Source organism: Flavobacterium panici, assembly GCF_024499525.1.
GTDB lineage: Bacteria > Bacteroidota > Bacteroidia > Flavobacteriales > Flavobacteriaceae > Flavobacterium > Flavobacterium panici.
This window is the reverse complement of sequence record NZ_CP100437.1, coordinates 5,248,100-5,478,785: the sequence shown is the minus strand read 5'-3', so window position 1 is coordinate 5,478,785 and position 230,686 is coordinate 5,248,100. Positions and strand designations below refer to the sequence as shown.

Below are 230,686 nucleotides of genomic sequence, written 5' to 3'. Positions count from 1 at the left end.
ATCATGTTTCCGCCAGATTGATACGGCTGCATTTCGTTTAGTAAATCTTCTTTTCCGTATAAAGCTCCAATTCCTGTTGGACCAAATAATTTATGTCCTGAGAAAACCAGCCAATCCGGATTTAAATGCTGTACGTCAACTTTCATATGTGAAACCGATTGTGCGCCGTCGATTAAAACTTTTGCTCCGGCAGCGTGTGCCATTTCCACTATATTTTTCGCTGGAGTTACCGTTCCCAACGCATTTGAAACTTGTGTAAAAGAAACCAAACGTGTTTTTGAATTCAGTAATTTTGCATATTCATCCAGCAAAATCTGACCGTCATCGTCAACAGGAATTACCCTTAATTTCAGGCCTTTTTTATCAGCAAGACGTTTCCACGGAACAATATTCGCATGATGTTCCAGATTACTCACAATAATTTCATCCCCGGAATTTAAATTCTGTTCGCCCCAAGTTGAAGCTACCAGATTTATTCCTTCAGTTGCACCTCTTACAAATACAATTTCATTTACAGAAGAAGCATTCAAAAACGCTTTTACTTTTTCACGAGCGGCTTCATAAGCATCAGATGCTCGGGCAGCTAATTCATGAGCTGCACGGTGAATGTTAGAATTTTCATGTTCGTAGAAATACGCAATTCTATCAATTACCGATTGCGGTTTCTGAGTCGTTGCCGCATTATCAAACCAAACTAATGGTTTTCCGTTTACAGTTTCTCTTAGAATTGGAAAATCTTTTTTTACCAATGCGGCATCAAAATGATGTCCTTTAAAAAGATTAATTTCTTTATGTTCGAATGAATTTCCAACAATGATATCAGTACTTCTTTTATCAAAAGCAAAAGAATTCTGATCTAAGAAATAGTATGAATTTGCTGTTTCATTTCCGTTTAACGGAAAATCTTCGCGTTTCTTAAACTGTGTATCAACCGATGCCAAAGCTGCTTGTAATTCAATCTCAAAAGATGAATTCTCTGTTTGAAATGGCAGATATTGATGGTTCAATGAAAATCCCGAAAAAAGACTTTCTTCATTGAGTTGTGGAGATTTTCCGTTTTTCAAATTAATATCATGAAATCCGGTATGCGGATCATTGATATTTAAATCGTGGTTTTCCTGAACTCCTGAAGATGAATTTCTGTTTTGCGGATCAAATCCTGCTCCGGCATTTGGGTACAAAGCTGAAGCACCATTTCCGTAATTTATTACAGACGGAGAAGCTCCAAATCCGCTAAATGCAGGCGGCGCAGGCGGTGTACTCGACGGACTTGCCACAGGAAACTGACCAAACTGATCAACATTTCCAGCGTGCAAAATCGTTTCTGCAATCTTTGTCGCACGAGGATGTTCGGCTTTATCCGGACTTAATGAGATTTCTTTTGGAAATTCATTCGGTAAAGCTTTAAACAACTCGTTTGCCAGATTTTGCAAATCGTCGATGTTTGGTAAACCGTTGTTGTTAATATTTGTACTCATGATACTTTCCTATTTCTACATCTTCTAAAACAGCAATAGCATCATCTACCAAAATAGCCAAAGAACAATAAAGAGATACTAAATAAGAAGCAATGGCTCTTTCGTTAATTCCCATAAAACGAACTGATAATCCTGGAGATTGCTCGCCTTGTAATCCCGGCTGAATTAATCCGATAACTCCCTGACGGCTTTCTCCGGTTCTTAAAAGAATAATTTTTGATTTTCCTTTTACGATTGGTAATTTATCAGATGGAATAAGCGGAATTCCTCTCCATGTTAAAAATTGTGATCCAAATAAAGAAGTTGTTGGCGGCGGAACTCCACGACGTGTACATTCGCGTCCGAAAGCTGCAATTGCTAACGGATGTAAAAGGAAAAATCCAGGTTCTTTCCACACTTTTGTCAACAATTCATCTAAATCATCCGGAGTTGGTGCGCCCGTTCTTGTTTTTATAATTTGCGAAGGTGCAACGTTGCTTAATAATCCATAATCTTTATTATTGATTAATTCGCTTTCCTGACGTTCTTTAATAGTTTCGATAGCTAAACGAAGCTGTTCTGAAATCTGGTTGTATGGTTTGCTGTATAAATCAGAAACACGCGTATGTACATCAACAATTGTTTGTACAGCAGCCAGATTGTATTCTCTTGGATTTTCGATATAATCCACAAAAGTGTTCGGTAAAACTCTTTCATCGCGTGCCGAACAATCTACTTCGATGTGGTTGGCATTTTTTACTTTATTCAAACGAAATACTCCCGATTCTACCGGAACCCAATGTAGTAAATGCGTTAACCAGCGTGGAGTAATTGTTCCAATTTGAGGAACGGTACGAGTTGCAATTGCTAATTGTCTTGCAGCAACATCGCCTAATGCGGTCTGTTGTTTTTCTAATTCTGCCATAGTTTTAAGGTTTTTCGGTTAATTATTTTATTTTTATTCAATTCTAAGATTTATTTCTTAAAATTACGGGTTTTATTTTATTGTAAGATTTTGACTTGTTGTTTTTTAGGAGAAAAAATCGAATAATTCCTCAACAGAAAGATAGCGTTCTCCGGTATCATAATTAAAAGTCAGGATTACGGCATCTTCGGGAATATTTTTTAGTTTTTTTGAAACTGCTGCTAATGCTGCTCCGGTTGAAATACCTCCAAAAATTCCTTCTTCTTTTGTTAGTTTTTTAGCAAATGAAAAAGCATCATTTTTTTCGATGGTCACAATTTCATCAATATATTCTCTGTTAAAAACTTCAGGAATAAATCCGGCACCAATTCCCTGCAATGGGTGAGGAGCAGGAATTCCGCCACTTAAAACTGGTGAAAGTGCAGGCTCAACGGCAATCGTTTTTAAATTAGGAAAATGCTGTTTTAATATTTTAGAAACTCCGGTAATATGTCCGCCTGTTCCAACGCCTGTAATTAAATAATCAATTCCATGCGGAAAATCGGCTAAAATTTCCTGTGCTGTTGTTCTTTCGTGAACTTCAACATTAGCACGATTTGTAAATTGCGAAGGCAGAAAAGAGTTTTTAATTGTTGAAGCTAATTCATTTGCTTTTTCAACCGCTCCGGAAGTTCCTTTTTCTCTCGGCGTCAAAACATATTCAGCACCATACGCTTCAATAATTTTTCTGCGTTCCACGCTCATCGATTCCGGCATTACAATAATTACTTTGTAACCTTTTACGGCTGCCACAAGCGAAAGTCCGATTCCGGTATTTCCAGATGTTGGTTCAATAATAATTGAATCCGGATTTAAAAGTCCTTTTTTCTCCGCATCTTCAATCATTGCCAGTGCAATTCTGTCTTTGATACTCGATCCCGGATTTGCTTTTTCTAATTTAATCCATACCTCGTGGGTTTTAAAAAGCTTGTTGAGCTTAATGTGCGGCGTATTGCCAATTGTTTCTAAAATGTTCTGATATTTCATGTGTTTGATATTTTTATGCTTCAATGTATTGAGTAATTTAAACACTTTTTTTGTCATTCCGAGGAACGAGGAATCGCACAAGTAATTCCGCAAACAAAATCGCCAATCTTTGTCGAGTTTCGAGTGCGATTCCTCGTTCCTCGGAATGACAAACTTTGTGTTTTGACAAAGTTTACAAGACGGTTTATGTGTTAAAACATTCACTCAATTTTAAATAGAATAAAAAATGGGTTCGGGAAAAGGATTATTGTCCTTAACCTTCATCTCATTTTTATGGTAAACAACCGAATTGGAAGGCACAGAATACGTCAGCCATACATTTCCTCCAATAATAGAATCTCTGCCTACAGTTGTTTGTCCGCCAAGAATTGTGCTGTTGGCGTAAATAATAACATTGTCTTCAATAGTAGGATGTCTTTTGATAAAAGCTTCCTCTTTTTTAACGCTCAAAGCACCAAGCGTAACGCCCTGATAAATTTGAACATTATGGCCAATAATTGTGGTTTCGCCAATTACGATTCCCGTGCCGTGATCAATTGCAAAATCATTTCCTATTTTGGCTCCCGGATGAATTTCGATGCTGGTTTTAATATGCGCGTATTCTGAAATCGTTCTGGCTAATAATTTTAAATCCTGCTTCCAAAGCTGATGAGAAAATCGATAAACGGCAATAGCGAAAAAACCTGGATACGAATATAATACTTCTTCTAAAGATTTGGCTGCAGGATCTTTTGCAAAAATAGTTTGAGCATCATTCAACGCTTTTTTATGTAAATAGGGCAGGGCTTCAAAAAAGGTTTCCGTCTGCCTTTTCGTATTTTGATTTTTAGGAGCAAAGTCTAAAACCAGCTCATCAAATTGTTTTTCTAATCCGTCAAATTTATTTTCAATAATCGCCACAATACCGTAGGATTTTGAAGTATTCGAAAACAAAATCGAAAACAATTCATCTATAAACTGATGGATTAATTTCTTTTCAGGAAGTATTAATAATTCCTGATGCTGTCTTGCAATTTCCTGATAAAATGAATTCATATTGATTTGATTTTATGATTAGAAAATAATTTTATTTTAAACACATTTTATTTTTTAAACACATAGAGACATAGAATTTGTTGCGGGTAAAGGCGTTTCACTTGCATTAACTTATCCCGATAGCTATCGGGACTATGTGTGATAACCTGTTATCTTTTAAATCTTTTTTTTCAGTTTTATCAAAAATCTATTTCTCTATGTGTTTAAATATTTTTCGATTTTAAATATTTTTATTTTTTCAACGCCGCACCGCCCGGCATTGTCTCTGGTTTTAGTTTGAATTTACTGTATTCAACCACTCCGGTTTTGTCTGCCCATTCAAAATAAGAAGCCGAAAGTTTGTTTACAATTCCCGGATTCTGCTGTGCTACATTGTTAGTTTCGCCTCGGTCTTTTTCAAGATCGTATAATTCCCATTCGTAAGAAGGATAAATCGAAACCAATTTCCATTTTCCATCGCGAACAGCTCTGTTTCCTGCTCTTTCCCAAAATAATGGTGCGCCTCTATCGACCTGAGAAACATTATTAAATAAAACAGGCAACAAACTTTTTCCAACCAAAGCGTTTGTCGTCACACCATTATATTCTTTTGGGTATTCTATTCCGGCTAGTTCGTAGAAAGTAGGAGCGAGGTCAATAATATGTCCGGTTCCTTTTTCGATTCTGCCTGCTTTTATTTTGGATGGAAACCAAGCAATAAACGGAGAACTAAAACCGCCTTCGTGCATATTATTTTTATATTGCTGAAGTGGAGTATTGGATAAATAAGCCCAGTTTTGCTCCTGATAATCAAATGAACCTGAAGTTCCAACTGGTCCATCATTTCGAACCAAGCCTCTTCCAAGCGGGTTATACGTATTGAATCCGCCTTGAGCGCCATTGTCTGAAATAAAAACAATCAATGTGTTTTTGTCTTTTTTAAGGGCTTTTAATTTGTCCAGAACTTTGCCAACGTTTTGATCCATATTGTCGACCATTGCGGCGTATACTTCCATTTTAGCTTTCCAGAATTGTTTTTCGTCGTAGCTTAACTTATTCCATTCCGGAACTTCAGGATCTCTTGGCGATATAGTTTGATCGGCAGGTAAAATTCCGCTGGCTTTTAGTTTCTGGATTCTCTTTTCTCTTAAAACATCCCAGCCTTCATCAAATTTTCCTCTGTATTTAGCAATATCAACAGGTTTTGCCTGCAGCGGCCAGTGCGGCGCCGTAAAAGCTAAGTATAAAAAGAAAGGCTTGTTTTCTTTGTTTTGCTCGTCAAGGAAAGTGACGGCATTATTTCCTATTTCATCTGTAAAATAATAGGAATCATCTTTTGGATGCAGTTCTTCGTTATTACGAATTAGTTTTACCGGATATGGCGTTTTTCCAAACGGAAGCGGTTTTGTATCAAAATAATTCGATGCACCTTTTAAGATTCCATAAAACTTATCAAAACCTCTTTGGTTGGGCCATTGCGCCTGATCTTCAGAACCTACGTGCCATTTTCCCGATAAAAGTGTGCTGTAACCGCCAGAACGAAAAACTTCTCCCAATGTCAAAGATTCCTTATTTAAGTAACCCTGATAAGCCGGTAAACCTAAATTGACATCAAAAAATCCAACTCCCGCTTTATGCTGATATTGTCCGGTTAGGAGGGAAGCTCGTGTTGGCGCACAAATTGAGTTATTGTAAAATTCGCGTAAGCGTAAACCTTCTGTAGCTAGCTTATCTAAATTGGGTGTTTTAATTTCTGAACCATAATTTCCTAAATCTGAATAACCCATATCGTCAACCAAAATCAAAATAATATTGGGTTTTGATTCTGTTTGAGCATGTAACTCGTGAGAAGTTGCAACTCCGGTTAAGAGAATAGAAAAAAGAAGTTTTGTAATTTTTGTATTCATTGCAATGTACTTTTTGTCTGTTGTTTTTTGTTTTTGTAAGTGATAAATGTTCTTAAAATCAGGTCATTTCTGTTGCCGCAGAAATGACCCTTAGTAATCAAAAAGAATGTTAGTTTGTCGTCTCCATTTTCATTTTTGATTTAGTATAACGTGATATCTTCTGAGGCAAAAGCATCAAAGGAATATTTCAATAAAATTTGGGAATAAACACTGTTCGATTTATAGTTTTCGATTTTAATTTTAAACCGATTCAAAGCGAACGTATAAGGAAGAATTAACAACAGCTGCACATATAACAAGAGGCGTTATAAGTGTGTTTTTTACGAAGAATGTGATACGTATTATTGACTGTTGTTTTCAAAATGTAAGTTTTTAATTTTAAACTCTACTAATTCTATAGACAAAGTTATATTTAATATTGTAATATCCAAATTAATCTTTGCTTTTTTTGAAAAAAAGATGTGATATAATGGGGTGTAGGTTTTTGTTTTAAGTGTAGTTAGTTGATTTTTAGTTTGTTGGTGTTTTTTTTGTTTTCGCAGATAATTTTTATTACGAATTGTTAGAATCTCGCAAAGTCGCGAAGACGCAAAGTTTTTTTTTCACGCAGATTTTAAAAGATTTAAGCAGATTTAAGCAGAGATTTTATAATTAAATCTGCAATAATCTGCTGAATCTGCGTGAAAAAAAATCTTTTTAATCCTTATAATCTGTGGCTATGAATAAAAACTTTAAGATATAAAGTTTGATTTAGCAAATGAGATTGCTTCGTTCATCCGCAAAGACATGCTAAATGTTTTTATCGCCACGAATTTCACGAATTTCCACAAATCAATTCGTGAAAATTCGTGAAATTGCTTCGCCCGTTCGCTATCGCTCGGGTCGTGGCAAAAAATAATGATTAACTAAAAAGCAAAAACGCAATAATCAACGTAACAATCACATTGAATAATTGTGCAATTAAAAAGGCATACAATGGCTTACGGCTGTTATTACTCAGTAAATCTTTAAAATTAGTTTCTAAACCTATGCTTGTAAAAGCTAATGCAAACCAAATTCCCTGTAGGTTTTTCAAACTGTCTTTTACACCGTCTCTGGTTTCGGGAGAAATTAAAAACGAAAAAATTAAGGAAGCACCAATAAAACCAATTACGAATTTTGGAAAACGTTCCCAAATTACCTTTAAAGTTGGTTTAGATTCTACAGCTTCTGAAGAAGTATTATGTGAATACGTCCAATAAACGGAAATGGCAAAAGCAGCTAATCCTAACAAAACATTTTGAGAAAATTTTACGATGGTGCTGATTTTTAAAGCGGTTTCGCCAACTAAAGTTCCGGACGCAACAACGGCTCCAGAAGTGTCAATACTTCCGCCAAGCCAGGCTCCGGTTACTTCTTCGGGGAAATTGAAATATTTGGCGATAATCGGCATGAAAATCATCATGGGAATTGCGGTTACCAAAACAATCGAAATGACATATGATAATTTCTTTGAATCGCCTTTAATTGCCCCAGAAGTTGCAATGGCTGCAGAAACGCCACAAATAGAAACGGCACTCGAAATCATCATGGTTAATTCGTCATCGACTTTTAATTTTCGGCAAAGCCAAAAGGCGAAATACCAGACGGATATCACAACAACCAATGCCTGAATTAAGCCTAATGAACCTGCCTTTAATATATCAGAAAAAATTACTCCCGTTCCCAATAAAACCAATCCGATTTTCACAAAGACTTCTGTAGAAAGCGATGAACGAAACCATTCCGGAAGTTTGAAGAAATTCCCAATCGCTAAACCAATTATCAAACTGAAAATTACGGCTTCTAAATTGATGGATTTTATGGCTGAATTTCCTGCGAGAATAAGTGCAATCAAGGTTAAAAGATACACTATCGGAAAAGTAAATAGAAAATATTTTACGGATCTTCCAATTAAAAAAGCTCCGATTGTACCAATTGAAATGAGATATAAAAACTGAATTAAAAGGATTTTGAGGTTTGCTAAATCAAATACTTTCGTAAATAAATCAGAAGTGTTTGACCAGCTGAAAACAGGAACTTCGGGAAGAAATATAAAAAGGGAAATTCCGATGATTATAAATCCTAAAATTACGACTGTCCAGTCTTCGTGTATGTTAAATTGTTTAGTTTGAGTTGACATTATTTTTGGTTTTATTTCAATTGCCTCCAGCTTCAGCTGGAGGTAATCAATTTGCAAATAGAAAAAGGCTTTAGCCGAATAAAAAGTTTGGCTAAAGCCTTCTGCACTTTAAATTTTAAACCTTCAGCTAAAGCTGGAGGCAATTTATTATTTATTTCCTGCAAGGTTTCCAAAACCTTGTAGGTATTAATTAATTAGTTATTAATATAGTATTTAAAATGAAAGACCTACAAGGTTTTGGAAACCTTGCAGGACTGTTGTAATTGTTACAAATCAACAAAGTATTTTTGTTTACCAAAGTCAAATTCATAATAAGTCAAATTAGGCCAAAGTGGTTTGATTAAACCTTTTTCCCAGATTTGTAAAGCAGTTTGTAATTCTTTTACTTTTTCAGGATTTTTTGTCGCCAGATCTGTAGTTTCAGATTTGTCTTTTGATAAATCATACAACCATTTTTCATGCGTTTTTCCGCTGATGATTAATTTCCAGTCACCGCTTCTGATGGCTTTTGCATCACCGGATCGCCAGTATAAATCTTTGTGTGCTTCTTTATTGTTATTGACAACATCAACTAAATCAATTCCGTCATAAACTCGGTCTTTTGGTAAACCAGAATGAGTAACGGCTGCAATTGTGCTAAAAATATCCAATGAACTTACCGGAGTTTTATAAACAGTATGCGGTTTGATTTTTCCCTTCCACGAAAGTGCAAACGGAACATTTATCCCGCCTTCAAAATGAGAAAATTTCCCGCCTTTTAATGGTGCGTTTGTTGTTGCAAAAGTATAATCGGCACCACCGTTGTCGCTGATAAAAAAGATTAAAGTGTTTTCTTCTAAACCTTCTTTTTTTACTTTTTCTCTAATTCTTCCAACAGCGTCGTCAAGTGCGCTGATCATGGCAAAGTAAACACGTTTGTTTTCGTCTTTTACATTTGGGAAGCGATCGTAATATTTTTTACGAACCTGAAATGGTGTATGCGGCGCATTAAACGGAACGTATAACAAAAATGGTTTATTTTTATTCTTATCAATAAAAGCTTCTGCTTCATCAGCAAAGGTTTCGGTTAGATACTTTTTATCTTTTATGATAGTAGTATCACGGCGAATTTGTCCAATTCCGACACGGCCATTGCCCCAAATCGTTTTGTCAGTAAAATCTTTATGATGATGATTGATAATATCCGGATTATCATCTTCAGGTGTATAAAGCGAGAATGCCTGATAAAATCCGTAATGATAATCGAAACCTCTGTCTAAAGGAAAAAATCCTTTGTTGTGGCCCAAATGCCATTTTCCGATAATAGCAGTATTATAACCTTGTTTTTTGGCTAAATCAGCAAAAGTAATTTCAGATTTTGGTAAACCCTGCGTTGCAATTGAAGCTTCGTTTGGATAGTTTATTTTATCATTTAATCGCCAGCTGTTCGTGTTGATTAAATATTTGAAAGCATAATATTCTAAATTGTTTTTCGGATAACGATCTCCCGGCTGATATTCATGCCCGAAACGTTCCTGATAGCGTCCGGTTAATAATCCCGCACGCGATGGCGAACAAATCGATGCCGAAACATATCCATCTGTAAAAGTTACTCCAGATGCTGCAAGTGAATCAATTTGTGGTGTTGGCGTTGATTTTCCTCCGTAAAGAGAAATATCATATTTACCCAAATCATCGGCAACGAGAATGATAATGTTTGGCTTTTTTTCTGAAGTTGTATCTTTTTGAGACAGAAATGCTGTTTTTCCTTCTTCTAGTTTTTCATCAGCTTTAATTAATGTTCCGTCTGTATTTATGGGCCAGAATAAAAATGCTGCTATAATAAGTAGCACTAATAAAATGGGTAGAATAATCTTGGTTATTTTTTTATAGTTTGCCATTATGGTTGGTTATATTTTGTTTTTGAATTAGGGTATATTTCATAATCTTTGTCATTTCGACGAAGGAGAAATCTTCGCAAGAAACTCTACAGAGATTGGATTTTCGTTGCGGAGTTACTCGTGGAGATTTCTCCTTCGTCGAAATGACAAACTGTGTGGGTTTCGTTACGGAATTACTAGTGCGATTTCTCGTTCCTCGAAATGACAAGCTATGTGAAGTCCGTTGTACGAAAATTCAATCTTTGTAGAGTTTCTAACGCGGGCTTCGACTTCGCTCAGCCTGACATTCGACTTCGCTCAGCCTGACAAGATTGTAGCGAACTTTGTCAAAGTTTTAAACTTTGGCAAAGATTTACGTGTATGTTTATTTCGAAGCCAAAGCCACATCAACATCATTTTTTAAATCGCCTAAACCGTCTTTTTTGAAAACGATTTTACCATTTTGATATAAGATCAAAGTAGGGAAGACCTTTACGGTTTTTAAATCGGCAATTACCTGCGGGCTGGTTTCTAATTCGATTTCTACGATTTTTAAATTTTCTCCGTATTGTGCTCTAATGGTTTCCAGAACTGGTTTTACTTTTATACACGCACCGCAATATTTAGAACCAATATCAACCAAAACAGTTTTATTATCAGCAATGATTTTGTTGTATTCCGCTAAAGTCAGTTTGCTTTTAGAATTGGCATAAAAAGGTTTTCCGTTTCCAATCCAGTTGGCAATTCCGCCTTCTAAACTATAGGCTTCTTTGAAGCCTTTTTTTAATAAATCGTCTGCCAGCCAAACGCTTCTTCCTGCTCCAATTGAGTAAGTGAAAACAGGTCTTGATTTGTCTAGTTTTGCAACTTGTTCTGCATAATCTTTTGACTCTAAATTAAAGTTTACTGCTCCGTTAATATGGTTTAAGGCAAATTCTTCAGGGCCGCGGGCATCAATTATCTGCGGTTTTTTTTCAGCCTGAATTTTACTGTAATAAACATCTAATGAAACGGTATTTGAACTTTTATTTTGAGAAAAACCTACTATTGTAAACAGCAGGATTAGTGTAATAATATTTATTTTATTTTTCATAACAGTATAGTTTTGATAAAAGCTGGCAGCGTATTCAAGGTTAATTTGAACACACTGCCGTACTTTATATTTTTATTGCTTTTTAAGATTAAGCTTGTTCTAAAACCGGAGTTTGTTCAACAGTTTCTGCTGCATTTTCTACAGGTTTGGCTTTTAGAGGAAATGCCAATACACCTTCGGCAAGAGAACTTCCTTCTTTTTTAGATTTGAATATTGGCCATAAAAATTGTGCGTACCATTCTTCTTGTTTGTATGATTTTGTTCCGTAAGATTCCGGGAATTTACGAGTGATTAATCCAGTTCCAAAAATCATATCCCAAATGAAAAACATGTTTCCGAAGTTTCCTTTAAAGTGTCCAACACCGTCACCGCTTGTATCTGCGTGGTGTGCGTGGTGTGTTGCCGGAGTAGAAATCAATCTTTCTAAAACCCATGCAATTGGATGTAAAACTCTGTATTTGTAAAATGGTTTGTCCCATGCAATGCTTGAATGTGCGCCTAAAGTGATGAAACTTTTAATTACCAAAACAAATAAAGCCGGTAATCCTAAACCTAAATAGGTTAAAGTTGCAGTCAAATAAATTTGAGAAAAGAAAACCGTGTAAATAAAGTTTTGTCTTGAAGCCATCGCCATTCCCATATATGGAGCAGAGTGGTGTGTTCTGTGAAAACGCCATAAAAATGGTACTTGATGATGTAATCTGTGGTACCAGTATTGTGTTAAATCATCGGCAATTGCGATTAGGAAAAACCCTCCCCAAAATGGAACCCATGAAAGTGTGTTAGCTAAATTTGGTAATAAATACGGTAAAGCAGTTAAGCTGAAAAATGCAATTACAGGAGGTAAAAGTAATTTTGGAGCTAAGAAACAAACGATATCTACTTTACGTTCTTCGCCTGTCCATTCGTCATCATATAAACCTGCTGCGAATTCTATAATTCCCAAAACTACCATGAAAACGGTTAATCCCCACGTGCGGATGTTTTCGAATGCCGGTTTTGCGAATTCTAAAAATGAAGGAAGTGCAATATGCGATTCGCTTACCGCTCCGCCCGTTAATTTAAAATACAGGAAAATTGCCACTACCGGCAAGCTGTAAATTAATAAACTGATACTTAAATCTCTTGTTAGTTTTTCTTTTTGAACTATTGCCATGATTTCTTATTTTAAAAATTGATTAATTAATGCTAATCCTCCGGCTAATATTACCAGCGGAACTAAAAATACAATTGCCCCAACGACAATTTTTTTCCCTATGATTTCATAATCTACTCGTTTCATATCTTTTTGAATTTTAATATGTTAATGTAAAAATAAATAATTTAACTTCTAATTCTATGGATATAGTCGAGTTTTATTTTTTATTTTTTCACTAATTTGTTAGAATCTTCTGTTTTTATTGAAAAACCTGCAAGGTTTTGAAAACCTTGCAGGTTGTAAAATTATTATTTTGCAGTTTCAGTATCTGCAGGTTTAGTTACTTGCTTCACTAAATCTTGTAACGTTTTACCTTTGTCTGCTCCAGTATTGTGAATTCTTCTGTTGTAAACATCCTGCCAGTCAATCAATGGGTAAACATTGTTTTCTTTTGCCTGTTCATCAAATAATTTTTGAAGTTCAGCTAACTTTTCAGGATATTTTTTAGCTAGGTTATTACGTTCGTTAAAATCTTCGTTTAAGTTGTATAATTCCCAAACATCAGTATCAAAATTGCTTGCAACTGGTTTTTCGTTTTTACCTAATGATTGTTTTACAGCAAATGAATCTGGTAAGTGTGCCGCAGCCGCTTTCCATCCATCTTTATAAATAGCTCTGTTTCCGAAGATATAGTAATACTGAACTTTGTGTAAAGATTCTGCTTTTGGATTATCTAAAGAAGCCTGGAAAGAAGATCCCTGAATAATATCTTGTTTAATTCCTTTGATATATTCCGGAGCTTTGATTCCTGCAATTTCTAAAGTTGTTGGCAGTAAATCGGTTACGTGGCTGTATTGATTTCTGATTCCGCCTTTGTCTTTAATTCCATTTGGATAAAAAACAATTAACGGGTTACGCGTTCCACCTTCAGAATGTGCATCTTGTTTCCAATTTTTAAAAGGAACGTTTGTTGCCTGTGCCCATCCTAAAGGATAGTTTGTATTTAAACCTTTTGCAGTTCCAATTTCTCCAATATTATTTAAATTGCTTTGAAGATTTTCTGCTTCTGTTTTTCCTTGAGAGAATAAACTTTGGTTAATTGTTCCTTGTAAAGTTCCTTCTTTACTTGCTCCGTTATCTCCAATAGCAACAAAAATCAAAGTGTTATCAAGCTGGTTGCTTTCTTTTAGATAATTAACCACTCTTCCAATTTCAGCATCAGTATAAGTCAGGAAACCAGCGTAAGCTTCCATGAATCTTGCGTATACTTTCTTTTCATCCGGAGTTAATTTTTTCCAATCTGTAATAAGTGCGTTACGTTCTGGCAATACCGCATTAGCAGGAACAACACCTAATTTCTTTTGGTTTGCTAATACTTTTTCACGGTACACATCATAACCTTCGTCAAATTTTCCTTTGTAAGGTTCGATCCATTTTTCAGCAACCTGATGAGGTGCATGAACAGCTCCTGGCGCATAGTATAAAAAGAATGGTTTTCCAGGTGCCGCTTTTTGTTGTTTTTGAATATAGCTGATTGCTTTATCAGTAATTAATTCATTTAAGTGACGTCCGTCTGGTTTCACATGCGCCTGATCTTCCACTAAATCAGGATTGTATTGATCTGTTTGAGAACCAAGGAATCCGTAGAAATGATCGAAACCTTTTCCGGTTGGCCATCTGTCAAACGGACCTGCATCTGTAGCATCTTCATCTGGAGTTACACCGTATTTACCAACGGCAAAAGTGTTGTATCCGTTTTCACGTAAAATCTCTGCAATTGTTCCTTTATCAGAAGGAATTCTTCCGTCCCAGCCAGGAAAACCAGCCGATAAAATAGTGTGCGAAAATCCGCTTTCGTGCACTCTTCCAGAATTTCTTCCGGTTAATAATGCAGCACGCGTTGGAGCGCAAATTGCGGTTGTATGAAAGTTGGTATAACGTAAACCGTTATTTGCCAGATTTTCAAAAGTAGGCGTTTGGATTAAACCTCCAAAAGCACTTGCAGCTCCAAATCCAACATCATCTAATAAAATCCAGACAATATTTGGAGCTCCTTTTGGCGCTTTTACAGGCTCTGGCCAATATTCTTTTGAATCGGATAATGTTTTACCAATTGTTCCTTTGAACTCTTGAGTATCTTGTGCAAAGCCAAATTGTGCAGCTAGCAATGCAGTAATCAAAAACCCTTTTCCGGAGCTTTTGATTTTTGAGTTAATTTCAAATTTTTTCATTATTTCTTTTTTTAATATTTATTTATCTATGGATTTAGTAGGGTTTTTAAGTAAATTTTTTTACTTGTTTGCTTTGGTTAATAATTCCTGAGCAGATTTTCCTTCGGTAGACGGCGTTTTGTGTATTTTTCTCAGGTAAACATCCTGCCAGTCTATTAAAGGATATAAATTGTTTTTCTTGGCTTGCTGATCGAAAAGTTTTTTTAATTCGGCTAGTTTTTCAGGGTATTTTTTAGCTAAATCTTTTCTTTCGTTAAAATCTTCGTTGATGTTGTATAGTTCCCAAACATCTTTGTCAAAATCACTTGGCGGAAGATTTATTTTATTATTCAAAGCTTCTTTTACTTCAATTGAATTGGGATGATGTGCCGCAGCTGCTTTCCAACCGTCATTATAAATGGCTCTTGATCCAAAGATGTAATAATGTTGAATTTTATGTAAGGAAACGGCTTTTGCATCATTCAAGGAATTGTAAAATGAATATCCCTGAATAGTGTCTTGTTTAACTTCTCTAATAGATTCCGGTGCTTTAACGCCCAAAATATCAAGAGTTGTTGGCAAAATATCAATTACGTGACTGTATTGCGTTCTGATTCCCGGAGTTTTGATTGCCTTTGGATAATAAACAATCAACGGATTATGTGTTCCTCCTTCAGAATTAGCGTCTTGTTTCCAGTATTTGAAAGGTGTATTAGTTGCCTGAGCCCAACCCAAAGGATAATTGGTGTATGTTTGAGCTGTTCCAATTTCGCCAATTCTATTTAAGTTATTTTGGAATACTTTTTCTTCAGTATCACCATTTACGTAGGTTTGTCTGTCTACAGCTCCTTGCAAAGTTCCTTCTTTACTGGCTCCATTATCGCCTATCAAAACAAAAACAACAGTATTTTCCAGTTGATTGCTTTCTTTTAAATAAGTAATCAATCTTCCTATTTCATAATCGGTATAAGTCAAATATCCGGCATAAACTTCCATGAATTTTGAATATACTTTCTTTTGATCCGGCGTTAATTTTTTCCAGTCTGCAATAAGTGAATTGCGTTCCGGTAAAACAGCATCGGCAGGAATAACTCCTAATTTCTTTTGATTAGCTAGTGTTTTTTCGCGGTAAGCGTCCCAGCCATCATCAAATTTTCCTTTATACGGATCGCTCCATTTTTGAGCTACCTGATGAGGTGCATGAACAGCTGCGGGAGAATAGTATAAAAAGAATGGTTTTCCCGGTGCTGCTTTTTGTTGTTTCTGAATATAACTAATTGCTTTATCGGTAATTTGTTCGCTAAGATGTCTTCCGTCAGGCGTAATATGAGCTTGATCTTCTATTAAATCTGGTTTATACTGATCTGTTGCAGAACCCAAAAATCCGTAGAAATGTTCAAATCCTTTTCCGGTTGGCCAGTGATCAAACGGTCCGGCATCTGTTGCTTCTTCGTCAGGCGTTATCCCATATTTACCTACGCCAAAAGTATTGTATCCTTTATCACGTAAAATTTCGGCAACGGTTCCGTTTTTAGAGGGTAATCTTCCGTCCCAACCTGGAAATCCTGCCGACATAATCGTATGAGAAAATCCTCCAACGTGTACTTTATGCGAATTACTTCCGGTCAACAAAGCAGAGCGGGTAGGAGCACAAATTGCCGTTGTATGAAAATTGGTATATCGCAATCCATTGTTGGCTAAACTCTCTAAAACAGGAGTTTCTATTTGACCTCCAAAAGCGCTTGAAGCACCATAACCTACATCATCCAGAATAATCCAAACGACATTTGGGGCACCTTTAGGAGGCGTAACCGGTTCCGGCCAATATTCTTTGGATTCGGCTAAGGTTTTGCCAATAACTCCTTTAAATTCTTCTGGTTTTGTTTGCGCAAAACTCAATTGTGCAAGAAGCAATGCAGTAATCAAAAGTCCTTTTTGCGGACTTTTGATTGCAATGTTATTTTTAAACTTTTTCATTAGATTAAATTTTTAGTTATTTAATTCGTAATCACTGTTTAACTCTGCTATTTTATTTTATTCCAATCTTCGACACCTACTTTTACTGCCCATTTTTGATGTAAGTCAATCAGGGTTTGGAGTATTTTCGGTTTTAATTTTGCCACGTTTTTTGTTTCTGTTCGATCTGTAGCAAGATTGTACAATTCCCAGGGCTGATTATTTTCGGCGACAGCCTTCCAATTATCTTTTCTAACTGCTTTGCTGCCTTCATGTTCCCAAAACAAAGCTACATGCGCATCAGATTGTTGTCCTTCAAATTCCTTTTTTAAACTAATTCCTTCTAAAGGTGTGAGGCTTTTTTCTTGAAAAGTCTCTGGATATTTAAAATGGGCATATTCCAGACAAGTAGGGAAAATATCAATCACATGACTTACTCTGTTACTTACTGTTCCTGCTTTAATATGTTTTGGATAATAAGCTATAAAAGGAGAAGCAATTCCGCCTTCGTGCGTGTTCTTTTTGAATAGTTGAAAAGGCGTGTTGCTCACATTTCCCCACGGACTTTCATAACTGTCAATTGATGCGGCAGATCCTGGTGTTCCATTTTTTTGTGTAACATAATTCCAGTTTTTTACATCATCAGCACTTCCGCCGTTATCCGAAAGAAAAAGAACAAGCGTATTATCTTCTTCACCCAATGACTTTACTTTCTGCAGAATTTCTCCAATTCCGGCATCCATTCTGTCGATCATGGCAGCGTAAATTGCCATTCGGGTATCCCATTTGTCTTTTTCTTCGACACTTAGTTTTTCCCAATCCGGCACTTTTTCAAAACGATTGGATAAGTCCCAGTTTTTATCAATGATTCCCAGTTCTTTTAATTTTTTAAAACGAGTTGCTCTCAATTTATCCCATCCTTTTAGGTATTTGCCTTTGTATTTTGCAATATCTTCCGGCAATGCCTGAATGGGCCAATGTGGAGCATTATAAGCAACATACAGAAAAAAAGGTTTTTGCTGATTGTGCTGTTTTTCTAAAGAACTAATGGCGAAATTGGTAATTTCCTGAGTCAGATAAGTAGAAGTATCCGTGCGGATAATTTCTTTATCTCCTTTCAAAAAAGTAACTTTTCTTCCGTCATTATATAAAGGCTGCGAGTTAAAATAACTGCTCCCGTTGTTTTGTAATGTAAAAGAATCATCAAATCCTCTGTTAACCGCCCAGGCTGATGGCACTAAACCAACGTGCCATTTTCCTGAAACAATTGTACTGTAACCTGCCTGTTTAAGTGCTTGCCCAATGGTGATACAATGCTCGTTTAAATATCCCTGATAAGCCGGAAATCCTTTATCCTGAACCATATCGCCAATACCTGCCTGATGTGAATATAAACCCGTGAGCAATGAAGCCCGCGAAGGACAGCAGCGGCCTGCATTATAAAACTGGTTTAGAATAAGCCCGTTTTTAGCAAGTTTATCCAGGTTTGGAGTTTTAATTTCTGAGCCAAAAGCACCAATATCTGAGAAACCTAAATCATCCGCCAAAATGACGATGATATTAGGTTGCTTTTTCTGTGCAAATAGGTGAGATTGTGCAGCAACCAAAAGGGCAAGGATGAACAGTTTTTTAATCATTTTATTAATAACCTGGATTTTGTGGCAATCCTACCGGATCAATATTTCTTTCGCTTTGCGGAATTGGATATAAATTATTACGTTCTGAAACCGAGTTTTTAGCCGTAACTTTTTTAACTTCAGTAACCAAAGTTCCCCAACGAACTAGGTCAAACCAGCGTTGTCCTTCCTGAACAAATTCTTTTTTGCGTTCTTCCTGAATGGCAGCTCTAAAAGTGGTTTGGTTTAATCCAACTAAATCTACAGTTGCATCTGGTGTTGCAATTGGTTTTCCGTAAGCTCTTCTTCTTACCTGATTAAGCAATTCATAAGCTTCTGCAGTTGGTGCACCTTGCTCATTTATGGCTTCCGCCAATGATAATAAGATGTCTGCATAACGAATTAAAGGGAAGTTGATAGCTACATTTCCTGGAGTTGCTAAATTGGTTAAATCCAAATATTTTTTGAAAATAGGTTTAGGAAAAGTATACAGCGTTCCGGTTGTTGGATTAAGTAATTGTTTAGCATAACTTACATCTCTACGAGTATCTCCAGGTTGATAAATATCATAAAACAAGGCTACATCTGAAATAATATCTGCAGGTTCAGTTGCTGTAAATCCGGTAAATGAAGTTGATTGAAATGTGCTTCCGCTAGATCCGTTTCCGGCTTGGTTTGGCTCAAACTGAACAGAGAAAATATGTTCTTTTCCATTCTTTTTTGTTTTCGTAAAAATGTCCTGAAAGTTTTCGAACAAAGCATAACCATATCCACCGTTAATTACTTCTCTTGCTTTTAAAATAGCATTTGGATAATCTTTTCTTGTCAAATACACTTTTGCCAAAATTGCTTTTGCAGCTCCAGAAGTGGCACGTCCGGCATCTGCAGCAGAATAAGCTGCAGGTAAACTTTCGGCAGCAGTTAAATCTGAAATAATTTGAGCATACACATTATCTACAGTTTCTCTTCTTGATTTTAAACTTTCTAACTGAATTGAAGTTGGTTCGTGTAAAACAATTGGAACGCCGCCCCAAATACGAACTGCCTGAAAATAAAGTAATCCGCGGATAAATTTAGCTTCATTAATTAATCTTGTTTTTACAACTTCAGAACCAGATACTTTTGGGATATTATCAATAGAAATATTGGCTCTGTTGATTCCTGCATAAATTTGTCTCCACGCGACTTGTACACGGTCATTTGTTGCATCATGCGTTAAACTGCTCATCGCTCTAACTTGTGGATTTGTTGCAGAAACTCCGGCCGCTGCATAATCAGAACCCATATCGGTTAAGAAATACAAGTTTCTCCCGAACAAACTCTGCTCTCCCGGATCAAGGCTTAAAGAAGCATAAACTGCAGTTACACTCGCAACGGCGTCATCTTGGGTTATAAAGTATTTATCTTCGGTTACAAAAGAGGTTGGTGTTACCTCCAGGTCCGTGCAGGATACAAATAGTCCGGCACTTAAAAGGAATGTTATTATAATCTTTTTCATTTTGATATATTTTTTTACTTAGAAAGTTACGTTCAAGCCCGAGATGAATGTTTTTGAGTTTGGATAAGAACCAAAATCAATTCCCGGATATAAGTTGTTTTGTTCGTATGAACTTACCTCTGGATCATAACCAGTGTATTTTGTCCATGTAACAAGGTTTTCTGCAGAAACATAGAATTTTACGCTTTTTGCTCCCAGTTTTTTAGAGGTACTTTTAGGTAATGTATAACCAAGCGTGATTAGTTTTAATCGTAAGAAAGAAGCATCTTCTACATAACGTTCAGAAACAATTCCTAACGGTGAACTTGTTGCTCTCGGAATTTCGTTACTTGGATTTGTTGGTGTCCAACGATCTTCTAACGTAACATTAGCATTTGTTCCAAGAGTAGAAATTTCTAACTGCTGGTTTAAAGCATTGAAGATTTTCGCGCCATAAGAACCTTGGAAAGAAAAGTTCAAATCAAAATCATTATAAGAAATCGTGTTACTGAAACTTCCAACAAATTTTGGCTGAGATGAACCTAAATTTCCTTTATCAAGAGCTGTAATTACACCGTCTCCGTTTGTATCAACATATTTTCTGTCTCCCACTTTTGTGTTCGCTAAACTGTTGATTTTTGGCTGTGTATTAACTTCTTCCTGAGTCTGGAAAATTCCATTTGTTCTGTATCCCCAAAAAGTTCCTAATGGTAATCCCACTTTTACCGTAACCGGCTGTTGTTGCAATAAAGAACCGTTTGGTACTACAGGGAAAAACTGATTTACTCCGTTTCCTATAGCTACAACTTTATTTCTGTTAGCAGAAAACACAACATTAGAATTCCATGAGAAATTTTCTGTTTTAAGGTTTTCAGTTGTTAAACCAATCTCGATACCTTTATTTTCAACACCTCCAATATTTTGAAGTACACTTGCATATCCTGAAGTTAACGGCACCGGAACGCTGATTAACAAATCGTTTGTTTTTTTGTAATACACATCAAAAACAAAATTGATTTTTCTTTCTAATAATGATAAATCTAAACCAACATTATACTGTGTTGTTTTTTCCCATTTCAAGTCCGGATTTGCTAATCGAGTAGGAGCAAGTCCAGTGTATAATGTTCCGCCAAAAGAATAGTTTACAGAACCCATTTGAGCTAAAGCTAAATAGTTTCCAATTTCCTGGTTTCCTGTTGTTCCGGCAGTAAGTCTAAGTTTAGCCTCAGTTACACCTTTAATGTTGTTTGCAAATTCTTCATCCGTAATATTCCATGAGAAACCTGCTGAAGGGAAATAACCCCAAAGTGACTCTGAACCAAATCTTGAAGATCCATCCGCACGTGCAGAAAGTGTAAAGTTGTATTTTCCTTTATAAGAATAGTTAACTCTCGCCAGCCATGATTTTAAAACACTTTCAAAAGCATCACTGCCAGGTTTTACCGCAACACCATCCTGAAGTGCATTATACGTATTGGCATCATTTACAAATGTATTAGCTCCAGCTGTAACGACTTCACCTTGGGTATATTGAAGTGTATAACCTCCTAAAGCTGAGAATTTATGGTTTTCACCGAAGTTGGTATTATAATTTAAAGTGTTTTCATTTAATACAGAACTTACCAATCTGTCTCCAACTGCAGCTGAACCTTTTGTTCCTGCACCGTTTGAAGTATTTGCAGGCGCATAATAGTTTTGTTTAGTATTGATAACGTCACCGCTTACAGCAACTTTAGCAGTCAGTTTTTTAGTGATTTTATATTCACCAAATAAGCTGGTTAGAATTCTATTTATTTTAGTTTCGTTAATTGTATTTTCCAAATCATTAATTGGGTTTGGAACAAAACCGTTAACAGAAGTTGCGTATGGATTGTTAGTTACATTGTAACTTCCATTTTCATTTCTAATTGGCACTACAGGAGCAGTTAATAAAACACTAACCAGAGGGTTTGGATTTCTTCCTCCGCTTCCGTTATTTGCTATACCATTAGAAAGTGAGTTGCTGTAATTGGCATTAATACCAAATTTAAAGTTTTGAGAATAGTTTCTTTCGTAATTGATACGAAGAGAGATACGTCTAAAATCAGATCCCAGAACAGTACCTTCCTGATCAAAATATCCTGCAGAAACGGCATATCTTGATCTTTCGTCTCCGCCTGAAAATGATAATTGATGATTTTGAACCGGAGCCGCAGTTCTAAATGCTGCATCCTGCCAGTCGTAACTTCCAGAAGTTTTAAAAGCCTCTATCTGCGCTGCAGAAAAAGACGGAGCCTGACCAATACTTGCCTGAACATCATTTCGTAAACTTGCCCATTGGCTGGCATTCATTACGTGAAGTCTTTTTGAAACATTTTGAAATCCAAAATAACCTTGGTATGAAATATTATCCTGTCCTTTTGTTCCTTTTTTAGTTGTAATAATAACAACTCCATTTGCACCACGAGAACCGTAAATTGCAGTTGCAGAGGCATCTTTTAATACTTCAATAGATTCAATATCAGCAGGATTTATAGTAGACAAAACATTTAAACTTGCTCCGGCATTAGATATTCCGGCAGAACTGTTATTGTTGTCATTGTAAATTAAAATTCCGTCTACTACATATAAAGGCTCGTTACCCGCTGTGATTGAGTTTCCTCCACGAATACGTACACTTGAAGACGCACCCGGACGACCCGAACTTTGCGTAACTACCACACCGGCAACAGCGCCTCGTAATAAGTTATCTGCCGATGAAGTTACCTGGGATAAGTTAGCTTTTGGAACAGAAGCTACAGAACCCGTAATGTCTTTTCTCTTTTGAGTTCCGTAACCCACAACAACTAATTCGTCCAGTTCTTGTCTTTCTTCTTTTAAATGAATCGTAACCGGATTTTTCTCTACTATAAATTCTAGTTTCTTATATCCTATGTAACTTACGATTAAGGTGTAAGGAAATTTCTGACCCGTTTGAAAATAAAATTTTCCTTCAGCATCTGTCTGTACACCGTGAGTTGTACCTTTAATTGTTACTGATGCACCTATAATTGGCTGATTTGTAATATCATCGACTACCGTTCCGTCGAGTTTAGATTGAATAAGCGGTGTTGTATTTTGTGCCTGAAATTGCAGGGATGTTAACAAAATTGTAACCCATAAAATGAGGTTTATATTTTTTTTCATTTCTTTGTAATGGTTTAAGTAATTAACAAGGCGCCCTGAGAGCTGAATTTTCAGCACTCTGATTGTTTCCTTGATTTAGTGATAAATGTTCTTTAAGCCTCGCCATTTCTGTTGCCGCAGAAATGGCTTTTTTTATTTACAGCAGCAGGTTTGCATTGTTTTCATTTTAGTTATTTTTTAGTTGGTTAATTGTTTTCTTTTAAAATATAGGTATATTCAAAAATCCTTTTGCTGCAGTTTATGCATCAATTAGATGATTGTATTTTCAATAAAAGTAATCTGGTGGTGAAATTGAGATTTCGTTTTTTAGATTTAGAATTTAATCTAATAACGAACGGATTGCGTTGGTAATTAACAACAGAAGCACATATAACAACAATTGTTATAAGTATCATTTTTTGGAAGAATATAATACGATATGCTTTCGGTTGTTTTCAAAATATAGCTTTTTTGGTTTCGAATATTATTTTATAACTCTACTAATCCTATAGACAAAGTTAATTTTAATATAATAAAAACCAAAAGTTTAGTAAACTTTTTTTAGAAAAGCATAAAATATTTTTTTTATTAAAACTTTTAAATTTAATTAAATTATTGATTTTCAATTATTTAAATTAGGTTTGTAGGCTTTTAAATATGTTAAATTATTTTTTTAGAAGACTTAAAAATGTAGTATTTTACATTTAATTTACTCGTTTTTAAATCCTTAGCAAATTAAAAATCCAACATAAAAAGACCTGAAAAAGATTAAAAAACGTCTGCATATGGAAATTTTAGTTGATACAGCAAAAAAATTTCACTTATTAAAATAAAATTCTCAATTATGGCTATCAAATTTGTTTAGCAGTTTTTTTAATAAAAATTAATATGTAAAATATTAATAATTAACACATTAGTGTTTGTATTTTTTATAATTTTAGAGAATCAATTTTGTATTTGAAGTTTAGAACCTAATTTCTTGGCTATTTATACAGAGAAAAAAAGAAAGACCACCCCTTAAAGAATTAAAAAACATAATTCTTACAAATAAAAATTCAGATATAAGCCTTTATTTGATAAAAATATTATTTATATATTTTTATAACTACGTAATTAATAATGTTTTATCGTGATTGTTGTATTGAAGACTTATGGTCTTTAATATGATATATGTCATTTTTTGTCAGTTTTGAAGATTTTAATTTTGTCGTTTTACTGAAGCATATTTAGTTTAATACTATTTTAAATTTTTTATATGAGTAATCTTTCTCAATCTCACAGAATTCTATTTCTAAATACACTGGCCTTTACAATATGTTTTGCCTGCTGGACGCTAAATGGTGTTTTAATTACGTATTTAGCAGACAAAGGAATATTTAATTTTACTGTTGTAGAAACAGGATGGTTATTAGGAATTCCAATTCTTTCGGGCTCGATTTTCAGACTTCCAATAGGTATCCTGACAGATAAATATGGAGGTAAAATTGTATTTTCTATATTGCTTTTATTATGTTCCGTACCACTTTTTTTACTGCCTTTTGCAAATTCGTTCTGGAGTTTTGCTGTTTTAAGTTTTTTCTTCGGATTAGTTGGAACAAGCTTTGCAGTCGGTATTGGATATACATCAATTTGGTATCCAAAAGAATGGCAGGGAAGAGCCTTGGGAATTTTCGGAATGGGAAATGCAGGCGCAGCAATTACTACTTTTATTGCACCAACTTTACTAAATCATTTATCCGAAAAAGATCCAATAAACGGTTGGAAAATGCTTCCTGTTATTTACGCAGCTACACTTGTTATCATAGGGTTTCTTTTTATTGTTTTTGCTAAAAATAAAAAGAACCCAACAGTTTCAAAAACAATAACACAATTAATCTCTCCACTCAAAAATGTCCGTGTCTGGCGTTTTGGAGCTTATTACTTTTTAGTATTTGGTTTCTTCGTGGCATACTCACAATGGCTTCTTCCTAATTTCATGAATGTATATCATACAACCTTAGTAATGGGCGGTTTGTTTGCTACAATGTTCAGTTTACCATCTGGTGTAATCAGAGCTTTTGGAGGATATCTCTCAGATAAATTTGGAGCCAGAAAAGTAATGTATTGGGTTTTAGGCTCATCAATTGTAATCAGCTTTTTATTAATGTTTCCAAAAATGGAAATTTACACCGCAGGTCCGGGCGTTTTGGCAATGAATAATGGAATTGTAACAGAAGTTTCGGCTGATAAAATTATGGTTGGCGAAAAAATACATTCCATAAATAAAAAAGAAATATTGCAGCATAGCGAAACATCAATTTTTCCCGAAAAAAGCTCTTGGCAGGAAATTATTGTCAAACAAAATCAAGAAGTTAAAAAGAAAGAATTGTTAGCACAGGGAATAACTCAAATTAAATTCAGTGCAAATCTTTGGGTATATCTGGTTCTGGTAATTCTAATAGGAATTTCATGGGGAATTGGAAAAGCGGCAGTTTATAAACACATTCCGGAGTATTTCCCAAATGAAGTAGGAGTTGTGGGCGGCATGGTTGGATTAATAGGAGGTTTAGGCGGATTTGTCGGTCCTATAATCTTTGGTTATTTATTAAACTATACAGGACTTTGGACCAGCTCATGGATATTCATTTTTGTAGTTTCTGTGCTTTGTTTATTGTGGATGCATCGAACAATTATAAATGCAACACGAACTAAACTGCCAAACTTTACAAGAGATATAGAAAGTAATCATTAAAAAATAAAAATTAAACAATAGATATATGAAAACTTGGTTAGACAAATGGGAACCGGAAGATGATGCGTTTTGGAACTCTGGCGGAAGTAAAATTGCATGGAGAACATTAACAATAACAACATTAACATTAATATTATCATTTGCCTCTTGGTTTATGATGAGCGTAATCGCAGTTAAACTACCTGGATTAGGATTTAGTTTTTCTAAAGATCAGCTTTTCTGGTTAACAGCAATTCCGGGATTAGCGGCGGGATTATTACGAATTATTCATACTTTTTTATTACCCATTTTCGGGACACGACATATTGTATCTTTTGCAACATTAATTAAATTAATTCCAGTTATAGGGATTGGTTTTGCCATTATGAATGTAAATACACCATTTTGGGTTTTTGCAGTTTTGGCTTTTACAACAGGTTTTGGCGGAGGAGATTTTTCATCTTATATGCCAAGTACAAGTTTATTTTTTCCGCAAAGATTAAAAGGAACCGCATTAGGAATTCAGGCAGGAATAGGAAATTTTGGGGTTTCGATCGCGCAATTTGTAACGCCTCTTATAATTAGTGTTGGTATTTATGGTGCTGCATCTGGTTTTACAAGCGTTGATCCTAAAGAAACATTAACCCTTTTACAAACATCCAGTCTGGAAAAACAAAAAGAAGTTTTTGCAACATTTGATGCAGAAGTTCAGACTAAAATACTTTCTAACATAAAGAAAAACGTAATTGATTCTGTAAGTGCTGCGGTAAACTCTACTGATAACGTTATTATTTTTAATGCATTACCAGTAAAAGCAAAAGCAAAAGCCATTGCAAATGCAAATCCAAAATTAGCCGAAAAAATCTTAGACAACATTAATCCTGAAAATACAGCCGTTAAAAAATCAGAGATCTACTTACAGTCTGCAGCATTTTGGTACGTTCCATTTTTACTAATCATGGCAATTTTAAGCTGGTTTTATTTAAAAAGTATTCCAATGATGGCCTCTGTAAAAGAACAAATGGACATTTTTTCAAATAAACATACCTGGTATTGTACGATTACTTACTTAATGACTTTTGGAACTTTTGCAGGTTTATCTGCGGCTTTTCCATTAATGATTAAATTTTTATACGGAGATTTTCCAAATGCACCAGATCCTTTAGTGTATGCGTTCTATGGCCCATTATTAGGTTCTGCAAGTCGAATTGCTTTTGGATTTGTAGCTGATAAAGTAGGAGGAGCAATCTTAACAACCATTACAGGTTTAGGGATTTTGTGTGGAGCCATTATATTGGTAACACAAGGATTGGTCGCACCAACAAGTATGGATCAATTTCCTCTTTTTGTTACAGTTATTTTAGTAATGTTCTTTTTTACGGGAATTGGCAATGCAGGTACTTTTAGACAATATCCAATCATATTTAAAGAAAATCCGCGTCAGGCAGCCGGAGTTATTGGCTGGACAGCTGCAATAGCTGCTTTTGGACCTTTTATCTTTTCTAAATTAATAGGGAATAATATTTCTGCTAATGGGACTGTAAATCAGTTCTTTATAGGTGTTTGTTTTTTCACTATATTAGCTACAGGTATCAATTGGTGGTTCTACAATCGTAAAAATTGTGAGAAACCAAGTTAAGAAGTAATCATTAAATTAAAAATTAAGGATGAAAGATAAAACATTTAATACCAAAGCCTTACTTGTTGCAACACTAGTTTCTATACTCACAATTGTGCTAGTGTTTTACGGATCAAGACAATTACAAAATTTTGATGCAGCATTAGTCACTTATTTATTCGGAACTGTTTTTGCCTTCTTCGGAATCGTGTATCGCTATACCGTTTGGCTGCAAAGACCTCCAACGTGGATGTATTTTAAAAGAAGCCTTAAATTTCTTTTTACAGGAAAAATAATTTCTCATTTATGGTTTCTGGGAAAAGAATCAGTACAAAATATTGTCGTACAAAAATTTATTTATCCAAGAAGCAAATGGCGCTGGTTTGCCCATTTTTGTATTGCAATAGGATGTTTATCGGCTTTTGCCATCACAATTCCGCTTACATTTGGATGGATTCACTTTACGCTCGCACCAAATTCAATTTCCATTTACGAAGCACATTTCTTCGGATTTAAAATGATGGATTTTCAAATAAATTCATTTTTGGCTTTTCTGATTTTTCATGCCTTAAATTGGTCTTCATGGTTAGTAATTATAGGATCTGTTTATTATTTAAGAAGAAGATTAACCAATCCCGGATTAATTGCAACCCAAACTTTTGAAGGTGATTTGTTGCCCTTAATTCTATTAATAGCTATTTCAGTTACCGGATTATGTCTAACATATTCCTATCAGTTCATGAAAGGTTTTGCATATGATTTCTTAGCCGTAATTCATGCTGTAACGGTAATCATGTTTTTAATCTGGATTCCGTTTGGGAAATTCTTTCATATCATCCAGCGTCCGGCGCAAATTGGAGCACACATCTATAAACAAGAAGGAATAAAAAAAGGAATGGCAGTTTGTCCGCATACCGGAGAAGAATTTGCAACCCAGCTTCATATCAATGATTTAAAAATCGTAACCAAAGAATTAGGTTTTGATTTTACCCACGAAGACGGAACTTCTCACCTCGATTTAAGCCCCGAAGGAAAAAGATCACGCCTTGCTCAAGCACACCTAAAAGCCAGACTAGAAGGCGGAAATTTATTTGGATAATTATAAAAAAGTATTCAGTCGCAGTTTTTAGTTTACAGTACTAATTCTGTAAACCAAGACTGAAAACTGCGACCGAAAACTGAAAACTAAAAAATATGGCAAAACTACCCGTATCAACTGAAAAAATAATTGAACAATTTGGTCCGCATTTGAATTATGCACCAGTAGACGGTTACGACGGAAGAGACGAACCAGATGACGTTGTAAAAACACATTGCTGCTTTTGCGGCATGCAGTGTGGAATTCAATTATTAGTGAAAGAAAATAAAGTAGTAGGTTTTGAACCGTGGATGGAATTTCCGTTTAACGAAGGACGTTTGTGTCCAAAAGGAGTTCAAAGGTATCTTCAAAATAATCACCCAGACCGACTTTTGCATCCGATACAAAGAGTAGAAGGAAAAGGTTTTGAAAAAGTTTCTTGGGATGATGCGATGGATAAAACCGTTTCTGAAATAAAAAGGATTCAGGAAAAATACGGAAAACACGCTTTCTCTATGTTATCTGGAGTTTCATTAACCAACGAAAAAAGTTATTTAGTTGGAAAATTTGCCCGTGTCGCTTTAAAAACAAGAAACCTAGATTACAACGGAAGACTTTGTATGGTAAGCGCCGGAGCCGGAAATAAAAAAGCATTTGGTTTAGACCGAGCTTCAAATAATTATTCTGACTTAGAATATGCCGAAGTTATTATTGTAGCCGGAGCCAATATCAGTGAAACTTTCCCAACGCTAACACATTGGATTTGGAAAGCCAGAGATCGCGGTGCAAAATTAATTGTGATCGATCCAAGAATGATTCCGTTGGCAAGAACGTCCGATATTCACTTAGATGTAAAACCCGGAACAGATTCTGCTTTATACGGCGCAATGCTGAAATATTTGGTAGATCACGACATGTTAGATCATGATTTTATAGATAATTATACATCAGGATTTCAGGAAACAATTGATGCCGTTAAAGATTATACTTTAGAATGGGCAGAAGAAGTTACCGGAATTGATAAAGAAAAAATAAAAGCTGCCGCCGAATTATGGGGAAAAGCAAAAACAAGCTTTTTACTGCACGCGCGCGGTATCGAACATCACTCAAAAGGTGTTGATAATGTTTTAGGCTGTATTAATCTTGTTTTGGCAACAGGAAGAATTGGAAGACCATATTGTGGTTACGGAACTATCACCGGACAAGGAAATGGTCAGGGCGGTAGAGAACACGGACATAAATGTGATCAATTGCCCGGAAACAGGGACATTGAAAATCCGGAACACCGAAAGTACATATCAGAAATTTGGGGAATTGACGAAAAAGATTTACCCGGAAAAGGACTTACGGCTTATGAAATTATAGAAGCCATTCACAGAGACGAAATCAAAGGATTAATTTCCATTTGTTTCAATCCGCTGGTTTCGCTTCCAAACAATAACTATGTACGTTCTGCTCTTGAAAAATTAGAGTTTTACGTTTGTATCGATTTCTTTTTGAATGAAACGGCGCGTCATGCCGATATTGTTTTGGCAGGATCTTTACAGGAAGAAGAAGAAGGAACAACAACTTCTGCAGAAGGAAGAGTGATTAGAATCAGACAAGCGGTTACACCTCCGGGTGAAGCCAGAACTGATACTTCAATTTTATTAGAAATTGCCAAAAGACTGGGAGAAGAAGATAAATTCAATTATGATAATAGTGAACAAATCTTCAATGAATTGCGTGTCGCTTCAAAAGGCGGGACAGCAGATTATTTCGGAATCACGTATAAAAAAGTAGAAGATAATATGGGCGTTTTCTGGCCTTGTCCAACCGAAGATCATCCGGGAACACCAAGATTATGGGAAGATAAAAAGTTTAAAACTCCAGACGGAAAAGCGCATTTTAATCCCGCACCATACAAACTTCCGGGTGAAGTTACCGATGAAGAATATCCAATAACATTGACAACTGGTCGCGTAGTTTCGCAATATTTAAGCGGAACGCAAACGCGCCGAATTGGAAAATTGGTAGATCAGTTTCCAGAGCCCATGTTAGAAATTCATCCTGAATTAGCAGAAAAATACGGAATCAAACAAAGAGAATTAATAAGAGTAGCAACAAGAAGAGGCGAAGGAATTTTTCCTGCCAATATTGTAGAAACCATTAGAAAAGATACTGTTTTCATTCCGTATCACTGGCCGGGACACAAATCTGCCAATCAATTAACGCCGGGAACTTTAGACCCGATTTCTAAAATTCCAGAGTTTAAAGTCTGCGCCTGTTTATTAGATCCGCAGGGAAAAATAGCACCGCCAGCCAAAGAATCTGAAGCGTATGCAAGTGTTTAATCTATAAAAAAATGAAGTTATGAATTTGACCAATTTTAATACAAACGAAGAGTTTTTTGTAGATATGCAGCGCTGTATTGGCTGCAAAGCCTGCGAAATGGCCTGCGCCGAATGTGAAACCAACGGCCAGCAAACTTTAATAAGCGTAAATTATGTAGATCGTGCTTCGACAATACAAACCACAGTTCAGGTTTGTATGCATTGCGAAGACCCGGTTTGTGCGAATGTCTGTCCGGCAGATGCGATTTCACAAGATGAATTTGGTGTAGTACATACCGCAAATACCGAAAGATGTATAGGATGTTCAAACTGTGTTATGGCTTGTCCTTTTGGTGTACCTAAAAAAGTCGAAGAATACGATTTAATGATGAAATGCACGATGTGTTACGACAGAACAAGCGTAGGTAAAAAGCCAATGTGCGCTACAGTTTGTCCAAGCGGTGCATTGTTTTACGGAACAAGGGAACAAATCGAGGAAATGAGACCGAACAGTACGCCAGTCAACAATTTCATTTTTGGACAGGAAAAAGTCAAAACAAAAGTCAATATTATGATGCCAAAAGGCAGTACAGAATTAAGAATTTATTAAACCAGAATCATGTCAAAAGAAGATAATTTAAATCAAAACTGGAAAAAAGATTTCCCCATTAAAAAACAGGAATCAACTCAGGTCAGCCGACGCGATTTTGCTAAATTCCTGACTTTTGTATCCGGCGGATTAATGGTAGGAAGCGGATTCGTAACCGCAAAAGCCTTTTTACTACCAAAAGAAGAAGTACAAGGCGAACATTTCATCTGTAATAAAGAAGATGTTCCCGTAGGCGGAACTCGTGGTTTTGTTTTAGAAGGAAGTACAATTCCGTATATATTAATTCACTTAGAAAGCGGTGATTTTAGGGCTTACGAGCAAAAATGTACGCATCTTTCCTGCTCCGTATTTTACAAACCCGGAACCGGAATCATCCATTGTCCATGTCACGAAGGTTCATTTGATGCCATGACAGGAGATGTAATTGCAGGTCCGCCGCCAAGAGCTTTACCACAGTTAGAAGTGATATTTAAAGAAAATGCTGTTTTTGTAAAAACAATGATAGAGAAAAAAGACAGTTAGATTGTATAATTTAAATTTATAGATATGAGTACTTTTAGACGAAGCCAGAATCGCGCTAACCCTAATAAGCTGAACAATATACTTTCGACACTTATTTTTATTCTGATTTTAAACGTCAGCATTCAAATCTGGCTTTTATATGCGTCCTTAAATAATGCATTAGAAAATAACAAGGAAATATTAATTCCAGCCTTTATAGCTTCTGCAATACTATTTTTTATTGGTTTTGCGTGGTTATATTATCTTCCTAAAGGTAATTTTAAAAGAAAGTAAATCAAACACTTCAACTTTAAAAGCTATTTGATTTTTTCGCTCGGTATTTAAAAGAATTAAGCTAAATTTATATTTTTAAAAAATTTAGGTACTTAATTGATTTAACTAAGTAAAAATACTTATATTTGTAATAAGTATTTTTTGCTTGTAAAAATAACACGAATGATTAAAGTAGAAGATGCTATAGCTATTATTGAGGCGAACAGCAATAAAATGTCGACAAAGCTAATTTCGGTTAGCAAAGCGTTAGGATATGTTTTGGCAGAAAAAGTAATTTCTCCAATTGACATGCCGCCGTTTCGCCAATCGGCTATGGATGGATATGCCTTTACACACAGCATCAAACATCAATATGATATTGTTGGGACTTCACAGGCTGGAGATCATTCAAATGTAAAATTAAAAGCAAACGAAGCAATTCGAATATTTACAGGCGCATTTGTCCCTGATAACGCAGATACTGTAGTGATGCAGGAACATGTAATGGCAAATAAAAATTCTATTTTGATTGCCACAATGCCTGAGAAACTTTCAAACGTTCGCCCAAAAGGAGAACAAATTACGAAAGATGCTGTAGTTTTTGAAGCCAATACTTTAATCACGCCCGCAGCAATTGGATTTTTAGCCTGTTTAGGAATCACAGAAGTTGAGGTTTATAAAAAACCGAAAGTAGCCATTTTAGTAACCGGAAACGAATTAGTTCAACCGGGAAAAAAGCTTAAAAAAGGAAAAATTTTCGAAAGTAATTCATTTATGCTGGAAGCAGCGCTGGAAACTATCGGAATCAAAAAAACAAAAGTTTACAGAGTAAAAGATAATTTGAAAGCGACAAAAAAAGCGCTTAAAAGCATTCTGAAAAAATACGATGTTGTTTTAATTTCCGGCGGAATTTCAGTTGGCGATTATGATTTTGTAAAAGAAGCTTTATTGCAAAACGGCGTTCAGGAATTGTTTTATAAAATCAATCAGAGACCTGGAAAACCAATGTTTTTTGGATCAAAAAATGAAACCTTAGTTTTCGCTTTACCCGGAAACCCAGCTTCATCGCTGACGAATTTTTACATTTACGTTTCGCCCGCAATTAAAAACAAATTAGGATTTTCAGAAATTCATAAAACAAAAGTAGTTCGAAAATTAAATTCGGATATTAAGAATACTACAGGAAAAACATTATTCTTAAAAGCTAAATACGACGAAACAAAAGTCACCGTTCTCGACGGACAAAGTTCCGCAATGCTCAACACTTTTGCCGTAGCCAACAGTTTACTTATTGTTCCGGAAGATATTCAGGAATATAAAAAAGGACAGTTAGTTACATTATTGCCGATTGATTAAGAAATTTTAGATTTTAGATTGTTGATTTTAGATTTTTAGAATAAGAAAATAGAATAAAGAGTATAGAAAATAGATTTTTGTTATTAAGGATGAAAAGCAGTGTGTAATTTTAAACATATAGCTTGACAACTTGAAACTTTAAACCTGAAACAAAATAAACAAAAAAAAAAATGAACCTATTAAGTTCCGAAAACATATTACTATTCAGTTTCGCATTAATCGTTATTGCGTTTTTATATTCCAGCGTTGGTCATGGCGGCGCATCGGGGTATTTGGCTTTGATGAGCATTTTTGCTTTCCCAGTTTCGATTATGAAACCTTCGGCTTTGTTATTGAATTTGTTTGTTTCGAGTATTTCATTTTTGTTTTATTATCGAAAGAATTTTTTCAAACCAAAGCTCTTTTATCCGTTTGCGATTGCCTCAATTCCGGCAGCATTTATCGGCGGATTTATAACTTTAGATAATGCGATTTATAAAATAATTTTAGGAATTGTATTGGTTTTTGCAGCATTGAGATTGTTTGGAGTATTTAATTTTAAAGAAAAAGAAGAAGTAAAAATCAATCTTCCAATAGCACTAGTAATTGGTTTTGCAATAGGTTTATTATCAGGAATGTTAGGAATAGGCGGCGGAATTATCCTGAGTCCGATTTTATTGTTTTTAGGATGGGCATCAGTAAAAGAATCGGCTGCAGTTTCGAGTTTATTCATTTTTGTGAATTCAACAGCTGGAATGTTAGGATTCTTTTTAGGAGGAAAAACAATTCCGATGGAAAGTTTTTATCTGGTTCCAATTGCAGTGATAGGAGGAATGTTAGGCGGATTTTACGGAAGCGGCTCTTTCTCTAACAGAACATTAAAAATGGTTTTAGGAACAGTAATTTTGATGGCAAGCGTCAAATTGATTTTTCCTTGAAATATAAAGAATGAAAATTTGTAATTTCTGTTTGCAGAGTTTTTGCCACAGATTTCACAGATTTAAAAGGATTTTTATTTGCCACGAATTGCACGAATTATCACAAATTTTTATTCGCAAAATCAAAAAATTAATTCGTGGAAATTTGTGTAATTCGTGGCAAAAGAATAAAGACAAAGTATTTTAAATAATCTGTTTAATCTGTGAAATCTGTGGCAGAATAAATAAAAGAAAACCTGAAACAAAAAAGATATGGAAACAAAATTAACAACATTTATTCTTTGCGGTGGAAAAAGCTCCAGAATGCAGTCTGAAAAAGGATTAGTGCTGTTTCAGGAAAAACCATTTATAGAACATATAATTAAGGCGATTTTGCCTATTACAGAACAAATAAAACTAATTACGGCATCAAAAGAATACGATTATCTGCCGTATGAAAAAATATCCGATATTATTTCAGATAAAGGTCCGTTAGGTGGAATTTATACCGCCTTATCCCATTCTGATGCCGAATTTAATTTGATTTTAAGCTGCGATATTCCGTTGATTTCAACTGAATTATTGCAGGAATTAATTTCAAAACATACAGAAGAAGCTGGAATAACTGTTTTTGCTTCCGAAAGTAAAACACATCCATTAATTGGGATTTATTCAAAAAAGATTGTTCCAATTATTAAAAGCGCTATTGATTCAGATGAATTAAAAATGATGGATTTATTGGCTAAAGTGCCACATCAAATTTTGAATATAGAAGAAAGTGAAAACTTTCCTTTGACGAATATTAATTCGGCCGACGAATTAAATGATCTGAATATCAATTTAAGTTAGAGATTATGCAAAACTTAAAAACACCAAAATTAACGATTGTGGGCGCAGGTCCGGGCGACGTTGAATTGATTACGATGAAAGCGATTAAAGCTTTAAAAAGTGCCGATGTAGTTTTGTATGATGCTTTGGTCAACGAAGAATTGTTAGAATATGCATCAAACGCAGAAATTGTTTTTGTTGGAAAACGATTAGGCTGTCATGCTTACACACAAGATCAGATTAATGATTTGATTGTTTCGATGGCTAAAAGTCATGGACACGTTGTGCGTTTAAAAGGCGGAGATCCGTTTGTTTTTGGAAGAGGAAGCGAAGAAATCGAGTTTGCAGAAGAATTTGGAATTGAAACTGCCATTGTTCCCGGAATTTCCTCTGCTTTGGGCGTTCCTGCTTCGGTTGGAATTAGTTTAACACAGCGTAAAGTGGCCGAAAGTTTTTGGGTAATAACCGGAACAACTTCAGATCATAAATTATCAAAAGATGTTCTTTTAGCTTCAAAATCGGCGGCGACGGTGGTTATTTTGATGGGAATGCATAAATTGAACGAAATAATTTCGATTTATCAGGAAAACAGAAATGACGATTTACCCATCGCTATTATTCAAAACGGAACAAAAAATTCAGAACAAAAAGTGATTGGAACTATCAATACAATCACTAAATTGGTTGCTGAAAAAAATATATCATCGCCCGCTATTATTGTGATTGGCGAAGTGGTTAGAAATACTTCAAGCTGGATTTCCTATTTTCAGGAACATTTTGAAGATGAATTCATTTTTCAGAATTTAAATTTATAAAAATGATCGAGATTAAATATTTTGGAGCTGTTGCAGAAAAGACAAAATGTGAATTCGAAAAGTTATCTTTTTCCGAAGAATTATCACTGCAAAAACTATTGCAAGATTTAAACGAAAAATACCAATTCGAATCGCTTTCTTTCAGCGTAGCAGTAAATCAAAAAATAGTTTCAAAAGCAGCAGATTACAATTTACAAACAAGTGATATTGTGGCTTTATTACCGCCGTTTGCCGGAGGATAAAAATTAATTTATGAGTGCATCAAACCGATATAACCGACAAATAATTCTTCCTGAAATAGGAGAGGATGGTCAGTACAAATTATCGAAAGCTAAAGTTTTGGTTATTGGTGCCGGAGGTTTGGGCGCGGCAATTCTGCCTTATTTGGCTGCAGCCGGAGTTGGAGAAATAGGGATTGTAGATGATGATGATATTGAAATTACGAATTTGCATCGTCAGGTAATTTACAAAAGTTCGGCTGTTGGAAAATCTAAAGTTGAAGAAGCTAAATTAATGTTTTCAGAATTGAATCCGCTTGTAAAAGTCAACGCTTTTGCTGAGAAATTATCAGGTAAAAATGCCCTTTCGTTATTCGAAAAATATGATATTATTGTTGACGCAACAGATAATATTTCGATTAAATATTTAATAAATGATGCTTGTTTGGTAACCAATAAACCAATGGTTTACGGATCAATTTTTAGATTTCAGGGACAGGTTTCAGTTTTCAATTATCAAAACGGACCAACATACAGATGTTTATATCCAGATGAAAATAACAATGCTTTAAATTGTGAAGATGCCGGAGTAATTGGAATTTCGGTTGGAATTATCGGAATGTTTCAGGCAAATGAAGTCCTAAAAATGATTCTCGGAATTGGTGAAGTTTTAAGCGGTAAAATATTAGTTTATAATATCCTCAACAACGAACAGCAAAAATATGATTTTGATAAAAGTAATTTTCAGTTAATAAGCAGAGAATCATTCGAAGAAAAATATAATAAATCTGAAGTTGAAGAAGTCAATTTTGAATCGATTTTGGATGAAATAAACAATGATTCCGTTTTATTTCTGGATGTTAGAAACGCGGACGAATTACCAAAAATCAGTTTAAAAAATCAAATTCAGATTCCTTTGCTGTATCTAGAAAATGAAATTGAAAAACTGGATAAAAACCAGAAGATTTATGTTTTCTGTCAATCTGGAATTAGAAGTAAAATCGCAGCAGAATTGCTTCAAAAGCATCAATTTAAAAATATAAAAAGTATTGCTGGCGGAGTTTTAGCAATGAAAGATATATTGAAAGAAGAAATAAAAATATAGCCACAAACTTTAAAATGTTCGTTATAGTTTGTCATTTCGACGAAGGAGAAATCTTCGTAAGTAGCTCGACAAAGATTAGCGAATTACTGTGCGGAGTTTCTTGCGAAGATTTCTCCTTCGTCGAAATGACAATATTGATGTTAATTTTCTTTACTACAGATTTTAATTAGTGAAAATTAGTGTAATTCGTAGCAAAAGAAAAAATCATTTTAATCCATATAATCTGTGGCAAAAAAAACATAAAGAATGAGTAAAAATGTATTTGTAGAAGGGCCAATATCTCCAGAATTTATAGCCGAGTCGATTGCGAAACATCAATCGAAACATACAATTGGGGCGCACAATATTTTTTTGGGACAAGTTCGTGCCGATGTAATTCACGATAATACAGTCGTGGCGATTGATTATTCAGCTTATACTGATATGGCAAATGAAGCTTTGCATACCATTCGCGAAAAAGCTTTCGCTAAATTCGATTTAACCTGCATGCACATTTACCATAGTTTGGGCGTTGTAAAAGCAGGTGAAATTTGTTTGTTTGTGTTTGTTTCGGCAACACGTCGCAAACAAGTTTATGAAGCAACAGAAGCGATCGTAAACTGGATTAAAACCGATGTGCCGATTTTTGGTAAAGAAATGTTTGAAAACGATACATTCACCTGGAAACAAAATACCTAATAAAATAGAATGGTAGATATTACGCATAAAATAAGCACATTAAGAAAAGCAACTGCAACGGCAATTGTAAAAGTCAGCAGACAAGAAACGATTGATGCGGTGGTGAATAATTTGGTTCCGAAAGGAAATGTGCTCGAAATGGCAAAAACGGCAGGATTATTTGCGGTAAAAAATACGCATTTGTCTATTCCGGATTGTCATCCGCTTCCAATTGAATTTACTTCGGTTGAATATAAAATTGAAGGATTGGAGATTCAGATTATCTTCAATGTAAAAACCGTTTATAAAACCGGAGTTGAGGTTGAAGCCATGCATGGCGCATCGATTGTCGCATTGACAATGTACGATATGCTGAAACCAATTGATAAAGAAATCGAAATTTCGACTATCAAATTGATTAATAAAGAAGGCGGGAAATCTTCTTTTAAAAATAAATTTCCGAATGCTATAAAGGCAGCTGTTTTTGTTTGTTCTGACTCGATTTTCGCAGGAGATAAAGAAGACAGATCTGGAAAAATCATTGTGGAAAAATTAGATTCATACGGAGTTGAAACTTCTCATTATGAAATTATTCCTGATGAATTGGATATTATTCAGGAAAAAACAAAAGCTTACGCAAAAGATAATCAATTGGTGATTTTTACGGGCGGAACTGGATTATCTCCAAGAGATGTAACGCCGGAAGCTTTATCGCCAATATTAGAAAGCAGAATTCCGGGAATCGAGGAAGCAATTCGCGATTACGGACAACAAAGAATGCCTTATGCAATGCTTTCGAGAACTGTAGCCGGAACTTTGGGTAAAAGTTTAGTTTTGGCTCTGCCGGGTTCAACAAACGGAGCGAGAGAATCGATGGACGCTGTTTTTCCGCATGTAATGCACGTCTTTCATATTTTAAAAGGAAAAAATCATGACAGCCTCTAACACAATTTTGACGGATGTTTTTGGGCGCAGACACAACTATCTGCGTATTTCGCTGCTGGAAAAATGCAACCTGCGTTGTACGTATTGCATGCCGGCCGACGGAATTGCGCTTTCTCCTAAAGCTAGTTTAATGACAGCTGACGAGATTTTTGGTATCGCCCAGACTTTTGTACAAAATGGTGTTGACAAAATTAGATTAACAGGCGGAGAACCACTTTTACGAAAAGATTTTCCGGAGATAATTTCAAAATTAGCTGATTTAAATATTTCACTTTCCATAACGACAAACGGAATTTTAATCGATCGTCATATAGACACTTTAAAGCAGTTTAAAGTCAAAAAAATCAATTTGAGTTTAGATACTTTGGTTTCGTCTAAATTTCATTCTATAACACTCAGAAATCAATTTGAAAAGGTTGTAGATAATCTGCATTTACTTTTGAATCATGATTTTCAAGTCAAAGTAAATGTAGTTTTAATGAAAGGTTTTAATGATAACGAAATTGTTGATTTCGTTAAACTAACACAATTTCTGCCTATTTCGGTAAGGTTTATTGAGTTTATGCCGTTTGCCGGAAACGAGTGGGACAGAAGCAAAATGGTTTCTCAAAATGAGATTTTATCTTTAGTTGGAGATGCTTTTTTAGAAGATGAAATTCAAAAACTGGAGGATGAAAAAAACTTCACGGCCAGAACGTATAAAATAAAAGGTTTTCAAGGTGATTTCGGAATTATAAGTTCGATTACAAATCCGTTTTGTGATAGCTGCAACCGAATTCGTTTAACTGCCGATGGAAAAATTAAAAACTGCCTTTTCTCGAATTCAGAAACAGATCTTTTAACGCCTTTTAGAAATGGCGAATCGATTACAAATTTGATTTCTGAATCTGTTCAAAATAAAAAGAAAGTCCGCGCCGGAATGGTTACAATTGTTGAAATGAATGATCCTGCCAAACATTTTGATAATCGCAGTATGATTGCGATTGGGGGGTAAAAGTCAATTGTGAATTATTAATTGTTAATTGTTAATTGTTAATTGTAACACATTACTATATGCCCTTCGACTTTGCTCAGGGTGACATAACAATTACGATTGTCAGGCTGAGCGAAGTCGAAGCCTTCGTACAGTATGTCCTTGCGAGGAACGCATAAAAAAAAGGTTCAACTTTATTAAAGTCAAACCTTTCTTAGATATTATTTTTTCTTTTTAGCTTTAGCCTTTTTTTTAGACTTAACTTTCTTTTTAGCAATTTTTTTTGCTTTCGCTTTATCTTTTGCTTTTTTAGCTTTTTCTTTTTTCTTAGCTGCAGCTTTTAATTTTGCTTTCTTGGCTTTTTCTTTCTGCTTGTCTTTTTTAGCTTTCTCTTTTTTCTTAGCTAATTTCTTTTTCGCTTTGTCCTTTTCTTTGTCCTTCACTTTCTTTACTTTTTTATCAGATTTATTTTTAGCAGTTTCTACAGTTGTAGCTGCTTCATTTGTGCTTTCTTCTTTAGCATCAGTAACAGCAGTTTTTGTAACCACTGTTTTTACAGCCTCCGGTTTAATAGTTGGAGTCAATACTTTTTTAGCAGGAGCTCTGCGTGCTGCCGGTTTTGGTGTAGTTACAGCTGTTTTTGAAACAGATGCTGCCGGAGCTTTTGCTGTAGCTGCTGGTTTTTTTACAGCTGTTGCAGCAGGTTTTGCAGTTGTTGATGCTGGTTTAGCCGTTGTCGCAGTTTTAACTGGAGCAGCTTTACGAACAGGTGCTTTTGCTGGTGTTTTTTCTTCAGCTTTTACACTTTCTGCTGCGGGCTGAATATTTTCAGTTGTAGGTGAATCGATTTTCTCAGGGGTTACTTCTTCGTTCTTGTTTTCCATATAAATGTGCTTTTAAATGAGGATTATTAATAACAATGTGATCAAATTGTTAATTTATGGTTAAGTAAAGATAACTATAAAACAAGTCTCCCAATGTTAAGTTTTTTGGTGAGATTTTAGTTTAACTATTTGAAAGTAAATTATTTGACTTTTTTAGAAAAATTAAAAACTAAAATTTCTTAACAATTCTACATGAAAAAATAGAGGAAATTGCTGTATAAATGCTGATATTGTTAAAAAGAGAGAGGTAAAATTGAATTGCGAATGTAAGATGTAAAATGTATTTACTTGTTGTTTCTTTTGAAAACGAGTTTCCTAGCCCTGATGGGAGCGGCATCCTTTTATGGTCTCGTCATTACGAGATAAAAGATATAGTGGACAGCAGGAATAAGCTCCTAATTATTATGATTGATATTAATTCTCTGCAATTTACTTCGTTAGTTCGCTATCGCTTGTGTCCAGAATTTTGAAATTGCTTTTTGGTGCTTCGCATAAGGAACAGCAATAATCTTCGCCTAAATCTGTAAATGAAATACCTTTTGGAATACCTTGGCTTTCGTCTCCGTATTCAGGTTTATAAAGTGTTAAGCATTCCTGACATTGATAAATATCTTGTTGCGGCTTTTCTTTTTTCTGCGTTTTTTCGGTGGATTCTGTTGTTGCGTTTCCGAGTTCATTAAAATATTTCCGACTTAATTCAATTAAAATCGTTGGCAGTTCGAGTTTGTCAATGTCTTGGGAATGCACAATGTACTCGCGTGTATTTGGATCGAAATTTTTCGCATATAATACATTATATGTATCACGAATTTTAATGGATTCTAAAGCAGCTGGAAGTTCGTTTTTTTCAATTACGATAGAAGTAAAATAATGACCATCACGATTGTATTCGGAAATTCCGAAATTCAATCCGTAAGTACTGATATCAAATTGATCGAGCGTACGAACCAAAAATGTTTTTAAGTTCAATGCCCATTCCATTGCAACGGGTAAATGCCAGTTGAGTTCTAACAGCGAATGGCGAACGTTGATTCCACGTTTGCCTAAGAATTTTTCCCATTCCAGTTTTCGATCTTTTGGAATTCCTTTTATGATAAAAGATTTCCAGGGCGTGATACAGATTTTCCCAATTTTACAGTCGAAACACAAATCGCACATTTCTTTTAGGAAATCGAGATCGTATAAATTATTTCGCCAATATAATCCTAACCAATATTGATCGATTCCCATTCTGTTCATTCCTTCGTAATAAGGAAACGGATAAAACGGAATGTTCAAAGGTTTGTCAATAGTTCTGTTATTGGTGTCTAAAGCTTCGCTTACCAGATTAAAAATCAAATCGATTACTATAGATTCTTCGGCGGTAATTTTTTCGATTTCATAATAGAATTTGGCAATATCCCAGCTGTAAATTAAAACAGGATAAACTTCCATGCGTTCCCATTTTGGTAAACGAATATATAAGTACCAATAATCTTCGTGTTCTGAAGCAATGAAGTTTAAATGTCCGGTAAACAACGGAACCAATTGCTGTTTTGGATCGTTTATATTGACTTTAAGTTTGGGCTGTTCTTTAAAAAGTTCCAATATATAAAGGAATTTATTTCCGGTAAGCCAATTTGTATTTCTGAAAATATCTGTCGAAACATAAGACGAAACAATATTATTACCGCTTTTTTGATCGGGATAAACAAAATGATGTTTTCCTAAAGCCGTTTTGTCCAAAGATGTAAAACCTTTTGGAAAAATAATATCTTGTCTAGAACCAAATGAAATGGAATCCAGTCCTTGATCTGCAGCCATATTAACGACTTCTCTCAACTCTCCCGGCGAAATAACGCCTCCTTTTACTATTAATCTTGTTAACTCCATTTCTTCTTTGTTTCAGGTTTTCTTTGTTTCAGGTTTCAGGTTGCTTTACTTTGGGTATAAATTTTACCGCAAAGTTCACAAAGGATTTTCGCAAAGTTTAGCAAAGCTTTTTTACTTTATCTTTAGTAAGTTGCCAAAGTTCACAAAGCATTAAGTAAAGATTTAGCGCATAGCTTTGTGAACTTTTTTCTTTAGAAAATAATCTTAAGCAGAGAATATAAATCTTTGCGAAACTTTACAAAAAACCTTTGCGAACTTTGCGGTTAGATCTGCACAATCTAACAAAATCAACTAAACTTTACACTTTGCCAATATCTCTTTTACTTCTGTTTTACAACTTCCGCAGCCTAAACCGGCGCCTGTGTTTTTGCATAAATCGGTGAAATTGTTTACACCGCTTTTTATTGTTTCTTCGATATTTCCGGCTCCAACCTGACTGCAGGAACAAACTAATTTTCCTAAAACAGGTTTTGCGCTTGAGCTTCCTCTTAATAATAAATTTCGTTTGTCTGATAATTCGATTTTGCTTTCTATCATCGTTTTGAATTCGGCGAACTCGTTTTTATCGCCCATTAAAATCGCTCCCACAAGCAAATCGTCTTTTACGATGCATTTTTTGTAATAGCGTTTTTTCAAATCGGCAAAAACAATTTCTTCAAATGAATCGTCATTTTCCGGAATTTCAATATCACCAATACTGCAAAGATTTAAATCTTCGAGTTTTAAAATATTCATTAAAACCGAACCTTTATAATAACTGCTGATATCGCCGGCTAAAAAGTTAGCCAGAATATCGGCCTGTTCTTCGGCAGCCGAAGTAATTCCGAATAATTTATTATTGAATTCGGCGATTTCTCCAATCGCAAAAATATCAGGATTTGAGGTTTGTAAATACTGATTTACTTTCACGCCGCGTCCGCAGGAAAGTCCGCTTTCTCTGGCAATTTCTATATTCGGAATTGTTCCGATGGTATAAACGATGGCATTTGCGGTAATGATTCTGCCGCTTTTCAGTGCGATTTCAATTTCGTTCGGATTATCAGTTTCAAAAACGGTACTAACTTCATTATCAAAATAAATCTGAATATCACGAAGCTGAACTTCTTCGGCCAATAATTTACTGGAAATCAAATCCAGCTGACGTTCCATCAAACGCGAAGCTCTCTGAATTATGGTTGTTTTTACTTTTTTATGTTTTAAAGCGGCGGCCAATTCTAATCCTAATAATCCGCCGCCAATAATCACAACATGCTGTTCTTCGGGTGGAAGATTAGTGCTGTCAAGATGTTTTTTTAATCGATCTGCATCTTCTTTTCTTCGTACGGTAAATCGGCTCGGAAGATGAAGCTGTGCGTTTTCTGGAATAAAAGGACGGCTTCCGGTTGCCAGAATTAAGGAATCGAAAGTATGAGTTTCGCCTAAACTGTCTTTTATAATTTTATTGGCTGTATCTATTTTATCAATCGCAACTCCGGCTTTCATGGTAATGTTGAGCTTATTTAAAGCCTCGCCGTCTTTTACTTTTAAAAGCTGTTCCCAAGTGAATTCTCCCGTCATATATTCCGGAAGTAAAACACGATTGTAAAACGGATTTATTTCATTCGAAAAAACAATAATTTCATCGGTTGTATTGAATTCACGGTAGTTTTGAATAAACCTGAAAGAAGCCGCTCCAGCGCCTACAATTGCAATTTTTTGAAATGGTTTTACATATTTTGTAATCGAAACGGTGGTGAATTTAAAATCAGGTTCTTTTGAAACCGGATCGACAACAGTATTGGTTAAATTGTTAGTTCTATTCAAATCATTTTCGAGTTGTTTTCCCCAATGCATTGGCAGGAAAACTACTTTTTCTTTAATGGAATCTGTAACTTTTGCTTTTACGCGAACTTCGCCATTTTTACTTGTAACGGTAACGATATCACCATTTTTAATTTCATTTTTAAAAGCATCAATTGGGTTTATTTCTAAAACCGGACTCGGAATATGAGTCAACAATCTTGATACTTTTCCGGTTTTTGTCATGGTATGCCATTGATCGCGAATTCTTCCTGTTGTTAAAATAAACGGAAATTCTGCATTTGGCTGTACCGATGTATTTTCTATTGAAACCGGAAGGTTGAAAATTGCTTTTTGTGACGGCGTATAGAATTTTTTATCAGTAAATAGTCGGGGAGTTCCCGGATGTCCGTAATCTGGAACGGGCCATTGAAAAGTGCCTTCGGTTTTTAATCGATGATAATTTAAAAATGAAATATCGATGTTTGTGCCTTTGGTAAGCGCACAATGTTCTTTGTAGATTTCTTCGGCACTATTAAAATTGAATCCGTGAAAATTCATTTTTTTAGCAAAACGAATTAGAATTTCAATATCCGGAAGTGCTTCTCCGGGCGCATTTATTCCTTTTGAAAGATAAGAAATACGACGCTCTGAGTTGGTCATCGTTCCTTCTTTTTCTAACCACCCGGCGGCAGGTAGAAGTAAATCGGCAAATTTTGCGGTATCGGCATTATGCGAAATATCCTGAACGACAACGAATTTAGCGTTTTGCAGTGCTTTTTCAATTCTTCTGGAATCAGGTAAACTCACTAGCGGATTCGTGCAGATAATCCAAACGGCTTTCATTTTTCCAGATTCTAAGGCGTCAAACATTTCTGTTGCTGTCAATCCTGGTTTATCTGAAAGTTCGTCAACGCCCCAGAAATCTGCGACTTCTTTTCTATGCGTTGGATTAGCGATATCTTTGTGCGCGGCCAAAAGCGTTGCCATTCCTCCAACTTCACGTCCTCCCATTGCGTTAGGCTGTCCGGTTAATGAAAAAGGTCCTGAACCCGGCTTTCCAACTTGTCCTGTTAATAAAGATAAATTAAGCAAAGCGGTGTTTTTGTCAACGCCAACAGCACTTTGGTTTAATCCCATTGCCCAAAAAGAAAGGAAACCTTTTGCTTTTCCGATTGTGTCGGCGGCGAGTTTAATATCGTTTACTGGAATTCCGCAGAGTTTAGAGGCTTTTTCTAAAGAAGTTCCTAAAACTAAATCTTTATATTGTTTGAAATTTTCTGCGTGATTTTTAACGAAATCATGATCTACATAACCTTTTTCGATAATGCGTTTCGCAATAGCATGATATAAAATAATGTCTGAACCGGGAATAATCTGTAAATGGATATCGGCAAAAGCGGCGGTATCTGTTCGCCTCGGATCTATTACGATTATTTTTGTTTTAGGATTTTTCTCTTTGTGTTTTTCAATTCTTCGAAATAAAATGGGATGACACCAAGCAGGATTTGCACCAGTAATTAAAAGTGTATCGGCAAGTTCAATATCATCGTAAGCAATTGGAACAGAATCTTCTCCGAAAGTTTTTTTATAACCGACAACGGCAGAACTCATGCAAAGTCGGGAATTGGTATCGATATTATTGGTTTTCAAAAAACCTTTTACGAGTTTGTTTACCAAATAATATTCCTCAGTTAAACATTGTCCCGAAATATAAAACCCAACGCTGTCAGGGCCATGTTTTTTTATAATAGAAGAAAATACAGCTGCTGCGCGATCAAGTGCGGTATCCCAACTCACGCGTTCGAGCGGATAGGATTTACTACCGCGCATTTCAGGATATAAAATTCTGTCTGAAGTATCGTTGACTACGTAATGCAGATTCATTCCTTTAGAACATAACATTCCTTTATTAACCGGATGATCTTTGTCGCCTTCTACCATTACGCCGTTTTTGGCATCGTTGGTTACGATTATGCCGCAGCCAACGCCACAATACGAACAGGTAGTTTTGATTTTGGTATTTTGCATTACAGTTCTTTTTTAGATACTATTTCTTGAATCTGCAGGGATTTAGATAAATCACTTACACAAAAATAAGTATTTTTACGTATAAATACGTATTTTTTAAATTTATTTTTCTATTTTTGATCAAATCAAATGAGTAACAACAAATTAGTTTTTAATCCGATAAAAATTTGGACTCATGAAAGAAGAACAAACCGCTTGTTATTCTTGTACCAATGAAAATTGTTTTATCAAGAAACACCTGCATTTAGAGCAAATGAGCCAGTTTGTTTCTAAAAAGCAGAATATTGTCTGCAAAAAATCGGATCAATTTATTACCGAAGGCGCGCCGTTGCAAGGACTTTACTTTATTTGTAAGGGAAAAGCAAAAACAGTAAAAACCGGAATAAACGGACGAGAACAAATCGTACGTCTCACAAAAAACGGAGACACAATAGGCTTTCGCGGATTTGGAACGGGTAAAAAATACTTAATTGGTGCTTATGCGCTGGAAGATACCGTTTTATGTAATTTCAGTAATGAAACTATGCTTGATATTTTAAAACAAGTTCCTGAATTTACATATGCTTTAATGTTGTTTTATGCGGAAGAATTAAACAAAAGCGAGAACAATATTCGTAAAATTGCGCACATGAATGTTCGCGAACGCGTGATTGATTTATTGCTTTATATTCATCGTAAGTTTGGACAAATCAATGGTTTGATCGATATTGATCTTTCCCGAAAAGAAATTGCCGATTTTGCAGGAACTACAGAAGAACAAGCGATACGCGTTATTTCGAGTTTGAAAAAAGAAGAGTTGATAAAAACAGTTGGAAAACGAATTGGGATTTTGGAAGTTTCAGAATTGAGATCTGAAATTATGGAGCATAAATATTTCTAATTTATTTACGTATTAGTACTTATTTGTTATGCAGGATTTTTTCAAATAATAAAACTTTAGCATCAAGTTTCTTTTTGTTTTGGATAGGATTATATAGTCCTGAATTTCGAAATATTACAACTAAAGTTATTATTTGTTTTTCATTCAGTTTTTCTAAATCTTTTTTGAAGTAAAATTTTGAAGCATCTTTTATTCCAATGTTATCAAATCCAAAATCGTAGTGTACTAAAACGAATTTAAGACATTCGTCATGACTAAATTCTTTTTTTATTTTTAGCAAATAAAGAGCTCTTTTTAATAAAGATGTATTTCTAATATCAGTTTGCAGCATTTTGACAAGGACAACTTGGTTCTTTTATTTTTTTATAAATTTTATTGTATGTAAAAATAAAAGCTTGGAAATCTTCTTTTTGAGCATTTTTTAATTCTTTGGTTATAAATAAAAACTCTTCATTTTTATAAATAGGATTGAAGTCGCTCAGTAAATAGATAATTGAGATCATTAAAAAGATTGTAAATCCTAAAAGTATTTTTAATGATTTTTTGAGCATAAAAAAGAGAGGTTTTTTTGTAGAGACGCACCGCAATGCGTCTCCACGTCGAGTATAATTTATTTTTTTCTGCCAATAAAACGAATTACAGAACCTTTTCCGTTATGGAATAAACCTTCGTTGAGTTCGATTTCTTTTTCTTCTAATTCGATGATTTCATAATTAAGGAAATCGGCTTTGATTTCTTCGATAGAAAATAAAGATTCGATATCTTTTGGACCGCCTACTTTTTCGTTTACGGCTAGATATTCTAAATGCTTTTTGCTGAAAGCTTCAAAAATAATAACCCCATTTTTGCGTAATAGTTTATCCAGCTGTTTGTGAATTACCGATTTAATTTCTGCCGGAAAATGAGCATAAATCAAAGCAATCGCATCAAATTGTGCTGTATAAAAATCCAGCGTTTCTAATTCGCCGACTTGATAATCAATTGAAACATTGTTTGCTTCGGCAAGTTTTAAAGCTTTGTTTTTTCCTTCTTCACTAATATCAAAAGCAGAAACGTTCCAGCCTAATTTTGCTGCAAAAATGGCATTTCGTCCTTCGCCTTCGGCAGGAAAAAGAATAGCGCCGGGATTTAGTTTTTCTAATTGTTCTTTTAAATAATTGTTGGGGTCTTCGCCGTACGCAAACTCTTCGCTGCTGTAACGGTCGTCCCATCGCTGAGTCCAGTTGTTCATGGTTTATATATTGAATTTAATTATTAAAGGTTTGTGGTCGCTGAGCGCTGTCCAATCTTGATAAGTTCCTATTTCGACACTTTCCAGGGCTTCAATAAAATCATTTGAAGCAAAGCAATAATCCAGATGATACGGTTTGTTTTCGTGTCTATAAAGATATAAAGTTGGATGCTCTTCTTTACCCTGAATTTGATTAAAATATTTATGATAAGTGCTAAAAATATTCTTGTCGCCTAATTTGTTTACAACCGTTGTATGATTTCCTTCTCTTCGTGGTTTGTCCCAAATCGTATTACTGTTGAAATCTCCAATTAAAATGGTTTTGGTTTCTTTAATTAGATCTTCATAATAATTAATGGCTTTCCAGACCTGAGTTACATATTGTCCGTCTTTATCTTCAGGATTGTTTGCCCAGATTGCAAATAAGAAAAAATCTAATTTTCCGCCAGTTACGGCTATTGGTAAAATGTTTTTATAGTTTGGATTATGGCAATCCAAAAGTTGAAATCGATAATCGCTATAAGAGAAAACGCCAAGTCCTTTATGCGGATTTGTTCCGTACCAAAGAATATCGTTTGGTAATTGTGTTCCGTTTGGAAACTTTAATTTTTCAGGGTTTTCACACTCAGAAATTACAGCAATATCAGGATTGTGGGCTAGAATGAATTCTGCTTTTTTTCTGAATGCCATGTTGCAATTCCAAGCTATGAGTTTCATTTGAAAAGAATTTAAAATTTGAGTCCTATAAACTTCCAAAAACTAAATTTTCTTTTTGTAGTTTGTTCTTCAGGGATATATTCTTTGATTTCTATTTTTTCTCGATCTGTAACTACAATTCCTGTGTGATTTTTAAAATTTGAATTGATATGTTCAAATTTACCAAGAGAAAGCATCTTTTCATTTATTCTAACTCCATCTGCATAATCCTCATAAATCTTCACAGGCAAAGGTTTATAATGAGGTGTTGATTTTATAAAATTAGTAAAAAAGTATGGATCTAAATCTCCAAATTCAAGACCGAAAACAAGTGGAACTTCAATCATTTGACCCGTTTTTTTGTTTTCAAAACCGCAATGAAAACCATGAAAAAAGTATCTCCATTCTTCAAATTTTCCAGCTTGTTTGTTGTTTCTCAAAAACTGATTAAATGTTATCCAAGGACAATCTGAATTGATTGTAATTTTAAGCTGTTCGGCAAGTTTGAAGATTAACTTTTCACCTAATTCTCTATAATCCTTAGCACAATTCTCAAAAAAGAGTTGGTGTTCTTCAATTTCTTGATCTGTAATTAGTTTAGCAATATTAATTTCTGGATTTAAAAGATGAATTCCAACCTGAAATCCTTGTAATTGCTTTTTAAAATTTTGACCAATAGATTCTCGTTGATTTTGGACTGAATTTTCAAAAATAATTTTTAGGGCTTTGGTTCTGGGTATTTTTCTAATTTCTTCTAATGAAGGAATTTGATTAATTGAGTTTATTGTTATTATTTTTGTTGTTCTTTTCAATATATCAGTTTAAATGATGAAAATAATTTCAATCAAATATATTAAAGAATATTCCAAAACATTCAAAATAAAATACCCTTTTCCAAAACTGAAAAAGGGTAATTTAAAATGTATATTTTAGAAAATTCTATTAAAGATCGCTTTGTTTTTTAATCTTAACCAACAAATTTTGTTTCACCACTATTAATGTCAATTTCAGCAAAATTATGTTTTCCGATAACGATAAGCAGCTTATTTGAATTATATCCTACATATCTAATTTCAGGTTCTCCTTTTTTTGGTTTTCCGCAAACAGAAATTACATTAGTCTGCCATTTTAATTTGCTTCTTTTGTAGGCTGATATGGTTTGCAGATCATTTTCAACATAATAAATAATGTTGTCTTTTTTAATGCCTCTTTTTTGTGTTTTTGCGAAATTAATTTCAGAGTTTTTTGAAATTAAAGCATCATTGTATTTTTGGCCAATACCAGGTTGCGTAACAATGAAGGTTAACATTGATAGTTTTAAAAATTGTTTCATTTGGGGGATAGAATTTGGGGTTCGTAATCGATTCAAATATAATTAATTAAACGAGATATCGTAACTTTTTTGTAAATAAAAAAAATACCCTTTTCCGAAATAGGAAAAGGGTAAAATATTTGAGTGAATTTTGAAGAAAAATTATTTTTTCCAGCTAAAAATTCTTGGATTTACAGAAATCATTAACCACGCCCAATTGTTGGTATGTCCGGCATCTCCATTTTTGATAAATTCTAAAGTTTTAGAACCAAACATTTGAGAATAACCTCCTGAAACTGTAATGTCTTTTTTGAAGTTATAGCCAAAAGTTGCGTCGATTTCAGTTCCTAAATAAGAATCTAATTTTTCAACTGGCGTCACTACATCAGCAGCAGATAAAAACACATGCGGAATCAAAGCAAACTGCCATTTGTTTACATTGTAATTCAATTTGACAAATGCATCTTGTAAACCAACATTATTTAAGTGATTTCCAACATAAAAATAATCCATATAACCATTAAAACCGTGGTTGGTTCCAAAAATAGGATTGAAAGATTTAATAACAGTACTTCCGTCATTTGTATCTTTTCCAGAAAGGAATTCATATCCTAAACCAGCTTTAAAAGAATCTGTTATGCTGTAATTAAAATTTGCTGCAGCATTCCAGGCACTTACTTGTTGGTCTGTGCTTTTTCCGGTTTGACCGTATGCCCAAAAATTAGTATCGATTTTACCTTTTTTATAAGCTATATAAGGTCCAAAAGTCTGTTTGTAATCTACTAATAGTTTGGTAGAAGGAGCAGGCTCAGGAGCATACTCGTAACCTGTATTCAATAATAAGAAACTCAAACCAAAAGCTTCATTAAATTGATTATGATACCATGCATATTGCAAAGCTTTATAACTGGCAACAGTATAAGGAGTCTGAAGAACATTTTCGGCAGTAGAGTTATAAGCTCCCCCAAAATCTAATTTTTGTTTTTCAGTATGAAATGAAACTGTAAGTGCATCATGGCTTTGTGCCTGCTGTCCCCAGTCTTGTTCTCCTAAAATACGCTGATTATCGTATGAAAGTACCTGACGTCCCATTCTGGCACTCCATTTTTCAGTGAAATTATATTGTGCCCAGGCTTCAAAAACAGCAACTCCGTTTTTATCTGCTGGAGCTGTTGGTGCAACGTCACCCCAGGTTCTGGTATTTTGCAGCGTTAATTTTACAATTAAATCTTCTTGTTTATAATTGAAATTCAAACGAGAACGCTGTGAAATTTGTGAAGTTCCTTCCTGACCTTCTTGCAAAAGTTGTTTATATCCGTTTCGGTATTCAAAACGAGGCCTTATTTGTAAATTTACATCTAATTCTTGTGCTTGCATCGCTGCGCCAGTACCAAAAAGGAATAGAGCAATTAATTTTATTTTTTTCATAAAACTTGTAATTTTTTGATGGCGTAAATTTATAAGAAAAATAAGCCCTTATTAATGATAAAAGTCATTATTTTAAAATTTAATTGGTTACAGGTACAAGTTGCTGTTTTTCAATTGTTTTTACTGTTTTATGTTGTTTTTTGCTCACACTTTTGGTAATGGCATAATGCATCCAGACTAAACATCCGGTTGAAAAAAGCAGAATAAAAATCCATGAACTAGACCAGATTCCGGTTGCAGTTAATAAATATCCGAATATAATAGGGCCAAAGAAACCACCCAAACCGCCAATCATACCAACCATTCCGCCTACAACACCCACTTCATTTGGGAAATATTCGGGAATATATTTGTAAACTGCTGCTTTTCCAATTCCCCATGAAATTCCAATCAGGATTACTAAAACTAAGAAAACCCACATATTAGCATCAAATTTAATAACGGTAATTCCTTTTGCCAGAAGTTCTTTTTTCTTCACGCTTTGATTTTCTGCGACAACAACTTGCTGCCATGATGTTGAAGTTGGAAAAATGGCATTTTCGGCATTTTTTTCTTTTTTCTGTGCGACCGCAAAATCTGTTTCGCCAATCTTAATTTTATCATTTGTAACAGCGGTAATAGTTCCTTTTTTGGTTGCTAAAACGCCTGGGCCGGTAGTTGTAATTTCCATTTTCGGAATGGCTAATAAAGCACTTAAAACTACTGAAGATCCTAAAACCCAATACATCACTTTTCTTGCCCCGAATTTATCTGATAAATAACCTCCAAAAGCCCTGATTACGCCAGAAGGAAGACTGAACATTGTTGCAAACAAACCTCCCATAACTAAACTGGTTTGATAAACGTTCATGAAATTTGGCAAAAGCCATTGTGAATAGGCTACAAAACAACCAAAAACTAAAAAGTAATACGCCCCAAAACGCCAAACTCTTGCAGATTTTAAAGGAACCAGCATTTGAGAAACGGTTTTAGTATTGTTTTCCGGTTTTTTGTTTTGAGTGAAAATCAAAAAAGCAACCCCAATTACTACTAAAGAAATGGCATAAATAACAGGAAGTATTTTCCAGCCGTTTTGTGGATCTTCAATTGAAAAATGATTTAATAGGGAAGGAGCTAAAAAGGTTGTTATGGCTGCGCCGGCATTTCCCATTCCGAAGATACCTAAAGCGCGACCCTGCCATTCTTTTGGATACCAAATAGAGGTATAACCAATTCCGACGGCAAAACTAGTTCCAACCATTCCGAAGAAGAAACTAAGTAAAGCAAACATAAAAAAGCTGTCGGCGTAGGGAAGAAGAAACAATGGAATCGAGCTGAGAAGCAGTAAAAGTGAAAAAACATATTTTCCTCCAAATTTATCTGTCAGGATTCCAATAGGAAGACGCATAATGGAACCTGTTAGAATTGGAATACCTAAAAGCCATCCCACCTGAACAACGCTCCAGTGGAAAATTCCGTTATCGACTAAAAAGGTTACTAAGACCCCGTTTAATGTCCAACAGGCAAAACACACGGTAAAAGCCAATGTGTTCAAAAATAAAATTTTGTGTGATTGAGATAATGAGTTTGTAGTTTTCATAGCACTTATATTTTTTGTAAAAATAAGTACTATAACTTAGTTAAAATATGCTAAAACGCAGTTTTTGAAAAATAATTACGTATTTATACTTAATTATTCTTTGCTTTTTTCAATTGAAGCCCAAGTTGTTTTTAAAATAGTTTTTTCATAATTACTTTCTTCAATAATTTCATTATCATTTTTCGAATCTACGACGTATTTCTTTGGGAAATTTACATTAGATGAAGGAGCTTTTTCGGGAGATATATTCACCTCTTCATTAGGAGTGAATTTTTTTAAACTGCATAAATCCAATACTCTGAAAGTGTCTCCTTTGGTGGTTTTAACTATTGTTATGGAGGCAAAAGCTGTAATACCACAAAGTATTTGAATTGGAGTATGTTCAACTACAATAACTTTTTCGCTTTGTCTTAGTTTAAAGTATTTCCATTTTTTTTGAATAGAATCTGAATATTCCTGAGAATAGCTTTGTGAATATATTTTTGAACTTAAAATGAAAATTACAAAAATGTATTTAAGTAGTTTTCTCATCGAAAAATTAGATTAAAGAATACTCTGTTGCCTTATTAGAAAGTTCCATTAAGTTTTTTACTTTCAGCTTTTTCATCAGGTTAAAGCGATGTACTTCGGCAGTTCGTTTGCTAATGTCAAGTGCTTCGGCGATTTCTTTGTTTCCTTTTCCGGATAATAAAAGAGTCAGGATTTCTTTTTCTCTTTTGGTAATCATCATTTCGTCGCTTAAGTTTTGCTTAGGCTCTAATGAATTAGATGGATTTGTCAATTGACCAATTAAGATAGATGAAATGTCTCCACTGAAATATTTTCCTCCGGCAGAAACGGTATGAAGTGCTTTTAAAAATTCTTCTTTGCTTGAACCTTTCAATAAATAACCATCGGCTCCGGCTTTTATGGATTTCAATACGTATTCTTCCGATTCGTGCATCGAAAGCATAATAATTTTTATGTTATTATTTTCGCTTCTAAGTTTTTCTACTAGTTCGATACCGGTTAAGTTTGGCATACGAATATCGGCTATAAGTAAATCGGGTTTGCTTTGCGCTACCACGTCAAGAGCGTCGGCTCCATCAATTGCTTCGCCCACAACCTCAATGTTTGCTTCGTTTTCCAAAAGGGATTTGATTCCGTCTCTAACAAAAACATGATCATCTGCCAGCACTACACGAATGATATTACTCATAGTTTACTTAATTTTGGTTTTTGGATTTTTACGTATATTCATCTATAAAGAAGACGCTAATATACGTACTTTTTTTATTTAAAATTCCAATTTTTTGAAATTCCAAATTCCAATATTAAAAAATCATTAGAAAATTAGATTCCAATATCTAAATTCCAAATCCCAATTGAGTACAGTAATTGTCAGGCTGAGCGAAGTCGAAGCCCACGTAAGTAGCTCTGCAAAGATTGTCGATTAAGATTGCGCGGGCTTCGACTTCGCTCAGCCTGGCAAGATTGTGGTCAACTTTGTCAAAGTTTTGAACTTTGACAAAGTTTGGTTTTAATTGCCTCCAGCTTTAGCTGGAGGCAATTTATTTTTTACTTTTTATTTCCTTGTAAACTTAAATTTTCTTTTGAAAACGATTGTCCGCGAGAGGGATAGGAGGAAGCTACCGAAGTAGCCCGGATAGCCCGACAGCATCCCGATAAGAGGGCGAATAAAGACAAAGTAAATTTGCCCTCTTATCGGGATGGTGGCTCGCCCAGATGATTATTCTTATTTTTTTGATTGTCGATTAAGATTGTGTGGGCTTCGACTTCGCTCAGCCTGACAATACTTTGCGCAATTGGAATTTGGTACTTAAATATTGGAATTTAAAAATTGGATTTTCTACTTAAGTATCGGAATATTAAACGTAATCCTTGTTCCTTCGCCTGGAATTGAGTTGATGAAAACGCGGCCGTTGATGTATTGAATTCTTTCTTTCATAAATAAAAGTCCCATTCCTGATTCGCTGTTTCGTTTTTTGTCAACTGAATTGATATCGAAACCTTTTCCGTTATCGTCGATAATAACGCTTAAAAGGGTCTCGCTGTGTGATAGTTGAACAATTATATGCGATGATTCAGCGTATTTTATGGCGTTGTTTATGGCTTCTTGTGTAAGTCGGTAAATATTGATTTCGATTAGAGAATCTAAACGTTGGTCGAAATTGGTTTTGTTGTAGAAAAGGATTTCTTTTCCGGTAAGTTTTGAAAGTTCCTGCGTTAGTTTTGCCAAGGAAGAAACGATTCCGTGATCGCTTAATTCCGGAGGCATTAAGTTGAAAGTTGCGGTGCGGACACCTTTTATAATGTCAAGTGAAAGTTTTTTTAGGTATTCAATTTTTTGTTCTGATTTTTCTCGGTCATCCAGATTAATGCTTTCCAGACTGAACTTTAAACCGGTAAGCATTTGACCAATTCCGTCATGAATTTCTTTGGCGATTCGATTTTGTTCGTTTTCCTGATTTTCAACAATTTTGCTCGAAATAATCTTTTGCTGATTGATTTTTTCGGTCGTGTTTTCAAGATTCAAACGTTCGACTTCACGCTGCGCTTTTTTGCGTTCGGTAATGTTGAAACAAACAATCAAAAGTTCTAATTCATCTTTTTTGATGGTTACGGGAACCATTGATAAATCCAACCAAATGGTTTGATTTTCCTTGTTTAAAATTTTGATTTCGCCTTGCCAGCCGCTTCGTTGTTTTTCGAAAATGAGTCGGTCAATATTGATTTGCTCTTTTTCATCAACGGTTAAAACTTCAGAGAATTTTTTGTTGGATGAAAATTTAGTGTAGTTTAAAAGTTTGGCAAATTTTTCTCCAATATGAATTATCGAACCATCGGGCGCAATTCGGCAATAGAGTAAAGTATTCTCCATTGCGTAGTTGAGCGATTTTAATTCTTTAACCGAATTTTCTTTGATTTCACTAATAATTTCAGTGTCGTAAGCCAGTTTTAAAGCTTTCTTTTCGGAAGATAAAAGTCTTGTAATTAATCGTTCTATCTTTTTATTTGTAGGTTTAAAAATGAAGAAGAATTCTAAAAGCAGCACCAATAATGTAAAACCGAAAATCCAATATTCTATTTTGCGCTGTTCCGTTACTTTTTCGTGTGCTTCGAGATCATATTGTGTTACAATCTGATTCATTTTTGAAAGAAAAGAACCTTCGTTTTCTAAAATAATCTGTACCAGTTTTTGATTTTCTGCAGATTGTTTTTTCTGTTTTAAATTCAATAAAAACGAATCGGTTGTTTGTGCAATTTTATTGAAAATTGGATTGATCTCGAGATATAATTTGCTGAGTGTTTCTGATTTTTCTTTTGGAAAAGCTAAACTGTCGCTGCCGTTTTCGAGTGCGTTTTGGTTTTTTTTCCAAAGTGATAAAACATCTTGTAAATGTGAAATTTGTTTAGCTGAAGCGATATCAGAAACGTAATGCAGAATCAGAGCTTCCTTGACGATTTTCTGGCTCAGCATTCTTTGTTTTCCGGAAAAGTTGATGATTTTAGAATCACTTAACTGCTGATTCAGATTATACTGCACTAAAACCTGACTGATAATTATGGTTAGGGCAATAGTAAGAAGTGCAAAAAAATACAGACGGCGTAAATTTTTGAACGTGATTTTATCTTCTTCCTGATTGCTTTTCTTCATAAAGTCAGTTTACAATCCTAAAGATGCTTTTATAAGGTTTAAATTTTCTTCAGAATAATTGATTTTTAACGCTTCCTGATGTCCTTTATCCGACATTTTATCCCAGGTTTTTTTGATGATATTTTTTAGTTTTTCGTCGTCGTGTTTATGAACGAAAGGGTCTAAATAATATTCTAAAAAAACCAGACAGATAACATCTTCTAATAGTTGCGTTTCGTGATCTTTTTTAAGTAATTTTTTCTCAATTAAAAAAGAAACGCGATCGATAAAAGCCTGATCATAACCTGCTTTTTCAAGAATTTCGGCTGTAGTTTTAGCGTGGAATTTTTTTAATTCTTCTCTCCATTTCAAATAACCTACACGATCCATTGGATATGATTCGCGGGCAACTTTCCATCGGCAGATGTGCTGTGCTTTTGATGCAATCTGAATTTCTTCAGAAGCATTGGGTTCAAACTGCATCAGTCTTTCGTACATCCTGTTTGAATACAATAATTCTTTTGGATATTCTTTGTTTTGGTCGGTTTCGATGTTTGGATCTTGTGCGTTTTCAGCATCAATCCATTCGCTTGCTTTTTGAAAAGGTGTAGTCATTTTTTGGTTTGATAATAGATTTCAAAGATACGGAATTAAGTTTTTTTTAGCCACGAATTTCACGAATTAGCACGAATTATTGTTTTTGTTTTTTTGCCACAGATTAAAGGATTTTTTGGATTTAATCTGGTGTTAAGTTTTTTTGCCACGAATTTCACGAATTCCACTAATTTAATTCGTGCTAATTCGTGAAATTCGTGGCAAATAATTTTAATCCTTTTAATCTGTGAAATCTGTGGCTTTAAAATTAATCTACAAATCCAACAAATACTTCGTTTTCAATAACCTTAATTGGATATGTTGCAATTTTTAAGTCATCGCCATTTAAGTTAGAACCATCTACTAGCGAAAATGTTTTTTTATGCATTGGGCAGGCAATTTTCGGGATATCATCTGTAGATCCGGTCATTCCTCTTGAAAGTACCATTTCCATTTTGTGCGGACAGGCGTTTTGGCAGGCGTACCATTCATTACGGCGTGTGAAATTGAAAATAGCAATCTGCTTGTTTTTGTATTTAATGCAGCCGCCGCGATTAGTAGGGAAATCTTCAACTTTGCCCGCTTTAAACCAAATTGTTGCATCGCTCGCATGAACTGTTTCGTATTGATTTAAGATTTCTTCCATTTTGATTGAGTTTTGATTTCCTGTTTCTTAGCCCTCTTTTTACAATCAAGAGAGTTTTGATGGCGCAGTAAAAAAGAGGGTAAGAAGGACAGCAAACGTTATTGATATTTTTTTGTTTTTTGGAGCTTTATGATGTTTTGCCACAAAGGCGTAAAGGCGCTAAGTTTTTTTTTAAGTTTTTATGACTTGACTTCGTGACTTTGTGCCTTTGTGGCAAGATATTTTTTAAGTCCACGCTTTTGGCGCTTTTTGATCTCTTAACGGAACAAAAACAGCATTGTCGTCTTTCTCGTCTGAGTTTACAAAATGGTTAAAGCGTTTTAATAATCTTGGTTTTTCCAGAACTTGTTTCCATTCGCATTCAAAAGTGTTAACTAAAGTCTGCATTTCGGCTTCTAATGTTTCGCAGATTCCTAAACTGTCTTCGATGATAACTTGTTTTAAATAGTCTAAACCTCCGTCTAATTTTTCTAACCAAGTTGAAGTTCTAATCAGCGGGCCAGCGGTACGGATATAGTACATTAAGAATCTGTCCATGTATTTGATAACGGTTTCTTTGTCTATTTTTTCGGCTAATAAAACGGCGTGTTTTGGATTTGCTCCACCATTTCCTGCGATGTATAAATTCCAGCCACCTTCAACAGCAATTAATCCGAAATCTTTTCCTCTTGCTTCTGCGCATTCGCGAATGCAGGCCGAAACACCGCCTTTTAATTTATGTGGAGAACGGATTCCTTTGTATCTGTTTTCAAGTTCGATAGCAAATCCGGTGCTGTCGTCCATTCCGTAACGACACCAGGCATTTCCGACGCAGCTTTTTACGGCACGAAGCGATTTTCCGTAAGCATGGCCGCTTTCAAAACCATTGTCAATTAAGATTTTCCATATTTTTGGTAAATCACTTAAATGTGCTCCAAATAAATCAACTCTTTGTGCTCCGGTAATTTTAGTATATAAATCGAATTGTTTGGCTACTTCGCCAATCACAATTAATTTCTCAGCTGTGATTTCACCTCCGGCAACTCTGGGAACTACAGAATACGTTCCGTTTCGTTGAATATTGGCCAAAAATCTATCGTTTGTATCTTGAGTTGTAACGTGTTTGTTTGCCGTATCATTATAAATACTAGAGAAAATAGAAGCTACAACAGGTTTACAAACTTCGCAGCCGTCGCCTTTTCCGTGATGATCTAAAACATCATAGAAATTCTCGTATTTATTGATTTTTACTAAATCGAATAATTCCTGACGATTATAGCTGAAATGTTCGCAGATTACTTCTTTAACTTCTTTTCCAAGTGATTTTTGAGTGGCTTTTACCAAGTCAGAAACCATTGGTTTACAGCCGCCGCAGCCAGAAGTAGCTTTAGTTGCTTTCACAACATCTGAAAAACTAGCGCAGCTTTCATCTAAAATTTTACAGCAGATAGAGCCTTTTGTAACATTTTCGCAAGAGCAAATTACGGCTGTATCCGGTAAATCCATTACGCTTCCTAAACTTGAACCTTCAGAACCGTCACGAGAGCCTAAAATCAAATCTTCCGGATTTTTAGGTAAGGCCATTGCGTTACTGTAAATCTGGAAAAGCGAATTATAATCGCTTGCATCTCCAACCAAAATTCCACCTAAAAGCGTTTTCGAATCTTTGGTAACATTGATTCTTTTATAAACACCGCTTAATTTATTCTCATAAATAATGGCGGTTACGTTTTCATTTTCAACAAAAGGATCACCAAAACTTGCTACTTCAACACCAATTAATTTCAATTGTGTCGACATATCGATGGTTTCTCTCATGGTTTTAGAACCATTTAAGATTTGCTCGGCAGCAACATCGGCCATTTCGTAACCCGGAGCAACAAGTCCGTAAATGTTTTGATTGTAAAGTGCCGCTTCGCCTATGGCATAAATAGAAGGATCTGATGTCTGCATTTGATTGTTTACCACGATTCCGCCTCGTAAACCCACTTCAAGTCCTGAAACTCGAGCTAATTCGTCGCGAGGTTTAATTCCGGCAGATATAACCAACATGTCTACTTTTAACAATTCGTCGTCAGCAAACATCATTCCCGTTATACTTTCTTTTCCATCTATATATTGTGTTGCTTTGTTAAGATGAATTCCAATATTTAATTCTTCAATTTTTGCTTGCAGCATATCACTTGCGCCTTTGTCTAATTGTCTCGGCATTAAACGCGGAGCAAATTCGACAACATGCGGGTTCAATCCTAAATCCCTAACGGCTTTTGCAGCTTCAAGACCTAATAATCCTCCGCCAAGAACAGCGGCTTCGGTTGCACCTTTTTGTTTTATCTTTTTGGCGTAAGCCATAATAGCATCTAAGTCTTCGATAGTTCTGTATACAAAAACACCATCTTTTTCGACTCCGTCAATTGGCGGAACAAAAGCTGATGAACCTGTTGCTAAAACTAAGTAATCGTACGTATGTATTTTTTCTAAATGTGTATGTATTGTTTTTTCGGTACGATTTATATCTGTAATTAATTCTGATGTATTTAGAATAATGTTGTTTTCAGCGTACCATTCGGTTGTTGATAATGATAAATCATCGGCCGTTTTTCCTCCAAAGTATTCACTTAAATGAACACGGTCGTAGGCGCGCCTTGGTTCTTCACCAAAAACGATAATTTGATACTTTTCCTGTCCTGATTTTGCAACGAACTTTTCGCAAAATTTATAACCAACCATGCCGTTTCCAACTACTATTACTCTAATCATGATTTCTTTAATTAAGTATTATTGCGCAAATATAAGTATTAATACTTATAAAAATACGTATTAAGTATATTTTTTAAGTAGATGTAGTGTTTCTGGAATACGTATTTCATCGTAATCTTTTACGTAGTGCGGGTTTTTAATGAAATGGATACTGATAATTATTTTAAATTTGAAAAGATTCTAAATAAGAAATTCAAAATATTGTCGTAAATTCATAAGAATTTTACTTGTATTTTGTTAAATGATGTTATTTCAAATAAAACGTTATGAAAAATATACTTTCACTTTTGTTCTTACTTTCTGTAATGACTGGCTGTAAATCTACAACAGACAAAACTTCAAATACACAAACTATTTCTGAATATGGTTCTCAGGAAGATGAAATGAAATATTTTTTTACAGCAACCGGAAACGAGCCGTTTTGGGGCTTAAAGATGGGAAACGAGGAAATTATATTCACTTCCTTAATTCCAGGAAAAGAAAAACTTGTTTTTGCACCTGTTGATGCAATCAGAGCGATGGATGCTAATGTTAAGATGTATAAAGTTGCTAATGAAACTTCGACAGCGACTATTACAATTCAGCAGGTAGATTGTCAGAATTCAATGTCAGGTGCAATTTCTCCTTATAAAGTTTCTATAGAAATTAAAAATAATTCAGAATTAGAGTCCAAAAAAATTGGTGGCTGCGGAAAATATAATACAGATTATCGCTTACATGATATTTGGGTTTTGGAAGAACTCAACGGATTCAAAGTTTTTGTAACTGACTTTCAAAGAGAATTGCCAAGAATCGAAATCAACTCTTCTGAAAATAAATTTATGGGTTACGGCGGTTGTAATGCAATCAGCGGAACTATTTTTTATGAAAAGAATTTACTTCGATTCTCTAAAGTTATTTCGACTTTAATGGCTTGTGCGCCGGGAAATAAAGAGGGGGAGTTTACAAAAGCGCTTCAAAATACGACTACTTATGGTATTGAAAACAATAGATTGACTTTATCAAATCCTTCGGGTAAACTTTTGGTTTTTAAGAAAGTAGATTAATGTTTTTGAGTTTTAAAAATGTCCTAGAATGGTTTAAAAATGACTTATAGTAATATAAAAATGACTTAAAGCTGGAATATTTTTGTAAAATAAAACTTATAAATATTTATTTTACATGAAAAAGATTTTAATGTTGTTTATTGCGGTGTCATTAGCTTACAGCTGCAAATCAAGTAAGACTACAAATTCTGTAGCTGCGACTAACGAAAACGCAATCGAAAAGAAATTACAACAAACCTGGATTTTAGAAAACTTAAACGGAAAAGTAATTACTGAAAAAGATTTTTCTAACTCTCCAAAACTAGAACTGTCTTCATCAAGTTTTTCCGGATCAACAGGATGCAACGGTATTAAAGGAAGTTTAGAATCTGATTGTGCAGGAAAACTTAAGTTTCCTAATCTTACATCAGAAACTAAAAAATGTGATGCAAAAAAAGAAGGCGAATTTATGCAGTTATTAAGAACGACTTCTGGTTATTCTATTGAAAATAACAAACTTTACCTTTCTAATCAGTTTGGACTTACAATGTCTTTCAAAAAAGGTTAATTAAAAATAAAAGGCTTCGAAATTAATCGAAGCCTTTTTTTATTTTGTCATTTCGAGGAAGGAGAAATCGCACTAGTAATTCCGCAAAGAAAAAGATAAAAAAATCCGTGCACATCCGCGTTTTCGCGAAGCGAATCCGTTTAATCCGCGTGCCATCTCACATTATTATTCTAATAATTCTTTAGGATTTTCGTCCTCATCGCCTTCAATAAAATCCAATTCTAAAGCTCGTACAGTCTGAACCGCATTTCCAGCAATTCCACGAATCGATCCGTACATTCCTAAAGTATTGTGAACTACTTTTTCGATTTGTTTTTCACGCTGTTTCCAGATTCTCTGCATAGCTCTTTTTTCTGCATCAAGATCACCTTGCATTTGGGTAAAACCTTCTACAATTCCTTCAATTTGTAAACGGAATTCGTTGCTGGTTAAAAAGTCATACAACATCGACATTTTATCGCCTTTATTTTCTTGTGCCTGAACGGCCTGACTTACCTGAATTAGTGACTGACGTAAAACGGCGCTTAAACCTTTAAATTCTTCATACGTACAAATCCAGATTCCGTCACGCATTCCCATACGTTCCATTCCGGCCGGCATAACTTCAGTTACTAAAACACCAATATTGGCTCTTTTGATTCTAATATCATTTTTGAACTTTTCTATCCAAGATGGCTGAAAAGCTTTTGTTCTTTTACTTTCGTAATAAATTGAACCGCAATTTTGCAATTCGCGCGTGTTTACAATTTGAAGACAATCAGCACCATTTGCGCCTTTTTTGATTTCATCAATGCTATCAAGCGGGAAATTATTTGCCAGCCATTCTTCAATCGCTAATTCCATTACTTCACCTTGTAATTGCATAGAACCTTGTTCCTGCTTGCGTTTCATTTCTTCAATCAGCTTTTTTTGATCGTCAGATTGTTTTTGGTATTCTTTGATTTTTAGTTCGTTTTTTTCTTCCTCTTGTTTGCGAATTTTATCACGTTCTAAAACTAAAGTGGCGTTTAATTGCTTTTGCGCTTCGGCTTCAATTGCTTCTTTCATTTCCAGTTTTTCACGCTGTAATTTTGCGATTTCGCCTTCCATTTTATTTAATTCCCTGATTTTTTCTGACTTTTCAGAGAGTTCTTTTTCCATTAAAAGCAAACGATCTTTGTTTTCTTCTTCGAGTTTAATTTTAAGTTTTTCAGAAATTTCTTTTTCGGCTATTTTTCTTTCTCGGTCCAATCGCTCGGCAAAAAGTTCGTTTTCCTGTTTCTTTTTTGCTTCAAATTCGGCTTTTGCTTTTTCGAACTGTTCGTTTTTAAGTTCTAATTCTTTATTTTGGATGGTAGCTTTCTGTTGAAATTCTTTGCGTATGCTATCTTCCAACTGATGTTTTAATACATCATTGACATCGATAGGAGTTCCGCAGTTTGGACACTGAATTGAAGATTGTTCAGCCATTTTTATATTGATTTTATTTTGTAGAATTATAATTTGCTAAGGTATTTAAAAGTTCTGTTTTTATGTGTGAGATTGGTGTGATAAATTGTAACGATTTTTTGGTTGCCACGAATTGCACGAATTTTCACGAATTAGTTTTTGTTAATCTCGCAAAGTCGCAGAGTCGCAAAGTTTTTTTAGCCACAGATTAAAAAGATTAAAAGGATTTTTTTCTCATTTTATGTCATTTCGACGAAGGAGAAATCTTCGCAAGTAACTCCGCAACGTAAGCCAATCTTTGCCGAGCTTCTCGCGAAGATTTCTTCTTCGTCGAAATGACAAACTTTGTGCATACCCATTAAATATTAAATAAAAAACTTTGCGTCTCTGCGTCTTTGCGAGATTAAATTATAAAGTAATCTTAGCGAGAACTACTTTTACGCAATAAAAAATCGACTGCGGTTTTAGTAATCTCAGATTCGTCTTCTTTTGATGTAATAATCGAAACATTTGTCACCAAATTGACTTTTTTTAATTCGATAAAACCTATTTCTGGATCTTGATTGTTTTTGGCAATATTCGAAGGAACAATCGAAATTCCTAATCCATTTTTGACTAATTGCACGATTGAATTTATATTATTTGCTTCGTGAATAATCTTCGGCGTAAAGCCATAAAAAGCACAAAGTTCTAATAAAACTTCATGATAATGCGGTGCGTAATCTTTGTTGAAGAAAACGAAAGTTTCCTCTTTTAAATTTAATATCTCTTTTTCAGATTTTAGCTGAATGTTGTTTTTATTGAATACAATTGAAAACCCATCCTGAAACCATAAATGCGATTGTATTTTAGGAGATTTTATGGGAGAACGTATAATTCCCATTTCGATTTTTCCTTGCTCTAAAGCATCGATTTGCTTTGTTGTGGAAACTTCAAAAAGCTTGAAATTCACATACGGAAATTGTATTTTTAAATGTTTAATTAGATCTGAAATAACTGCAGAATATATCGAACTGATATAAGCAATTCTGAATTCGCCTGAAACATTTTCGGCAATCTTTTTTGTTTTTAAAGATATATGTTCCAAATTTTGGAAAAGTATTTTAACTTCTTTTTCGAAATATTTTCCGGCTTCAGTTAATTCTACTTTTTTATTGTTCCGAATGAAAAGCTTCGCCTGAAGTTCTTCTTCCAATTCAATAATCTGACGGCTTAATGGCGGCTGCGAAATAAAGAGTTTCTCGGATGCTTTGGTAAAGTTCAGTTCTTCGGCTACAGCCAAAAAATATTTTAAATGACGTAATTCCATGATACTTTAAAAGTATTATTAATTGATAAAAATAGTATTTTTAAAGTATTTATGAAAGAGGTAGTTTTGAAAAAAAAATATATGGGCCACGGGTTTTACGGATGAAACAGATTTGCACTGATTTGTTTTTATATAAAGATTAAATAATATCTGCGTCAACCAGTTTAATCTGTAAAATCTGTGGGCAATAAAAAACAAAGACTATGAAAAAATCAACTATTACAGAGATTAAGGAAAGGTTTGATAATGATGTCGAACGATTTTCGAATTTAGAAACCGGACAATTATCTACAATTGATGCGAAAGTTTCGTTAGAATTAATTACGGAAGCTTCAAAACGAATTATTCCAAATGCTACTCATGTTTTAGATATTGGCTGTGGCGCCGGAAATTACACTTTAATGATGTTGTCTAAATTGCCAAATTTAAACTGCACTTTGGTCGATTTGAGTTTGCCAATGTTGGAGAAAGCTTTTGAAAGAGTTTCAGCAGAAACAAACGGAAAAGTCGAGATTAAGCAAGGTGATATTCGCGAAGTTAAATTAGAAGAAAATAGTTTTGATATTATTTTGGCTGGAGCTGTTTTACATCATTTACGGGATGATAAAGATTGGGAAACTACTTTTATAAAGTTGTTTAAATTATTAAAACCGGGCGGTTGTTTTATGATTTCAGATTTAATTACGCAGGATACAGAATTATTAAATGAATATACCTGGCAGCGATATGGTGAATATTTAGAAGGAATAGGAGGGGCTGAATATCGCCAAAATGTATTTGACTATATTGCCAAAGAAGATACACCAAGATCAATGAATTATCAATTGGATTTGATGAAAAAAGTGGGTTTCAAAAGCGTAGAGATTTTACATAAGAATATGTGTTTTGGCGCTTTTGGCGGAATTAAATAAAAAAGGTTTGCCACGAATTGCGCGAATTTGCACTAATTTTTATTTCTCCAGTTAAAAAAATTAATTCGTGAAAATTAGTGTAATTCGTGACAAAAAACTTAAATAATATCTACAACAATTTTTCCAATTGCAGAACCGTCGCTTACAGCTTTGTGAGCTTCCATTGCATTGTCTAAAGTGAATTCTCTAGGATCAATTAATGGTTTTAGTTTTCCTTCTTCAATTAATTTTGTTGTTTCTTTTAAGATATCTCCATGATGTTTACGGTTTTCGTTGCCAATCATTGGACGTAAAACGAAAACACCGTGAATACTTGCATTATGAAGTGAACTTGTTGCCAATGTATGAGTTCCGAAAGCATAACAGCTGCTAATTTGCCCATAATGACGAATGGCTTTAAATGAATCGTCAAGAGACTGACCTCCAAGGGTATCGTAAATAACATCAAAACCTTTTCCGTTTGTGTATTGATTTACATAATCTTCAACGGGTGTGTTTTTATCAATCGAGGTTGCTCCATACGATTTTACAATTTCTGCTTTTTGAGAAGAAACGGTTGCATAAACATCGGCACCAAAAATTTTGGCAAGCTGTACGACCATGTGACCAACGCCGCCAGCTCCGGCGTGAACCAAAACTTTGTCACCTTTTTGGACTTTCGCTCTGTCAATTAAACCTTCCCAGGCTGTAAGTAAAACCAACGGAATTCCTGCCGCTTCTTTCATGGTTAGGTTTTTTGGTTTTATGGCTAATAAATCTGCATCGACAGCGGTGTATTCTGCTAAAGTTCCTTGTAAACCTAAAACGCCGCCTGCAAGTCCGTAAACTTCGTCACCAACTTTAAATTTTGTTACGCCTTCACCGATTTCTTCAATTACTCCGGCAAGATCTGTTCCTAAAACAGCTGGTAAAACAGGTGATGCATAAGGTGAAAGTCCAAGGCGGATTTTGTTATCGATTGGGTTTACACCACTTGCGTGTATTTTAACTAAAACTTCTCCTTTTTTTGGAGCTGGTTTTTCAATCTCAGTTTTTACGAATTCAGATTCGTATGTATTTGTGAAAAGTGCTTTCATAGTTTTACTTAATTAAAGTATTTGGATTGTTTTGTAAACCTGAATTGGCGCAGAAGTTAAGGCTTCGCTTTTAGCAATAAAGTCTAGTAAATAAGGCTGATTGTTATGAATATCAAGTCCGGCCTGATCTTTCCATTCTTCCCAAATAATGAAAACATTATCGGTGGTGTGAAGATCGTAACGAACGCAGGCTTCTTCTTTTCTGGTTTGTGTAACCAGATTTTGAATCAGGGTTTTAACTTCTTCAATATTTTCTTGTTTACTTTTTATAATTGCAGTGATTGAGATCATGATTATAGGTTTTTAAAGGTTTCTTCTAAATGTTTGGTGTAATTTTCTTTGAAGATGACAATGTTTTCTGCAGTTGCACCTTTTTCAACGTCGTGGAAATGGAAACTGTTTAATTTTTCCATACCTACAAATTTATTCATTTTATGGAAACCAAACATAGCTCCTTGATCTACAGATGTTTCTTCGAAGAATTCTCCAGGAAGTGTAAAGGCTGTTGCAGGTGCGTTCCAACTTGTGGTCAACATATATTTGCGTCCGTGCAGCATTCCGCCAGTTCCGTAATTGATGTCAGGATTTACTCGGCTTCTTCCGTCGCTTTTGTAAATTCCTTTTTGGTGTCCGGCTGTGAAAACGTCGTCGATGTATTTTTTGAAAAGATTTGGTAACTGAAACCACCAAACCGGAGTGTGATATACTACAACATCTGCCCAAACGAATTTTTCTACTTCTTCGTCTAAATCAAAGTTTTGTTTGATGTCGGTTGTTTTAATTTCGAATTTGTTACTGTTTTTTAAGTATTCAATTGTCCAATCGGTAACGGTTTCATTGAATTTTCCGCCTGAATGTGCAAAATTTTGACTTCCGTTGATGATAAATATTTTTTTCATTTTACTTTTTGTTCTGATGAATCTGGGTTGCGTGAGGGATAGGAGCGATATCTCCCGATTTAGAAAAACAAGGCTTTTTAGCCGTAGTTTTTGTTAATCGGGAATTTAGCGGATAGCCCGGCCCTTGGGACACGCCCAAATTCTAATTATTTAAATTTTTGAGATTTATTTTTTAAACACATAGTTCGCAAAGTTTGTCATTCCGAGGAACGAGGAATCGCACTAGAAACTCTATAAAGATTGTCGACAATCTTTGTCGAATCCCGAGTGCGATTCCTCGTTCCTCGGAATGACAAGATTGTGTGGCTATGTTTTTTTAAACAAGTGAAACGCCTTTACCGACAAAGAAAAAACTATGTTTCTATGTGTTTAAAATATTATTTCAGTTTCGAAATTGCCTGATTAATGAATTCCAATTCTGAAGCTGATAAATCGAAATCCATTGTTTTTGCGTTTGAAATCGCTTGTTCTGCGTTTCTTGCTCCAGCTAAAACAATTGTAATTCCTTTTTGTAAAGTTGTCCAGCGCAGCACTAATTGCGAGATTGAAATGTGTTTTGCATTTGCTAATGAACTTAATTCTTCGACCAATGTTTTTACTTTTTGAAGATCAAATTGACCGAAATAACCATTTCTATGATCGTTATCCTTTAATTTACTGTTGGTGAAATATTTTCCGGTTAGCAAACCTCTTTCCATTGGACTGTAAGCAATTATTCCGATGTTTTCCTGAATTGTAAGCGGCACTAAATCAGTTTGAATTGCCTGATTCAGCATACTAAACGGAACTTGATTTGAAGCTAACTGAATTGTTTTTTGCGCTTCTTTAATTTGTGCTTCATTGTAATTACTCACTCCGGCGGCTCTGATTTTTCCTTGTTGAATAAGGATTTCTAAAGCTTCCATAGTTTCCTGAATTGGAGTAGTGGAGTCTGGCCAGTGAATTTGCAGTAAGTCGATATAATCTGTTTGAAGACGTTTTAAGCTTTCTTCAACTTCTTTTATGATGTTGCTTTTTGAAGCGTATTTGTAAATTGGTAATTTTTTTCCGTTGTCGTCGGCATCAAAAAAGAAATCACCTTTTCCATTATTGCTTCCGTCCCAAACCAAACCAAATTTGGTTAACAATTGTACTTTTGAACGATCTTGAGATTTTAAAGCTTCGCCAATCATTTCTTCACTTAAACCAAATCCATAAAAAGGAGCGGTGTCGATTGTGGTTACGCCGTGAGCGATTGATGCGTGAATCGAGTCGATTGAATCTTTCTTTTCGTTTCCGCCCCACATGTTTCCGCCAATCGCAAATGCACCGTAAGTTATAGTTGATAATTCAAGTTCTGAGTTGCCTAATTTTCTATATTCCATGATGTTAAAATTGATGTCTTAAAATTATTTGACAAAATTATACCATTTTTTTAACTGTTAAATTGTATATATTTGTCTTTTTTAGGTATATTTGCGTCCTGAATTAATTGCTGCAGATTATGAAAAAAGAAAATCTATACGAACCGTTTACAGTATCTTTTGAAACATTGAATGAATATCCGGATGTTGGAGATCGTCATAATTTCTTTGAATTGGTTTATATTTTGGGCGGAACGGGAACGCAGTGTATCAACAAAAATATTTTTGAATATGATGCGGGACATATGTTTTTATTGACGCCTGAGGATTGCCATAATTTTACAATTGAAACCGAAACGAAGTTTTTCTTTTTGAGGTTTAATGATATTTATTTGAAGAATTCCAGTCTGCAGAATGAGAATATTCAGCGTTTAGAATATATTCTGCAAAATGCGAATCATCAGCCGGGTTGTATTTTAAAAAATCATGCTGATAAATGTCTGGTAAAAGTGATGGTTGAAGCTATTATTCGTGAACATCAGGATAAAGATGTTTATAATAAGGAATTGATTCAGCAATTAGTAAATACCTTAATTATTATTGTGGCAAGAAATATTGCGAAGTATTTACCGGAGCAGGTAAATATTAATTCTGAAGCCAGAGCAATGGATATTTTGCAATATATTCAAACCAATATTTATTATCCGGAGAAAATTAAAGCGGAATCTATAAGTGATTATTTCGGAATTTCGAATACGTATTTAGGGCGTTATTTTAAGAAACATGCCAGCGAAACGATGCAGCAATATATCAGCAATTATAAAACGAAGTTGATTGAACATCGTTTACAGTTTAGCGATAAGCGTATTAACGAAATTGCGTATGAATTTGGTTTTACGGATGAAAGCCACTTTAATAAATTCTTTAAAAAGCAAAGAGGGAATAGTCCTTCGGAATTTAGAAAGACGATTCGTATTAGTGCGTAAACACGAATTACACGAATTTGCACTAATTTTTTTAGCCACAGATTTCACTGATTAAAAGGATTTTAATTTGTGTTAATTCGTGCAATTTGTGTTTTTAAATAATTTTTTTGATCACACGTAGTTTGTGAGTGTGTTTGTTTAATTCTGGATTGTAAATTCCGGTGTGATCTAAACGGTCAATGCGTACTTTTCCACTTGCGTGAATGATGTAATTATTTTCCATAATGATTCCAACGTGAATGATGTTGCCTTCATCGTTGTCAAAAAAGGCTAAGTCGCCAACTTCACTTTCTTCAATAAAACTTAAAGATTCGCCTTCGAGTGCTTGTTGAGATGCATCGCGATGAATTTTATATCCGTTTAGTTTGTAAACCATTTGTGTAAAACCAGAACAATCGATTCCGAATGGTGTTTTTCCGCCCCATAAATACGGTGCGTTTAAATACATGAAAGCGGTATTTATCAACGCGCTTTTTGGTTTTATGCCGCTAGTTTTTGTTCCTTCAAAATCAAAATTAGAAGTATTGATTTCGCTATTGTTCAGAAAAGATAAAGATGCTCCAAGCGGAATTGGAAGTAATAGGTTGTTTGGTGCAGTGATGTAGTCAATCAAATCTGCATTCAAAATAATGGCTTCTTTACTTAACTGATTGTACTGCTCCTGAGAAATTATCTGATATTGTTTAGAATCTACCCAGCCTATATAATCATCAAACTGAATTTTTATTCGTGCCCATTGATTTTGGCGTTCTAAAATTTCGATGTGTTCGCCAAACAAAAGCTGTGTAACGATTTCACTTCTGTCACTAGGCTCAGATCGAACGGGTACTATGGCAAGATTGCAGATTCCGAACATTTAGATAATGTATTAGTTAAAAATTAGGAGTTATTAATTTCTAATAACTCCTAATGAAATATTATTTTAAGCTCTTTCGATAACAATTGCAGATGCGCCGCCGCCGCCATTGCAAATTGCAGCAGCTCCGGTTTTAGCATTGTTTTGTTCTAAAACGTTTAGTAAAGTTACGATAATACGAGCTCCTGAACAACCAAGAGGATGTCCTAATGAAACAGCACCACCGTTTACGTTTACTTTATTGTTATCAAGATTTAAGATTTTTGAATTGGCAAGACCAACAACTGAGAATGCTTCGTTGAATTCGAAATAATCAACATCGCCAATTGCGATTCCTGCTTTGTCTAAAGCTTTTGGTAACGCTTTTGCCGGACTTGTAGTAAACCATTTTGGTTCTTGTGCAGCATCGGCATAACCTTTTATGTAAGCTAAAGGTTTTAAACCTAAAGCATTTGCTTTTTCTTCAGACATTAAAACTAAAGCAGCAGCTCCATCATTGATTGTTGAAGCATTTGCAGCAGTAACTGTTCCGTCTTTTGTGAAAACAGCACTTAACGAAGGGATTTTATCCAATTTTACATTGGTGTATTCTTCATCTTTAGAAACAATAATTGGTTCGCCGCGTCTCTGTGGCACTTCAACAGGAACAACTTCATTGTCAAATTTTCCGGCATCCCAGGCTTTTGCGCTTCTTTCATAAGATTGAATGGCGAAATTATCCTGTTCTTCACGGCTGATGTTGTATTCAGTTGCACATAAATCAGCGCAAACTCCCATTGCGTTGTTATCGTAAGCATCTGTCAAACCATCTTTTTGCATTCCGTCGAGCATTGTTGCAGGACCAAATTTGTTTCCGGCACGCATTTGTACATAGTGTGGAATTAAGCTCATGCTTTCCATTCCGCCGGCAACTACAATTTCTGTATCACCGCAAGCGATTGCCTGTGCGCCAAACATTACAGCTTTCATTCCAGAGGCGCAAACTTTGTTTACTGTTGTGGCAGCAACTTCGTTTGATAATCCTGCAAATAGGGCAGCCTGACGAGCCGGAGCTTGTCCAACACCTGCCTGGATCACGTTCCCCATGAAAACTTCATCAACTAATTTTGGGTCTAGGTTAATTTTTGAAAGGGCTCCTTTTATGGCAGCAGCTCCTAATTGTGGTGCGGGTACGGTAGATAACCCTCCCATGAAACTTCCGATAGGTGTTCTAACGGCAGAAACGATAACAACTCTTTTGTTCATTTTCTGTTTAATATTAGTTAATGTAGCAAATTTACTCTTTATTTGAATAAATTCAAATTTTGCGTCAATTGGAATGGATTTTAAATTGAATATGAATTTTTTGTTAATTCTATTCGTTTGATTGTGAAGTGTTTTAGAGAAAAGATTAAAAAAACTTAAAAAAAAGCGAAAAAATAGTTGTGAGAAATGGAATGTTGTCTTACATTTGCAACCGCAAAACAGAACACGTTTCTTGAGCTTGGAGAGGTGCCAGAGCGGTAATGGAGCAGATTGCTAATCTGTCGACGGGTAACCGTCGCCAGGGTTCGAGTCCCTGTCTCTCCGCTTAATTTTTGCCACGGGGTGTAGCGTAGCCCGGTTATCGTGTCCCGATTGAGATCGGGAAGACCACAGATACAAATCTATGTCTAATTCGGGGTGTAGCGTAGCCCGGTTATCGCGCCTGCTTTGGGAGCAGGAGGCCGCAGGTTCGAATCCTGCCACCCCGACTAAAACTTTAGGCGATAAAGTTTTAAAACAAATGGACGCATAGCTCAGCTGGATAGAGCACCTGCCTTCTAAGCAGGCGGTCGAAGGTTCGAATCCTTCTGCGTTCACGAAAAGCCACTCATATCGAGTGGCTTTTTTGTTTTTATACAATCTAGTCAATTTTTATAAAATTTTACTTTATACTCCTGTTTTTCGGTAACTTATTTATTTTATTGGTTTTAGTATTGTATTTTTATACTGCAAATTAAAATCTTAACCAATGGAATCTCTTATAATAAAATATAAAAGTTTAGGAATAGCTGATGTATTGCATTATGAGAAATTCAATTTAATTTCCATAAGTCATCACTCTACAAAAATTGAGGGCTCTACTTTAACAGAATTAGAAACTCAAATTCTGTTAGATGATGGTTTAACACCAAAAGGCAAACCTGTTAATGATACTTTAATGGTTACAGACCATTTTAAGGCATTGCATTTTATTGTTGATAAAGCAAGAAATAAGACAGCTGTTACAACAGAGTTAATAAAAGATATTAATTCTTATGTAATGAAAAGTACAGGAGGAATCTATAATACTATTTTGGGAGAAATTGATGCGAGTAAAGGAATGTTCCGAAAAGGAAATGTTACCGCTGGAGTTTCTTATTTTCCAAATTATGATAAGGTTGAAAGACTGACTAATGAATTGGTTTTATCTATCAATTCAAAAATGAATACTGATTTATCAATAGATGAAAAATTAAATTTATCTTTTGATGCACATTTTAATCTTGTAAGCATTCATCCGTTTTATGATGGAAACGGAAGAACTTCCCGTTTGCTTATGAATTATATTCAGGCTTTTTATGACCTTCCGTTGGCTATTGTAAATAGCGAAGATAAACAAGAATATATACAGGCTTTGATTGACACAAGAGAGAAAGAAGATATTGAGATTTTTAGGAACTTTATGAAAAATCAATATGAACGTTATCTTTTAAATGAAATAAAAAAGTTCGAGGACAGCTTTTCATCAAAATCAAATAAGGGATTTAGTTTTCTGTTTTAAGAACATATTTAAACTCTTAATGAAGGCGGTCAAAGGTTCGAATCCTTCTGCTTTTATTTCTTTATTTAACGGATGAAATATATAAATTTATGAAGTTAAAATCCATTCCTATAAATGCCCTGCCTTCAGAAATTAGTACAGCAGTAATCATTGGAAGATCTTCATTTAATGGATCTCCTAATTCTAAAGAAGTAGAAAGATCTCATCGGGATGGCGGTTATACGTTTATTCTTCAGGAAAAAGGAATTACTAATATCGAAATTGATTTCCGAAAACAGAAAATAAAAGGACCTGCAGTAATTTTTATTCATCCAAATCAGGTACACCGTGTGATTTCATTTGAAGATGCTGTGATTACCAGCTGGATAATTTCAGTTGAAAATATTCACCCTGAGTACTTAAAAATATTAGAAGATTTAACTCCTGTAAATATCTTGTCGTTAACAGAAGATGTTTTATTTATCATTGAAGAAACTGCATCGATATGTATTAAAATTTCAAATAGAAGAGAGGAAAAAATGTACGCTTCCATTTTAAAAGAAAGCTGTAACACATTAATGACATTAGTGATTTCGCAATATTTAGCAGAATCTAAACCTGCTGAAAAGTATTCAAGGTTTGAGGTTGTTACTAAGAGTTTTAAGAAAATTCTTGAGCTTAATTTTACAACCATTAAAAGTCCAAGTGCTTATGCAGATATTCTCAACATATCTACACCTTATTTAAATGAATGCCTTAAAACGGCAACGGGTTATTCTGTTTCTTATCACATACAGCAGCGTGTTATGCTGGAAGCGAAACGATTACTGTATCATTCTGATAAATCCATAAAAGAAATTGCCACAGATTTAGGCTATGATGATTATTCTTATTTTACCAGACTATTTTCTAAAATTGTACAAATGACTCCATTGGCATTTCGAAATAAAAACTTTGAATAGTCCTATACTTACTATGTATTGTCATTGTCACTGCTTTTATAATATTATTCCTTTGTATGGAATAAAATAGAGAAAAATGGAAAGAATAAATGAAGTTAATCTTTTAAAGGATAAAAAAGTAGCAATATTAGGCGGAGGCCCTGGCGGTTTAACTTTGGCTCGTCTTTTACAATTAAAAGGAGTAGAAGTGAAGGTGTATGAAAGAGACTTTAATAAAGAATCTCGTGTACAGGGAGCAATTGTTGATTTGCATTTTGATTCAGGTTTGAAAGTAATGGCAGCTGCCGGATTACTGGATTCTTTTAAAGACGTTTATATGCATGGTGCAGATAAATATCGAATGGTTGATAAGAATGCCAATATTTATATTGATGAAGATAATAATGCCGGTGACGATTTTACTAATGAAAATTTTAGGCCAGAAATTGACAGGGGAATATTAAGAAACTTATTGATAGATAATCTTTTACCAGATACAGTTATTTGGGACAGTCATTTTGTGAGCATGGATCAGGTTAATAATTCCTGGGAATTGAAGTTTAAAAATGGAAGCACAGCCTTTGCGGATATTGTAATTGGATCAGATGGGCATCTTTCAAAAATTCGTCCATACGTAACAAATATTCAGTCATTATATTCGGGTGCAACTATTATACAGGGCGAAATTGAAAACCCTGAAACAGAATGCCCTGATATTTATAATTTAGTTGACAATGCAAATCTTCTAGCAATGGATATTGGCAAAACTATAGCAGCACAGCCTATGGCAAGTGGAGGCTTAACTTTTTACGCTGCATCTCTATATCCTGAAAATTGGGTCAAAACAAGTGGTATAAATTTTAATAATCCGGATGATGTATATGTTTATCTGGTTAAATATTATGAAGATTGGAACCCTATATTTTTTACGTTGTTTAAAGCTTGTAAAAAATTTGTCATCAGACCTTTAAATTATTTTCCGTTAGATCAGAACTGGGAAGCTAAACCAAATGTAACTTTAATTGGAGATGCTGCTCATTTGATGCCTCCATCAGGAGAAGGTGTCAATACTGCTATGTTGGATGCCCTTGATTTATGCGAATGCTTATGCAACGGAGAATTTCCCGATTTAAAAACTGCGATTGCTAATTATGAAGAACGTATGAGATCAAGAGCGGCTGTTCTTGGGAAAGAAGCTATTGATGGCATAAAAGATTTTGCCTCACCTTCTGCTGAATCGATTAAGGAATTAGTAGAGTTGTTTAAATCAGAATAAATCAGTCAGAATATAATAAAAAAGCCTGTAAAGCTTAACTTTACAGGCTTTTTTTATGGCTAGAATCCTGTAGTCTAAAACTTTTATTTTTAAATCATAATAAAAAAACAGGCATAATTTCATTACTTGTCACAAGACAAGTGCCACAGGTTTTATTCGCTCTTTCTTTGCATAGTATTAAACAAATAATATTATGGAAACCGAAAAAACAAACACACAGAACGAATTAAATTCTTCATCATCAAAAAGTAAAAACACAATTGTAATTGTTCACGGAGCATGGTCATCTGCTAATGACTGGCATCATGTTGCGGGTTATCTTAACTCTCCAGAAAACAATTTAATTATTGTAAATCTTCCTGGTCACGGTACTGACCAAACTCCTGTATCGAATATCAGTTTACAACTTTATGTGTACGAGGTTTTAAAAGCTATTGGCAGCACAACAGACGTTACCCTTGTAGGTCACAGTTTTGGCGGAATAGTAGTAAGTGAAGTAGCAGAGCTGATTGCTCCGCAAATAAAAAAACTAATTTACATTGCTGCTTTTGTTCCTCAAAATGGAGACAGTTTACTGTCACTTGCACAAATGGATTCAGAAAGTCACGTAGGTAAAAATCTTATTGTAGATGAGCAAGTAGGAGTTGCCTCTATAACTAAAGAAGCAATTACAGATGTTTTTCTAGCCGATGCCCCAAAACCAGTTGCAGAATATGTAACTAATAATCTACGACCAGAACCTTTAGCTCCATTGTCTACTCCGGTGACATTAACTGATGCTAATTTCGGTAAAGTTTCTAAGGTATATGTTCACAGTCAAAATGATCATACTATTGGCTATTCACTTCAGCAAAAAATGGTTGCAGATGCAGGAATCTTAAGAACTTACTCACTTCCTTCAAGTCACACTCCATTTATAGTATTTCCTCAAATACTATCCTCAATTATAGCCTTAGAAGCTAAGTAAAACACATTTCACAACATAAATAACATTTAAAAATTACAATCATGAAAAAATTCAAATTGATTCAATTCGTCATGGCCGTATGTGTCATAATATTATCATCTTGTTCAAATGATGATGCACAGCCACAGCCTGAAAAACCTAAAAATTATGTACTCGTTCATGGCGCATGGCAGGCTCCCTTTGTATGGCAGGCAGTTAAAACTAATCTGGAAAAAAAAGGAAACAAAGTAGTTGTTGTCGAATTACCGGGCCATGGCGCTGACCAAACTCCTCCAAGCCAAATAACGCTGGACGTTTATAAAGAAAAAGTAATAAACGCACTTTCAACAATAGACGGGAAAGTAATTTTGGTAGGTCATAGTTTGGGCGGTATGATAATTTCTTCTGTCGCAGAAGCTATGCCTGAGAAAATTGAAAAACTGGTATATGTTGCCGCTTATTTACCGGTTTCAGGCCAAACATTAGATCAGTTGGCACACATGGATCCTGATTCTCAACTTGGAATCACTGGCAATCTAATTTTTCATTATGATCAGGGTATTGTAGATGTAAAAGAGGACCAGATCGTTAATCTTTTTATTCAGGATGGTGCTCCGGAAATTCAAAACCTTGTGTTGAAAAATTACAGAACAGAACCTTTAACTCCATTTATTAATCCTGTAATGCTTACTGACAAAAATTTTGGATCAGTTAAAAAAGTATACATCAAAACTTTACAGGATCATGTTGTGTCACCGTATTTACAAAACAAAATGATTGCAGCTGGCAAAGTTGAATCTGTATACGAAATAAATACAGGACATAGCCCATTCCTTTCAAAACCAGACGATTTATCATCAATCTTAACAAAAATAGCATCAAACTAATTATCAACAAATAACAAGTATATATCATGAAAAATTCAATTTTATTAATAGCAATGCTATTGCTTACAACTATTACAGCTTCATCACAAACGAACAAAGCTAAAAACGAAAATACAGTTGTAATCATCCATGGTGCATGGTCGTCATCAAATGATTGGCAGCATGTTTCAGAAGATTTAACTGCTGGTGGAAACTCTGTTATTTCTGTTAACCTTCCTGGACACGGAAGCGATAATACAGCAATTTCAGCAATTAGCTTAAAACTTTATGTTGAAGAGGTTAAAAAAGCTATCGGAAATAAACAAAATATAGTACTTGTTGCGCATAGTTTTGGCGGAATTGTAGCAAGTCAGGTTGCAGAAGACATTGCGCCTCAAATAAAAAAAGTAGTTTACATTGCGGCTTACGTACCAAAAAATGGAGAAAGCTTATTGTCTCTTGCGCAAACTGATGGGGAAAGCCATGTTGGAAAAAATCTTATTGTAGATGAGAAAGCTGGAATTGCGAGCATCAAAAAAGAGGGTATTGCTGATGTTTTCCTTGCAGATGCTCCTAAGCAAGTAGCAGATTATGTAAGCAATAATTTAAAACCAGAGCCATTAGCTCCTTTAGCTACTCCGGTAACTTTGACTGAGGGCAGATTTGGAAAAATCAATAAAGTATTTGTTTACACTTTAAATGACCATACAATAGGTTATACGCTTCAGCAAAAAATGACAAAAGATGCAGGTATAGAAAGATTATATGCTCTTCCGTCAAGCCACACGCCTTTCATCATGTTCCCACATGTTTTGGCTCAAATCATTGCTGTAGAAACAAAATAAATCTAGTTTAAATTAAATAGCACAGGTAAGAATCATTGTTAGTCAATAACAAACTTGAATTAAACTTTCAACACTCAACAGTAATTCTTACTTCAATTATAAATAATATCTAAAACAAATGGAAACAAAAGAAAATATTTTAGCATTGGGTGAATTCACTCATAAAACAGCGCCGACAAAATCTATAAACGTAAATGGAGCCGATTTTACTTACCGCTCTTTTGGAAAGAAAGAAGGCATACCAGTTATCTTTTTACAACACTTTACCGGAAACATGGACAATTGGGATCCTGAAGTTACAAATGCAATTGCGAGTAACTATCCGGTAATATTATTTAACAACAGAGGTGTTGGTAGTTCAAACGGGACTACTCCTGAAAATGTATCGGATATGGCGAAAGATGCTGTAGATTTTATCCGTGCTTTGGGTTACAACAAAGTTAATATTTTAGGTTTTTCTCTTGGTGGTTTTATAGGGCAGGAGATAGCGGCAAATTATCCGGAATTGGTGAATAAACTTATATTGGCAGGTACAGGATCGATAGGAGGAAAAGCAATTGCGCAACTGGAGTCGCATTTAGAAAAAGCTTTTGTTGATGGACCAGACAGAGTATTGATTAATCTTTTTTTCAGCAAAACGCCAAGCAGTATCAAAGCAGGTGAAGCTTTCTTAGAAAGATTATCTGAAAGAAAAATAGACAGAGATTCACCAACGAGTCAGGATACAATTGCAAGTCAGGCGAAAGCTATTATAAACTATGGTTTAGCAACAGATGAAAACAACACACAGCTTAAAGCTATTAAGCAGCCTGTGCTTATTGTTAATGGAAATCAAGATAATATGGTCGATTCGATCAATTCTTATATAATGCTTCAGAATATTCAGAATGCAAAATTAGTACTTTGGAGTGATTCAGGTCATGGCGGGATTTTTCAGTATTCTAAAGATTTTTCTCAGGAAGTAAATTCATTCTTATTGAATTAAAATCAAATTGAAGTATATAATTTATAAATAAAAACCGGTTGCTGGGCTATTGTTTTGAGATGATGGTAGAAGAAATGGCAGCAGTAACCGGTTTAAAAAAAACAATAAACGATTGGTTTATGCAATTGCAAAAAGAACATAAATTTTGTTATTCAATAAATATAATAATCTTAGTCATTTCTATACTTCTGATCCTGATACAAAGACAAAAAAAGCTAACAGCCCAAAGGAGAAATCTGGAACTTGAAAAGCAAATTAGTGAAATGAATAATGAAAGGGAATTACTCAAAAAAGAAATTGAATTGAGAAACAGGAAGCTTTCTGCGAGAGCATTATATCTTTCGGGCAGAAATCAGCTTATCAATAATTTGATTATGTCTATAGAAAATATTCCAAAACTTTCAAAAATCTCCACTTTGGATATTCATATTAAACATTTAAAAGATTATTTAAAAAGCGATAATGAATGGGAAACATTTGTTTTTCATTTTGAAGAAGTAAATCCCGGTTTTCTGGCAAGACTTCGAAAACTGCATCCTGCATTAACCTCAAATGATATGCGCTATATTGCTTATATCTATATGAATTTAACGACTAAAGAGATTTCAAATCTGTTGAGTATAACAATATATGCAAGTAAAAAAAGAAAAGAGAGAATTATTTCGAAGATAAAACTTCCTAATGATATAACTTTATACTCTTATCTCTCAAATATTTAGAAAAAATGTCTCTCATTTGTCCCTTAATAGTGTCTTTTTTTTCAGGTGATTTGAGATTGTGTTTTATCTAATTATTAGGTAATTGATTATTTTTGACCTGCAACGGTCTTGTAAAGAAGCTGTTGAGTATAATATTAACTAAGAAACCAATGGACAAACAAGGACTAAAAAATTACATCATAAAAAATTTACCATTTCCAGACCGTACTTTAGATGAGGTGGTAGAATTTTTTGAAGAAATTACTGTTGAAAAAAATGAATTTTTTCTGAGAGAAGGAAAAATAAATGAACATTATTTCTTTTTGCAGAGCGGTTTTATGAGAGCGTTTACACATGATATTGATGGAAATGAAATCACTACAAATTTTTATCAAAAAGATAGTGTGGTATTTGAAGTGTCGTCATTTTACTTAAAAACCAAATCATCTGAGAATATACAAGCGGTTACAGATTGCAGAGGTTTTGCCATCAGTTATGATCAATTAAACGCATTACTGCATACGGTTCCTGAGTTTAGGGCTTATGGAGTAAAAATGCTGGCTAAAGAATATATGATGTTTAAAAAACGTGCGCTGGAATTAATTAATCTTAGTGGTGAAGCCCGATATGAAAATCTTATTACAACCAATAAAGAAGTATTTCAATTTGCCCAGCTCAAACAAATCGCTTCTTACCTAAATGTTACCGATACATCATTAAGTAGAATTAGACGGGAATTTTCAAAAAAATAAATCGAATTTTGTTACTCATTTAAATAAATTATTTCATGCCAAATATTGCGAGATTCTTTCTAATCACTTTTTTTTCTTTAGTGTCATTATCCCTTTTTAGTCAGGAAAATGGAAAGGAAGAAATGATTAAAAAACCGCTTTTCTTCAGTACAAAACATACTATCGATATTAACGGAAAACCTTTAAATTTTACAGCAATAGCAGATGAAATATTTCTTAAAAATGATGATAATAAAGTTATAGCAAGCGTATTTAGTTTTTCCTATATAAAACAAAATAAAAATAAAGAAAACAGACCTGTCGTTTTTGTATTCAATGGCGGTCCGGGATCGTCCTCTATTTGGCTGCATCTGAGCAGTATTGCACCGTGGAAAGTAAAATTAATTCCAGAAATTAATTCTTCGAACATACCTCCATTTGGATTAGAAAGTAATACAGATTGTCTGCTCGACGTAGCAGATTTAGTTTTTATTGATCCCGTCGGAACTGGTTTTAGCCGTATTATTTCTCCCGGTACGCCACAAGATTTTTATGGAGTAGATCAGGATGCAGAATCGATGGCTCAATTTATAGAAAAGTGGCTGATAAAAAATAATAGATGGAATTCTCCAAAGTTTCTTATTGGGGAAAGTTATGGAAGTCAGCGAGTTTCAGTTCTTCCAAGAGCACTTATGGGCGGAGTAACCTATTCTGGTGTAATGAGAGGCATAACATTAAACGGAATTATTATGTTGGGAACTACGCTGGAATCTCCTTTAAAAAAGTTAACAACGGATGCAAAATTAGAAAGAGCAGCATCATTACTTCCCACTTTAGCAAAAACGGCCTGGTATTATAATAAAATAGATAAAACATTATCTTATGCAGAGTTTCAAAAAGAAGTTTCAGCATTTGCAGAAAAAGAGTATTTGAATGCTCTTTTACTGGACAATCAGCAAAAACTTTCGGTAACAGAAAGAAGTGATATAATTGATAAACTTTGCAAATACACAGGATTGTCAAAAGATTTTTTTTCTTCAACTCTTGAAATAGCTCCAAAAATTTTTGCAGACAGTCTTTTGTCGAAAGAAAATTTACAAATTGGATTATACGATACAAGATACAATCTTCCGCTGGTACATTCTGGTAATGATCCGGTTGCAGATGATCCGGCAATGGGAAGATACGTTCCCGGATATACGGCTGCATTTAGAACATTGTTAATTTCAAAATTAAACATTGATATTCAGGATCCGTATAAAACTATTGACTGGAAAAATATTTCGTTTCAATGGCAATGGGCACGAAAAGAAACCAAAGAAGGCCCTGATTTTACCGACGATTTAAATGTTGTTTTACGCAGAACTCCAAATTTAAAAGTATTTATAGCGTGCGGAAGTTATGATTTAGCTACGCCCATAGGTTATGCTAAAAAAACGACCGAAAAAGCAAAATTTTCTCCAGACAGAGTTATTTTTAAAGAATATGAATCGGGTCATATGTTGTATTTAGGAAATACCGGAAAATTATTTAGCGATGATTTACGATCGTTTATTTTAAGCTGCTCAAAATGAAATTGATAAAATTTTAAAAGTTTGGATTTGATAACTTAAATTCACAAAAAGAAACACTCAAATCGAGTGTTTTTTATTTTTTAATACTTGTAAACACGAGATTGTTTCCGTTATATTTCTTTTAATATTTTTTCATTTTAATAAAATAAAAAAAGAAAGTTTTTAATTACATATTGATACATTTCTTAGATTTGTATAACCACTCAAAAACTTTTAATCATGCCGGTAATTGAACAATCAGAATATAATTTTCCTTCTATTATTCATCGCAACAGGCACGTTTCGACTATTTATGCTGCGTTGTTTAAAAAGTTTGATGTTCCAGGATATACAAGAGAAAAACTGGAATTGAATGACGGTGATTTTATCAACATCGATTTTATTATAAATGATCCTAAAAAAGCAGTAATTCTGTGTCATGGTTTAGAAGGAGATTCCCGAAGAACTTATAATAATAGCTGTGCGGCTTATTTTCAACAGAAAGGGTTTTCAGTTTTCGCATGGAATAATCGCACTTGCGGAGGAGAAATGAACCGTTTGCCAAGATTGTACCATCACGGAGCAGTTGATGATTTGGATGAGGTAGTTCAGTTTGTTTTGCGAAAAGGATTTGAAGATGTTTATATGATTGGATATTCAATGGGAGGTGTTCAGCTTCTGAATTATTTTGGATGGACAAAAATCGATGAGCGTATAAAAGCAGGAGTTTCTATTTCTGTGCCAACGCATATAGCAACAAGCGCCGAGATATTGAAACAAGGCTTTAACAGAGTGTATTTAAAGAACTTTACAATCGATATTAAGAAAAAACTAAAATACAAAGCAGCGCAATTTCCTGATTTTATAAACCGTGATCAAATTGATAAAATTACTTCTTTTGATGAGGTTGATCAGTATTTTACTGCACCACTTCATGGTTTTGCAAGCCGTGACGATTATTATCAGCAAGTTTCTCCTGAATTTTCACTTAAAAATATTACTACTCCGGTCTTAATTATTAATTCTTTAGATGATCCATTTTTAGGTGAAAGATGTTATCCAAGAGCCATAGCGCAAGAAAGCGAATATGTTTATTTGGAAACACCAAAGTATGGCGGACACTGTGCTTTTCCGCTGCGAAACTCAACCTATTCTTATGCAGAAAAAAGAGCTTATAAGTTTTTTAAATCTTATAAAACTGCAGAAAATATTAAAACAGAATATTAGTAATTTCTTTTTTGGGTCATTTCCAGTAAATTTTCCATACTATCAGGAATCATATATAATAACAAATTGTCTGAAGTTGTTGGAAGCCCTTCATAGGAAACTGCGCCCAGATACTGCTCGGCAAAATCGAAACTATATACCTGCCAGTTCTGGGTGTTTTTTACCAGTTTAAATTCTAAATTGTGCTGTCCGTCTGTGCAGGGAATATATTTAAAATCTTCATCAATTCCTTTTCCTAATGCTTTTACAAAAGCTTCTTTGCGTGTCCATAACGTATAAAAAGTGGTTTTTTTATCATCAGCATTCTGAATCAATAACCTTTCGTGATCGTCGAAAATATCCGGAAGCAGGTTTGTGAATTTAAAATCTTTAGATAAAAATTCAATATCCAGCCCCACTTTTTTATGTGAAACCGCTATCGCCGCATAATCTTCCGAATGCGAGATATTGAAGTGCAGCCACGGGTGTGAGGCTAGATATGGTTTTTTATTAAAGTCATAATCAAGATGAATATTTTTTATATCTGATTTAGTGTAAGCTCCTAAAATAAGTTTTAAAATCGATCTGTATATAATGAATCGGTCCCGGTCAATTTCCTTATAAAAGCGTTTTGCTTTTTTGAGTTCAGGAGAATTTAGAAACTGCGATAAATTAGATTTAAGTTCAATGAAACTGGGCAGATAAATACTATATATGATAATATCACTAGTATCTAAAGAATATTCTTTACCAGAAACCAATGTAGCGCCCTTTATATCCGAAAAAGAGATAAAGAGCTTAGATGTTTTCATTTTTTTCATCTAAGATGTCTTGAAGTAATCTCGCTAAAAATATATCATTTGGCGGGGCTACAATGTCTAAATGATTTCCAGAGATATTATGAATGGTTACGCCTCCCAGCGCAGCTTTTTTCCAGCCAAGATGTGTTGGGTCAAGTCTGTAATTAATGTCATCTTTAGATCGAAATAAATCAACTTCAAAGTTTTGCGGTTTAAGGTGATAACGATCCACAATTTTTTTAACCATGCTGTCGGCTTCAATAAATTCTTTTAGCGCCAGTTCTTCCTGTTCGGTCATTTCATCTTTTTTACCAAAATGCCTTTTCAGGATATATTCTTTTTTGCCATTAATACGCATTTTAAAAGCTTTCCAGCTCAATAACATTTCCTTTAAAAAATCTAATCTTCTATGTGTAATATCAAAGTATCTAACGAGTTGTTTACGTCTGTAACTTCCGTAATAATAAGAAGAATCCACATACGAATCCAATAATGCCGTTAAGCTTACTTTTCGTCCTTGTTCCTTTAATTGGCGCGTCATTTCGAAAGCTACAATTCCGCCAAAAGAAAAGCCTGCCAAAGCATAAGGCCCTTTTGGGTTTACTTTTATAATAGCATCAATATAATGCGCAGCCATAGCTTCAATGGATTCGTACCATCCGTCAAAACCTTTAGGCTTAATACCCTGAATGGCATAAATAGGCTGATCTTCATCAAAATGTTTACTCAAATTGACAAAATTTAAAACATTAAGTCCTGCTCCGTGAATGATAAAAAGAGGCACTTTATGTCCACTTGGACTTATCGGAACCAAACAATCAGAATAAATTTCGGTACCCGTATTCAACAGTTTCGCAAATTTCTCAACAGTCGAATATTTAAATAATGCTGATAGCGGAATTCGTTTTCCGGTATATTTCTCTATTTCGATCATGACTTTTACTCCCTTAATAGAATGTCCGCCCATTTCGAAGAAATCACTAAAAATATCGATATTTTCTAAACCAAGGCTTTCTTTCCAAATAGCCGCTACAATACTTTCTTCTTCTGTGCGAGGAGTAGTATATTCAATTATTTTGCTTGTTTTATATTGAGATAATGCTTTACGATCTATTTTGCCGTTTAGCGTTGTTGGTATTTTCTCCAATAAATTAAAATCATGCGGCATTAATTGCGCAGGTAAGCGTGCAGCCAAAGTTTCGCGCCATAAAGGGATTTGAATTTCAGCGTCTTCTATACTGGAATCTGGGACAACATGAGCTACAAGAAAGTTTTCATTAGCCAATACAACAGCATATTTTATACCGTCAAGCTGCAGCAATGCGTGTTCTACCTCACCGGGTTCAATACGTTGTCCTCTAATTTTAACCTGTTGATCCAGACGCCCTAAACATTCGATTTCATTGGTTGGAAGTAGTCTTCCTAAATCGCCTGTACGATAAATGATGTTGTCTTTATTAATAGAAAAACTATTTTTAATAAATTTTTCTGATGTAAGTTCAGGTCTGTTCCAATAGCCTTTTGCAACGCCATCTCCGCCAATGGCAATTTCACCAATTTTTCCCGGAGCCGCAAGCTGTCCTTGTTCATCAATGATGTAAAGTTGTGTATTGGCAATAGGTTTACCAATAGTGATTAAAGTATCATCAGCTTTTACCTGTTTTACAGCCGAATATATAGTGGTTTCCGTTGGTCCATAAACATTCCACAGCGTATTACATTTACTTGTAAGTTCTTTGGCAAGATCTGCAGGCATTGCCTCACCGCCGCATAAAGCCTTAAGCGGTAAAGATTCATCCCAGCCAGAATCTAAAAGCATCGACCATGTTGTGGGAGTAGCTTGCAGAAAACTGATATTTCCCTTTTTTACTAATTCAAGTAAAAGTCGTCCATCTCTCGCAGTTTCCTGATCTGCAAGTATTAAGGTTGCGCCTTTAAGGAGCGGCAAATATAGTTCCAGACCCGCAATGTCAAAAGATATAGTAGTAATCGAAAGCAATCTGTCATTTTTACTAATACCGGGCTCTAAAGCCATACTGCAAAGTAAGTTAACCAAGTTTTTATGAGTAATAGGAACACCTTTTGGATTTCCTGTTGATCCAGAGGTGTAAAGGATATACGCCATATTATCCGGACTCACAACAGAAGACAATGGTGATGCATCATAATGGTTTAAGGATTCCATAGCATCTTCTATAAAAAGTGTAAGCGGCCATGATGGTAAGGATGCAAATAATGTTTTACTGGTCAATAAAACTTTTGCTCCAGAATCATTCAGCATAAATTCCAAACGTCCTTTTGGATATTCAGGATCGAGTGGAAGATAAGCCGCACCGCACTGCATTATGGCTAACAAAGTATAAAGCAGTTCCGGACTGCGCGAAACAGAAACCGCAATAATATCTCCGGACTGAACGCCTTGTGCTTTTAAATAATGAGCTAATTGATTTACTTTTTGATGTAATTCGAGATAAGTAGTTTTTGTTTCATGAAATTCTAAGGCGATATTGTTTGGCGTAAGTTCGGCTTGTTTTTTAAATAATTCGGTTAAGGAAACATCCGGATAAGATACTTCAGTATTATTCAGAGCTTCATAATCAGCTAAATAATGACTTCCAAGGATGTCTGATAAAGGCTTATCTGCACCAGTTATTAATTTATGGATGATATCTTCAAAGGTTTGCATCATTTGATTGATCGTTTCCGGCTTGAATAAAGTGGTATTATAAGACCATTGAAATATAGGTCCTTTTTTGGTTCTAAAAATATGAAGCTGAATTTCAAAAGTTGCATATCCTCTAGGATTAACTGTAAGTTCATGAGAAAGACCGGCATATGAAAATTCACTTTCTATATCCTGATTCATATCAACGGTTAATACAGCTGGCACCAAAGGAATTCTGGAAGAATCTCTGGCAATAGCCAAACTTTTAAGAAGATGACCAAAACTTACCTGCTGATGTTCGTAGGCATCAAATAACTGTGAATTTCTTTGTTTTAAGTATTCTAAGAAAGTAATATCAGGATTAATTTTACTGCGCAAAGGAAGCAAATTCGCACAATCTCCAACCAATTGTTTCATATCGTATAATGTATTTCCCGAAGAAGGAAACCCAACAACTAAATCATTTTGACCCGTGATTTTGTATAAAAAAACTTCAAATGCGGCAAGCAGCGTAGTCACTAAACTGCAATTAGCACTTATTCCTATATTTTTTAAAGAATCGGTCATCGTATTATCATAAGGAAAATCAATACGATTACTATTATAAGTTCGCAAAGAAGGTCTTGGATAATCCAGCGGTAATTCGATTGTAGGAGTCGATTCTTTATAAATAGTAAGCCAAAAATTTTCCTGCTGTTTGTATTCATTTGTTTCCATAAATGAATTTGCTTTTTCGGCATATTCACTAAAACGTTCCGGATTTGGCAGGTTTGGTTTTTTATTTTCAACATAAGCAGAATAAAGCATACTAAGTTCTTCTAATATAATATCGACACTTAGTCCGTCTCCAACAATATGATGAATGGTTAAGGTTACCAGATATTCAAATTCATCAATTTTAATCAAATTAATTCTGAATAACGGGCCGTTAACAAGATCAAAAAGTCCATTTACTTCTTCTTTAACCAAAGTTTCTATTGTAAGTTCTTTTTCAGCTGTATCAAGGTCTGAAAAATTATTATGTGAAATTTTAAAATCAATATCGCTGTAAATACACATATAGCGTCCGTCTGGACTAAAAGCAGATCTCAAGCCTTCATGACGCTGAATTAATGTTTTTACGGCCTGCTCAAATGTGTCTATTATTAAGTTGCCTTTCAATTTAATAGAAACAGACAAGTTGTACGCTTTATTAGCATCACTGCCTCCAAAAATACAATCTGACCATATTTCCTGCTGCGAATTTGTGGTTTGAATTACTCTTTCAATTTCAGGTAAAAACGGATTAAATTGAACTTCAGTTTCAGTTTTTATTTGAGATTTATTTTTCATTGTTATCATAATTCTATTTTTAAAAGTAATTGCACAGTTTTTAAATTGACAATCTGAATTATTAATTATGTTTATCTGATTCTAATAACATCGTTTTATTGAACTTTCCTTTTTGAACAGGGTCTTCAATAAACCATGCCGGATTTCCGTTTTCGTCCCGTCCCAGTTTACTGCCGTGAATAGGTGGTTCGTTTGCCATTATGGTATATTTCTTTTCTTCAGCATTAGTTTCAATGAAAAGATGTCCGTTTATTTTGGAAAGGTCAAAAGCTTTTTCTTTTTTATGAACGCCATTTGATCCGTTTGTCCCGACTCGATTTTCATGATTAAATGCAAGAGCATCAAAATGTTTTACTTTTAAATTGACGAATGAAGTATTTCCGTTTGCAGATGAATGCTGTAATCCTTGCAGTTGATCTACTTTTTGGCTCAAAAGCTGAATTTGCTGTATAATTTGCTCTAATGAAGTTTGATTTTGATTTACAGATAATGGAGCTTCATTTGTTAACATAGAAGGCTGAATTTCATTAGAAACAATTTCATTTTCTTTAATCTTACTTTCAGCTTCTTCAGGAAGATTTAAATCTATATAATCTGCCAAATGCGATGGAGTAGGATATCCTTCGTTGAGTTGTCTAAAAGTGATAGGCAGATCAAATTCTTTTTTCAGTCTTCCGGATAATTGAGTGAGCGATAAAGAATCCAATCCTAATTCTAAGAATGTATTGGAAGCCGAATCAGGATCATAAGTTATTCCCGATGCTTCTGTTATGATTTCTGAAATTCTAACTGATATAGATTCCTTTCTTGATTCTTTTGCTGAAGCAGAAACGCTTTCAGTTTCTTCAGAAATATTCGGAACTATTTCAGAAACTGTATTTCTTTCAACTATCGTTTCAATAACATTTAAAGGCTCAATCCAGCATGGTTTTCGATCAAAAACATAACCCGGTAATTCTATTTTTTGTCTTTGCTGTTCATTGTAAAAAGATTTCCAATCAGGACTTATCCCTTTCGCCCATAATTCTCCAACAGTATTTAATAAAGTCGAATATTCATTGTCCTGTTCTTCTTTAGGAAAATTAATGCTCGAAAAAGCAGGTATAACTTTACCAGCCGCCTGCTGACGTGCCAGCGTAATAAGGGTTTGACCCGGACCAACTTCTAATAAAATATAATCTTCTAATTCAAATGCAGTATCCATAGCATCGGCAAAGCGTACTGTATTTTTTAAATGATTAACCCAATACGTTGAACTTGTGGCTTCAGTATCTGAAAGCCAGGTTCCTGTTGCTGTTGAAATAATAGGTAATCGTGGAATATTTAGTTTTATTTTTTCTATTTCATCTTTAAAAGAATCCAAAATAGGTTCCATCATAAAAGAGTGAAAAGCATGACTTGTTAGCAGCAGTTTGTTTGGAATATCCTGCGCATCAAGTGCCTGATTAAATAATGCAATATCTTCTTTTGTACCCGAAGCCACACAAAACTGACTTGAATTTATGGCAGCAACCGAAAGTGTATCAGGAATAAGTTCATATAATTTTTCTACAGGAACACGTACCGCTAACATTGATCCGCCGGGAAGTTCGCTTATTAATTTTCCTCGAATCGCAACAATATGCAAGGCATCTTTTAAACTCATAATTCCGGCTAAATGTGCCGCTGCAAATTCGCCAATACTATGACCGCAAAGGAACGTTGGTTTTATTCCCCAGCTCATCCACAACTGCGCCAGTGCATATTCTGTGACAAATAAACTTGGCTGTGTTAAACGGGTATCTTTTAAGCGCGCTTCGGCTTCAGCAGAATTAGTTTCGGGATAAAGGATTTCGCGAATATCTAATTTTAAATCCTCCATTAATAATGCTGCACATTTGTCTACCGCTTCACGATATACTTTTTCGTTATCATAAAGTGTTTTTCCCATTTGCAGATACTGCGCGCCTTGCCCCGGAAACAGAAATCCCATTTCACTCGGCACACTTTTTAATATGGAAGATTTAGTACTTTTTGCTTTTAAAGAAATTAATTTTTCAACGGCATCATCTGTAGAATTTGTTACTAAAAAGCTGCGTTGATTAAAATCATCTCTCGTAATATTCAACGAATAAGCAATGTCTGCTAAAGGAATATTTCTTGATTTATCAATAAAATGACCCAATGCATTTTCGTAACCTAATAAACTGTTTTGGCTTTTTGCAGACCACATTAATAATTGAAGCGGACGTCCGCCTGAAGAGGGCAGAGGTTCTGCTGTATATTCTTCAACAATGGCATGAACGTTTGTGCTGCCAATTCCAAAAGAGCTCACACCGGCTCTTCTTATGCTATCCGTTTCCCATTCAATTAATTTGTTATTGATATAAAAAGGACTGTTTGCAAAATCTATATTTGGATTTGGTTCGTTGAAATTTACCATTGGCGGAATCTGTTTATGGCGCATTGCTAATAACACTTTCATTAAACCCGCAACTCCGGCAGCCGCTGTGGTATGTCCCATATTGCTTTTTATAGAACCTAAAGCGCAATAATTGTTTTTTTCCTGTTTGCCATAGGCTATTTTAAGTCCTTCTATTTCTATTGGATCTCCTACGGGAGTTGCAGTTCCGTGCGCTTCCATATAGCTGATTGATGAAGGCGCAATTTGGGCATCATTAAAAGCATTTATAATCGCTCCGGCCTGACCACGCGGACTTGGCGCCATAAAACTGCCTTTGTCACCGCCGTCATTATTTACGCCAACGCCTTTAATTACGCCGTATATAATATCGCCGTCTTTTTCTGCTTCTTCCAGTCTTTTTAATACCACAACTCCGGCACCGTCACTAAAAACAGTTCCTTTTCCGGCAGCGTCAAAAGATCTTGTCGATCCGTCGGGACTTTTAATAAAACCGTCGTCATAAAGATGTCCGCTATTTATAGGCGAAGTCACACTCGATCCGCCTGCAAGCGCAATATCACACATTCCGGTTCTTATCGCTTTTACAGCTTCGGCTACAGCCAATAATGAAGTGGAACAGGCAGAATGTACACTAACCGAAGGTCCTTTTAAATTTAAATGATAAGAAGTTCGCGGCGCAATAAAATCTTTTCCGTTTACGGTATAGATTTGTAATTCTCCAACCGAACTTTTCAGCTCTTGGTTATTAAATATATTATGTTCATAATAGGTATTGATTTCACTTCCAGAATATACGGCGATGCTTCCTTTATAATGTTTGGGAAGATGTCCTGCTTGTTCCAGAGCTTCAAACGAAATTTCCATAAACACACGTATTTGCGGGTCCATTGCGGCGGCAAGCTGCGGATTTAGTCCGAAGAAATGAGCGTCGAATGTTTTAGCCGAAGGTAAAATTCCTCTTGCACCAATATAAAATGGATCTTTACGAAGACTTTCGGGTAAACTTGGATCTAATTCTTCTTTGGTAAATAAGGAAATGGTTTCTTTTCCCTCTTTTAGATTTTCCCATAATTCTTCTATAGTATCAGAACCCGGAAATCTTCCGGCCATTCCGATTACGGCAATATCTCCGTTAGAGGTTTGTTTGTCCGTTTGTTTAAAAGCAAACGAATCTTCTTTCGTATTGTTTTCTTCTAAAGTGCTGGCAAGTTCTCTAATAGTTGGATGAATATAAATTTTTGAAACAGAGATGTCCAGTTCTAATTGCTGTCTCATTAACGACGTTACTTTTTGTGCCAATACAGAACTTCCGCCCATATCAAAAAAATCATCATCGATACCAATACTTGCTATTTGCAATTCTTCGCTCCAAATTTTTACAATATCTTTTTCTAACTGCGTATTTGGTTTCTTGAATGGCGGTGCAGAATCAGGTCTGTTGTGTTCAGGAACGGGCAGGTTTTTTTTATCCACTTTTCCATTTGGAGTAATCGGAAATTCGTCTACCCAAATGTATTTAGATGGCAATAATATTTCGGGCAAAACCTTTGAAAGTGCCTCATGAATTGGTTTTTCGTCCTGTAATTCAGCACCAGATTTTAAATAAGCCACGAGTTTATCTTCATTGCCAAAATAGTTACTAACGATTACGGCAGATTGTTTTATTTCAGGAATACTATTTAGAGCGGCTTCTATTTCGCCTAATTCAATGCGATGCCCTCTTATTTTTACCTGATGATCGATACGGCCTAAACATTGAAATTCTCCATTTGGGAGTAATTTTCCCAAGTCTCCAGTGCGATACAAAATAGCGTTTGGTTCTGCAGAAAACGGATCCGGAATAAATTTTTCGGCAGTAAGTTCGGGACGATTCCAATATCCTTTTGCGACTCCGTCTCCGCCAATTACAATTTCTCCAATTGTTCCGGGTTCAACGGCTTTTCTTTCTTCATCTAATAAATAAATTTGTGTATTGGCAATCGGAAAACCAATTGTAATTAATTCATCATCTGCCTGAATTTGTTTTACTGCCGACCAAATCGTTGTTTCTGTCGGCCCATACATATTCCAAAGTGAATCGCATTTTGACGTTAATTGGCGCGCTAAATTTAAAGGCATAGCTTCTCCGCCGCATAATGCTTTTAAAGCCAGCGGTGTTTCCCATCCTGAATCAAGCAGCGACTGCCATGTAGTAGGTGTAGCTTGTAATATTGTAATTTCTTTTTTCTGTAAAAGATCAAGTAAAAGATGTCCGTCACGTGTAGTTTCATAATCGGCAAAAACTACTGTTGCACCTTTTATTAACGGCAGAAATAATTCAAGACCCGCAATATCAAAGGAAATTGTGGTGATCGATAATAATCTGTCTTCGATATTTATGCCCGGTTCAATTGCCATACTGAACAGGAAGTTTATTAGATTTTTATGGGTAACCGTAACTCCTTTAGGTTTTCCGGTAGATCCCGAGGTATACATGATATACGCCGCCGCATCGTAAGAAACAGAAGCTGAAACAGGAACTGCAGGATATTGATCAAGTGCAGCTAAAGCGTCTTCAATTACTATCGTTTTAGAATAAACAGGCAATGAATTAGTAAGTGATTTTGTAGTCAGCAAAAAACTGGCTCCAGAATCTTCAAGCATAAATTCTAAACGTACCGCCGGAAATTTTGGATCTAATGGTAAATAGGCCGCGCCGCATTGTAAAATAGCCAAAAGTGAAGCCACTAAATTAGGAGTTCGCTCCATTGATACAGCAACAATCTGTCCGGAAGATAAACCCTGCGTTAAAAAATAATTTGCCAGCTGGTTGGTCATTTTTATTAACTCTTCGTAACTAACCTGTTCGTCTCCAGATTCAAGTGCTATTGAATTGGAAGATAAAGCAGCCTGCTCTGCAAAAATTTCCGGTAACGTATTTTTAGGATACGCCATTTTGGTCCAACTTCTGTCGTTGGCTAAATTATTGTTGTTAGCTCTTTTCATTTTAATGGTATTAAAATTAGAGTAGAACAAATAATAAGATTCAATTAATGGGAAACTAAGAAAAACGCGACTTACATCCGGGTTTACAGCTCATTATAAAATGACTGTATTTTTTATTTACAATGGTCTGCTTCGTTAATAAATAAATGAGAGGTTATAAGTAGTTTTTAATCATTGATTTGGCATTTATTGAAATTATAATTATGTCCTAGTAATCAATATGTTAATCAAAAAAAGTAATTTTTTTTTACTAATACTTGCATTTTCTGTATAAAGCCATTATTCTCGATGAATTGCATATTTTGAATTATTTGGGATATTTTTTTTAAAATTGACCTTCGCTTTTCAATCAATTTTAGGTCTGCAATTTTCTCATTAAATAAGAGGAGCTTTTTTCGAGATAAAATTACAGTCAAAATTATCTGCGGACTTATTTTTAAAAGTCAATAATTCCTTATTCAGACCATTTTTTCCTTTGTAAGGAAAAACTTTATTTTAGTAATGGTTTATTATAGAAAAATATTTAGCTTTGTTGTCTGTAAATATCTTGTATTCAATAAGATAACTGTTAATTTAGTGCGTATTTTTTTATAAAAGCACTTCATAATTAAAGATTAAATAAAAAGGATTTAGAGATATAATTTAGTGAAATAAATTGCCGTTGTAATTAAGTATCAACCAGTTTATACTAGCGTTAAATATTTAATTTTTGGAACTATTATTTAAGTTATATTGGCAGCTATTTTTTTTTAAATAATCGCATTAATTTATAGAAAAACATTTTTTTGATGTAGGTAAATAGTCATTAAAATACTACATTTTGTGTAGTTTATCGGAAATAAAATTCGTTATATCGATTTTATTTTGCTAATAAATATTTTTGCAGCATAAATTATAAGGCCTATAGCACTGTGAAGTATTTAAATATAAAAAACCTAAACCTACTCATAATTATGATGGCGTTTATTCCTTTTAAAGGGATTAGTCAAAATACGCCGGTAAATGATACCATGGAAACTATAATTCCATCCGGAAGTAACGCAACCGGAAGTTCAGGATCTGTAACATATTCAATTGGACAAGTATTCTATACCTACATTGGAACAGGTTATAACGTAGCTCAGGGAATACAACAGCAAGAATCAGATGAAACTTTGGATAATCCGGAAGTTGAGGTGCCTGAAGTATCCATATTAGTTTTCCCAAATCCGGCAGCAGATTTTGTTAATGTAAGCCTGAAAGCACCAGAGTTAGAAAGTAAAGACCGATTGTACAGACTTTATGACATTCAGGGCCGACTATTAAAACAAAACAAAATTAATCAAACCGAAACTCAGGTTAGTTTAAATAACCTAACTCCTTCTCTTTATATACTTGTGGTATATGTAGACGGCAAAATTTTGGAATCATTTAAAATATTAAAAAAATAAAGAATAAGACAATGAAATCTGCGCTTACCATACTAGTATTATTTGTGACTGTTACGCTTAAGTTATATGCACAATCACCAGAAAAAATGAGTTATCAGGCCATTATTCGATCACAGAATAATGACTTGGTTGCTAACACACGAATAAGCCTAAGAGTTATTGTACATCAAGGCAGTGCAGCGGGAACTATTGTTTATCAGGAAACACATTCTGCGACTACCAATAACAATGGTTTGGTTTCTCTTGAAATAGGAACAGGAAATATTACTACAGGTACTTTTAGTGCAATTGCATGGGAAAAAGGCCCATACTTTATAGAGACACAAGTTGATGTAAGCGGAGGAGCTAATTATAACATTATGGGAACTACACAGCTTTTGAGTGTTCCTTATGCATTACATGCAAAAACAGCCGAAAGACTGGTAGGTACAGCTACTACAACACCAAGAGCGGCAATTATTCCGTTTACCTCTTCCAGAAACATTACTACTACAGATGTAAATAATACAATAGAATGTACCGCAACATCTACATTAACATTAACATCTAATTTTACGAGTATGCTGACAGGCGATACTATTAATTTAGAAGCTCATAATGGTGCGGTATTAACCATTCAGGCATCTTCTGGAGTAACAATAAACTATACGGCAAGCGGAAGTGCAAAGTTTACAAGCGCTGCCGGGAACGTAAGATTTGGATTTCTTAGAAAAACAGGCACAAATTCCTATATTATATCGGGACAATGAAAAAGTTACTATTTTTTTTACTCTTTTCAACAGCAGTTTTTTCACAAAACTACCAATATGCTCTTGAAGAAGCTCCGGTTACCGTACCGGAACCACCAACAGGCATAAATAATCAAATAGAAGAAATTAAATATTTTGAGGCTCATTTATTGCCGCTTGCGCAAAAAGGAACGCTTCAGGCTGCTTTAGATCAATATGGTGCTGTTCGTTTAGAAAAAGGAGATTATTCGGGAGTAGATCTTGTGATGAAAAGCAATCAAAGATTATACGGACATCCAACATTATCTAAAGTATCAAATATTAAAATCGCTGCCGGAAGTACCAATGTACACATCGAACAACTTTCATTTGTAGACCGAACGGTTACTTTTGAACCGGGCGCGCCTATAACAAATTGCGTTCTTAAAACTTTAAGATATGTTTACATTAATGGAAGCGGAGCACAATTAGTTAATAATGAACTGATCAATATTGGCGGACAAATTAAGTTTGACTGCAGTGCATCCGGTTATTTCAGAAATAATAAAATCATAAAGCATCAGGCGCAGTCTATTTCCAATCAGTTAATAATGAAAGGAAATGCCACAACGCCAAGTTATGGAAACGTAAACCTGCATTCTAATTATTTAACTCCTGCGGGCGACGCGACAGATATTGCCGGATTACAATCGGCTACTTTTGTTGGGGTTGACAGCGAAGGATGGAATTTAAACGGACAAGGAACAAAAGCAATGTTTACGGCTAAAAATATGGGTAATTTAAAAATTACTGATTTTGGAGGTGGAAATGCTTATTCTGCTGTTCAAACAGGATCTTATGATATTGATGCTCAAAATGTATCTTTCTTAAATAAATACCTGCGTACGTCAAATGATGTGATATCGGCAAGAACGAATATGTTTTTAATCGATGGAGAAGGAGCATACAAAAGAGGAAGCGGAACGGTGACAGGTTTTGATTTACTGGGGAATTTAGACAAAAGCAACGCCATAAAATATAATGGAGTGGAGCAAACCAGTACGATTACAAATACAGCAGTTGTATCTGCAATTAGCAATACTATTTTAGGAACAAAATATACACCTTGGGCAAGAACTGCGTGGGAAACGCTGCCAGATCCGCTGGGACCAAACTGGAAAACAGAAAGAACCGGAAAAGCAGATCAAAGAGCGTATATTCAAAACCTAATTGATACAAAAGGAATTGCAGAATTACCGGAAGGAATATTCTATATAGGCGGTACTTTAAATGTTCATCTTGACGGAAATCATGGTATAATAGGACAGGGAACCGGAAAAACAGTAATTGTAGGTTTAAAAGATGATTTCCCTTTAATTACATTAGACACAGGAACTGATACTAATTTTATTCTGGCCTATTTAACGCTGCAAGGCGGCAGCACGGGTATATATGCAGGTAAAAGAAATGGAGTTGGAATTGGCCAGATTGCTTATGCAAATTTAAGGTTTATTACTTTTAGAGATCAGACTAACGGAATTCACCTGTATCAAATTATGGGACTTGATAATAACTTTTTTGAATATTTAGGTTTTGTAAATTGTACCAGAGGTTTCTTCCAGGAACCATTGTTACCATACGCAGGAGATTATAACACATCGAGTTATGTCGACAAAACCATGTATTACAAAAGTCAGTTTATAAATTGTACTACGGCAATGTCAATGAAGGCAACCCGACCAAATAACTTAAATGCCTGGGTAGACTGTAAGTTCGACAGAGGTCAGACTGCTTTAGACATGGGAGCACAAAATTATCCTGTAATTGCCAATTGTGATTTTAGTAATTATACCGGAGCGAGCGTAATCAACAGTAACTCAATTTCGATATACAGTTCTAACTTTTTCAATAACACTTCATCAGCAGCAACTTTAAATGCTATGATTACTTATATTGAAGGATGTAAATTCTCAGACAGTTCTAATATGTTTGCGCCTGTAGTGTACAATTCAACTTTTCATTACATTTTAAATTCAACAGTTGCAGGAAATGTTGTAGTAGCAAAACCATCAAACTTATATTATGATTCTTCGGCTATTTATGTAAACTCTACATTATCAGCAAATCCTACATTAAGTAAATTATTGGTAAATGTAAAAGTAGGCGTGCCTACGGTAATAATTAACACAACACCAAATCCGTATCCGCAGTTATTGGTGACACAATAAAAAAACAGAAATAAAAAACAGTTAGAGGTTCAGATTATTTAATCTGAACCTTTTTTTATTCTTCAATTTCTGATTAACAGGAATATTTTTTAATTACTTCAAAAAACATCAAAATCTTATTATAAATCTTACATAATCAATGTTTTAAAGCGGCTGATAATACTGGTTTAAGTAATTTTTAAAGAAGTTTTTCAGCCATTTTTACCTCAATATGATAGTTGTAAAAGGCTGCAAATTGTATTTTATCGGATTTTAAAATCCTTTGAACAGATTTATTATTATAAACTGAAAACAATATATATTTTTAACCACGAATTAAAAAGAATACTAAATAAAAACGGTCATTTAGCTTTATTCTTTATTAATAATTAAACAGTTATTGTAAAATAGTAGTTTTTTTACAAAGTATAATGAAAAACAAATTATCACTCTATTGTATTTTTTGAGGTACAATAGTAATCTCAAAATAAGGATTATTTATATTTTTTGTTTTATGAAATACAGTGTATACGAAAATATTAGAAAAATAAGAGAATTAAAAAATCTAACCAGAGAATATGTGGCGGCCGAACTAAAAATGAGCACCAGCGGTTATGGCAAAATTGAAAGAGGCGATGTTGATTTGACAGTGTCTAAATTAATTGAAATTTCAAAAGTTTTAGAAGTCTCAATTGAGTTCATATTTAAATTCGATGTTTCGATTTTTTTTAATGATACAACCAGATAAAATATCTGGAAAATAGAAAAGAAGCTTAAATAGATAAAATAAATAATTAAAAATGAAAGTTATGGAAAATTACTACTTAAGAATAAAAGAGTATCGGTTGCAGAATAATCATACTCCTGAATATGTTGCTATTCAGATGGAAATAAGTGTAAAAAAATATGAAAAAATTGAAAATGGAATGATTGACCTAAAATTGTCAAAACTGGATAAACTGGTTAAAATTTTAGGAATCAAAAAAAGTGAAATTTTCAGATTGAGCAATTAGTATTTTTTTGAAAAAGAAGAGTTCCTATAAGAACTCTGTTTTTATTTATGTTATTACTTATGTTTTACTTTTAAAACATATCCCAAAGATTCTAAAATTAAAACATAATGCGTTTTTGTAATGTCTTTTATAACGGCATTCTGATCACAAAAAGGCCCGGAATTCAAATGTATTTTATCTCCTATTTGGTACTGCATTACTGAAATTTCCTTAGCAGTATCTCCACAATTAAGCCATTCTTTTATCGTCTCGATTTCCTGGTCTTTTACAATTGCATGTCTTCCCAACCAAAATAAATACCGAACTACACCGGGAGAATAAAACACCATATTTCTATCTTTTTCAGGTATTTGCACAAAGATGTAGTTATTAAATAACGGTACTTCTACCTTTATTTTTCTATCAGATCTTTGCTGTGTTTTTTTAATCAGAGGGCAGTAACAATTAATGTTATACTTCGTTAATTGTTCTGCTGCTCTTTTTTCCCATTTGGGTTTTGTATAGACTACATACCACTTCATAATTCTTAATTTATTTATAGTAATTGTAAATCAGTTTAAAGTAAGGTAAGCTGTATTGGTATTTATTTTTTTCTAAAAATGGTTTTCCTTATAACTGTTAATAATCGTTAAAGATTTATAAGTCTTGAAGCACCATTTCAGTATTAATATAGGATGTAAATTTAATCTGGAGAGACGAAAATTATTTATGGTTTTCATGCTAATTTTTCCTTATTCAGGACATTTAGTTACAAAAAAGTAATTTCTTATCAGCTTCATTATCATAATTTTATCTTAAATTATTGTTGTATTCAGATTGATATTATGGATTTTAATTTTCTGTTTTGCATAACAGGATTTAATTTTTTTAAAACAGTCAAAAACCACAATATTTTTAGTTTTTATATCCTTAAATTTTTTCTTTTTTGAGTAGTACAGATGTAACTATTCACGGGGAACCCATTTTTTAAAATTTAAAAAATAGCGCCCAAACCCCAGTAAACAGGTTCACAATACTTTTTCACAAATCATTACTCCATTCATAAACTGATTATTTAATTTAAAACATTAAAAAGATGAAAATTGGAATAACCTTTAGTGCCTTTGACTTGCTGCACGCGGGACACGTAAAAATGCTTGAAGAAGCGAAACAAAATTGTGATTATTTAATTGTTGGCCTGCAGACTGATCCAACGTTAGACCGCCCAACAAAAAACAAACCAACGCAGACTGTTGTTGAAAGATACATACAGTTAAAAGCGTGTAAATTTGTCGATGAAATTGTACCTTATGCAACAGAGCAGGATTTAGAAGATATTTTGAAATCTTTTACTATCGATATGCGTGTTTTAGGAGATGAATATAAAGAGAAAGACTTTACCGGAAGAGCTTATTGCGAAGAAAAAGGAATCGAGTTGTATTTTAATACCCGCGACCATCGTTTTTCGAGTACTAACCTTCGTCATGAAGTGTATCAAAAAGAAATTTTAATACATTCTAATGGCAATTAGTACCACTATTACTCATGTAGTTTTAACCGGCGGAGTTGGCAGCAGATTATGGCCTCTCTCCAGAAAAACACTTCCAAAACAATATCTTGAACTTTTTGACGGAGAATCACTTTTTGAAAAAACAGTGGCTCGTAACGAAAATGTTTCAACCAAAATGATAGTTGTTGGAAATATTGAAAACTACAAAATGACGAATGCGATTATGTCAAAACTCAATAAGCATTTTACTCATATTGTAGAAGCCGTCCCCCGTAATACAGCCGCAGCAATTGCCTTTGCCGCATTTGCATCAAAACCAGACGATATTTTATTGATAACCCCCTCAGACCATATTATAGAAGGCAGCGATTTATACAATAATGCTTTATGGCACGCTATTGTATTAGCCAATCAGGATTATTTAGTAACCTTTGGCATAGAACCCGTTAAACCGGAAACGGGTTACGGTTATATCGAATTTGAAGATGAAAATGTAATCGCATTTCACGAAAAACCCGATTTTGAAACGGCAGTAAAATATCTTAAAAAGAAAAATTATTTCTGGAACAGCGGACTTTTTTGTTTCAAAGCCGGAAAGTTTTTATCCGAACTAGAAAAACAGGAACCCGAAGTTTTCAAAGCTTCAAAAATAGCCTGGGAAAACAATACAAATGGGTTTTTGAATTACGAATTGTCGATAAAAATTCCGTCTATAAGCATTGATTATGCTGTTATGGAAAGAAGTAAAGACATTAAAGTTGTTCCTGCACATTTTGGCTGGTCAGATTTAGGTTCTTTCGAATCGGTTTATGATTATTTGGTTCAAAAAGGACATCCCATTGATGCCAACAGAAATATTGTTATAGGAACTTCACTGCATACCACTTTTATTGGCGTTAAAAATTGCATTTTGATTTACACCGCCGATGCTTTGATGGTTTTGCAAAAAGAAAATTCTCAGGAAGTAAAACAAGTTTATCAGCAATTAGAATCGATTGCTTCTCCGCTGCTGTAAAATAAAATTTACGCTATGATCAATAAAAAATCCATAATATATATTGCCGGACATAACGGAATGGTGGGAAGCGCCATTTGGAAAACGCTGACTGCAAAAGGCTACACGAATCTTATTGGAGCTTCCAGCAAAGAATTAGATTTAAGAAAGCAAAAAGCAGTTCGGGATTTTATCAGAAAAACAAAACCCGATGTAATTATCGATGCCGCCGCAAAAGTGGGAGGAATTCAGGCCAATAATGATTTTCCGTATGATTTTTTGATGGAAAACATGCTGATTCAAAACAACCTTATCAATGAGGCACATCGTTTGGCAGTAGATAAATTCATTTTTTTAGGAAGTTCCTGTATTTATCCAAAATTTGCACCGCAGCCGTTAAAAGAAGAATATTTGCTCACAGCTCCTTTAGAACCAACTAACGAATGGTACGCTTTAGCAAAAATCTCCGGAGTAAAATTATGCGAAGCCATACGCAGACAATATCAAAAAGATTTTGTCAGCATGATGCCAACCAACTTATACGGCACGCACGACAATTTTGATTTAAACAGTTCACATGTTTTACCCGCCATGATCCGAAAGTTTCACGAAGCCAAAGAAAACAATAATGCTGTAGTAATTTTGTGGGGAACAGGAACACCCATGCGTGAATTTCTATTTGTAGATGATATGGCAGAAGCAGTAGTTTTTGCTTTAGAAAATGAGCTTCCGGAGCATTTGTATAATATTGGAACCGGAAAAGATTTAACCATCAAAGAATTAGCTTCATTAGTACAAAAAATTGTAGGCCATACCGGAGAGATTCTTTGGGATGACACAAAACCTGATGGCACACCACGAAAATTAATGGATGTTTCTAAAATGCACAGCATGGGCTGGAAACACCAAATTGAACTCGAAGAAGGAATAAAAAAAACCTACACTTGGTTTTTAGAAAACATCGAAAATTTCAAACAAAAGGTTTACTGATCTTTTGCCCTTCAAATTACCCCAAATCCCTTTATCGTTAACCCTTTATAAAATTTGCGACTTTGCAGCATAATGCCTTTGTGCCTTATAATTAAATTATGAATCCATTGAAAAAAACAGCTCTTATTACAGGAGTTACAGGACAAGACGGAGCCTATTTAAGTGAATTTTTATTAGAAAAAGGCTATATCGTACACGGATTAAAAAGACGTACTTCTTTATTTAATACAGACCGAATTGATCATTTATACCAGGATCCTTATGTAGAAAACAGAAATTTTATTCTGCATTATGGCGATATGACAGACAGCACTAATTTAACCCGAATCATTCAGGAAGTTCAACCTGATGAAATCTACAATTTGGCCGCCATGAGCCATGTAGCCGTTTCATTTGAAACTCCGGAATACACAGGAAATGCAGATGGTTTAGGAACTTTAAGACTTCTGGATGCCGTTCGTTTGCTTGGATTAGAAAAAAAGACACGAATTTATCAGGCCTCAACATCCGAATTGTACGGAAAAGTACAGGAAGTTCCGCAGTCAGAAACAACGCCATTTTATCCGCGTTCACCTTATGCCGTAGCCAAAATGTACGCGTATTGGATTACGGTAAATTACAGAGAAGCTTACGGAATGTATGCCTGCAATGGGATCTTATTTAATCACGAATCACCCATTCGCGGAGAAACTTTTGTAACAAGAAAAATTACCAGAGCAACAGCAAGAATCGCTTTAGGACTTCAGGATAAATTATACTTAGGAAATCTCGACGCACAACGCGATTGGGGACACGCCAAAGATTATGTACAAATGATGTGGATGATTCTTCAGGCAGATGAACCGGAAGATTGGGTAATTGCTACAGGAAAAACGACAACCGTTCGCGAATTTGTACGAATGAGTTTTGCTGAAGTTGGTATTGAACTGGAATTTAAAGGAAAAGGAATAAACGAAAAAGCTCTTGTAAAATATTGCAGCAATCCTGATTATCAAATTCCGATTGGTAAAGAAGTATTAGAAGTTGATGCTAATTATTTCAGACCAACAGAAGTCGATTTATTAGTAGGCGATCCCACAAAAGCCAGAACAAAACTCGGCTGGAAATGCAAATACGATTTAGAATCATTGGTAAAAGAAATGATGCAGTCAGATTTAAAACTGATGGAGAAAGAACAGCATTTAAAAGAATGTGGTTATACGATCTTAAATTATTTCGAATAACTAATACTGCAGATTAATAAACCAGTTGCGCTTAATTTAAACACATAGAAACATAGTTCTTAGGAATCTTTAAAAAAGGCGTTACACTTGCATAAACAAACATAGACAGCACAATCTTGTCATTCCGAGGAACGAGGAATCGCACTAGAGAATCGACAAAGATTGGCGACTTGCTGTTGCGGAGTTACTTGTGCGATTCCTCGTTCCTCGGAATGACAAACATTGAGAACTATGTGCTAGAAACGAGTTTCTTTTGTTAGTCTTTTATGCATAATTAAAATCTATGTCTCTATGTGTTTAAAAAAAATCCACTTCCCAAAAAAAACGAATTAAATGAAAATCAAAAATATTTGCTGCTTAGGAGCCGGTTACGTTGGAGGGCCAACAATGTCTGTAATAGCATTGAAATGTCCCGAAATTAAAGTAACAGTTGTAGATTTAAACACAGATCGTATTTCGGCATGGAATGAAGAAAATTTAGATAAACTTCCTGTTTACGAACCCGGACTTGCAGATGTCGTTCGCGAAGCAAGAGGACGTAATTTGTTTTTCTCAACCGATGTTGATGCGGCAATTGAAGCGGCAGATATGATTTTTATAGCCGTAAATACGCCAACAAAAACATACGGCGAAGGCAAGGGAATGGCTGCCGATTTAAAATTTGTAGAATTATGCGCCAGACAAATAGCCCGAATAGCAAAAAATGATAAAATTATAGTCGAAAAATCAACGCTTCCCGTAAGAACAGCGCATACTTTGCAGACTATTTTAGATCATACCGGGAACGGAGTTAAATTTGAAGTACTTTCTAATCCTGAGTTTTTAGCCGAAGGAACTGCCATCGAAGATTTATTTAATGCCGACCGAGTTTTAATTGGAGGGAATCAAACCGAAAGCGGTCAAAAAGCCATTCAGTCTTTAGTTGATATTTATGCACATTGGCTTTCGCCGAAACAAATTTTAACCACAAATGTATGGTCTTCAGAATTATCAAAACTAACCGCCAACGCCTTTTTAGCGCAGAGAATTTCATCCATTAATGCCTTATCCGCTTTATGCGAAGCTACTGAAGCCGATGTTGATGAGGTTGCCGCCGCGATAGGAACCGATAGCCGAATTGGTTCTAAGTTTCTTAAAGCTTCAGTTGGATTTGGAGGTTCTTGTTTTCAAAAAGATATTTTAAACTTAGTGTATTTGTGCCGTTATTTTAATCTGCCGGAAGTCGCTAATTATTGGGAACAAATTATTATTCTCAATGATTACCAAAAATACCGTTTCGCCAAAAATATTATCTGTTCCCTTTTTAATACCGTAAGCGGAAAAAAGATAACTTTTTTAGGCTGGGCTTTCAAAAAAGATACTAACGATACCAGAGAATCGGCAGCGATTTATGTTGCCGAACATTTAATAGAAGACGGAGCAGAAATTCATGTTTACGATCCCAAAGTTTCCGAAGAAAAAATTAAATCCGATATGCGCTATTTATGGGAACTAAAAGGACTTTCTGAAGAAAAAATCAAATCAAAATTAAATCAGATTTTCGTTTACAAAACAGCGATAGAAGCACTTGATGAAGCTCATGCAGCTGCCATATTAACAGAATGGGATGAATTTAAAACCTACGATTGGGAAAGTATTTATAACAACATGTACAAACCCGCTTTTCTATTTGACGGACGAAATATTCTCGATTTTAAAAAATTAGCTGCAATAGGTTTTCAGGTAAAAGGAATTGGAAAAAATAATTCTTTTAGTGCTAAATTAAAAGTAGAAAATGAACTGGTCATTAGATAAAATAAAACAGCACCAGCATTTCGATAAAAGTCTAAATTTTATAAAATTAATTTCGATTGTAGGAAGTACAGAAGTAATCCTAAAATTAATCGGATTTGTTTCCGGGATATTGATTGTCAGAATGCTGCCTGTTCAGGAATACGCCTTATACACGCTCGCCAATACCATGTTAGGTACTTTAGTAATGTTTACAGATTCTGGTATTTCAAACGGAGTTATGGCACTGAGCGGCAAAGTATGGAAAGACCCTAAAAAACTAGGCGAAGTGCTGGCGACAGGTTTAGATTTAAGAAAGAAATTTGCCTTTATAGCTTTAACCGTTTCTACACCCATAATCATTTATTTATTATTAAAAAACAACGCAAGCTGGTTATCGGCAGTTTTAATTTTTCTGTCCTTGATTCCCGCTTTTTACGCCGCCTTATCAGATTCTTTACTAGAAATAACACCCAAGTTACATCAGGATATTTCGAGTTTACAAAAAAATCAATTACGAGTTGGATTTGGACGATTGCTATTAGTAATCCTAACAATTTTTATTTTTCCATGGACATTCGTCCTTATTTTGGCTTCAGGAATTCCGCAGATATATGGCAATTCCAAACTCAAAATAATCAATAAAAAGTTTGTAGACAGCCACCAAAAGCCAGATCCCGTAATTCGTAAAGAGATACTCAAAATTGTAACCCGCATCCTGCCCAATATTATATTTTATGCGCTATCAGGACAAATCGTAATTTGGATATTATCTGTTTTTGGCAACTCTACTGATTTGGCAAGTATAGGAGCGTTGGGCAGATTTGCGGCACTCATGGCTTTTTTTACCACGATATCAGGCACTTTATTTTTACCACGATTTTCAAGATTAGCAGATGATAAAGAAATCCTTTTAAGATATTTTTTATTTTTTCAGTTAATCCTTTTTTTGGCAGCAGGTTTTATTATGCTCATCGTATTTTTATTTCCTGCTCAAATGTTATGGCTTTTAGGAGCTTCATACAGTTCATTATCATCTGAACTTTTTTTGATTATGTTATCCAACTGCATCGGATTAATTGCAGCAATGAGCGGTAATTTAATAGGCAGCAGAGGACATTTTTTAAACCCAATATTTGTAATCACGCTCAATTTAGGAACCGTCATACTAGCTTATTTTATTTGGGATTTAACAAAACTCCGAGGCATTTTGTACTACAGCATTTTTAACCAATGTCTTTCATTAGTAGTAAATTATATATTTAGTTTTTCAGTAATAATTAGAGCTAAGAAATAAATTAAAGAATAAAGAATAAAGAATAAAGAATAAAGAATAAAGAATAAAGAATAAAGAATAAAGAATAAAGAATAAAGAATAAAGAATAAAGAATAAAGAATAAAGAATAAAGAATAAAGAAATAGATTAACAATCAATCATTATAAACATAGCCCGTGGTTTCAACCACGGGAACGCAAGATGATCACAACCCGTTTCCCGTGGTTGAAACCACGGGCTATATTTGAATAGGTTTGAATAGGTTTGAGCGAATTATTTGGAAACATAGCCAGCGGTTTCAACCGCTGGAACACAAAGAGATTAACGGGCTATATTAAAAACTATAGAATTTAAACATGAATAAATTACCAGGCCAAGGAGGAATTACCAAAAAAATAACCATAGCAAAAGGAAGGATAAACCGTAAAAAGTTTGCCAGACAAGTAGCAATAGGGTTATATCATTTGGTAAACCAAGTCAGTAAAAAAAAAACTATTGAAATGGAGGTCGCCAGTTTCTCCTCATTCAATGATTTTCACGAGCAGGTCTTGTCTGTTTTATCTTTTATTCGCTACGTAGGAAAACCAATTAAATGGACACTTTATTCAGACGGCACACATACACAGGCACAAATAAACCAACTCGAAAGCAATTTTGATTTCCTAAAAGTCGCCGAAGGACTCGACTGGAGCGAAATAGAATCCTTAAAAGGTTTATGTAAAGAAGAATTAGAACCTTATGAAAACTACCTAATTGATTATGCTAAAAAATATCCATTAGGAAAAAAACTGTTTTATTATTTAAATCATCCAATCGAAAAACCAACACTATTCATAGATTCAGATATTTTGTTTTATGAACACGCCAATGTTTTAAAACTGATATTAACAGAAAAACCCAAAGCAAACGGCTGGTATATGCCAGATGTAAGCTGGGGATGTTTAGACAGTCGTTATAAAGCCTTAAACTCTGAACAAATATATCAGGTAAATTCCGGTTTTATTTTTGCCAATGAAGCTTTTAAGAACATAAAAGAATCCTTAGATTTTTTTAAAACCTATAATTTCACCTACGAATATTTTAGCGAACAAACCGTTTATCACCATTTGCTAAAAAATAATTCCTATATGCCTTTAACACCTAAAACCTTCATTTTAGACTCAGGCGATCAATTTGATTTTTCCTATTTATTCAGTCCAAAACAAATGGCAGTTCGGCATTATACAGGGCCAGTTCGTCATAAAATGTGGCAGAAAAATTATAAATGGCATTTAAGCCTATAAACCGATATAGATGAAAAAAGGTATTGTTTTAGTGGCCAATTTAAAAAGTCAGTGGTACAGCGAAAACCTAATTTATTCCATTAGAAAAAGCGGCTGTACATTGCCAATTCGGTTAATTCATTTTGGAGGAGAAAAAGTAAATTCTCAATATATCTTAAATGAAGTTGAATTTTTAACCGTAGAAGATTTTTCTGAAGAAGCCAGAAGTTTTATAAAAAACCTAAGAAGCGTTTTAACAGAATGTCCAATGGGATTTTTGTACCGCTTTTTAGCATTCTTTTCAGATTGGGACGAATTTATTTATACAGATAATGATATCGTGGCATTAATGAATTGGGAACGTTTGTTTGACTTTGCAAACGGACATGATTTAGTTCACGCCGATACAGAATACACAACCTGCGGCATACACAATTATCTGTTGCCCGAAAAAGTAAAAGAAAATTTCGGAAAAGACAGTTTAAATTCAGCCATTACAGCCGGACATATACTGGTAAGAAAAAGTTCAAAAATGATTGCCGATATGAACGCCGCTGTAGAATGGTTCAAGCAGCATCCAGAAATTCCAAAAAAACACGATCAATCCTTATTACATATCGCTTCATTATTGGGAGACTGGAAATTACTCAATTTATGCAAACCTCCATACAATTGGCTCAGTTCATGGTCTGGAGATTATACCAATAGTTTAGATTTAATTCATGCCATTCAGGGCGGATACAAACAAAACACAGATTCATACAAAATTTGGTATTCTCAATTGTCTGAAGAATCTAAAATAGTAGTCAATAAACAATCTTCTTTCCGAGCTTTAAATGTGCCAATCAGTCATTTGCATTATTCCGGCAGAAGCAGTTTAGGCGCAGAATCAATCGACGAATTAATGTATTCCAGCCAGACAGATAAAGAGCGAATGATGAGTTTGTATAAAGTGCAAAGCTCTGATTTATTTTATATTACCTATATCAAACATCAATCAAAACGAGTTACAAGAAGACTTAAACGCATTTTAAATTTATAATACTATATGATGAATGCAGCAGTTTGCACTATTTTCGAGGGTCACTACCATTTTGGAGTAGCTGCACTTTCTAATTCACTATATCAAAATGGATTTAGAGGCAATATTTATGTAGGTTATCGGGGCAGATTACCCCAATGGGTTTTAAAAGGTGAAAAGCAAACAATTGGCAAATGGAAAGAAGCCATTGTCCTAACTCCCGTGCAGGAAATAAAACTGATTTTTCTGCCAATTGTTACCAACTATAATATGGCAAACTACAAGCCGGATTTTATGCTGGAACTCTGGGAAGGCCCGGCAAAAGATGCAGATGCCATGTTTTATTTTGACCCCGATATTGTGATAAACGATTCATGGGCATGCTACGAACAATGGATAAACTGCGGTGTTGCACTTTGCGAAGATGTTAATTCACCTTTGCAGGAATTCCATCCCCGGCGGCAAGGCTGGAAAAACTATTACAAACATTATCACATCGATTTACACTTTAAAAATGCCATTTATGTAAACGCCGGTTTTGTTGGACTTCTTAAAAAAAACAGTTCCTTTTTAAATTTATGGGTTCAGATGCAGGAACTTATGGGACCTGCGATTGGAGGTTTGGAGAATTCTATTTTTTTGAATCAATCCTATAATTCAACGGTTTTAAAAAGAGAAGGATTCCAAATTTTTGATAAACCGGATCAGGATGCTTTAAATGCAGCGATTGAAGTTTATAATGATCCTGTAAGTTATATTGGAAAAGAAGGAATGGGTTTTTCTGAAGGCGATTCAACAATGTCCCACGGAATGGGAAGTCCAAAACCATGGAAAGCGCACCATTTATTAAGAGCCGCGCAGGGAAAAATCCCTAGAAATTTAGATGTTATTTATTGGAAATATTGCAGTGAACCCATATTGGCACATTCTAAATGGGAAATTACACGAAAATTAATAGGTATTAAAGTAGCCAAAGTTATTGGAAGATTCTATAAAGTGTAAATTTTTTTAAAACGGATAAAAAATTATGATTCCAAAAACAATTCATATTTGCTGGTTTAGTGGTGAAGATTATACGCCATTTATAAAAGAATGTATGGCTACATGGAAAATTCATCTGCCTGAATTTGAATTACGAATATGGAATAAAGATAGTTTTGATTTTGATTCAATTCCTTTTGTAAAAGAAGCTTTTCAGGCAAAGAAATGGGCTTTTGCAGCAGATTACATTCGTCTGTATGCCTTATATACCGAAGGTGGTTTATATCTGGATTCTGATGTTAAAATACTGAAACCGTTTAAGGAAACATGGTTTGATTATGACTTTTTCAGCGCACACGAAATACATCCCGGTTTGTTTGAAGATGCAGGCGGACTTAAACAGTTAAACGCTTCTTATCTGCCAGTAAACGGCGAAACTATTACAGGATTTGCAGTTCAGGGAGCAATTTTTGCATCAGTACCAAATCATCCGTATGTCAAAGATTGTTTAGAACAATATAAAAATCTGCAGTTATTTGGTGAAGACGGAACTATGAATTTAAAAAAAGTTATCATAGGTTCTGTAATAACTCCGGTTGCCGAAAAATACGGTTATACGTATCAAAACAAAGAACAGATTTTAAGAGAAAATATGCTGATTCTTCCGGCGAATATTCTGGTAGGAAATTCTATTTATTTAGACAGAAGATCCTATGCAATCCATTTAATAAACGGAAGCTGGCGCGGAAAAAAAGGCATTGAAAAGTTCCTGCATTTAGTCCGGAACCATTACCCCAGATTATTTCCCGTCGTCAATTTTATTGATAAAAGCGTTAAAAAAACCTATCGTACATCAAAATACCTCAAAACAATTATTACAAAACACTCATCCATTTGATTGACGAGAAACTAAAAAACCTCCCTATAAAAATCAATAATTAAATCACGAAATGGAAATACTCTTCATATGCGGCTCTGCAGAAATTGGTAACGATGGAGTAGGCGATTATACCCGCCGCTTATGTGGTAAACTTATAAAATCCGGCCACGATGCACAGATTTTATCTTTATGCGATCACGAAGCCGTTTCATTTACCAGTGAAACTCAGGTTGCAGAAGAAACTCCTGTAATTGTACATAGAATTCCGGTTGCAGCACCAAACGATCAGCGATTAATTTGGCTGCAAAAAATCCTGAAAGATTTTGAACCCGACTGGATTTCGCTGCAATACGTTCCGTACAGCTTCAACCCAAAAGGATTGCCTTTTTGGCTTCCTTCATATTTAAAAAAAATTAGAGGAAATCATAAATGGCATATCATGTTTCATGAATTATGGCTGGGAATTGATACCGAATCTTCCATCAAACACAAATGGATTGGAAAGTTGCAGCAGGTAATCGCCAAAAAAATAGTTCACAATACAAAAACACATTCCATAAATACCCAAAATAAATTATACCAGTTCTTTCTTCAATCTCAAAATATCAAAGCGGAAGTTTTGCCCATTTGCGGTAATATTCCGTTAACAGCAGAGAAAAAAGAAACAATAGAATTTGCTCAGTTTGTGTTGTTTGGCACCATTCATAACGGAGCGCCTTTTGAAGATTTTATTAAAGATTTAAGCAGTAATGCAGCTAAGTTTGAGAAACCTATAAAATTTGTTTTCATCGGTAAAAATGGACCGGAATTAATTAAGTACACCGCAATATTGGACAATTATAATATTGCTTATGAAATTCTTGGCGTACAATCTGAAAAAGTAATATCACAGGTTTTGAGAGACAGTGATTTTGGAATATCAACAACTCCGTATTTCCAAACAGAAAAAAGCGGCGTTTTTGCAGCGTACAAAGAACATCAAATCATTACGATTTGTGTTTCCAGAAATTGGACTCCAACAAAAGGACAGTATGTGATTCCGCAGATTATTAAATACGAAAAAAACAATCTGAATATAACGTCGCAAAAGGTTGAGGTTTCAGACTTAAATGCTATTGCTGCGCAGTTTATCAATTCAATTTCGGGAGTATGAAATTATTGGTTTCACATCCAACTTTAAACGCAAATTCAAAAAATCTGATAACCGGTTTATTGAAAGAACAGCAGCTTTTTAAACTGTTTACTTCAATTGCTATATTTCCCGGACAGTTATTGTTTAAACTTGGAAATAATCCGAAACTAAAAGATTTAAAAAGAAGAAGTTTAGACGAAACCTGGCAGCCATACACACGATCAAAATCCTTTTTTGAATTTGGACGTTTACTGACTTCAAAATTTAAATTAGATTTTTTAATCACACACGAAAAAGGTTTTTTCTGTATTGACAAAGTCTATCAAAAACATGATAAATGGGTTGCTGATAATTTAGCCGAATTAAAAAACCAAGGGCTTTTAGGAGTTTATGCATACGAAGACGGCGCTTTATCAACATTTAAAGCTGCAAAACAATTAGGACTTTACTGCATTTACGATTTACCAATTGGGTATTGGAAAAGTGCCCGTTTATTAATGCAGAAAGAATTTGACATTAATCCGGCTTGGTCAGATACGCTTACAGGTTTCAATGATTCACTAGGAAAACTGAGCAAAAAAGATGAAGAATTAGCTTTGGCAGATGTAATTTTTGTCGCCAGCAGTTTTACCAAAAAAACATTAGAAAATTATAAAGGAAACCTGCCCGAAATAAAAGTAATTCCATACGGCTTTCCAACAGTTACCAGAAAAAAATACTACGAGCCTCTTTTGGATCGAAAACTTAAAATTTTATTTATTGGCGGTTTATCACAGCGAAAAGGCATTTCTTATCTATTTGATGCAGTCGAAAAAATGGAAGACAAAGTTGAGTTGACCATTGTAGGACATAAAGCAGTATCCAATTGCGAGACATTAAATCAGGCATTAGAAAAACACAACTGGATTCCGTCATTATCACACGATGAGGTTTTAGAGTGTATGTACGAACATGACGTATTTGTTTTTCCTTCTCTTTTTGAAGGTTTTGGTTTGGTTATTACCGAAGCCATGTCGCAGGGAATTCCGGTTATTACAACCAATCGCACCGCAGGCCCGGATTTAATAGAACACGGAAAAGACGGATGGATTGTTCCCGCCGGATCTTCAAAAGCCATAAAAGAAGTCATTACTCAAATACTTGAAAAACCGGAAATATTAGAACAATTTGGATTTGCCGCTCAAAACAAAGCCCAAACTAGACCGTGGTCAGTTTATGGAAAAGAAATGGCCGATGCACTTTCTTCATTAAAGATTTTGTAAAAATTTAGAAAAATGGACACCCCAAAAGAACAAGATGTAGAACAATCTTATAAAACCTTAAAAATAGCCATTTGGCTGTATTTTTTACTTTGGGTTTTTGAAGGCGCTCTCCGCAAATGGATTCTGCCAAGTCTGGCTACGCCGCTTTTAATTGTGCGTGACCCAATTGCAATTTTCATCATTATAAGAGCTTTTTACCTTGATGTAAAATTTATAAACGGCTATGTAGTTTTAAGCGCCATTTTTACATTATTAGGTTTGGCGATTACACTTACTTTCGGACACGGAAATCTTTTTGTAGGTCTTTACGGGGCAAGAATTATGCTGATTCATTTTCCGCTGATTTTTATAATCGGCGCCGTATTTAAAAAAGAAGATGTTCTTAAAATGGGGCGTGTAATGCTGGCGACCAATATTTTAATGACCATCATTATTTATCTTCAGTTTACAAGTCCGCAGACTGCTTATATCAATACAGGTTTAGGCGGAGAAGGAAGCGCAGGTTTTGATGGCGCAATGGGATATTTCAGACCATCGGGAACATTTTCGTTTACAACAGGATTATCGGCTTACTATATTTTAGTTTCAGTATTTGTATTTTATTTCTGGCTTTCGAAAGAAGCCTGTTCTAAACTTTTACTTATTTCCAGTACAGTCGCTTTAATAATTGCTTTGCCGTTAACGGTGAGCAGAACCGCAGTTTTAGGCGTTTTACTAGTTGGATTTTTTGCCTTTGCAGGATCTACAACCAACGTAAAATCATTAATACGATTAATATCGACTGTTTTAGTAATTGTGGTTTTATTTATGGTTTTACAAAAAACAACTTCCATTTTTAATTTAGGAACTCAGGTTTTTATGAGCCGTGTCGATACGGCAAAAGGACAAGAAGGAGGATCAATTGTAATGCGAACCATAAACGGATTTACAGAACCTATCACAACATTATTAAAAGCACCTTTATTTGAAGGCAATTTAGGAATGGGAACCAATGCAGGCGCACAGCTGTTGACAGGCCAAAGAAAATTTTTAGTTTCAGAAGGCGAATTAAATCGTGTGGGCGGAGAACAGGGACTTATTTTAGGCGGCGGACTTGTCGTTTTGAGATTAGTTTTGGCCTTTGGACTTTTTTATAGCTCTATAAAATTACCCGGAAACTATAAACTATTGCCCTTAACATTTTGCGGAACGGCTTTGTTTTTAATTACCCAAGGCCAATGGGCTCAGCCAAGTATGCTGGGCTGCGCCGTACTTGCCACAGGTTTATTACTGGCCGGTATGAACATCAATTTGAAAACAGAATGATGAAAATTGTCCTTTTTACGCATCCTTCCTTTACAGGTCATCAAAGCATGCCGCGCTATGCCAATATGCTCCTAAACGGAATGAAAGAAAGAGGACACGAAGTAGCAGTTTGGAGTCCGAAAGCGAGATTTTATAAACTGCCCATAATGAAATCCTTTAAAAAATGGCTGGGCTATGTTGATCAATATTTTGTATTTCCATTAGAAGTAAAAATAAAATTACGCAATTCCTCAAAAGACACTCTTTTTGTATTTGCAGATCAGGCGCTTGGGCCGTGGGTTCCGCTGGTAAAAAACAGAAAACATGTTGTACACTGTCATGATTTTTTAGCCTTAAAATCGGCATTGGGAATGGTGCCGGAAAACCCGACATCGTTTACAGGAAAGCTGTATCAAATTTATATTAGAAGAGGTTTTTCAAAAGGAAAAAATTTCATTTCAATATCTAAAAAAACACGTCAGGATTTACACCAATTGCACTTGGGGGAAATCACCAATTCAAAAGTATGTTACAACGGATTAAGTCGTCCGTTTTTTTCTCTGCCAAGAGAATCTTCAAGAGATTTATTAGAATCAAAGTTCAATATACTTTTATCCCAAGGTTACATCATGCACATTGGCGGGAATCAATATTATAAAAACCGACAAGGTGTTTTGGAGATTTACGAAACCTGGAGAAACTTATACCATACAAGTATACCCTTGGTTTTGATTGGCGAAGAACCATCAGAAGAATTAAGTCTTCTGCATAAAAAATCACCATTCAAAAACGATATACATTTCATCACAAACCTATCAGATGAACATGTTAATAATGCCTATTCCGGAGCAATTTGTTTATTGTTTCCGTCATTAGATGAAGGTTTTGGCTGGCCTATTATTGAAGCAATGGCTTCTGGATGCCCAGTAATCACGACCAATAAAGCTCCAATGAATGAAGTAGGCGGAATGGCTGCTTTTTACATTGAGAAAAAACCAGCAGATCCTGCACAGTGGCAGCAATGGAAAGAGGAAGGTGCAAAAACAATCGAAAAAGTATTGAAATTAAGCCGGCCTCAGCAAACGGAAACAATTGAAAGATCTTTTACCCAGTCGCAAAAATTTACAACAGAATATTTCCTTGATGCTGTCGAAGTTATTTACAAAGAAATAAATCAAATTGTATGAAAGTAATCCATTTTATTGCGGGGATTGACAAGGGAGGCGGAGGAACTACTGAGTATATGCGATTATTAAGTACGGCTTTATCAAAACATATGGAAATAGTGGTGGCAACAAAAAAAACGGCTCATCCTATAGATATTCCGGGCGTAAGAATTAAATTTTTTGAAGGCGGTATTTTGAGATGGTTTGATATGCTCGGAGACTTTAGAATCTTTTTAATGGCCGAAAAACCAGATATAGTTCATATCAACGGAATCTGGAGTCCGCAAAATTGGGGTTTTCAAAAAGTAGCTCAGGAATTAGGCATAAAAGTAATCCTGTCTCCACACGGAATGTTAGAACCGTGGATCATGGCTAACAATCCGTGGAAGAAAAGATTAGGATTGTTTTTATATCAAAAAAAAGCCATTCAGGATGTTGCTTTTTTGCACACAACTGCCGAAATGGAAGCGCTGAATATTCAATATTTAGGATTTAAACCGCCTATTTCCATCATTCCAAATGGTATTGATTTGAACGATATTAAAGGAATTAAAGAATGTTATGGGACAAAAAAAATGGTTTTTATATCCAGAATTCATCCCAAAAAAGGAATTGAATTATTACTTGAAGCCTGGCGTCATTGCAATACTAAAGATTGGTCTCTTGAAATTGCAGGAAATGGCGATAAAAATTATATAGCACATTTAAGCAACAGTGCCAGAGATCTCAAAAATGTCAATTTTGTCGGCGCAAAATACGGTAATGAAAAATGGGATTTTTTACGATCTGCCGATGTTATGGTACTGCCAACACATAGCGAAAATTTCGGAATTGTAATTGCAGAAGCACTGGCTCTTGGAGTTCCGGTAATCACAACTCAGGGCACGCCGTGGGAAGATCTTGAAATACACGAATGCGGCTGGTGGATAAACTTATCAGTTGCAAATCTCGAAAAAATCATTACGCAGGTATTGAATACAGCAGCTTACGAACTAGAAAGTATGGGCAGAAAAGGAAGAAGGCTTGTGGCAGAAAAATATGAAATTAAAGCTGTTGCCAATCAAATGAACGACTTGTATAAAAAAATACTTAATTAATTACAGTTTTGGATTTATCTACTTATAGTCATTCTTTCAGCTTAAAAAACAAAATTTCAAGATTGATCTGGAATTTTGCACGGCTTATTATATTTCGCCCATTTGCTTCCCGTTTATTTAAAACATGGAGAGTTTTGGTGCTGAAATGTTTCGGTGCAAAAATAGACTGGTCGGCGCATGTATATGCTTCCGTAAAAATATGGGCTCCGTGGAATTTAGAATTGGGAAAAAATTCCAGTTTAGGGCCAAAAGTCGATTGTTATAATCAGGGGAAAATAAGTATTGGCGATAATACTATAATATCTCAAAAAGCCTATTTATGCGCCTCAACCCATGATTATACTAAAAAAGATTTTCCTCTACTATTAAAACCAATCACAATAGGAAACGGTGTATGGATTGCTGCCGATGCCTTTATTGCGCCGGGAGTTTCTGTAGAAAATTATTCTGTTGTAGCCGCCCGTTCTGTAGTTATTAAAGATGTTGAGGAAAATTCCATAGTAGGAGGAAATCCTTCCAAACTAATAAAATTTAGAAGCTTTGAATAAAATTCCAATTTCCGTAATCGTTTCTGTCAAAAACGAAGCGCAGAATTTACCCTTATGTCTGGATAAATTAAAGCGATTTTCCCAACTAATTGTAGTCGATTCAGGCAGTACTGATGATACCATAATTATTGCAAAAGCTATGGGAGCCGAAGTATTGCAATTTCAATGGAATGGCAAATTTCCTAAAAAACGCAATTGGGCACTGCAAAACGCAAACCTTATTAACGAATGGATTTTGTTTCTCGATGCCGATGAATTTGTTACCGATGAATTTGTCAACGAAATAGAACATAAAATTCAGGATCCCATTTATAATGGTTTCACGATACGTTTTGAAAACTATTTTATGGGAAGAAAACTCAAGTACGGATATGGGTTTCAAAAATCGGCACTATTTAAGAAATCAAAAGGGGCTTACGAAAAAATCGAAGAAGATTTATGGAGCCATTTAGATATGGAAGTACACGAACATCCTATTATTGAAGGTAAAGTAGGCGTTATCAAAGCAAAAGTGGTTCATAAAGATTTTAAAAATCTGGAACATTATATAGACAAACACAATGCTTATTCTAGTTGGGAAGCCCAGAGATATTTACAAATCAGGAAATCTAATAACACGCTTTTATCCTTAAACCAAAAAATTAAATACGGACTTCTGAATACAGGATTGCTTCCTGCGGTTTATTTTTTTGGAGCTTATTTTTTAAAGCTGGGTTTTTTAGATGGAAAAGAAGGATTTTATCTGGCACGTTTTAAGTCACATTACTTTTTTCAAATTCAAACAAAAATTGATTTAATCAAAAATAAATAGAATTATCATGAAAAGAATTTTGATAACGGGAGGAGCCGGATTTGTAGGTTCACATTTATGTAAAAGATTATTGAATGAAGGGAACGAAGTAATTTGCCTCGACAATTACTTTACCGGAACCAAATCGAATATTATTGATTTAATCGATAATCCGTATTTTGAAATGGTGCGTCACGACATAACAGAACCTTATTATGCTGAGGTCGATGAGATTTACAATTTGGCTTGTCCGGCATCTCCGGTACATTACCAGTATAATCCAATAAAGACCATAAAAACGTCTGTTATGGGCGCAATCAATGTATTGGGATTAGCAAAACGCGTTAAAGCCAAAGTTTTACAGGCCAGTACAAGCGAAGTATACGGCGATCCTTTGGTACATCCTCAAACCGAAAGTTATTGGGGTCACGTAAACCCAATAGGAATTCGCTCTTGTTACGATGAAGGAAAACGCTGTGCCGAGACTTTGTTTATGGATTATCACAATCAGAATAAAGTTGCCATAAAAATCATCAGAATTTTTAATACCTACGGCCCAAACATGAATCCGGCAGACGGCAGAGTGGTTTCTAATTTTATTGTTCAGGCTTTACAGGGAAAAGATATTACCATTTTTGGAGACGGTTTGCAAACCCGTTCGTTTCAATATGTTGATGATTTAGTCGAAGGCATGATAAGAATGATGGCTTCAGATCGTGATTTTTTAGGTCCGGTAAATTTGGGAAACCCAAACGAGTTTACGATGCTTGAACTGGCGCAGGCCATTATTGAACTGACAGGTTCATCATCAAAAATTATTCATCTTGGTTTACCGCAGGATGATCCCAAACAAAGACAGCCGGATATTTCTTTGGCACATACTAAATTAAATGGCTGGAAGCCTCAAATAGAATTACGCGAAGGTTTGACTGCCACGATCGAATATTTTGACCAATTATTGCTAAATCAGGCAAAGCCTTCTTTTTCACAATTTCCTTATTAAGGAAATAATATAAATGATTTTCAACTTAAAACTTTGACTTTTAAGGGTTTTAACGACAATTGAGGCGGTTCATCGAGAACTTTTTTTAGTAGAAATCTTTTGTTTTAGTTTTATATGGAAATTATGTAACATTTTTATCTTAAAGTATAATTACTGATGAAAATTACCATAATTACAGTGTGTTACAATCGCAAAGCCACAATCGAAAAAGCAATTCAAAGTGTGCTTTCGCAAAATTACCCAGATATCGAATACATCATTATCGATGGTAATTCTAAAGATGGAACACAGGAGATTATAGAATCTTATAAAGATCGAATTTCCAAATATATTTCAGAACCTGATAAAGGTATGTACGATGCCATTAACAAAGGTTTTCAACTGGCAACAGGAGATATAATTGGTTTAATGCATTCTGATGATGAGTTTTATGATCGAAAAGCGATTTCAAGAATTGCGGCCCGTTTTGAAAATGATGATACTATCGACGGAGTTTACGGCGACGGAATTTATGTTTCCAATGATAAAGAGGAACGTTTAATCCGCGATAGAATAGGAGGCGTTTTCAGTCTCAAAAGAGTGAAAAAAGGATGGCTGCCCCTTCATCCAACAGTTTATTTAAAAAAAGCTGTAATTGATAAACATGGTTTATATAACCTTGATTTTAAAATAGCATCAGATACCGAGTTTCTGCTCCGCTATTTGTACAAGCACAAAATTAATATGAGTTACATCGATGCCTATATCGTAAAAATGAGAATGGGCGGCATGAGTACCAGTTTAAAACGTGCTTTTGAAGTTTTATACGAAGATTATAAGATTTATAAGTTTCACGGTCTGGCAGCAATATTGGTTGTCTTCCTTAAAAAAAGTATCGCTCTGAGGCAGTATATAGTTCATTAATAAAAGGATAAATATTGATCGATCAGTATTTTCTTCATCATAGTGAACATAGGTCTCAAGCAGATTTATTTCAATAGAATTTAGAGTAATTAAAAAACACTAAAATACACTACGATGAACATGAAGAAAATTTTACTTCCGATATTTTTATTGCTTTTATTAATGCTTCAGTCTTGTACCACAAAAAAAGAAATGCTGTATTTACAAGATTTAGACAGCTATGCAAACTCGACTTTAGTTTATACATCGACCAAAATACAGCCCAACGATATTTTAAAAATTGATGTAGGAGATCTTAATCCTGTGGTAGCGGCGCCTTTTAATATGAATGTGGGAACTACCAACGGACAAACTTCTGTAGAAATGATGAAATTATCAGGTTATTTAGTGACTCCGCAGGGAAATATCATGATGCCTATTTTAAATGAAGTGAAAGTAGGCGGCTTAACACCAACTAATGCAGAACAAAAAATAAAAGAACGTTTAATAGGCGAAGGTTATTTAGTAAATCCTACCGTGCAGGTTAGAGTTCTCAACAATAAATTTACCATTTTGGGAGAAGTAAATTCACCAGGCGTAATACCTTTTAGCGAAGAATCTATCAGCCTTCTCGACGCTATAGGACTGGCAAAAGATTTAACCTATTCAGCCGTTCGAAAAGATATAAAACTGATTAGGGAAGTTGACGGAAAACGTTTGGTTTTTCATATTGATCTGACCACAGCTTCCTGGATGAACAATCCAAATTTCAGAATCAGGCAGAACGATGTTATTGTGGTAGAGCCCAATAAACTAAAAGCAAACAGCGGCGGTTTAATCAAAGATCCTATACAGGTTTTGGGGATAACAGCTTCTCTTTTAGCCGTCGTTTTACTTATTGCACAGTGATAAAGTAAAGTACAGCGTGAAATTATGTGTTATGAATACTGTTGTATAATTAATTGAATAATTATGGATTTTAAAAAAGAATTTTTAAAGTATCTCAAGTTTTGGCCTTGGTTCCTGCTTAGTTTAATTTTATGCGTAGGTGCAGCATTCATTTTTATTAAAATAGTGCCGCCAACGTACCAGACTTCGGCTATGATTTTTTTGGATAAAAAACAAGAAGACAAAACGAAAATAATAACCATTAGTACAGATCAAAAAAATAACGAAGATAATTTAGACGACGAAATCAGATTGATTACATCTAACGAGTTTTTGCTGGGTGTAGTAAAGAATTTGAAACTAAATGTGAGTTATTTTGAAAAAGTATATACCACACAAAATAATGCTGTAAACGAAGTTCCCTTTGTTTTAAAACTAACGGTTTCCAGAGATTCTTTACCGCAGGTTTCGTATGAAATTAAAGTAGACAAAGGCGGATTTATTATAACCGATCCTGTTGCCGAAAAAAAATTCCGTGTAAATGGATATGATGGAAAAGAAGCGGTAAACGGTCTGCCATTTAAAATTAGATTAGCCTCAAAAGCAAAGAAAAATGCATCGTATTATTTTGATAAAGAATATAAAGTAAATCTTGAACCAACAGATGCTGCTTTAAAAGAATTGAAATCATCGCTTATTGTTTTATCCGATGAAAAATCAAAAGGAACAATCGAACTAAACCATATTAGTTCTGATCCTGTACGTTCCAGAAAAATATTAAATGAAATTATCGTTCTGCTGGACAAAAGCATTGTAATCAACAAACAAAAAACGTTTACCAATACGGTTACGTATTTAAATCAAAGGATAAAAAGTTTTACCAGAGAAAAAGATTCTATCGAAAGCGTAAAAGAAAGATATCTGCAAAACAATGAAATAGCCGTAATGGACAATTATATTGCCGAAAAAACAGCCGACAGAAGCCAGAAAACAGAAAGTTCTTTACTCAACGAAAAACAAATTTCACTTGCCAATTATGCCATAAACGATATCAGAAAAAGAGATGCCGGCCAAACTTTAGGCACTAATTATAATTTAGAATCATCGATCGTCAATCAAATGCTTTTAAATTATAATACAAAGCTCATGGATAGTGAATTAATCTTGCAGAGAGCACAAAAAAACAATCCGGCGTATATTACTTTAATGACGCAGTTAAGGGTTTCAAAACAAGAAATATTGAATTCTTTAGAAGGCTATTTAAACTTTCTAAATCAAAACAATATCGTCAATAAAACTCAGGAAACTATTGCCGCTTCAAAAATAAAAAACATTCCTACACAAGATAAAATATTGGGGAACATCAATAGCAATCTTAGTATGAAAGAAGAAACTTATGTAGCATTATTACAAAAAAAGGAAGAAGCAGTTTTGAACGGCGCAATTCTAGAATCCAACTTAAAAACCTTAAATGCGCCAGAAACGAATTATTCAGCCATATTTCCTCAGCCTAAATCCTTTATGCTGGGCGCATTTCTGTTTGGTTTACTGCTTCCTTTTGGGATAATATACGTTCGTTTATATCTCGATACCAAAGTACATAACGAAGAAGATATTCAGAAAGTAATTGCCAATATTCCTATTTTGGGACACATTCCTAAAATAAATACGACTGAAAAGTTAGAAAATACAGCGACTTCTCATTCGTTAATTGCAGAGGCAACACGCACTTTAGTTTCAAATATTCGCTATTTGCTGCACAAAAAAAAGGAAGATAAAGGAAATATAATCCTTTTTACATCTTGTATTCAGGGAGAAGGAAAATCCTTTTGTGCCTTTCATAATGCGGTAACCATTAGTAACCTTAATAAAAAAGTATTACTAATTGGTGTTGATTTAAGAAATCCTCAATTGCATGAATATTTCAATATCAACAAAAACGTATCAGGTCTTACCAATTACCTGGCGAATAAAAATGATGACTGGAAAGAGTTTTTGCAAAAAGACACTAATTATTCTAAAAACCTTGACATTTTGCTTGCTGGCGAAGTTCCTCCAAATCCTTCTCAACTAATCACCAACTCTAATTTTGAAGCCTTAATTGAAGAAGCAAAAGATCTATATGACTTTATAATATTAGATACGGCTCCGGTACAAATAGTGTCTGACACGCTCAATTTTAGTCATTTGGCAGATGTTACCGTATTTGTTGTAAAATACGATTATACAGATAAGAGCAATTTAGTTCAGGTAAGTAATTTTATTAAAAAAGAGCAATTAAGGAATGTTGGTATTTTGATCAATGCCGTAAATATGAAAACAGCATACGGATATGGTTATGGCCGAAACTACGGTTATCAGTATCAGGAATTGAAAATAAAGAGACCTTGGTATAAAAGAGGTCTTAGAATAAAAGAAGCCTAAGTTATGTTTTTTCCCGCCGCAAATTCACCCCAAATAATAAAAGCACATTTACTAAAAAAATAAATAGTGAACAATGTTTCAAAAAATAGTTCTGTTGATATTGCTTGTCGTTATTGGTGTTGTTTTCTATTTTTCCTGGCTCCCCGATCCCAGTTTAAGAACCGAAAGTTATTTACCAAGATGGCTTTTAAATTGGAGTAATCATTATTACAATCTGCGTACTGCTGTTCCTTTTTTAGCCGTTGGTTTTCTGTTAGAAGCATATGTACAGCAAAAGAGCCCGAATGAAACAAATCAAAGCAAAAATTTAAACTTTATACAAAACATAGGCATCGCTGCCATAATTGTTTATATAGCCGAAGGAGGACAGTTTATAGTTCAAAAAAGAAACCCCGATATCATGGATGTTGTTTATGGAATTATAGGAAGTATAGCAGGAGGATTGTTTTACAATTTATTCAAAAAATTTAAAAAATGCGAAACAGACATAAATTTACCTTCATAATCTGCTGTGCAATTGCAGACATGATCGCTATGATACTTGGTACTATAGTGTTCCTGAATTTTGCAAGCGAAGAGAAGATAGGCTGGAATGCTTTGCTTTTGGATAAAATGATTCCTATTACAATTTTAAGCTGGTTATTCTCTGTAACCTATTTTCAATTGTATCGAATAGATGTTCTTTTTAGTCTGGAGTACTTTTTTCGCAACAGCTGGCGTGCTTTTTTTACACAGAGAATCTTGTGGCACAGTTATATTTTTATTTTTCAGGATAACGTTCTTTACTTTTTTGGGAGTCGGGCTAATTTGTTTCAGTTGAGCTTTTTACTGTTCTATTTCTTGCTGTCCAGAATTTTATTTACGCTGATAATAGGAGAAATTAAAGGATGGGTTTTTAAACAATATACAGTCGCCATATGGGGATTTAATAAAACGAGTATTGAGTTAGCCTCTCATCTGGAAACCAATTCGTTTTTTATTCAGTTTTTGGGTATTCTTAATGAAAATTCGACTGCAGACTATAAAAGCAATGAAGAATTTAGCGAAGCACTTTCTGAAGCCATTCATAATGCATCCAGAGATCATATTAATGAATTATATATTGTATCGAAGCCAGATTTTATTTCAGATTTAAATTATTTTTTTGAACTTGGTGACAAATACTGCATGCGTTTAAAATTTGTCCCTGACTTTTCATCCATCTCAAAAAAACATTTTAACTCCAGTCATTTAAATAATTTCCATGTTATTAAACCTCGTTTTGAGCCGTTACAAAATGCTTATAACAGATTGATTAAAAGAATATTTGATATTATTTTCAGCCTTATGGTGATTGTTTTTATCATGTCCTGGCTTTATCCTTTACTGGCTATTTTGATTAAAAGACAGAGCAAAGGCCCGGTTTTATTTAAACAAATGCGAACAGGCAAAAAAAATGAACCTTTTTGGTGTTATAAGTTTCGAAGCATGTACATGAATTCCGGAGATGAAAGTCAGCAGGCCAGAAAAGGAGATTCGAGAGTTACGCCAATTGGAAAATTCCTGCGAAGGACAAGTTTAGATGAAATGCCCCAGTTTTTTAATGTTTTGATGGGAAATATGAGTATTGTTGGGCCGCGCCCGCATATGATTAAACACACAACAGATTACAATTGTCATATCAATAATTTCATGGTTCGCCATTTTGTTAAACCAGGAATTACAGGACTGGCTCAGGTTTCCGGACTTAGAGGGGAAACCAAAAGGGTAGTCGACATGAAACGCCGCGTTACTACAGACATACAATACCTGCAGCGCTGGAGTTTAATTACAGATATTAAGATTTGCTTGTTAACCGTTATTGTAACTCTGAAAGGAGATAAAAATGCTTTTTAAATTTAAAAACTAGAAATTATGGACATTACTAATTACTTTATTGGTGTACTCACAGGAGTTTCTGTGACCACCTTTTTTATTGGAAAAGAATGGTATAGATATTATACTAAATACACGATTCAGCAAAAACAACTCGACAGGGTTTTGAAATTGAATGATAAAATAAAAAAGCTAAAAAGCTTAAGTACCGCAGATACACCAAACCTTAATGCAGGTATTTAAGATTTTTTCTAATTTATAATTTAACTCAAACACTTACTTACAGCTTAAAAAGAAAACAACAAGCCTTTTATTTTTTATGAAGTAAACATCTTCGTTGATTTTTTGATTCTTTACTAATATTTTTACCAAGAACCACCTACAAATAAACTGCACTCAAAAGTTTACACGATTTATAACCAAATAAGATAAAAATGAGCTCGATATTTATTGGGCTCATTTCCTTTTACATTTATCTTAATTCCTCATTGTTGTACTACCTTTAGACACTCTTTAATTTCTTGTTTTAAATATCCTTTTATCTTTTAAATTTCATGATATAAAAGTGGCTCTGATTTTATATTCCAAAGAAATTTTCTATCACTGTATTATTAAAATATAATTTATTTATAAGAAAAGTTAAATGCTAATTCTTAAGAGATGATCAGAAAAAAAAGAGTTTTAGTTAGGGACAATAAAGGGATTTTTTTAAAAATGTTTAAAAGAAAATTTAAAAATGACTTTGAATTTTCTGAAGACTCTTTTTTATTGAAAAACGAGAATAAATCAAACCAATACGATTATTCTGTATTTGTAATCTATGAGTATTCGGAACTCGTAGAATTTTTCAAATTAGAAAGTATAAAAGCAAATTTTATGGTTTGCCTGTTTAGTAAACACCTTTACAACAGCATGTCGTTAATAGGCGAAATCAAAGGTTTATTTTTAATAGATGCCTCAAAAACCAAAATAGAAGTTTTGCAGGATTTAAAATTCAATTTTAAGAAATCCTCCAGCCTCATTCCAAAATTACCGGATAAGAAATTTGTAATATCCAACATGATCGAAAAACAACTCGAAATACTGCAGAGAGCACTGTATTTTATGATGTAAATAAAACCACTAAAAGCTAAAAACCATCCGCAGGCGCAGATGGTTTTTATTTTTTATAACAACAATTTTTAACTAATTATTTACGCTTCGCCATTTGCTATTGCAGTAAGTGCCGAAATAGAAGGAAGAAGCAAATAAGCCGTTCCACGGGTTACTACAAATTGAGGCAGAGGCCCATCGATAACAATGTTGTTTCCATCTTCCATAGGAATCGTAAAATTAGGGTCGATATTGCCCGGTAGCGGCACAATACGATTCGCAACCAAAGGATCTTGCGGCGTATTTTCGGCAGGATCAAAAACATTGCTGAAATTATTCAGGTTAATCCATCCGTAAAGCGTTTCAAATTGACTGCTTATATCTCCGCAAAGAAATAAACCAATCAATCCGCGGTCTGCTTTAGGATCAATTGATAAAGGCGGACCATACGGCATTCCTCGTCTTATAATACGCGGAACCGTATCTGAACCAGCTACTTCAACACCTTCATCACGTGGATTTGATACTCTTGTATGTGCAGAAAACGGACATTTAAGCCCTTGCATATCATCTTTTAAATAACCAAAATCAGTAGCTTTAGAAGTATCATGTTCCGGTTTGTCTGGCGAAAGTACTAATGGAGAACCATTTCTCCATCTTCCGCACATTTTCGCAGCAAGCCATTCTTCTGCATAATCCTTCGTGTTTTTAATTTGCGGTGCAATCGATTCTGCCTGTGTATCAAGAAAGTTATTAAAAGCTTCAACATCCTGATACAAAATTCGAAACGCATTATAACAGCCGTTTTTAGCAAAAGCAGCTTCTGGACCTGAAAGTGGCCCCGGAATTGGATTGGGAAGCGTACTGTAACCTATTAAAAAGTTGTTGAGGTCTTGCTGATCTTTTCCCGCAGGATTATCATTCAAGTTAGGTTCATCAATTGAATCCCTGTAACGAAAATGAATATAATCGGATGGCACTAATAGATATTGTTCTAATCTTCCGCTTTCAGACTCTAATGGTTTCAACTCCGTAACCATTTCGTTACTTTTCAGGGCGGCATCAGTTATAATGTCTACGATTTTTTCCTGTGCCGTTGGGTTCATTGCATACGCATGTACCACACAATGCACATCTTCATTGCTGAATTTTTGATTCCACCATTGATCAGGTGCACCTGTGCCATAATCTCCTAAAGACTGCTGTGCATTATTGACATCCCACGGGCCTTTTTTAAACGTAGAAGGAAAGCTGGAGTTTTGAACATTAAGACTTGGTTTTACAATTTCAATTCCGTTAGCCGTAAGACCAATATTCAACATGATTTCAGGTTTTAAAGCGCCCCAGTCTTCTGCACTTTGCAGGTATGGAAGCAAATCCTTAAAAAAATCCTGAATATATTTTAAATTAGAAATGTCGTTATCGAATTTAAAAAGCATATGTACAGAACACGGATGCGTATAACCGTTTATGATAAGGCCTTGTATATCGCTTAATTCTGGTGCTGCAGCCTGAGGTGTTTGTGTATAATTCATAAGATTAAGTTTTGGGTTAAAGAAAAAAACAGCCGGATCAAATGACACAGCTGTAATTATGAATACTTTTTCTTATTTATTATTTAGAAAACTTAGCTACAATTTGCTTTACAGATTGCGGATAAGCATAATAAAGATCCTGAGACTGGCTAAGATTACGTTCATTAATAAAATTAGAGAAAATCGTATATGTAATATCGTCCGGGTTAGTTGGGAAATCTGCCGGTTTGTTTGCCCATAAGGTAATAACTAAAATAAATGCGGCTCTAATAGTAGTCGAATTATTAAAAAATGCTTCTAAGTAAGAATTCATATTTCCGTCAAATTCTGTAATAATTAAAATTCCCGCAATACCTTTTCCGTCAGTATTAGGTACAAGGGCAATTCGTGCATAATGCACAATCGCCATTTTATCCAGAGAAGCTTTTGTTATAGGATTATTAAAATTTTCATAAGCTGTCTGAGCTGTTGCCTGTGCTTCATCAGTTTGATAAATAGGAACATACATTGTTAATGGATTCACGGTTTGCATAATAGATTCTGTTTTTTGGATTTTGCTTACTCTTTGTTCCCGTTTTCAGCATCGCGGGTAATTGAGGTGATTGAAGCCGAAATTACTCGAGATAGAAAAGGCATTAGGAAAAAATGACACCAAACGGGAATTATCAGTCATAAAAGAGATTTTATGCGGGATATTTCTATGATTAAGTTTATTGGGTTAACTCTTGTTTTTATTGCGTTAATACCATTAACCGAGACAGAGTACATTTAATTATTAAAAATACGCCTCAACTTAAATTATAAGAATGTACTTTAAATACCTATTGACTTGTATCGTTTTGTTTTCAATTAATGCAAATTCACAAATTGTAGAAGAAAAAAAGAATTTCCGCGCCGCAGATTCACTGTTAAAAGAATCCAGCTTTTCTGTTCACAGAGACAATTATTTTTTAACCGGCGTACCCGTAAATGAAGCAATTACCCGAAACTCTGCCGACGTAAAATACCAGATCAGTTTTAAACTGCGATTAACTTCAAAACCGTGGGTGGGTGGTTTTTTCCCTTATTTAATGTATACTCAAAAAGCGTTTTGGGACATTTACGCCAACTCAAAACCATTTTCTGAAATCAATTTTAATCCCGGTTTTGCCGTTGTACGTCCGTTTTATTTAAAAGGAGGAAGGCTGACTTACGGAACAATTTCCTTAGAGCATGAATCAAACGGAAGAGATTCTATTTATTCCAGAACATGGAATATGCTTGCTTTTTCCTTAAAGTCGCAGGTTTCTCCGCGATGGACTGTGGGAATCAGAGGATGGATTCCGCTTGTTGATAAAGGAGATAATCCTGAATTGACCAAATATGTAGGTTACGGCGAAGCCAGCGCAACGTATCAAATACAACCCGGACGCTGGAGTGCCGATATTTTGTTTAGAAAGGGAAGTGGACTTATCAATTACGGCTCTTTACAGACACAGGTAAACTGGAGGCCTTTTAAGCATGAAAATTATTATCTCACGCTGCAATGGTTTGTAGGTTATACCGAAAGTTTAATAGATTATCAGGAACACAAAAGTATGGTGCGTTTAGGATTTACGATCAAACCTGAAAATATGGGAATTTTTTAAAGCAGAAAAATCATTTTTTACTCGCTGCCCAAAAAATAGAATTTCTCAAAAGAGTAGTGTAAGCTTCATTCTCAAACAATTCTGGAGAATGTCCCATAAAAATATAAACGTTTCGGGATTTAAAATGGTCGTTTGTCCACACAACCGGATGATCGCCCATTTTAATTTCTGAATTAGGGTCGTAAGTAGTTTCATCTACAGAAGCTAATACATGAACATTCGCTCGCGGACTTTTATTGTACGTATACCATTCTTCTTTTTTGATCAAAAATTGAGATGAAATTCCTTTGGTTACAGGATGAGATTTATCTTCAATATTTACTTTCGCATTCGCAAAAGTGGCAATATAATTTTCAAAACGTATTCCTCCCATAAAATCAGAAAACCATTTCCACATTGGGTAACCATCAAATTCGCCCAGTAAAGTAGCGTGATGCAAACCAACCCATCCGCCTTTGCCGTCGTTCATATATTTTTCAAATGCTTTCATAGATTCCTCGCTCCAGGTATATGGAGGATAATCCAGCTGAATAAAAACCTTATATTGTTTTAAAAAAGCATCATTAATTTTAGTCGTGTTTTCAATATAATCAATTGTAAAACTGCTGTCGGCTGCCAGTTTGTTCAGCCACGGTTTAGCGGCTTGGGAAAAGGCTAAATGATGTCCGCCGTTTTCATACAAAACCAAAGCTTTAAACTTAGATTTTTTTGATTTCTGTGCGGTACAATCCACCTGAAAAACGAAGATTGTTATAAATAGGATTAGAAAATTTTTCATCTAATAATTCAAGTTTTTTATCTAAATTTTATTTGTCTGCCAATGCAGTAATTGCTTGTAAAAACCAAGCTGAATGCGGAATCCATTGTTCTGTCCAGCGCCATTCATCATTGCCGTCAACATCCATTTTAAAATCAATTCCGGAGCCGTCTGGATTTCCTTCTTTGCCCGTAATTCCGTTAGAAATTCCGCCTTTTTCAGATCCGTGACCGTAATTAGAATGCATATACGGGACATTTTCTTCTCCAAATTCATATAAAAAACATACAGAATAAGGATTGCATCCTAAAATCCATGATAATTGCTGTGAAGCATATAAATCAAGCGGTTTTTTCTCAGCGCCATTATTTTTTACCGCAACTACTTTTCCGCCTTCAATTGCAGCTGTTGCCAGCGATGCTAATCGGGCATTTTCTCCCTGCCACCACCAGCCGGTTTCATTATCATGCGGAATAAAAAAGCCATCTTGTACTTTGCCGTTAAACAAGAAACTTTGGCGTGCATAACCAAACGGATTTTCTACATTATTGGTAACAGCTAAATTATATTCTAAAGCCTTTTTGATCACATTTTTGGCATTCTTTATTTCGTTGCTGTCGGTTTCTTTTTTCAAATATCTTGTCAAAGAAACTATTGGTAAACCTGCATCTGCAGCATGCCAAAACGGACGATTTCCATCATTACTTCTAAACCAGCCCTGATCGGTCATTCGGTTTTCAAGATTGTGTGCCCATTTTCTGGCTTCGTCTTTATAGAAATTATCATTGGTTGCAATCCATAATTCTGTTGCAGCCATTAAAGCGCAATAATCATCAATAATATTTTCTTTTCCGTCATCATCATATTTAGTATTGTTTACTAAAAGATGTGCATAAGCACGTTTTGCCCCGTCTAAATATTGCTGAGAGGTAAAATCACCGTTTTTCTTCCATTGTGAAATTCTGGCTAGCGAAGCAATTGCCATTCCTGCGCCTTCGCGAAAAGCACTTTGATATTCGTCTGTCGTTACACTATTTGCCTTTAAACCTACAATTCTTCTGGCAGCAGGATTTTTATCAAAATAGCTGAAAACGATCATATAAAAATAATCCTCATTTGATAAACAGCGCATCATATAATCTGCTCCCCAAATCGCTTCGTTATCTAGGGAATCTTTTATTTTCCATTGCGTCAACTGTTTCGGAAGTGTTTCTGAAGTATTAATAAGCGACCAGGTCACTAAAGGTGTTTGCTGCGGCGATACAAAATTAGCATAAGCCAAATGCGAAAAATATTTACTCACATCGCCAGATGCATCACACCATCCGCCGCGAACATCTACTGTTTTTGTACTGCCGTATAAAATTATGTTTTTATCTGCTTCCAGTTCTTCGGGCGTATTGGCTCTTTGTTTATTGTAATAGTGAACTATTGATGAAATAACTCGTTTTGCAAGTATATTTTCTTCAATAGAAAAACTAGCCGAAGTAGAAATTTGATCTGCAACTTTAAAAGTAATTTTATACGTTCCGGGTTTTTGAAAAGAAGAGAAATCAGCCTTATAAAATTTTTCACCAAGCTTCCAGTCGTCCACATTTTGCGGTTTGCCAATTAATGCTGTAAACACTGTTTTATGAGTTTGAGTATCAACAACATCAAAAGATGCATTTTCACTAAGATTACTGGGATATGCTATAATGGCTATTTTGGGACTTTTCGGATCAAAACCAACCTGGTTTACATAAATTCTGGGTTTACTATAAGCCATTACAGAAAGAAACAGCATTATTATGAGATATCTTAGTTGTTGACGGAGTTTTAGCATAGTTTATTTTTTATAAAGCAAAATACGAAAAAGTGAAAGTTTATACTACTTTTCTAATCGTCTAATTTTCATTAAAAAGTTAGGAATAACTATAGAAACTTATTTTTACTGCGATTGTAAATAAAATCAAGATAAAAATGATGTGTATTTGATGTGCTTTTTACTACAAACAATAAACTCCCATATAATTTCTTATAGAAAAATTTCCATCATTTATTTTGTTTGTAATGTTTTGAAATCGTGAGTTTTAACTTTTTTTTATTAAATTTGATATGACAATTTCTAGCAATAGTGATTATGGAAAAATTAAAACGCCCGGTTTATCTTAGAGCTGGTACTGATGATTTTTTTAGAAAAATGCGCAACGAAGTCACCGAAACGGTATTGCAAAATTCATCATTGTACCTTTTAAATGTTATAAAGTCTTTAGGTCTTTTGGTTTTGTTTTTTTTATTTTATAGCTGTATTTTATTTTTTGGAAACAGCGCGCCTTTACTTTTCCTTTTTTATATTCTGTGTGGTTTTACCATGATTGTACTTTTTATAAATGCCTTTCATGATGCTGCGCACGGAGCTTTATTTAAAAGAGCAAAACACAACGAATGGTTCTTGTATGTTTTAGAACTTTTCGGCAGCAATCACTGGCTCTGGATGCGTCGCCATATCAATCTGCATCATGCTTATCCAAACGTTCCCGATTGGGATATTGATATCAAACAAAGCGATATTATCAGGATTTTTCCAAACAGTCCTGTGCTTAAATATCATAAATACCAGCACATTTATATGTGGTTTATTTATCCGCTTTACAGTTTAAACTGGATTTATATTCGGGATTTTAAAGATTTTTTTGGAAAGAAAAACAATTACGTCAAAAAGATTGTAGACACCATTCCGCGAAAGCAGATCTTTATATTATTTGCAGCAAAAATTTTAAACCTGTTTTATATTCTTTTTGTTCCTATGATTTTGCTCAATCAGCCTTGGTATTTAGTTTTGGCAGGTTGGTTTTCCATGCATTTATTCGGAAGCGTTTTGGGAGTTGTCGCATTAGTTTCTACACATGTTGATGAAGATGCCAATTTCCCCGGAACAGATAAAGATGGAAATTTATCTGCAACCTGGGCTTTACATCAAATGATTGTTACAAAAGATTTTAGTACTAACAGCAAACTGGCTAATTTTTTATACGGAGGTTTTACGCATCATGTAGCACATCATCTTTTTCCGGGTGTAGGACATACTTATTATCCCTACATTACGCCAATAATAATAAAATATGCCCAGGAATATGATCTTCCGTATACCTCATATCCTTTTTATCATGCCGTGCGCTCGCACTTCAGAATGCTGAAAAATAAAGGTGTTAAAGAAAATATTTTAATGACAGGAGAGATTTAAAGTTTTGATTACTTCTTACTTACAGAAATCAATAATCAATTGATTTATATTTGTTTGTTGTTAATTTTCTGTTATTCAGTAAAATACACGTAAATCTACGGGTGTAAAATCAATTTAAATACATTAACTTTATTCTTACAAAATCACGCTTTAATAAAATAGCGTTGGTTTTTTATTGCAGCTTAGTAAAAGTAAGTAGCGTTGCCTGTTTTGAGTTGTGGTACAGCATTCATTTCAATACTGTTTTCGTTATCGATAAGAATTCGAAAAGCGGGATAGAATATTGTTTTTAATAACTAATAATCTAACACAATGAAAAAAGAAACCTATGCACAACAAACAAATCTTGAAGAAATAGTTTATCATTACCCTTCGACGTGGCCTGCTGACGGACCAATAGATTTAAGCGTTCATGATCTCCCGCACCATGAATCACTGATTGAATGGTGGTATCAAAATTGCCATCTGACTTCTAAAGATGGTAAACAAATATCTTTATTTTCGTCTTTTTTTAGAGTGGCAGTAAAAGATGAAACTACAGGAAACCTAAACTATACCCATTCTGTAATCTGGTCATTGTCAGATAAAAATGAAGAGAAATATTACATGGATTCTCTTTTAGATCCAACTACACCTGCGCAAGCATTAAAAACGATCAAAAAGGCCGAAGAAAAAAATGAAGGAAGCAGATGGATTCGACGTGCACTAAAAGAAGTATATGAAAAAGGAAATACGCCGCTGCCGGACAGACTTCTTAAACAGCCTGCAAATATTGGTATAAATAATCTTTCTCTTGAATATGACGAAAACTCCTTTAAAAAAAACGAACAAGGAAATTATCATTTAAAGCTTGAAAATCCTTTAAATGAAATTGTGTGTAAACTTTCATTTATTCCCTTAACAAAACCGGTTCGACATGGAGATGATGGAGTTATAAGCGGAATAAGGAAAGAAGAAATGTTCTATTATTTTATTCCAAAGTGCGAAGTAAGTGGAGAAATTCAAATTGGTAATACGGTTTATGAAGTAGAAGGAAGCGGCTGGTACGACCATGAATTTAGCAGACCGGCGGATGAAACTTCAACATTTGAATTTAAGCATGAAATGGACTGGAACTGGATTGCACTTCAGTTAGATAATGGGTATCAGTTATCTGGTTATGATCTTTTTGACAACACAAAAAATGGAGAACACGCCGGAGGCAATATAATTATAATAGATCCTGATGGCAAAAGAACAAACGCAGAACAGTATTCATTTATACCTGAAAAGTATTGGACAAGTGCCCGAACTTTTATATCCTATCCTGTTTCCTGGAAAATAGAAATACCACAGCTTAATATTTTTCTTTCTATAACTGCAGATTTTCCCGAACAGGAATTTATTACTATTCTTTCTGCGCCCGCATTTTGGGAAGGTAGTATAAGTGCCGAAGGAAAATTTATGGATACAGAAGTTTCAGGTCAGGGTTATATCGAAAGAAACGGATTTAGTACCAAAACAAACATCGAAAGTTTTTTAAAAGCAGTAGGCGATACTACTCAGAAATCGGTAGAATCTTTAATGCCTTTAGATCCTAGTGATGAACAGTTTCACAAGTTGATTAATAGTCCTCTTGGTGTTTCTTTTTTGAGTACTGCCGATAAAGAGCAATATGTTTCATCAGTTATAAAACCTATCAGGGAAATTGTAGACCGTAGTAAAAAAGCCTGGCGGTCGTATGTGTTTTTAGCCTCTATCGATAGTGTAGGCGGAAATTCTAATCCGTTTATGGACTGGCTGGCAATGCCGGAATTGATACATACAGGATCACTAATTGTAGATGATGTACAAGACAGATCAGACACACGCAGAGGAGGCACTGCTTTGCATCATCTTTATGGAGAGGCACTGGCAATTAATGCAGGTAATGCAAGTTATTTTATTTCAGAATTATTCATGCAAGAACCTAAACTTCCTGACAATATTAGGATAAAAGTTTATGAATTGTATTTTGAAATGATGCGTGCGGCACATGCAGGACAGGCAATGGATATCAGCGGGCTTCATGATCTTATGCCAGAGACTGTAAACAAAGGCAATAGTTCAACACTTGAGAATAGAATTTATACTATACACAGATTAAAAACGGCAACGCCCGCCTGTACATTAGCCAAACTGGGAGGATTAATAGGAGGTGGAAAACCAGAAGAAATAGAAGCACTCAGCAGTTTTTTAGAAGCAATTGGTGTTGCTTACCAAATAATGGATGATGTACTGAATCTTGAAGGATATGAAAATAATCTTAAAGATAAAGGAGAAGATATTACAGCAGGAAAAATAACCATGCCAGTGGCAAAATCAATGGGATTAATGCCTTTAAATCAACGCGAATATGTATGGGAAACCATTCAGACACTGCCAACGGACAGGGCGGTAATTGCATCTGTAATTCATCTATTGCAAGATTGCGGAGCCATTGAAGCGTGCAGGCAAGAAGCAGATGAACTTGTAGAAACTGCATGGAAAAAGCTTGATCAAATCCTGCCGGATTCCTTTTTTAAAGTAAGATTACGGGCTTTTGGCTGGTATGCCTTAAAAAAGGAATGATTTTTAAAGTTATTTCAAGACCGGAATTTTTACAAAACTATCATTATACCATTTTATCTGCAAAGGCACTTTTGCATCCAGAATCGTTTCATCGCTTACTTCTTTTCCGGTTCCGTAATTTAACTGCGAAAACGGATTTTTATTTACGTTAACAGAAATCAATAAACGGCTTCCTTTGCTTAGTTGTTTACTCACAAAATGAGTATTGGTGAAGGAAATCGTTTGCATTTTATCAGGTTCTAAAAGCTGTCTTTTTTCAATATCTTTTGCATAACTCGCGCGGCCAATGTAATAGGATAAATGAAAATATTCGCCATTTGGCGTAACCTCATAAAGTGTTACGCCCAGATCCATATCTTTTTTATTGATGCTGCATTTGATTTCTCCCAAAAATGATCCGTTTACAATTAAAGCTTCTTTTAGCGGTTCGCTTATAAAAAAGTATCCATCATATTTGCTGACTTCTTTTTGAATAATCGGACTTGGATAATAATTGTTATTACTCGTTTGTCGGTCTGCAAAATCAACTTCCTGCGATAGAAATTCTTTTTTCTTAGGTTTTTGAGAATCGGCTAAATGGAAATCTCCTGATTTATTTGCTGTTAAATAAAAAGTCAGGAAATTATTGTGCATTTTTTCGAATGACGGAGCACTTTTCCATTCATTCGCGCCCATAACTTCATAATTGATTTTATCTTTTAAAATTTCAGGTTTAGTGCCATTCTTCAAAATAAAATCAAACCATTGATACGTAATTTTTTTAATATCGATTAATGCATTGGAGTCGACTTTGTAATCATTTAAAATAGCTTCGCCGCCTATTTGAGTTCCAAAATGTCCATAAGGGCCAATTACAAGATAAAAAGGCGTTTTAGGACTGTACTTTTGAAGCTCTTTCAAATAATATAAACTAGAGTTTTGAGAATCATTATAATAACCATCAAAAGCTAAAACCGGAATATTAATCTGTGAAAAATCATTTTTATAAGGTGCCATTTTCTGCCAGTAATCATCAAATGAAGGATGTTTTATCCATTTTTGAAACCATCGGTTTGGTTCGCCATCAATACTGTCTAATGTTTTATATGCTGTGCCAGCTTCCCACCATCTAAATTTTAATCCTCTAAAACGAGGTCTGTTATTATTGGTAACCGTATCAAGATATTTATTGTTTCCCACATAAAAAGCCCATTCGTAATTGGGATTTACAAAAACATTATTTTCCATTGGTAATCCCATTCCGGGTCTGTTGGCAACATAAGGAACAATTGTTTTAAGCGCCGGATGCATCTTTTTACAAGCCGCCCATTGCGTAAAACCGTTATAACTTCCGCCATACATTCCAACGCTTCCGTTACACCATTTTTGTTTACTGATCCAGTCAATTGCATCATAAGCATCGCTGCTTTCATTTTCATACGGATTAATTTCGTTTGGGCTAAAACGCTTTCCGCGAGCATAGACAATTACACCTGTATAACCGTTATCAACAGATTCTTTTATAGTTTTAAGATCCCTGCCTTTATCACGAACATAAATCGTGTATTGAAGAATAACTGGTTTTGCATCTTTATCATTCTTTTTTCGGGCAACCATTGCAGATAATATCGCACCGTCTCGCGTTGTAATCGAAACACTGTCCTGAATATCATAATCACTTTCGTTACTTGCTAATTTTGAGGCTTTTGTCTGTTGGGCAGAAAGCCCGCAGATCGTAAAAAATAAACTCAGAAATAAAAACAATGCTTTCCTGCTCATCATTTTGTAAGTTTTTTAGTTAAACGAATTTAATTATAAATTTATATATTTACTTCAATAATGACTCAAATTATAACTTCATGTTACATTTTATCAAATCTTCATTTTTTTTAATATGTTTTTGCTTTGGAATTTCTGCAAAAGCACAAAATGAATCGTATGCAGAACCTGTGCAGCATACCATTGAAGATACAAGTTTTGTAAACTTAAAAGATTACAGCAAAGATTTTATTTATGACATGAAATATGCCACAGAAGATAATTTCCTGAAGGCAAAAGTATATGATTGTGCAGAATGTTTTTTGCGATTAAAAACCGTAAAAGCTTTAGTGGCGGCCAATAAAGATTTTATCAAAAAGGGATATAAAATAAAGTTGTACGATTGTTACAGGCCTTTATCGATTCAGCAGAAAATGTGGGCGATTGTCTCGAATCCGGAGTATGTGGCAGATCCAAAAAAAGGCTCCATCCACAATAGAGGAGGAGCCGTAGATATTTCATTAGTCGATACAAACGGAAAAGAAATTGAAATGGGAACTGCTTTTGACTTTTTTGGTCCGGAAGCTGGTCACAATTACACTAAATTTTCTAAAAAAGTTTTAGCAAATCGAAAATTTCTTAAAAAAATAATGATCCAGAACGGTTTCAATTCGTTTGATTCAGAATGGTGGCATTATAATTTAAAAACCGGATTAAAAGACCCGGTTGCGAATCAAAAATGGAATTGCGAATAATTACTCAACGCATCTGATATTCTGCATGAAATACGTATTCGGTTGATACGTTTTGTTATTCATTTCAGAAACTAATTCTCTTTTTACAATATAATCTTCTGTATCCGTAAGATATTTAATTCGCATAATCAAAACAGGCGAAGTTTTTAGGTCTTCATAATTATCTTTCATAAACATAAAAATCCCGGTGTTTACACGATTGTCAAAACCTTTGTCGTCGCGAATTAAAGTACCGCAGTTTTCCTGATTAATATGCAGCAGCGTAACAATTTTTCCGTTTTCTAATTGCAAATAAACTTTAGAATTTTTATCAAAACAATTCGCTTTTATAAAGTCTTTGCTTTTTTGGATAAGCTGTAAATTTAAAGTAGGTAAACCGTCAGTCTGCGCAAGCGAAAAGAAAACATAACTAAAAGTACCGCCAAAGTTTTTCTCACTAATCAAATATTCATTAGTTACTTTATAAGTTCCAATCGAGTCCGTTACATTGGCACTGTATTCACAAGGTTTTTGGGCAAATGCAGTAAAGGTTAATAAAAAAAGAGTTAGAGTAATTAGTTGTTTCATTTTTAGATTTAGATTATTTTTCTGCAAATTAAAACTATTTTGCTTTCATTTTTATCTGTTGTAAAAAAACAATAAATATTTCCTCCATTTTTTATTTTCCATTTCTTCCGAATGTTTTCTACAGTTTCAGGAAAGTTGCGGGTTGTAACGTTTGCCTGCTGATTTAAAAGCTCTGTTTTCATCTCATTTTTGCTGTATGAAATTACTTTCTCAATCTCAAAACGGCGTCCCGGAAAATCAATTAAATCATCAGAAGTATATAAATGGGAATGTTTATGCAGTTTATTGATTTGGAATATTGTGCTTACTTCATCAAATCCGCCTGATTTCATTATTGCAGAATTAGCTTCGTAAAGATATTTTTGTGGAAGATGATAAGTTGGAAATGAAATATCATCTCCTAAAACAAATTCAAACGTTTCTATTTTATCTTTTAAAATATTAGCCGTTTTTAAAGTTATATTGCCTAAATAGTTTTTATGAATTTCAAAAAGCAATTCTTTAACCTCATTTTCGAGTGCGATAATATGAATGTTTTTTACAAATTTCAATTCAGATAAACCAGCAGAAATATCTAATAAAGGCGCGGTTTTAATTAAAATAGAATCAGCCTTTTCAAAATAAAAATCTAAAGATTCGGGAACATTTGGCAGACAATCCTTAAGCATAAAAACTTTGCCTTTTGCATCATTTCTTCTCGAAGGATCAATGTAGATCCAATCCCATTTTTGGTTTAAATTATTTAAAACATTGGCAGAATCCTCGGCATAAAAACTGCAGTTTTCAACACCTAATTGTTTGAAGTTATGTTTTACAATTGCAGATAAATCTTCGTTTATTTCGCAATGTGCAATAGTTTTAAACTGTTTGGAAAAATAATAATCATCAACACCAAAACCTCCTGTAAGATCAATTAAACTTTCTCCCGAAATCAAAGAAGCTTTATAAGCCGCCGTTTTTTCAGAAGAAGTCTGCTCTACAGAAATTTTACTCGGATAAATAATATCTTCCGTCGAAAACCAGGTTGGTAATTTGTCTTTTGCTTTTGACTTCGCTTCAATTTGGTTTAAAATTAAAATCCAATCCACCTCAGGAAAAGGATTTTTTTGAAGCGCTAATTTTGTAATGGATTCACTGCTATTCAGTGTTATAAAATCTTGAATATTTTTACTTAAAATAGAAGTGTTCAAAGCTAAATTCTTTCGGTTAAAACAGATATAATTTTGTTATCCGGAAAAAATTCTTTTAAAATTACTTTTATCATGGTAAAAAGCGGAACTGCGATAATCATTCCCACAATTCCAAAGGTAATGCCGCTAATTAAAGTAATCAGGAATATTTCCAGCGGGTGCGAATTTACACTTTTTGATGAAATTATAGGCTGGCTGATATTATTATCGATTGCCTGAACCACTAAAAATCCAATTACAACATAAATAGTAGTTGGTAAAATTTCCGATCTAAAATCCTGACCAATTAAGCTGATCATAGTTAAAAGCGCAGCTAAAATAGTTCCAATAATCGGCCCGATATATGGAATGATATTTAAAACAGCACATAAAAACGCAATTACAAAAGCATTTTTGTTTCCAAAAATGACCAAAACAATCAGATAAAGAATAAATACAACCGTTAATTGAAGCAAAAGCCCAATAAAATAGCGGGTCAACATATGATTTATCTTGGTGATAGAATTTATGATTTTGTCTTCATTTGAATCTGGGAGTAATTTTCTGGCTGTAGATTTAAAATCATCCTGATCTTTAATAAAGAAAAAAGTAATGAAGAATACCGAAACTAATCCCATTCCCATATCAGCCATAAAGTTCAAAATCGAATTGATAAAACCGGTAAAATAACTGAAATTCAACATCGAAGTAACTTTTGAATCTCTCAATACTTTATTTAAATCAAAATGCTGGATATTAAAGTAGGTTTCAATACTTTGCTCTGTTTCCATAAATTGTGTCTGCAATTGATTCGTATCTAAAAGCGATAAATTATTGGCCTGAGAAATAATTAACGGAACAAACAAAAAGATAAAGCCAACCATTAATAAAATAAAAATTACAATGGCGGTCGTCGCGGCAAGCGAATCTTTGAATTTTAATTTATTCTTTAAAAACAAAACCAGCGGATTTGATATTAGGCATAATATCAAAGAAATACACAAGTAAACAATTACAGTTTGTATTTCGTACAGAAAGTATAAAACAATACCAATTATTAATATGGTAGCTAATGCTCTCAAGATTCCGTTAGAAATAGTTTTTGATGTTATCATATTTAAATTTTAGACTATAAAAATAGGAAAAACCTTTTAATATTCCCGCTTTAAAATAAAAAAGCGAGATGTTTCCATCTCGCTTTATAAGGTATTTTAAGACTGTCTAAAATTATGGCTGTCCAAAAGAATATCTTGCACCTCCACTTACGAAGATAGCAGCCATTCTGTTTTTCTGTCCGTTAGAGAACATATACATTCCAGCATCATCAGTGTAATCCATGTAGTTCATTGTCATTTCTACCGGAGTACCAGAACAAGTACTGTAGTGAGGATAAGCAGGAATACCATAGTTTGCAGTGTTGTGAGTAGGTGTATCTGAAACTAAATCGCTTCCGCAAGTTGCATCTCCCCAAATGTGACGTAAGTTCATCCAGTGCCCAACTTCGTGAGTACCAGTTCTTCCTAAGTTATAAGGAGCATTTGCAGAACCAGACAATCCGAAATATTTAGAATCAATTACAACTCCATCTGTAGAAGAAGCTCCTCCAGGAAATTGTGCGTAGCCTAAAATTCCGCCTCCAATAGTACAAGCCCATAAATTAAGCTTTGTAGTAGGAGAAGTTGGCGCTAAACCGCCCTGAGCCGTTTTTTTCATGGCATCATTAGTTCCCCAAGAAGTTTTAGTTGTAGATTTTCTAATAACCTGATCTAAAACAAATGAAATTCCAACATTAGCTTTAACACCTGCAAAAAGAGCCGGTACGCTGTTATAATCAGAGTTTTGTGCGTTGAAATCTTTGTTTAGAACATCAATTTGAGATTGAATTTGAGCATTTGAGATATTCTCTGCAGTTGTTCTGTACAAAACGTTTACTACAACAGGAATTTGAATTTTACCATTTACAAGTTTCCCTGTAAGTAAAGTTTTGTTTGTAAAAGCTTCAATTTCGTTCATTCTGATCGCTAAAGTTGGATCAGCTTTTAACTGAGCTTCTAAAACATCCTGAGTTGCACAAGAGCGAAGAGTTGCTTTTGCAGCAGCTGCTTCAGATCCGCTTGAGTCAGCAGTTTGATCGTTTTGACAAGAAAACAGCACTAGTGCTGTAAATGCAGTAATAATAACTTTTTTCATAATAACGGGGTTTTTTGTTATAAAATAATAGTTTTGGTTAACCAGATCGCAATTTTATAACAAAATCATTTTGTAGCCAAATTTTTATATGGAATTATTTTTGAGAAATTTCGCAATCCCTTGTATAGTCTAGTTCCTACAAAAAAGTTAAAATTATTTTTATGATGTAAATTCTTATTTATGAATATTTTAAGAGTAAAAAAACTATAATTATATTGAAATTTAACCTTTTACTAAAACGTTTATCTAAGTTTTAACGTTTTTCCTACGTATTTCTACGTTTTTTAGAAAAGTGCATTTTTATGTTAAAGACTATAAAGAAGTGATTTCGTATAACGCAATACTGGCAGCCTGCACAACATTCATACTGGAATTTTTTCCAAACATATTAATGTGCACAATTTGATCGCAGATTTTTAAAAGTTCATCTGAAATGCCATCAATTTCACTTCCAATTATAAGTGCCGTTTTTTTGTTTGGAATCGCAACTTCTCTTAGAGGTTTGCTATTGCTTGTAATTTCTAACGCAATAACTTCGAAATTGTTTTGCTGTAAATAAGTAATTAATTCTGAAGTTTCTTCTATAATTTGATGCGGTACATGAAGATGTGTACTGCGGGAAGTTTTGTTGATTTTTCTCGGCGTAAGCGGAATATCTTTTCCAAGAAAAATAATATTTTCGACACCAAAAGCCTCAGAAATTCTAAAAAGCGAACCTATGTTTTGCTGAAAATAAATATGATCGCAAACCAGAGTTATAGGAAATGTTTTTCGCTCAAATTGATTTTCTTCGTGAGTAAGCTGCACTTTTAAAAAGTTTAATTGGTAAAAATATAATTGATAATGTTAGCGCCCATTTTTAAAGCCTTGTCACGAACATTTGCCGGATCATTATGTACTTCTGGATCTTCCCAGCCGTCACCTAAATCGCATTCGTAAGTATATAATAAAACCAATTTATTCTCTACAAAAATTCCAAACGCCTGCGGACGGGTTCCGTCATGTTCGTGAATTTTTGGTAATCCGTTTGGGAACGGAAATGGTTTTTGAAAAATCGCGTGATTTGCAGGAATTTCAACTAAATTATTATTCGGGAATATTTTTTTGATTTCTTTTCGAATGTATTGATCCATTCCGTAATTATCATCAATATGAAGAAAACCGCCTCCGTATAAATAATTTCTAAGATTGGTTATGTCAGAATCGCTGAAAACAACATTTCCGTGTCCGGTCATGTGTACAAACGGATAAGAAAGTAAATCAGGATTACTTGGCTCAACTGTCGATGGTTTTGCTTTTATTCTGGTATTTATAGTAGAATTGCAAAAACGAATTAAATTAGGCAACGATGTTGGGTTTGCATACCAATCGCCGCCGCCGCTGTATTTAAGCAAAGCAATTTCCTGAGAAAAGGATGAGATTGAAAAAAGTAAAAACAGGTAAAATATTTTTTTCATGTAATTGTATGTTTTTTTTTGTCGTTTCCTTTTTTGTTATGAGTTTTTTTGTCATTTCGACGAAGGAGAAATCTCCGCAAGAAACTCCTCATAGAAATTCATCAATCTTTGTCGAGCTGCTTAAGGAGGTTTCTCCTTCGTCGAAATGACAATATTGAGTTTAATTTGATCTCTGAAACGACAAATTTAAATTATCTTTAATTAGGCACTTCATTAAAAAACACAACACTATGGCAAGCCACAACCGCCGCCGTTTCTGTTCGCAAACGTGTATTTCCTAAAGTTACCGGCTGATATTTATTTTCGATGGCCAAAGCTATTTCTTTTTCAGAGAAATCTCCTTCGGGGCCTATTAATAAAGTAACATCTTCATTTGGCTTTAAAGTTTCCTTCAAAGATTTTTTGTCGGTTTCTTCGCAATGTGCAATAAATTGTAAACCTTCGCTTTTTTGTTTCACGAATTCTTTAAAAGAAATAGCATCGTTTAATTTTGGCAGAAACATTTCATTGGATTGTTTCATTGCCGATAAAATAATCTTTTCAAAACGCTCTAAATTAATCACTTTTCTTTCAGAACGATCGCAGATTATGGGCGTAATTTCCTGAATTCCAATTTCTGTAGCTTTTTCTAAAAACCATTCAAAACGATCGTTCATTTTGGTTGGCGCAACGGCTAAATGCAGACGAAATTTTGGTTCTGGAGATTTTGTTATCGAACGAACGGCAACAATACATTTATTGTCTGAAGCCAATGTAATTTCAGTTTCAAACAATAAACCGAAACCGTTTGTAACATGCAGAATATCTGAATCTTTTTTTCGTAAAACTTTTATAATGTGTTTGCTTTCTTCTTTATCAAAAGAAAAACTTTCGGTTGTTTCGTCAATATCCGGATTGTAAAATAACTGCATAATTAAAATTGAATTCGCGCTTTAGAAACTACCGCAGAAGTTTCAAAACGACTTGATAAATATTTTTGATAACCCACAATTCCAATCATTGCGGCATTATCTGTAGTATATTCAAATTTCGGAATAAAAGTTTTCCAGCCGTATTTGGCTTCGCTTTCCTTCAAAGTAGTTCTGATTCCTGAATTTGCCGAAACTCCGCCGCCAATCGCAATTTGCTTAATTCCGGTTTCTTTGACAGCCAGTTTTAGTTTGTCCATCAAAATTTCGATAATCGTATGCTGAATAGAAGCACAAATATCATTTAGGTTTTCATCCACAAAATTTGGATTCTCCAGTTTATTCTTTTGTATAAAATATAGAATCGCAGTTTTCAATCCCGAAAAGCTAAAATCTAATCCAGGTACTTTTGGTTTTGTAAACGTAAAAGCTTTCGGATTTCCTTCTTTGGCATACTTATCGATCAAAGGCCCGCCCGGATAGGGAAGTCCTAAAATTTTTGCACTCTTGTCAAAAGCTTCTCCAACGGCGTCATCAGTGGTTTCGCCAATAATTTCCATATCAAAAAAGCTGTTCACTTTTACAATCTGCGTATGTCCGCCGCTTATCGTTAAAGCCAAAAAAGGAAACTCAGGTTTATCATAGCCTTCTTCATCAATAAAATGAGCTAAAATATGAGCATGCATATGATTTACAGCGATTAACGGAATGTTTAATGCTAATGATAATGATTTACTGAAAGAACTTCCTACTAACAAAGATCCCATTAAGCCCGGACCTTGTGTAAAGGCAATGGCAGTTAGCTGTTCTTTTTGTACATTTGCTTTACGAAGTGCTGCGTCGATAACAGGAACTATATTTTGCTGATGGGCTCTCGAAGCTAATTCAGGAACCACACCGCCATATTGATTGTGAATTAATTGATTAGCCACAACATTTGAGAGAACTTTATCGTTATGTAAAACTGCGGCAGCAGTATCATCGCATGAACTTTCGATGGCTAGAATAAAAACCTCTGAATTTTGCATATAAAGGCACGAATTTTGAATTATATTTGACAAATCAAATTTTGAATTGCTTTGATTTGAAGCAGAGCCCCAAAATTAAAGAATTTTTATCAAAACAGCTGCCCTTTGTCTGTTCAAATTAAATTAAAACAAAATCTATAATAATACCAGTTATCAAAAGAGTTAAGAAAATAGTATCCAGAACCCTGATTGGCTTAATTTTACTTTTGCTGATACTTGCTATCACTCTTTCTCTGCCTGTCGTACAGACAAAAATTGCTGACTATATTACCGAAACTTTAAATACAGATTTTAAAACCAACATTAGTGTTGATAAAGTGGCCATTAATATTTTTGGCGGTGTAAAACTTAAAAAAGTCCTGATTTTAGATCATCATAAAAAAACGATGATTTATTCTGATATTATTTCTACCGATATTTTAAGCATCAAACGACTTGTCGACGGCGATTTACTTTTTGGCGATCTTCGTTTAACGGGTTTGATTTTTAATATAAAAACCTATAAAAACGAAGACGAAAACAATATTAATAAGTTTATTAAATTGTTTGAAACCAAAGAAGAAAAGAAACAATCAGGCAAGCATTTTCTTTTTACGGCCAAAAATGCTTACATAGAAAAAGGAAACTTTTCTGTTGTAGATGAAAATAAAAGAACGCCTCAGTTTTTAGATTTTAAAAAACTAAACGCTTATATCAGCGATTTTAAATTATACGGACCTGATGTAACGACTATAATTCACAGATTTTCATTTCAGGACCACCGCGGTTTGTATGTTTCTAATTTTACAGGGAAATTCAGTTATACCAAAAAAAGAATTCAGGTCGACAATTTAGCGATTAAAACCAAAAGATCTTCAATTTACGGAAAAGCAATTTTAAATTATAAACCTGGCGACTTTCTTGAATTTACAGATAAAGTTCAGTTTAATGTAGCGTTAGATTCGTCTTCAATTGCTTCAAATGACATTCGTTATTTTTATGACGGATTAGGTAAAAACCAGCATTTTAAAGTTAGGACTAAAATAAAAGGAACTTTAAATAACCTGAATTTAAATCACCTTAGACTTACGGATACAAACGGTTCGAAAATTTTTGGAACAATCAATTTTAGAAATCTTTTGGGAACAAAAGAACAGAAGTTTTCTATGGACGGAAAGTTCGATAAATTGATTTCAAGTTATGATAATCTGGTGGTTTTGCTTCCGGGTGTTTTAGGTAAAAAACTGCCGAAAGAATTAAAAAAAATTGGGAAGTTTAATATTGTTGGAAAAGCAAAAGTCTCGACAACAGATTTAGAAACCGATTTTAAAATGGCAACTGATTTAGGAAACGGTAAAGTCAATCTCCATATGAATAATATGGATTTTATTGATAAAGCTTCTTATTCAGGAAATATAGTTTTAGATAATTTTAATGTCGGCGCTTTATTAGATCGAAAAGATATAGGAAGAACAACTTTAGATGTTGATGTTGACGGTGTTGGTTTTACAGAAAAATATCTGAACACGATTGTAAAAGGAGACATTGCAAAATTAGATTACAATAAATATACATACAGCAATATTGTTGTAAATGGTAATTTCAAGCTTCCTTATTATAAAGGACAAATCTCTGTAAATGATCCAAATCTAAGCCTGACATTTGATGGTTTGGTTGATTTAAGTAAAAAAGAAAGCCGTTACGATTTTCATATCAATGTCGAAAACTCTGATTTGCGAAAACTGAAATTCATCAACGATTCTATTTCTAATTTTAAAGGTGATGCTGTTGTTCAGTTAACCGGAAATTCGATCGAGAATCTTCAGGGAAATATTTATATTAAAGATGCCGTATATCAAAACCCAAAAGCAACATATGCTTTTGATGAAGTTACGGTAAGCTCCAATTTTGATGCAGACAGACTTCGTACCATAACCATTAATTCATCGGATATTGTTGAAGGTAAAATTGTAGGTAAATTTCAATTTGCACAATTGGATAAACTGGTAATGAATTCTGTTGGAAGTTTATATACCAATTATAAACCGTTTAAAGTTAAAAAAGGACAGTTTCTGCGTTTCAACTTTCATGTATATAATAAGGTTGTCGAAATGCTGTATCCTGAAATGACAATTGATTCAAGTACAGTAGTTCGCGGAAAAATAGATTCAGATTTACAGGAATTTAAATTCGGGTTCCGATCAAAACAAATCAGCGCGGCCAAAAACACTTTTGATAATATCAGAATCAGCATTGACAATAAAAACCCGCTTTATAATGCTTTTATTGAGTTAGATAGTATCAAAACGCCATATTATAAAATACGAGATTTCAATTTAATCAATGTAACATCAAAAGATACTTTGTTTGTACGTTCTGAGTTTAAAGGCGGCGACAAAGGTCAGGATTATTTCAATCTCGATTTGTATCATACCATTGATAAAAACAAAAATAATATAGTCGGCATCAAGAAATCTGAAATGAAGTTTAAAGACTATTTATGGTATTTAAATGAAGATGCGAAAAAAGACAATCAGATTGTTTTTGATCAGTATTTTAAAAACTTCACCATCGATAATATTGTATTGTCGCATGAAAACCAGAAAATTGATTTAAACGGAGTCATTAAAGGAAAAGATTATAAAGATATTGTCCTCAATTTTGAAGATGTTGATATTAATAAGATTACACCTTTTAACTCCAAGTTTGTTTTCAACGGAAACTTAAACGGAAATATAAATTATAAGCAGAATAAAGATGTTTTTCAGCCCACGGCAAATATTGTGGTCGATCATCTTAATTTGAATAAAGTCGATCTGGGAACTTTGAATTTTGATATTTCCGGAGATCAGAGTTTTAGAAAGTTTACTATAAATTCTTCGATTGTAAATGGTTTTGCCGAATCGTTTAGGGCAAACGGAACTATTGCTGTCGAAAATAAAGAGACATTCTTAGATTTAAATTTAAAACTCGAAGGATTTAATCTGGCAACTTTAGGAACCGTTGGAGGAGATGTATTATCAAATGTACGAGGTTCTGTTTCAGGAAATGCCGCTGTTGTGGGGAATTTGAAAAAACCGGAAATCAACGGACGTTTGTATGTGGAGAAAGCCGGAATGACAATTCCGTACCTAAATGTTGATTATGCATTGAGCGACAGAACGGTTATTGACTTAACAGATGAAAAATTCCTGTTTAGGAACAATCAGTTAACCGATACAAAATTCGGAACAAAAGGATTGCTGAACGGAACAATTGAGCATCATAATTTTGGAGACTGGAAATTAGATTTAACCATTACTTCAAAACGATTATTGGCGCTTGATACAAAGGACAGCGAAGATGCGGCGTATTTTGGAACAGCATTTATAAACGGAACAGCGAGTATAAAAGGCCCAACAGAAAGTTTATTTATTAAAGTTGATGCCAAATCTGAAAAAGGAACAGAGGTTAAAATCCCGATTAGTAACGTACAAAATTCCAGCGAAAGCAACTGGATTCATTTTGTGACGCCAAAAGAGAAATACAATTTATCTAAAGGTATTGTTGAGAAAACCCGAAATTATAACGGACTTGAATTAGAGTTTGATTTTGATATTACGCCAGATGCGGAGGTTGAAGTAATTCTCGACCGAAATTCCGGTCACGGTATGAAAGGAAAAGGATACGGATCATTATTATTTAAAATCAATACGCTTGGTAAATTTAATATGTGGGGAGATTTCCAGGCATACGAAGGAACATATAATTTTAAATACGGTGGTTTAATTGATAAAAAGTTTGCGGTTAAAAAAGGTGGTTCGATTATTTGGGAAGGAAACCCAATGAAAGCCCAGCTAAATTTAGAAGCAGTTTATAAAACATCAGCAAATCCTGCGGTATTATTAGACAATTCTTCTTTTAATAAAAAAGTTCCGGTAGAAGTTGTAATTGGTTTAAGAGGAGATTTAACAAGTCCTGAACCTAATTTTGATATTCAGTTTCCATCCGTAAGTAACGTTTTAAAATCGGAAATACAATATAAGTTAGATGATAAAGATGTGCGCCAGACACAAGCTTTGTATTTATTATCGACAGGTTCATTTATGAGTCAGGACGGATTTAATCAAAGTGATTTATCTGGAACATTTGCAGAAACAGCGGCGAGTTTATTAGGAGGTATTATTAAATCAGACAATGACCTTATTAATATAGATTTGAATTTTATATCGGCAGACAGAAGAATAGGGCAGGAAGCCGACGGGCAGTTTGTAGCCAATATTTCATCGCAGATTAACGAACGAATTTCGATAAACGGAAAAGTAGGTGTTCCTGTTGGCGGAGTAAACGAATCTGCTATTGTTGGAGATATTGAAATTTTGTACCGAGTAAACGAAGACGGATCAATGAACCTTCGTTTGTTCAATAAAGAAAATGACATTAATTATATAGGACAAGGAATTGGTTATACGCAGGGAGTTGGTATTTCGTATGAAGTCGATTTTGATACTTTCAGCGAACTTGTCAATAAGCTATTTAAAAGTCATAAACTGGAAAAAGCTATAAAAAATTCAGATGATTTTCAGGATTCTAATTTAAATCCGGATTTTGTTAATTTCAACAACAATAAAAAAGAAGCTGAAAAGAATAAAAAGAAATCAGAAAAAGAAAAAGAAGAGGAGAATAAACCAAAGCCTCAAAATAATAATGAAGGTCTGATTCCTGACAACGATTTCTAACACATTGTTAAAAAAGAGTATAAAAAAACCATTCGCCGCAACGAATGGTTTTTTTATGACTAACTTTAGCGTTTTTAGTAATTTTTTGCTAAAGTGCTGTTCTTTATATTTTTATAACACTTCATTTAGGTATTGTTATTTTTAAAGAATTAATTAAAAAATGGGGTATTTATTATTTTAAATGAAATTTTTGGTATCAAAAAACTTATTAACGAAAACGTTTGAATTTAACATATTTTACTAATTTATTATAAACATAACCCGAAAAGTGCTGAATGTTTGCTAAATTTACAACTTTAATACTTAAATAATGTCAAAAACAATAAAAAAAGTAGGTGTTCTTACCTCAGGAGGAGACTCACCAGGAATGAATGCTGCAATACGATCTGTTGTTCGAACATGTGCTTATCATAATATAGAATGCATAGGAATTTATAGAGGGTATCAAGGAATGATAGAAGGCGATTTTAAAGAAATGGGCCCTCGAAGCGTTAATAACATTGTAAATAAAGGTGGAACGATCTTAAAATCTGCTCGTTCTGTTGACTTTAGAACACCGGAAGGAAGAAAAAAAGCGCACGAAAACCTTTTAAAAGCCGGAATTGATGCTTTAGTAGTTATTGGCGGCGACGGAAGTTTTACCGGAGGTTTAATCTTCAACTCAGAATATAATTTCCCGGTAATGGGAATTCCTGGTACAATCGATAATGATATTTATGGTACAAGTTTTACTTTAGGTTACGATACTGCTTTAAATACTGTTGTTGACTGTATTGATAAAATTAGAGATACTGCAAGTTCACATAACCGTTTATTCTTTGTAGAGGTTATGGGTAGAGATGCAGGTCACATCGCACTTAACGCTGGAATTGGTGCAGGTGCAGAAGAAATCCTTATTCCTGAAGAAGATTTAGGTCTTGACAGATTATTAGACTCTCTTCAAAAAAGTAAAGCTTCAGGAAAATCATCAAGTATAGTTGTTATTGCCGAAGGTGATAAAATTGGTAAAAATGTATTCGAATTAAAAGATTACGTTGAAGCTAATTTACCTGAATACGATGTACGTGTTTCTGTTTTAGGGCACATGCAGCGTGGTGGTTCACCATCTTGTTTTGACCGTGTTTTAGCAAGCCGTCTTGGTGTAAAAGCAGTAGAATCTTTAATTGAAGGAAAATCAAATTATATGGTTGGTCTTAAGGAAGATAAAGTTATTTTAACTCCGCTTGAGCAGGCAATTAAAGGTAAATCTGAAATTGATAGAGAATTATTGAGAGTGTCAGACATCATGTCGACATAATTATATATAATAAAGTTTAAAAGAGAAGAAGTTTATTGTGAGGAAATTAGACTTTGAATTAGTATAATAAAAACAAAAGCAAAAATTTAGTAAAATGTCAAAAGTAAAATTAGGAATAAACGGATTTGGACGTATCGGAAGAATCGTTTTTAGAGAGTCTTTCAATAGAGATAATGTAGAAGTAGTAGCGATCAACGATTTATTAGATGTAGATCACTTAGCTTACTTATTAAAATATGATTCAGTTCACGGTCGTTTCAACGGAACTGTAGAAGTTAAAGAAGGAAAATTGTATGTAAACGGAAGAAATATCCGTATCACTGCAGAAAGAAATCCTGCTGACTTAAAATGGAATGAAGTTGATGTTGATGTAGTAGCAGAATGTACTGGTATCTTCACAACTATCGAAACTGCAAATGAGCACATTAAAGGTGGTGCTAAAAAAGTTATCATTTCTGCTCCATCTGCAGATGCTCCAATGTTTGTAATGGGAGTTAACCACGAAACTGCAAAAGCTTCTGATTTAGTAGTTTCTAACGCTTCTTGTACAACAAACTGTTTAGCTCCATTAGCTAAAGTTATCCACGATAATTTTGAAATCGTTGAAGGTTTAATGACTACTGTTCACGCAACTACTTCAACTCAAATGACTGCTGACGGACCTTCTAGAAAAGACTGGAGAGGTGGACGTGCAGCTGCAATTAACATCATTCCTTCTTCAACCGGAGCTGCAAAAGCGGTTGGAAAAGTAATTCCATCTTTAAATGGAAAATTAACTGGAATGTCTTTCCGTGTACCTACTGCTGACGTTTCTGTTGTAGATTTAACAGTAAAAGTTGCTAAAGAAACTTCTTATGAAGAAATTATGGCAGTTTTGAAAAAATCTTCTGAAACTGATTTAAAAGGTATCTTAGGATTTACTGAAGATGCAGTTGTATCTCAGGATTTTATTTCTGACAAAAGAACTTCAATCATTGATTCTACTGCAGGAATTGGTTTAAATTCAACTTTCTTCAAATTAGTATCTTGGTATGATAATGAGTACGGATACTCAAGCAAATTGATCGATTTATCTGTACATATTGCAGGTTTAAAATAATATTATATATTTTTACAAAATCCCGTTATCACCAAGTAACGGGATTTTCTTATTTTGTTCTGTCTTTAATTAATGTAAAAAACACACTTATTTGAAGAGAAACTAATTCAAAAAACAAAAAAAATGAAATTAATAGTTGATAGTGGATCTACTAAAGCCGATTGGATTGCAATTGATGATAATGGAAAAGTATTATTCACGACACAAACCTTAGGATTAAATCCTGAAATTCTTGACGGACCTGAAATCATTTCAAGATTGAATGACCGTTTTGATATTTTACAAAATAAAAAAAATGCAACACATTTGTTCTTTTACGGAGCAGGTTGTGGAACAGACAGAATGAAAGAATGGTTAAAGCAAATCTTTCAGGAGTATTTTACTAACGCAATTGTTGACGTTCAGGAAGATACTTACGCGGCTGTTTATGCTACAACTCCAAAAGGAGAAGAAGCAATCGTATCGATCTTAGGAACTGGCTCAAACTGCAGTTATTTTGATGGAAAAGTATTGCACCAAAAAGTTCAGTCATTAGGATATATCGTAATGGATGACTGCAGCGGAAACGTTTTTGGAAAAGAATTAATTAGAAAATACTATTTTAATAAAATGCCTAAGGAATTAGCGGTTGAGCTTGAAAAAGAATACGACGTTGATCCTGACTTTATTAAAAACAAATTATATAAAGAACCAAACCCAAATGCTTATTTGGCAACTTTTGCTAAGTTTTTAATTAAACATAAAGACACAGAATTCTGCAGAAAAATTATTTTCAAAGGAATGAAATCTTTCGTTAAAAACTACATCAAACAGTTTGATAACTGTAAAGAAGTTCCTGTGCATTTTGTAGGTTCTATTGCTTTTTATCTGAAAGATGAATTACAAGAAACTTTCGATAAATACGAGCTTAAATTAGGAAACGTGTTAAGAAGACCAATTGACGGTTTAATTGCTTACCATGTTGCTAACCAATAGTTCTGGATTTATGGAAATTGCAATTATTGCGCATGACGGTAAAAAAGCAGATTTGATTGATTTTTTGATTAAGAATGAAGCAGTTCTTCATAATGAAAAAATCAGACTTATTGGTACCGGAACAACTGGAGGAAAAGCGGAAGCAGCGGGATTTAAAACCCAAAGAATGCTTTCCGGACCTTTAGGCGGTGATGCGCAGATTGCAGGCAGAGTAGCGGAAGGAATTACACAAATGGTTTTCTTTTTTAAAGACCCATTATCAAGTCATCCGCATGAAGCTGATATTAATATGCTAATTCGTGTTTGCGATGTGCATAATGTGCCGCTGGCAACAAATGAAGCAACGGCACAATTATTATTAGATGCTATTGCACTGCAATTATAGAGATCTCAACATTTACATTTTTTGGCAGACATGCCACTTGAACCGTTTCACGTGCTGGAGCGGTTTTTTCGTTAAAATAAGAACCGTAAATAGTGTTAATAGCACCAAAATTGTTCATATCCATGATGAAGATCGTTGCTTTTACAACGTTTTCAAAAGTCATATCAGCTGCTTCTAAAATAGCAGCAATATTCTCCATTACTTGTTTCGTTTCATCATTGATGTTATCAGTAACAAGTTCTCCCGAAGCCGGATTTATAGCAATCTGCCCAGAAGCATAAAGTGTATTTCCTGATAATACGGCTTGATTGTACGGCCCAATAGGAGCCGGAGCCTTTTCTGTAAAGATTATTTTTTTCATGATAAAATTATTTTAAGTCGACAAATTATCGATTAGAAGTACTGCGTTTGTTCCATTTAATGTCACTCAGCATACCAGATTTAATTCCAATGAAGAAGTTCCAGTTAGCATTTGGTCCCATCGGATTCCAGTTAAAAGCCATTCTCCAGCTTAACAAATCTCTTTCAAAACGGAATTGAGTAAAAGTAACCCCTTTTTGAACAAAATCATAACCGGTAGAAACTCCGCCTTTCCATTTAGGAGTAATATCCATATTGGCAGAAATCATAATAGAGTTTCCGGATATTTTATTTTCTCTGGCCGTATTAGAATAAGTAAGCGAATACGCCATTGTCATATCCCAAGGAATTTTTGAACTAAAAAACTCACTTACAACATCTTCGTCGCGTTCCGGTTCATTAGCAAACTGACTATTTCGGCTGTCGTTTAAGTCTGTGTTTGTTCCAAATAAGTCATCATTACGACCACCGTTCCTCTGGCTTTGCGTATTTTTTTCTTTTCCGGTTCCCTTATTTGAAAAGGAATAATTCATGGTAAGGTTGGCACTTGTCATTCTAAACAAACTTCCGCCATTATCAATATTATACTTGTTTATAACATTTCCTGCGTTGTCGATAGCATAAGGATTTAAAACAGCCCCAAAATTGACATTCATTTTATTGTCAAAAAACTGCGTTCCTCCGCTTACTACAATTGGCTGCCAGGCTAAAGCCTTTTTTCCGTCGGCACTAAAATTATAACTTGTATTGAAGTTTAAATTGTTCAACAGCATTATCTTCTTAGGTTCAGTTTTCGTGCTGTCCTTGTCTCTTACTTTAGCTTCAAAAGTGTTACTTAATGAAAAACCTACAATGTTCGAATTACTTTGCCCAGGCGCGCCGTAAATACCATTTGCAAACCGCGAGTATTCATCGGTAGAAATTTTACCAGACGCATCAACCGTATAATGCTCATAATATTGATCAAAACTTGGCGTATACGAATACGTAAGACTTGGCCTCATAACGTGGCGAATAGACTGAATTCTTTTATCTTCTCCAAAATTGAATGTACCGTAAATAGTAGTTCCTAAATTGGTGCTTAAATTATATGTTCTGTACGAATCAAAACCATTTACTGTTTTATCGGCAACTTGTCCTTTACTATCATCAAAACCTTTTTTAATAGTTTTGGTTACCCATGTTTCCTGATAGTTTGTTGATGCTCCGGCACTAAAATATTTGAATACTTTAAAGTTAGTACTAATCGGAATAGAGTGCTGCATACCAATTTGTGCGTCTCTAAACATTTGAGGCTTAAAAAACAAGGAATCATAAGTAGTGATGTTGTTTTTACCTGTTACGTTGTATTGTAAGTTGATGTTTTTAATAAACCCTTTTTTAACCCCGTCTTTTCCAACAAAAGGATAAATACGGTCAATACTTCCCTGAAGGTTAGGAAGACTCATCTGGATTTGCTCTGTTTGTGTATTTTGCTGATGCGTAGCAGACAACGAAATACGAGAACCCGGAATCGTATTAAAAGTTTTATTATATGAAATAGATGAACTTAAGGTATTATTCAAATTTGACCCAACGTTAGCCTGATTAATAGACTGTTTAAAGTACTTACTACTACCCATGTTCACAGATGCACTAAAACTTGAGTTAGGATTTGATTTTGTGTCTTTTGAATGCGACCACTGAATATTGTAAATATTTTGTTTAGAATAATCGGGATAACCTCTTTCGCTGCTAATTAAATTCTCAAATCGAATATTAACGTTTCCTCTGTATTTATATCGGGTTGCATACGCCGATTCAAAACGCATGGCGTAACTACCATTGGTATAATAATCCCCCAAAACCGTCAAGTCATAATTATCGCTTAAAGCAAAATAATAACCACCATTTTGTAAAGAGAAACCTCTGGTATTCGAATCGTTATAACTTGGAATAATAATACCGGAAACGCTTTTTTCCTGACTCAACGGGAAATATCCATAAGGTAATGCCAGTGGTGTAGGTACATCGGCAATAACCATTTGCGTTAAACCGGTAACAATTTTTTTTCCGGGAACAAATTTTATTTTGCTTGTTCTAAAGTAGTATTCCGGATTGTCAATATCTTGTGCCGTTGTGATTCGCGCACCTTTTAGATAATAAACAGAGTCATTTTCTTTTTTAGTAACCGCAGCTTTAATATTTAATTCACCTTGTTTGGTTCTTGAATTGTAAATTAAGGCTTTTTTTGTTTTAAAATTAAAGCGGATAGAATCGGGCTGAACCTCGCTCGAACCTTGTTTAAAGTTCGGGTACTGCACTAAAACTCCGGCAGAATCTTTAATTCTTCCGGCATAAACTTCATCCTTTTCATAATTCAAAACAATTATACCAGATTTTAGTTCAACGTCTTTGTAGTATAATTCAGCTTCGTTGTATAAAGTAATCAGTTTTTTCTTCTGATCGATTTTTGCGTAATCTTTTGCCTTGTATCTAACCTTGCCATCCAGGAAAGTCTTGGTTGGTCTGACAGTATCTAATTTTATAGTGTCATTTTGAGTTATTTGAGGCTTATCTGTTTGTTTTGCAGCTGGTAAAGGCTTTTTTTTAGATTTTATCTCTTGCGAATATAAATTACCACATCCCATTGTTAGGAAAAATGATATTAAAACGATATTAAATAAGTTTGTCTGCAAAGGTTTAAATGCTATTTTTGTAAAATTATGGCTTGTTTTTTGACATGTCAAACTTACATATAATTTTTTGGCAAAAATAATCAATTGTAAAAATTATAACAGCTGCGTTTTATTAAAATTAACTTTAAGATTTATGAATAGATTAAATAAAATTAAGGTAATCTTTACCTTTTTTCTAACAATAGCGTCATTTTGCACATATAGCCAGTCAAATGTTTTTAAAGTAACACTTGATGCCGGACACGGAGATCACGACTTTGGTGCCGTTTACAGCGGGCGGATTGAAAAAAATATTGCTTTGGCTATTGTACTGAAAGTAGGGAAAATTTTAGAGCTTAATCCAAACATTAATGTAATCTATACTCGTAAAACAGATGTCTTTATTGATTTGGTCGAAAGAGCCAATATTGCAAATAGAGCCAATTCTAATATTTTTGTTTCCATACATTGTAATGCCAATAAAAATACCGCAGCAGATGGTACCGAAACGTATGTAATGGGTTTGAGTAAAGTTGCATCAAATCTTGAAGCGGCGAAAAAAGAGAACTCGGTAATTACTTTAGAGAAAGATTACAAACGTAAATACGATGGTTTCGATCCAAATTCTCCAGAACAAATGGTTGGAATTACTTTAATGCAGGAAGAATATTTGGATAACAGTATTTCGTTAGCAAGTAAAATTGAAGATAATTTTGAGAGACTTGGAAAAAAAATCAGACAAGGCGGTGTAAAACAAGCGCCATTTATGGTACTTCATAAAGCGTATATGCCAAGAGTTTTAGTTGAAACCGGATTTGTATCTAACCCAACAGAAGGAAATATTTTAAATTCTGAAGAAGGACAGGATGATATCGCAAAAGCAATTGCAGAAGCCATTTTGAGTTACAAAAGAGAATATTTTGGTTCAGGAACTTCAGAAGCAGTTGAAGCTAAACCTGTAAGAGATACTTCGACTCCAAAAAAAGTGGTGCAGACACCTGCGCCTGCAGCCCCAAAAGGAACATTCTTTAAAGTACAGCTTATTGCAAGTATAAAAAAAACACCTTTAGAACCTAAAAATTTTAAAGGACTAAAAAATGTAACAATGATCTACGAAAACAATATTTATAAATATTTCTATCAGGAAACTTCGGATTATGAAGCTGCGAAAAAATATCTGGAAGAAGCTAAGAATAAAGGATATGGCGCAGCATATTTAATAGCAACTAAAGACGGGGAAAAAATCAATATTCAGGATGCGATTAAATAATCGTCACAAGTTCGAAATATTATACTAATTTTGTAACAAAACACTTAGAATTTTGAAACTAACAAGAGAAATTAAAACGGCTGTATTAGTCATAGCGTCTATTTTATTATTTATCTGGGGCTACAGTTTTTTAAAAGGAAAAGACCTTTTTACCAATTATAAAACATATTATGCTGAATATGACAATGTTGAAGAATTGGCACAATCAGCGCCCGTTACTATAAACGGACTAGTAGTAGGTAAGGTAACTAAAATTACAATCAGTGAAACAACAGGAAAATTATTAGTTGAACTTCAATTAAAAACAGATTTTCCAATTTCTAAAACAAGTAAAGCATCTTTATATTCCGGAAGCTTAATTGGAGGAAAGCAAATTGCCATCATTCCAAATTTAGCAGATAAAGAACTTGCAGAAGACGGACAGACACTGGAGTCTGTTGTTAAGCTGGGATTAACGGAATCTTTAGGTGGTAAAATCGAACCAATTACAATTAAATTGGATAAAATGCTCTTAAATATTGATAATCTTGTTACGGGATTAAACAATGTTTTAGATCAAAAAACACAGCAGGATTTAAAGAAAACTTTAGCAGAATTGAGCCAGACAATGGAGCAGTTTCACAGAGCTTCGGGAAGTATCAACAATATCCTAGATACTAACAAAGGCCAGATAAACGGAGTGGTGACAAACTTTAATAAAATGTCAAGCAACTTTAATAAAATATCTGATTCTTTAAATAAAGCCGATCTTGGAAAAACAGTTCGTAACCTAAACCAGACTTTAGCAAAAGTAGATGGTATCATGGCTAATTTAAATTCTGGAAAAGGTACAGCAGGGAAATTGTTAAACGACGATGCGCTTTACAACAACCTTTCAAAAACTTCAAAAGAGCTTGAATTGTTATTACAAGATGTTCGACTTTATCCAACACGTTACGTAAACGTTTCTCTTTTTGGGAAGAAAAACAAACCTTATGTAGCACCGGCAGAAACAAATTCAACTGATAAAAAATAATTGTAATGAGTTATTTAGATAATATTTTATTCGCCATACTTCTTGTCGTAGGTTTTGGTTTTTTTGCAGCGAGCGTAAAAAAAATCATCCGCAACATTAATTTAGGAGTTGACGTAGATAGAAAAGATAATCCTAAAGCTCGTTGGAAAAACATGGCTTTGATTGCTCTTGGGCAGTCAAAAATGGTGAGACGCCCTGTTGCCGGAATACTTCATATCCTGGTATATGTAGGTTTCGTAATTATTAATATTGAATTACTTGAAATTATAATCGATGGATTACTAGGAACTCATAGAATTTTTGCCCCTTATTTAGGTGTAGTTTATGATGTTTTAATTGCTTCATTTGAGATATTAGCCATACTTGTAATTTTTGCTGTTACCGTTTTTTGGCTTAGAAGAAATTTTATCAGACTGAAACGTTTTATACATTCTGATTTAACAGGATTCCCTAAAAGCGATGCAAACTACATTTTGTATTTTGAGACTGTTTTAATGATCTTGTTTTTATTAATGAACGCTTCTGACCTGCATTTGCAAAATGTTCCGGGAGCCGTTTTTCATAAAGCAGGAACTTTTCCGGTAAGTCAGTTTATTGCTCCAATTTTTAATGGACTTTCAAACGAACTGGTTGTACTATTGTTTGAAGCTTTTTGGTGGCTGCATATCCTGGGTATTTTGATTTTTATGAACTATTTATATTTCTCAAAACACTTACACATACTTTTAGCATTCCCAAATACCTACTTTGCGAATTTAAAACCAGAGGGACAGTTTGATAACTTAGCATCAGTAACAAAAGAAGTGAAGCTGATGATGGATCCAAACGCAGATCCTTTTGCAGCAGCTCCTGTTGATGAAAATCCAGCTCCGTCTAAATTTGGTGCAAGCGATGTTCAGGATTTAAACTGGGTGCAGCTTTTAAACGCTTATACGTGTACAGAATGCGGACGTTGTACATCTTCATGTCCGGCGAATCAAACAGGGAAAAAATTGTCTCCACGTAAAATTATGATGGACACAAGAGACCGTTTAACCGAAGTTGGAAAAAATATAGATGCCAATAAAGGTGTTTTTGTTCCGGATAATAAAACATTATTAAACGATTACATCACACCAGAAGAATTATGGGCTTGTACATCATGTAACGCTTGTGTAGAAGAATGTCCCGTAAATATTAGTCCGTTGTCTATTATTATGGATATGCGTCGTTATTTAGTGATGGAACAGAGTGCTGCGCCAATGTCATTGAATGCAATGATGACCAATATCGAAAATAATGGTGCACCATGGCAGTACAGCCAGCAGGACCGATTGAATTGGAAAAACGAGAATTAGAAAAGAGTTTAATCGGTTATTTGTTTAACCGTTTAAGTGATTAAAAATAGTAAGGTTTTTAGTAAGGTTATGATAGAGAGCGATTAACCAAATGACAATTAACCGATTTAACAACAAAAGAAGATGTCAGAAAGTTTAGTAGTGCCAACAATGGCAGAAATGCTAGCCCAGGGAACACAGCCAGAAGTTTTATTTTGGGTAGGTTGCGCAGGGAGTTTTGATGATAGAGCAAAAAAAATCACAAAAGCATTTGTGCGTATTTTAAATCGTACAAATGTATCTTTTGCAGTATTAGGTACAGAAGAGAGTTGTACTGGTGATCCTGCAAAAAGAGCCGGAAATGAATTTTTGTTTCAAATGCAGGCCATGATGAATATCGAGGTTTTGAATGCATATGAAGCGAAAAAAATCGTTACCGCTTGTCCGCATTGTTTTAATACCTTAAAAAATGAATATCCTGAATTAGGTGGAAACTACGAAGTTATTCATCATACAGAATTCCTGAAATCATTAATCGATGACGGAAGACTTACAGTTGAAGGCGGACAGTTTAAAGGAAAGAAAATTACTTTCCACGATCCTTGTTATTTAGGAAGAGCCAATAAAGTATACGAAGCACCAAGAGATTTAATCCAAAAATTAGACGTTGAATTAGTCGAAATGAAGCGCTCAAAAGCAAACGGATTATGTTGTGGAGCAGGTGGAGCGCAGATGTTTAAAGATGCTGAACCTGGAAACAAGGAAGTAAATGTACTGCGTACAGAAGATGCATTAGAAGTTCAGCCGGATATTATCGCTGCCGGATGTCCTTTCTGTAACACGATGTTAACAGATGGAATTAAACATGCTCATAAAGAGGGTGAGGTAAAAGTAATGGACGTTGCGGAGTTAATTGCGAATGCGCAGGATCTTTAGTTTTTAAGGTTCAAAGAGGCAAAGGTGCAAAGCGACAAAGTTTTTCAACTTGAAACATGAAACCTGAAACTTAAAACTTTAAAAAAAATCTAAAATCAACAATCTAAAATCTAAAATTAAAAAATGTATATACCTTTTGAAAATTTACCTGGTGAATCAAGAGTTTGGATTTACCAATCGAACAGAAAATTTTCTGAGGAAGAGTTTTCTGAAATCGAAACAGATTTAAAAGCTTTTGTAGAAGAATGGGCTGCACACGGAACAAGTCTTGAAGCATCATTTTTGCTTAAATACAATCGTTTTATAATATTAGCCGTAAATCAGGATGTTCAGGCTGCTACAGGTTGTTCTATTGATAGTTCGGTAGAATTTATTCAAGGTTTAGAGAAAAAATACAACGTCGATTTATTAGATAAAATGAACGTTACTTTTAAACTTGGAGAGCATATTGCACACAAACCATTAATTGATTTCAAGAAAATGGTAAAAGATAAATCGGTTTCTGAGAATACTATTGTTTTCAATAATCTGGTAAACAATATCGAAGAATTCAACGAATCCTGGGAAGTTCCTGCTGCCGACAGCTGGCACAGTAGATTTTTCTAAGAGAAATTTATAATATATTCGAAAGGCATGAAATTTTAGATTTTGTGCCTTTTTTGGTTTTAATGCGTGTTATAAACCCGACAGGTCTTTAAAACCTGTCGGGTTTCGTTGCGTAATATTTGTGAGTTTTTTTGTTTTTTACGTAAAGTTTGTCATTCCGAGGAACGAGGAATCGCACTAGAGAATCGACAAAGATTGGTGACTTGCTATGTGGAAATGGATTTTAATTCTTTAAATAGTAACCCCAATATTGTCATTCCGAGGAACGAGGAATCTCCGCGATAGACTCGACAAAGATTGATGATTATTTTTGCGGAGCTACTTGCGGAGATTCCTCGTTCCTCGGAATGACAAGAATGCGTGAATTTTTGTCAAATTATTTTTAATGCATGTTAAACCCGACAGGTTTTTAAAACCTGTCGGGTTTCGTTGTGTGTTTTTACGAATCGATTTGTCATTCCGAGGAACGAGGAATCGCATTAGAGAATCGACAAAGATTGACGACTTACTGTTGCGGAATCACTTGTGCGATTCCTTGTTCCTCGGAATGACAAACTTTGTGGTTTAGAAACTTTGACAAAGTTGGCTGAAGCATACTCTTATAAAAACAAAACCCTCTAATCTAGCCCCGATGGAAGCGGTATCCTTTTTCTGGCTTTTTAGACAGAAAAAGATATAGCAAACAGCGGGACTACTGGTCTTTTTTGCAGATATTGTGCTGCTTCTAAAAATATTTATCAACCAGATTTAATCTAATTTTGTCGAAAATCTAACAATTTAAAAGCCTAATTAAAGGTGATTTTTGAGTACTTTCGTAGAATTAAATTTAATACATGAAAATAGCAATAGTTTGTTATCCGACATTTGGCGGTAGTGGTGTAGTTGCTACAGAACTAGGTCTCGAATTAGCCAGACGCGGACACGAAATACATTTTATAACTTACAGTCAGCCAGTAAGATTAGCACTTTTAAATCCAAATGTTCATTATCACGAAGTAAACGTTCCTGAATATCCTTTGTTCCATTATCAGCCTTACGAATTGGCATTATCAAGCAAATTGGTTGATATGGTGAAATTATATAAAATAGAAGTTTTACATGTGCATTACGCTATTCCGCACGCTTATGCGGGTTATATGGCGAAACAAATGCTTAAGAATGAAGGAATTAATCTTCCGATGATTACAACGCTTCACGGAACTGATATCACGCTTGTTGGAAACCATCCGTTTTACAAACCTGCGGTAACTTTTAGTATCAATAAGTCTGATTATGTGACTTCGGTTTCGCAGAGTTTGAAAGATGATACGCTGAAATTGTTCAAAATCAAGAATAAAATTAAGGTAATCCCGAATTTTATTGAATTGGATAAAGTTAGAAAAGACCCAACTGAACCTTGCCACAGATATGTAATGGCAAAGGAAAATGAGCGAATCGTAACACACATTAGTAACTTTAGAAAAGTGAAACGTATTCCGGATATTATCAAGATTTTTTATAATATCCAGAAAGTAATGCCGGCTAAATTAATGATGGTGGGCGATGGTCCTGAAAAAGAAAGAGCAGAGGTTTTATGTATGGAACTGGGAATTTACGACAAAGTAATTTTCTTTGGTAACAGTAATGAAATCGATAAGATTTTATGCATGACTGATTTGTTTTTACTTCCGTCAGAAACTGAAAGTTTTGGTCTAGCAGCATTAGAAGCAATGGCTTGCGGAGTTCCTGTAATTTCAAGTAATTCTGGAGGTTTACCGGAAGTTAACTTTGATGGTGTTTCTGGATATTTAAGTAATGTTGGAAATGTCGATGAAATGGCTGAAAACGCAATCAAAATCTTAAAAGATGATAAAACCTTGAATGAATTTAAAATCAATGCATTGGAAGTTGCCAGAAAATTTGATATCAAAAACATTCTGCCTAAATATGAAGCTTTGTATCAAAGAGCAATTGACGATTATAAAGAATAGAAACATTAATTTTAAAAATTTGAACGTAATGAAAAAAGTAATTTCGGTTTTAGTAATTTTTGTTTTGATTTCCTGCGGAGCTAAAAAGCCAACAGATTCAAAAGCTTTATATGAAGTTTTAACAGAACAGTCTGATGGCGGGGGAAATATTAAATTTTTCGAAATTTTGACAGAACCTAACGAGATCAAAATGCTTGAAAATGATCCGCTTTTAGCTGCTAAAATGAAGCAGACTGATATTGCCAATTCTAATTATGTTATTCTCAACATGGGTGAAAAAAACACAGGAGGATATTCTATTGGAATTGAAAAGGTTGAAGAAACGGATAAGAACATTATCATTACAGTAAAAGAAAAAAATCCTGCCCCGGATGCCATGGTAACGCAGGCTATAACTTATCCTTATACAGTTGTAAAAATACATTCTAAAAAGGAAATTATTATTAAGTAAAGAGTAGTTAGAGATCAAATGTCAGGCTGAGCGAAGTCGAAGCCCTTTTACGTCACATTCGTTTCAAAACATAAAAAAAACCTGTCGCATTACAACGACAGGTTTCTTCTTACAATTATTTTTTATTTTTAATTAGAATCTGAATTTGACACCTAAACCAACGTCAAATCCAAAATTGTCATCGTCATAGTATCCAGAACCAATTTCAGGTCTTGCATCTAATGACAGTGTGATAGGCACTTCTTTAAATCTATATTCGATACCAATATCTCCGGCTGCAAAAACATAAGTTCCGCTGTCGTTATATCTGTAATTATTGTTGTAATAATCGTGATCCCAGGCAGCAATTCCTCCACCTACACCAGCGTACCAGTTAAATCCTCCATCGATGTTCCAAACCCATTGGTAAAGAGCAACACCTTTAATAGCGTCTACATCACTACTGTTTCTCCAGCCTAAATCAAACTCAAGTCTGTTTTTTTGGTTTAATCCAAGTTGATATGATACTTCACCTCCAAATCCGTTATTGTCCCCCAAACGTAATCCTAAAGCGTGTTTTGAAATTTCTTGCGATTGAGCCGTAAATGCTAACCCCAAAAGCATAATGGCAGATAAAATAATCTTTTTCATAAAATGGTTAATTAATTTTTTCAAATGTATAATCGTTCTCAATTTAAGAACGTATAACATTTTTAGAAATTGTTATATAATTCACATTTTGTAAATGCAAATTACATAAGTTGAAAATTTTTAACCTTTGTGAACGCTTGTAAATACTGGTATGCTTTACTTTTTAAGAATAATATTAGACAACATTTGAGAGGTTAAAATATCTTCCATTTCAAAAAGATTTTCTTCTTCTGTAAAGTTTGTATGAGTGTATGAATATAATTTCCAACGCTTTTTATGATACTCAAGAGCCGTTAGGTTTTCGACCCAGTCGCCAGAATTTAAGTATAATGTAGAACCGTGTTTGTTTTCTTTAGTAAGGATTTTTGGTTCATGAATATGCCCGCAGATTACATAATCGTAATTTTTTTCGATAGCCAGATCCGTAGCTGTAGTTTCAAAATCCGAAATGAATTTTACAGCTTTTTTTACGCTGGCTTTTATTTTTTTAGAAAAAGAGTAAGGTTCGCGGCCTAATTTTGCCAGACACCAGTTAGCAAAACGATTCATCAAAATTAAATAATCATAACCTAATCCGCCTAGTTTTGCAATCCATTTAGAATGCTGTACAGAAGCATCAAAAACATCTCCGTGAAAAATCCAGGCTTTTTTGTCGTCTAATTCTAAAACTAATTTATCGACCAAAGAAAAATTTCCCATGTTCATGTCGCTGAATTTTCGAAGAATCTCGTCATGATTTCCGGTAATGTAATACACTTTTGTACCTTTAGAAGCCATACCGATAATGCGCTGAATGACTCTTAAATGCGCTTTAGGAAAATAAGATTTTCTAAACTGCCATGCATCAATTATATCACCATTTAAAACTAAAGTTTTAGGTTTAATGCTTGATAAATAGTTGTTTAGTTCTTTAGCGTGACTTCCGTAAGTTCCCAAATGGACATCAGAAATAATGACCAGTTCGACATTTCGTTTTTTCAATTTTTCTTAATTTGAAGTTCCACAAATAAAAGAAAATCCTACTCCATTTATTTTATCAAAAGGTTACTAATTCAAAGGCAATTTTAATAAATTGTGATTTTTAAAGTGTTTAATCTTTAATTAATATTACCAATTTTTAATTTTTTAATTTAATTCATAAAACTTACATTTGCTCAAAACAATTTACAATGGCAGGAAATAGCTACGGCACCCTATATAAAGTTACAACATTTGGAGAATCTCATGGTGAAGCTTTAGGCGGAATTATAGACGGTTGTCCATCAGGAATACAACTTGATTTTGAAGCGATTGAAGTTGAAATGTCTCGCAGAAAACCGGGGCAGTCGGCTATCGTAACACAAAGAAAAGAACCAGATGCGGTTCAGTTTTTATCTGGAATATTTGAAGGAAAAACGACCGGAACTCCAATTGGTTTTATTATCCCAAATACCAATCAAAAATCAGACGATTACTCACATATTAAAGATAATTACAGACCAAGTCATGCTGATTATGTGTATGACCAAAAATACGGTTTTCGTGATTACCGCGGCGGTGGAAGAAGTTCTGCACGCGAAACAGCGAGCAGAGTAGTAGCAGGAGCAATTGCAAAACAAATGCTTCCTCAAATTAAAATTAATGCTTACGTTTCTTCAGTTGGTCCAATTCATTTAGATACACCTTATCAGGAATTAGATTTCTCTAAAATTGAAAGCAACCCGGTTCGCTGTCCAGATGAAAAATCGGCAGCGATTATGGAAGAATATATTCGTGATATCCGCAAGCAGGGAGATACTGTTGGAGGTGTAGTTTCATGTGTAATTCAAAACGTTCCGGTTGGTTTAGGCGAGCCTGTTTTTGATAAATTGCATGCTGAATTAGGAAAAGCAATGCTTTCCATCAATGCTGTAAAAGGTTTTGAATATGGAAGCGGTTTTTCTGGTTCTGAAATGAAAGGAAGCGAACACAACGATTTATATAATCCTGACGGAACTACAAAAACAAATCTTTCTGGTGGAATCCAGGGCGGAATAAGCAACGGAATGGATATTTATTTCAGAGTAGCTTTTAAACCTGTTGCGACTATCATGCAGACTCAGGATTCTCTGGATAATAAAGGAAATATTACACCAATGACCGGAAAAGGACGTCATGATCCGTGTGTTGTGCCTCGTGCAGTACCAATCGTTGAGGCGATGGCTGCGATTGTTTTGGCTGATTTTTATTTAATCAACAAAACATATTAATAAAAGTAAGACAGTGAGGGTCTTATATTTTAATAATTTAAAAGTAAATTAATGCAAATTACAGAAACTAAAAAGAAATCATTTTTTTCGGGATTAACAGGGCAAATTATAATTGCAATGGTGCTTGGAGCAGCTTTGGGAATTATTATTCATAATTCAATTTCTCAGGAAGCAGCAGTATCATTTAGTAATAAAATAAAAATGCTCGCAACGATCTTCATTAGATTAGTACAAATGATTATTGCTCCTTTAGTTTTTACCACTTTAGTAGTAGGAATTGCAAAGTTAGGTGATATCAAAACTGTTGGAAGAATTGGAGGAAAAGCACTTGGATGGTTTTTTACAGCTTCTTTTATATCCTTATTAATCGGATTGTTTTTTGTAAATATTTTAGAACCGGGTGTAGGTTTAAAACTAGACCACGTTGATATGGCTGCAGCCAGCGAGGTTACTGCTAAAACAAAAATATTATCTGTTGAAAATTTTGTTGAGCATATTGTTCCTAAAAGTATTTTTGAAGCAATGGCAACCAATGAGATTTTGCAGATTGTAATATTTTCTATCTTTTTTGGATTAGCAGCTGCTTCTTTAGGAAATACAGTTAAACCAATTATAAATGCATTTGATAAAGCTTCGCATATTGTTTTAAAAATGGTGAACTATGTAATGAACTTTGCTCCAATTGGGGTTTTTGGTGCCATTGCAGGAGTTTTTGCAATTAGAGACGCAGAAGAATTAATTATTACTTATTTTAAATTCTTCGGATCATTTTTAGTAGGTATTGGAACTTTATGGGTGGTTTTGGTTGTAGTAGGTTATATTTTCTTAAAAGGAAGAATGACCGAATTATTAAAACGTATTACAGGGCCATTAGCAATTGCTTTTGGAACTACGAGCAGTGAGGCTGTTTTTCCTAAATTAACAGAAGAATTAGAAGATTTTGGGGTTAAAAATAAAATTGTAGCCTTCATGTTACCTCTAGGTTATTCGTTTAATCTTGACGGAAGTATGATGTACATGACTTTTGCCAGTATCTTTATCGCTCAGTTTTATGGCGTTCATTTAGATTTAGGGACACAAATGGCTATGCTTTTGGTTTTAATGTTAACCAGTAAAGGTATTGCAGGTGTACCAAGAGCGAGTTTAGTAATTGTTGCAGCTACTTGCGGAATGTTTAAAATTCCGGTTGAAGGTATTGCCCTGATTTTGCCAATTGACCATTTCTGTGATATGTTTAGAAGTGCAACAAATGTACTTGGAAACGCATTGGCAACTTCTGTTGTTGGAAAATGGGAAGATGGTAAAGAACAGAATTTAGATATTGCAGAAGAGAATTAATTATATTCTTTAAACATAAAAAAAACCGTAACAGATTTTGTTTGTTACGGTTTCTTTATTTTATAATAGTGTATCAAAAAGTATAACTTTAAGTTTCCTAAATATTTAAATGCCTTTTTTAATATTTTAGAAGCCTAAAATAGTAGAATGATTATTGAATCTTTAGGTTATTAAGATAATACTTTTATTGTGTATTATGATAATAATGTATATTTGAATAAACATATCCCAAATTATGCTTCATTATAGATTTTGTTTTTTAATTTTTACTTTTTTAAACATACTTTGTCTTGAGTCACCAGCTCAAAACCATGCTATATCTCTTACAAAAGTTAAAGAACTAACTCAGGAAGCTTGTGATTATTTAGATGAAACTAATTACGAAAAATCCTTAAAGAAATCCGGAATTGCCCTTCAGTATGCATTTGATATAAAAAATGATACGCTGATTTCGAGGAATTACAACATAATCGGAATAAATTTTCATGATTTGGGCGAAATCAATAAAGCTGTATTTTTTTATAAGAAGGCATTATTCTACGCAGAACGATCTAATATTGTTAGTTTAAGAATGATGATAACCAGTAATTTGGGCAACTTGTATTTTTTTGAAAAAAAAATGTACAGCGACGGAATTACGTATTATAAAGAGTCATTAAAATTTGGAAGGCAGCAAAAATATTTGAAAGAAGTTGCCATAACGAATCTGAATATTGTCTGGTCCTATTTTAAGATTGGAAACTATAAAGAAGGACTGCCCTATTTGCAATATATTAATGAACATCAAAATGATTTAAAAGGAAAGGCAAATGACATTGCTTTAAATTTCTTAAACGGAATGTATTGGGCCAGCGAAAATCAAAATGATAAAGCCAATACCTATTTTGTAAAAGCAATTTCCTATAGCAAGTCTAAAGATGAGAAACCAGATTTAGCTTATGCACATTTAGAATATTCAAAATTTCTGAGCAAAATAGGAAAACACAAAGAAGCATATAATAATCTCGTTATATATAATAAAATTACAGGCGAACTCTATAGCCAGGAAAAGCTTAAAAAAGCTTCTATAGCAGGTTTAAACTTAGAACTGGATGAATACAAAAGACAGATTGAGAAAATTGAAAATGAAAAAACATCACAATTACAAAGTCTCAAAAAATCACGAATTATTGTAATCCTGTTCATCCTTATTTCATTTATTCTACTTTTTTTAATTGTAACCTTAATTAAGAATATCGGACTTAAGAAGAAACACAATTTAGAGCTTCTAAAGGCAAAAGAAATGGCAGAAGAAGCTTCTGTGCTCAAAACTCAATTTATTTCTACTATAAGCCACGAATTGCGTACTCCATTGTATGGCGTTGTCGGAATTACCAATATGCTTTTAGAAGAACACAAAGAATTATCCCAAAGCGAGCACTTAAGCGCTTTAAAATTTTCTGCAAGATATTTATTGTCTCTTGTAAATGACATTCTGCAAATCAATAAAATTGAAGAGAATAAAGTCGTTCTGGAAAGTTTGACTTTTAATATTTCAGATGAGATAACCGTGATCAAAAATTCACTTTCTTTTTTATCTCAAAAAAACAACAACAAAATTAATGTTGAAATTGATCACGCAATTCCCGAATACTTAATTGGAGATAAACTGCGGTTGGCGCAAATTTTAATGAATCTCGTTAGTAACGCTTTAAAATTTACTAAAGATGGAGAAGTTGAAATTAGAGTTAAACTGGAAAGAATAGAAGGAAAATTTTATTATTTAGGTTTTCTGATAAAAGATAATGGTGTTGGAATTGCCGCTGTCGATCAAAATAAAATATTCGAAAAATTTGTTCAGGTAGGAAGAAAAGAAGAAGATTATCAGGGAACAGGATTAGGTTTAAGCATTGTAAAACGTTTATTAGGGCTTTTTGGAAGTTCGATTACTTTAGAAAGCGATCTTGGCGCAGGAACTTCATTTTCATTTTCTATTCCTTTTGAACATGACCCACTCAAAACAAAGAAAATTATTGAAAATATAGAAGTTGATTTAACGTCAAGCGATATCTACAAAATTCTTATTGTCGAAGATAATCTCATTAATCAATTAGTAACCAAGAAAATTATCGAAAAAAATAATTTTATCTGCAAAGTTGTTGATGATGGTTTTAGTGCTCTTTCCATATTAGAAAAAGAAGAATTTGATCTTATTTTAATGGATATTAATATGCCGTTAATGAACGGATTTGAAACCACAAAAAGAATTCGGCAGCTTGGTATAAAAACTCCGGTTGTAGCGCTTACTGCTTTTGATAAAGATGAAATTACAGATGAAGCAGTTTCATCAGGAATGAATGATATTATCGTGAAACCTTTTGAGCCAGTTAAACTGTTTAAGATTTTAAATTATCTCATAAATGAATCAAAAAACGCTGGTTAATACCAGCGTTTTTTATTTTGTTTTGAAGCACTCGATTTTCTCGATTTGTGAGCACCGCCGCTTCGGTTTGAATTTTTAGGTTTTTCGCCGGCTTCAGGACTTCCTGCGTGCCATGGATAAGGATGATCTGTAATGATTTTTACATCTACTTTTATTAATTTCTTAATATCCTTCCAGTAAGGCTCTTCGTCTTTACCGCAAAATGAAATCGCAATTCCGCCATTTCCTGCACGTCCGGTACGGCCAATTCTATGCACATATGTTTCCGGAATATTCGGTAAATCAAAGTTGATTACATACGGCAATTGGTCAATGTCAATTCCTCTTGCTGCAATATCTGTAGCAACCAGAACGCCAACTTCTTTATTTTTAAAAGCATCTAAAACGCGTTGTCTTGCATTTTGAGATTTATCCCCGTGAATTGCTTCTGCCGGAATATCTTTTTTACGAAGTGCTTTTACAACATTATCCGCACCATGTTTTGTTCTTGAAAAAACAAGGACATTTGATAAATTTTCATTTTTAATCAAATGGTATAATAAGTTTCTTTTTTCTGTTTTGTCAACAAAATAAATACGCTGTTCCACATTTTCAGCCGTTGATGAAACCGGAGAAACTTCCACTTTTTCTGGATCCTGTAAAAACATTTCGGCCAATTCGCGAATCGCAAGAGGCATAGTTGCAGAAAAAAGTAAAGTTTGTCTGTTTTTAGGTGTCAGTTTTACAATCTTTTTTACATCGTTTATAAAACCCATATCCAGCATTTGATCAGCCTCATCTAAAACTAAAGTGTGTAAATGATTTAAATCAAGAAAACCTTGTTTTTGTAAATCTAATAAACGACCCGGAGTCGCAACTAGAATATCAATACCATTTTTTAAGGTATCAACTTGCGGATTTTGAGAAACTCCGCCAAAAATAGTCAGCTGCGTTAAATTGGTATATTTTGCATAAGTGTCAAAACTCTGTCCAATCTGTACGGCTAATTCGCGAGTAGGCGTAACGATAAGGGCACGAATTACTTTGGCTTTTTTTGATGAGCCTACAATTCTATGCAGTTGATGTATAATTGGAATAGCAAATGCGGCAGTTTTTCCCGTACCAGTTTGAGCACAGCCAATTAAATCCCTTCCGGCTAAAACAATCGGAATCGATTTTTCCTGAATTGGAGTGGGGTTTAGGTAGCCTTCTTCAAATACGGCTTTTTGTATACTTTTTGAAAGTGATAAATCTTCGAATAACATATCTTACTAATTAAGAACTTTAGTTTTAAGTACTAAATTCTGTGCAAAGATAGGTTTATTCGGTTAACCGTTGATTTGAATCTGCTATTATTTGGTAAATATGTGGCTGCAGACCACTTGCTCTTCAGTTAATTTTATCTTTTTCGTTATTCGCTTTTATAAAATCAGTTACTAAATAGCCAATTAATTTTCCAATTAAATTATTATTAGGAGAATCGGCAAGATCTGGCGCACCTTCACAAATATGCAAATAAGTCGCATTTCTATGCTGTGCAAAAAACGAAATAAACTGTCTTAATTCTTCTACCGAAAAACCGCTTATAGTCATAGCGCTGCTGGCGATATTAGGAATTGCATCTAAATCAATTTCAATTCCAAATGAATCTGTCTTGATAAATTCAAGAGCCAAAGCCATTTCTCTTTCAAAATCTTTTTCTTTGCGAATATTTACGCTGTCGTACGTATTATAACGAACACGATCTTCGAGTTTTTTAATAATATCTAAAACGCTTTTTGAAGTATAATTTTCGTGAAGTCCAAAAATGAAATACTTTTTAAGAAAACCTTCTTCATAAGCATAAGAAAATCCATTTCCGCTGTGACGGCCTTCCAAAATCCTAAAATCAGAATGGGCATCAAAATTAATCGCATTAATAGGTTTTCCTTTGGCTAAAGCCGAACCTTTAATATTTCCGTAAGCGTTGTTATGACCGCCGCCAATAATAATTGGAGTTTTTCCCGCTTTAATTATAGTAAATATGATATGAGAAACCTCTTTGTCAATTTTTTCTACTAACTGACTTAGTTTAGAACGATCGTCGATATCATTAAAATCTAATTTTTCGACATCACGCATTTCTTCAGAAACATCTAAATGTCCTAAAATAATAATCTGACTTCCTTTAGAAAATCTGTTATGCTGAATATTTGCAATACTTTTAATAGCACTTTCCCAGGCAGATGCCGCACCGGGTCTTCCGTAATTCGCTCTTACACCAATATCTTCAGGAATTCCTAACAACACATACTTCGCCTCCGATTCTTGCAAAAACTTGATTTTATCTGCTCCTTTAGGAAGCACAATCATTTTTTCTCCGAATTTTATTTCACCACTACGATGATTTGTGACTTTTGCCAAATCATTGACAGTAAAAGGAACTAATTTCTCCATGAAAAAAATTTATTTTCCAAAAATAATATAATTGTTACAACTTACGTTATTAAGATATATTAATTCTTAAATTTGTTATTAAAGAAAATTATTCAATATGGAAAACCCAACGAACAACAACAATTCAAGTCTAAAAGCGGTTATAGCGGTTTTAGCAGTCCTACTAATTGGTAGCTTAGTGTATATTTTTAAACTTTCTTCTGATACTGAAGTAGTTAAAACAGAATTGACAACGTCAATGACAGAAAAAGAATCTGTTATGAAAGATTTACAGGAATTAAAAGCAACTTACGATGCTGCAATTGCTGAAAATACGTCAATGTCTGATGAATTAATTCAGGAAAGAGATAAAGTTGTCGCTTTAATGGCAGATTTAAATAAATCGAAAGGTGACGTTTCTAAATACAGATCTCAAGTTCAGGCAATGCAGGGCAAAATGAAAACTCTTGTTGCTGAAAATGACGAATTGAAAAAACAAAATGGTGTTTTAACAGTTCAAAGAGATAGTACAATTACAGTATTAGGGGAGTCTAAAAAATATAACGAAGTACTTGTAGGTCAAAATGAAGAGCTTGCAAAAACAGTTGAAAGAGGTTCTAAATTATCTATTACGAACACTAAAACTGCAGCTTATAAATTAAGAAGTTCTGGAAAACAAATTGAAACAGACAAAGCAAGCCGTGCTGATGTTTTAAAAATAAGTTTTACAATTGCTGAAAACCAAATTGCAAAATCTGGAGATAAAACATATTATGTTCAGGTTATTGATGCAAAAAACAACGTTTTAGGCGAGAAAAAAACAGAGAGCTTTGGTGACAACTCTTTAACATACAGCTTTAAAACTACTGTAAAGTATGAAAACAAAACTGTAAACGTTACGGAAGATTTACCAGGAAAAGATTTTGCTAAAGGAACTTACTTTATCAATGTTTTTGATAATGATGAATTAGTTTCTAAAACTAGTTTTAGCTTGAGATAAATTCTCATCGTCGTTTAAGTAAAAATACCACTTAAGATATTAAAGGTCTGTGATTTTCTTCACAGACCTTTTTTTATGTCTTATGTTTTCTGTGTTTGGCTGAAAGCCTGTTTTGCGATACGTTTCCCGTGGTTGAAACCACGGGCTATGTTTGAAAATGTTATATTATATGATTTCTCCATCAATAATGACATCTTCGATCAAATTGCTTCCAAAAGCATAAGGAATTTGATAATAAGATGAAATTGGTTTTGTTACAATTAAATTGGCTTTTTTGCCTTTTGTGATGCTTCCGTGCGTATCAGAAAGTCCCATTGCGTAGGCACCGTTTATTGTAGCGGCATTTATGGCTTCTTCCGGAGTCATTTTCATTTTAATGCATGCCGTTGCCACAACAAAATTCATGTTTCCGGATGGAGTAGAACCAGGGTTAAAATCTGTTGCTAATGCCAGAGGTAAACCGGCTTTTATCATTTCTCGTGCCGGCGTATACGGAATGCTTAAAAAATAAGAACAAGACGGTAAAGCAACCGGCATCGTTTCTGTGCCTTTTAAAGCTTCAATATCTTCCGGATTCATTATTTCCAGATGATCGACAGAAAGTGCGCTAAATTTAACGCCAGCCTGAATTCCGCCAATAGAACTAAACTGATTCACGTGAATTTTTGGCTGTAAGCCGAATTCAATTCCGGCCTGCATAATCTTTTCGGTTTCTTCAACAGAGAAATAACCGCTTTCGCAGAAAACATCCACATAATCTGCCAGTTTATTTTGAGCAATTTCTGGAAGCATTTTGGTTATGATTTCGTCAATATAACCTGCTTTGTTTTCTTTATAATGTGTTGGAAAAGCGTGTGCGCCAAGAAAAGTTGCTTTTATGGAAATAGGATAATTTTCTGCCAGTTTTTTAATTACACGAAGCATTTTTAATTCACCTTCAATAGTTAATCCGTAGCCGGATTTTATTTCTACAGCTCCAGTTCCTAAATGCATCACTTCTTCAAGACGAAGTTTGGACTGTTCGTAAATTTCTTCTTCAGAAGTTTCGTTTAATTTCTTGGCAGAATTTAAAATACCGCCGCCGCGATTGGCGATTTCTTCATAAGTAAATCCGTTAATGCGGTCCACAAATTCTTGTTCGCGGTTTCCTGCATATACAATATGTGTATGGCTGTCGCACCAAGTAGGAAGAACAATGCGACCTTCAGCATTAATAACTTTATCTATTTTGATTTCGGGTAAATTTTCCATCGAACCAAAATCAGCAATTAGATTGTCTTTTATAATTAAGAAAGCATTTTTAATCGTAGGAAGTTCTGCCATCTCAGCTCCCGAAACTTTAGAAACAGAAGTTTCACGGACTTGAAGCAGTTCTTTTATATTTTTAATTAAAATAATCATTATATAGATTTAGTATTTTGAGAATGTTATAAAACACAAATTTGCTTCGCCTGTTCCCTACGGTCGAGTCACAAATTATCACGAACTAATCCGTGAAATCTGTGAAATTCGTGTTTTATTATTGGAATTTGGAATTTAAAAATTTGAATTTTGTCTCACTGTTATTCTGAAACTGTGATTTCAAACATTTTCTCCCAGTATTTACCGGTTACAAAAATGGTTTTAGTTTGAGGATTATATGCAATTCCGTTTAAAACTTCTGCTTTTGGAGCTTTAATAAATTTACGTAAATCAGAAAGGTTTAATATTCCTTCAACTGCACCAGATGTTGGATTTACAACCGCAATTGCATCTTTCTGCCAAACGTTTACATAGAATTTTCCATCAATTAATTCTAATTCGTTGATTGCTTTAATTTTTGAAGAACCAGAATATACATTAATGTAATCAACTAACTTTTGAGTACTTGGATCCATTTTCCAGATTTTCTCAGTTCCGTCAGAATGATAGATATATTTATCATCATGCGTCATTCCCCAGCCTTCAATATCTTTATCGTAGGTGAATTTTTTTTCAAGTTTTAATGTGTTAGCATCATAAATAAAGCCTGTTTTTTCCTGCCAGCTTAATTGAAATAATTTGCCATTGATAAAAGTGATTCCTTCTCCAAAATATTCTTTAGGAAGATCAACCTGTTTGATTACTTTTCCGGTTTTGAAATCAACAGATCTAAAGTATGAATCTTCTTTTTGACCTGTGCTTTCAAATAAAACACCATCATGAAATTCTAAACCTTCAGTAAAAGCTTCTGGGTCGTGTGGATAAGTATTAACTATTTTAAATTTTAATGCTTTAGGCTGAACATCAGAAACAACTTCAATTCTTTTTGTAGCATCAGATGAATCACTTCCAAAATAAGCAGTAGCTTTTAAGTATTGATAACCTAGTTTTTGATCTTTTAACTCAAATTTAAATTTCTCAGCTCCTTTTGTACTTCCCACTTTTTTGTCGTTAACAAAGTATACAATGCTGTCGATTTCTTTCGAATTTGGGTTTAAAATTCCGATTGAAACCGCTTCTTTTGGTAAAAAATGGGCAGGAAAAGCAGAATCATCGATAGTAAATAAAGAATTTTCACCTTTTTTTGTGCCGTTACATCCAATTAATGTAATTCCTAATAAAATGACAGTTAGGAAGTTATAATTTTTCATAGTTTAAAATTTGAATAAGCCAATATACAACGATATTTTTATAGCAGCAAAGCTCTTGCAAAAATATAAAAAGATTGTATATTTGCACCGGCAAGTCCTACACGACCAGCTCCTGCAGACTCCCCCAGGATGGGAACATAGCAAGGGTACGTGGTTGAGCGGTGCGATGTAGGTCGCTTGCCACTTTTTATTTTTTAGAATTTGTATAAAAGTAGTCTTCCTTCGGGAGGATTTTTTTATTTTTGGACCTTTCGTAATGTTAGAAGTTAAATGTTAGAAGTAAAAAGATTTTTCTGCATCAAACTCATAACCCATAATTTATAACTCATAACTCAAAATGAATAAAGTCGTTTTAATTACAGGAGGATCATCGGGAATAGGTAAATCTATTGGAGAATTTTTACATGCAAAAGGTTTCGTTGTTTACGGAACAAGCAGAAATCCTGAAAAAGTTTTAAATTCAGTTTTTCCATTAGTTGCTTTAGATGTTCGAAATGCTGATTCAATTAAAACAGCTGTTGCGAAAATCATGGAAACTTCCGGAAGATTAGATATTGTAATTAATAATGCCGGAGTTGGAATTACAGGACCTTTGGAAGAAATTCCGATGGAAGAAATCAAAAACAATTTTGAAACAAATTTCTTTGGTCCAATTGAAGTCATGAAAGCTGTTTTGCCACAAATGCGTGAGCAGAAATCAGGTTTAATCATTAATATAACTTCAATTGCAGCTTATATGGGCTTGCCTTATAGAAGCGTTTATTCGGCTTCAAAAGGAGCTTTAGAATTAATTACCGAAGCTTTAAGGATGGAAGTAAAGCAATTTGGAATTGAAATTACGAATGTTGCTCCGGGTGATTTTGCAACCAATATTGCATCTGGACGTTATCATGCGCCCGTTTTAAAAGATTCTGCTTACGAAAAAGTATATGGAGATACGCTTGCAACCATGAACGAACATGTTGATGCAGGAAGTAATCCAAATGAAATGGCTGAGGCGATTTTTAAAATTATTCAAAAAGAAAAACCAAAAGTACATTATAAAGTAGGCGTGTTTATGCAAAAGTTTTCAATTGTCCTGAAACGTGCGCTTCCGGATAAAGTATATGAAAAAATGCTAATGAATCATTATAAGCTCTAAAACACAAATATTTTTTTATTTATAACATATAATTTCAAATTGGTTTTGATTTTGAAATCGTTATTGATATTGATTTTGTAATTTTGCAGCTGCATTTGCTTAAGATTCCTGAATTAAAAATTTTAAGCAGACCACGAAAAACAAATCAACACAATTTAAACTTAAATAAATTATGAAATTTTTTATTGACACAGCTAACCTAGATCAAATTAAAGAAGCACAAGCTTTAGGTGTTTTGGATGGTGTAACGACAAATCCGTCATTAATGGCGAAAGAAGGAATTACAGGAAAAAATAACATTTTAAAGCATTATGTTGACATCTGCAATCTTGTAGAAGGTGATGTAAGTGCAGAAGTAAACGCTCTTGATTATGATGGAATGATCAAAGAAGGTGAAGAGTTAGCTGAATTACATGACCAAATCGTTGTAAAACTGCCTATGACTAAAGAAGGAGTTATGGCTGCAAAATATTTTTCTGATAAAGGAATCAAAACTAACGTAACTCTTGTTTTCTCTGTAGGACAAGCGCTTTTAGCTGCTAAAGCCGGAGCTACTTATGTTTCTCCGTTCGTAGGTCGTTTAGATGATGTCTCAACTGACGGATTAAACTTAGTTCAGGAAATTAGAGAAGTTTACGATAACTACGGTTACGAAACTCAAATTTTAGCTGCATCTGTACGTCACACAATGCATATTGTAAATTGTGCTAAAATTGGTGCTGATGTTATGACTGGACCTCTTTCTGCAATTTACGGATTGTTGAAACACCCGTTAACTGATATCGGTTTAGCTCAGTTTGTTGCTGACTTCGAAAAAGGAAACAAGTAATCCTTAGATATTTATAAAAATTAAATCGTCTTTTTCTAACGAGAAAAGGCGATTTTTTTTACTTTTATATAAAACTTAAATTGTTGATTATGAAAGTGATATTGATAATTCTGTCTTTTTTTGCTACTAGTGTTTCAATAAATGCACAGACAGCTGAAATATTAAAGAGTGTAAATGAAGCAGGCGATGTAGCGACATTTGAATTAGATTGTTCTGTAGCATTTCAGCCTTTAGCAAAAGGGCTTCGGTATAATATTACAAGGCATGAATTTAAAGGTCCTGAAATGAAAAATTCGTATCGACTGCTTCTTGTTATGGATGGATTTTATTCTAAAACCTTAAATAAAGAAATGACAATTTCGGCTGTTTTAGGTAACGGAACTGTTATCGAAGCAAAGAAAATTATTGAAGATGATGGTTTTTTTGACGGGGCCTGTACTTTAAAAATTAAAGATCCGCAAGGTCTCGCATCACAGAATATTGAAAAGGTTATTGTTCATGCAGATAAGGATGTTGTTTATCAAATATCAGAAGAAAATAGAGCCATTTTTAAGAAGAACCTGAGTAATGTTATTAATGCGAAGTAGATAGGTGCAAAGGTTCAGAGGTGCAAAGGAACAAAGGTTATTCTTTTGTGAATAAAAAATCCAAATTCCTATTATAAAATTGGAATTTGGATTTTTTTATATTGTTATTTCTAAAATTTTAGTGACCTCCAGATAATTTTTTGTCGAAATTGATTCCTTGTTTTCTAAGGATTCCGCTTACGCTCCAAGCATAGAATGCAAGGTAAGCGAAACATACGATACCAACAATGTAACTTGCCTGGATACCAATGAATTCAGATACAAAACCTTGTAACCAGCTGATAACTCCACCACCCATAATCATCATGATTAAGAAGCTGCTTCCCTGGCTTGTGTTTTTTCCTAATCCGCTTACAGCAAGTGTAAAGATACATGGCCATAGTGTACTACAGAATAAACCAACACTTGTGAAAGCATAAACACTTACAATTCCACTTGTAGCCATTCCGATAGCGATCGCAACAATACCTAAAGAAGAGAAGATTAATAACATTCTTGCAGGGTTTCCTTTACTTGCAATATCAGCAGCAATTAATACTAAAATGATTAATCCGTAAATATAAAAAGGAGTCAAGTCGTGCTTCGCAATTGCATTTACCGCTAAGAATACACCAAAAGCGAAATAAGGAGCTACGAAACGTAAAATTTGCTGTAAGCTTGCTTTATCTGTAAAAGCTTCAATGGCACCTGTCCAACGTCCGATCATTAAACTCGCCCAGTATAAAGATATATATGGAGCAACTTCCTGAGTTAAGAATCCTAATTTGCTTTCCATGTATGCTGGTAAATTACTAGCTGTAGAAACTTCTACACCAACATAAAGGAAGATCGCAATCATACCCATTATTAATTGAGGATATTGTAAAGCTGATTTTTTTGCATTAGCACCATCAGCAGCAATTTCTTCTTCGATAAGAGCTGGTTTGTCTGGTAAAGATGAAAATTTAAGTAGTATAGCAACTAATAAGAAAGCAAGTCCTAAAATTAAATAAGGAATTTTTACACTTTCGATACTTAAAGTTGATGATCCTGTACTTGATCCGAAGATCGCAAAACTTACGATTAGTGGTCCAATTGTAGTTCCTAAGTTGTTGATTCCACCAGCTAATGTTAAACGCTGAGAACCTGTAGATATTGGTCCTAAAGCAATTGCTAACGGATTAGCAACAGTTTGCTGTAATGAAAATCCTAAAGCTACTATGAATAAACCTGAAAGCATTAAAGGAAATGAACCTGTATTTGCTGCAGGGTAAAATAATAATGTTCCGACTGCAGAAATAAGTAACCCTAATGATAGACCGTTTTTGTAGCCAATTTTGTTAACTAAATCTTCTTTGATTAAAACTGAAATTCCCATGTATATTAAGGATCCTACTGTATAAGCAATATAGAATGCTAACGAAACTAACTGACTTTCTCCTTGAGATAAATTAAAAGCCGTTTTAAATACAGGAATTAAGATATCGTTACTGGCAGCAACAAAACCCCAAAAGAAGAACACGATAACTAGTGGGATAAACTGGCCCCATTTGGTTTGAACATTTTCTGAACTCATAATTGTAATAAGGTTAATTTTTTAATAAAATTGTTTTTTGAAGACCGTAAATATATTTGTTACATGAATCAAAAAAAAATTATTGATCGAAAATAATGTTAAATTTAAACGAACAACCTTATTTATTCAACAATGTGTTAATTTATATAGAGTTAGAAATGTTAAAGTTTTATTCGAGAATTCTGTTTTTTACGTCTTTACTATAATTTCTACCTATTGGAATGGTATAAGACTGAATTTGAATACGGTTTCCTTCAATAGATTTTACCTTATTTAAGGCAATAACGTAAGATTTATGGATACGTAAGAAGCGATCTGCCGGTAATTCTTCAGATAACGAAGTCAGAGATTTATGTGTAATATAGGTTTTATCGGGTGTTACAACCTTTATATATTCTTTCATTCCTTCGATAAAAAGAATTTCTTCAATATTAATTTTCATCATCTTTTTATCAACTTTAATAAAAATATGCGAATCGCCTTTGGCAACATCAATTTTAATATTGTTTTTTAAATTGAATTCGGTTGTAATTTTATTAATGCATTTGATAAACCTGGGAAGCGGAATAGGTTTTACTAAATAATCTAAAACATCAAGATCATAACTTTCTGCAGCAAATTCCCTAAAAGCGGTTGTGATAATAACTTTGGTTTTGTTTTCAATTAAGCTTATAAGCTCAAAACCAGTCATCATGGGCATGTTAATGTCTAAAAAAACGGCATCTACAGAAGTGCTGTTTATGAAATCCAGAGCTTCTAAAGAATTATTGAATGTGCCGATAACTTCAAAATCTGTAAAATTGTTAAAATAATTTTGCAACACTTTGATTGCTAAGGGTTCATCATCAATCAGTACACATTTAATTTTCATTATGGATAGGTATTTGCAAACGAATTATATAGTAATTCAGTTTTATTTTGTCTTTTAAACTGAAATTATTCTTGTAAATTAATTTTAGTCTTTTCTTTGTGTTAACTAAACCAATTCCACCTTTTGACTTAACATTTTGTGAAATTACAAAATTATTTAAGATTTCAAAGTCTAACATTTTATTGTCAATAACTTTACAATTGATTTTAATTTTAAAGTTATTATTATTGACTCCGCCATGTTTGAAAGCATTTTCGACCAATGAAATAAATATTAATGGAGGAACTACAATATCTTCAATGTTTGATTCTAAATTTACGGTAACTTCCACATTATCAAAACGAAGTTTTTCGATTTCAATATAATTTTGAATATAATCGATCTCTTTTATCAACGGTACAAACTTGGTTCCTTTAACATCATACAGCACATATTCCATTAAATTAGAAAGCTTAATAATGACATCCGGAACTTTATCTGAAGATTCTAAAGATAAGGCATAAAGATTATTTAATGTATTAAAAAAGAAATGTGGCTGAATTTGATTTTCTAAATATTTCAGCTTGATTTTAAACTGATTTTCTCTCAGCGATCTGTTTCTTTCTCTTTCACGAAGCCATGTTAAAGTAAGATATACTGATGATGCCATTGCTAAAACGTACAATTCACCAATACAAACAGCTACAATATGGTTGATTTCAAAAGGATGGTATTCTCTGTTAGCTTCCGGCCAGATATTTTCGGATATAATATAATAGGTAAGCGCAGTTTTTAATAAATAGATTCCAAAAAGGCTTAGAAGCAGTGCCAGTGTATAGGTTATATATTTTTGTTTAAGGACATATTTAGGTACTAAAACAAAAAGATTGAAATATACTAATGGTATATGCAGCGAAAACTCAATTAAGTTCGATTTAAACGAATACGGATAGTCGTTAAAGTAAGCGCCCCATCGTAAAAAGTTGAGAGTGAAATAAGAACCCCAAAACCAAATATGATTTTGAAGTTTTATGTCAAATTTTAGTTTTCGAATTTCGTTCAACTTTTTTTAACGTTTTGTTATTATTTGTAAAGCTTTGTAATTACTGTGCAACTTTACACAATTACTGGCTAAATCGCAATTCTTTTGAATAAAATTTTGTAAAAAAAGCCAATTAATATTTTATTTAAATAGGATAACGTTTTCGTACAGCATAATGTTGATTGATTTATGTCGTTTGTTTAACAAATTTGACTGTTTGTATAAAATATTTTTTTTAACAGTACCTTAACAATAAATTTATCGCTTAACTAATCAAAAACCATGATAAAAATGAAACAAATTATGTTAATCTTTATGATTGTCTTTACGGCGCAATTGTCTGTTGCGCAGGTAAAAACGGTCAAAGGTTTGGTAAGCGACCAAAACGGTCTGCCGCTGCCGGGTGTAAGTATTCTTATTCAAGGTACAAAAACGGCAAGTCAAACTGATTATGACGGTGTGTATACGATTCAGGCATCTGCAGGAGATGTTCTGGTATTTTCGTATATCGGTATTAAAACTAAAACTGTAACAGTTGGGTCTTCTTCAACTGTAGATGTTGTGCTAACTCAAGACGCACAAAATTTAAATGAAGTTGTTGTTACAGCATTAGGGATTAAGAGACAGAAAAAAGAATTGGGTTATGCCGTTCAGGATGTAAAAGGAGAGCAGTTAAACAAGGCCATTACAACCAATGTAACTACAGCTTTATCTGGAAGAATTGCCGGTGTAGACGTTTCTATACCAGCTACAGGTGTTGGAGGAAGTACGAGAGTTATTATTAGAGGTATCTCAAGTATTGGTGAAAGTAACCAGCCTCTTTATATTGTAGACGGAGTTCCAATCGACAATTCAGGTTTGAATAATGATAGTGCTGCAACAAGCAAATGGTTTGACGGACGTGATAACGGAGATGGTATTTCAAGTATTAACCCAAATAATATTGAAAGTTTAACAGTACTTAAAGGAGCAGCAGCAGCAGCTTTGTATGGTTCACGAGCTTTGAATGGTGTAATTTTAATTACAACTAAAAAGGGAAGTAAAGGAAAACTTCGTGTAGAATTAACTAGTGGAGTAAATTTTGACCAAGTAAATGCGAAATATTCAGATTATCAAAGTGAATATGGAACTGGATCAAATGGTGCATTGCCTGATCCAACAAAAGCCCCAACTGAAATTTATGGATATACTACAAATGCGTGGGGACCTAAATTCTCTGAATCAGTAGGGCAGCAGGTAAAAATATTTGATGGTTCTATGAAACCTTATGCTAAAGTTGATAACAATATCCAGGATTTCTTTAAAACTGGATTTACGACAACAAACGGAATTGCTATTTCTGGAGGTAATGACAGCGGATATGTTCGTTTTGGTTTCAATAACCTAAAAAATAGCGACGTAATTCCAAATTCAGGATTAGAAAGAAATGATGCAACATTAAATGCAACTTTAAAAGCAGAAAAATTTACTTTAGATGCTAACGTAAATTATATTGCTGAAAATACTAATAACAGACCAGCTTTAGGAGATTCTCCTAATAACGTAGGATATTCATTAAGCGGATTGGCTCCAAACATTGATCAGGCCTGGCTGAAAAATTATAAAAATAATGATACAGGTCAGATTTATCCATGGAACAGCAATGTTTATTTATTGAACCCATATTTTGTAACTGAAGAAAATCATAATACATCTGTTAAAAATCGTTTTATAGGAAACGTTACAGGAACGTATCAGCTAAAAAAATGGATCGCTTTAACTTTTAGAACAGGTCTTGATACTTATGCCTTTAGTTCAAAAGATTTTATGGCTGCAGGAAGTACCTGGCCGGGAAGAGATGAAGGATATCTAGGTTTAAATAATATTAATGTATCAGAAATGAATACCGATATTATTGCGACTTTGAGCGATATTAAATTAGCTAAAGATTTAACTTTTTCTGGAATTTTAGGTACAGCAAGAAGAGATTTTAGAAGAGAACAAAACTCAAGATTTGGAACAAAAATTATTGAACCGGGTACAGAATACATCAGTAATTTTGTTAATAAAACTGAAAATGCTCCGGTTGAAACTAAAACAAGAACAAACTCAGTTTACGGTTCTGCAAAATTAGATTATAAAGGATATTTATATGCAGAGTTTACTGGAAGAAATGACTGGTTTAGTGTAATCTACAGCGGTGACGAAAGTGCTTTTTATCCTGCAGGTTCGTTAGGATTTGTATTCTCAGATGCACTTAATATTCAAAATGATACTTTTTCGTATGGTAAATTTAGAGCATCATGGGCACAGGTTTCGAATTCACCGGGAGCTTATAAAAATGCATTAAACTATACTACATTTTCTTCATATGATGGTCAAAGTGTTGTAAATATCAAAAATACTGCGGCACCAAATCCTAATTTAACGTATCAGTCAAAAACTGGAGTTGAGTTTGGGCTTGAAACTGCTTTCTTCAAAAACAGATTAAAAGCAGATATTACAGTATATCGTGAAGATACATCAGATCAAACACTTGATTTACCTTCATCTGCAACATCTGGATATGAGTTTATTTCTGTAAATGCAGGAAAATTACGTAACGAAGGTATCGAGGTATTTTTATCTGGTACTCCAATAAAAACAAACAATTTTGAATGGGGAATTGATTTGAACTTCTCAAAAAATAAAAACTCGATTCTTTCATTGCATCCAGACATTAGTACTTATACAATTTCAGAAGCTCGTTGGGCTGGAGCAGCTGTTGTTGCTCAGGTTGGCGGTCAATACGGAACTATTATGGGTAGAGATTTCTTAAGAAATGAAAATGGAGAAAAAGTAGTAGCTGCAAATGGTTTACCATTGTTTACAGATGAAAAAGTAGCATTAGGAAAAGGACTTCCTGACTGGGCTGCAGGTTTAACTAACAGATTTACTTATAAAGGTATTACATTACAGTTCTTGATCGATATGAAATTTGGTATGGATGTATACTCTATGACAAATTCATTAGCGGCAACAAAAGGACTTTTGGATGTAACTACAGACGGAAGAGATGCGTATAATCATGCAAGAGCAGAAGCTATTGCTAATGATCCTAACTTTAGCCAGTCTACTTGGGTTCCTACAGCAGGTTATGTTGCAGAAGGTGTTGTAAACACAGGAACAGCTGCTAACCCGGTTTATGTTAAAAATACAAAACCTGTTAATCCTCAGGATTACTGGAATACCGTTTTCAACAATACACCAGCGCCATTTGTTTACGATGCATCTTACGTGAAATTGAGAGAAATTAGTTTAGGATATACAATACCATCAAGTGTTTTTGGCGGAGCTAAAATAAGTTCAATTTATGTTTCGGCATTTGCAAGAAACTTATTGACTTTTAATAAAGATCTTCCAAATATTGACCCAGAATCAATGTATACTTCTGGAAACGGACAAGGTTTTGAATATGGTTCATTACCATTTAGACAATCGTACGGTTTTAATATTAAAGTTGCATTCTAAAAAAAGAAATTATGAAATTTAAACAAATAATTATAGCCGTACTCACATTGTTTACTGCAGTAGGCTGTACCGAAAATTTTGACGAACTGGAAAAAGATCCGGTTGCGTTGTCTGCAAATCCAGCTGGGCAGCTTACATTTACCCAATTGTGTATGTCGGGTGACGGATTTTACCAATGGAGAACCAATTTAATTTATTCAGGAGGTTTTGTACAGCATTATGCGGGTGCATGGAACGTAACTGAGTTTGGAAGCAAATTTAAAAAAGATGATGGTTATGCAACTGCTCTTTGGAGAAATGGTTACCAAAACGAATTAAAAAATGTTGTTGATATTCTTGAAAAAACAAGTGGAGATCAATCTGCTGTAAATATGAATGCTGTAGCTAAAATTATGAGAGTAATGGTAGCACAACGTATTACTGATATTTATGGAGATATTCCTTATTCTGAAGCAGGTTTAGGTTTCTCAAAAGGAATTGTAACACCTAGATATGATACACAGGAAGAAATTTATATGTCATTCTTTCATGATTTAGAAGAAGCTCATAATCAATTAAATGCTAACGGTGGTGCTGTAAAAGGTGATTTGTTCTATGGCGGAGATATTACTAAATGGAAAAAATTAGCTAATACACTAAGATTACGTTTAGGAATGAGAATTTCTGAAATTAAACCGGCAGAAGCAGAAAAACAAGTAAAAGCTGCTTTAGCGGCAGGAGTTTTTACAAGCAATGCTGATAACTGTATTATGAAGCATTTAGATGCTACTTTTAATGATGATCCTGCATCGATTGATTTTAGAGGAAATGGATTGGCTTATGCACTTGTAGGTAATGAAAATGGAGATCACTTTAGTACTTTAGTAATTGACTTTTTAAGAGACAACGGAGATCCAAGATTACCAATGTATGCAACTCCTAAAACAACGAGCAGTCTTGCTTGGGGAGCACCATTGCAGCCAGGTGAAACACCTTATGAAGGAGTAAAACCAGGATTGTTTCAGTGGGAAGTTCCAATGGGAGCAAGCTCAACTTCTGGAATTCAATCTTACTTTAAGCAAAAAACAACACCATTTTTACATGTAAGTTATTCAGAATCTCAATTGTTACTTGCTGAAGCAGCATTCAGAGGCTGGGTTGCAGGTTCTGCAGCAGACTATTATAAAAAAGGAGTTGAAGCAGGTATTAAGCAATTAGAGATTTATGGAGCAACGCCTGCAACGCAAGCAGCAATCGATACCTATCTAAATGCTAAACCATTAGTTGCCGGACAAGAGTTAAAACAAATTTCAACGCAGCTTTGGATCACTTATATCTTTAATAGTATTGAAGCATATTCAAACTGGAGAAGAACAGGATTCCCGGTATTGATTCCGATAACAAACCCTGATTCAGAAACAAACGGAGTTACACCAAAACGTTTATATTATCCTAACGATGAGATGCAGAAAAATGAGAAAAACTATAAAGAAGCATTATCAAGAATGGGAGGAACAAACGATTGGCTGAATAAAGTTTGGTGGGATGCCAACTAAATAAAATCCTAAAAATATAAAGTTATGCCTTATAAGGTCATATTTTCATTCTAATTAAATTTTAAAAAAATTATGATAAAAAATAAAGCCTTATTAGGCATCCTTTTTTATATAAGTTCTCTTTTTTCAGTGTATAGCTGTACCAACGAAAAAGAGCATAATACAGAAGAAACAAAAACGAAAACAGCAAGAGTTGTTGGATATTTATCCACAGATAGTTTCAGTAAAATTTCTTCCATTCAGTTTTGTAAACTAACGCATTTAAATATTGCATTTGCAAATCCTGATAAAGATGGAAACATACTATTCACAGGAGATATTGACGCTGTAATTAAATACGCAAAATCAGTAAACCCAAATATTATTGTAAGTATTTCATTGGCAGGTGGTGTTATTTCTGAAGAACAGGCCAAAAATTGGTCGTCATTAATTGATAAATCTGAAAACCGCCCGGCATTTATCCAAAATATTCTAAAATTTGTAAAAGAGCATAATTTAGATGGAGTCGATGTTGATCTCGAATGGGATGCAGTGACATCCGGTTACAGCGGTTTTGTGGTTGAATTAAAAAAGAGTTTAGCAGATGATAAAAAACTTCTAACGGCAGCTTTACCCAACAGTGTGCGATTTGTAAATATAAATTCGGCAGCCTTAAACGCTTTTGATTTTATAAATATAATGGCGTATGATAGTACAGGACCGTGGACTCCAACTAAAGTAGAACAACACAGTTCTTATGAGTTTGCAAGAAGCGGAATTGAATTTTGGCATAAACAACAAAATGTTCCAAGTGAAAAATTAACACTTGGAGTTCCTTTTTACGGTTATAATTTTACTTTTCCAGAAGTAACCAGTTCAACTTTTGGTCAAATAGTAGAGGCGGGATCTCAACTTGCAGATCAGGATGAAATAGGGAAATTATATTATAACGGCAGACCTACAATTTCAAGAAAAGTTGAATATGCCGCAGAATATACCGGAGGAATAATGATTTGGGAATTGGCCCAGGATTCTTTTACGGAATATTCCTTATTAGATGTTATTCATAAAAAATATTCTTCTTTAAAATTTAAAACTTCAGGAATGTGCGGTAATTAAATAGCTCTCTTACATTTTTTTAAAATTAATAAGTTTTTCGCTTCTTTTTGATTAAGTAAATCAGAAAGAAGCGAAATTTTTTATATACATGGCAGATATCACAATATTTGCAGATTTTAAGTTTTTTTTAATGAATTGTAAAAATTATGAATAAAAATGGTCGTAAATGGGATAAAATATGCTTTTAATAGAACCGAATACGTTTTCGGTTAGCGGATTATTGAATGTTTTATGTCGTTCGTTTAAAAATTATAGCTGTTTGTATAATATATTTTTTTTAACAATCCCTTAAGAATAATTTTACCTCATAACTAACAAAATAAATAAACATGAAAAAAATTTTCTTAATCTTTATGATTGTTTTTACGGCGCAGGTTTCGCTTGCACAAGTAAAAAACGTTAAAGGTGTGATTACAGATTCTGATGGGATGCCGTTACCAGGTGCATCTGTTGCTGTACAAGGAGGTCAAAAAGGTGCGACTACCGATTTTGACGGATTGTACTCAATTGACGTTCAAAAAGGACAAACATTAGTTTTTACCTATGTTGGCCTAGAAACACAAAATATAGTTGTAGGCGATGCTGCTACAATTAATGTAAAAATGCAAGTTGCGGCATCAAATGCACTTAACGAAGTTGTAGTAACATCATTAGGTCTTAAGAAAACTAGAAAATCGTTAACGTATGCTGCTCAGGAACTTAAAGGAGAAGAGTTAACGAGAGTAAGAGATGCTAACGTTATCAATACAATTGCGGGTAAAATTGCCGGTGTTGCAGTAACTAAAAGTTCAGGAGGTACTGGAGGATCAACAAAAGTAGTTATTCGTGGTAACTCATCTGTTTCAAATAGCCAGCCTTTATACGTTATTGATGGTATTCCAATGTTAAACTCAGGTTCAGGACAGCCAAATGATACTTTTGGTAGTTTAGCAGGAGGTAACCGTGATGGAGGAGATGTTATATCTTTAGTAAATCCTGACGATTATGATGGAATGACAGTTCTTAAAGGTGCTGCTGCTTCTGTATTATATGGTTCCCAAGGAGCAAATGGTGTAATTTTACTTTCTTCTAAAAAAGCAAAAGAAGGAAAAGCAAATATTACTGCTTCTTCAGTGACTACTTTTGAAACAGCGGCTTATCTTCCTAAATTTCAAACAGATTATATTGCTGCAGCTGGAGCAGATGAATCTTGGGGAGCTAAACAAAAATCAGATGACCATGTAAAAGATTTCTTTAATACTGGAACAACTCAAATTACTTCAGTAGGTTATTCAATTGGTTCTCAAAATTCTTCAACAGCTTTTTCTTATGCTAACACATCTGCTTCTGGAATTATTCCTGGAAATGGCTTGAAAAAAAATAACTTTGGTATTCGCCAAACTGCTAAATTTTTTGATGATAAATTGACTTTTGCAGCTAACGCAAATTACACAAGTCAAACAATAGCAAACAAGCCTGTAAACGGATTTTATTTCAACCCTTTAACTGGGGTTTACTTAATGCCTAGAGGAAATGACTTTAATGAATATAAAGATAATTTTGAAGTTTTTGATCCAACAAGAAATTTAATGGCGCAAAACTGGATGACTAATAGAGATATTATGCAAAATCCATATTGGGCTATTAACAGAAATAAATCTGAAGATAAAAATGATTTCTTCAATGGAGCATTATCTTTATCATACAAAGCTAATAATTGGTTGACTATTGCTTCAAGATATAGTTATAACAGAATCACTAGTATTTTTGATAAAAAAATCTATGCTACAACTCAAGGTACTCTTTCTAACATAAATGGTAGATACATGAACGAGAACTCTTTGAGTACTCAACGTTATGCTGATTTAATTGCTACAATCAATACAAAAATTGGACAAGATTTTTCTTTTAATGCTAATATTGGTACGAGCATAACTAACACATTAACGAATCAAAAAACAATTTTAGATTCAGGTATTAGTTCAGGATTAGTTTACGCTAACTGGTTCACATTGGGTAACTTTGTAAACAATTCGGGTAATTATCAAACATTAGATTCTAGAAGAGAAGTTCAATCTGTATTTGCTGCTACAACATTTGGTTACAAAGATATGTTGTTCTTAGATTTAGCTGGACGTAATGACTGGTCATCTACAGTTGCAGATTCTTACTTTTATCCTTCTGTTGGGGTAACTGCTCTTATCAGTGAAATGGCAACATTGCCAGACTGGATTAATTATGGTAAAATTCGTGGTACTTATGCAGAAGTTGGTAATGATATTTATCCATTTATTACTGATCTAACACGCACTTACACCCCAGGAACAACTGATCAAAAGCCAAATGCTGGACCAAAAACTGGAACTGTTTTAAAACCCGAATTAAAATCGGAATTTGAGTTTGGTACTGAGTGGAGAATGTTTAACAACCGTTTAGGTTTTGAGATCTCATATTACAATTCAGAAACAAAAAATCAATATTTACAAGTTGTCGCACCAGTTGGAAATCAAGAAGGTGTAAAATTTTATGGTTTTAATGCCGGAAGTATAGAAAATAAAGGTATTGAGGTAGTATTAAATGCTGGAATTATTAGAGGAGATAAATTCTCATGGGACTCATCTATCAACTTCTCACAAAATAAAAATAAAGTAAAAGAACTTCCAGACAACATTGGTAAGAGGGTTAATTTGACTGAAGCTGGAGTAAATAGTTATAGATATGCTTTAATCGAAGGAAGACCTTACGGAGTTATAGAAGGAATAAACTTCAAAAAAGATGCACAAGGGCGTATTTTATTAAACGATGACGGTACAATTCAAAGAACTGATTTTGAAGAAATTGGAAACTCAAATCCTGATTTCATGTTAGGATTCTCTAACTCATTTAAATTTGGTTCTTTCTTTGCAAATGTATTACTTGATGGTCGTTTTGGTGGTGATGTAATGAGTTTAACTGAAGCTCAAAACGATTCTTTTGGAGTTTCAAAAGCAACAGGTGATGCAAGAAATGCAGGTGGTGTTAAAATAAATGGTGTAAAAGCAAGTGATGGAACGCCTGTTACAACAATGGATGCGAAATCATACTATACTCAAGTTGGTGGAAGAGCTGGAATTACAGGTCAATATGTTTATTCAGCAACAAACGTAAGTGTTAGAGAAGTTTCAATAGGATATAATTTTAACCCTAAAACATTACCATTTATTAGTACTGCAAGTATATCATTAATTGCTAGAAACTTATTCTTTATCTACAAAGATGCTCCTTTTGATCCAAATATTGCATTAAGTACTGGTCAAGGTTTACAAGGCGTAGATATTTATGGTTTACCATCTACCAGAAGTATCGGTCTTAATTTAAATGTAACTTTCTAATACTAAAAATCATGAAACTAAATAAAATAACAAAAGCGGCTATCTGTATGTCTTTATTAGCGACAGTAGGTTGTACAAGTAATTTTGAAGAAATTAATACCAACCCTAATGGTATTACTCCAGAATTATTCGAGCAGGATTTTAACCATATTAAAGGAGGATTTGCTCCAATGTTTAACAATATTCAGGTATTAACTCCGGAATGGGTTTATCAATTGCAACAAGGATTAAGTAGTGATATTTGGTCAGGCTACATGGCGACTCCAACTGGTTTTGCTGGAGGTATAAATAATACAACTTACTCATTAGTAGATGGTTGGAATGTTTTTGGATGGGATTATGCATATTCAAACGTTATGTTTAATGCTTTCGATATTGCCAATAAATCTAAAGGAAAATATGATCAGTTTTATGCACTTTCATTAATTTTGAAAGTTGAAGGGATGCATAGAGTTACGGATACTTGGGGGCCAATTATCTATTCTAAATTTGGTTCTCCAGATACAACTATTCCGTATGATTCACAAGAAGAGGTTTACAACCAGATGTTTAGCGAATTAGATTTTGCTGTTACTGAACTAACAAAAAGAGTAGATGCTGCAGAGGCTACAACTTTTGCAACAACAGATTTATCAGCATATGGCGGAGATTATAAAGCTTGGGTAAAATTTGCAAATACTTTACGTTTAAGATTAGCAATGCGTATTGTAAAAGTGAACCCAGCTTTGGCTAAAACACAAGCTGAAAAAGCGGTAGCTCAAAAATTCGGAGTATTTACTACAAATGCTGACTTATTTAAAATTGTATCTCCAGTTTACACAAACCCAATTGCTACAATTAGTGGATCTTGGTTAGACATTCGTATGTCTGCTGATATGGAATCTATTTTAGGGGGTTATCAGGATCCTAGAACAGCTGTTTATTTTGATACATCTACTCAATTTCCAGGTCAATACAAAGGTGTTCGTACAGGTATTGCAATTAACGGAAAAGGAGATCACCAAGATTTTTCAGGTGTAGGTGCTGTTGTAAGATCTAAAGAAACTGTTTTATTCACTACTGCTGAAGCTTATTTCTTGAGAGCTGAAGGTGCATTAAGAGGCTGGAACATGAATGGAACAGCACAAGCACTATATGAAGAAGGTATTAAAGCTTCATTCGACCAGAGAGGAGCTTCAGGAGCGGCAGCTTACATTGCTGATAATGTAAAAACTCCAAAAGCTTATGTTGATCCTAATTTCCCGGAAAATAATTCTTTAGCTGTAAATAATGTTACTGTTGCTTGGGATGCAGCTGCAACAAATGAAGTTAAACTTCAAAAAATTATTACTCAAAAATGGATTGCTGGTTTCCCTGAAGGACAAGAAGCTTGGTCTGATTATAGAAGAACAGGTTATCCTAAACTTTTTCCAGTATTGAAAAATTATAGTGGAGGAACAATTACTACTCAATTTGGTGTTCGAAGAATTAATTATGTTACATCTGAAAAAGCTGCTAACGCAGGTGGTGTAGCTACAGGAATTGCAAAATTAAACGGACCAGATACCGGAGGAACAAGACTTTGGTGGGATACTACAGGTCCTAACTTCTAAAAAATAAAAATTTAAGATTTTAAGTTTGGTTAGTAAACGGTATAAGAAATGCAAATTGCTTATACCGTTTCAAAAACCAAAATTGTACATACCAAAAAAAGAAAAAAAATGAAAAGTGCTTTAGAAACAAAACCTGATATCAGCTATAAAAGCGCCGGAAAATTTGAAGAAACACGATTTGAAAAAATTCACAACGAAATCTTCAAAAGTTCTGCTGAAGCATCGGTAATTGTAGCGCAGGAAATCGCTCAGTTAATTAGATCTAAGCAGGAAAAAAAGAAATCTTGCGTGCTTGGTTTGGCAACAGGATCTTCTCCTATAAAAGTATATGAGGAATTAGTTAGAATGCACAGAGAAGAAGGACTAAGCTTTAGCAATGTAATCACTTTTAACCTGGATGAATATTATCCAATGAATAGAGAAAACAATCAGAGCTATCATTATTTCATGCACCAGCATCTTTTTAATCATATTGATATTAAACCTGAAAATGTTAATATTCCTGATGGTACAGTTTCTATTGATGAATTAAATCAATATTGTATCGACTATGAAATGAATATTAAACAAGCTGGAGGTTTAGACTTTCAGTTATTAGGAATTGGACGTACAGGTCACGTTGGTTTCAACGAGCCAGGTTCACACATCAATTCCGGAACAAGAATTATTACACTGGATCACATTACAAGAGTAGATGCTTCGTCTGACTTTAACGGAATCGACAACGTTCCCAAAAGAGCCATCACAATGGGAGTTTCTACCATTATGAGATCTAAAAGAATCGTATTAATGGCTTGGGGACAAAACAAAGCCGATATCATCAAGAGAACCGTTCAGGGTGATATTAGTTCTGAAGTTCCTGCGACATTTTTACAAAATCATCCAAATGCAACTTTCGTATTAGATCAATCTGCGGCATCAGAGTTAACACGTTTTAAAACACCTTGGCTTGTTGGAGAATGTATTTGGACACAAGAATTAAAAAGTAAAGCGATTGTTTGGCTTTGTCAAAAAACAAACCAATCTATTTTAAAATTAACAGACCGTGATTACAACAACAACGGTATGTCTGATTTATTAGCACAAGAAGGTTCTGCTTACGATTTGAACATCAATATGTTTAACGTATTGCAGCACACCATTACTGGATGGCCGGGTGGAAAACCAAATACAGACGATTCTCATCGTCCGGAAAGAGCCAATCCAGCTAAAAAAAGAGTTATCCTTTTCAGTCCGCATCCAGATGATGACGTGATTTCGATGGGAGGAACATTTTCAAAATTGATTAAACAAGGTCACGATGTACACGTAGTATATCAAACCTCTGGAAATATTGCAGTTACAGATGATGAGGCATTAAAATTTGCTGAGGTTTGTAATGATTTCACTGGTGGAAATCTTCCAAAAGACATCAACTTCAAATCTGTAATTGAATTTTTAAATAACAAATCAGAAAATCAAATCGATTCTCTGGAAGTTAGAAAACTAAAAGGATTAATTAGAAGAAGAGAATCTTATGCAGCAACAAGATACATTGGCTTAAAAGATGAAAATACACACTTTTTAGACCTTCCTTTTTATGAAACAGGGCAAGTTAAAAAGAATCCGTTAGGACCAGAAGATATTGCTATTGTAAAAGATATTATTGCAAAAATAAAACCACATCAGGTATTTGCAGCAGGTGATCTTGCCGATCCGCACGGAACGCACGAAGTTTGTCTGAATGCTATTTTTGCGGCAATGAAACAATTAAAACCAGAAAAATACATGGACGACTGCTGGCTATGGCTTTACAGAGGAGCTTGGCACGAGTGGGATATTCATGAAATAGATATGGCGGTACCACTTTCTCCGTCAGAAGTTTTATTAAAGCGTCATGCCATTTTATACCATCAGTCTCAAAAAGACAGGGTAATGTTTCAAGGAAACGATTCTCGAGAATTCTGGGTAAGAGCGGAAGATCGAAATAAAAATACAGCTGTACTGTATGATGAATTGGGACTGGCAGAATACGAAGCTATTGAAGCTTTTAAACGTTTTGATTATTAAAGTTGTTTTTTTTAGATTCGGGTGAGAGCGAATCAAATTTCAAAATTCAGATGGACCTCAAAGCGATAAGTGAGGTAAGCAGAAGTCTTTCTGAGTTTTGTTTTTTTCTAATTTAAATGGATGTTTCAGAAAAGCATCTGACCAAAAAAAATAAAAATGAAATATTTATTTGTATTACTATTAGCGGGTGTAACAGCAGGTGCTCAGGTTAAAAAAGAGCAGTTGAACCTTATGCCCTGGCCTCAGAATGTTGTTGTAAATGATGGAAATTTTACTTTAAGCAAAAATTTTAAAGTTAATATTTCCGGAAATCCAAATCCAAGAATTTTTGGTGGAGTAACTCGTTTTTTGCGCCGATTAGATGGTAGAACAGGTATATTTTTCGAACAAGGTTTTATTTCTAAACTAAACGAATTTCCAAACGCTGAATTACAGATTAACTGTGATAAAAACGGGAAAATTGGTTTATACGAAGATGAAAGTTACAGCTTAGATATAAAATCAAACAAAATAACGATCAATGCAACAAGCGATTTAGGTGCTTTGCACGGATTAGAAACGTTATTGCAATTGCTGCAAAATGACAGCAAATCATTTTATTTTCCGGTATCTCAAATCTCAGATTTTCCAAGATTTACCTGGAGAGGTTTAATGATCGATGCAGCAAGACATTTTCAGCCTGTAGATGTTATCAAAAGAAATATAGATGCATTGGCAGCAATGAAAATGAATGTTTTTCACTGGCATTTAGTTGATGACCAAGGCTGGAGAATTGAAACTAAAAAACATCCAAAATTAATTGAATTAGCTTCGGATGGATTGTATTACACACAAGAGGAAATTAGAAATATCGTAAAATATGCTGATGAGCGCGGTATTTTAATAGTTCCGGAAATAGATGTTCCGGGTCACGGATCTGCAATACTTACGGCTTACCCGGAAATAGGAAGCAAAGTGATCACATTGACAGGAGGAACTTCTGAAAAAAATATTCAAGGTACAGCAATTAGTACCTATGGAATTGAAAGAAATGCGGGAATTTTTACTCCAACATTAGATCCTTCAAATCCTAAAACGTATAAAATCTTAAATGAACTTTTTGATGAGGTATGCCCATTATTTCCCGGAGCTTATTTTCATATTGGGGGAGATGAGAACGAAGGGAAAGATTGGGATGCCAATCCGAAAATTCAGGAATTTAAAAAGAAACATAATTTAAAAACAAACCACGAATTACAAACGTATTTCACCATGCAGCTGGCTCCGATGCTTAAAAAACACGGAAAACAATTAATGGGCTGGGAAGAAATCTTAACCAAAGATCTTTCAAAAGAAGCAATTGTACATTCATGGAGAGGTCCAAATGAAGGAGTTGCACCAGGACAGTCATTAGTTGATGCTGTAAAAAAAGGCTATAAAACAGTTTTATCAAATGGGTATTATATTGACTTAATGTATCCGGTTGCAAGTCATTATTTAAATGATCCGATGCCAAAAGGTGCTGATTTAACAGCAGAAGAAAAAGCAAGGATTTTAGGCGGCGAAGCTACAATGTGGACAGAACTTACAACACCAGAAACGATAGATTCAAGAGTTTGGCCAAGAACTGCTGCAATTGCAGAAAGACTTTGGTCTGCTGAAACTGTTACTGATCTTGCCAGTATGCGTAAACGTCTTGAAAACGTTTCTTTTAGATTAGAAGAATTAGGATTAACACATATTAAAAACAAAGATGTTATTCTAAGAAATATCACGAATAATCAAAATCTGGAATCGATTAATGAGTTTTCTAATGTTTGTGAACCGTTAAAAGGATATACAAGAAACAAAGGTGGAACAGAATATCAAATGTATTCTCCGCTAACACTTTTTGCTGATGCATGTACTCCAGATGCTAAAGAATCTTTAGCTTTTAATGATGCAGTAACACAATATTTAGCAAATAAATCAGAAGAGAATAAAGCAAAAGTTGCATCATTTTTCAATAAATGGATTACCCTAAATAAAGGATTAATTGAGTTGAGTGCAAATGCACCTTTAGTGCAGCCAATTCTTCCTTTGTCAAAAAAATTAAGTGATGCATCGCAGGAATTACTGCTTGTTTTAGATAATAAATCGACTCTTAAAGCTGCAGATTTAAAAAGCTTAATAGAGCAATGTAATACAAAAGATCATGCTGACGTCGAGTTGTCAGTTTATGAGAGTTTAAAGAAATTAATTTAAGGTTTGGTTTGAATTAGTATTTAGTAAGTTTAAGTTACCACTAATGTTTTGAGTGTTAGTTATCTCTGCCAGAAGTAACCTCTGGTAGAGGTAATTATGTTAAACTTCGCAAATCTCATTTTAGTCTTCGAATAATATAAAATATAAAAAAATAACCACTAACGGAGTATTAACATTTTAAAAAACCAAATAGAAAGAATACCTAAACATGACAACAAAAGAGTATAGATTGATGAGTAGTCCCAAATTTATCATTTGTATTTAATATTAATTTTTTTAAAAATTATAAATAAATATCAATCACTACTATTGGCTAATGATTATGAAAAATCAGTAATAGTAATATTTATCTATAGAATTTAATTTGAGTTTATTTCCAATCGACGCAGCCTTCCAACCTGTGTTGAGCGAAACCTGGCAGTAAAAACTGCTTCGGCCCAATTATTTATTTTCTATTAACCAATATTTATTAATTATGAAACATTATTACAGATTGCTCTTTTTGTTATTGTTTCCCCTACTTGCGTTGGCCCAACCCGCCCACGGAAAGAAAGTAGTGGGGTATTATGCGCAATGGTCTATTTATGCCCGGGATTTTAACGTTCCGAAAATTGATGGAAGTAAAATTACGCATTTGAATTATTCTTTTTATGGCACAACGTATGATCCGGCACATCCGGAGAATACAAAATTAAAATGTTTGGATACCTATGCTGATTTTGAGCATATGGAAGGTGGAATCCCGTGGGATGCTCCGGTAAAAGGAAACTTTTATGACTTGAAAAAGTTAAAAGAAAAGTATCCTCATTTAAAAGTCTTAATTTCTGTTGGAGGCTGGACAAAAGGCCAGGATCTTTCTCCAATTGCTGCAAGTCCTGTGGCAAGAGCTGCATTGGCTGCAGATATGGCAAACTTCATTGTTACTTATCCGTTTATTGATGGTTTTGATATCGATTGGGAATATCCTCTTTCGGGTGGAACTGACGGTACAGAAATTGTAAATGGTTCGCCTGTTCCTCCGCAAAAATACAGTCCGGATGACAACAAAAATTTAGTTTTATTATTGAAAGCAATGCGTCAGGCAATGCCGAATAAATTAATCACTATCGCAGCTGGAAACAATGTTAGAAAGGTTTCTCAGCAATATTTAGGACCAAATAACAGATCTCAATATGGAATGACAGAAGACATTTCTACTTATTGCGATTATATCACTTATTTCGGATATGATTTTGGTGGAAACTGGTATGACAAAACATGCTACAATGCTCCTTTATATGCAAGTGGAAATCCAAACGATCCTTTGTATGGCGCAACACAATCTGAATCATTGGACGAATTAACAAATCAATATCTAAACGTAATTGGTTTCCCGGCAAATAAATTAATTATGGGATTACCTTTCTACGGAAAGAAATTTGATCACGTTGCCACTAATTCAACAAACGGATTATTCGTTTCAGCTCCAAGAGATATAGTTGGAGGATGTACAAATCCGCAAAATCCTATCGGGACTTGGGATGGTTCAGGAGCGTGCGAACGTTCAGGAAGTATCGAAATTTGTGATTTAGTCGGAAATCCTGTTACAAACTCACATGCTTATTTAGATCCAAATACAATGCAGGTTACATCAAGTGCAGCTTCAGCAGGATGGGTAAGATATTTTGATAATACGACTAAAGTTCCTTATTTATATAATGCTACTAGAAAAGAATTTATTTCTTATGAAGATAAGCAGTCGATAGATTTAAAAGTTCAGTATATAAAATCAAGAAACTTAGCTGGAGGAATGATCTGGGAATTATCTCAGGATACGAGAGGTTCAATTCCAAATTCATTATTAAGTCAGGTTGATACTTCTTTTGGAAGCGTTGTTCCGGGAACAGTAAGTATTTCTGGTTCTGCAAAAAATGGATCAGCTTTAGTTACAGATGTTACGGTTGAATTGCGTAATGCTAGTAATGCAGTAATTCAGACAATAGTTTCGGCTACAGGGAATTTTACATTCAACAGCCTAACTTCTGGACAAAATTATACTGTTACAGCACTAAAAGCGACTTATACTTTTACTCCGGTAACTTTAACAAACGTTGTTGTGAACCAAACAGGAGTTATCATCAACGGAACACAGCCAACTTACACAGTAAGCGGAACAGTTCTTAACGGAAGCACTGGAGTTTCTGGCGTAACAGTTTCTGCAGTTTCAGGAAGTTCAACATTAACAGCAGTTTCAAATGCAAGCGGAGTTTACAGCGTTGCAGGTTTAACAGCTGGATTAAATTATACAGTTACTGCTGCAAAAACTGGATTTTCATACACGCCAGCTTCTACAGTTTACAACGCAATTGATTCAAACAAAACGTTGAATTTTACCCAGGGAGCAGCAGTTGTAACTTATACAGTAAGCGGAACAGTTCTTAACGGAAGTACTGGAGTTTCTGGTGTAACAGTTACAGCAGCTTCTACAGCAGGAAATGTTACTGCAACAACTAATTCAAGCGGAGCTTATTCACTTACATTGGCTTCTGGCGGAAATTATACAGTAACAGCTGCTTTAACAGGACAAACTTTTACTCCTGCATCAACAGTTTACTCTAACTTAAATGCCAATAAAACATTAAACTTCTCACAAGATGTTATTGTAGTTCCTTCAAGCAAAATCAGCGGAACAGTTAAAAACGGAACAACTCCGGTTGCTGGTGCAAAAGTAGAGATCGTTTTACCTTGGACAGACAGTACACACAACTGGAAAAGCGTTTTAGCAACAACAGATTCACAAGGAAAATACAGTTTTGATAATTCAGTTGTAGCAGGTTACACAACCGTTACAAGTTTGAAATTAAACTCTTGGGAAAACGGAGAAACAGCTTATTTTCCAAATAATCTGGCAAATTTCCCAGTTCCTGCAAACCCAACAGTTTATAACTTTAATACAAGTTCTACAGCAAAAGCAGCACAAGTTCAGGCAAACTTAATTAGCGGAACAGTTAAAAACGGAACAACTCCGGTTGCTGGTGCAAAAGTAGAAATCGTTTTACCTTGGACAGATAATACACATAACTGGAAAAGTGTTTTAGCAACAACAGATGCATCAGGAAATTATACTTTCGATAATTCAGTTGTAGCAGGTTATTCACAAATTTTAAGTTTGAAATTAAATACATGGGAAAATGGTGAACAGACTTATTATCCAAATAATTTAGCGAACTTTGCAGTTCCAACAACTCCAACAGTTTATAATTTTAATAGACAAGCGGTGGTTGCGACTAAACCTGTAGTTACTATTACAGCGCCAACAGCTTCGGCGATTGCTATAAATTTAGGATCATCAATTAATTTTGTTGCAACTGTTGGATTAAGTGCTGCAGATGCTACTACAATCTCATCTGTTGTATTTAGTTTAGACGGACAAACTATAAGTGCTAGCAATTCTTCAGGAACTTATACATCGACTTGGACGCCAGCAGCAAATCAGTTTGGGGTTTCTCATACGTTAACTGTTACGGCTACTGCATCAAACGGAACAACAGAGGCAAAAACATATAGTTTTACATTAACTTGTTCAGGTTCAAATTGTCCTAATTCATTACCAGTAATTACTTGGAATTCACCATCTGCTACTGTATACCAAAATTCTTTCCAGGCTGTGCCAATTTCAGTTACAGCTGTAGATAGTAACGGATCAGTTTCAGGTGTTACGATTACAATAAACGGAGGTACATTTAACATGACAGCAGGTACAAATAATACCTATACGTATAATTTTACACCATCTGCTTATCAGGATTATCCAGTTGTTATCAAAGCAACCGATAATCAATCTGGTGTAACTACATTAAACAATACCATTAAAATTGCCCAAGTAGGTACAAATAGATTCATTCCGCTTCCATCTAAAATTATTTTAGGATATGCACATTCTTGGGAAAATGCGGGTGCTCCATTTTTATATTTTTCTCAAATGGTGGGAAGTAAATTTAACGTAGTTGACTATTCTTTCGTAGAAACAGTTAATCGTGATGGTTACACACCAGTATTAACTACAAATGACAATAGATATTTGACCAATGGTGTTTTCAATAAGCAATTGTTGAAAAATGATATAAAATCATTAAGAGATAGCGGCGTTCCTGTTATTGTTTCTATTGGAGGTCAAAATGGTCATGTTGTTTTAGAGAATGTTACTCAAAAAAATATTTTTGTTAATGGTCTAAAAGCAATTATCGACGAGTATCAATTTGATGGAGTTGATATTGATTTTGAAGGTGGATCGATGAATTTTAGTGCAGGAAATCTAAGAGATATTTCTTATGCGGGAATTTCTGCTTATCCAAGATTGAAAAACGTAGTAGATGCTTTCAAAGAATTAAAAGCTTACTATGGCCCAGGATTCTTATTAACTGCAGCTCCGGAAACACAATACGTACAAGGAGGATATTCTACTTATACTGATACATTTGGTTCTTTCCTTCCAATCATTCAAAACTTACGTAATGAATTAGATTTGTTAGCGGTACAATTGTATAATACAGGAGGAGAAAACGGATTAGATGGTCAATATTACGGTTCAGCTAAGAAATCAAATATGGTTACAGCCTTAACTGATATGGTGATAAAAGGGTATAACATTGCTTCAACAGGAATGCATTTTGATGGGTTGCCAGCTTCAAAAGTTCTTATTGCATTACCGGCTTGTCCGAGTGCAGCAGGAAGCGGTTATTTAACACCGCAAGAAGGAATAAATGCTATGCATTATTTAAGAACCGGAACTACTTTTTCTGGAAGAACATACACTATGCAGCCGGGCGGACCATATCCTTCTTTAAGAGGCTTAATGACTTGGTCTGTAAACTGGGATGCATCTTCTTGTGGTAATTCATCTGAATTATCTAAAGCGTATGCAGCTTATTTCGCATCACAAGGTGCAGCAAAAACATTAGCTCTTGATGATATTTCTTCAAAAAGCAATGCTACGATAGCATATTTTAAAAACAATGCATTATCAGTTTCAAATGAAAACGAAGATATCGCCCAAGTTGATGTATTCAACATTGTTGGACAAAATTTAGTAAGTCACAGAAACGTTCAAAACAATAAAGAAGTATTGCTTCAAAGTCATAGTTTCTCAACTAAACAATTGTTTTTAGTTGTAGTAACAGACAAATCTGGAAACAAGAAATCATTTAAAGTAATGAACTTTTTAAACTAGAATAAAAGGATTGAAAATTTAGAAATAAAAGTATTGGGACGGTTAAAATTGAGTTTGGTTATTTATTTTTTAATCTAATTTTTATTTCGAATAAATGCAGTGAATTAAGGAGATTTGTTATTTGGTTTTCTCCTTGAGGATCGCATTATGAACCTGGCAATTATATTGCCAGGTTTTTTTATGTTTTATAATGAAATAAAGGGATGATTATTTTTTAGGAGCTATTTCCTGCTATCCGTTCCAATCTTTTGTGTCTCGTTAAAGAAACGAGACACAAAAGGATTTCCACTACTATCAGGGCTAGGACATTAAGTTTCATTAAACATTTTGTTCCTCAGGATGACAAGATTATGGTGGACTATAAAAAGTGAATAAAATCCGCATAATCCGCGTTTTCGCGATAGTGAATCCGTATTATCCGCGTGCCATTTCTTCACCATTAAAACCCAAATTGCAAACTATTTTAAGTACTTTTGACTCCAGAATTATCGCATAAAATCTTTATGAAAAACTTCATCACCATTACAATCGCATTTTTATTTTTCACTTTTTCTTTCGCTCAAAATAAATTCGGAAATCCGGAAGTAAATCCCATTCAAATTCAAAAAACTTTTGGAGATTGGTCTGCCTATCAAAGTAAAAAAATAATGCTTTCCAGAGATTTTATTGCACTTGATTCTTCTTCAAAAGAAATTTCAAAAGAAGCTTTTTTAGATCAGTTAGCAAATGGAAATTTCATTCCAGTTAGATTAAAATCACAAGATTCGGTTTACTATTACAAGCTATTCAAAATTCAGCCAAAAACAGATACCAGTATAAAAGCGACGATCAACCAAATTGGTTTTGACGCTCTTAAAAACTATAAGATGGAAGGAACTGCTTTTCCTCCATTTTTATTTAAAGATTTAAATGGAAATGAAGTTTCAAACGAAACAATGAAAGGAAAAATAATCGTTATAAAATGCTGGTATATTCACTGTACACCATGTATAAGAGAATTTCCGCAGGTAAATAAACTAACAGAAGAATATAAAGACCGAAAAGATATTCTATTTATAAGTTTAGCCGAAGATTCGCCGGAACAATTAAAAACATTTTTAGAGAGAAAAACCCTTTCATATGCTGTAATTCCAGACATGAAAGAATACATGAATGAATCTTTACAGCTAAATTCATTTCCAACACATTTTATTCTAAACAAAGAAGGATTGATTTCTAAAGTCCTGCCAAATTTCGAAAGCTTAGAAGTGGCTTTAGCGAAAGAAAGTAAGCTATAATTGAATTAATCTCGCAAAGTTACCTCATTTTTGTCATTTCGAGGAACGAGAAATCTTCGTAAGCAGCTCCGCAACGATAAGCTAATCTTTGTCGAGTTTCTTGCGAAGATTTCTCGTTCCTCGAAATGACAAGATTGCGTAATAATCATCTGCGTAAAACAAAACTCTGCGTCTTTGCGCCTTTGCGAGAAAATCCTCGTTCGCATAAAAAAACTTAGTCCCTTTGCACCTTTGCAACTCTGAACCTTTTTCACTACTTTTGCACCAAATTAATTAAAAAGACATTCATGTTAACAGTCAATAATTTATCAGTTCAATTTGGCAAACGAATTTTGTTTGACGAAGTAAATACCACATTCACTCACGGAAATATTTACGGCGTTATTGGAGCCAATGGTGCTGGAAAATCTACATTTCTAAAAATCATTTCAGGCGATATGGACCCAACTTCGGGACATATTCATTTAGAGCCGGGAAAACGTATGTCGGTTTTAAACCAAAATCACAACATGTTCGACGAACATACCGTTTTGGAAACCGTTTTAATGGGAAATAAAGTTCTGTATGCTGTTAAAAAAGAAATGGATGAACTTTATTTAGACTACAACGATAAAAATGCAGACAGAATAGGGGAGCTTCAGGTTCAGTTTGAAGAAATGAACGGATGGAACGCTGATTCTGACGCTGCTGCAATGTTGTCTAACTTAGGAATCAACGAAGAGCATCATTATACATTAATGGGCGATATGGAAGGAAAAATGAAAGTTCGTGTGCTTTTGGCGCAAGCACTTTTTGGAAATCCAGATTTGCTTATTATGGATGAGCCTACCAACGATTTGGATTTCGAGACAATCGCTTGGTTAGAAAATTTCTTAGCAAACTATGAAAACACTGTAATTGTAGTATCTCACGACCGTCACTTTTTAGATGCCGTTTGTACACATATTTCTGATATTGATTTCGGAAAAATCAATCACTATTCAGGAAATTATACTTTCTGGTACGAGTCTAGCCAATTAGCGGCAAAGCAACGTGCACAGCAAAACAAAAAAGCAGAAGAGAAGAAACAAGAACTTGAAGAATTTATTCGTCGTTTTAGCGCAAACGTTGCAAAATCGAAACAAGCAACTTCTCGTAAAAAAATGATTTCTAAATTGAATATTTCTGAAATCAAACCTTCAAGCCGTCGTTACCCTGCGATTATTTTCGATCAGGATCGTGAAGCTGGAGATCAGATTTTAAATGTAGAACACCTGTCAGCTTCTGTAGATGGTGAACTTTTGTTTAAAGATGTTCATTTAAATATGGCAAAAGGAGATAAAATCGTTCTTTTCTCTAAAGATTCACGTGCTACAACTGCTTTCTATGAAATTTTAAACGGAAACCAAAAAGCAGATTCAGGAACTTTTGATTGGGGAATTACAACAAACCAAGCCTATCTTCCTGCTGAAAATCATTCTTTCTTCGAAAATGATTTAACTTTAGTAGATTGGTTACGCCAATACGCTAAAACAGAAGAAGAACGTGATGAGGTATTTATTAGAGGTTTCTTAGGGAAAATGATTTTCTCTGGAGAAGAAGCTTTAAAAACAAGCCGAGTTTTATCTGGAGGAGAAAAAGTACGTTGTATGCTTTCCAGAATGATGATGGAACGTGCTAATGTTTTAATGCTAGATGAGCCGACAAATCACTTAGATTTGGAGTCTATTACAGCATTCAATAACTCATTAAAAAACTTTAAAGGTTCTGTAATTTTTACAACGCATGACCACGAGTTTGCACAAACTGTTGGTAACAGAATCGTAGAATTAACACCAAACGGAGTAATTGACCGTTACATGACATTTGACGAATATCTTGATGATGAAAAGATTCAGGAACAAAGAAAGAAGATGTACAATCTTTAATATAAGACCTTACAACTTTGTCAAAGTTTTAGACTTTGACAAAGTTCTACATTCATAAAAAAAACCCAAATTCCAATTAAAATAGAATTTGGGATTTTTTGTATGTCTTATTTACTGCCGAACATTTTTGCAAAGATCCAGATAACAATCGCAATTATAAAAATCACAATAAATATCCCGAATCCCATTCCGGCTTTAAAAATGTCTCCAATAACTTCGCAGCTTGTAAATGAAAATAGTATTACGAATACCATTAACAATCTTGTAATTTTATTTTGCATGATTCTGAGTTTTTAAATTTCTATATTAAAATTACTTCAGAAATCAGCAAAATGTCTTATACAATTTTTGGAAAAAGTTTTAGGATTTGGATTCTAGTTTTACAGATTTTTTTTGCGAATGTTTTAAGTCCATTTCTTTGATGAAAGAATTACGATTAAAATTTTTTACAAATCCTGACTTTTCTCCTTTTTCTAATTCTTTAATTATATTTTCTTTTTTGAACATTTTTTTTCTGATTTACACTTTGTAGACATTAAAACAAATACCTTTTATTATTAGCACTCATAAATTGATCAAAATATCCGCTTAAATTCTTTTGCCCAACGGCAACGACTTTTAGTTCAGCATTTTCTTTTGCAACCATAAAATAATCTGTTCCAAATAAAACCCGCTCTGGGAGAATAAGACCGTTTTTTAAATCATTAGATAATTGTATCATGCAATTTTCATCGCATAACGAATACGAAATATCTGTAAACGCATTAGGATATTTATCTATCAGGATTTTTTGTTTGATAATGTCATACCATGATGTTAGATTACCTTCCAGAGTTTTTGCTGCCTGGAATAATTTGGCAGTTTTCGCATCTGGATTTTTCACACCCAATATTTCAATATCTCCTCCCATGTGCGCAATGCAGAGTTTTAGTTTAGGATATTTGTCTAAAACAGGAATATAATTTTCAGGATGTGAAAAAAGATTACACGCTCTCGCATTTTCTCTAAATGATTTATCAGAAGCCTTTTTATAAGCAGCAATACGGGCTGTAATTACAGGCATTAAAGGATGTGCCGGATTGACTGATGTAGGATTGTCAGGAATAACCGACCAGACATTTTTACCTAAATAATAACTGCCGCCGCGTGTACAATGTGTCATAACAGGAATATTATTTTTTTCGGCGTATTGATAAAGACTGTCTAATCGCGCATCAAAAGGGAAAAAGCCATTTGCAGGATATAATTTAATTCCAACAAAGGTTTTACTTTCAATTGCTTTTTTTAGATTTTCGAGGTTTTTAGTATCCGGATTTCTTGGGTCTACACCATAAAAAGGAAATAATGTATTTGGGTAAGTTTTTTTCAATTTGTAAATATCCTGTATTTGTGAATTGAAATCTTTTTCAGGTTTTTTGTCGGGATCACTCATATAATCCATATCAATTGTGAGTGCTATTATTTTTATCCCACTGTATTCAGAATTATCATAAGCTCCTTTCAAGTCAAGAAATACCTCTTCCTGCGAAGCCATAACACCAATTTTTAGGAATTGTAAAATCCTTTTCGGAATTAAACTTCCCAATTTTGTAATTAACCAGGAAACAGGTCGGGTTAATATTAACCATTTAAGAAATGTAGAAGCTCCATCTCCAAGTTTGGCAGCTACCTGTAAAAAGTCTTTCGGTGCACATTTTCCTGTAAAGATGTGCGAATGAATGTTGTATATATCGTTCATGATTGTATAGTTTTTAAGATGGTTTTATTCCTGCTCTTCTAATATTAATTGCTTTTACCATAACTTCAAACCAAAAAGGAGCTCCGAAACTTAGAGCAAATGCTGAAATTAAGATCCCTAAAATCCACCACATATACCTTTGGAGGATTTCTGTTGTTGTTTCTTTTATTTCTTTTGTTTTTTCAGTTTCTTTTGTTCCTTTTGTTTCTTTTGATTTTTTAGTATCAAAATGATAGCCAATTGGAAGAGCGTCATCTTCGATTTCAGTAATTATTGATTTGATACTATCTATATTTTTTACAATATCTTCCAAATCAATTTTTTGAGCATTAATCTTGTTTTCAAGTACTTTTTTCTCTGCTATTAATACAAGATCTTTACGATACTTATCATCAGTATTTAATTTTTTAATTAAAGTAATAGAATCAACATTCAGCGCCAGGCAAACTAATAAACTTATAATAAGTAAACTTCTTTTCGTTTTTGTTTTATACCAGCCGCTTACTCTTTCCATATAGTCATCAAACCATTTGGTGATTTTCTCTTTTAACTCAGTATAGTTTTCCGTTTTTTCATACAATGCCCTTAAATGACTTTTTAATGGACTGTAGTTCATTTGATCAAGTCCTTTTTTAAATCTCTTATAAGGATCCTCAATACGATCTTCAATTAGTTTAACATCTACTAAATTTGTCGATCCTTTTGGATCAAAAATATTTTCAAATTTTGTAGTTTCAGATTGACTTCCAATAATATCAATCAAGGCATCAGCAAACATATCAGATGATATGTATTGCGGGTAAGAATCTCTGTTTTTTTTAAGCTGATCGATGCTAAAGTGGCTGTATAAGCTGGCACCATAGCTTTTGTTCACAGGATCGTTTAATAATTTAAGAATTGTTTCGTAAAGAAATCGGCCTCTTTTTTGGGTTTTGAAGGAGTACCATTCAAAGAGTAACGAAACTAGAGTACTAAAGAGAAAGTAAAATAAACCTAACGCAATTAGTATTTCCAGAATTTTAGATACTTGCATAGATAATTTGTTTTTGGTTAAAATAAATTAGTTTAATTTTGGTTAGTAAGAAAAACCGCGGCTAATTTATTTAAACAAATGTTAAATTGTTATTTGTAAGGTAAATATTTCACTTTATCGAATCTAATTGGTTATTTGGCGATTAAAATATGAATGAAAAATACTATAATTTAAAAAGTATTAACTTCTAAAACTATATTATAAACAATTTTGTAATTTTTACAATCTTTAATAAAAACAAAAAATCATGTTATGAGAATAATTGGAATTTTTTATATCTATTTGCTAAATACTTTGTCAAAGCCCCAAATGATATTTAATATGATTCTGAGTTTTTAAATTCCTTCAGAAATCAGGAAAATATGATGTGGATTTTTTTGAAATGTTTTTTTAGACTTTTAAAGATTAGGTAATTTGATTTTTTGTTATAATGAATTTATAAATTTTATTAGTATTGTCTTTCCATATATCGTCTATTTTTTCAGTCAGGATTTCAACCATATCATTTTTTGAATCTTTAAAAAGATTGTAAATTTCCATTTGATCAGTCGCACTATTATTTATTGCTTTAGTAGCAGCAGTTATGTTTTCATCACTAAAACCAGATTGTTTTAAATGTTTTTCTATAGCTTCAGTATTAGCAGTGATATTTATATAATTTTCAGACCTTCCTCGCACGCTTTTAGTAGAATTTGCATCAAGTACAAAAACTTCCGTTTTTATACTTTGAAAGCTTTCTATATCATTTTCCCATTTGAGTTCAGATTTATTAATCAAATCATTTTGTGTTATAATTATACTGCCAGAATTATCTGTTTTAAAATATGATGTTGTGTAATAAGCATCTTCACTTTCAAAAATTTTAAAACCGAAAAGTATATTTTCAATCGGATTATTATTTCCTAATATATCAGTAATTTGAATTGCTATTTCTTTAGGGATTTTCATAGTTTCAGTTTTTTAGTTTTTAGATATTGATTTAATCTCTAAGATTACAATTCCAATAATAATTATGATTTCACCTAAAAAGTAAACAACACCAAATATTGAAATACTCTTATAATCATATAGTAAAATCCCAAATGTAAAAACACAATAGAGTATGTTAGCGGTACAGATTATTTTTAAATATATTTTCCAATTATTTTTTGCTAGAAAAAAGGAGGTAAAAGAATAAATTGAAAAGATAAGTGCCAGTAAAGAAAGATATTCTAAAGTAGTTTTTGATAAACCAAAAAAAGAATTGAAAGATCTTAGAACGAGAAAAAGCAATATGAATGTGAGTAATGCTCCAATAGCATCTATTAGAAAGATGTTTTTTGGTTTTGCTAGAAATTGTTGGATGTCTTCTTTCATTTAATTTGTCATTTTTCTCCGTCCATGCTCATTTTTTATATTTTATAATTGCTGAATTATGTTGATCATTTAAAATTATATAGATTATAGTATCGTTATATGAGCAATCAATTTCTAAATTGATTATCCAATTTTCTTAGCAATTATTATGGTATGAATTTCTACATTATCAGCTTTTGGATAATTTACGTTGAATAGTTTAATTATGTCAAAATTATGTATTAAAAGTTGATTGCTTATATCTTCTAAAGAATGGTAATAAAAATAAGTGCGATCGCCAGTGTTTCCAGAAATAAAACCAGATTCGGAAGGTTTTCCCTGAACAAAACTTAAATATAAAACTCCATTGTTAGAAAGTATTTTCTCTGAATCGATTATTAATTGAAAACAATCCTCTTCAGATAAATATGGTAAACAAAAACCACACATAATGGCATCAAATTTTTGATTTAAGAAACTAAGTTCTCTTGTATCCATTACTTCAAAGTTGGCAGAAGGATTATTTGTTTTTGCCAATTCAATCATTTTTGGAGCAATGTCAATACCTGTGATTTTTAAGCTGGGATTTTTAGATAACAAATATTTTGTAATGTTTCCTGGTCCACAGCCAATTTCAAATATATTTATTTGCTCTTGTTTTAGAGTGCTGCAAAAGAAGTCGTAAGTCTCGTCGTATAAGCTTAAATTCATAAACTTATCTTCATAGAGATTTGCAATTTTATTCCACGTTTCAAAAGTTTCCTGGTATTTATCCATTGATTTTTATTTGTGGTTTTTCATTTTGACTTATCCATTGATCGTAGCCTTTTTTCTGAATCCAATGCCCATTTTTTTTCTCATAAAGATATTTTCCTCCTTGTCCGCCTAATAAGCAATTACAGTCTTCTTGAAACTCAATTATAACTTTTTTTCTATCAGCAGATATTATAGGAAATGAAATATGATACAAGAATCCTTGATCGCAAAGTGTATCAACTATGGCGTATTGAAATACTTTTTTAGATTTTCTGAACCACTTGATTTTGTTTGGTTTTATTTTTAAACCTTTGAAATTTTCATTTTGCTCATTAATGAAATCAATATCTTTTTCACTAAATTCTTTTTTGTATTCTTCTTTTACCGGAATAGTTCTAAATTCCCAACAAACGTGATCAAGAAATAAGCTATCATCAACTACAATTTCATTTATGATTCCGTAAACTTCATCTTCCGTTAAATCGGGAGTTGATTTACATGAACTTGCTAGAACTATCAAAAGTAAAAAAATCGGAATTCCTATAATTTTTAATTTCATTTTGGGTATAATTTTAATTGACAAATTGAGAGTAAACTTCTAATGATCTATAGGAATTTTCTTGACTTCTCACCTGTTTTAATGTTTTTTTCTTTATATCCGATTATAGTCGCTACGAAGTCCGGAGACTTCGCAGAGCTGGATTTTAAATGTTTTTCATAAAAAAAAATTAATTATATAGTAGCTTTATTTTTTGAATTAACAAATTAAAATCATGTGATTTTGATTCTTGTGCGGAATTAATTAGTTCATTAATTACTCTTGGAGCAGTAAGACCTAGTTCTTTAGCAAGATGAGTTTTTAGTTGATTTAGAACAATTTTTCCATCACATAAGTCTTTCCAGTCTTTTTCCCAATTGTTATTTATTTCGTCAATTCTGCTAAAATTATTTTTTAAAATTTCAATTGTTTCGGTTATTGATTTTGAATCAAAAACACTTTCAATGTATTTATTATATGCAGTTTTATTTAGTACTTCAATTGATTTTGTGCTAACTGCTAACTTTATTTTATGTAAACTATTTTGATTTAAATTTTGAATTGATTTTCTGAAAACATGTTCTTTATTAGAATCAGCTATTTCTTTTATTTTTTTTTCTATTTCATTCTCTAAAGGTACTTTAATGTCTTTGTTAAGATTATTGTGAATTTTGAATAGATTATGTATTAATTTGCTGTCTAATAAATAATTTTCTATTTCATGCTTATTCATTATGATGAAATGTTCATCAAAAAATAATGAATCATTTTTTCTCATATCTTCTATTTCATATTCAGTACGTGTGTCTTTGTCAATTAAGAAACAAAATTGGACATCTCTAATGTGATTGTGAAATGAGTAATATTTTCTATATGTTTCAATAACTTCAGATGAGCCATTTAAATTCTTTATTTTAATATTTAAAGGAGAGAAAATTTTTTCTAAAATTTCATTTTCTGTTTTGCCCTCGACAAAAAGTACTTTGTTGATAATTTTACTTAAACCGATGTTTCTCAATAACTTTTCATGGTTCTCATAATCGATTAAAGAAATTCCATCCTCAATTATAAAGTTTTTACCAATCGTAAAATTATTATATATCAAATTCTTAGAATGGGTAAGTAAAAATGTTTGTGATAGAGTATGATCTTTGTAAAAATTAGTAATTTGCTTATTTATATTTTCACTAATTGGCTGTTTTATTATTTTAGCTTTTTTTAAAATCAAATTTGAAAATTTTTCTTCATGTGTTATTTCATAAAGGAGATTAACGAATTTTGAAAGCATTTCTTCATGTAAATTGTTTTCTGGCTCATCAATTATAAGCATTCCAATACTTTTTACATAACAAATAAAATGAAAAATGTAAAAAAGAGTCTTTTCACCAGAACTTAAATTACGAACATCATATGTGTGTTTTTTTTTAACATTTCCTCTTTTAACTTGAAGTATAAATTGATTTTTTCTTTCTAGTGAAGTGAAATTTGAAAATTCTAAATAGTCTAATATGTTGTGTATTAGTATTTTTGAAGTGAAATGTGGTAAATCAGTTCTTGGAGTGCTAGGAATAATTCTTTCACGAATATAATCTCTTATTAATCTTTCGTAAGTGTTAAAGAATAATTTATCAGGTTGAATAATATAGTCTATTATTAATGAGTTTGTGTCATTATTAGTAAGCTTAATATCTTCATTAGAAAAGTCTTCTTCGGATATATTTCGATTTGAATCTATATAAATTATTAAATTTTTAGGATTGTCAAAATTCCAAAAGCCATTAATTTTTTCTTTATCATTTTCATTTATTACTAAATTAATTTTGACTTTTTCCTTGTTTCGAAGAGCACAATTTAACGTGAATGAACTAGTCGAATTATCTGCGAATTCAAATTCAATTATTATATATGAGCCTACCTCGTTAAAAAAGTTAAGTAATTCTTCATTATTATTTAATGTTATTACATAAGTTTTTGAAAAATATAGTTTCTGAGCTAAAATCATAGATTTAAAAACGGTGGTTTTTCCTGAGCCATTTATACCACTTATTGTATTTATTTTGTCAGATTCAGAAAAATCAAAAGTAGTTTTCTTTTCAAATGATTTTATTTTATTTAGAGTTATTGATTTTATTCTCATTAAAATTATTGATACATTGGTTTTTAATATAGTTTGGATGATTGCATTAGCTAAAATATAATTTTAAATTATAGGATATTTGAAAAGTAAGATTTATTTTAAATTAAACAAAAAGAACTTTTTCGGTTATTAATAAATTTTATTAGTCAAAAACATTTCTCTCTCCCCAACAAATAAATTCTGATTTTGTATATTTGCCCAACCAAACATTACAATTACTTATGAGCCAAAAAGTATTACTTAATTCAAAAGAAGTTACTATCATACTCCATCGTTTGGCTTGTCAGTTAATCGAAAAACATCTTGATTTCTCTGATACAATTTTAATCGGGATTCAGCCGAGAGGTGTTTATTTGGCTGAGCGTTTAAAACAAATTTTAGAGAACGAATACCAAACTCCTGAAATTTCACTGGGATATTTGGATATTACTTTTTTTAGAGATGATTTCCGCAGAACCGATAAACCACTTGAAGCCAATAAAACTCAGATAAATTTTATAGTCGAAGACAAAAAAGTTATTTTTATTGATGACGTTTTGTTTACCGGACGAAGCATTCGTTCTGCCTTAACTGCGATTCAATCTTTTGGAAGACCTTCTGAAATTGAATTGTTAGTGTTAATCGACAGACGTTTCAGTCGTAATTTACCAATTCAGCCTGATTACAGAGGCCGTCAGGTTGATGCAATTAATGGCGAAAAAGTAAAAGTAAGCTGGAAAGAAAATGATGGTGAAGATGTGGTTCACCTAGTGACAAATTAAGTTTAATCGGTTAACCGGTTAATTGTTTAATCGGATTCAAACGATTAAACGGTTTAACAAATAAAACGATTAAACAAATAAATATATAAACAAACACAATGAAAGAATTAAGCGTAAATCATTTATTAGGAATAAAATACATCAATGAGAATGATATTAACCTGATTTTTGAAACGGCAGATCATTTTAAAGAAGTCATTAACCGACCAATTAAAAAAGTTCCTTCATTACGAGATATTACCATTGCCAATATTTTCTTCGAAAATAGTACCAGAACCAAACTTTCCTTTGAGTTAGCGCAGAAACGTTTATCTGCAGATGTTATTAGTTTTTCTGCAGCCCAGTCATCGGTTAAAAAAGGAGAAACCCTGATTGATACTGTAAATAATATCCTTTCAATGAAAGTTGATATGGTTGTAATGCGCCACTCTAATCCCGGAGCGGCTTATTTTTTATCTAAAAACGTCAAAGCCAGTATCGTAAACGCCGGAGACGGAGCACACGAACACCCAACTCAGGCTTTGTTAGATAGTTATTCTATCAGAGAAAAACTGGGCGATGTTGCCGGAAAAAAAGTAGTTATTGTAGGTGATATTCTGCATTCGAGAGTTGCCTTATCCAACATATATGCTTTGCAGATGCAAGGCGCAGAAGTAAAAGTCTGCGGACCAAAAACACTGATTCCGAGATATATTGAATCACTTGGTGTTACCGTTGAACCAAATTTACGTAAAGCTTTAGAATGGTGTGATGTTGCGAACATGCTTCGTGTACAAAACGAGCGTATGGATGTAAACTTCTTTCCATCGACACGCGAATACGCACAGCAATACGGAGTTGATAAACCACTTTTAGATTCTCTTGGAAAAGAAATCGTAATCATGCACCCGGGACCAATTAACAGAGGAGTAGAGATTACATCTGAAGTTGCTGATTCTGATCATTCTGTTATCTTAAATCAGGTAGAAAATGGTGTTGCGATTAGAATGGCGGTTATTTATCTTTTAGCTTCTAAAATACAGTAGTTGCATTTCATTTTGAGAAATACGATTAAAATAATATTTCTACTAATTGGTTTTATATGTAAATCTCAGAATGCTGATGAAGCAAAAATAGATACGGTCTATAATAATTTATATAGCCGAACACCTAAAAATTTTAAAGTAGACGAAATTTCGAAACCAAATAATAGATTTTTTACATTGGATTTGAATAGTATTGGAGGATTAAGAAGTGTTTATCAGTTTCAGGATGATTTAAAATTTAATTCAACTGAGATTAACTGGCTCAATAAACAAATTGATCAAATTGCTTTGGCATTTTACTTAGAAGGAAAACCAATCTTGATAAGAAAAGTTGGTGGTTATGATGGATGTCCAGATGTAAATGTTTATACAGAAACTATAAAGAGAAAAAAGGTAACGATCTTAAACTTTTGCTTTACTTGTTCTGGTGCAGGAAAATTAGATAAGTTTATTCAAATTTTTAATAATAGAACAAATTCCTTATTGAAATAAATGCAGACTTCGACTTCGCTCAGCCTGACAAACTTGAAACCTGAAACCTAAAACTTGAAACAACAAGAAAAAAACTTCGTACCTTAGCGCTCTGAAAAATCAATTTTTATATTAGCCCCACAAATTATAAAATGAAAGTAGATCAAAAAGGACATACCGTTACCATAAAAGATACGCAAGGCGATTTTAATGGCTTTGTGGAGAAAGTAACGCAGCAGTTTAAAACCTTTGAAAAACAAAATATTATAATCGATTTGTCGTCAGATTCTGAATTGACAGAAAATGATTTAAAAGCTTTTTTACCGTTGGTTAAGCTTCAGAAAAAAGCAAAAAAATCGCTTGTAATTGTAGCTTGCGATCTTGATTTTAATGCCATTTCAGATAAATTAGTTGTTGTTCCTTCTCTTTTAGAAGCACACGATATTATCGAAATGGAAGAAATTGAAAGAGACTTAGGGTTTTAATTTTAGATTTCTGATTTTAGATTTTAGATTTTTTTAATGCTAAATCTAAAATGTTTTTATCTATCTAGAATCTAAAATCAACAATCTAAAATCTAAAATGAAATTAACAATACTTGGCTGTTATGCCGCAACTCCCAGAACACTCACTAACCCGACTTCACAGGTTTTAGAAATTAAAAATCGTTTGTTTTTAATTGATTGCGGAGAAGGAACTCAGGTTCAGCTTCGAAAGAATAAGATTAAATTTTCAAAAATTAATCACATCTTTATTTCGCACCTTCATGGAGATCATCTTTATGGATTAATTGGAACCATTTCGACTTTTTCTCTTTTGGGAAGAACAACCGATTTGCATATTTACGGACCAAAAGGAATTAAAGAACTTATTCTGCTTCAATTAAAATTGACAGAATCCTGGACAACGTATAATTTGTTTTTCCACGAATTAGAGTCGAAGGAAAGTGAGGTTATTTTTGAAGATAATCGTGTTATTGTAAAAACGATTCCGCTGAAACATCGGGTTTATACCAATGGCTATTTATTTCAGGAAAAACCTGGAGAGCGAAAATTAAATGTTGAAGCGGTTCAACATTATAATATTCATACGGCTTATTATCAAAAAATAAAAAACGGAGGAAATGTTACGCTGGACGATGGAACTGTAATTGAGAACGAAAAATTATCTTTTGACCCAATTCCGGCAATGAGTTATGCTTTTTGTTCAGATACGGTTTACAATGAAGATGTGATTCCGATTATTAAAAATGCCGATGTTTTGTATCACGAATCTACTTTTTTAGAGTCTGAAGCTCCTTTGGCACAAAAAACATTACATTCAACAGCAAAAGAAGCGGCTAGAATTGCTTTAAAAGCAAATGTAAAACATTTGGTTTTAGGTCATTATTCAACTCGCTACGACGGAATTGAGCGTTTTAAAGAAGAAGCCGAAGAAATTTTTCCAAATGTTATTTTGGGAGATGATGGACTTAGTTTTGAATTTTAATCTAAGGTTCTAAGTGGCTGAGATACTAAGGTGCTAAGTTTAGGAATGTGAACAAAGGATGTCACCCTGAGCGTCCCGAGGCCTCGGGAGAAGGGCTTTTGTAATACGAGAGACTTCGACTTCGCTCAGCCTGACAACCTGAAACTTGAAACCTGAAACCTGAAACTTGAAACAAATAAATCTAAAATCTACAATCTAATATCTAAAATCAACAATCATGAGTGATTTAAGCAATTATAGAAAATCTTACGAAAAAAGTGAATTATTAGAAACTAATATTCCCGAAGATCCCATTAATCTTTTTAACCGCTGGTTTCATGAAGTGGAGGATTTTGGCGGAAGCGGCGAGGTAAACGCTATGACGGTTTCGACAATTGGCTTGGATGGATTTCCAAAGTCTCGTGTGGTTTTATTAAAGAAATTTTCTGAAGAAGGATTTATATTTTATACGAATTATGATTCAGAAAAAGGAAAAGCAATTACGGCGAACCCAAACGTTTGTTTGTCCTTTTTTTGGCAGGAAATGGAACGTCAGGTAATTATAAAAGGGATTGCGCAGAAAACTTCTGAAATCATTTCGGATAACTATTTTGATTCCCGACCAGACGGAAGTAAGCTTGGCGCAATTGTTTCGCATCAAAGTGAAGTTATTCCGTCGAGAACTTTTTTAGAAGAGAATTTAAAGAAACTGGAAGCTGAATTTGAAGGAAAACCAATTCCAAGACCTGAGAATTGGGGCGGATTTATTGTAACGCCGCTGCAAGTAGAATTTTGGCAGGGAAGACCTAACAGATTACATGACAGAATTAGATATACAAGCCAGTCTGATTTTTCATGGAAGATTGATCGTTTATCGTCATAATTGTAAGATTTTTATATTATTTTAAAAAATTTTAGTGTATTTCGTCGATTATTTTTGTAGTTTACCGACAAATTGAATACGTTTGGACAATAAAACAGAGAAAAATTGTCACATAATAATTTTTAAAGAATTTGCCCCAACATTTACTTTAAAGCATTAAACTACTACAGATTATGAAAAAGATTATGTGCGCCATGGTGTTCATTGTGATATCTATCACAATGAACTCATGCTCTGCCGATGGCGCCGAAGGGAATGAAAGTAGTACTTCAACAGAACAGGTAATTACTGACTACAACTATAATGCATCTGAATTGGAAACAATGCAGTTAATAAACGATTACAGAGTAAGTATCGGCTTAAATGCATTAGAAAAAATCAATCACATTTCTTATAAGTGCGAAGAGCACAACAAATACATGATCGACAATAATGTTGTTAATCATAATGATTTTGTGTCTCGTTCTAATAATATTATGAGCGTTCTTGGTGCCAAAAAAGTGGGCGAGAATGTTGCTTACAACTACAAAACATCTGCAGCAGCAGTAAAATCATGGCTGGAAAGCCAGGGACATAAAGAAAATATTGAAGGAGATTATACTCATTTTGGTATTTCGGTTACAACAGATGCTGCTGGAAAAAAATATTACACAAATATATTTGCTAAAATTTAAATGTGAAACATTTGAACACTGGTTGGTTAGTTTTCGTTGCATTTCTTGAGTATGCAGCGTTGTTTTTTTAAAAAAGCTGTCTATGAATAATAGACAGCTTTTTAATTATAGATTGGTTTGGTTTGTACAATTTATAATCCGGTAATGATAAACTCGCTTCGTCTGTTCATTTGGTGCTCTTCTTCTGTACATTGTACGCCATCAGAACATAAATTTACCAGCTGCGTTTCCCCATAACCTTTTCCGGTTAAGCGATTTGTTGTTACTCCGTTGTTTATAAGCCATTCAATGGTTGATTTTGCTCTTCGGTTAGATAAGGCTTCATTGTATTGATGCGAAGCCCTGCTGTCTGTATGCGAGCGAATATCTAATTTCATTGTTGGATTTTGTTTTAAAACATCCAGGATTTTTTCTAAATCTAAAGCAGCTTCGGTTCGAATGTTAGATTTATCTAAATCAAAATAAATTCTTTTAATACCAAAACATTTTCCTAAATCATCTCCTACAACCACTTTGCAGATCGATTTTTCTAAAGCGATAGGAAGATCTGTTTTTCCGCTTTCTTTAGAAATCGTTACGCTGACTTCTTTAGTGGCATATTCTGGTTTTTCTGCGCGTACATAATAGGTTTTTCCGCATTCAACACCAAAACTGTATAACCCGGAAGCATCTGCAACAGCAGAGTTTTTTATTCGCTGCATGCCGTCATATAAAGTAACTTTTGTTCCGGGAAGAATAATCCCGGTTGCGGCATCTGTAATTATACCGCTTAACTCCTGAACACATTTTAAGCGTTTGGTTTCTAAAAATTTATAAATATCATCAGAACCAAGTCCGCCGTCTTTATTAGACGAAAAATAACCTCTTCTTGAAACGGGATCGATAATGTAGGCGAAATCATCTTTAGGAGAATTAATATCGGCACCTAGGTTTTGAATATCATCAATAGAACCATCTTTTTCAATTTGCCCCACAAAAACGTCAAGTCCGCCAAGTCCGGGATGCCCGTCTGAAGCAAAGTAAATTTCGTTTTCGCTGGTTACATACGGGAACGTTTCTTTTCCTTCGGTATTAATTCCTTTTCCTAAATTTTCGGGAGAACTAAAACCACCGCTGGCGTTAATGTTTACTTTGTAAATATCAGACTGACCGATTGTTCCTGGCATGTCTGAAGCAAAATATAATGTTTTTTCGTCAGGACTTAATGCAGGATGTGCCGTACAATAATTATCGCTGGTAAACGGAAGTGCCGTTACGTTTGTCCATTTTCCGTTTTCGAGACTGGCTTTATAAATTTTTAATAAAGTAACTTTATTAGCATCTTTTCCTTTTTTACCATCTACAAAGTTGTTTCGTGTAAAATAAACCGTATTTCCATCTTTAGTAAAAACAACTGAGGATTCATGAAATCTTGAATTTACGGTAGATCTGATTTTATTTACTTTAGATGTTGAATCATTTTGAGCACTTATATCAGCATCATAAATGTTAGTAAAATATTCGCCTGTCCATTTGTGTTTTCGCTGACTGAAATTTCCGGTGTCTCTTGCAGATGCGAAGTATATTTTATTATTATAAACAAAACTTCCGTAATCTGAATATTTAGAATTAATCCCAGCATTTTCGATTTTATAACGTCCTGAATTTGCTTTAATTTTATCAAGATAATTTACGTTTTCTCTGTAAAGCTTTGCTCTTGAATCATTTTTGAATTTTGCATTAAATTCTTCAAGAATCCTATTGGCCTTGGCTGTTTGCCCAGTTGCTTTTAGGGACTGTGCATATCTGTAATAATATTCAGCATCGGGAGAAGTGTTTATACCGAATAATTCATCATACCACTTGACAGCGCCTTCAAAATTAGAATTGAAGTAATAGGAGTCGCCCAGTTTTCTGTACAAAACTTCAGACTTATATCCTTTTGCGGCTACTCTTTCGTAGGTTTTAATAACGTCAACATAGGCGTAGTTGTCGTATTTTTTGGCACCAGCGTTTAATTTTGACTGCTGCGAATAGCTGGAAAAAACATTTAGAGTTATTAAAATAAGAAGAGTAAAATTTTTCATAACTATTATTTTTTAAAAGAAACGTGGAGTTACCATTTTGCTGGTGTTTTTAAAGAATTCGTAGCGCAGATATATTTCGTGCGATCCTGAATTGTAGTTGTTTAGTTTTGTGGTTTCCCGGTCGTAACCATATCCTAAATAAAGTCCGTCTGTGATTTGAAATCCAACAATACCGCTTACAGATGCGCTCCATCTATAAGAGAGTCCTGCAACAAATTTTTCGAAAAACATAAAATTGGCAGAAACATCGACCTGCAGCGGTGCACCCTCGACCATTTTCACTAATGTAGCAGGTTTGAATTTTATGTATTGTAATTTGTCAAGGTCAAATACGTAACCACCCATTAAATAATAATTGATTTTACTTTTATAAATGGCATAGTCGTTATCGTCAAATTTTTTGGTTTCGATGAAATTTGGAACAGATAAACCGATATAGGCTTTATCTGAATGCCAGTAAACACCTGCTCCAACATTTGGTGAAAATTTGTTATCTAAATCCTGAAATTGCGGATCTCCCTGAGTTTCAGGATTTAGTTTGCTAATGTCTAAATTGAATAGATTGGCGCTTCCTTTAATACCAAATGAAAGCTTGAAATCTGGAGATGTTTGAAGTGTATAAGATATATCTGCAGAAATAGTGGTTTCATTTGTTGGCCCAATTTTATCATTTACCAACGATGCACCAACTCCTAAATTGCTGTTGTTTATTGGTGAATTTGCAGAGAAACTGGCTGTTTGCGGAGCTCCTTCTAAACCTACCCATTGTGTTCTGTAGAGACCAAAGATGCTCAAAACTCCTCTGGATCCTGCATAAGCCGGATTTACATTTATAGCATTGTACATGTACTGAGTATACTGTGAATCTTGTTGTGCATAACCAGAAATCGTTACAAACATAATGACGAAGAAAAATAATTTTGTTCTCATAGTAGATGTGTATTATTGATTATTACTCATTGATTTCTTAATTATCTTCAATCAAAAAGTCAATATTTTGCGAACTCAAATATAAGAAATTTTTTACCATTTTACTGTAATTCATTGTATTAGAATTATTTACGAGTAAATTGCGTAGTTTTATTTTGACAGATACAGATATCCATCTTCCTTATTATTTTGAATTTCATTATTACCATTCAATGATTTATAAGTAAGAATGTAGAAATAAGTACCAGATGGCAGTCCGTCAGATTTATTAACAGTAGTTCTTCCTCTGGAAGTTCCATCAAAAGCATTGGTTGTATTATTGTAATTTGAGGTTTCAAATACTAATATTCCCCAACGATTATAGATCTCTACTGTATTTTCAGGATAACAGGTTATATCATTAATACTGTCAATTACGAATACATCATTTATTCCGTCGCCATTTGGAGAGAAAGCATTGTGTACTAAAATGTTTCCACAGGCTAAAACGTGGCAGTCATTGTTAACTTCCATATTTAGCAGTACACTTCTTGGGCAATTTTCATCGGTAATTTTATATTCGAATGTATAATTGCCAAGTGCTAAACCAAACGGATTGAATATATTTCCTTGTAATGCATTAGTTTCGTTTGTGTCAATCCATGTTCCGGTTATTGGTGTGCCTTCAGGAAGCAGATTAGACAAGTTTATTAAGCTGGAGTCATCATTACATGACTCGCTGGTTATGTTTACAATTCCATTAGGAACAACTGTTATGGTTACCGTTGCAGTATCGCAATTTTCTGCACTTAGTTTATCACAAATACGATATGTATAGGTATAAGTTCCGGCTGGTGTTAAACTTGAAACGGTAACATTTCCTTGATTATCGATTGTGATATTTGGATCTGTTTTGGCATTGTTTTCATTTTCTGCAAGTAATGTAAAATTGACTAGTTCAAGTGTCGCAGGAAGTTGTCCTTTAAAATCATTACTCAATACATTTCCAACCAATCCAAAAGTGTTACAGCCAATGTTTGCATATACATCATCATTTGCAACAACTGGAGTAGGAGGTGCAGGTTCGACAATAATTACCGTTACAATAGCAGTATCACAGTTTCCAGCATCGGCATTTTCGCAAATTTGATACGTTAATGTGTAAGTTCCTGCAGGAGAATTTGGAGCCACATCTACAGAACCATCAGGATTTAATGTTATGGTATTTGTTGGATCTGGTGTTACAGTTGTAAGTGTAACATCGGCAGGATTTACAGGATCATTATTTAAAGTATCATTATTGTATACATTTACAATGTTTGTTACTCCGGCTGGTGCTGTAATTGCCGGCGGATTATCATCATTTGCTACAATTGCAAATGTTGGTCTGGCAATACAATACGGATCTGCCGGTGGATAATTTACAGTTATGCTTTCGCTTGGATTAACTGATATCTTTAAGTTAACTGTTGGACGTAATGATTCAAAACCATCAGCGCCTTGAACCCATTTATTATTTTCGAAAATCCATCCCGGCCAGTCAATACCATTTCCAGCTTCATTAACCACAGCTCCCGGCCATGAAACTCGGCCGCTAAGAGGTAAATCAGTCATAGTGGTTATTACCGTATTTTGTGCATTTGCCCAAGCTATTGTTACACCGTTTACCGGAGTGAAATTTCCGGGTGTTACTACATAATCAATGTAAGGAACATCGTTTACACAAATTGGTGTTGCCGTTACTGTCATAATCGGAGCTACAATAGTAATCGTTACTGTTGCAGTATCGCAGTTTGAAGTTTGATCTGCTTCACAAATTTGATATACTAATGTAAGTGTGCCAACAGGTGCATTTGGTAAAACATCTACAGAACCATCAGGATTTAGTTGTAAAAATTCGTTTGGCGTTACTGTAGTAATAATTACGTCAGAAACTGTTACGGCATTACCTTCAAGCGTATCATTTACGAGTACGTTTAAAACATTTGTAGTAGTGTGATTAACGCCTGCAATAGGTCCGGCAGAATCATCATTAGCAACAATATCTCGGTATTCTTTACAGTTTATTCCAAAATCATTATCTAAATGAACTAAATCTTGCGACGTAACATTTACAATATAGCTGCTTGGACTAGTTGTTGAGCATACCGTATGCATTTCAATTTTACCTGTTTTAGCGGTTGCTTTTTTATCAGCTAAATTTGGAAGTAATTTTACAAGTCCGGTTGCGCCTAAGGCAGCAGCCATAGCATCCAGATTTGCATCTTTAACTAATTTAATAATATATGCACCGTAAGGATTTTCTGTATTAGGTCTGTCTCTCCAGTACCCTTCAATTCCGATAATTACTTCTTTGTGATAACCGTTTGGTCCGTCAATTATAACATTTGGACTTGCTGCATTTCCAAAACCTCCGGCGTTTAATTCACCAACGTTTGATGGGCCTTGATAGCTTCCGTCTCCATTAAAATCGATCCATTCCCATAAGCTGTAGTCGATTCCGCCACCTGAATCAGGAACATTTTTAGTCACAACGCCATCATTGTTAGCATCGTACCATTCATCTTGAATTCCGTTGCTGTTTACATCATACCAAACATAATCGCCTAAAACTGGTAGTGTAGAAGATCCATAATTAAATGTATGTTCCTGGAAAGTACAATCTTCAAGAACTGTGAAGAATAAACTTGAATCTGTTGGATATAATTGATAAACACTATTTAAAGTTGCATCTTGTACTTGAACCAAATAACTTCCGGCAGACATTCCTGTAAAGCTGTATCCGCCATCTGTTCCGGTTATGCGTAATAAAATTGGCCCAGTTGTAGTTCCTTGCGGAATCAATGTCACCATTACATTTGCAATTCCTGAATTGTTGTCTACATTCATTACATAACCTGATATTTTTGTAGAATATTCAGGCTGAGTGATAACAACTGTTGCAGTTGCAGTACAAGTTTGATTTTCGCCATTTACAGCAGATGTTGCTGTAAGTGTATAAGTTCCGGCAGGTAAATTAGTATTGCCAACAACTTCATTTTGATCATTTGTAATAACTACAGTTGATCCCGGAGAATTAGTTACTAAAATTGAACCATCACTTTTGCCAAAGCAGGTTACATTTGTTGCTACGCCTGTTACAGAAACTTTATTTTCAACAGTAAAGGTTTGAACAAGTTCTGTTTTATTTCCAGCACAATCTGTCAACGTATAGGTTTTGGTTAAGATATAAGCATTTCCATTACAGCCACTTCCTCCATTATTAGAATCACTAATTGTGATCGTTACGGTACTGCTGCAATTATCTACAGCATCTATAATAGCTTGCGGATTTGGTGCCGGAATATCAATAATGCTTTGTAAATCTGCGACATCAGCCGGAGCAGTTCCTGTTGGCGGAGTTGTATCTCTAACCGTAATAATTTGAGTATGAGAAACGGTGTTGCCGCCACAATCACTAGTAGTCCATTTGCGTGTTAAAGTATAATCTGTGCCGCATTCGTTAAGAACATTGCTTTTAATTTCAGAAAAAACAATTGGTAAGTCTCCGCTGCAATTGTCAGAAGCTTCAAGGTTTGCAGGTTCTGGAACGGCATCACAAGAAACAGTAATATCAGTTGGAAGATTTCCAGTAAAAGTTGGAGGAGTTGTATCTTCAATAGTTATTATTTGGATAAAACTATCGGTAACATTTCCGCAGTCATCTTTTGCAATCCAGCTATTAGTGTAAGTTCCAGCATTTGAACATCCTTCAGAAGCAACGAAATGTCCGCTTACTTTAGTGATATTTGAAACATCAGCATCGCATAAATCAGAAGCTGAAGGGAATAAGGCTTGCGCCGAAGTCAAAGCTTCCGCATTACTGCATTCAATTGTTTGATTTAAAGATTCCGCTTGTGTTGCCCAAGTTGGAGCAGTTGTATCCTGAATTGTAATGATTTGAGTAAAAGTATCAGAAGTATTTCCGCAGTCATCTTTTACAGTCCAGGTATTGGTATAAGTTCCAGAATTTCCGCATCCTTCAGAAGCTACAAATTGTTCGCTTACTTTAGTAATGTTAGAAACATCAGCATCACATAAATCAGAAGCTGAAGGGAATAAAGCCTGCGCAGAAGTTAAAGCTTCGGCATTACTGCATTCAATAGTTTGGTTTAAAGAACCTGTTTGTGTTGTCCAAGTTGGAGCCGTTGTATCTTGAATTGTAATTACTTGTGTGAAAGTATCAGAAGTATTTCCGCAGTCGTCTTTTACTGTCCAGGTATTGGTATAAGTTCCAGAATTTCCACATCCTTCAGAAGCTACAAATTGTCCGCTCACTTTAGTTATATTCGAAACATCAGTATCACATAAATCTGAAGCTGAAGGGAATAAAGCCTGCGCAGAAGTTAAAGCTTCGGCATTACTGCATTCAATAGTTTGGTTTAAAGAACCTGTTTGTGTTGTCCAAGTTGGAGCCGTTGTATCTTGAATTGTAATTACTTGTGTGAAAGTATCAGAAGTATTTCCGCAGTCGTCTTTTACTGTCCAGGTATTAGTATAAGTTCCAGAATTTCCGCATCTTTCAGAAGCAATGAATTGTCCGCTTACTTTAGTAATATTCGAAACATCAGCATCGCATAAATCAGAAGCAGTAGGGAATAAAGCCTGAGCTGAATTTAAAGCTTCCGCATTGTTGCATTCGATAGTTTGATTTAAAGAACCAGCTTGCGTTGTCCAAATTGGAGCAGTAGTATCTTGAATTGTGATAATCTGCGTAAAAGTATCAGAGGTATTTTCGCAGTCGTCTTTTACAGTCCAGGTGTTAGTATAAGTTCCAGAATTTCCGCATCCTTCAGAAGCCAAAAACTGCCCGCTTACTTTAGTAATATTCGAAACATCAGTGTCACATAAATCAGAAGCAGTTGGGAATAAGGCTTGCGCTGAATTTAAAGCTTCCGCATTACTGCATTCAATAGTTTGGTTTAAAGAGCCAGCTTGTGTTGCCCAAGTTGGAGCTGTCGTATCCTGAATTGTAATAATCTGCGTAAAAGTATCAGAGATATTTCCGCAGTCATCTTTTACCGTCCAAGTGTTGGTGTAAGTTCCAGAATTCGCACATCCTTCAGAAGCTATAAACTGTCCGCTTACCTTAGTGATATTCGAAACATCAACATCGCATAAATCAGAAGCAGTTGGGAATAAGGCTTGCGCTGAAGCCAAAGCTTCTTGGTTGCTGCATTCAATAGTCTGATTTAAAGAACCGGATTGTGTTGCCCAAGTTGGTGCAGTAGTATCCTGAATAGTAATAATTTGCGTGAAAGTATCAGAAGTATTTCCGCAGTCATCTTTTACAGTCCAGGTATTGGTATAAGTTCCAGAGTTTGAACATCCTTCAGAAGCAACAAATTGTCCGCTTACTTTAGTAATGTTCGAAACATCAGTATCACAGGAATCAGAAGCAGTTGGAAATAAGGCTTGCGCCGAAGTTAAAGCTTCCGCATTGCTGCATTCAATAGTCTGGTTTAAAGAACCAGCTTGCGTTGCCCATGTTGGAGTTGTTGTATCCTGAATTGTAATGATTTGAGTGAAAGTATCAGAAGTATTTCCACAGTCATCTTTTACCGTCCATGTATTAGTGTAAGTTCCAGAATTTGCGCATCCTTCAGAAGCTACAAATTGTCCGCTCACTTTAGTTATATTCGAAACATCAGCATCACATAAATCTGAAGCAGCAGGGAATAAAGTCTGAGCTGTTGCTAAAGCTTCCGCATTACTGCATTCAATAGTTTGGTTTAAAGAACCAGCCTGAGTTGTCCAAGTTGGTGCAGTAGTATCTTGAATTGTAATAATCTGCGTGAAAGTATCAGAAGTATTTCCACAGTCGTCTTTTACAGTCCAAGTGTTAGTGTAAGTTCCAGCATTTGCACATCCTTCAGAAGCGATGAATTGTCCGCTTACTTTAGTGATATTTGAAACATCTGCATCACATAAATCAGAAGCAGTTGGGAATAAGGCTTGCGCCGAAGTCAAAGCTTCTTGGTTGCTGCATTCGATAGTTTGATTTAAAGAACCTGCTTGCGTTGTCCAAGTTGGAGCAGTAGTATCTTGAATTGTAATGATTTGTGTGAAAGTATCAGAAGTATTGCCGCAGTCATCTTTTACCGTCCAGGTATTGGTATAAGTTCCAGAATTTGAACATCCTTCAGAAGCCACAAATTGTCCGCTTACTTTAGTGATATTTGAAACATCAGCATCGCATAAATCAGAAGCAGTTGGGAATAAGGCTTGCGCAGAAGTCAAAGCTTCTGCATTACTGCATTCGATAGTTTGGTTTAAAGAACCGGATTGTGTTGTCCAAGTTGGAGCTGTTGTATCCTGAATTGTAATAATCTGCGTGAAAGTATCAGAAGTATTTCCACAGTCGTCTTTTACAGTCCAAGTGTTAGTGTAAGTTCCAGCATTTGCACATCCTTCAGAAGCCACAAACTGTCCGCTTACTTTAGTGACATTTGAAACATCAATATCGCATAAATCAGAAGCAGTTGGGAATAAGGCTTGCGCCGAAATTAAAGCTTCCGCATTACTGCACTCAATAGTCTGATTTAATGAACCAGCCTGAGTTGTCCAAGTTGGAGCTGTTGTATCCTGAATTGTAATGATTTGAGTGAAAGTATCAGAAGTATTTCCGCAGTCATCTTTTACCGTCCAGGTATTGGTGTAAGTTCCAG

181 protein-coding genes, 3 tRNA genes and 1 other RNA gene (2 of these 185 cut by a window edge) are annotated in these 230,686 nt (G+C 34.1%); 106 read left to right on the top strand and 79 right to left on the bottom strand.

Annotation, left to right across the window (positions count from 1 at the left end; all coding sequences use genetic code 11):
• The 14 genes from NLJ00_RS22800 to NLJ00_RS22735 all read right to left on the bottom strand — a co-directional run.
• On the bottom strand, positions 1-1,478 hold the 5' portion of the coding sequence (locus NLJ00_RS22800) for a family 2A encapsulin nanocompartment cargo protein cysteine desulfurase (protein WP_256635529.1). 454 nt of this gene lie to the left of the window's left edge; the window shows 1,478 of its 1,932 coding nt (coding positions 1-1,478); it begins with the start codon at positions 1,476-1,478; the stop codon falls past the left edge of the window.
• The gene (locus NLJ00_RS22795; RefSeq protein ID WP_053471684.1) at positions 1,462-2,382 is read right to left on the bottom strand and encodes a family 2A encapsulin nanocompartment shell protein; all 921 of its coding nucleotides are present in this window, start codon (positions 2,380-2,382) and stop codon (positions 1,462-1,464) included. Before NLJ00_RS22795 ends, NLJ00_RS22800 begins: the two co-directional genes overlap by 17 nt.
• Before the next feature lie 105 nt (positions 2,383-2,487).
• Positions 2,488-3,408 carry a cysteine synthase A gene (cysK, locus tag NLJ00_RS22790; RefSeq protein WP_256635528.1) on the bottom strand — a complete coding sequence of 307 codons (921 nt, stop codon included), beginning with the start codon at positions 3,406-3,408 and terminating at the stop codon, positions 2,488-2,490.
• A 210-nt stretch (positions 3,409-3,618) separates the two neighbouring features.
• Entirely contained in the window at positions 3,619-4,443 is an 825-nt protein-coding gene (epsC, locus tag NLJ00_RS22785) for a serine O-acetyltransferase EpsC (RefSeq protein WP_256635527.1), read from the bottom strand.
• A 230-nt stretch (positions 4,444-4,673) separates the two neighbouring features.
• Positions 4,674-6,329: an arylsulfatase gene (locus tag NLJ00_RS22780; RefSeq protein WP_256635526.1), complete on the bottom strand. Its 1,656-nt coding sequence runs from the start codon at positions 6,327-6,329 to the stop codon at positions 4,674-4,676.
• Positions 6,330-7,230: 901 nt separating this feature from the next.
• Positions 7,231-8,490 carry a YeiH family protein gene (locus NLJ00_RS22775; protein WP_256635525.1) on the bottom strand — a complete coding sequence of 420 codons (1,260 nt, stop codon included), beginning with the start codon at positions 8,488-8,490 and terminating at the stop codon, positions 7,231-7,233.
• 266 nt (positions 8,491-8,756) lie between these two features.
• Positions 8,757-10,370, bottom strand: a complete 1,614-nt coding sequence (locus NLJ00_RS22770; RefSeq protein ID WP_256635524.1) for a sulfatase-like hydrolase/transferase — start codon at positions 10,368-10,370, stop codon at positions 8,757-8,759.
• Positions 10,371-10,734: 364 nt separating this feature from the next.
• A complete protein-coding gene (locus NLJ00_RS22765; protein ID WP_256635523.1) occupies positions 10,735-11,442 on the bottom strand; it encodes a rhodanese-like domain-containing protein in 708 nt (235 codons plus the stop codon).
• Positions 11,443-11,530: 88 nt separating this feature from the next.
• Positions 11,531-12,598 (bottom strand): sterol desaturase family protein, encoded by a 1,068-nt coding sequence (locus NLJ00_RS22760; protein WP_256635522.1) that lies wholly within the window; start codon positions 12,596-12,598, stop codon positions 11,531-11,533.
• Positions 12,599-12,888: 290 nt separating this feature from the next.
• On the bottom strand, positions 12,889-14,811 hold the full coding sequence (locus tag NLJ00_RS22755; protein ID WP_256635521.1) for an arylsulfatase: 1,923 nt from the start codon (positions 14,809-14,811) through the stop codon (positions 12,889-12,891).
• A gap of 60 nt (positions 14,812-14,871) precedes the next feature.
• On the bottom strand, positions 14,872-16,767 hold the full coding sequence (locus NLJ00_RS22750; RefSeq protein ID WP_256635520.1) for an arylsulfatase: 1,896 nt from the start codon (positions 16,765-16,767) through the stop codon (positions 14,872-14,874).
• 47 nt (positions 16,768-16,814) lie between these two features.
• A complete protein-coding gene (locus tag NLJ00_RS22745; RefSeq protein ID WP_256635519.1) occupies positions 16,815-18,383 on the bottom strand; it encodes an arylsulfatase in 1,569 nt (522 codons plus the stop codon).
• Positions 18,384-18,387: 4 nt separating this feature from the next.
• A complete protein-coding gene (locus NLJ00_RS22740; RefSeq protein WP_256635518.1) occupies positions 18,388-19,860 on the bottom strand; it encodes a RagB/SusD family nutrient uptake outer membrane protein in 1,473 nt (490 codons plus the stop codon).
• 18 nt (positions 19,861-19,878) lie between these two features.
• Positions 19,879-23,004, bottom strand: coding sequence for a SusC/RagA family TonB-linked outer membrane protein (locus NLJ00_RS22735; protein WP_180858444.1), 3,126 nt, complete (start codon positions 23,002-23,004; stop codon positions 19,879-19,881).
• A 1,234-nt stretch (positions 23,005-24,238) separates the two neighbouring features.
• Between NLJ00_RS22735 and NLJ00_RS22730 the strand changes: the two genes are divergently transcribed.
• The 16 genes from NLJ00_RS22730 to moaA all read left to right on the top strand — a co-directional run bounded on the left by NLJ00_RS22730 (position 24,239) and on the right by moaA (position 39,899).
• Positions 24,239-25,714: an MFS transporter gene (locus tag NLJ00_RS22730; protein WP_256635517.1), complete on the top strand. Its 1,476-nt coding sequence runs from the start codon at positions 24,239-24,241 to the stop codon at positions 25,712-25,714.
• Between the two features lie 25 nt (positions 25,715-25,739).
• Complete coding sequence (locus NLJ00_RS22725) at positions 25,740-27,332, top strand: magnesium transporter MgtE N-terminal domain-containing protein (RefSeq protein ID WP_256635516.1); 1,593 nt, start codon at positions 25,740-25,742, stop codon at positions 27,330-27,332.
• 28 nt (positions 27,333-27,360) lie between these two features.
• The gene (locus NLJ00_RS22720) at positions 27,361-28,410 is read left to right on the top strand and encodes a hypothetical protein (RefSeq protein WP_053470288.1); all 1,050 of its coding nucleotides are present in this window, start codon (positions 27,361-27,363) and stop codon (positions 28,408-28,410) included.
• Between the two features lie 95 nt (positions 28,411-28,505).
• Positions 28,506-30,722: a molybdopterin oxidoreductase family protein gene (locus NLJ00_RS22715; protein WP_256635515.1), complete on the top strand. Its 2,217-nt coding sequence runs from the start codon at positions 28,506-28,508 to the stop codon at positions 30,720-30,722.
• Positions 30,723-30,741: 19 nt separating this feature from the next.
• Complete coding sequence (locus NLJ00_RS22710; protein ID WP_053470286.1) at positions 30,742-31,311, top strand: 4Fe-4S dicluster domain-containing protein; 570 nt, start codon at positions 30,742-30,744, stop codon at positions 31,309-31,311.
• Positions 31,312-31,320: 9 nt separating this feature from the next.
• Positions 31,321-31,833, top strand: coding sequence for a QcrA and Rieske domain-containing protein (locus tag NLJ00_RS22705; protein ID WP_256635514.1), 513 nt, complete (start codon positions 31,321-31,323; stop codon positions 31,831-31,833).
• Positions 31,834-31,857: 24 nt separating this feature from the next.
• Positions 31,858-32,106: a DUF6755 family protein gene (locus tag NLJ00_RS22700; RefSeq protein WP_053470284.1), complete on the top strand. Its 249-nt coding sequence runs from the start codon at positions 31,858-31,860 to the stop codon at positions 32,104-32,106.
• 162 nt (positions 32,107-32,268) lie between these two features.
• Positions 32,269-33,441: a molybdopterin molybdotransferase MoeA gene (locus tag NLJ00_RS22695; RefSeq protein WP_256635513.1), complete on the top strand. Its 1,173-nt coding sequence runs from the start codon at positions 32,269-32,271 to the stop codon at positions 33,439-33,441.
• Between the two features lie 170 nt (positions 33,442-33,611).
• Complete coding sequence (locus NLJ00_RS22690; protein WP_256635512.1) at positions 33,612-34,358, top strand: sulfite exporter TauE/SafE family protein; 747 nt, start codon at positions 33,612-33,614, stop codon at positions 34,356-34,358.
• A 252-nt stretch (positions 34,359-34,610) separates the two neighbouring features.
• Positions 34,611-35,186 carry a molybdenum cofactor guanylyltransferase gene (locus tag NLJ00_RS22685; RefSeq protein WP_256635511.1) on the top strand — a complete coding sequence of 192 codons (576 nt, stop codon included), beginning with the start codon at positions 34,611-34,613 and terminating at the stop codon, positions 35,184-35,186.
• Between the two features lie 5 nt (positions 35,187-35,191).
• Positions 35,192-35,980, top strand: a complete 789-nt coding sequence (gene cobA / locus NLJ00_RS22680; RefSeq protein WP_056202691.1) for a uroporphyrinogen-III C-methyltransferase — start codon at positions 35,192-35,194, stop codon at positions 35,978-35,980.
• 2 nt (positions 35,981-35,982) lie between these two features.
• Positions 35,983-36,222 (top strand): MoaD/ThiS family protein, encoded by a 240-nt coding sequence (locus NLJ00_RS22675; RefSeq protein ID WP_053470280.1) that lies wholly within the window; start codon positions 35,983-35,985, stop codon positions 36,220-36,222.
• Positions 36,223-36,232: 10 nt separating this feature from the next.
• Entirely contained in the window at positions 36,233-37,303 is a 1,071-nt protein-coding gene (gene moeB / locus NLJ00_RS22670) for a HesA/MoeB/ThiF family protein (protein ID WP_256635510.1), read from the top strand.
• 246 nt (positions 37,304-37,549) lie between these two features.
• A complete protein-coding gene (locus NLJ00_RS22665; protein WP_007807486.1) occupies positions 37,550-37,981 on the top strand; it encodes a molybdenum cofactor biosynthesis protein MoaE in 432 nt (143 codons plus the stop codon).
• Between the two features lie 9 nt (positions 37,982-37,990).
• On the top strand, positions 37,991-38,905 hold the full coding sequence (moaCB, locus tag NLJ00_RS22660; RefSeq protein WP_256635509.1) for a bifunctional molybdenum cofactor biosynthesis protein MoaC/MoaB: 915 nt from the start codon (positions 37,991-37,993) through the stop codon (positions 38,903-38,905).
• The gene (gene moaA, locus NLJ00_RS22655; protein ID WP_256635508.1) at positions 38,892-39,899 is read left to right on the top strand and encodes a GTP 3',8-cyclase MoaA; all 1,008 of its coding nucleotides are present in this window, start codon (positions 38,892-38,894) and stop codon (positions 39,897-39,899) included. The genes moaCB and moaA overlap by 14 nt, the downstream gene beginning before the upstream one ends.
• Before the next feature lie 200 nt (positions 39,900-40,099).
• Here moaA and NLJ00_RS22650 read toward each other — a convergent pair whose 3' ends face one another.
• The 3 genes from NLJ00_RS22650 to NLJ00_RS22640 form a co-directional block, all read right to left on the bottom strand.
• On the bottom strand, positions 40,100-40,762 hold the full coding sequence (locus tag NLJ00_RS22650) for a hypothetical protein (RefSeq protein ID WP_256635507.1): 663 nt from the start codon (positions 40,760-40,762) through the stop codon (positions 40,100-40,102).
• 429 nt (positions 40,763-41,191) lie between these two features.
• Positions 41,192-42,634: a rubredoxin gene (locus NLJ00_RS22645; RefSeq protein WP_256635506.1), complete on the bottom strand. Its 1,443-nt coding sequence runs from the start codon at positions 42,632-42,634 to the stop codon at positions 41,192-41,194.
• 291 nt (positions 42,635-42,925) lie between these two features.
• Positions 42,926-46,444, bottom strand: a complete 3,519-nt coding sequence (locus NLJ00_RS22640) for a nitrate reductase (RefSeq protein ID WP_256635505.1) — start codon at positions 46,442-46,444, stop codon at positions 42,926-42,928.
• A gap of 175 nt (positions 46,445-46,619) precedes the next feature.
• Here NLJ00_RS22640 and NLJ00_RS22635 point away from each other — a divergent pair, with 175 nt between their 5' ends.
• Positions 46,620-47,324, top strand: a complete 705-nt coding sequence (locus NLJ00_RS22635) for a Crp/Fnr family transcriptional regulator (protein WP_053470271.1) — start codon at positions 46,620-46,622, stop codon at positions 47,322-47,324.
• A 19-nt stretch (positions 47,325-47,343) separates the two neighbouring features.
• On the opposite strand, the gene NLJ00_RS22630 is transcribed toward NLJ00_RS22635, so the two are convergent.
• From NLJ00_RS22630 to nirB, 14 genes are all read right to left on the bottom strand, one after another.
• Positions 47,344-47,655 carry a transglycosylase domain-containing protein gene (locus tag NLJ00_RS22630; RefSeq protein ID WP_319800418.1) on the bottom strand — a complete coding sequence of 104 codons (312 nt, stop codon included), beginning with the start codon at positions 47,653-47,655 and terminating at the stop codon, positions 47,344-47,346.
• Positions 47,642-47,875, bottom strand: a complete 234-nt coding sequence (locus NLJ00_RS22625; RefSeq protein WP_256635504.1) for a hypothetical protein — start codon at positions 47,873-47,875, stop codon at positions 47,642-47,644. The genes NLJ00_RS22630 and NLJ00_RS22625 overlap by 14 nt, the downstream gene beginning before the upstream one ends.
• A gap of 59 nt (positions 47,876-47,934) precedes the next feature.
• Positions 47,935-48,555: a class I SAM-dependent methyltransferase gene (locus NLJ00_RS22620; RefSeq protein ID WP_256635503.1), complete on the bottom strand. Its 621-nt coding sequence runs from the start codon at positions 48,553-48,555 to the stop codon at positions 47,935-47,937.
• A 3-nt stretch (positions 48,556-48,558) separates the two neighbouring features.
• Entirely contained in the window at positions 48,559-49,272 is a 714-nt protein-coding gene (locus tag NLJ00_RS22615) for an endonuclease/exonuclease/phosphatase family protein (protein WP_256635502.1), read from the bottom strand.
• Positions 49,273-49,283: 11 nt separating this feature from the next.
• Positions 49,284-50,063, bottom strand: a complete 780-nt coding sequence (locus NLJ00_RS22610; RefSeq protein ID WP_256635501.1) for a DUF6896 domain-containing protein — start codon at positions 50,061-50,063, stop codon at positions 49,284-49,286.
• Between the two features lie 155 nt (positions 50,064-50,218).
• The gene (locus NLJ00_RS22605) at positions 50,219-50,584 is read right to left on the bottom strand and encodes a hypothetical protein (protein ID WP_053470266.1); all 366 of its coding nucleotides are present in this window, start codon (positions 50,582-50,584) and stop codon (positions 50,219-50,221) included.
• A gap of 141 nt (positions 50,585-50,725) precedes the next feature.
• Complete coding sequence (locus tag NLJ00_RS22600; RefSeq protein ID WP_256635500.1) at positions 50,726-51,991, bottom strand: alginate export family protein; 1,266 nt, start codon at positions 51,989-51,991, stop codon at positions 50,726-50,728.
• A 79-nt stretch (positions 51,992-52,070) separates the two neighbouring features.
• Positions 52,071-53,570 carry an MFS transporter gene (locus tag NLJ00_RS22595; protein WP_256635499.1) on the bottom strand — a complete coding sequence of 500 codons (1,500 nt, stop codon included), beginning with the start codon at positions 53,568-53,570 and terminating at the stop codon, positions 52,071-52,073.
• A 93-nt stretch (positions 53,571-53,663) separates the two neighbouring features.
• Complete coding sequence (locus NLJ00_RS22590; RefSeq protein WP_256635498.1) at positions 53,664-54,101, bottom strand: hypothetical protein; 438 nt, start codon at positions 54,099-54,101, stop codon at positions 53,664-53,666.
• A 7-nt stretch (positions 54,102-54,108) separates the two neighbouring features.
• Complete coding sequence (locus NLJ00_RS22585; RefSeq protein WP_053470263.1) at positions 54,109-54,768, bottom strand: response regulator transcription factor; 660 nt, start codon at positions 54,766-54,768, stop codon at positions 54,109-54,111.
• A gap of 651 nt (positions 54,769-55,419) precedes the next feature.
• Positions 55,420-57,228, bottom strand: a complete 1,809-nt coding sequence (locus NLJ00_RS22580) for a PAS domain-containing sensor histidine kinase (RefSeq protein WP_256635497.1) — start codon at positions 57,226-57,228, stop codon at positions 55,420-55,422.
• Positions 57,229-57,237: 9 nt separating this feature from the next.
• Positions 57,238-57,822: a DUF4202 domain-containing protein gene (locus tag NLJ00_RS22575; protein ID WP_256635496.1), complete on the bottom strand. Its 585-nt coding sequence runs from the start codon at positions 57,820-57,822 to the stop codon at positions 57,238-57,240.
• Positions 57,823-58,069: 247 nt separating this feature from the next.
• Entirely contained in the window at positions 58,070-58,447 is a 378-nt protein-coding gene (gene nirD, locus NLJ00_RS22570) for a nitrite reductase small subunit NirD (protein ID WP_256635495.1), read from the bottom strand.
• A gap of 225 nt (positions 58,448-58,672) precedes the next feature.
• Entirely contained in the window at positions 58,673-61,186 is a 2,514-nt protein-coding gene (gene nirB / locus NLJ00_RS22565) for a nitrite reductase large subunit NirB (protein ID WP_256635494.1), read from the bottom strand.
• 266 nt (positions 61,187-61,452) lie between these two features.
• Here nirB and NLJ00_RS22560 point away from each other — a divergent pair, with 266 nt between their 5' ends.
• The gene (locus NLJ00_RS22560) at positions 61,453-62,232 is read left to right on the top strand and encodes an META domain-containing protein (protein WP_256635493.1); all 780 of its coding nucleotides are present in this window, start codon (positions 61,453-61,455) and stop codon (positions 62,230-62,232) included.
• Between the two features lie 115 nt (positions 62,233-62,347).
• Positions 62,348-62,779, top strand: a complete 432-nt coding sequence (locus NLJ00_RS22555) for an META domain-containing protein (RefSeq protein ID WP_256635492.1) — start codon at positions 62,348-62,350, stop codon at positions 62,777-62,779.
• Positions 62,780-62,944: 165 nt separating this feature from the next.
• On the opposite strand, the gene NLJ00_RS22550 is transcribed toward NLJ00_RS22555, so the two are convergent.
• Both NLJ00_RS22550 and NLJ00_RS22545 read right to left on the bottom strand, forming a co-directional pair.
• Complete coding sequence (locus tag NLJ00_RS22550) at positions 62,945-64,228, bottom strand: DUF2130 domain-containing protein (RefSeq protein WP_256635491.1); 1,284 nt, start codon at positions 64,226-64,228, stop codon at positions 62,945-62,947.
• A 400-nt stretch (positions 64,229-64,628) separates the two neighbouring features.
• A complete protein-coding gene (locus NLJ00_RS22545; RefSeq protein WP_256635490.1) occupies positions 64,629-65,516 on the bottom strand; it encodes a LysR family transcriptional regulator in 888 nt (295 codons plus the stop codon).
• A gap of 203 nt (positions 65,517-65,719) precedes the next feature.
• On the opposite strand from NLJ00_RS22545, the gene NLJ00_RS22540 reads away from it, so the two are divergent.
• On the top strand, positions 65,720-66,427 hold the full coding sequence (locus NLJ00_RS22540) for a class I SAM-dependent methyltransferase (protein WP_256635489.1): 708 nt from the start codon (positions 65,720-65,722) through the stop codon (positions 66,425-66,427).
• A 98-nt stretch (positions 66,428-66,525) separates the two neighbouring features.
• Here the strand turns inward: NLJ00_RS22540 and NLJ00_RS22535 are convergent, their stop codons facing one another.
• The 4 genes from NLJ00_RS22535 to NLJ00_RS22520 all read right to left on the bottom strand — a co-directional run bounded on the left by NLJ00_RS22535 (position 66,526) and on the right by NLJ00_RS22520 (position 69,766).
• The gene (locus NLJ00_RS22535) at positions 66,526-67,503 is read right to left on the bottom strand and encodes a zinc-dependent alcohol dehydrogenase family protein (RefSeq protein WP_256635488.1); all 978 of its coding nucleotides are present in this window, start codon (positions 67,501-67,503) and stop codon (positions 66,526-66,528) included.
• Between the two features lie 12 nt (positions 67,504-67,515).
• Entirely contained in the window at positions 67,516-67,794 is a 279-nt protein-coding gene (locus tag NLJ00_RS22530) for a putative quinol monooxygenase (RefSeq protein ID WP_256635487.1), read from the bottom strand.
• A 2-nt stretch (positions 67,795-67,796) separates the two neighbouring features.
• On the bottom strand, positions 67,797-68,402 hold the full coding sequence (locus NLJ00_RS22525) for an NAD(P)H-dependent oxidoreductase (RefSeq protein WP_256635486.1): 606 nt from the start codon (positions 68,400-68,402) through the stop codon (positions 67,797-67,799).
• Between the two features lie 377 nt (positions 68,403-68,779).
• Positions 68,780-69,766 (bottom strand): aldo/keto reductase, encoded by a 987-nt coding sequence (locus tag NLJ00_RS22520; protein ID WP_256635485.1) that lies wholly within the window; start codon positions 69,764-69,766, stop codon positions 68,780-68,782.
• A gap of 119 nt (positions 69,767-69,885) precedes the next feature.
• On the opposite strand from NLJ00_RS22520, the gene NLJ00_RS22515 reads away from it, so the two are divergent.
• Positions 69,886-70,731 (top strand): AraC family transcriptional regulator, encoded by an 846-nt coding sequence (locus tag NLJ00_RS22515; protein ID WP_256635484.1) that lies wholly within the window; start codon positions 69,886-69,888, stop codon positions 70,729-70,731.
• Between the two features lie 94 nt (positions 70,732-70,825).
• Here the strand turns inward: NLJ00_RS22515 and NLJ00_RS22510 are convergent, their stop codons facing one another.
• Together NLJ00_RS22510 and NLJ00_RS22505 are read right to left on the bottom strand one after the other, a co-directional pair.
• The gene (locus tag NLJ00_RS22510) at positions 70,826-71,587 is read right to left on the bottom strand and encodes a C40 family peptidase (protein WP_180858779.1); all 762 of its coding nucleotides are present in this window, start codon (positions 71,585-71,587) and stop codon (positions 70,826-70,828) included.
• A gap of 66 nt (positions 71,588-71,653) precedes the next feature.
• The gene (locus NLJ00_RS22505) at positions 71,654-72,832 is read right to left on the bottom strand and encodes an acetyl-CoA C-acyltransferase (protein WP_256635483.1); all 1,179 of its coding nucleotides are present in this window, start codon (positions 72,830-72,832) and stop codon (positions 71,654-71,656) included.
• A gap of 240 nt (positions 72,833-73,072) precedes the next feature.
• On the opposite strand from NLJ00_RS22505, the gene NLJ00_RS22500 reads away from it, so the two are divergent.
• From NLJ00_RS22500 to NLJ00_RS22435, 14 genes are all read left to right on the top strand, one after another.
• Positions 73,073-73,156: transfer RNA gene (locus NLJ00_RS22500), tRNA-Ser, on the top strand.
• An 89-nt stretch (positions 73,157-73,245) separates the two neighbouring features.
• Positions 73,246-73,320 (top strand) — tRNA-Pro (locus NLJ00_RS22495).
• 34 nt (positions 73,321-73,354) lie between these two features.
• A tRNA-Arg gene (locus NLJ00_RS22490) sits at positions 73,355-73,428 on the top strand.
• A gap of 152 nt (positions 73,429-73,580) precedes the next feature.
• The gene (locus NLJ00_RS22485; protein WP_256635482.1) at positions 73,581-74,372 is read left to right on the top strand and encodes a Fic family protein; all 792 of its coding nucleotides are present in this window, start codon (positions 73,581-73,583) and stop codon (positions 74,370-74,372) included.
• 89 nt (positions 74,373-74,461) lie between these two features.
• The gene (locus NLJ00_RS22480) at positions 74,462-75,313 is read left to right on the top strand and encodes an AraC family transcriptional regulator (RefSeq protein ID WP_256635481.1); all 852 of its coding nucleotides are present in this window, start codon (positions 74,462-74,464) and stop codon (positions 75,311-75,313) included.
• Between the two features lie 76 nt (positions 75,314-75,389).
• Positions 75,390-76,568 carry an FAD-dependent oxidoreductase gene (locus NLJ00_RS22475; RefSeq protein ID WP_256635480.1) on the top strand — a complete coding sequence of 393 codons (1,179 nt, stop codon included), beginning with the start codon at positions 75,390-75,392 and terminating at the stop codon, positions 76,566-76,568.
• 193 nt (positions 76,569-76,761) lie between these two features.
• Complete coding sequence (locus NLJ00_RS22470) at positions 76,762-77,535, top strand: alpha/beta fold hydrolase (RefSeq protein WP_256635479.1); 774 nt, start codon at positions 76,762-76,764, stop codon at positions 77,533-77,535.
• 41 nt (positions 77,536-77,576) lie between these two features.
• The gene (locus tag NLJ00_RS22465; protein WP_256635478.1) at positions 77,577-78,401 is read left to right on the top strand and encodes an alpha/beta fold hydrolase; all 825 of its coding nucleotides are present in this window, start codon (positions 77,577-77,579) and stop codon (positions 78,399-78,401) included.
• A gap of 26 nt (positions 78,402-78,427) precedes the next feature.
• Positions 78,428-79,225, top strand: a complete 798-nt coding sequence (locus NLJ00_RS22460) for an alpha/beta fold hydrolase (protein ID WP_256635477.1) — start codon at positions 78,428-78,430, stop codon at positions 79,223-79,225.
• Between the two features lie 118 nt (positions 79,226-79,343).
• Positions 79,344-80,210, top strand: coding sequence for an alpha/beta fold hydrolase (locus NLJ00_RS22455; RefSeq protein ID WP_053470242.1), 867 nt, complete (start codon positions 79,344-79,346; stop codon positions 80,208-80,210).
• Between the two features lie 263 nt (positions 80,211-80,473).
• A complete protein-coding gene (locus NLJ00_RS22450; RefSeq protein ID WP_123924566.1) occupies positions 80,474-80,929 on the top strand; it encodes a helix-turn-helix transcriptional regulator in 456 nt (151 codons plus the stop codon).
• A gap of 149 nt (positions 80,930-81,078) precedes the next feature.
• Entirely contained in the window at positions 81,079-81,660 is a 582-nt protein-coding gene (locus NLJ00_RS22445) for a Crp/Fnr family transcriptional regulator (RefSeq protein WP_053470240.1), read from the top strand.
• Positions 81,661-81,695: 35 nt separating this feature from the next.
• Positions 81,696-83,213: a S10 family peptidase gene (locus NLJ00_RS22440; RefSeq protein WP_256635476.1), complete on the top strand. Its 1,518-nt coding sequence runs from the start codon at positions 81,696-81,698 to the stop codon at positions 83,211-83,213.
• A 219-nt stretch (positions 83,214-83,432) separates the two neighbouring features.
• On the top strand, positions 83,433-84,419 hold the full coding sequence (locus NLJ00_RS22435; protein WP_180858767.1) for a YheT family hydrolase: 987 nt from the start codon (positions 83,433-83,435) through the stop codon (positions 84,417-84,419).
• Here the strand turns inward: NLJ00_RS22435 and NLJ00_RS22430 are convergent.
• From NLJ00_RS22430 to NLJ00_RS22420, 3 genes are read right to left on the bottom strand one after another with little or no spacing between them, the layout of a single operon-like run.
• The gene (locus NLJ00_RS22430) at positions 84,416-85,210 is read right to left on the bottom strand and encodes a 4'-phosphopantetheinyl transferase family protein (protein WP_256635475.1); all 795 of its coding nucleotides are present in this window, start codon (positions 85,208-85,210) and stop codon (positions 84,416-84,418) included. The two genes, NLJ00_RS22435 and NLJ00_RS22430, sit on opposite strands and share 4 nt — an antisense overlap.
• Positions 85,197-89,204, bottom strand: coding sequence for a non-ribosomal peptide synthetase (locus tag NLJ00_RS22425; protein WP_256635474.1), 4,008 nt, complete (start codon positions 89,202-89,204; stop codon positions 85,197-85,199). The genes NLJ00_RS22430 and NLJ00_RS22425 overlap by 14 nt, the downstream gene beginning before the upstream one ends.
• A 52-nt stretch (positions 89,205-89,256) precedes the next feature.
• Complete coding sequence (locus NLJ00_RS22420) at positions 89,257-94,584, bottom strand: polyketide synthase (protein WP_256635473.1); 5,328 nt, start codon at positions 94,582-94,584, stop codon at positions 89,257-89,259.
• A gap of 953 nt (positions 94,585-95,537) precedes the next feature.
• Here NLJ00_RS22420 and NLJ00_RS22415 point away from each other — a divergent pair.
• The 5 genes from NLJ00_RS22415 to NLJ00_RS22395 all read left to right on the top strand — a co-directional run bounded on the left by NLJ00_RS22415 (position 95,538) and on the right by NLJ00_RS22395 (position 99,941).
• Entirely contained in the window at positions 95,538-96,014 is a 477-nt protein-coding gene (locus tag NLJ00_RS22415; RefSeq protein WP_180858758.1) for a T9SS type A sorting domain-containing protein, read from the top strand.
• Positions 96,015-96,025: 11 nt separating this feature from the next.
• A complete protein-coding gene (locus NLJ00_RS22410) occupies positions 96,026-96,763 on the top strand; it encodes a hypothetical protein (RefSeq protein ID WP_256635472.1) in 738 nt (245 codons plus the stop codon).
• Positions 96,760-98,949 (top strand): hypothetical protein, encoded by a 2,190-nt coding sequence (locus tag NLJ00_RS22405; RefSeq protein ID WP_256635471.1) that lies wholly within the window; start codon positions 96,760-96,762, stop codon positions 98,947-98,949. Before NLJ00_RS22410 ends, NLJ00_RS22405 begins: the two co-directional genes overlap by 4 nt.
• Before the next feature lie 493 nt (positions 98,950-99,442).
• The gene (locus tag NLJ00_RS22400; protein WP_256635470.1) at positions 99,443-99,676 is read left to right on the top strand and encodes a helix-turn-helix transcriptional regulator; all 234 of its coding nucleotides are present in this window, start codon (positions 99,443-99,445) and stop codon (positions 99,674-99,676) included.
• 61 nt (positions 99,677-99,737) lie between these two features.
• Complete coding sequence (locus NLJ00_RS22395; protein ID WP_053470230.1) at positions 99,738-99,941, top strand: helix-turn-helix domain-containing protein; 204 nt, start codon at positions 99,738-99,740, stop codon at positions 99,939-99,941.
• A gap of 53 nt (positions 99,942-99,994) precedes the next feature.
• Here NLJ00_RS22395 and NLJ00_RS22390 read toward each other — a convergent pair whose 3' ends face one another.
• Positions 99,995-100,462 (bottom strand): UpxY family transcription antiterminator, encoded by a 468-nt coding sequence (locus NLJ00_RS22390; RefSeq protein ID WP_053470229.1) that lies wholly within the window; start codon positions 100,460-100,462, stop codon positions 99,995-99,997.
• 554 nt (positions 100,463-101,016) lie between these two features.
• On the opposite strand from NLJ00_RS22390, the gene NLJ00_RS22385 reads away from it, so the two are divergent.
• From NLJ00_RS22385 to NLJ00_RS22265, 25 genes are all read left to right on the top strand, one after another.
• Positions 101,017-101,451 (top strand): adenylyltransferase/cytidyltransferase family protein, encoded by a 435-nt coding sequence (locus NLJ00_RS22385; protein ID WP_073485088.1) that lies wholly within the window; start codon positions 101,017-101,019, stop codon positions 101,449-101,451.
• Positions 101,441-102,445: a mannose-1-phosphate guanylyltransferase gene (locus NLJ00_RS22380; RefSeq protein ID WP_256635469.1), complete on the top strand. Its 1,005-nt coding sequence runs from the start codon at positions 101,441-101,443 to the stop codon at positions 102,443-102,445. The genes NLJ00_RS22385 and NLJ00_RS22380 overlap by 11 nt, the downstream gene beginning before the upstream one ends.
• A gap of 18 nt (positions 102,446-102,463) precedes the next feature.
• Positions 102,464-103,414 (top strand): GDP-L-fucose synthase family protein, encoded by a 951-nt coding sequence (locus NLJ00_RS22375; RefSeq protein ID WP_269468193.1) that lies wholly within the window; start codon positions 102,464-102,466, stop codon positions 103,412-103,414.
• Positions 103,415-103,512: 98 nt separating this feature from the next.
• Positions 103,513-104,637 (top strand): GDP-mannose 4,6-dehydratase, encoded by a 1,125-nt coding sequence (gmd, locus tag NLJ00_RS22370; protein WP_053470226.1) that lies wholly within the window; start codon positions 103,513-103,515, stop codon positions 104,635-104,637.
• Between the two features lie 333 nt (positions 104,638-104,970).
• Entirely contained in the window at positions 104,971-106,431 is a 1,461-nt protein-coding gene (locus NLJ00_RS22365; RefSeq protein WP_256635467.1) for a UDP-glucose 6-dehydrogenase, read from the top strand.
• Positions 106,412-107,704 (top strand): MATE family efflux transporter, encoded by a 1,293-nt coding sequence (locus NLJ00_RS22360; RefSeq protein ID WP_256635466.1) that lies wholly within the window; start codon positions 106,412-106,414, stop codon positions 107,702-107,704. The genes NLJ00_RS22365 and NLJ00_RS22360 overlap by 20 nt, the downstream gene beginning before the upstream one ends.
• A gap of 335 nt (positions 107,705-108,039) precedes the next feature.
• On the top strand, positions 108,040-108,966 hold the full coding sequence (locus tag NLJ00_RS22355; protein WP_256635465.1) for a hypothetical protein: 927 nt from the start codon (positions 108,040-108,042) through the stop codon (positions 108,964-108,966).
• Positions 108,967-108,976: 10 nt separating this feature from the next.
• On the top strand, positions 108,977-109,987 hold the full coding sequence (locus tag NLJ00_RS22350; protein WP_256635464.1) for an alpha-1,3-mannosyltransferase family protein: 1,011 nt from the start codon (positions 108,977-108,979) through the stop codon (positions 109,985-109,987).
• A gap of 6 nt (positions 109,988-109,993) precedes the next feature.
• Positions 109,994-110,968, top strand: a complete 975-nt coding sequence (locus tag NLJ00_RS22345) for a hypothetical protein (RefSeq protein ID WP_256635463.1) — start codon at positions 109,994-109,996, stop codon at positions 110,966-110,968.
• A gap of 25 nt (positions 110,969-110,993) precedes the next feature.
• A complete protein-coding gene (locus tag NLJ00_RS22340) occupies positions 110,994-111,845 on the top strand; it encodes a glycosyltransferase family 32 protein (protein ID WP_256635462.1) in 852 nt (283 codons plus the stop codon).
• Positions 111,846-111,897: 52 nt separating this feature from the next.
• Complete coding sequence (locus tag NLJ00_RS22335; protein ID WP_256635461.1) at positions 111,898-112,980, top strand: glycosyltransferase family protein; 1,083 nt, start codon at positions 111,898-111,900, stop codon at positions 112,978-112,980.
• A complete protein-coding gene (locus NLJ00_RS22330; protein ID WP_256635460.1) occupies positions 112,977-114,221 on the top strand; it encodes a glycosyltransferase family 4 protein in 1,245 nt (414 codons plus the stop codon). The genes NLJ00_RS22335 and NLJ00_RS22330 overlap by 4 nt, the downstream gene beginning before the upstream one ends.
• A gap of 12 nt (positions 114,222-114,233) precedes the next feature.
• The gene (locus NLJ00_RS22325; protein ID WP_256635459.1) at positions 114,234-115,526 is read left to right on the top strand and encodes a hypothetical protein; all 1,293 of its coding nucleotides are present in this window, start codon (positions 114,234-114,236) and stop codon (positions 115,524-115,526) included.
• Complete coding sequence (locus NLJ00_RS22320; RefSeq protein WP_256635458.1) at positions 115,523-116,692, top strand: glycosyltransferase family 4 protein; 1,170 nt, start codon at positions 115,523-115,525, stop codon at positions 116,690-116,692. The genes NLJ00_RS22325 and NLJ00_RS22320 overlap by 4 nt, the downstream gene beginning before the upstream one ends.
• Positions 116,689-117,768 (top strand): glycosyltransferase, encoded by a 1,080-nt coding sequence (locus NLJ00_RS22315; RefSeq protein WP_256635457.1) that lies wholly within the window; start codon positions 116,689-116,691, stop codon positions 117,766-117,768. Before NLJ00_RS22320 ends, NLJ00_RS22315 begins: the two co-directional genes overlap by 4 nt.
• 137 nt (positions 117,769-117,905) lie before the next feature.
• A complete protein-coding gene (locus NLJ00_RS22310) occupies positions 117,906-118,316 on the top strand; it encodes a putative colanic acid biosynthesis acetyltransferase (RefSeq protein ID WP_256635456.1) in 411 nt (136 codons plus the stop codon).
• Complete coding sequence (locus NLJ00_RS22305) at positions 118,309-119,127, top strand: glycosyltransferase family 2 protein (RefSeq protein ID WP_256635455.1); 819 nt, start codon at positions 118,309-118,311, stop codon at positions 119,125-119,127. The genes NLJ00_RS22310 and NLJ00_RS22305 overlap by 8 nt, the downstream gene beginning before the upstream one ends.
• 7 nt (positions 119,128-119,134) lie before the next feature.
• Positions 119,135-120,109 (top strand): UDP-glucuronic acid decarboxylase family protein, encoded by a 975-nt coding sequence (locus tag NLJ00_RS22300; protein ID WP_256635454.1) that lies wholly within the window; start codon positions 119,135-119,137, stop codon positions 120,107-120,109.
• A gap of 156 nt (positions 120,110-120,265) precedes the next feature.
• The gene (locus NLJ00_RS22295; protein WP_256635453.1) at positions 120,266-121,012 is read left to right on the top strand and encodes a glycosyltransferase family 2 protein; all 747 of its coding nucleotides are present in this window, start codon (positions 120,266-120,268) and stop codon (positions 121,010-121,012) included.
• Between the two features lie 114 nt (positions 121,013-121,126).
• A complete protein-coding gene (locus tag NLJ00_RS22290; protein ID WP_256635452.1) occupies positions 121,127-121,900 on the top strand; it encodes a polysaccharide biosynthesis/export family protein in 774 nt (257 codons plus the stop codon).
• A 63-nt stretch (positions 121,901-121,963) separates the two neighbouring features.
• Positions 121,964-124,303 (top strand): polysaccharide biosynthesis tyrosine autokinase, encoded by a 2,340-nt coding sequence (locus NLJ00_RS22285; RefSeq protein WP_180858719.1) that lies wholly within the window; start codon positions 121,964-121,966, stop codon positions 124,301-124,303.
• Between the two features lie 73 nt (positions 124,304-124,376).
• Positions 124,377-124,808: a VanZ family protein gene (locus NLJ00_RS22280; RefSeq protein ID WP_256635451.1), complete on the top strand. Its 432-nt coding sequence runs from the start codon at positions 124,377-124,379 to the stop codon at positions 124,806-124,808.
• Positions 124,778-126,178, top strand: coding sequence for an exopolysaccharide biosynthesis polyprenyl glycosylphosphotransferase (locus NLJ00_RS22275; RefSeq protein ID WP_180858715.1), 1,401 nt, complete (start codon positions 124,778-124,780; stop codon positions 126,176-126,178). The genes NLJ00_RS22280 and NLJ00_RS22275 overlap by 31 nt, the downstream gene beginning before the upstream one ends.
• Positions 126,179-126,196: 18 nt before the next feature.
• Positions 126,197-126,400 carry a hypothetical protein gene (locus tag NLJ00_RS22270; RefSeq protein WP_053470206.1) on the top strand — a complete coding sequence of 68 codons (204 nt, stop codon included), beginning with the start codon at positions 126,197-126,199 and terminating at the stop codon, positions 126,398-126,400.
• A 471-nt stretch (positions 126,401-126,871) separates the two neighbouring features.
• A complete protein-coding gene (locus NLJ00_RS22265) occupies positions 126,872-127,270 on the top strand; it encodes a hypothetical protein (RefSeq protein WP_256635450.1) in 399 nt (132 codons plus the stop codon).
• Positions 127,271-127,350: 80 nt separating this feature from the next.
• Here the strand turns inward: NLJ00_RS22265 and NLJ00_RS22260 are convergent, their stop codons facing one another.
• A complete protein-coding gene (locus NLJ00_RS22260; RefSeq protein WP_256635449.1) occupies positions 127,351-128,784 on the bottom strand; it encodes a Dyp-type peroxidase in 1,434 nt (477 codons plus the stop codon).
• Positions 128,785-128,863: 79 nt separating this feature from the next.
• A complete protein-coding gene (locus NLJ00_RS22255) occupies positions 128,864-129,316 on the bottom strand; it encodes a hypothetical protein (protein WP_123924567.1) in 453 nt (150 codons plus the stop codon).
• Positions 129,317-129,590: 274 nt separating this feature from the next.
• On the opposite strand from NLJ00_RS22255, the gene NLJ00_RS22250 reads away from it, so the two are divergent.
• Positions 129,591-130,412 (top strand): phospholipase A, encoded by an 822-nt coding sequence (locus NLJ00_RS22250; protein WP_256635448.1) that lies wholly within the window; start codon positions 129,591-129,593, stop codon positions 130,410-130,412.
• Between the two features lie 10 nt (positions 130,413-130,422).
• On the opposite strand, the gene NLJ00_RS22245 is transcribed toward NLJ00_RS22250, so the two are convergent.
• Both NLJ00_RS22245 and NLJ00_RS22240 read right to left on the bottom strand, forming a co-directional pair.
• Positions 130,423-131,190: a ThuA domain-containing protein gene (locus NLJ00_RS22245; RefSeq protein WP_256635447.1), complete on the bottom strand. Its 768-nt coding sequence runs from the start codon at positions 131,188-131,190 to the stop codon at positions 130,423-130,425.
• A 28-nt stretch (positions 131,191-131,218) separates the two neighbouring features.
• Complete coding sequence (locus tag NLJ00_RS22240; protein WP_256635446.1) at positions 131,219-132,994, bottom strand: glycoside hydrolase family 9 protein; 1,776 nt, start codon at positions 132,992-132,994, stop codon at positions 131,219-131,221.
• A gap of 297 nt (positions 132,995-133,291) precedes the next feature.
• Here NLJ00_RS22240 and NLJ00_RS22235 point away from each other — a divergent pair, with 297 nt between their 5' ends.
• Positions 133,292-134,395, top strand: a complete 1,104-nt coding sequence (locus tag NLJ00_RS22235; RefSeq protein WP_256635445.1) for a fatty acid desaturase family protein — start codon at positions 133,292-133,294, stop codon at positions 134,393-134,395.
• Between the two features lie 312 nt (positions 134,396-134,707).
• Positions 134,708-136,984, top strand: a complete 2,277-nt coding sequence (locus tag NLJ00_RS22230; protein WP_256635444.1) for a polyprenyl synthetase family protein — start codon at positions 134,708-134,710, stop codon at positions 136,982-136,984.
• Positions 136,985-136,993: 9 nt separating this feature from the next.
• On the opposite strand, the gene NLJ00_RS22225 is transcribed toward NLJ00_RS22230, so the two are convergent.
• Positions 136,994-138,745 carry a CocE/NonD family hydrolase gene (locus NLJ00_RS22225; RefSeq protein WP_256635443.1) on the bottom strand — a complete coding sequence of 584 codons (1,752 nt, stop codon included), beginning with the start codon at positions 138,743-138,745 and terminating at the stop codon, positions 136,994-136,996.
• A gap of 77 nt (positions 138,746-138,822) precedes the next feature.
• Here NLJ00_RS22225 and NLJ00_RS22220 point away from each other — a divergent pair, with 77 nt between their 5' ends.
• Positions 138,823-139,476 (top strand): M15 family metallopeptidase, encoded by a 654-nt coding sequence (locus NLJ00_RS22220; RefSeq protein WP_256635442.1) that lies wholly within the window; start codon positions 138,823-138,825, stop codon positions 139,474-139,476.
• Here NLJ00_RS22220 and NLJ00_RS22215 read toward each other — a convergent pair whose 3' ends face one another.
• The 8 genes from NLJ00_RS22215 to tsaD all read right to left on the bottom strand — a co-directional run bounded on the left by NLJ00_RS22215 (position 139,477) and on the right by tsaD (position 146,795).
• On the bottom strand, positions 139,477-140,043 hold the full coding sequence (locus NLJ00_RS22215) for a hypothetical protein (RefSeq protein WP_053470195.1): 567 nt from the start codon (positions 140,041-140,043) through the stop codon (positions 139,477-139,479).
• A gap of 8 nt (positions 140,044-140,051) precedes the next feature.
• On the bottom strand, positions 140,052-141,233 hold the full coding sequence (locus tag NLJ00_RS22210; protein WP_180858691.1) for a THUMP-like domain-containing protein: 1,182 nt from the start codon (positions 141,231-141,233) through the stop codon (positions 140,052-140,054).
• Positions 141,234-141,235: 2 nt separating this feature from the next.
• Positions 141,236-142,327, bottom strand: coding sequence for an AI-2E family transporter (locus tag NLJ00_RS22205; RefSeq protein ID WP_180858689.1), 1,092 nt, complete (start codon positions 142,325-142,327; stop codon positions 141,236-141,238).
• Between the two features lie 112 nt (positions 142,328-142,439).
• Complete coding sequence (locus tag NLJ00_RS22200) at positions 142,440-143,402, bottom strand: zinc metalloprotease (RefSeq protein ID WP_180858686.1); 963 nt, start codon at positions 143,400-143,402, stop codon at positions 142,440-142,442.
• A gap of 312 nt (positions 143,403-143,714) precedes the next feature.
• Positions 143,715-144,209, bottom strand: coding sequence for a TrmH family RNA methyltransferase (locus NLJ00_RS22195; RefSeq protein WP_180858684.1), 495 nt, complete (start codon positions 144,207-144,209; stop codon positions 143,715-143,717).
• 11 nt (positions 144,210-144,220) lie between these two features.
• Entirely contained in the window at positions 144,221-144,859 is a 639-nt protein-coding gene (locus NLJ00_RS22190) for a DUF4159 domain-containing protein (RefSeq protein WP_180858682.1), read from the bottom strand.
• 197 nt (positions 144,860-145,056) lie between these two features.
• Positions 145,057-145,770, bottom strand: a complete 714-nt coding sequence (locus NLJ00_RS22185) for a 16S rRNA (uracil(1498)-N(3))-methyltransferase (RefSeq protein WP_180858680.1) — start codon at positions 145,768-145,770, stop codon at positions 145,057-145,059.
• 2 nt (positions 145,771-145,772) lie between these two features.
• Positions 145,773-146,795 (bottom strand): tRNA (adenosine(37)-N6)-threonylcarbamoyltransferase complex transferase subunit TsaD, encoded by a 1,023-nt coding sequence (tsaD, locus tag NLJ00_RS22180; RefSeq protein ID WP_053470189.1) that lies wholly within the window; start codon positions 146,793-146,795, stop codon positions 145,773-145,775.
• A gap of 206 nt (positions 146,796-147,001) precedes the next feature.
• On the opposite strand from tsaD, the gene NLJ00_RS22175 reads away from it, so the two are divergent.
• The 5 genes from NLJ00_RS22175 to NLJ00_RS22155 all read left to right on the top strand — a co-directional run bounded on the left by NLJ00_RS22175 (position 147,002) and on the right by NLJ00_RS22155 (position 155,248).
• On the top strand, positions 147,002-151,492 hold the full coding sequence (locus NLJ00_RS22175; protein WP_053470188.1) for a translocation/assembly module TamB domain-containing protein: 4,491 nt from the start codon (positions 147,002-147,004) through the stop codon (positions 151,490-151,492).
• A 310-nt stretch (positions 151,493-151,802) separates the two neighbouring features.
• On the top strand, positions 151,803-152,789 hold the full coding sequence (pfkA, locus tag NLJ00_RS22170; protein WP_053470187.1) for a 6-phosphofructokinase: 987 nt from the start codon (positions 151,803-151,805) through the stop codon (positions 152,787-152,789).
• 94 nt (positions 152,790-152,883) lie between these two features.
• Entirely contained in the window at positions 152,884-153,888 is a 1,005-nt protein-coding gene (gap, locus tag NLJ00_RS22165; RefSeq protein ID WP_053470186.1) for a type I glyceraldehyde-3-phosphate dehydrogenase, read from the top strand.
• A 123-nt stretch (positions 153,889-154,011) separates the two neighbouring features.
• Positions 154,012-154,863, top strand: coding sequence for an N-acetylglucosamine kinase (locus tag NLJ00_RS22160; protein WP_053470185.1), 852 nt, complete (start codon positions 154,012-154,014; stop codon positions 154,861-154,863).
• Between the two features lie 10 nt (positions 154,864-154,873).
• The gene (locus NLJ00_RS22155; protein ID WP_053470300.1) at positions 154,874-155,248 is read left to right on the top strand and encodes a methylglyoxal synthase; all 375 of its coding nucleotides are present in this window, start codon (positions 154,874-154,876) and stop codon (positions 155,246-155,248) included.
• Here the strand turns inward: NLJ00_RS22155 and NLJ00_RS22150 are convergent.
• A complete protein-coding gene (locus NLJ00_RS22150) occupies positions 155,229-155,609 on the bottom strand; it encodes a RidA family protein (protein WP_056202992.1) in 381 nt (126 codons plus the stop codon). The two genes, NLJ00_RS22155 and NLJ00_RS22150, sit on opposite strands and share 20 nt — an antisense overlap.
• A gap of 25 nt (positions 155,610-155,634) precedes the next feature.
• On the bottom strand, positions 155,635-158,337 hold the full coding sequence (locus NLJ00_RS22145) for a putative LPS assembly protein LptD (RefSeq protein ID WP_053470299.1): 2,703 nt from the start codon (positions 158,335-158,337) through the stop codon (positions 155,635-155,637).
• 82 nt (positions 158,338-158,419) lie between these two features.
• Between NLJ00_RS22145 and NLJ00_RS22140 the strand changes: the two genes are divergently transcribed.
• The 7 genes from NLJ00_RS22140 to NLJ00_RS22110 all read left to right on the top strand — a co-directional run bounded on the left by NLJ00_RS22140 (position 158,420) and on the right by NLJ00_RS22110 (position 165,829).
• On the top strand, positions 158,420-159,535 hold the full coding sequence (locus NLJ00_RS22140) for an N-acetylmuramoyl-L-alanine amidase family protein (RefSeq protein ID WP_053470298.1): 1,116 nt from the start codon (positions 158,420-158,422) through the stop codon (positions 159,533-159,535).
• 52 nt (positions 159,536-159,587) lie between these two features.
• Entirely contained in the window at positions 159,588-160,550 is a 963-nt protein-coding gene (locus NLJ00_RS22135) for an MlaD family protein (protein ID WP_053470183.1), read from the top strand.
• Positions 160,551-160,555: 5 nt separating this feature from the next.
• Positions 160,556-161,887: a (Fe-S)-binding protein gene (locus NLJ00_RS22130; RefSeq protein WP_256635441.1), complete on the top strand. Its 1,332-nt coding sequence runs from the start codon at positions 160,556-160,558 to the stop codon at positions 161,885-161,887.
• A 123-nt stretch (positions 161,888-162,010) separates the two neighbouring features.
• On the top strand, positions 162,011-162,802 hold the full coding sequence (locus tag NLJ00_RS22125) for a (Fe-S)-binding protein (RefSeq protein ID WP_053470181.1): 792 nt from the start codon (positions 162,011-162,013) through the stop codon (positions 162,800-162,802).
• Positions 162,803-162,925: 123 nt separating this feature from the next.
• Positions 162,926-163,408, top strand: a complete 483-nt coding sequence (locus NLJ00_RS22120; RefSeq protein WP_031455874.1) for a hypothetical protein — start codon at positions 162,926-162,928, stop codon at positions 163,406-163,408.
• Between the two features lie 833 nt (positions 163,409-164,241).
• On the top strand, positions 164,242-165,378 hold the full coding sequence (gene bshA / locus NLJ00_RS22115; RefSeq protein WP_256635440.1) for an N-acetyl-alpha-D-glucosaminyl L-malate synthase BshA: 1,137 nt from the start codon (positions 164,242-164,244) through the stop codon (positions 165,376-165,378).
• Positions 165,379-165,406: 28 nt separating this feature from the next.
• Positions 165,407-165,829 carry a protease complex subunit PrcB family protein gene (locus NLJ00_RS22110; protein ID WP_256635439.1) on the top strand — a complete coding sequence of 141 codons (423 nt, stop codon included), beginning with the start codon at positions 165,407-165,409 and terminating at the stop codon, positions 165,827-165,829.
• Positions 165,830-165,961: 132 nt separating this feature from the next.
• On the opposite strand, the gene NLJ00_RS22105 is transcribed toward NLJ00_RS22110, so the two are convergent.
• Positions 165,962-166,459: a hypothetical protein gene (locus NLJ00_RS22105; RefSeq protein WP_053470177.1), complete on the bottom strand. Its 498-nt coding sequence runs from the start codon at positions 166,457-166,459 to the stop codon at positions 165,962-165,964.
• 156 nt (positions 166,460-166,615) lie between these two features.
• Positions 166,616-167,440: a UDP-2,3-diacylglucosamine diphosphatase gene (locus NLJ00_RS22100; RefSeq protein WP_053470176.1), complete on the bottom strand. Its 825-nt coding sequence runs from the start codon at positions 167,438-167,440 to the stop codon at positions 166,616-166,618.
• Between the two features lie 188 nt (positions 167,441-167,628).
• On the opposite strand from NLJ00_RS22100, the gene aroC reads away from it, so the two are divergent.
• From aroC to NLJ00_RS22085, 3 genes are all read left to right on the top strand, one after another.
• The gene (aroC, locus tag NLJ00_RS22095) at positions 167,629-168,687 is read left to right on the top strand and encodes a chorismate synthase (protein WP_073485172.1); all 1,059 of its coding nucleotides are present in this window, start codon (positions 167,629-167,631) and stop codon (positions 168,685-168,687) included.
• Positions 168,688-168,738: 51 nt separating this feature from the next.
• Positions 168,739-170,025 (top strand): dicarboxylate/amino acid:cation symporter, encoded by a 1,287-nt coding sequence (locus NLJ00_RS22090; RefSeq protein WP_256635438.1) that lies wholly within the window; start codon positions 168,739-168,741, stop codon positions 170,023-170,025.
• Between the two features lie 235 nt (positions 170,026-170,260).
• Positions 170,261-172,447: a response regulator gene (locus tag NLJ00_RS22085; protein ID WP_256635437.1), complete on the top strand. Its 2,187-nt coding sequence runs from the start codon at positions 170,261-170,263 to the stop codon at positions 172,445-172,447.
• Here NLJ00_RS22085 and NLJ00_RS22080 read toward each other — a convergent pair.
• Both NLJ00_RS22080 and NLJ00_RS22075 read right to left on the bottom strand, forming a co-directional pair.
• The gene (locus NLJ00_RS22080; RefSeq protein ID WP_180858655.1) at positions 172,444-173,691 is read right to left on the bottom strand and encodes a DEAD/DEAH box helicase; all 1,248 of its coding nucleotides are present in this window, start codon (positions 173,689-173,691) and stop codon (positions 172,444-172,446) included. The genes NLJ00_RS22085 and NLJ00_RS22080 overlap by 4 nt on opposite strands.
• 124 nt (positions 173,692-173,815) lie before the next feature.
• The gene (locus tag NLJ00_RS22075; RefSeq protein WP_180858653.1) at positions 173,816-174,862 is read right to left on the bottom strand and encodes a formimidoylglutamase; all 1,047 of its coding nucleotides are present in this window, start codon (positions 174,860-174,862) and stop codon (positions 173,816-173,818) included.
• Between the two features lie 97 nt (positions 174,863-174,959).
• Between NLJ00_RS22075 and NLJ00_RS22070 the strand changes: the two genes are divergently transcribed.
• On the top strand, positions 174,960-175,841 hold the full coding sequence (locus NLJ00_RS22070) for a hypothetical protein (protein ID WP_053470170.1): 882 nt from the start codon (positions 174,960-174,962) through the stop codon (positions 175,839-175,841).
• A 165-nt stretch (positions 175,842-176,006) separates the two neighbouring features.
• Here the strand turns inward: NLJ00_RS22070 and hutI are convergent, their stop codons facing one another.
• On the bottom strand, positions 176,007-177,242 hold the full coding sequence (gene hutI, locus NLJ00_RS22065; protein WP_256635436.1) for an imidazolonepropionase: 1,236 nt from the start codon (positions 177,240-177,242) through the stop codon (positions 176,007-176,009).
• Between the two features lie 161 nt (positions 177,243-177,403).
• A complete protein-coding gene (locus tag NLJ00_RS22060; protein WP_256635435.1) occupies positions 177,404-178,453 on the bottom strand; it encodes a glutaminyl-peptide cyclotransferase in 1,050 nt (349 codons plus the stop codon).
• Positions 178,454-178,541: 88 nt separating this feature from the next.
• On the opposite strand from NLJ00_RS22060, the gene ffs reads away from it, so the two are divergent.
• From ffs to NLJ00_RS22040, 4 genes are all read left to right on the top strand, one after another.
• Positions 178,542-178,639, top strand: an RNA gene (gene ffs / locus NLJ00_RS22055) — signal recognition particle sRNA small type.
• A gap of 151 nt (positions 178,640-178,790) precedes the next feature.
• Complete coding sequence (locus tag NLJ00_RS22050) at positions 178,791-179,594, top strand: SDR family oxidoreductase (protein WP_256635434.1); 804 nt, start codon at positions 178,791-178,793, stop codon at positions 179,592-179,594.
• Between the two features lie 172 nt (positions 179,595-179,766).
• Positions 179,767-180,423, top strand: a complete 657-nt coding sequence (fsa, locus tag NLJ00_RS22045; protein WP_053470166.1) for a fructose-6-phosphate aldolase — start codon at positions 179,767-179,769, stop codon at positions 180,421-180,423.
• 89 nt (positions 180,424-180,512) lie between these two features.
• Complete coding sequence (locus NLJ00_RS22040) at positions 180,513-181,010, top strand: hypothetical protein (protein WP_256635433.1); 498 nt, start codon at positions 180,513-180,515, stop codon at positions 181,008-181,010.
• Between the two features lie 118 nt (positions 181,011-181,128).
• Here NLJ00_RS22040 and NLJ00_RS22035 read toward each other — a convergent pair whose 3' ends face one another.
• The 3 genes from NLJ00_RS22035 to NLJ00_RS22025 all read right to left on the bottom strand — a co-directional run bounded on the left by NLJ00_RS22035 (position 181,129) and on the right by NLJ00_RS22025 (position 184,478).
• Positions 181,129-182,565, bottom strand: coding sequence for an MFS transporter (locus NLJ00_RS22035; protein WP_256635432.1), 1,437 nt, complete (start codon positions 182,563-182,565; stop codon positions 181,129-181,131).
• A 169-nt stretch (positions 182,566-182,734) separates the two neighbouring features.
• Positions 182,735-183,436, bottom strand: a complete 702-nt coding sequence (locus NLJ00_RS22030) for a LytR/AlgR family response regulator transcription factor (protein WP_053470164.1) — start codon at positions 183,434-183,436, stop codon at positions 182,735-182,737.
• Positions 183,426-184,478 carry a sensor histidine kinase gene (locus NLJ00_RS22025; protein ID WP_053470163.1) on the bottom strand — a complete coding sequence of 351 codons (1,053 nt, stop codon included), beginning with the start codon at positions 184,476-184,478 and terminating at the stop codon, positions 183,426-183,428. Before NLJ00_RS22025 ends, NLJ00_RS22030 begins: the two co-directional genes overlap by 11 nt.
• Before the next feature lie 270 nt (positions 184,479-184,748).
• Here NLJ00_RS22025 and NLJ00_RS22020 point away from each other — a divergent pair, with 270 nt between their 5' ends.
• From NLJ00_RS22020 to NLJ00_RS21975, 10 genes are all read left to right on the top strand, one after another.
• Positions 184,749-187,946: a SusC/RagA family TonB-linked outer membrane protein gene (locus tag NLJ00_RS22020; RefSeq protein ID WP_256635431.1), complete on the top strand. Its 3,198-nt coding sequence runs from the start codon at positions 184,749-184,751 to the stop codon at positions 187,944-187,946.
• 11 nt (positions 187,947-187,957) lie between these two features.
• Complete coding sequence (locus NLJ00_RS22015) at positions 187,958-189,481, top strand: SusD/RagB family nutrient-binding outer membrane lipoprotein (RefSeq protein ID WP_256635430.1); 1,524 nt, start codon at positions 187,958-187,960, stop codon at positions 189,479-189,481.
• 72 nt (positions 189,482-189,553) lie between these two features.
• Entirely contained in the window at positions 189,554-190,579 is a 1,026-nt protein-coding gene (locus NLJ00_RS22010; protein WP_256635429.1) for a glycosyl hydrolase family 18 protein, read from the top strand.
• 329 nt (positions 190,580-190,908) lie between these two features.
• Positions 190,909-193,929 (top strand): SusC/RagA family TonB-linked outer membrane protein, encoded by a 3,021-nt coding sequence (locus NLJ00_RS22005; protein WP_256635428.1) that lies wholly within the window; start codon positions 190,909-190,911, stop codon positions 193,927-193,929.
• Positions 193,930-193,940: 11 nt separating this feature from the next.
• Positions 193,941-195,521: a RagB/SusD family nutrient uptake outer membrane protein gene (locus tag NLJ00_RS22000; RefSeq protein ID WP_256635427.1), complete on the top strand. Its 1,581-nt coding sequence runs from the start codon at positions 193,941-193,943 to the stop codon at positions 195,519-195,521.
• 108 nt (positions 195,522-195,629) lie between these two features.
• Positions 195,630-197,570, top strand: coding sequence for a glucosamine-6-phosphate deaminase (nagB, locus tag NLJ00_RS21995; RefSeq protein ID WP_256635426.1), 1,941 nt, complete (start codon positions 195,630-195,632; stop codon positions 197,568-197,570).
• Positions 197,571-197,726: 156 nt separating this feature from the next.
• Positions 197,727-199,793, top strand: a complete 2,067-nt coding sequence (locus NLJ00_RS21990) for a beta-N-acetylhexosaminidase (RefSeq protein ID WP_256635425.1) — start codon at positions 197,727-197,729, stop codon at positions 199,791-199,793.
• A 475-nt stretch (positions 199,794-200,268) separates the two neighbouring features.
• On the top strand, positions 200,269-205,002 hold the full coding sequence (chiA, locus tag NLJ00_RS21985; protein WP_256635424.1) for a T9SS-translocated chitinase ChiA: 4,734 nt from the start codon (positions 200,269-200,271) through the stop codon (positions 205,000-205,002).
• 503 nt (positions 205,003-205,505) lie between these two features.
• Positions 205,506-206,279, top strand: a complete 774-nt coding sequence (locus NLJ00_RS21980; RefSeq protein ID WP_256635423.1) for a TlpA family protein disulfide reductase — start codon at positions 205,506-205,508, stop codon at positions 206,277-206,279.
• 287 nt (positions 206,280-206,566) lie between these two features.
• Positions 206,567-208,186, top strand: coding sequence for an ABC-F family ATP-binding cassette domain-containing protein (locus NLJ00_RS21975; RefSeq protein ID WP_053470154.1), 1,620 nt, complete (start codon positions 206,567-206,569; stop codon positions 208,184-208,186).
• A gap of 107 nt (positions 208,187-208,293) precedes the next feature.
• On the opposite strand, the gene NLJ00_RS21970 is transcribed toward NLJ00_RS21975, so the two are convergent.
• From NLJ00_RS21970 to NLJ00_RS21930, 9 genes are all read right to left on the bottom strand, one after another.
• Entirely contained in the window at positions 208,294-208,467 is a 174-nt protein-coding gene (locus NLJ00_RS21970) for a hypothetical protein (protein ID WP_165871969.1), read from the bottom strand.
• A gap of 79 nt (positions 208,468-208,546) precedes the next feature.
• On the bottom strand, positions 208,547-208,693 hold the full coding sequence (locus NLJ00_RS21965) for a hypothetical protein (RefSeq protein WP_256635422.1): 147 nt from the start codon (positions 208,691-208,693) through the stop codon (positions 208,547-208,549).
• A 28-nt stretch (positions 208,694-208,721) separates the two neighbouring features.
• Positions 208,722-209,924, bottom strand: coding sequence for an amidohydrolase family protein (locus tag NLJ00_RS21960; protein WP_256635421.1), 1,203 nt, complete (start codon positions 209,922-209,924; stop codon positions 208,722-208,724).
• 13 nt (positions 209,925-209,937) lie between these two features.
• Entirely contained in the window at positions 209,938-210,957 is a 1,020-nt protein-coding gene (locus NLJ00_RS21955) for a dynein heavy chain (protein ID WP_256635420.1), read from the bottom strand.
• Positions 210,958-211,362: 405 nt separating this feature from the next.
• Entirely contained in the window at positions 211,363-211,905 is a 543-nt protein-coding gene (locus NLJ00_RS21950; RefSeq protein WP_256635419.1) for a hypothetical protein, read from the bottom strand.
• A gap of 12 nt (positions 211,906-211,917) precedes the next feature.
• Positions 211,918-212,313 (bottom strand): hypothetical protein, encoded by a 396-nt coding sequence (locus NLJ00_RS21945; protein ID WP_256635418.1) that lies wholly within the window; start codon positions 212,311-212,313, stop codon positions 211,918-211,920.
• Between the two features lie 123 nt (positions 212,314-212,436).
• Positions 212,437-213,069, bottom strand: coding sequence for a class I SAM-dependent DNA methyltransferase (locus NLJ00_RS21940; RefSeq protein ID WP_256635417.1), 633 nt, complete (start codon positions 213,067-213,069; stop codon positions 212,437-212,439).
• Positions 213,062-213,607, bottom strand: a complete 546-nt coding sequence (locus tag NLJ00_RS21935; RefSeq protein ID WP_256635416.1) for a hypothetical protein — start codon at positions 213,605-213,607, stop codon at positions 213,062-213,064. Before NLJ00_RS21935 ends, NLJ00_RS21940 begins: the two co-directional genes overlap by 8 nt.
• A gap of 169 nt (positions 213,608-213,776) precedes the next feature.
• Positions 213,777-215,723, bottom strand: coding sequence for an AAA family ATPase (locus NLJ00_RS21930; RefSeq protein WP_053470148.1), 1,947 nt, complete (start codon positions 215,721-215,723; stop codon positions 213,777-213,779).
• A 221-nt stretch (positions 215,724-215,944) separates the two neighbouring features.
• Here NLJ00_RS21930 and pyrR point away from each other — a divergent pair, with 221 nt between their 5' ends.
• The 7 genes from pyrR to NLJ00_RS21895 all read left to right on the top strand — a co-directional run bounded on the left by pyrR (position 215,945) and on the right by NLJ00_RS21895 (position 221,004).
• Positions 215,945-216,484, top strand: coding sequence for a bifunctional pyr operon transcriptional regulator/uracil phosphoribosyltransferase PyrR (gene pyrR, locus NLJ00_RS21925; protein WP_053470147.1), 540 nt, complete (start codon positions 215,945-215,947; stop codon positions 216,482-216,484).
• Between the two features lie 98 nt (positions 216,485-216,582).
• Positions 216,583-217,509, top strand: a complete 927-nt coding sequence (locus tag NLJ00_RS21920) for an aspartate carbamoyltransferase catalytic subunit (RefSeq protein ID WP_029273654.1) — start codon at positions 216,583-216,585, stop codon at positions 217,507-217,509.
• On the top strand, positions 217,510-218,001 hold the full coding sequence (locus NLJ00_RS21915; protein ID WP_256635415.1) for a hypothetical protein: 492 nt from the start codon (positions 217,510-217,512) through the stop codon (positions 217,999-218,001).
• A 131-nt stretch (positions 218,002-218,132) separates the two neighbouring features.
• Complete coding sequence (locus NLJ00_RS21910; RefSeq protein WP_256635414.1) at positions 218,133-218,465, top strand: ribonuclease Z; 333 nt, start codon at positions 218,133-218,135, stop codon at positions 218,463-218,465.
• A gap of 97 nt (positions 218,466-218,562) precedes the next feature.
• On the top strand, positions 218,563-219,468 hold the full coding sequence (locus NLJ00_RS21905) for a ribonuclease Z (RefSeq protein ID WP_256635413.1): 906 nt from the start codon (positions 218,563-218,565) through the stop codon (positions 219,466-219,468).
• A 217-nt stretch (positions 219,469-219,685) separates the two neighbouring features.
• The gene (gene pdxH / locus NLJ00_RS21900; RefSeq protein WP_256635412.1) at positions 219,686-220,330 is read left to right on the top strand and encodes a pyridoxamine 5'-phosphate oxidase; all 645 of its coding nucleotides are present in this window, start codon (positions 219,686-219,688) and stop codon (positions 220,328-220,330) included.
• Between the two features lie 173 nt (positions 220,331-220,503).
• Positions 220,504-221,004: a CAP domain-containing protein gene (locus tag NLJ00_RS21895; RefSeq protein WP_256635411.1), complete on the top strand. Its 501-nt coding sequence runs from the start codon at positions 220,504-220,506 to the stop codon at positions 221,002-221,004.
• Between the two features lie 131 nt (positions 221,005-221,135).
• On the opposite strand, the gene NLJ00_RS21890 is transcribed toward NLJ00_RS21895, so the two are convergent.
• The 3 genes from NLJ00_RS21890 to NLJ00_RS21880 all read right to left on the bottom strand — a co-directional run.
• Positions 221,136-223,070 (bottom strand): OmpA family protein, encoded by a 1,935-nt coding sequence (locus NLJ00_RS21890; protein WP_256635410.1) that lies wholly within the window; start codon positions 223,068-223,070, stop codon positions 221,136-221,138.
• A 12-nt stretch (positions 223,071-223,082) separates the two neighbouring features.
• Positions 223,083-224,000, bottom strand: coding sequence for a PorP/SprF family type IX secretion system membrane protein (locus NLJ00_RS21885; RefSeq protein WP_256635409.1), 918 nt, complete (start codon positions 223,998-224,000; stop codon positions 223,083-223,085).
• A 150-nt stretch (positions 224,001-224,150) separates the two neighbouring features.
• A protein-coding gene (locus NLJ00_RS21880; protein WP_256635408.1) for an HYR-like domain-containing protein crosses the window boundary here: on the bottom strand, positions 224,151-230,686 show its 3' portion. Its footprint extends 4,972 nt past the window's final position; the window shows 6,536 of its 11,508 coding nt (coding positions 4,973-11,508); its start codon lies beyond the right edge, outside the window — the gene reads right to left on this strand; the stop codon is at positions 224,151-224,153.

What these genes read in the sequence shown, in the direction of transcription:
- NLJ00_RS22795 (WP_053471684.1), bottom strand. Translation starts at nt 2,382, where the DNA reads ATGGCAGAATTAGAAAAACAACAGACCGCATTAGGCGATGTTGCTGCA.
- cysK (WP_256635528.1), bottom strand. Translation starts at nt 3,408, where the DNA reads ATGAAATATCAGAACATTTTAGAAACAATTGGCAATACGCCGCACATT.
- epsC (WP_256635527.1), bottom strand. Translation starts at nt 4,443, where the DNA reads ATGAATTCATTTTATCAGGAAATTGCAAGACAGCATCAGGAATTATTA.
- NLJ00_RS22780 (WP_256635526.1), bottom strand. Translation starts at nt 6,329, where the DNA reads ATGAATACAAAAATTACAAAACTTCTTTTTTCTATTCTCTTAACCGGA.
- NLJ00_RS22775 (WP_256635525.1), bottom strand. Translation starts at nt 8,490, where the DNA reads ATGTCAACTCAAACTAAACAATTTAACATACACGAAGACTGGACAGTC.
- NLJ00_RS22770 (WP_256635524.1), bottom strand. Translation starts at nt 10,370, where the DNA reads ATGGCAAACTATAAAAAAATAACCAAGATTATTCTACCCATTTTATTA.
- NLJ00_RS22765 (WP_256635523.1), bottom strand. Translation starts at nt 11,442, where the DNA reads ATGAAAAATAAAATAAATATTATTACACTAATCCTGCTGTTTACAATA.
- NLJ00_RS22760 (WP_256635522.1), bottom strand. Translation starts at nt 12,598, where the DNA reads ATGGCAATAGTTCAAAAAGAAAAACTAACAAGAGATTTAAGTATCAGT.
- NLJ00_RS22755 (WP_256635521.1), bottom strand. Translation starts at nt 14,811, where the DNA reads ATGAAAAAATTTGAAATTAACTCAAAAATCAAAAGCTCCGGAAAAGGG.
- NLJ00_RS22750 (WP_256635520.1), bottom strand. Translation starts at nt 16,767, where the DNA reads ATGAAAAAGTTTAAAAATAACATTGCAATCAAAAGTCCGCAAAAAGGA.
- NLJ00_RS22745 (WP_256635519.1), bottom strand. Translation starts at nt 18,383, where the DNA reads ATGATTAAAAAACTGTTCATCCTTGCCCTTTTGGTTGCTGCACAATCT.
- NLJ00_RS22740 (WP_256635518.1), bottom strand. Translation starts at nt 19,860, where the DNA reads ATGAAAAAGATTATAATAACATTCCTTTTAAGTGCCGGACTATTTGTA.
- NLJ00_RS22735 (WP_180858444.1), bottom strand. Translation starts at nt 23,004, where the DNA reads ATGAAAAAAAATATAAACCTCATTTTATGGGTTACAATTTTGTTAACA.
- NLJ00_RS22730 (WP_256635517.1), top strand. Translation starts at nt 24,239, where the DNA reads ATGAGTAATCTTTCTCAATCTCACAGAATTCTATTTCTAAATACACTG.
- NLJ00_RS22725 (WP_256635516.1), top strand. Translation starts at nt 25,740, where the DNA reads ATGAAAACTTGGTTAGACAAATGGGAACCGGAAGATGATGCGTTTTGG.
- NLJ00_RS22720 (WP_053470288.1), top strand. Translation starts at nt 27,361, where the DNA reads ATGAAAGATAAAACATTTAATACCAAAGCCTTACTTGTTGCAACACTA.
- NLJ00_RS22715 (WP_256635515.1), top strand. Translation starts at nt 28,506, where the DNA reads ATGGCAAAACTACCCGTATCAACTGAAAAAATAATTGAACAATTTGGT.
- NLJ00_RS22710 (WP_053470286.1), top strand. Translation starts at nt 30,742, where the DNA reads ATGAATTTGACCAATTTTAATACAAACGAAGAGTTTTTTGTAGATATG.
- NLJ00_RS22705 (WP_256635514.1), top strand. Translation starts at nt 31,321, where the DNA reads ATGTCAAAAGAAGATAATTTAAATCAAAACTGGAAAAAAGATTTCCCC.
- NLJ00_RS22700 (WP_053470284.1), top strand. Translation starts at nt 31,858, where the DNA reads ATGAGTACTTTTAGACGAAGCCAGAATCGCGCTAACCCTAATAAGCTG.
- NLJ00_RS22695 (WP_256635513.1), top strand. Translation starts at nt 32,269, where the DNA reads ATGATTAAAGTAGAAGATGCTATAGCTATTATTGAGGCGAACAGCAAT.
- NLJ00_RS22690 (WP_256635512.1), top strand. Translation starts at nt 33,612, where the DNA reads ATGAACCTATTAAGTTCCGAAAACATATTACTATTCAGTTTCGCATTA.
- NLJ00_RS22685 (WP_256635511.1), top strand. Translation starts at nt 34,611, where the DNA reads ATGGAAACAAAATTAACAACATTTATTCTTTGCGGTGGAAAAAGCTCC.
- cobA (WP_056202691.1), top strand. Translation starts at nt 35,192, where the DNA reads ATGCAAAACTTAAAAACACCAAAATTAACGATTGTGGGCGCAGGTCCG.
- NLJ00_RS22675 (WP_053470280.1), top strand. Translation starts at nt 35,983, where the DNA reads ATGATCGAGATTAAATATTTTGGAGCTGTTGCAGAAAAGACAAAATGT.
- moeB (WP_256635510.1), top strand. Translation starts at nt 36,233, where the DNA reads ATGAGTGCATCAAACCGATATAACCGACAAATAATTCTTCCTGAAATA.
- NLJ00_RS22665 (WP_007807486.1), top strand. Translation starts at nt 37,550, where the DNA reads ATGAGTAAAAATGTATTTGTAGAAGGGCCAATATCTCCAGAATTTATA.
- moaCB (WP_256635509.1), top strand. Translation starts at nt 37,991, where the DNA reads ATGGTAGATATTACGCATAAAATAAGCACATTAAGAAAAGCAACTGCA.
- moaA (WP_256635508.1), top strand. Translation starts at nt 38,892, where the DNA reads ATGACAGCCTCTAACACAATTTTGACGGATGTTTTTGGGCGCAGACAC.
- NLJ00_RS22650 (WP_256635507.1), bottom strand. Translation starts at nt 40,762, where the DNA reads ATGGAAAACAAGAACGAAGAAGTAACCCCTGAGAAAATCGATTCACCT.
- NLJ00_RS22645 (WP_256635506.1), bottom strand. Translation starts at nt 42,634, where the DNA reads ATGGAGTTAACAAGATTAATAGTAAAAGGAGGCGTTATTTCGCCGGGA.
- NLJ00_RS22640 (WP_256635505.1), bottom strand. Translation starts at nt 46,444, where the DNA reads ATGCAAAATACCAAAATCAAAACTACCTGTTCGTATTGTGGCGTTGGC.
- NLJ00_RS22635 (WP_053470271.1), top strand. Translation starts at nt 46,620, where the DNA reads ATGAAAGAAGAACAAACCGCTTGTTATTCTTGTACCAATGAAAATTGT.
- NLJ00_RS22630 (WP_319800418.1), bottom strand. Translation starts at nt 47,655, where the DNA reads ATGCTGCAAACTGATATTAGAAATACATCTTTATTAAAAAGAGCTCTT.
- NLJ00_RS22625 (WP_256635504.1), bottom strand. Translation starts at nt 47,875, where the DNA reads ATGCTCAAAAAATCATTAAAAATACTTTTAGGATTTACAATCTTTTTA.
- NLJ00_RS22620 (WP_256635503.1), bottom strand. Translation starts at nt 48,555, where the DNA reads ATGAACAACTGGACTCAGCGATGGGACGACCGTTACAGCAGCGAAGAG.
- NLJ00_RS22615 (WP_256635502.1), bottom strand. Translation starts at nt 49,272, where the DNA reads ATGAAACTCATAGCTTGGAATTGCAACATGGCATTCAGAAAAAAAGCA.
- NLJ00_RS22605 (WP_053470266.1), bottom strand. Translation starts at nt 50,584, where the DNA reads ATGAAACAATTTTTAAAACTATCAATGTTAACCTTCATTGTTACGCAA.
- NLJ00_RS22600 (WP_256635500.1), bottom strand. Translation starts at nt 51,991, where the DNA reads ATGAAAAAAATAAAATTAATTGCTCTATTCCTTTTTGGTACTGGCGCA.
- NLJ00_RS22595 (WP_256635499.1), bottom strand. Translation starts at nt 53,570, where the DNA reads ATGAAAACTACAAACTCATTATCTCAATCACACAAAATTTTATTTTTG.
- NLJ00_RS22590 (WP_256635498.1), bottom strand. Translation starts at nt 54,101, where the DNA reads ATGAGAAAACTACTTAAATACATTTTTGTAATTTTCATTTTAAGTTCA.
- NLJ00_RS22585 (WP_053470263.1), bottom strand. Translation starts at nt 54,768, where the DNA reads ATGAGTAATATCATTCGTGTAGTGCTGGCAGATGATCATGTTTTTGTT.
- NLJ00_RS22580 (WP_256635497.1), bottom strand. Translation starts at nt 57,228, where the DNA reads ATGAAGAAAAGCAATCAGGAAGAAGATAAAATCACGTTCAAAAATTTA.
- NLJ00_RS22575 (WP_256635496.1), bottom strand. Translation starts at nt 57,822, where the DNA reads ATGACTACACCTTTTCAAAAAGCAAGCGAATGGATTGATGCTGAAAAC.
- nirD (WP_256635495.1), bottom strand. Translation starts at nt 58,447, where the DNA reads ATGGAAGAAATCTTAAATCAATACGAAACAGTTCATGCGAGCGATGCA.
- nirB (WP_256635494.1), bottom strand. Translation starts at nt 61,186, where the DNA reads ATGATTAGAGTAATAGTAGTTGGAAACGGCATGGTTGGTTATAAATTT.
- NLJ00_RS22560 (WP_256635493.1), top strand. Translation starts at nt 61,453, where the DNA reads ATGAAAAATATACTTTCACTTTTGTTCTTACTTTCTGTAATGACTGGC.
- NLJ00_RS22555 (WP_256635492.1), top strand. Translation starts at nt 62,348, where the DNA reads ATGAAAAAGATTTTAATGTTGTTTATTGCGGTGTCATTAGCTTACAGC.
- NLJ00_RS22550 (WP_256635491.1), bottom strand. Translation starts at nt 64,228, where the DNA reads ATGGCTGAACAATCTTCAATTCAGTGTCCAAACTGCGGAACTCCTATC.
- NLJ00_RS22545 (WP_256635490.1), bottom strand. Translation starts at nt 65,516, where the DNA reads ATGGAATTACGTCATTTAAAATATTTTTTGGCTGTAGCCGAAGAACTG.
- NLJ00_RS22540 (WP_256635489.1), top strand. Translation starts at nt 65,720, where the DNA reads ATGAAAAAATCAACTATTACAGAGATTAAGGAAAGGTTTGATAATGAT.
- NLJ00_RS22535 (WP_256635488.1), bottom strand. Translation starts at nt 67,503, where the DNA reads ATGAAAGCACTTTTCACAAATACATACGAATCTGAATTCGTAAAAACT.
- NLJ00_RS22530 (WP_256635487.1), bottom strand. Translation starts at nt 67,794, where the DNA reads ATGATCTCAATCACTGCAATTATAAAAAGTAAACAAGAAAATATTGAA.
- NLJ00_RS22525 (WP_256635486.1), bottom strand. Translation starts at nt 68,402, where the DNA reads ATGAAAAAAATATTTATCATCAACGGAAGTCAAAATTTTGCACATTCA.
- NLJ00_RS22520 (WP_256635485.1), bottom strand. Translation starts at nt 69,766, where the DNA reads ATGGAATATAGAAAATTAGGCAACTCAGAACTTGAATTATCAACTATA.
- NLJ00_RS22515 (WP_256635484.1), top strand. Translation starts at nt 69,886, where the DNA reads ATGAAAAAAGAAAATCTATACGAACCGTTTACAGTATCTTTTGAAACA.
- NLJ00_RS22510 (WP_180858779.1), bottom strand. Translation starts at nt 71,587, where the DNA reads ATGTTCGGAATCTGCAATCTTGCCATAGTACCCGTTCGATCTGAGCCT.
- NLJ00_RS22505 (WP_256635483.1), bottom strand. Translation starts at nt 72,832, where the DNA reads ATGAACAAAAGAGTTGTTATCGTTTCTGCCGTTAGAACACCTATCGGA.
- NLJ00_RS22485 (WP_256635482.1), top strand. Translation starts at nt 73,581, where the DNA reads ATGGAATCTCTTATAATAAAATATAAAAGTTTAGGAATAGCTGATGTA.
- NLJ00_RS22480 (WP_256635481.1), top strand. Translation starts at nt 74,462, where the DNA reads ATGAAGTTAAAATCCATTCCTATAAATGCCCTGCCTTCAGAAATTAGT.
- NLJ00_RS22475 (WP_256635480.1), top strand. Translation starts at nt 75,390, where the DNA reads ATGGAAAGAATAAATGAAGTTAATCTTTTAAAGGATAAAAAAGTAGCA.
- NLJ00_RS22470 (WP_256635479.1), top strand. Translation starts at nt 76,762, where the DNA reads ATGGAAACCGAAAAAACAAACACACAGAACGAATTAAATTCTTCATCA.
- NLJ00_RS22465 (WP_256635478.1), top strand. Translation starts at nt 77,577, where the DNA reads ATGAAAAAATTCAAATTGATTCAATTCGTCATGGCCGTATGTGTCATA.
- NLJ00_RS22460 (WP_256635477.1), top strand. Translation starts at nt 78,428, where the DNA reads ATGAAAAATTCAATTTTATTAATAGCAATGCTATTGCTTACAACTATT.
- NLJ00_RS22455 (WP_053470242.1), top strand. Translation starts at nt 79,344, where the DNA reads ATGGAAACAAAAGAAAATATTTTAGCATTGGGTGAATTCACTCATAAA.
- NLJ00_RS22450 (WP_123924566.1), top strand. Translation starts at nt 80,474, where the DNA reads ATGAATAATGAAAGGGAATTACTCAAAAAAGAAATTGAATTGAGAAAC.
- NLJ00_RS22445 (WP_053470240.1), top strand. Translation starts at nt 81,079, where the DNA reads ATGGACAAACAAGGACTAAAAAATTACATCATAAAAAATTTACCATTT.
- NLJ00_RS22440 (WP_256635476.1), top strand. Translation starts at nt 81,696, where the DNA reads ATGCCAAATATTGCGAGATTCTTTCTAATCACTTTTTTTTCTTTAGTG.
- NLJ00_RS22435 (WP_180858767.1), top strand. Translation starts at nt 83,433, where the DNA reads ATGCCGGTAATTGAACAATCAGAATATAATTTTCCTTCTATTATTCAT.
- NLJ00_RS22430 (WP_256635475.1), bottom strand. Translation starts at nt 85,210, where the DNA reads ATGAAAACATCTAAGCTCTTTATCTCTTTTTCGGATATAAAGGGCGCT.
- NLJ00_RS22425 (WP_256635474.1), bottom strand. Translation starts at nt 89,204, where the DNA reads ATGATAACAATGAAAAATAAATCTCAAATAAAAACTGAAACTGAAGTT.
- NLJ00_RS22420 (WP_256635473.1), bottom strand. Translation starts at nt 94,584, where the DNA reads ATGAAAAGAGCTAACAACAATAATTTAGCCAACGACAGAAGTTGGACC.
- NLJ00_RS22415 (WP_180858758.1), top strand. Translation starts at nt 95,538, where the DNA reads ATGATGGCGTTTATTCCTTTTAAAGGGATTAGTCAAAATACGCCGGTA.
- NLJ00_RS22410 (WP_256635472.1), top strand. Translation starts at nt 96,026, where the DNA reads ATGAAATCTGCGCTTACCATACTAGTATTATTTGTGACTGTTACGCTT.
- NLJ00_RS22405 (WP_256635471.1), top strand. Translation starts at nt 96,760, where the DNA reads ATGAAAAAGTTACTATTTTTTTTACTCTTTTCAACAGCAGTTTTTTCA.
- NLJ00_RS22400 (WP_256635470.1), top strand. Translation starts at nt 99,443, where the DNA reads ATGAAATACAGTGTATACGAAAATATTAGAAAAATAAGAGAATTAAAA.
- NLJ00_RS22395 (WP_053470230.1), top strand. Translation starts at nt 99,738, where the DNA reads ATGGAAAATTACTACTTAAGAATAAAAGAGTATCGGTTGCAGAATAAT.
- NLJ00_RS22390 (WP_053470229.1), bottom strand. Translation starts at nt 100,462, where the DNA reads ATGAAGTGGTATGTAGTCTATACAAAACCCAAATGGGAAAAAAGAGCA.
- NLJ00_RS22385 (WP_073485088.1), top strand. Translation starts at nt 101,017, where the DNA reads ATGAAAATTGGAATAACCTTTAGTGCCTTTGACTTGCTGCACGCGGGA.
- NLJ00_RS22380 (WP_256635469.1), top strand. Translation starts at nt 101,441, where the DNA reads ATGGCAATTAGTACCACTATTACTCATGTAGTTTTAACCGGCGGAGTT.
- gmd (WP_053470226.1), top strand. Translation starts at nt 103,513, where the DNA reads ATGAATCCATTGAAAAAAACAGCTCTTATTACAGGAGTTACAGGACAA.
- NLJ00_RS22365 (WP_256635467.1), top strand. Translation starts at nt 104,971, where the DNA reads ATGAAAATCAAAAATATTTGCTGCTTAGGAGCCGGTTACGTTGGAGGG.
- NLJ00_RS22360 (WP_256635466.1), top strand. Translation starts at nt 106,412, where the DNA reads ATGAACTGGTCATTAGATAAAATAAAACAGCACCAGCATTTCGATAAA.
- NLJ00_RS22355 (WP_256635465.1), top strand. Translation starts at nt 108,040, where the DNA reads ATGAATAAATTACCAGGCCAAGGAGGAATTACCAAAAAAATAACCATA.
- NLJ00_RS22350 (WP_256635464.1), top strand. Translation starts at nt 108,977, where the DNA reads ATGAAAAAAGGTATTGTTTTAGTGGCCAATTTAAAAAGTCAGTGGTAC.
- NLJ00_RS22345 (WP_256635463.1), top strand. Translation starts at nt 109,994, where the DNA reads ATGATGAATGCAGCAGTTTGCACTATTTTCGAGGGTCACTACCATTTT.
- NLJ00_RS22340 (WP_256635462.1), top strand. Translation starts at nt 110,994, where the DNA reads ATGATTCCAAAAACAATTCATATTTGCTGGTTTAGTGGTGAAGATTAT.
- NLJ00_RS22335 (WP_256635461.1), top strand. Translation starts at nt 111,898, where the DNA reads ATGGAAATACTCTTCATATGCGGCTCTGCAGAAATTGGTAACGATGGA.
- NLJ00_RS22330 (WP_256635460.1), top strand. Translation starts at nt 112,977, where the DNA reads ATGAAATTATTGGTTTCACATCCAACTTTAAACGCAAATTCAAAAAAT.
- NLJ00_RS22325 (WP_256635459.1), top strand. Translation starts at nt 114,234, where the DNA reads ATGGACACCCCAAAAGAACAAGATGTAGAACAATCTTATAAAACCTTA.
- NLJ00_RS22320 (WP_256635458.1), top strand. Translation starts at nt 115,523, where the DNA reads ATGATGAAAATTGTCCTTTTTACGCATCCTTCCTTTACAGGTCATCAA.
- NLJ00_RS22315 (WP_256635457.1), top strand. Translation starts at nt 116,689, where the DNA reads ATGAAAGTAATCCATTTTATTGCGGGGATTGACAAGGGAGGCGGAGGA.
- NLJ00_RS22300 (WP_256635454.1), top strand. Translation starts at nt 119,135, where the DNA reads ATGAAAAGAATTTTGATAACGGGAGGAGCCGGATTTGTAGGTTCACAT.
- NLJ00_RS22295 (WP_256635453.1), top strand. Translation starts at nt 120,266, where the DNA reads ATGAAAATTACCATAATTACAGTGTGTTACAATCGCAAAGCCACAATC.
- NLJ00_RS22290 (WP_256635452.1), top strand. Translation starts at nt 121,127, where the DNA reads ATGAACATGAAGAAAATTTTACTTCCGATATTTTTATTGCTTTTATTA.
- NLJ00_RS22285 (WP_180858719.1), top strand. Translation starts at nt 121,964, where the DNA reads ATGGATTTTAAAAAAGAATTTTTAAAGTATCTCAAGTTTTGGCCTTGG.
- NLJ00_RS22280 (WP_256635451.1), top strand. Translation starts at nt 124,377, where the DNA reads ATGTTTCAAAAAATAGTTCTGTTGATATTGCTTGTCGTTATTGGTGTT.
- NLJ00_RS22275 (WP_180858715.1), top strand. Translation starts at nt 124,778, where the DNA reads ATGCGAAACAGACATAAATTTACCTTCATAATCTGCTGTGCAATTGCA.
- NLJ00_RS22270 (WP_053470206.1), top strand. Translation starts at nt 126,197, where the DNA reads ATGGACATTACTAATTACTTTATTGGTGTACTCACAGGAGTTTCTGTG.
- NLJ00_RS22265 (WP_256635450.1), top strand. Translation starts at nt 126,872, where the DNA reads ATGTTTAAAAGAAAATTTAAAAATGACTTTGAATTTTCTGAAGACTCT.
- NLJ00_RS22260 (WP_256635449.1), bottom strand. Translation starts at nt 128,784, where the DNA reads ATGAATTATACACAAACACCTCAGGCTGCAGCACCAGAATTAAGCGAT.
- NLJ00_RS22255 (WP_123924567.1), bottom strand. Translation starts at nt 129,316, where the DNA reads ATGCAAACCGTGAATCCATTAACAATGTATGTTCCTATTTATCAAACT.
- NLJ00_RS22250 (WP_256635448.1), top strand. Translation starts at nt 129,591, where the DNA reads ATGTACTTTAAATACCTATTGACTTGTATCGTTTTGTTTTCAATTAAT.
- NLJ00_RS22245 (WP_256635447.1), bottom strand. Translation starts at nt 131,190, where the DNA reads ATGAAAAATTTTCTAATCCTATTTATAACAATCTTCGTTTTTCAGGTG.
- NLJ00_RS22240 (WP_256635446.1), bottom strand. Translation starts at nt 132,994, where the DNA reads ATGCTAAAACTCCGTCAACAACTAAGATATCTCATAATAATGCTGTTT.
- NLJ00_RS22235 (WP_256635445.1), top strand. Translation starts at nt 133,292, where the DNA reads ATGGAAAAATTAAAACGCCCGGTTTATCTTAGAGCTGGTACTGATGAT.
- NLJ00_RS22230 (WP_256635444.1), top strand. Translation starts at nt 134,708, where the DNA reads ATGAAAAAAGAAACCTATGCACAACAAACAAATCTTGAAGAAATAGTT.
- NLJ00_RS22225 (WP_256635443.1), bottom strand. Translation starts at nt 138,745, where the DNA reads ATGATGAGCAGGAAAGCATTGTTTTTATTTCTGAGTTTATTTTTTACG.
- NLJ00_RS22220 (WP_256635442.1), top strand. Translation starts at nt 138,823, where the DNA reads ATGTTACATTTTATCAAATCTTCATTTTTTTTAATATGTTTTTGCTTT.
- NLJ00_RS22215 (WP_053470195.1), bottom strand. Translation starts at nt 140,043, where the DNA reads ATGAAACAACTAATTACTCTAACTCTTTTTTTATTAACCTTTACTGCA.
- NLJ00_RS22205 (WP_180858689.1), bottom strand. Translation starts at nt 142,327, where the DNA reads ATGATAACATCAAAAACTATTTCTAACGGAATCTTGAGAGCATTAGCT.
- NLJ00_RS22200 (WP_180858686.1), bottom strand. Translation starts at nt 143,402, where the DNA reads ATGAAAAAAGTTATTATTACTGCATTTACAGCACTAGTGCTGTTTTCT.
- NLJ00_RS22190 (WP_180858682.1), bottom strand. Translation starts at nt 144,859, where the DNA reads ATGAAAAAAATATTTTACCTGTTTTTACTTTTTTCAATCTCATCCTTT.
- NLJ00_RS22185 (WP_180858680.1), bottom strand. Translation starts at nt 145,770, where the DNA reads ATGCAGTTATTTTACAATCCGGATATTGACGAAACAACCGAAAGTTTT.
- tsaD (WP_053470189.1), bottom strand. Translation starts at nt 146,795, where the DNA reads ATGCAAAATTCAGAGGTTTTTATTCTAGCCATCGAAAGTTCATGCGAT.
- pfkA (WP_053470187.1), top strand. Translation starts at nt 151,803, where the DNA reads ATGTCAAAAACAATAAAAAAAGTAGGTGTTCTTACCTCAGGAGGAGAC.
- gap (WP_053470186.1), top strand. Translation starts at nt 152,884, where the DNA reads ATGTCAAAAGTAAAATTAGGAATAAACGGATTTGGACGTATCGGAAGA.
- NLJ00_RS22160 (WP_053470185.1), top strand. Translation starts at nt 154,012, where the DNA reads ATGAAATTAATAGTTGATAGTGGATCTACTAAAGCCGATTGGATTGCA.
- NLJ00_RS22155 (WP_053470300.1), top strand. Translation starts at nt 154,874, where the DNA reads ATGGAAATTGCAATTATTGCGCATGACGGTAAAAAAGCAGATTTGATT.
- NLJ00_RS22150 (WP_056202992.1), bottom strand. Translation starts at nt 155,609, where the DNA reads ATGAAAAAAATAATCTTTACAGAAAAGGCTCCGGCTCCTATTGGGCCG.
- NLJ00_RS22140 (WP_053470298.1), top strand. Translation starts at nt 158,420, where the DNA reads ATGAATAGATTAAATAAAATTAAGGTAATCTTTACCTTTTTTCTAACA.
- NLJ00_RS22130 (WP_256635441.1), top strand. Translation starts at nt 160,556, where the DNA reads ATGAGTTATTTAGATAATATTTTATTCGCCATACTTCTTGTCGTAGGT.
- NLJ00_RS22125 (WP_053470181.1), top strand. Translation starts at nt 162,011, where the DNA reads ATGTCAGAAAGTTTAGTAGTGCCAACAATGGCAGAAATGCTAGCCCAG.
- NLJ00_RS22120 (WP_031455874.1), top strand. Translation starts at nt 162,926, where the DNA reads ATGTATATACCTTTTGAAAATTTACCTGGTGAATCAAGAGTTTGGATT.
- bshA (WP_256635440.1), top strand. Translation starts at nt 164,242, where the DNA reads ATGAAAATAGCAATAGTTTGTTATCCGACATTTGGCGGTAGTGGTGTA.
- NLJ00_RS22110 (WP_256635439.1), top strand. Translation starts at nt 165,407, where the DNA reads ATGAAAAAAGTAATTTCGGTTTTAGTAATTTTTGTTTTGATTTCCTGC.
- NLJ00_RS22105 (WP_053470177.1), bottom strand. Translation starts at nt 166,459, where the DNA reads ATGAAAAAGATTATTTTATCTGCCATTATGCTTTTGGGGTTAGCATTT.
- aroC (WP_073485172.1), top strand. Translation starts at nt 167,629, where the DNA reads ATGGCAGGAAATAGCTACGGCACCCTATATAAAGTTACAACATTTGGA.
- NLJ00_RS22090 (WP_256635438.1), top strand. Translation starts at nt 168,739, where the DNA reads ATGCAAATTACAGAAACTAAAAAGAAATCATTTTTTTCGGGATTAACA.
- NLJ00_RS22085 (WP_256635437.1), top strand. Translation starts at nt 170,261, where the DNA reads ATGCTTCATTATAGATTTTGTTTTTTAATTTTTACTTTTTTAAACATA.
- NLJ00_RS22080 (WP_180858655.1), bottom strand. Translation starts at nt 173,691, where the DNA reads ATGTTATTCGAAGATTTATCACTTTCAAAAAGTATACAAAAAGCCGTA.
- NLJ00_RS22075 (WP_180858653.1), bottom strand. Translation starts at nt 174,862, where the DNA reads ATGGAGAAATTAGTTCCTTTTACTGTCAATGATTTGGCAAAAGTCACA.
- NLJ00_RS22070 (WP_053470170.1), top strand. Translation starts at nt 174,960, where the DNA reads ATGGAAAACCCAACGAACAACAACAATTCAAGTCTAAAAGCGGTTATA.
- hutI (WP_256635436.1), bottom strand. Translation starts at nt 177,242, where the DNA reads ATGATTATTTTAATTAAAAATATAAAAGAACTGCTTCAAGTCCGTGAA.
- NLJ00_RS22060 (WP_256635435.1), bottom strand. Translation starts at nt 178,453, where the DNA reads ATGAAAAATTATAACTTCCTAACTGTCATTTTATTAGGAATTACATTA.
- NLJ00_RS22050 (WP_256635434.1), top strand. Translation starts at nt 178,791, where the DNA reads ATGAATAAAGTCGTTTTAATTACAGGAGGATCATCGGGAATAGGTAAA.
- fsa (WP_053470166.1), top strand. Translation starts at nt 179,767, where the DNA reads ATGAAATTTTTTATTGACACAGCTAACCTAGATCAAATTAAAGAAGCA.
- NLJ00_RS22040 (WP_256635433.1), top strand. Translation starts at nt 180,513, where the DNA reads ATGAAAGTGATATTGATAATTCTGTCTTTTTTTGCTACTAGTGTTTCA.
- NLJ00_RS22035 (WP_256635432.1), bottom strand. Translation starts at nt 182,565, where the DNA reads ATGAGTTCAGAAAATGTTCAAACCAAATGGGGCCAGTTTATCCCACTA.
- NLJ00_RS22030 (WP_053470164.1), bottom strand. Translation starts at nt 183,436, where the DNA reads ATGAAAATTAAATGTGTACTGATTGATGATGAACCCTTAGCAATCAAA.
- NLJ00_RS22020 (WP_256635431.1), top strand. Translation starts at nt 184,749, where the DNA reads ATGAAACAAATTATGTTAATCTTTATGATTGTCTTTACGGCGCAATTG.
- NLJ00_RS22015 (WP_256635430.1), top strand. Translation starts at nt 187,958, where the DNA reads ATGAAATTTAAACAAATAATTATAGCCGTACTCACATTGTTTACTGCA.
- NLJ00_RS22010 (WP_256635429.1), top strand. Translation starts at nt 189,554, where the DNA reads ATGATAAAAAATAAAGCCTTATTAGGCATCCTTTTTTATATAAGTTCT.
- NLJ00_RS22005 (WP_256635428.1), top strand. Translation starts at nt 190,909, where the DNA reads ATGAAAAAAATTTTCTTAATCTTTATGATTGTTTTTACGGCGCAGGTT.
- NLJ00_RS22000 (WP_256635427.1), top strand. Translation starts at nt 193,941, where the DNA reads ATGAAACTAAATAAAATAACAAAAGCGGCTATCTGTATGTCTTTATTA.
- nagB (WP_256635426.1), top strand. Translation starts at nt 195,630, where the DNA reads ATGAAAAGTGCTTTAGAAACAAAACCTGATATCAGCTATAAAAGCGCC.
- NLJ00_RS21990 (WP_256635425.1), top strand. Translation starts at nt 197,727, where the DNA reads ATGAAATATTTATTTGTATTACTATTAGCGGGTGTAACAGCAGGTGCT.
- chiA (WP_256635424.1), top strand. Translation starts at nt 200,269, where the DNA reads ATGAAACATTATTACAGATTGCTCTTTTTGTTATTGTTTCCCCTACTT.
- NLJ00_RS21980 (WP_256635423.1), top strand. Translation starts at nt 205,506, where the DNA reads ATGAAAAACTTCATCACCATTACAATCGCATTTTTATTTTTCACTTTT.
- NLJ00_RS21975 (WP_053470154.1), top strand. Translation starts at nt 206,567, where the DNA reads ATGTTAACAGTCAATAATTTATCAGTTCAATTTGGCAAACGAATTTTG.
- NLJ00_RS21970 (WP_165871969.1), bottom strand. Translation starts at nt 208,467, where the DNA reads ATGCAAAATAAAATTACAAGATTGTTAATGGTATTCGTAATACTATTT.
- NLJ00_RS21965 (WP_256635422.1), bottom strand. Translation starts at nt 208,693, where the DNA reads ATGTTCAAAAAAGAAAATATAATTAAAGAATTAGAAAAAGGAGAAAAG.
- NLJ00_RS21960 (WP_256635421.1), bottom strand. Translation starts at nt 209,924, where the DNA reads ATGAACGATATATACAACATTCATTCGCACATCTTTACAGGAAAATGT.
- NLJ00_RS21955 (WP_256635420.1), bottom strand. Translation starts at nt 210,957, where the DNA reads ATGCAAGTATCTAAAATTCTGGAAATACTAATTGCGTTAGGTTTATTT.
- NLJ00_RS21950 (WP_256635419.1), bottom strand. Translation starts at nt 211,905, where the DNA reads ATGAAAATCCCTAAAGAAATAGCAATTCAAATTACTGATATATTAGGA.
- NLJ00_RS21945 (WP_256635418.1), bottom strand. Translation starts at nt 212,313, where the DNA reads ATGAAAGAAGACATCCAACAATTTCTAGCAAAACCAAAAAACATCTTT.
- NLJ00_RS21940 (WP_256635417.1), bottom strand. Translation starts at nt 213,069, where the DNA reads ATGGATAAATACCAGGAAACTTTTGAAACGTGGAATAAAATTGCAAAT.
- NLJ00_RS21935 (WP_256635416.1), bottom strand. Translation starts at nt 213,607, where the DNA reads ATGAAATTAAAAATTATAGGAATTCCGATTTTTTTACTTTTGATAGTT.
- NLJ00_RS21930 (WP_053470148.1), bottom strand. Translation starts at nt 215,723, where the DNA reads ATGAGAATAAAATCAATAACTCTAAATAAAATAAAATCATTTGAAAAG.
- pyrR (WP_053470147.1), top strand. Translation starts at nt 215,945, where the DNA reads ATGAGCCAAAAAGTATTACTTAATTCAAAAGAAGTTACTATCATACTC.
- NLJ00_RS21920 (WP_029273654.1), top strand. Translation starts at nt 216,583, where the DNA reads ATGAAAGAATTAAGCGTAAATCATTTATTAGGAATAAAATACATCAAT.
- NLJ00_RS21910 (WP_256635414.1), top strand. Translation starts at nt 218,133, where the DNA reads ATGAAAGTAGATCAAAAAGGACATACCGTTACCATAAAAGATACGCAA.
- NLJ00_RS21905 (WP_256635413.1), top strand. Translation starts at nt 218,563, where the DNA reads ATGAAATTAACAATACTTGGCTGTTATGCCGCAACTCCCAGAACACTC.
- pdxH (WP_256635412.1), top strand. Translation starts at nt 219,686, where the DNA reads ATGAGTGATTTAAGCAATTATAGAAAATCTTACGAAAAAAGTGAATTA.
- NLJ00_RS21895 (WP_256635411.1), top strand. Translation starts at nt 220,504, where the DNA reads ATGAAAAAGATTATGTGCGCCATGGTGTTCATTGTGATATCTATCACA.
- NLJ00_RS21890 (WP_256635410.1), bottom strand. Translation starts at nt 223,070, where the DNA reads ATGAAAAATTTTACTCTTCTTATTTTAATAACTCTAAATGTTTTTTCC.
- NLJ00_RS21885 (WP_256635409.1), bottom strand. Translation starts at nt 224,000, where the DNA reads ATGAGAACAAAATTATTTTTCTTCGTCATTATGTTTGTAACGATTTCT.